223 protein-coding genes, 14 pseudogenes, 3 CRISPR repeat arrays and 2 riboswitches (2 of these 242 only partly in view) are annotated in these 230,686 nt (G+C 40.0%); of the genes and pseudogenes, 59 read left to right on the top strand and 178 right to left on the bottom strand.

From position 1 onward, the window contains the following. The 6 genes and pseudogenes from sucA to NSU02_RS09045 all read right to left on the bottom strand — a co-directional run. Window positions 1-2,486 carry the 5' portion of a 2-oxoglutarate dehydrogenase E1 component gene (sucA, locus tag NSU02_RS09070; protein WP_063389707.1) on the bottom strand. 358 nt of this gene lie to the left of the window's left edge, so only the first 2,486 of its 2,844 coding nucleotides appear in the window; it begins with the start codon at window positions 2,484-2,486; the stop codon falls past the left edge of the window. Between the two features lie 250 nt (window positions 2,487-2,736). Beyond that, the gene (locus NSU02_RS09065; RefSeq protein ID WP_339195453.1) at window positions 2,737-4,653 is read right to left on the bottom strand and encodes a hypothetical protein; all 1,917 of its coding nucleotides are present in this window, start codon (window positions 4,651-4,653) and stop codon (window positions 2,737-2,739) included. Between the two features lie 10 nt (window positions 4,654-4,663). Further along, window positions 4,664-5,545, bottom strand: a complete 882-nt coding sequence (locus tag NSU02_RS09060) for a MoxR family ATPase (protein WP_066250323.1) — start codon at window positions 5,543-5,545, stop codon at window positions 4,664-4,666. A gap of 822 nt (window positions 5,546-6,367) precedes the next feature. Next, window positions 6,368-7,834, bottom strand: coding sequence for an amino acid permease (locus tag NSU02_RS09055; RefSeq protein WP_339195451.1), 1,467 nt, complete (start codon window positions 7,832-7,834; stop codon window positions 6,368-6,370). Between the two features lie 119 nt (window positions 7,835-7,953). Then, a pseudogene (locus NSU02_RS09050) lies at window positions 7,954-8,269 on the bottom strand (group II intron maturase-specific domain-containing protein); the annotation flags it as partial. Window positions 8,270-8,395: 126 nt separating this feature from the next. Further along, window positions 8,396-8,588, bottom strand: a riboswitch (Lysine riboswitch). Between the two features lie 593 nt (window positions 8,589-9,181). Further along, window positions 9,182-9,505 carry a hypothetical protein gene (locus NSU02_RS09045; protein WP_339195734.1) on the bottom strand — a complete coding sequence of 108 codons (324 nt, stop codon included), beginning with the start codon at window positions 9,503-9,505 and terminating at the stop codon, window positions 9,182-9,184. Between the two features lie 314 nt (window positions 9,506-9,819). Between NSU02_RS09045 and NSU02_RS09040 the strand changes: the two genes are divergently transcribed. Further along, on the top strand, window positions 9,820-11,181 hold the full coding sequence (locus NSU02_RS09040; protein ID WP_094245175.1) for a transposase: 1,362 nt from the start codon (window positions 9,820-9,822) through the stop codon (window positions 11,179-11,181). 118 nt (window positions 11,182-11,299) lie between these two features. On the opposite strand, the gene NSU02_RS09035 is transcribed toward NSU02_RS09040, so the two are convergent. Further along, window positions 11,300-11,485: a hypothetical protein gene (locus tag NSU02_RS09035; RefSeq protein WP_094245675.1), complete on the bottom strand. Its 186-nt coding sequence runs from the start codon at window positions 11,483-11,485 to the stop codon at window positions 11,300-11,302. 584 nt (window positions 11,486-12,069) lie between these two features. On the opposite strand from NSU02_RS09035, the pseudogene NSU02_RS09030 reads away from it, so the two are divergent. Beyond that, window positions 12,070-12,949 (top strand): annotated as a pseudogene (locus NSU02_RS09030) (IS982-like element ISGth1 family transposase). Window positions 12,950-13,159: 210 nt separating this feature from the next. On the opposite strand, the gene NSU02_RS09025 reads toward NSU02_RS09030, so the two are convergent. The 5 genes from NSU02_RS09025 to rarD all read right to left on the bottom strand — a co-directional run bounded on the left by NSU02_RS09025 (window position 13,160) and on the right by rarD (window position 16,674). After that, a complete protein-coding gene (locus tag NSU02_RS09025) occupies window positions 13,160-14,242 on the bottom strand; it encodes a LysM peptidoglycan-binding domain-containing protein (RefSeq protein WP_311067245.1) in 1,083 nt (360 codons plus the stop codon). 183 nt (window positions 14,243-14,425) lie between these two features. Next, window positions 14,426-15,094 carry a bacillithiol biosynthesis deacetylase BshB2 gene (gene bshB2 / locus NSU02_RS09020; protein WP_339195443.1) on the bottom strand — a complete coding sequence of 223 codons (669 nt, stop codon included), beginning with the start codon at window positions 15,092-15,094 and terminating at the stop codon, window positions 14,426-14,428. Between the two features lie 17 nt (window positions 15,095-15,111). Continuing rightward, complete coding sequence (locus tag NSU02_RS09015) at window positions 15,112-15,459, bottom strand: YojF family protein (protein ID WP_339195441.1); 348 nt, start codon at window positions 15,457-15,459, stop codon at window positions 15,112-15,114. Between the two features lie 14 nt (window positions 15,460-15,473). Beyond that, on the bottom strand, window positions 15,474-15,740 hold the full coding sequence (locus tag NSU02_RS09010; protein WP_063389700.1) for a hypothetical protein: 267 nt from the start codon (window positions 15,738-15,740) through the stop codon (window positions 15,474-15,476). Window positions 15,741-15,774: 34 nt separating this feature from the next. Next, entirely contained in the window at window positions 15,775-16,674 is a 900-nt protein-coding gene (gene rarD, locus NSU02_RS09005; protein ID WP_339195438.1) for an EamA family transporter RarD, read from the bottom strand. Between the two features lie 138 nt (window positions 16,675-16,812). Here rarD and NSU02_RS09000 point away from each other — a divergent pair, with 138 nt between their 5' ends. Further along, window positions 16,813-17,226 (top strand): Hsp20/alpha crystallin family protein, encoded by a 414-nt coding sequence (locus NSU02_RS09000; RefSeq protein ID WP_339195435.1) that lies wholly within the window; start codon window positions 16,813-16,815, stop codon window positions 17,224-17,226. Window positions 17,227-17,762: 536 nt separating this feature from the next. On the opposite strand, the gene NSU02_RS08995 is transcribed toward NSU02_RS09000, so the two are convergent. The 17 genes from NSU02_RS08995 to ypmT all read right to left on the bottom strand — a co-directional run bounded on the left by NSU02_RS08995 (window position 17,763) and on the right by ypmT (window position 33,406). Next, window positions 17,763-19,106, bottom strand: coding sequence for a S41 family peptidase (locus NSU02_RS08995; protein WP_232515754.1), 1,344 nt, complete (start codon window positions 19,104-19,106; stop codon window positions 17,763-17,765). 225 nt (window positions 19,107-19,331) lie between these two features. Beyond that, on the bottom strand, window positions 19,332-20,171 hold the full coding sequence (locus NSU02_RS08990) for a M15 family metallopeptidase (RefSeq protein ID WP_063389695.1): 840 nt from the start codon (window positions 20,169-20,171) through the stop codon (window positions 19,332-19,334). A 236-nt stretch (window positions 20,172-20,407) separates the two neighbouring features. Continuing rightward, window positions 20,408-21,112, bottom strand: coding sequence for a purine-nucleoside phosphorylase (gene deoD, locus NSU02_RS08985; RefSeq protein ID WP_066250301.1), 705 nt, complete (start codon window positions 21,110-21,112; stop codon window positions 20,408-20,410). 98 nt (window positions 21,113-21,210) lie between these two features. After that, complete coding sequence (locus NSU02_RS08980) at window positions 21,211-21,525, bottom strand: YodL domain-containing protein (RefSeq protein ID WP_066250298.1); 315 nt, start codon at window positions 21,523-21,525, stop codon at window positions 21,211-21,213. 73 nt (window positions 21,526-21,598) lie between these two features. After that, window positions 21,599-21,922, bottom strand: coding sequence for a phosphatase PAP2 family protein (locus NSU02_RS08975; protein WP_158640156.1), 324 nt, complete (start codon window positions 21,920-21,922; stop codon window positions 21,599-21,601). A gap of 1,292 nt (window positions 21,923-23,214) precedes the next feature. Then, window positions 23,215-23,985, bottom strand: coding sequence for a sporulation protein (locus NSU02_RS08970; protein WP_063389692.1), 771 nt, complete (start codon window positions 23,983-23,985; stop codon window positions 23,215-23,217). After that, window positions 23,986-24,798, bottom strand: a complete 813-nt coding sequence (locus NSU02_RS08965; protein WP_082829558.1) for a protein kinase — start codon at window positions 24,796-24,798, stop codon at window positions 23,986-23,988. It lies immediately after the preceding gene. Between the two features lie 198 nt (window positions 24,799-24,996). Next, on the bottom strand, window positions 24,997-26,199 hold the full coding sequence (locus tag NSU02_RS08960; RefSeq protein WP_339192838.1) for a transposase: 1,203 nt from the start codon (window positions 26,197-26,199) through the stop codon (window positions 24,997-24,999). 105 nt (window positions 26,200-26,304) lie between these two features. After that, entirely contained in the window at window positions 26,305-26,463 is a 159-nt protein-coding gene (locus NSU02_RS08955; RefSeq protein WP_339195429.1) for a hypothetical protein, read from the bottom strand. 175 nt (window positions 26,464-26,638) lie between these two features. After that, window positions 26,639-27,253, bottom strand: a complete 615-nt coding sequence (locus NSU02_RS08950; protein WP_235600520.1) for a hypothetical protein — start codon at window positions 27,251-27,253, stop codon at window positions 26,639-26,641. Window positions 27,254-27,401: 148 nt separating this feature from the next. Then, a complete protein-coding gene (locus NSU02_RS08945; protein WP_066250287.1) occupies window positions 27,402-27,629 on the bottom strand; it encodes a YozE family protein in 228 nt (75 codons plus the stop codon). Window positions 27,630-27,847: 218 nt separating this feature from the next. Further along, entirely contained in the window at window positions 27,848-28,846 is a 999-nt protein-coding gene (gene bioB, locus NSU02_RS08940) for a biotin synthase BioB (protein WP_117016921.1), read from the bottom strand. A 124-nt stretch (window positions 28,847-28,970) separates the two neighbouring features. Then, on the bottom strand, window positions 28,971-29,120 hold the full coding sequence (locus NSU02_RS08935) for a YjcZ family sporulation protein (RefSeq protein ID WP_082829556.1): 150 nt from the start codon (window positions 29,118-29,120) through the stop codon (window positions 28,971-28,973). A gap of 365 nt (window positions 29,121-29,485) precedes the next feature. Beyond that, complete coding sequence (locus tag NSU02_RS08930) at window positions 29,486-30,424, bottom strand: magnesium transporter CorA family protein (RefSeq protein ID WP_063389686.1); 939 nt, start codon at window positions 30,422-30,424, stop codon at window positions 29,486-29,488. A 293-nt stretch (window positions 30,425-30,717) separates the two neighbouring features. Beyond that, the gene (msrB, locus tag NSU02_RS08925; protein WP_063389685.1) at window positions 30,718-31,689 is read right to left on the bottom strand and encodes a peptide-methionine (R)-S-oxide reductase MsrB; all 972 of its coding nucleotides are present in this window, start codon (window positions 31,687-31,689) and stop codon (window positions 30,718-30,720) included. Between the two features lie 165 nt (window positions 31,690-31,854). After that, window positions 31,855-33,060 (bottom strand): MFS transporter, encoded by a 1,206-nt coding sequence (locus NSU02_RS08920; RefSeq protein ID WP_339195425.1) that lies wholly within the window; start codon window positions 33,058-33,060, stop codon window positions 31,855-31,857. Between the two features lie 151 nt (window positions 33,061-33,211). Continuing rightward, window positions 33,212-33,406, bottom strand: coding sequence for a protein YpmT (ypmT, locus tag NSU02_RS08915; RefSeq protein ID WP_063389739.1), 195 nt, complete (start codon window positions 33,404-33,406; stop codon window positions 33,212-33,214). Window positions 33,407-33,578: 172 nt separating this feature from the next. Here ypmT and NSU02_RS08910 point away from each other — a divergent pair, with 172 nt between their 5' ends. Continuing rightward, entirely contained in the window at window positions 33,579-34,958 is a 1,380-nt protein-coding gene (locus tag NSU02_RS08910; protein WP_339195422.1) for an RsmF rRNA methyltransferase first C-terminal domain-containing protein, read from the top strand. 32 nt (window positions 34,959-34,990) lie between these two features. On the opposite strand, the gene NSU02_RS08905 is transcribed toward NSU02_RS08910, so the two are convergent. The 13 genes from NSU02_RS08905 to NSU02_RS08845 form a co-directional block, all read right to left on the bottom strand. Beyond that, the gene (locus NSU02_RS08905) at window positions 34,991-35,569 is read right to left on the bottom strand and encodes a YpmS family protein (protein ID WP_327855922.1); all 579 of its coding nucleotides are present in this window, start codon (window positions 35,567-35,569) and stop codon (window positions 34,991-34,993) included. A gap of 5 nt (window positions 35,570-35,574) precedes the next feature. Beyond that, window positions 35,575-36,402 carry an SGNH/GDSL hydrolase family protein gene (locus tag NSU02_RS08900; RefSeq protein ID WP_327847902.1) on the bottom strand — a complete coding sequence of 276 codons (828 nt, stop codon included), beginning with the start codon at window positions 36,400-36,402 and terminating at the stop codon, window positions 35,575-35,577. A gap of 131 nt (window positions 36,403-36,533) precedes the next feature. After that, complete coding sequence (locus NSU02_RS08895) at window positions 36,534-37,106, bottom strand: SCO family protein (RefSeq protein ID WP_327847901.1); 573 nt, start codon at window positions 37,104-37,106, stop codon at window positions 36,534-36,536. Window positions 37,107-37,213: 107 nt separating this feature from the next. Next, the gene (locus NSU02_RS08890; protein WP_063389679.1) at window positions 37,214-38,062 is read right to left on the bottom strand and encodes a DegV family protein; all 849 of its coding nucleotides are present in this window, start codon (window positions 38,060-38,062) and stop codon (window positions 37,214-37,216) included. A gap of 213 nt (window positions 38,063-38,275) precedes the next feature. Next, window positions 38,276-38,527, bottom strand: a complete 252-nt coding sequence (locus NSU02_RS08885) for a DUF2535 family protein (protein ID WP_063389678.1) — start codon at window positions 38,525-38,527, stop codon at window positions 38,276-38,278. Window positions 38,528-38,614: 87 nt separating this feature from the next. Next, window positions 38,615-39,883 (bottom strand): threonine ammonia-lyase IlvA, encoded by a 1,269-nt coding sequence (gene ilvA / locus NSU02_RS08880; protein WP_063389677.1) that lies wholly within the window; start codon window positions 39,881-39,883, stop codon window positions 38,615-38,617. A 269-nt stretch (window positions 39,884-40,152) separates the two neighbouring features. Continuing rightward, the gene (locus NSU02_RS08875; RefSeq protein WP_094245658.1) at window positions 40,153-40,644 is read right to left on the bottom strand and encodes a dihydrofolate reductase; all 492 of its coding nucleotides are present in this window, start codon (window positions 40,642-40,644) and stop codon (window positions 40,153-40,155) included. Continuing rightward, a complete protein-coding gene (locus tag NSU02_RS08870) occupies window positions 40,641-41,435 on the bottom strand; it encodes a thymidylate synthase (RefSeq protein WP_066250264.1) in 795 nt (264 codons plus the stop codon). The genes NSU02_RS08875 and NSU02_RS08870 overlap by 4 nt, the downstream gene beginning before the upstream one ends. 208 nt (window positions 41,436-41,643) lie before the next feature. Then, window positions 41,644-42,159: a phosphatidylglycerophosphatase A gene (locus NSU02_RS08865; protein ID WP_063389674.1), complete on the bottom strand. Its 516-nt coding sequence runs from the start codon at window positions 42,157-42,159 to the stop codon at window positions 41,644-41,646. A 15-nt stretch (window positions 42,160-42,174) separates the two neighbouring features. Next, a complete protein-coding gene (locus NSU02_RS08860; protein ID WP_339195416.1) occupies window positions 42,175-42,756 on the bottom strand; it encodes a YpjP family protein in 582 nt (193 codons plus the stop codon). A gap of 373 nt (window positions 42,757-43,129) precedes the next feature. Further along, window positions 43,130-43,564, bottom strand: coding sequence for a BrxA/BrxB family bacilliredoxin (locus NSU02_RS08855; RefSeq protein WP_063389672.1), 435 nt, complete (start codon window positions 43,562-43,564; stop codon window positions 43,130-43,132). Between the two features lie 59 nt (window positions 43,565-43,623). After that, entirely contained in the window at window positions 43,624-44,748 is a 1,125-nt protein-coding gene (locus tag NSU02_RS08850; RefSeq protein ID WP_066250259.1) for a conserved virulence factor C family protein, read from the bottom strand. 97 nt (window positions 44,749-44,845) lie between these two features. After that, window positions 44,846-45,319 (bottom strand): glutathione peroxidase, encoded by a 474-nt coding sequence (locus NSU02_RS08845; RefSeq protein ID WP_063389670.1) that lies wholly within the window; start codon window positions 45,317-45,319, stop codon window positions 44,846-44,848. Window positions 45,320-45,500: 181 nt separating this feature from the next. Here NSU02_RS08845 and metA point away from each other — a divergent pair, with 181 nt between their 5' ends. The 3 genes from metA to cspD all read left to right on the top strand — a co-directional run bounded on the left by metA (window position 45,501) and on the right by cspD (window position 48,191). Continuing rightward, window positions 45,501-46,409: a homoserine O-succinyltransferase gene (metA, locus tag NSU02_RS08840; RefSeq protein WP_339195413.1), complete on the top strand. Its 909-nt coding sequence runs from the start codon at window positions 45,501-45,503 to the stop codon at window positions 46,407-46,409. A gap of 60 nt (window positions 46,410-46,469) precedes the next feature. Further along, window positions 46,470-47,609, top strand: a complete 1,140-nt coding sequence (locus NSU02_RS08835) for a diglucosyl diacylglycerol synthase (RefSeq protein ID WP_063389668.1) — start codon at window positions 46,470-46,472, stop codon at window positions 47,607-47,609. A 378-nt stretch (window positions 47,610-47,987) separates the two neighbouring features. Then, on the top strand, window positions 47,988-48,191 hold the full coding sequence (gene cspD / locus NSU02_RS08830; protein WP_063389667.1) for a cold-shock protein CspD: 204 nt from the start codon (window positions 47,988-47,990) through the stop codon (window positions 48,189-48,191). A 70-nt stretch (window positions 48,192-48,261) separates the two neighbouring features. Here cspD and NSU02_RS08825 read toward each other — a convergent pair whose 3' ends face one another. Beyond that, on the bottom strand, window positions 48,262-48,480 hold the full coding sequence (locus NSU02_RS08825; RefSeq protein ID WP_157728045.1) for a zinc-finger domain-containing protein: 219 nt from the start codon (window positions 48,478-48,480) through the stop codon (window positions 48,262-48,264). A gap of 353 nt (window positions 48,481-48,833) precedes the next feature. On the opposite strand from NSU02_RS08825, the gene NSU02_RS08820 reads away from it, so the two are divergent. After that, the gene (locus tag NSU02_RS08820; protein WP_063389665.1) at window positions 48,834-49,253 is read left to right on the top strand and encodes a reverse transcriptase-like protein; all 420 of its coding nucleotides are present in this window, start codon (window positions 48,834-48,836) and stop codon (window positions 49,251-49,253) included. Next, complete coding sequence (locus tag NSU02_RS08815; protein ID WP_157727946.1) at window positions 49,231-49,398, top strand: hypothetical protein; 168 nt, start codon at window positions 49,231-49,233, stop codon at window positions 49,396-49,398. Before NSU02_RS08820 ends, NSU02_RS08815 begins: the two co-directional genes overlap by 23 nt. Window positions 49,399-49,769: 371 nt before the next feature. Here the strand turns inward: NSU02_RS08815 and NSU02_RS08810 are convergent, their stop codons facing one another. The 5 genes from NSU02_RS08810 to NSU02_RS08790 all read right to left on the bottom strand — a co-directional run bounded on the left by NSU02_RS08810 (window position 49,770) and on the right by NSU02_RS08790 (window position 59,348). Continuing rightward, window positions 49,770-50,036, bottom strand: coding sequence for a YpbS family protein (locus NSU02_RS08810; protein WP_063389664.1), 267 nt, complete (start codon window positions 50,034-50,036; stop codon window positions 49,770-49,772). A 64-nt stretch (window positions 50,037-50,100) separates the two neighbouring features. Continuing rightward, window positions 50,101-53,706 (bottom strand): dynamin family protein, encoded by a 3,606-nt coding sequence (locus tag NSU02_RS08805; RefSeq protein WP_339195409.1) that lies wholly within the window; start codon window positions 53,704-53,706, stop codon window positions 50,101-50,103. Window positions 53,707-54,150: 444 nt separating this feature from the next. Next, a complete protein-coding gene (gene pyc, locus NSU02_RS08800) occupies window positions 54,151-57,594 on the bottom strand; it encodes a pyruvate carboxylase (protein WP_339195406.1) in 3,444 nt (1,147 codons plus the stop codon). Between the two features lie 69 nt (window positions 57,595-57,663). Continuing rightward, on the bottom strand, window positions 57,664-58,836 hold the full coding sequence (locus tag NSU02_RS08795) for an FtsW/RodA/SpoVE family cell cycle protein (RefSeq protein ID WP_339195403.1): 1,173 nt from the start codon (window positions 58,834-58,836) through the stop codon (window positions 57,664-57,666). 227 nt (window positions 58,837-59,063) lie between these two features. Continuing rightward, a complete protein-coding gene (locus NSU02_RS08790) occupies window positions 59,064-59,348 on the bottom strand; it encodes a YlaN family protein (RefSeq protein WP_063389660.1) in 285 nt (94 codons plus the stop codon). A gap of 280 nt (window positions 59,349-59,628) precedes the next feature. Here NSU02_RS08790 and NSU02_RS08785 point away from each other — a divergent pair, with 280 nt between their 5' ends. Next, complete coding sequence (locus NSU02_RS08785; protein WP_066250247.1) at window positions 59,629-60,126, top strand: molybdopterin-dependent oxidoreductase; 498 nt, start codon at window positions 59,629-59,631, stop codon at window positions 60,124-60,126. Between the two features lie 275 nt (window positions 60,127-60,401). Here the strand turns inward: NSU02_RS08785 and NSU02_RS08780 are convergent, their stop codons facing one another. Continuing rightward, window positions 60,402-61,730 (bottom strand): PhoH family protein, encoded by a 1,329-nt coding sequence (locus NSU02_RS08780; protein WP_339195400.1) that lies wholly within the window; start codon window positions 61,728-61,730, stop codon window positions 60,402-60,404. Window positions 61,731-62,001: 271 nt separating this feature from the next. Between NSU02_RS08780 and NSU02_RS08775 the strand changes: the two genes are divergently transcribed. Further along, window positions 62,002-62,601: a YhcN/YlaJ family sporulation lipoprotein gene (locus tag NSU02_RS08775; RefSeq protein ID WP_063389657.1), complete on the top strand. Its 600-nt coding sequence runs from the start codon at window positions 62,002-62,004 to the stop codon at window positions 62,599-62,601. A 553-nt stretch (window positions 62,602-63,154) separates the two neighbouring features. Next, window positions 63,155-63,355: a YlaI family protein gene (locus NSU02_RS08770; RefSeq protein ID WP_063389656.1), complete on the top strand. Its 201-nt coding sequence runs from the start codon at window positions 63,155-63,157 to the stop codon at window positions 63,353-63,355. An 87-nt stretch (window positions 63,356-63,442) separates the two neighbouring features. On the opposite strand, the gene NSU02_RS08765 is transcribed toward NSU02_RS08770, so the two are convergent. Then, window positions 63,443-63,763, bottom strand: coding sequence for a YlaH-like family protein (locus tag NSU02_RS08765; protein WP_232515525.1), 321 nt, complete (start codon window positions 63,761-63,763; stop codon window positions 63,443-63,445). Window positions 63,764-63,786: 23 nt separating this feature from the next. Beyond that, the gene (gene typA, locus NSU02_RS08760) at window positions 63,787-65,625 is read right to left on the bottom strand and encodes a translational GTPase TypA (RefSeq protein WP_130158515.1); all 1,839 of its coding nucleotides are present in this window, start codon (window positions 65,623-65,625) and stop codon (window positions 63,787-63,789) included. Between the two features lie 149 nt (window positions 65,626-65,774). Between typA and NSU02_RS08755 the strand changes: the two genes are divergently transcribed. Continuing rightward, on the top strand, window positions 65,775-65,960 hold the full coding sequence (locus NSU02_RS08755; protein WP_063389653.1) for a DUF5325 family protein: 186 nt from the start codon (window positions 65,775-65,777) through the stop codon (window positions 65,958-65,960). 461 nt (window positions 65,961-66,421) lie between these two features. Here the strand turns inward: NSU02_RS08755 and NSU02_RS08750 are convergent, their stop codons facing one another. After that, window positions 66,422-67,216, bottom strand: a complete 795-nt coding sequence (locus tag NSU02_RS08750) for an inositol monophosphatase family protein (RefSeq protein WP_339195397.1) — start codon at window positions 67,214-67,216, stop codon at window positions 66,422-66,424. Window positions 67,217-67,379: 163 nt separating this feature from the next. On the opposite strand from NSU02_RS08750, the gene NSU02_RS08745 reads away from it, so the two are divergent. Further along, the gene (locus tag NSU02_RS08745) at window positions 67,380-68,015 is read left to right on the top strand and encodes a DUF1054 domain-containing protein (RefSeq protein ID WP_063389651.1); all 636 of its coding nucleotides are present in this window, start codon (window positions 67,380-67,382) and stop codon (window positions 68,013-68,015) included. A 50-nt stretch (window positions 68,016-68,065) separates the two neighbouring features. Here the strand turns inward: NSU02_RS08745 and NSU02_RS08740 are convergent, their stop codons facing one another. Further along, window positions 68,066-69,031, bottom strand: coding sequence for a nitronate monooxygenase family protein (locus NSU02_RS08740; RefSeq protein WP_063389650.1), 966 nt, complete (start codon window positions 69,029-69,031; stop codon window positions 68,066-68,068). A 198-nt stretch (window positions 69,032-69,229) separates the two neighbouring features. Here NSU02_RS08740 and NSU02_RS08735 point away from each other — a divergent pair, with 198 nt between their 5' ends. After that, a complete protein-coding gene (locus NSU02_RS08735) occupies window positions 69,230-70,702 on the top strand; it encodes an aminotransferase class I/II-fold pyridoxal phosphate-dependent enzyme (protein ID WP_066250238.1) in 1,473 nt (490 codons plus the stop codon). A gap of 173 nt (window positions 70,703-70,875) precedes the next feature. Further along, a complete protein-coding gene (locus NSU02_RS08730; RefSeq protein ID WP_339195392.1) occupies window positions 70,876-71,805 on the top strand; it encodes a DMT family transporter in 930 nt (309 codons plus the stop codon). Window positions 71,806-72,544: 739 nt separating this feature from the next. On the opposite strand, the gene NSU02_RS08725 is transcribed toward NSU02_RS08730, so the two are convergent. Further along, window positions 72,545-72,676 carry a GapA-binding peptide SR1P gene (locus tag NSU02_RS08725; protein ID WP_082830423.1) on the bottom strand — a complete coding sequence of 44 codons (132 nt, stop codon included), beginning with the start codon at window positions 72,674-72,676 and terminating at the stop codon, window positions 72,545-72,547. Window positions 72,677-73,175: 499 nt separating this feature from the next. Here NSU02_RS08725 and NSU02_RS08720 point away from each other — a divergent pair, with 499 nt between their 5' ends. After that, window positions 73,176-73,550 carry a hypothetical protein gene (locus NSU02_RS08720; RefSeq protein ID WP_339195389.1) on the top strand — a complete coding sequence of 125 codons (375 nt, stop codon included), beginning with the start codon at window positions 73,176-73,178 and terminating at the stop codon, window positions 73,548-73,550. A 285-nt stretch (window positions 73,551-73,835) separates the two neighbouring features. Here the strand turns inward: NSU02_RS08720 and lpdA are convergent, their stop codons facing one another. From lpdA to pdhA, 4 genes are all read right to left on the bottom strand, one after another. After that, window positions 73,836-75,251 (bottom strand): dihydrolipoyl dehydrogenase, encoded by a 1,416-nt coding sequence (gene lpdA / locus NSU02_RS08715; RefSeq protein WP_339195386.1) that lies wholly within the window; start codon window positions 75,249-75,251, stop codon window positions 73,836-73,838. A gap of 3 nt (window positions 75,252-75,254) precedes the next feature. After that, window positions 75,255-76,553 carry a dihydrolipoamide acetyltransferase family protein gene (locus tag NSU02_RS08710; RefSeq protein ID WP_339195383.1) on the bottom strand — a complete coding sequence of 433 codons (1,299 nt, stop codon included), beginning with the start codon at window positions 76,551-76,553 and terminating at the stop codon, window positions 75,255-75,257. A 74-nt stretch (window positions 76,554-76,627) separates the two neighbouring features. Then, complete coding sequence (locus NSU02_RS08705; RefSeq protein WP_063389643.1) at window positions 76,628-77,605, bottom strand: alpha-ketoacid dehydrogenase subunit beta; 978 nt, start codon at window positions 77,603-77,605, stop codon at window positions 76,628-76,630. A 2-nt stretch (window positions 77,606-77,607) separates the two neighbouring features. Beyond that, on the bottom strand, window positions 77,608-78,729 hold the full coding sequence (gene pdhA, locus NSU02_RS08700; protein ID WP_063389642.1) for a pyruvate dehydrogenase (acetyl-transferring) E1 component subunit alpha: 1,122 nt from the start codon (window positions 78,727-78,729) through the stop codon (window positions 77,608-77,610). Window positions 78,730-79,247: 518 nt separating this feature from the next. Here pdhA and NSU02_RS08695 point away from each other — a divergent pair. Together NSU02_RS08695 and def are read left to right on the top strand one after the other, a co-directional pair. Next, window positions 79,248-79,382, top strand: coding sequence for a YjcZ family sporulation protein (locus NSU02_RS08695; protein WP_339195380.1), 135 nt, complete (start codon window positions 79,248-79,250; stop codon window positions 79,380-79,382). A gap of 96 nt (window positions 79,383-79,478) precedes the next feature. Continuing rightward, window positions 79,479-80,033: a peptide deformylase gene (gene def / locus NSU02_RS08690; RefSeq protein WP_339195377.1), complete on the top strand. Its 555-nt coding sequence runs from the start codon at window positions 79,479-79,481 to the stop codon at window positions 80,031-80,033. Window positions 80,034-80,209: 176 nt separating this feature from the next. On the opposite strand, the gene NSU02_RS08685 is transcribed toward def, so the two are convergent. After that, entirely contained in the window at window positions 80,210-80,980 is a 771-nt protein-coding gene (locus NSU02_RS08685; protein WP_339195374.1) for a Cof-type HAD-IIB family hydrolase, read from the bottom strand. A 374-nt stretch (window positions 80,981-81,354) separates the two neighbouring features. Between NSU02_RS08685 and NSU02_RS08680 the strand changes: the two genes are divergently transcribed. After that, complete coding sequence (locus NSU02_RS08680) at window positions 81,355-81,564, top strand: RNA polymerase epsilon subunit (protein ID WP_063389639.1); 210 nt, start codon at window positions 81,355-81,357, stop codon at window positions 81,562-81,564. A 6-nt stretch (window positions 81,565-81,570) separates the two neighbouring features. Next, window positions 81,571-83,238: a ribonuclease J1 gene (gene rnjA, locus NSU02_RS08675; RefSeq protein ID WP_063389638.1), complete on the top strand. Its 1,668-nt coding sequence runs from the start codon at window positions 81,571-81,573 to the stop codon at window positions 83,236-83,238. Window positions 83,239-83,974: 736 nt separating this feature from the next. Here rnjA and NSU02_RS08670 read toward each other — a convergent pair. From NSU02_RS08670 to NSU02_RS08650, 5 genes are read right to left on the bottom strand one after another with little or no spacing between them, the layout of a single operon-like run. After that, entirely contained in the window at window positions 83,975-84,640 is a 666-nt protein-coding gene (locus tag NSU02_RS08670) for a TrkA family potassium uptake protein (RefSeq protein ID WP_269467019.1), read from the bottom strand. 27 nt (window positions 84,641-84,667) lie between these two features. Next, window positions 84,668-85,129 (bottom strand): DUF6884 domain-containing protein, encoded by a 462-nt coding sequence (locus NSU02_RS08665; protein WP_339195371.1) that lies wholly within the window; start codon window positions 85,127-85,129, stop codon window positions 84,668-84,670. A gap of 8 nt (window positions 85,130-85,137) precedes the next feature. Next, entirely contained in the window at window positions 85,138-85,863 is a 726-nt protein-coding gene (locus tag NSU02_RS08660; RefSeq protein WP_339195368.1) for an NAD-dependent protein deacylase, read from the bottom strand. Window positions 85,864-85,903: 40 nt separating this feature from the next. Next, window positions 85,904-86,803: a LysR family transcriptional regulator gene (locus NSU02_RS08655; protein ID WP_063389634.1), complete on the bottom strand. Its 900-nt coding sequence runs from the start codon at window positions 86,801-86,803 to the stop codon at window positions 85,904-85,906. A gap of 22 nt (window positions 86,804-86,825) precedes the next feature. Further along, the gene (locus NSU02_RS08650) at window positions 86,826-87,599 is read right to left on the bottom strand and encodes a sulfite exporter TauE/SafE family protein (RefSeq protein ID WP_094245630.1); all 774 of its coding nucleotides are present in this window, start codon (window positions 87,597-87,599) and stop codon (window positions 86,826-86,828) included. A 224-nt stretch (window positions 87,600-87,823) separates the two neighbouring features. On the opposite strand from NSU02_RS08650, the gene NSU02_RS08645 reads away from it, so the two are divergent. Continuing rightward, entirely contained in the window at window positions 87,824-88,861 is a 1,038-nt protein-coding gene (locus NSU02_RS08645; RefSeq protein WP_339195365.1) for a metal ABC transporter substrate-binding protein, read from the top strand. Between the two features lie 264 nt (window positions 88,862-89,125). Beyond that, window positions 89,126-90,343 carry an MFS transporter gene (locus NSU02_RS08640; RefSeq protein WP_066251268.1) on the top strand — a complete coding sequence of 406 codons (1,218 nt, stop codon included), beginning with the start codon at window positions 89,126-89,128 and terminating at the stop codon, window positions 90,341-90,343. 231 nt (window positions 90,344-90,574) lie between these two features. Here NSU02_RS08640 and NSU02_RS08635 read toward each other — a convergent pair whose 3' ends face one another. Next, window positions 90,575-91,741 (bottom strand): acyl-CoA dehydrogenase family protein, encoded by a 1,167-nt coding sequence (locus NSU02_RS08635; protein ID WP_094245627.1) that lies wholly within the window; start codon window positions 91,739-91,741, stop codon window positions 90,575-90,577. Window positions 91,742-91,888: 147 nt separating this feature from the next. Between NSU02_RS08635 and NSU02_RS08630 the strand changes: the two genes are divergently transcribed. Continuing rightward, window positions 91,889-93,121: an aminopeptidase gene (locus tag NSU02_RS08630; RefSeq protein WP_339195732.1), complete on the top strand. Its 1,233-nt coding sequence runs from the start codon at window positions 91,889-91,891 to the stop codon at window positions 93,119-93,121. A gap of 309 nt (window positions 93,122-93,430) precedes the next feature. Further along, window positions 93,431-94,057, top strand: coding sequence for a LysE family translocator (locus NSU02_RS08625; protein ID WP_339195362.1), 627 nt, complete (start codon window positions 93,431-93,433; stop codon window positions 94,055-94,057). A gap of 869 nt (window positions 94,058-94,926) precedes the next feature. Here the strand turns inward: NSU02_RS08625 and NSU02_RS08620 are convergent. Beyond that, entirely contained in the window at window positions 94,927-95,781 is an 855-nt protein-coding gene (locus NSU02_RS08620; protein ID WP_327855903.1) for a DUF4349 domain-containing protein, read from the bottom strand. A gap of 213 nt (window positions 95,782-95,994) precedes the next feature. On the opposite strand from NSU02_RS08620, the gene NSU02_RS08615 reads away from it, so the two are divergent. Then, window positions 95,995-97,164 (top strand): FtsW/RodA/SpoVE family cell cycle protein, encoded by a 1,170-nt coding sequence (locus NSU02_RS08615; RefSeq protein ID WP_339195358.1) that lies wholly within the window; start codon window positions 95,995-95,997, stop codon window positions 97,162-97,164. Window positions 97,165-97,267: 103 nt separating this feature from the next. Here NSU02_RS08615 and NSU02_RS08610 read toward each other — a convergent pair whose 3' ends face one another. From NSU02_RS08610 to NSU02_RS08590, 5 genes are all read right to left on the bottom strand, one after another. After that, window positions 97,268-98,461 carry an ABC transporter permease gene (locus NSU02_RS08610; RefSeq protein WP_339195356.1) on the bottom strand — a complete coding sequence of 398 codons (1,194 nt, stop codon included), beginning with the start codon at window positions 98,459-98,461 and terminating at the stop codon, window positions 97,268-97,270. Then, window positions 98,458-99,147, bottom strand: a complete 690-nt coding sequence (locus tag NSU02_RS08605) for an ABC transporter ATP-binding protein (protein WP_063389626.1) — start codon at window positions 99,145-99,147, stop codon at window positions 98,458-98,460. Before NSU02_RS08605 ends, NSU02_RS08610 begins: the two co-directional genes overlap by 4 nt. Continuing rightward, window positions 99,144-100,271: an efflux RND transporter periplasmic adaptor subunit gene (locus NSU02_RS08600; protein WP_063389625.1), complete on the bottom strand. Its 1,128-nt coding sequence runs from the start codon at window positions 100,269-100,271 to the stop codon at window positions 99,144-99,146. Before NSU02_RS08600 ends, NSU02_RS08605 begins: the two co-directional genes overlap by 4 nt. 7 nt (window positions 100,272-100,278) lie before the next feature. Continuing rightward, window positions 100,279-100,968, bottom strand: coding sequence for a Yip1 family protein (locus NSU02_RS08595; RefSeq protein WP_063389624.1), 690 nt, complete (start codon window positions 100,966-100,968; stop codon window positions 100,279-100,281). Window positions 100,969-101,199: 231 nt separating this feature from the next. Continuing rightward, window positions 101,200-101,490, bottom strand: a complete 291-nt coding sequence (locus tag NSU02_RS08590; protein WP_339195730.1) for a gamma-type small acid-soluble spore protein — start codon at window positions 101,488-101,490, stop codon at window positions 101,200-101,202. A gap of 906 nt (window positions 101,491-102,396) precedes the next feature. On the opposite strand from NSU02_RS08590, the gene NSU02_RS08585 reads away from it, so the two are divergent. Then, window positions 102,397-103,098: a Crp/Fnr family transcriptional regulator gene (locus NSU02_RS08585; protein WP_082829469.1), complete on the top strand. Its 702-nt coding sequence runs from the start codon at window positions 102,397-102,399 to the stop codon at window positions 103,096-103,098. Between the two features lie 539 nt (window positions 103,099-103,637). On the opposite strand, the gene NSU02_RS08580 is transcribed toward NSU02_RS08585, so the two are convergent. The 10 genes and pseudogenes from NSU02_RS08580 to NSU02_RS08535 all read right to left on the bottom strand — a co-directional run bounded on the left by NSU02_RS08580 (window position 103,638) and on the right by NSU02_RS08535 (window position 115,290). After that, window positions 103,638-105,530 (bottom strand): XylR N-terminal domain-containing protein, encoded by a 1,893-nt coding sequence (locus NSU02_RS08580; RefSeq protein ID WP_339195353.1) that lies wholly within the window; start codon window positions 105,528-105,530, stop codon window positions 103,638-103,640. 17 nt (window positions 105,531-105,547) lie between these two features. Next, window positions 105,548-105,817: a 2Fe-2S iron-sulfur cluster-binding protein gene (locus NSU02_RS08575; RefSeq protein WP_063389622.1), complete on the bottom strand. Its 270-nt coding sequence runs from the start codon at window positions 105,815-105,817 to the stop codon at window positions 105,548-105,550. A gap of 319 nt (window positions 105,818-106,136) precedes the next feature. Next, window positions 106,137-106,343: a 4-oxalocrotonate tautomerase gene (locus tag NSU02_RS08570; RefSeq protein WP_130158872.1), complete on the bottom strand. Its 207-nt coding sequence runs from the start codon at window positions 106,341-106,343 to the stop codon at window positions 106,137-106,139. Between the two features lie 500 nt (window positions 106,344-106,843). Next, window positions 106,844-107,701 (bottom strand): alpha/beta hydrolase, encoded by an 858-nt coding sequence (locus tag NSU02_RS08565; protein ID WP_339195349.1) that lies wholly within the window; start codon window positions 107,699-107,701, stop codon window positions 106,844-106,846. Window positions 107,702-108,241: 540 nt separating this feature from the next. Then, on the bottom strand, window positions 108,242-109,156 hold the full coding sequence (locus NSU02_RS08560) for a catechol 2,3-dioxygenase (protein ID WP_339195347.1): 915 nt from the start codon (window positions 109,154-109,156) through the stop codon (window positions 108,242-108,244). Between the two features lie 63 nt (window positions 109,157-109,219). Beyond that, complete coding sequence (locus NSU02_RS08555) at window positions 109,220-109,645, bottom strand: heme-binding protein (RefSeq protein ID WP_063389618.1); 426 nt, start codon at window positions 109,643-109,645, stop codon at window positions 109,220-109,222. Between the two features lie 29 nt (window positions 109,646-109,674). Further along, the gene (locus NSU02_RS08550) at window positions 109,675-110,535 is read right to left on the bottom strand and encodes an FAD synthetase family protein (protein ID WP_339195344.1); all 861 of its coding nucleotides are present in this window, start codon (window positions 110,533-110,535) and stop codon (window positions 109,675-109,677) included. 17 nt (window positions 110,536-110,552) lie between these two features. Further along, window positions 110,553-111,038, bottom strand: coding sequence for a flavin reductase family protein (locus tag NSU02_RS08545; protein ID WP_063389616.1), 486 nt, complete (start codon window positions 111,036-111,038; stop codon window positions 110,553-110,555). A gap of 20 nt (window positions 111,039-111,058) precedes the next feature. Beyond that, a pseudogene (locus NSU02_RS08540) lies at window positions 111,059-112,563 on the bottom strand (4-hydroxyphenylacetate 3-hydroxylase N-terminal domain-containing protein). A gap of 666 nt (window positions 112,564-113,229) precedes the next feature. Continuing rightward, window positions 113,230-115,290 (bottom strand): thioredoxin domain-containing protein, encoded by a 2,061-nt coding sequence (locus tag NSU02_RS08535; RefSeq protein WP_339195341.1) that lies wholly within the window; start codon window positions 115,288-115,290, stop codon window positions 113,230-113,232. 283 nt (window positions 115,291-115,573) lie between these two features. Here NSU02_RS08535 and NSU02_RS08530 point away from each other — a divergent pair. Further along, a pseudogene (locus tag NSU02_RS08530) lies at window positions 115,574-116,248 on the top strand (IS3 family transposase); the annotation flags it as partial. A gap of 150 nt (window positions 116,249-116,398) precedes the next feature. Here the strand turns inward: NSU02_RS08530 and NSU02_RS08525 are convergent. Together NSU02_RS08525 and NSU02_RS08520 are read right to left on the bottom strand one after the other, a co-directional pair. After that, a complete protein-coding gene (locus NSU02_RS08525; protein ID WP_339195338.1) occupies window positions 116,399-117,271 on the bottom strand; it encodes an AraC family transcriptional regulator in 873 nt (290 codons plus the stop codon). Window positions 117,272-117,672: 401 nt separating this feature from the next. After that, window positions 117,673-118,860 (bottom strand): glycosyl hydrolase family 18 protein, encoded by a 1,188-nt coding sequence (locus tag NSU02_RS08520; RefSeq protein ID WP_339195335.1) that lies wholly within the window; start codon window positions 118,858-118,860, stop codon window positions 117,673-117,675. A 431-nt stretch (window positions 118,861-119,291) separates the two neighbouring features. On the opposite strand from NSU02_RS08520, the gene NSU02_RS08515 reads away from it, so the two are divergent. From NSU02_RS08515 to NSU02_RS08495, 5 genes are read left to right on the top strand one after another with little or no spacing between them, the layout of a single operon-like run. Next, window positions 119,292-120,017, top strand: coding sequence for a hypothetical protein (locus NSU02_RS08515; RefSeq protein WP_339195332.1), 726 nt, complete (start codon window positions 119,292-119,294; stop codon window positions 120,015-120,017). A gap of 15 nt (window positions 120,018-120,032) precedes the next feature. Continuing rightward, a complete protein-coding gene (locus NSU02_RS08510; protein WP_066248497.1) occupies window positions 120,033-120,431 on the top strand; it encodes a GntR family transcriptional regulator in 399 nt (132 codons plus the stop codon). Further along, a complete protein-coding gene (locus NSU02_RS08505; RefSeq protein ID WP_066248495.1) occupies window positions 120,431-121,291 on the top strand; it encodes an ABC transporter ATP-binding protein in 861 nt (286 codons plus the stop codon). The genes NSU02_RS08510 and NSU02_RS08505 overlap by 1 nt, the downstream gene beginning before the upstream one ends. Window positions 121,292-121,308: 17 nt before the next feature. Continuing rightward, window positions 121,309-122,244 (top strand): ATP-binding cassette domain-containing protein, encoded by a 936-nt coding sequence (locus tag NSU02_RS08500; RefSeq protein WP_327873956.1) that lies wholly within the window; start codon window positions 121,309-121,311, stop codon window positions 122,242-122,244. Continuing rightward, window positions 122,237-123,463 (top strand): ABC transporter permease, encoded by a 1,227-nt coding sequence (locus NSU02_RS08495; RefSeq protein WP_339195327.1) that lies wholly within the window; start codon window positions 122,237-122,239, stop codon window positions 123,461-123,463. Before NSU02_RS08500 ends, NSU02_RS08495 begins: the two co-directional genes overlap by 8 nt. 729 nt (window positions 123,464-124,192) lie before the next feature. Here NSU02_RS08495 and NSU02_RS08490 read toward each other — a convergent pair. Then, window positions 124,193-124,996: a site-specific DNA-methyltransferase gene (locus tag NSU02_RS08490; RefSeq protein WP_144598367.1), complete on the bottom strand. Its 804-nt coding sequence runs from the start codon at window positions 124,994-124,996 to the stop codon at window positions 124,193-124,195. Window positions 124,997-125,881: 885 nt separating this feature from the next. On the opposite strand from NSU02_RS08490, the gene NSU02_RS08485 reads away from it, so the two are divergent. Then, entirely contained in the window at window positions 125,882-127,255 is a 1,374-nt protein-coding gene (locus tag NSU02_RS08485; protein WP_044899598.1) for an IS1380-like element ISGsp2 family transposase, read from the top strand. Window positions 127,256-127,996: 741 nt separating this feature from the next. On the opposite strand, the gene ggt is transcribed toward NSU02_RS08485, so the two are convergent. Both ggt and NSU02_RS08475 read right to left on the bottom strand, forming a co-directional pair. Next, window positions 127,997-129,577 carry a gamma-glutamyltransferase gene (gene ggt, locus NSU02_RS08480; protein WP_339195323.1) on the bottom strand — a complete coding sequence of 527 codons (1,581 nt, stop codon included), beginning with the start codon at window positions 129,575-129,577 and terminating at the stop codon, window positions 127,997-127,999. Further along, window positions 129,574-129,912, bottom strand: a pseudogene (locus NSU02_RS08475) (MFS transporter); the annotation flags it as partial. The gene ggt and the pseudogene NSU02_RS08475, both read right to left, overlap by 4 nt. 703 nt (window positions 129,913-130,615) lie before the next feature. On the opposite strand from NSU02_RS08475, the gene NSU02_RS08470 reads away from it, so the two are divergent. The 4 genes from NSU02_RS08470 to ade all read left to right on the top strand — a co-directional run bounded on the left by NSU02_RS08470 (window position 130,616) and on the right by ade (window position 134,235). Beyond that, window positions 130,616-131,092, top strand: a complete 477-nt coding sequence (locus NSU02_RS08470) for an Lrp/AsnC family transcriptional regulator (protein WP_063388247.1) — start codon at window positions 130,616-130,618, stop codon at window positions 131,090-131,092. An 18-nt stretch (window positions 131,093-131,110) separates the two neighbouring features. Continuing rightward, window positions 131,111-131,677 (top strand): chromate transporter, encoded by a 567-nt coding sequence (locus NSU02_RS08465; protein ID WP_063388248.1) that lies wholly within the window; start codon window positions 131,111-131,113, stop codon window positions 131,675-131,677. Further along, window positions 131,674-132,213: a chromate transporter gene (locus tag NSU02_RS08460; RefSeq protein WP_094245607.1), complete on the top strand. Its 540-nt coding sequence runs from the start codon at window positions 131,674-131,676 to the stop codon at window positions 132,211-132,213. Before NSU02_RS08465 ends, NSU02_RS08460 begins: the two co-directional genes overlap by 4 nt. Before the next feature lie 128 nt (window positions 132,214-132,341). Continuing rightward, window positions 132,342-132,443: riboswitch (purine riboswitch) on the top strand. A 49-nt stretch (window positions 132,444-132,492) separates the two neighbouring features. Continuing rightward, window positions 132,493-134,235, top strand: coding sequence for an adenine deaminase (gene ade / locus NSU02_RS08455; protein ID WP_003352561.1), 1,743 nt, complete (start codon window positions 132,493-132,495; stop codon window positions 134,233-134,235). Between the two features lie 266 nt (window positions 134,236-134,501). On the opposite strand, the gene NSU02_RS08450 is transcribed toward ade, so the two are convergent. The 17 genes from NSU02_RS08450 to NSU02_RS08370 form a co-directional block, all read right to left on the bottom strand. After that, on the bottom strand, window positions 134,502-134,687 hold the full coding sequence (locus NSU02_RS08450) for a helix-turn-helix domain-containing protein (RefSeq protein ID WP_063388251.1): 186 nt from the start codon (window positions 134,685-134,687) through the stop codon (window positions 134,502-134,504). 424 nt (window positions 134,688-135,111) lie between these two features. Beyond that, entirely contained in the window at window positions 135,112-135,408 is a 297-nt protein-coding gene (locus tag NSU02_RS08445) for a 4a-hydroxytetrahydrobiopterin dehydratase (protein ID WP_063388252.1), read from the bottom strand. 115 nt (window positions 135,409-135,523) lie between these two features. Continuing rightward, on the bottom strand, window positions 135,524-137,038 hold the full coding sequence (locus NSU02_RS08440) for a cobyric acid synthase (protein ID WP_339195313.1): 1,515 nt from the start codon (window positions 137,036-137,038) through the stop codon (window positions 135,524-135,526). A 605-nt stretch (window positions 137,039-137,643) separates the two neighbouring features. Further along, a complete protein-coding gene (locus NSU02_RS08435; protein WP_327856200.1) occupies window positions 137,644-138,948 on the bottom strand; it encodes an MATE family efflux transporter in 1,305 nt (434 codons plus the stop codon). An 11-nt stretch (window positions 138,949-138,959) separates the two neighbouring features. Continuing rightward, complete coding sequence (locus NSU02_RS08430; protein ID WP_063388255.1) at window positions 138,960-139,733, bottom strand: dipeptide/oligopeptide/nickel ABC transporter ATP-binding protein; 774 nt, start codon at window positions 139,731-139,733, stop codon at window positions 138,960-138,962. Between the two features lie 91 nt (window positions 139,734-139,824). After that, entirely contained in the window at window positions 139,825-140,619 is a 795-nt protein-coding gene (locus NSU02_RS08425) for an ABC transporter ATP-binding protein (RefSeq protein ID WP_339195308.1), read from the bottom strand. A gap of 12 nt (window positions 140,620-140,631) precedes the next feature. Continuing rightward, window positions 140,632-141,444 (bottom strand): nickel transporter permease, encoded by an 813-nt coding sequence (gene nikC, locus NSU02_RS08420; protein ID WP_133309130.1) that lies wholly within the window; start codon window positions 141,442-141,444, stop codon window positions 140,632-140,634. 2 nt (window positions 141,445-141,446) lie between these two features. Next, window positions 141,447-142,388 carry a nickel ABC transporter permease gene (gene nikB / locus NSU02_RS08415; protein ID WP_066248451.1) on the bottom strand — a complete coding sequence of 314 codons (942 nt, stop codon included), beginning with the start codon at window positions 142,386-142,388 and terminating at the stop codon, window positions 141,447-141,449. After that, the gene (gene nikA, locus NSU02_RS08410; RefSeq protein ID WP_339195303.1) at window positions 142,389-143,912 is read right to left on the bottom strand and encodes a nickel ABC transporter substrate-binding protein; all 1,524 of its coding nucleotides are present in this window, start codon (window positions 143,910-143,912) and stop codon (window positions 142,389-142,391) included. A 343-nt stretch (window positions 143,913-144,255) separates the two neighbouring features. After that, the gene (locus NSU02_RS08405; RefSeq protein ID WP_066248444.1) at window positions 144,256-145,122 is read right to left on the bottom strand and encodes an alpha/beta hydrolase-fold protein; all 867 of its coding nucleotides are present in this window, start codon (window positions 145,120-145,122) and stop codon (window positions 144,256-144,258) included. Window positions 145,123-145,485: 363 nt separating this feature from the next. Next, the gene (locus NSU02_RS08400; protein WP_339195300.1) at window positions 145,486-146,511 is read right to left on the bottom strand and encodes an iron ABC transporter permease; all 1,026 of its coding nucleotides are present in this window, start codon (window positions 146,509-146,511) and stop codon (window positions 145,486-145,488) included. After that, window positions 146,504-147,511: an iron ABC transporter permease gene (locus NSU02_RS08395; RefSeq protein ID WP_063388262.1), complete on the bottom strand. Its 1,008-nt coding sequence runs from the start codon at window positions 147,509-147,511 to the stop codon at window positions 146,504-146,506. The genes NSU02_RS08400 and NSU02_RS08395 overlap by 8 nt, the downstream gene beginning before the upstream one ends. A 20-nt stretch (window positions 147,512-147,531) precedes the next feature. Continuing rightward, window positions 147,532-148,521 (bottom strand): ABC transporter substrate-binding protein, encoded by a 990-nt coding sequence (locus NSU02_RS08390; protein ID WP_339195297.1) that lies wholly within the window; start codon window positions 148,519-148,521, stop codon window positions 147,532-147,534. A gap of 66 nt (window positions 148,522-148,587) precedes the next feature. Then, window positions 148,588-150,270: an AraC family transcriptional regulator gene (locus NSU02_RS08385; RefSeq protein ID WP_339195294.1), complete on the bottom strand. Its 1,683-nt coding sequence runs from the start codon at window positions 150,268-150,270 to the stop codon at window positions 148,588-148,590. A gap of 608 nt (window positions 150,271-150,878) precedes the next feature. Further along, window positions 150,879-151,079, bottom strand: a complete 201-nt coding sequence (locus tag NSU02_RS08380) for a hypothetical protein (RefSeq protein ID WP_130157852.1) — start codon at window positions 151,077-151,079, stop codon at window positions 150,879-150,881. 81 nt (window positions 151,080-151,160) lie between these two features. Continuing rightward, window positions 151,161-151,924: a CRISPR direct-repeat array (repeat unit 30 nt; unit sequence GTTTCAATTCCTCATAGTTAAGATAAAAAC). Between the two features lie 559 nt (window positions 151,925-152,483). Then, on the bottom strand, window positions 152,484-153,146 hold the full coding sequence (locus tag NSU02_RS08375; protein WP_339195727.1) for an IS3 family transposase: 663 nt from the start codon (window positions 153,144-153,146) through the stop codon (window positions 152,484-152,486). Window positions 153,147-153,307: 161 nt separating this feature from the next. Next, complete coding sequence (locus tag NSU02_RS08370) at window positions 153,308-153,598, bottom strand: transposase (RefSeq protein ID WP_339195291.1); 291 nt, start codon at window positions 153,596-153,598, stop codon at window positions 153,308-153,310. 203 nt (window positions 153,599-153,801) lie between these two features. Between NSU02_RS08370 and NSU02_RS08365 the strand changes: the two genes are divergently transcribed. The 3 genes from NSU02_RS08365 (at window position 153,802) to NSU02_RS08355 (ending at window position 154,941) form a co-directional block, all read left to right on the top strand. Then, entirely contained in the window at window positions 153,802-154,119 is a 318-nt protein-coding gene (locus NSU02_RS08365; protein ID WP_066248435.1) for a hypothetical protein, read from the top strand. Window positions 154,120-154,257: 138 nt separating this feature from the next. After that, the gene (locus NSU02_RS08360; protein WP_339195288.1) at window positions 154,258-154,653 is read left to right on the top strand and encodes a hypothetical protein; all 396 of its coding nucleotides are present in this window, start codon (window positions 154,258-154,260) and stop codon (window positions 154,651-154,653) included. A gap of 12 nt (window positions 154,654-154,665) precedes the next feature. Next, complete coding sequence (locus tag NSU02_RS08355) at window positions 154,666-154,941, top strand: hypothetical protein (protein ID WP_066248432.1); 276 nt, start codon at window positions 154,666-154,668, stop codon at window positions 154,939-154,941. 183 nt (window positions 154,942-155,124) lie between these two features. Here the strand turns inward: NSU02_RS08355 and NSU02_RS08350 are convergent, their stop codons facing one another. The 4 genes and pseudogenes from NSU02_RS08350 to NSU02_RS08335 form a co-directional block, all read right to left on the bottom strand. Next, a complete protein-coding gene (locus NSU02_RS08350) occupies window positions 155,125-155,307 on the bottom strand; it encodes an IS3 family transposase (protein ID WP_339195285.1) in 183 nt (60 codons plus the stop codon). Then, window positions 155,276-155,506 (bottom strand): annotated as a pseudogene (locus tag NSU02_RS08345) (DDE-type integrase/transposase/recombinase); the annotation flags it as partial. The gene NSU02_RS08350 and the pseudogene NSU02_RS08345, both read right to left, overlap by 32 nt. A gap of 10 nt (window positions 155,507-155,516) precedes the next feature. Next, on the bottom strand, window positions 155,517-156,104 hold the full coding sequence (locus NSU02_RS08340; RefSeq protein WP_339195283.1) for a helix-turn-helix domain-containing protein: 588 nt from the start codon (window positions 156,102-156,104) through the stop codon (window positions 155,517-155,519). Between the two features lie 86 nt (window positions 156,105-156,190). Continuing rightward, a CRISPR array of direct repeats spans window positions 156,191-156,487; the repeat unit is 31 nt; unit sequence AGTTTCAATTCCTCATAGTTAAGATAAAAAC. Between the two features lie 427 nt (window positions 156,488-156,914). Beyond that, window positions 156,915-158,280, bottom strand: a pseudogene (locus tag NSU02_RS08335) (ISLre2 family transposase). 323 nt (window positions 158,281-158,603) lie between these two features. On the opposite strand from NSU02_RS08335, the gene NSU02_RS08330 reads away from it, so the two are divergent. From NSU02_RS08330 to NSU02_RS08300, 7 genes are all read left to right on the top strand, one after another. Next, on the top strand, window positions 158,604-158,855 hold the full coding sequence (locus NSU02_RS08330) for a hypothetical protein (protein ID WP_339195280.1): 252 nt from the start codon (window positions 158,604-158,606) through the stop codon (window positions 158,853-158,855). Between the two features lie 101 nt (window positions 158,856-158,956). Then, complete coding sequence (locus tag NSU02_RS08325) at window positions 158,957-159,211, top strand: hypothetical protein (protein WP_339195277.1); 255 nt, start codon at window positions 158,957-158,959, stop codon at window positions 159,209-159,211. Next, window positions 159,183-159,512 carry a hypothetical protein gene (locus NSU02_RS08320; protein ID WP_339195275.1) on the top strand — a complete coding sequence of 110 codons (330 nt, stop codon included), beginning with the start codon at window positions 159,183-159,185 and terminating at the stop codon, window positions 159,510-159,512. The genes NSU02_RS08325 and NSU02_RS08320 overlap by 29 nt, the downstream gene beginning before the upstream one ends. A 2-nt stretch (window positions 159,513-159,514) precedes the next feature. Beyond that, window positions 159,515-159,766 carry a hypothetical protein gene (locus NSU02_RS08315; RefSeq protein WP_339195273.1) on the top strand — a complete coding sequence of 84 codons (252 nt, stop codon included), beginning with the start codon at window positions 159,515-159,517 and terminating at the stop codon, window positions 159,764-159,766. Window positions 159,767-159,882: 116 nt separating this feature from the next. Next, window positions 159,883-161,045 (top strand): IS3 family transposase gene (locus NSU02_RS08310; RefSeq protein ID WP_339195271.1). Its coding sequence is split into 2 segments (ribosomal slippage): window positions 159,883-160,156 and window positions 160,156-161,045, totalling 1,164 coding nucleotides; the frame shifts between segments, so codons are not numbered across the junction. A gap of 319 nt (window positions 161,046-161,364) precedes the next feature. Then, the gene (locus NSU02_RS08305; protein ID WP_199757337.1) at window positions 161,365-161,628 is read left to right on the top strand and encodes an HNH/ENDO VII family nuclease; all 264 of its coding nucleotides are present in this window, start codon (window positions 161,365-161,367) and stop codon (window positions 161,626-161,628) included. Window positions 161,629-161,668: 40 nt separating this feature from the next. Beyond that, window positions 161,669-162,136 (top strand): SMI1/KNR4 family protein, encoded by a 468-nt coding sequence (locus NSU02_RS08300; protein ID WP_339195268.1) that lies wholly within the window; start codon window positions 161,669-161,671, stop codon window positions 162,134-162,136. A gap of 272 nt (window positions 162,137-162,408) precedes the next feature. Here the strand turns inward: NSU02_RS08300 and NSU02_RS08295 are convergent. From NSU02_RS08295 to NSU02_RS08015, 57 genes and pseudogenes are all read right to left on the bottom strand, one after another. Further along, a pseudogene (locus tag NSU02_RS08295) lies at window positions 162,409-162,972 on the bottom strand (reverse transcriptase domain-containing protein); the annotation flags it as partial. 616 nt (window positions 162,973-163,588) lie between these two features. After that, window positions 163,589-165,454 carry a PTS fructose transporter subunit IIABC gene (locus NSU02_RS08290; RefSeq protein ID WP_311067195.1) on the bottom strand — a complete coding sequence of 622 codons (1,866 nt, stop codon included), beginning with the start codon at window positions 165,452-165,454 and terminating at the stop codon, window positions 163,589-163,591. Between the two features lie 13 nt (window positions 165,455-165,467). Further along, on the bottom strand, window positions 165,468-166,382 hold the full coding sequence (pfkB, locus tag NSU02_RS08285; protein ID WP_339195265.1) for a 1-phosphofructokinase: 915 nt from the start codon (window positions 166,380-166,382) through the stop codon (window positions 165,468-165,470). Between the two features lie 2 nt (window positions 166,383-166,384). Next, window positions 166,385-167,134 (bottom strand): DeoR/GlpR family DNA-binding transcription regulator, encoded by a 750-nt coding sequence (locus tag NSU02_RS08280; RefSeq protein ID WP_066249044.1) that lies wholly within the window; start codon window positions 167,132-167,134, stop codon window positions 166,385-166,387. Window positions 167,135-167,850: 716 nt separating this feature from the next. Continuing rightward, window positions 167,851-168,108, bottom strand: coding sequence for a LysM peptidoglycan-binding domain-containing protein (locus NSU02_RS08275; RefSeq protein ID WP_311067322.1), 258 nt, complete (start codon window positions 168,106-168,108; stop codon window positions 167,851-167,853). Between the two features lie 90 nt (window positions 168,109-168,198). Next, window positions 168,199-168,654, bottom strand: a pseudogene (locus NSU02_RS08270) (glycoside hydrolase family 73 protein); the annotation flags it as partial. An 82-nt stretch (window positions 168,655-168,736) separates the two neighbouring features. After that, on the bottom strand, window positions 168,737-169,312 hold the full coding sequence (locus NSU02_RS08265; RefSeq protein ID WP_339195262.1) for a hypothetical protein: 576 nt from the start codon (window positions 169,310-169,312) through the stop codon (window positions 168,737-168,739). 66 nt (window positions 169,313-169,378) lie between these two features. After that, a complete protein-coding gene (locus NSU02_RS08260) occupies window positions 169,379-169,687 on the bottom strand; it encodes a hypothetical protein (protein WP_311066959.1) in 309 nt (102 codons plus the stop codon). Between the two features lie 28 nt (window positions 169,688-169,715). Continuing rightward, window positions 169,716-169,958, bottom strand: coding sequence for a phage holin (locus NSU02_RS08255; RefSeq protein ID WP_311066958.1), 243 nt, complete (start codon window positions 169,956-169,958; stop codon window positions 169,716-169,718). A gap of 14 nt (window positions 169,959-169,972) precedes the next feature. After that, on the bottom strand, window positions 169,973-170,242 hold the full coding sequence (locus tag NSU02_RS08250) for a hypothetical protein (RefSeq protein ID WP_311066957.1): 270 nt from the start codon (window positions 170,240-170,242) through the stop codon (window positions 169,973-169,975). A 25-nt stretch (window positions 170,243-170,267) separates the two neighbouring features. Continuing rightward, window positions 170,268-173,138 (bottom strand): glycosyl hydrolase family 18 protein, encoded by a 2,871-nt coding sequence (locus tag NSU02_RS08245; RefSeq protein ID WP_339195259.1) that lies wholly within the window; start codon window positions 173,136-173,138, stop codon window positions 170,268-170,270. Next, a complete protein-coding gene (locus NSU02_RS08240; protein ID WP_311066955.1) occupies window positions 173,135-173,938 on the bottom strand; it encodes a hypothetical protein in 804 nt (267 codons plus the stop codon). Before NSU02_RS08240 ends, NSU02_RS08245 begins: the two co-directional genes overlap by 4 nt. Before the next feature lie 6 nt (window positions 173,939-173,944). After that, complete coding sequence (locus NSU02_RS08235) at window positions 173,945-174,145, bottom strand: hypothetical protein (protein WP_311066954.1); 201 nt, start codon at window positions 174,143-174,145, stop codon at window positions 173,945-173,947. A gap of 2 nt (window positions 174,146-174,147) precedes the next feature. Continuing rightward, window positions 174,148-175,635 (bottom strand): phage tail protein, encoded by a 1,488-nt coding sequence (locus NSU02_RS08230; RefSeq protein WP_339195256.1) that lies wholly within the window; start codon window positions 175,633-175,635, stop codon window positions 174,148-174,150. Window positions 175,636-175,640: 5 nt separating this feature from the next. Next, window positions 175,641-176,678 (bottom strand): hypothetical protein, encoded by a 1,038-nt coding sequence (locus NSU02_RS08225; RefSeq protein ID WP_339195254.1) that lies wholly within the window; start codon window positions 176,676-176,678, stop codon window positions 175,641-175,643. Between the two features lie 13 nt (window positions 176,679-176,691). After that, the gene (locus NSU02_RS08220; protein WP_311066951.1) at window positions 176,692-177,438 is read right to left on the bottom strand and encodes a distal tail protein Dit; all 747 of its coding nucleotides are present in this window, start codon (window positions 177,436-177,438) and stop codon (window positions 176,692-176,694) included. Next, on the bottom strand, window positions 177,438-180,260 hold the full coding sequence (locus NSU02_RS08215) for a tape measure protein (RefSeq protein ID WP_339195250.1): 2,823 nt from the start codon (window positions 180,258-180,260) through the stop codon (window positions 177,438-177,440). The genes NSU02_RS08220 and NSU02_RS08215 overlap by 1 nt, the downstream gene beginning before the upstream one ends. Further along, a complete protein-coding gene (locus tag NSU02_RS08210) occupies window positions 180,261-180,650 on the bottom strand; it encodes a phenylalanine racemase (RefSeq protein ID WP_339195247.1) in 390 nt (129 codons plus the stop codon). It abuts the gene before it with no gap. Between the two features lie 65 nt (window positions 180,651-180,715). Beyond that, window positions 180,716-181,018, bottom strand: coding sequence for a segregation and condensation protein B (locus NSU02_RS08205; protein WP_339195245.1), 303 nt, complete (start codon window positions 181,016-181,018; stop codon window positions 180,716-180,718). Window positions 181,019-181,047: 29 nt separating this feature from the next. Continuing rightward, on the bottom strand, window positions 181,048-181,578 hold the full coding sequence (locus tag NSU02_RS08200) for a phage major tail protein, TP901-1 family (RefSeq protein WP_311066948.1): 531 nt from the start codon (window positions 181,576-181,578) through the stop codon (window positions 181,048-181,050). A 14-nt stretch (window positions 181,579-181,592) separates the two neighbouring features. Further along, entirely contained in the window at window positions 181,593-182,003 is a 411-nt protein-coding gene (locus NSU02_RS08195; protein ID WP_339195242.1) for a DUF5072 domain-containing protein, read from the bottom strand. Window positions 182,004-182,009: 6 nt separating this feature from the next. Beyond that, the gene (locus NSU02_RS08190; protein ID WP_010899652.1) at window positions 182,010-182,387 is read right to left on the bottom strand and encodes a hypothetical protein; all 378 of its coding nucleotides are present in this window, start codon (window positions 182,385-182,387) and stop codon (window positions 182,010-182,012) included. Continuing rightward, window positions 182,384-182,686 (bottom strand): hypothetical protein, encoded by a 303-nt coding sequence (locus NSU02_RS08185; RefSeq protein ID WP_311066946.1) that lies wholly within the window; start codon window positions 182,684-182,686, stop codon window positions 182,384-182,386. The genes NSU02_RS08190 and NSU02_RS08185 overlap by 4 nt, the downstream gene beginning before the upstream one ends. Before the next feature lie 2 nt (window positions 182,687-182,688). Then, window positions 182,689-183,012 (bottom strand): hypothetical protein, encoded by a 324-nt coding sequence (locus NSU02_RS08180; protein WP_311066945.1) that lies wholly within the window; start codon window positions 183,010-183,012, stop codon window positions 182,689-182,691. Between the two features lie 12 nt (window positions 183,013-183,024). Then, window positions 183,025-183,267: a hypothetical protein gene (locus tag NSU02_RS08175; protein WP_311066944.1), complete on the bottom strand. Its 243-nt coding sequence runs from the start codon at window positions 183,265-183,267 to the stop codon at window positions 183,025-183,027. Then, the gene (locus tag NSU02_RS08170) at window positions 183,267-183,638 is read right to left on the bottom strand and encodes a hypothetical protein (protein ID WP_311066943.1); all 372 of its coding nucleotides are present in this window, start codon (window positions 183,636-183,638) and stop codon (window positions 183,267-183,269) included. The genes NSU02_RS08175 and NSU02_RS08170 overlap by 1 nt, the downstream gene beginning before the upstream one ends. Window positions 183,639-183,654: 16 nt before the next feature. Continuing rightward, a complete protein-coding gene (locus NSU02_RS08165) occupies window positions 183,655-184,644 on the bottom strand; it encodes a coat protein (RefSeq protein WP_311066942.1) in 990 nt (329 codons plus the stop codon). 16 nt (window positions 184,645-184,660) lie between these two features. Continuing rightward, window positions 184,661-185,368: a DUF4355 domain-containing protein gene (locus NSU02_RS08160; protein WP_311066941.1), complete on the bottom strand. Its 708-nt coding sequence runs from the start codon at window positions 185,366-185,368 to the stop codon at window positions 184,661-184,663. A gap of 160 nt (window positions 185,369-185,528) precedes the next feature. Further along, window positions 185,529-185,717, bottom strand: coding sequence for a hypothetical protein (locus tag NSU02_RS08155; RefSeq protein WP_041820884.1), 189 nt, complete (start codon window positions 185,715-185,717; stop codon window positions 185,529-185,531). Continuing rightward, window positions 185,704-187,173 carry a minor capsid protein gene (locus NSU02_RS08150; protein ID WP_311066940.1) on the bottom strand — a complete coding sequence of 490 codons (1,470 nt, stop codon included), beginning with the start codon at window positions 187,171-187,173 and terminating at the stop codon, window positions 185,704-185,706. The genes NSU02_RS08155 and NSU02_RS08150 overlap by 14 nt, the downstream gene beginning before the upstream one ends. After that, entirely contained in the window at window positions 187,157-188,509 is a 1,353-nt protein-coding gene (locus NSU02_RS08145) for a phage portal protein (RefSeq protein WP_311066939.1), read from the bottom strand. The genes NSU02_RS08150 and NSU02_RS08145 overlap by 17 nt, the downstream gene beginning before the upstream one ends. Continuing rightward, window positions 188,510-189,916, bottom strand: coding sequence for a phage terminase large subunit (terL, locus tag NSU02_RS08140; protein WP_339195232.1), 1,407 nt, complete (start codon window positions 189,914-189,916; stop codon window positions 188,510-188,512). After that, window positions 189,909-190,388, bottom strand: coding sequence for a helix-turn-helix domain-containing protein (locus NSU02_RS08135; RefSeq protein ID WP_339195229.1), 480 nt, complete (start codon window positions 190,386-190,388; stop codon window positions 189,909-189,911). Before NSU02_RS08135 ends, terL begins: the two co-directional genes overlap by 8 nt. 28 nt (window positions 190,389-190,416) lie before the next feature. Beyond that, entirely contained in the window at window positions 190,417-190,569 is a 153-nt protein-coding gene (locus NSU02_RS08130) for a hypothetical protein (protein WP_339195725.1), read from the bottom strand. 466 nt (window positions 190,570-191,035) lie between these two features. After that, on the bottom strand, window positions 191,036-191,215 hold the full coding sequence (gene tatA / locus NSU02_RS08125) for a twin-arginine translocase TatA/TatE family subunit (protein ID WP_339195227.1): 180 nt from the start codon (window positions 191,213-191,215) through the stop codon (window positions 191,036-191,038). Between the two features lie 156 nt (window positions 191,216-191,371). After that, the gene (locus NSU02_RS08120; protein WP_339195224.1) at window positions 191,372-191,827 is read right to left on the bottom strand and encodes an ArpU family phage packaging/lysis transcriptional regulator; all 456 of its coding nucleotides are present in this window, start codon (window positions 191,825-191,827) and stop codon (window positions 191,372-191,374) included. Between the two features lie 96 nt (window positions 191,828-191,923). Continuing rightward, entirely contained in the window at window positions 191,924-192,064 is a 141-nt protein-coding gene (locus NSU02_RS08115) for a hypothetical protein (RefSeq protein ID WP_339195220.1), read from the bottom strand. Next, entirely contained in the window at window positions 192,061-192,228 is a 168-nt protein-coding gene (locus tag NSU02_RS08110; protein WP_339195217.1) for a hypothetical protein, read from the bottom strand. Before NSU02_RS08110 ends, NSU02_RS08115 begins: the two co-directional genes overlap by 4 nt. Beyond that, the gene (locus NSU02_RS08105; RefSeq protein ID WP_339195214.1) at window positions 192,225-192,473 is read right to left on the bottom strand and encodes a hypothetical protein; all 249 of its coding nucleotides are present in this window, start codon (window positions 192,471-192,473) and stop codon (window positions 192,225-192,227) included. Before NSU02_RS08105 ends, NSU02_RS08110 begins: the two co-directional genes overlap by 4 nt. A gap of 297 nt (window positions 192,474-192,770) precedes the next feature. Beyond that, a complete protein-coding gene (locus NSU02_RS08100; RefSeq protein WP_339195211.1) occupies window positions 192,771-193,352 on the bottom strand; it encodes a hypothetical protein in 582 nt (193 codons plus the stop codon). A gap of 84 nt (window positions 193,353-193,436) precedes the next feature. After that, on the bottom strand, window positions 193,437-193,928 hold the full coding sequence (locus tag NSU02_RS08095) for a hypothetical protein (protein ID WP_339195722.1): 492 nt from the start codon (window positions 193,926-193,928) through the stop codon (window positions 193,437-193,439). Beyond that, window positions 193,928-194,584: a dUTP diphosphatase gene (locus tag NSU02_RS08090; protein ID WP_339195208.1), complete on the bottom strand. Its 657-nt coding sequence runs from the start codon at window positions 194,582-194,584 to the stop codon at window positions 193,928-193,930. The genes NSU02_RS08095 and NSU02_RS08090 overlap by 1 nt, the downstream gene beginning before the upstream one ends. Before the next feature lie 100 nt (window positions 194,585-194,684). Then, window positions 194,685-194,855, bottom strand: a complete 171-nt coding sequence (locus NSU02_RS08085; RefSeq protein WP_339195206.1) for a hypothetical protein — start codon at window positions 194,853-194,855, stop codon at window positions 194,685-194,687. 4 nt (window positions 194,856-194,859) lie between these two features. After that, the gene (locus NSU02_RS08080) at window positions 194,860-195,285 is read right to left on the bottom strand and encodes a hypothetical protein (protein WP_339195202.1); all 426 of its coding nucleotides are present in this window, start codon (window positions 195,283-195,285) and stop codon (window positions 194,860-194,862) included. Continuing rightward, window positions 195,260-196,513 (bottom strand): replicative DNA helicase, encoded by a 1,254-nt coding sequence (locus NSU02_RS08075; RefSeq protein ID WP_339195199.1) that lies wholly within the window; start codon window positions 196,511-196,513, stop codon window positions 195,260-195,262. Before NSU02_RS08075 ends, NSU02_RS08080 begins: the two co-directional genes overlap by 26 nt. Further along, entirely contained in the window at window positions 196,510-197,358 is an 849-nt protein-coding gene (locus NSU02_RS08070; RefSeq protein ID WP_339195196.1) for a replication protein, read from the bottom strand. Before NSU02_RS08070 ends, NSU02_RS08075 begins: the two co-directional genes overlap by 4 nt. Window positions 197,359-197,540: 182 nt before the next feature. Next, window positions 197,541-198,353 (bottom strand): hypothetical protein, encoded by an 813-nt coding sequence (locus tag NSU02_RS08065; RefSeq protein ID WP_339195194.1) that lies wholly within the window; start codon window positions 198,351-198,353, stop codon window positions 197,541-197,543. A gap of 1 nt (window position 198,354) precedes the next feature. Next, window positions 198,355-198,906 (bottom strand): host-nuclease inhibitor Gam family protein, encoded by a 552-nt coding sequence (locus NSU02_RS08060; RefSeq protein ID WP_339195191.1) that lies wholly within the window; start codon window positions 198,904-198,906, stop codon window positions 198,355-198,357. Then, window positions 198,903-199,094 carry a hypothetical protein gene (locus NSU02_RS08055; protein ID WP_052659417.1) on the bottom strand — a complete coding sequence of 64 codons (192 nt, stop codon included), beginning with the start codon at window positions 199,092-199,094 and terminating at the stop codon, window positions 198,903-198,905. Before NSU02_RS08055 ends, NSU02_RS08060 begins: the two co-directional genes overlap by 4 nt. A 112-nt stretch (window positions 199,095-199,206) precedes the next feature. Further along, a complete protein-coding gene (locus NSU02_RS08050; protein WP_339195187.1) occupies window positions 199,207-199,401 on the bottom strand; it encodes a hypothetical protein in 195 nt (64 codons plus the stop codon). Then, on the bottom strand, window positions 199,388-199,732 hold the full coding sequence (locus NSU02_RS08045; RefSeq protein ID WP_311066917.1) for a hypothetical protein: 345 nt from the start codon (window positions 199,730-199,732) through the stop codon (window positions 199,388-199,390). The genes NSU02_RS08050 and NSU02_RS08045 overlap by 14 nt, the downstream gene beginning before the upstream one ends. A 347-nt stretch (window positions 199,733-200,079) precedes the next feature. Then, window positions 200,080-200,343 carry a hypothetical protein gene (locus NSU02_RS08040; protein WP_339195184.1) on the bottom strand — a complete coding sequence of 88 codons (264 nt, stop codon included), beginning with the start codon at window positions 200,341-200,343 and terminating at the stop codon, window positions 200,080-200,082. After that, the gene (locus tag NSU02_RS08035) at window positions 200,340-201,059 is read right to left on the bottom strand and encodes a BRO family protein (RefSeq protein WP_339195181.1); all 720 of its coding nucleotides are present in this window, start codon (window positions 201,057-201,059) and stop codon (window positions 200,340-200,342) included. Before NSU02_RS08035 ends, NSU02_RS08040 begins: the two co-directional genes overlap by 4 nt. A 14-nt stretch (window positions 201,060-201,073) precedes the next feature. Next, window positions 201,074-201,316, bottom strand: a complete 243-nt coding sequence (locus tag NSU02_RS08030) for a hypothetical protein (RefSeq protein ID WP_339195179.1) — start codon at window positions 201,314-201,316, stop codon at window positions 201,074-201,076. A 12-nt stretch (window positions 201,317-201,328) separates the two neighbouring features. After that, entirely contained in the window at window positions 201,329-201,541 is a 213-nt protein-coding gene (locus NSU02_RS08025; RefSeq protein ID WP_144597903.1) for a hypothetical protein, read from the bottom strand. Between the two features lie 7 nt (window positions 201,542-201,548). After that, entirely contained in the window at window positions 201,549-201,854 is a 306-nt protein-coding gene (locus tag NSU02_RS08020; RefSeq protein WP_144597901.1) for a helix-turn-helix domain-containing protein, read from the bottom strand. 34 nt (window positions 201,855-201,888) lie between these two features. Beyond that, window positions 201,889-202,104, bottom strand: coding sequence for an XRE family transcriptional regulator (locus NSU02_RS08015; protein WP_339195176.1), 216 nt, complete (start codon window positions 202,102-202,104; stop codon window positions 201,889-201,891). 193 nt (window positions 202,105-202,297) lie between these two features. On the opposite strand from NSU02_RS08015, the gene NSU02_RS08010 reads away from it, so the two are divergent. From NSU02_RS08010 to NSU02_RS07990, 5 genes are all read left to right on the top strand, one after another. Then, a complete protein-coding gene (locus NSU02_RS08010) occupies window positions 202,298-202,654 on the top strand; it encodes a helix-turn-helix transcriptional regulator (RefSeq protein ID WP_339195173.1) in 357 nt (118 codons plus the stop codon). Window positions 202,655-202,658: 4 nt separating this feature from the next. Continuing rightward, window positions 202,659-203,120, top strand: coding sequence for an ImmA/IrrE family metallo-endopeptidase (locus NSU02_RS08005; protein WP_339195171.1), 462 nt, complete (start codon window positions 202,659-202,661; stop codon window positions 203,118-203,120). 86 nt (window positions 203,121-203,206) lie between these two features. Next, window positions 203,207-204,430 (top strand): tyrosine-type recombinase/integrase, encoded by a 1,224-nt coding sequence (locus NSU02_RS08000; protein WP_339195169.1) that lies wholly within the window; start codon window positions 203,207-203,209, stop codon window positions 204,428-204,430. Window positions 204,431-204,529: 99 nt separating this feature from the next. Next, a CRISPR array of direct repeats spans window positions 204,530-204,760; the repeat unit is 30 nt; unit sequence GTTTCAATTCCTCATAGTTAAGATAAAAAC. Between the two features lie 530 nt (window positions 204,761-205,290). Further along, window positions 205,291-206,874 (top strand): AHH domain-containing protein, encoded by a 1,584-nt coding sequence (locus NSU02_RS07995; protein ID WP_339195167.1) that lies wholly within the window; start codon window positions 205,291-205,293, stop codon window positions 206,872-206,874. Beyond that, the gene (locus tag NSU02_RS07990) at window positions 206,874-207,434 is read left to right on the top strand and encodes a DUF1629 domain-containing protein (protein ID WP_339195165.1); all 561 of its coding nucleotides are present in this window, start codon (window positions 206,874-206,876) and stop codon (window positions 207,432-207,434) included. Before NSU02_RS07995 ends, NSU02_RS07990 begins: the two co-directional genes overlap by 1 nt. Before the next feature lie 196 nt (window positions 207,435-207,630). Here the strand turns inward: NSU02_RS07990 and NSU02_RS07985 are convergent. The 6 genes and pseudogenes from NSU02_RS07985 to NSU02_RS07960 all read right to left on the bottom strand — a co-directional run bounded on the left by NSU02_RS07985 (window position 207,631) and on the right by NSU02_RS07960 (window position 213,804). Next, window positions 207,631-208,721 (bottom strand): annotated as a pseudogene (locus tag NSU02_RS07985) (IS3 family transposase). A gap of 644 nt (window positions 208,722-209,365) precedes the next feature. Beyond that, a protein-coding gene (locus tag NSU02_RS07980; RefSeq protein ID WP_249026639.1) for an IS3 family transposase occupies window positions 209,366-210,537 on the bottom strand; the annotation gives its coding sequence in 2 pieces (ribosomal slippage) (window positions 209,366-210,279 and window positions 210,279-210,537; 1,173 coding nt in all). Window positions 210,538-211,526: 989 nt separating this feature from the next. Then, on the bottom strand, window positions 211,527-211,919 hold the full coding sequence (gene csx20 / locus NSU02_RS07975; RefSeq protein ID WP_339195163.1) for a CRISPR-associated protein Csx20: 393 nt from the start codon (window positions 211,917-211,919) through the stop codon (window positions 211,527-211,529). After that, on the bottom strand, window positions 211,916-212,845 hold the full coding sequence (csx2, locus tag NSU02_RS07970) for a TIGR02221 family CRISPR-associated protein (RefSeq protein ID WP_339195161.1): 930 nt from the start codon (window positions 212,843-212,845) through the stop codon (window positions 211,916-211,918). Before csx2 ends, csx20 begins: the two co-directional genes overlap by 4 nt. Before the next feature lie 54 nt (window positions 212,846-212,899). Beyond that, a complete protein-coding gene (locus NSU02_RS07965) occupies window positions 212,900-213,286 on the bottom strand; it encodes a hypothetical protein (RefSeq protein WP_339195159.1) in 387 nt (128 codons plus the stop codon). Window positions 213,287-213,423: 137 nt separating this feature from the next. After that, window positions 213,424-213,804, bottom strand: coding sequence for a hypothetical protein (locus NSU02_RS07960; protein WP_339195156.1), 381 nt, complete (start codon window positions 213,802-213,804; stop codon window positions 213,424-213,426). Window positions 213,805-214,020: 216 nt separating this feature from the next. Between NSU02_RS07960 and NSU02_RS07955 the strand changes: the two genes are divergently transcribed. After that, on the top strand, window positions 214,021-215,799 hold the full coding sequence (locus NSU02_RS07955; RefSeq protein ID WP_339195154.1) for an IS1182 family transposase: 1,779 nt from the start codon (window positions 214,021-214,023) through the stop codon (window positions 215,797-215,799). Window positions 215,800-215,828: 29 nt separating this feature from the next. On the opposite strand, the pseudogene NSU02_RS07950 reads toward NSU02_RS07955, so the two are convergent. Both NSU02_RS07950 and NSU02_RS07945 read right to left on the bottom strand, forming a co-directional pair. Further along, window positions 215,829-216,035: pseudogene (locus tag NSU02_RS07950) on the bottom strand (PH domain-containing protein); the annotation flags it as partial. Window positions 216,036-216,147: 112 nt separating this feature from the next. Next, window positions 216,148-216,363, bottom strand: a pseudogene (locus NSU02_RS07945) (PH domain-containing protein); the annotation flags it as partial. A gap of 420 nt (window positions 216,364-216,783) precedes the next feature. Between NSU02_RS07945 and NSU02_RS07940 the strand changes: the two are divergent. Beyond that, window positions 216,784-218,013 carry an IS110 family transposase gene (locus NSU02_RS07940; RefSeq protein ID WP_027725928.1) on the top strand — a complete coding sequence of 410 codons (1,230 nt, stop codon included), beginning with the start codon at window positions 216,784-216,786 and terminating at the stop codon, window positions 218,011-218,013. A 140-nt stretch (window positions 218,014-218,153) separates the two neighbouring features. Here NSU02_RS07940 and NSU02_RS07935 read toward each other — a convergent pair whose 3' ends face one another. The 3 genes from NSU02_RS07935 to NSU02_RS07925 form a co-directional block, all read right to left on the bottom strand. Beyond that, the gene (locus NSU02_RS07935) at window positions 218,154-218,429 is read right to left on the bottom strand and encodes a hypothetical protein (protein WP_245566479.1); all 276 of its coding nucleotides are present in this window, start codon (window positions 218,427-218,429) and stop codon (window positions 218,154-218,156) included. Window positions 218,430-218,675: 246 nt separating this feature from the next. After that, complete coding sequence (locus NSU02_RS07930; protein WP_233504918.1) at window positions 218,676-218,813, bottom strand: LacI family DNA-binding transcriptional regulator; 138 nt, start codon at window positions 218,811-218,813, stop codon at window positions 218,676-218,678. A 263-nt stretch (window positions 218,814-219,076) separates the two neighbouring features. Then, window positions 219,077-221,248 carry a YhgE/Pip domain-containing protein gene (locus tag NSU02_RS07925; protein WP_339195149.1) on the bottom strand — a complete coding sequence of 724 codons (2,172 nt, stop codon included), beginning with the start codon at window positions 221,246-221,248 and terminating at the stop codon, window positions 219,077-219,079. 239 nt (window positions 221,249-221,487) lie between these two features. Here NSU02_RS07925 and NSU02_RS07920 point away from each other — a divergent pair. Beyond that, window positions 221,488-222,234, top strand: a pseudogene (locus NSU02_RS07920) (IS256 family transposase); the annotation flags it as partial. 1 nt (window position 222,235) lies between these two features. Here the strand turns inward: NSU02_RS07920 and NSU02_RS07915 are convergent. Then, window positions 222,236-223,342: pseudogene (locus NSU02_RS07915) on the bottom strand (ISLre2-like element ISGsp4 family transposase); the annotation flags it as partial. A gap of 636 nt (window positions 223,343-223,978) precedes the next feature. Between NSU02_RS07915 and NSU02_RS07910 the strand changes: the two are divergent. After that, on the top strand, window positions 223,979-224,920 hold the full coding sequence (locus NSU02_RS07910) for a Gfo/Idh/MocA family oxidoreductase (protein WP_063386903.1): 942 nt from the start codon (window positions 223,979-223,981) through the stop codon (window positions 224,918-224,920). Between the two features lie 720 nt (window positions 224,921-225,640). After that, window positions 225,641-226,882, top strand: a complete 1,242-nt coding sequence (locus NSU02_RS07905; RefSeq protein ID WP_339195146.1) for an MFS transporter — start codon at window positions 225,641-225,643, stop codon at window positions 226,880-226,882. Between the two features lie 382 nt (window positions 226,883-227,264). Here the strand turns inward: NSU02_RS07905 and NSU02_RS07900 are convergent, their stop codons facing one another. Next, the gene (locus tag NSU02_RS07900) at window positions 227,265-228,638 is read right to left on the bottom strand and encodes an allantoinase (RefSeq protein ID WP_339195144.1); all 1,374 of its coding nucleotides are present in this window, start codon (window positions 228,636-228,638) and stop codon (window positions 227,265-227,267) included. 53 nt (window positions 228,639-228,691) lie between these two features. Then, window positions 228,692-229,624, bottom strand: coding sequence for an ABC transporter substrate-binding protein (locus NSU02_RS07895; RefSeq protein WP_339195141.1), 933 nt, complete (start codon window positions 229,622-229,624; stop codon window positions 228,692-228,694). Window positions 229,625-230,062: 438 nt separating this feature from the next. Between NSU02_RS07895 and NSU02_RS07890 the strand changes: the two genes are divergently transcribed. Then, a protein-coding gene (locus NSU02_RS07890) for an IS110 family transposase (RefSeq protein WP_027725928.1) crosses the window boundary here: on the top strand, window positions 230,063-230,686 show its 5' portion. 606 nt of this gene lie beyond the right edge of the window; the window shows 624 of its 1,230 coding nt (coding positions 1-624); its start codon is at window positions 230,063-230,065; the stop codon falls past the right edge of the window.

Genomic DNA, 230,686 nt, shown 5'->3' with positions numbered 1-230,686 from the left:
AAACGTTTTACTTTTTCTTTATTTTGACCTAAACCAGGCTGTTCAATAACCGGTTGAAATTGACCTTCAGTCAGCTCTGTAACGTCGGAAACCGTATTTGGATTACGCAGCAAGCTTTTTGGCGTCATAATGATGAGCGGACGCACTTCTTCTTTTGTTAAAATCGCTGCTTGTCTTCTTAACAAATGAAAATATTGAGCAGCAGTCGTTACATTTGCCACCGTCCAATTGTTTTCTGCAGCAAGGGTCAAGTACCGTTCCAAACGCCCGCTGGAATGTTCCGGTCCCTGGCCTTCATATCCATGCGGCAGCAACATGACGAGTCCAGATTTTTGTCCCCATTTTGCCCTGCCGGCTGAAATAAATTGATCGAATATGACTTGTGCAACGTTTGCAAAATCACCGAATTGTGCTTCCCAAATGACAAGCGTTTCCGGAGAAAATACGTTATATCCGTATTCAAATCCCAATACAGAAACTTCAGACAACGGGCTGTTATGAATCGCAAACGATGCTTGAACATCCGACAAACGATGCAGCGGCGAGAAGGTTTTGCCTGTTTTCACATCGTGCAAGACTAAATGTCTATGAGCAAAAGTCCCGCGTTCCGAATCTTGTCCAGTAATTCTAAGCGGAGTTCCATCTCTCAAGATTGTCGCAAAAGCGAACGCTTCTGCAAGCGACCAATCTACTTTTCTTTCTTCTTCATATACTTTTGCCCTGCGTTCTAGAATTTTTTGCAATTTATTAAAAACGGTGAATCCTTCTGGGAAAGTAATTAATTCCTTGTTAATTTTGTCAAGGACATCCACCGGCACAGTCGTGTCGATTTTGGGCAGACCATGGCTGACCGTTTCTGGAATATGAATTTCCTCTTCTTGGTGTTCGTTTTTTGGAACTTTATCGTATGCTTTTTTCAGCCGATCCTGCACTTCTTGTTCAAACTTTCTTGCGTCTTCTAAAGAAATAATTCCATCGCTTTCAAGCTGTTTAGCATATAATTTGCAAATTGTTTCATGTTTCTTAATTTTTTCATAAAGCAACGGATTTGTCGCCATCGGCTCATCCATTTCGTTATGCCCGTAACGGCGGTATCCGATTAAATCAATTAAGAAATCTTTATGGAATTTATTGCGATACAAAATGGCAATATAAACAGCTGCCAAACATGCTTCTGGATCATCCGCATTCACATGAACGATCGGAATTTCGAAGCCCTTGGCTAGGTCGCTGGCATATTTTGTTGATCGAGAATCATGGCTTTCCGTCGTAAATCCAATCATATTATTGGCGATAATGTGGATTGTTCCTCCGGTTTTGTAACCGTTTAACTGACTAAGGTTAAGAGTCTCTGCCACGACTCCCTCGCCAGGGAATGCTGCATCGCCGTGAATCAGCACAGCCATGGATTTGTGAATATCTTGTTCAGGATATCCGCGCACATTACGATTATCTTGGGCTGCACGTGTATACCCTTCCACAATCGGATCCACAAACTCTAGATGGCTAGGGTTGTTCGCTAGCGTGAGCCGTGCACGAACAACATTATGATCTTTAATTTTTCTGTCCGCACCTAAATGATATTTCACATCTCCGGTCCAGCCGTAGTTGATTCCGATTGAACCTTCAGACGGAACCAATTCTTTGTTCGGTGCATGCTGGAACTCAGAGAAAATAAGCTCAAATGGCTTTCCTAACACATGAGCCAACACGCTTAGTCGGCCCCGATGCGCCATTCCGATGTTTATATTTGTCGTTCCGCTTTTCACAGCTTCAGAAATCAGCTCATCAAGCATCGGAACGAGCATATCAACACCTTCAATGGAGAATCTCTTTTGGCCGACAAATGTTTTATGGAGAAAAGATTCAAATCCTTCAACTTCTGTTAATCGCTTCAAAAGAGAAATGCGTTTCTCTTTTGAAAGTGTTTTGAAAATTTTCCCAGATTCCACCATTTCGTTTAGCCATTCATGCTCTTCAAAATTGTGGACATGCTGAAATTCAAATGCAATCGATTTTGAATAAACATCTTTTAAATATTGGATCGCTTCGTACCCGTTGTGTACATGATCAGGAGTATACGGACTCAACAATTTGGCCGGTATTTCAATTAAGTCCTCTTTCGTCAGACCGTATCTTGATTCATTCAAAACATCTTCTTCGTTATGTTTTATCCCCATAGGATAAATAGAAGCATCCAAATGTCCAAATGTCCGAATATCCTCTGCAAACCTTACAGCAGCTGCTACTTTTTGCAGCTTTTCAAACGTATAAGACAAATTTCTGCTTACAGTGGATGAGGAGTTTACATAAGATTGTTCAGTTAGAGCCTCAGGAGCCCCCCAAGCATCAAACATGTTTCTTAATTCTTCATCAACAGAATTCGGATCTTCTAAATATTGTTCATATAAGTCCATGACATACCCTAAATTAGGTCCGTGAAAATCACGCCATGCGATTTTTAAATTTGACGAAGTTTCTTCCATTTTCTTAAAAACCCCCAATGATCACTAATCATTAGAATTCTTCTGCTTTGTTTCCCCACAAAAAATTTTTTTAAATTCTCATCACCATCCCACAAGAAGCAAGCTATATTTTTTTAAATAACCGCTTCCACCGCTATTTTAACACTATTCATCAGATTGACCAATAGTATTTACTTAAAAATTAGCATCTTTATATAATAATTTTCTTGATTTTTTGAATACATGTTGTATTCTGCCATGTTTTGGCGGTTTATTCGATTGTTTTTTGCAGCAATTTTTTCAAAAGCGGGAACAAGACGTCCGGGAGTTCTGTGATATTTTGCACCATGATGCTGTGTTTTCCATAAATCGTTTTCATTACCTTTCTTTTGCTTTCTTCAACTGCTCCGGCGGATAAAAATATGTTCAGCACCTCTATACCGTGCTTTCGAGCATTCATTACGGCTTCATGTGTATCGACAATTCCGTTTTGATCATATCCGTAGGCAGCAGGCTCACCGTCTGAAAAAACAAGAAGAAATTTTTGCTTCTCTTTTCTTGCAAGCAGTTCGTTTGTCATATGCCGGATCGCAAAACCGTCGCGGTTATCTTCTTCAGGCAAAAGCTGCATGATTTCTGGTCCTGAGCTGGAGCTAAGTGAAGTTTCGAAGTTGATTACTTTTTTGAAATAGTTCGGCTGGTTGTTTTCTGTACTGTTTGCCGAGTCTTCCCAAAAACCGACAATTTGATGTGGAACCCGAACGGACTTTAACGTTTCATGAAACAAAATGATGCCTCGTTTTGTTTCTTCCATTTTGTCGTGCATGGATGCAGAGCAGTCGACGAGCAGTGTAAACACCCCGTCAAGATCATTCGCAGGATTCCTTTTTTTGAAAAAAAGCTTCGGGTTTTCATCCGTCCATAGACGCAACAGCTTTTTATTCAATCTGCCGAAATGTTCATCTTGTTTTGGATATGTCTTTTTATGTTCAAGCGTTTTTTGAATGATTCGCTGCAAACGTTTTTTGTACACGATCAATTGCTGCAATTCCTTTTCATACGCAGATTTTTCTGCTTCCTTTGGCATGTTTGCCGTCAGGAAATATGCTTTTGCATGCTTGTTTTCCTTCCCGAGTTGTTGTTGTATTTCTTGCTCTGCTTCTTTTTGCAGCTTTTCATCAGCATTTACTTCGTCATAATAATTGTTTTGAGTCTGTCTAGCTGAACCTTCCACAATCACAAGCGCCTGATCTCCCGTCTCAGTTTGCCTTGCATGTTCATCTATTAAATTCGTTTGCGTTCCTTGTTCTAAATCAAATTGCAAAAAGCTTTTCGTCGGTGTGGATGTTTCACGATGCCATATGGCCATTTTTTCATCATGAAGATCTTCATCGCCCTTTTTTACATTATCCAGTGCATCCTGATTTTGAAGCCGGTCTTTTCGTTTCATGTCGTCAAAAGTCAAGGTATGGAGATCTTTTTCCGATAAATCAGGCAAAATGAAATAAGTATGGATCAAATCTTTTTTCAACACTTCATCCAACAGCCCCATCGTCTTCAGGACAATATCGGAAACTTCTTTCGTGCTATTTGCATCGTATACGTTCATCACTTGTTCCTTCACGAAAGGCAGCAGTTCATCTATTTGGACGCTTATTTCTGGTACATTCAAAACAGGTGATGTGGCCGTAGCCATTTCATACAGGGCCGCAAAGAGCGCATCGGTTGCAAATCCCCGATCAAGGCTTGCTTTCAGCTGATCACGGTAATATTTTTTATAAATATTCAGCCGCTTGCGGAAATAGCGCTTTGTCCCGGGACGATCGCGTTTAACCAGTTCTTCAATCCGGACATCTTCAAGCAGCATCAACAGCTGTTTTGCAAATTTTTGATGATGTAATATCCGAACGAGATCATGAAATGCAGCAATTTGATGAAAATCCGTATAATAATAGCTGCCAATTGCGCGCAAATAAATGTCTGATTTAAATCCTGCAAGCTTGTCTTCTTCCGCACGATCGTTCCAAAAATGGCTGATATAAATTTTTTGTTCTGCTGGATGAAAGTAAGACTGAACGGCAAAAGCGATATCGATATCTCTTCGTTTTGTCAATGTTTGCGCTAAATCGGACAGCTCCATCATTAACATTGAATCTATGATTTCATCATTAAATTTTATATAATGCATCGGATTTCCCTCACTCAAAAACGGTTTCTGCAATGTTCATGATCGCTCTTTTTTCCAGCTCATCATCCAATTTTGCTGCAATGGCCCGTTCAATCGCTCTTAAAGGGGGCAAATAAACCGACAAATCGCAGGCATCGATCAAAGCCCGGATGGAAGCTGCTTCTTCCGAAACCTTCCCGATTTTTACTTGTGTAATAATGTCGCTGGATAATGTGAGAAACTTTTCTATCAGCTTTTCATCTTTTAAAGAAGACTGCTCAGTGAGCACTTGTTTTAACTTTTCATTTTGTACATATGGAACATCAATCACGACGAATCGGTTTTTCAACGCTTCGTTTAACGGAACCGTCCCTACATACCCTTCGTTAATAGCTGCGATGACACCAAATCCCTCTTTCGCCGCCACAACCTCTTGTGTAAATGGATTCGTGATCCGCCTCCGGTAATCTAGCACCCCATTTAAAATTGGCAATGTCTCAGGTTTCGCCATATTGATTTCATCTATATATAAAAAATGCCCTTTTTTCATCGCCTGAATAACAGGTCCTTCGACAAACTCAATGGCTGTTTGATTGCTGGAATTGACAATCGTTTTATATCCAAGCAATGCTTCGGCATCAAGATCAACTGAACAGTTAATGCTGTGCATCGGCTGAGAAAAAAATGATGACAGCGTTTCAGCAAGTTTCGTTTTCCCAGCACCGGTCGGTCCTTTTAACAAAACATTTTTTCCAAGGGCCAATGCCACCAGCGCATCATACAAAATGACTGGATCGTCAGACAAAAAACCGCCTTGTCCAATTAATCTTTGATCTTGATCAGAATGCACCCGCTTTTTGCGAGATTCAATTACATTTATTATTTCTTTTGGCAAATGAAGCTCTAAAGACATCATAAAAATTTCCTTTCTAATCATCACGTTCTTTTTTATATTGTTTCACTACATAACTATATCATATCCTTTTTTAACACATTAATTTTTAAGATTCTTTTGAATTTAAAATATTATAATTTTTACAGACAGCACAAACCATAGACGTGGTTTGTACTACTGGGATTGTCCAGAAAGTCAAAATCCATCAAATCATAAGCATGAATATATCAACGTTTTAAAAAAAGTTAAAGGGGCGTCTATAAGCCCAAAAATCGACTTATTAGACAGCCCCCTATAAATCAATAAATTATATAGAAATTTATTTATATTGAACTCAACTTTCGCATACCAGTAGCTTAGTTAAAATTTTATATATATATAGATCTTGTAATTCAAATGTATCATTTAACATTTTGGCAACATTAAGAAAGACACCTATTTTCAGACCGTCGAAAAACGGTCCAAGCTACATATCCATGCAGATGTTAACATGTCAAGTTATATATAGGGAGGAATGGATTAATCCAATCGTTTTCTATCTTACCAAATGAAAGACGCCTTTCCGCCATTCCCCCATCTCTGGATGTTGGGAGCTCTGAACAGACAATCTTAATTATCGGAATAAAAAGAACAAATCATTTGATGGAAAAGATGAAGCTTTCCCTTTAACTGATGAATGCCGCTCCGTATCAAGAAAGAGCGGCTTTTCTGATTGGACCATCATTCGTTTACACTTGTCCTGCACCATACGAGCATTTTCGTCGTTGTGATGGCATACAAAATCCGTTGAACACCGAGCGTGCAGATTTTGGATACTAATGCGTCTTTTCAAGCGGCTTTTTAGTCTAATTCACATTCATCGAGAGGAACGACCTTTGTCTTTTTCACGATTTTATAGCCAAACCAAACTGCTAAAAACAATGGCAATCCAATGTAAGAAACGAGAATACCGTACCAGTCGATTGATTCTCCCATAAAGGCCCTGTAGTTCTGTCCCAAAATGACGACCGCGCAAAGTACCAGAGCGAACAGCGGTCCGAATGGAAACCATTTTGCTTTGTAAGGAAGATCACGGAGATCTCTCCCTTGCGCAACATACGCTTTGCGGAAACGATAGTGACTGATTGCAATGCCAAGCCATGCAATGAACCCCGACAAACCAGAAGCATTTAATAACCATACATAGACGATCCCATCCCCAAAAAACGAAGCCAAGAAAGCAAGCGTTCCTAATGAAGCAGTAACCAGTAATGCATTAACAGGGACTCCCCGGCGATTCAACTTAGCCAAAAATTTTGGCGCTTTCCCCTCTTTTGCTAGCCCCCAAAGCATCCGAGTAGACGCATACATACCAGAGTTTCCGGCTGATAAAACCGCTGTTAAAATGACAGCATTCATAACGGATGCAGCGAACGCAATGCCAGCTTTGTCAAAAACGAGAGTAAACGGGCTGACCGTAACATCGCTATTCGCTAGATTTTCATTCGTATATGGAATAAGAAGTCCGATTGCTAAAATAGTCAATATATAAAATAGCAAAATGCGCCAAAATACTTGCCGAATGGCGCGAGGAATGTTACGTTTCGGATCCTCGCTTTCACCTGCTGCAACTCCAAGCAGCTCTGTTCCTTGGAAAGAAAAACCCGCCGCCATAAAAATGCCGAGAGTCGCCATGAAACCACCATGGAATGGAGCGTCGCCGATGGTGAAGTTTTTAAATCCAACCGCTTCACCACCCATAATACCTACAATTATTAAAAAGCTGACAATAAGAAAAATAATGACTGTTACTACTTTAATGAGCGAAAACCAATATTCTGCTTCGCCAAATCCTTTTACGGATAAATAATTAAGCAGAAACATAACCACTAAGCATAAAGCGCTCCATAAAAGTGAAGGACTATCAGGAAACCAAAATTTCATAATGATAGTCACAGCAGAGAGCTCTGCGGCAATCGTAATGGCCCAGTTGTACCAGTAATTCCATCCTAGAGCAAATCCGAGCGCAGGATCGACAAACTTAGTTGCATACGTACTAAACGTTCCAGTAACTGGCATATAAGCTGCCATTTCTGCAAGACTGGTCATCAAAAAATACACCATTATACCAATTGCAATATACGCTACCAGCGCTCCGCCCGGCCCAGCAGTATGAATTGCTCCACCGCTGGCTAAAAACAATCCAGTGCCAATCGTCCCACCAAGAGAAATCATCGTTAAATGCCTTGTTTTTAGCTTGCGTCGAAGCTGGTTAGGCGAAGAATGGTCGGTCGTAGCTGTTTCCTTCTTTTTAATAACGCTTTCCATTGTTTTCATCGCTCCTTTTTTCTTTGTCATGGAAAGGAGCCGGGTGATAATCGAGTAGGAGTGGGTGACTAACCCCCGACCTCTCACACCACCGTACGTACCGTTCAGTATACGGCGGTTCAATTAAGATGACGCAGAAATTGATATCTTTCGAATAGACTTCTTAACCCTTGTCGACTCCAGTAGGAGTTGTCGAGGGTTTTGTGTAGAATGGGACTGCAGGCAATCCGACAGTATTTCTTGCGTATTACCCCACTCGAATGGCTTATGCGTTGGAACACTTAATCCTCTGAGTTTCCGAATTTTTGTTTTCGGCGTTTTCCACTCTTTCCATAAACACATTCGAAGTCTTCGTCTGATCCATTCGCCAAATTCTTTGAACTTACTTGGTGTATCTGCCAAGGCAAAATAGCCGCACCATCCCCTTCTGTTAAGCTAACTGCTCTTCTGCCTTTGCAGCTCGGGACTTTCACCCTAGAGATTACACCCATGCTGGGCGCACCAAAAAAGCCGCCGAAGGTGATTCGGCGGCAATACAAACATTACCCGTATCAACCCTTCCGTGAAGATAGCGCTCCACGGCTGCTTTTCTTCAGGCAAACCGTGACAGTGCTGCCCCTGTTCGGTGGCAACCCCAGTCCGCACATCCAGAGAAATGTGCGAACTTCGGCGGCTTTCCCTTTCCAGCGAAGTCTTCAATGTTCTCTGCATCTCGTTCGCAGTACTCATAAAAGCCGCAACCTCTACCTCATCGGGTGAATGAGGATGCTATTTATTTAATTCCATAATGATTATAAAACAATTTTTGTGCAAAAACAATATCTATTTGCACCTCGATTGAGACAAGATTTTTTCGTATAGATTTTTTTTAAATCCAACCATTGCTTTCAAGGGATGATCAATCGGTCTACCAGATGATTGTTGTAGATAGAAGACATGGTTTCTCGTGATGACTTCGATCTTTTGTTTAAAAATGATTTTAAATATGGTTCTTACGAATTTTTTTTATAAAAACGAGTAAGGGTTGAAAACAAGTTTATATTTGTTATTTCGCAATAGTTATCACAATCGATAAAGCACCTGTTTCTCTAACAAAAATAATCCAGCTCGTCCGCAAGTCACTCGTTTTATTATTTGCAAGCGATTGATTTGACCCTCAAGCAGACCGATGTTTTAGGGGGAAGTAAAGCATTCTTTACAGCTTGGATATCACTTCTCAGCCTAAAAGCATAATAATATAATGGTGTTTTTTGCTGGTTAATTGTTCACAAATCCTATGTAAGGTGGTAGAAGTACTGTAACCAAAACAAAAAGCCATCATGTTATTTTATTAATGATGACTTTTTGTTAAATTTCAATATTTTGATTTTTTATTATATTTTCAGCTTCTTCTTTTATAATTCCAAGAGATAAACACTGCAATAAATTTTCATCAATTAATTCCATTCTTTCATCTGGAATTTTATCATATTTTGTCAGCAATAAACTTTTATGTATTGTCATAATCTGACTTAAATCCACATATCTTTCTATATTTCCTTTGGGAATATATGTGAAAATTGGATGTTCATCATAAATTAACTTTTCATACCAATCTTTAGATTTTTCTGATAATTTAATAGTATTTATTGGAGCAATTAAAATATATTCAAATTCTTCATTTTGATTTATTATATTATTAGTTACAATAATTACTTTTCTTGGCTTAATAGTAACAACAACTTGTTGTTCTCTGGCTCTAGGTCTTCCTTCAATTATTTCTGGAGAAAAATTACCTACTTGATCAACTATTTTTCCTTCTAATGGATTGTTTTTATTAGGAACTCAGCTTTCGCAGTCCAAAATCTTGTTTAAATGCTTGATGTAAATGGTTTTGGGAAGTACAAAATTATCATTTGACATTTTTTAAAACATAAAGAAAGACACCTATTCTTTTGGTAAAATATTGGTGACGAAACCAAATCCAAAAGAAAGGTGTCACCACTATGATAACGAATAAAGACTACTTTGCGCAATTACCAAAAGAAATTAAACAAGGATTTTCCGAATTAAATATTGGATATCATTTAAGAAAAGCGAATATTACGAAACTTTCCGGGTATTCTTGTCTTACTGTTTTCAAACTGATTTTTCTTTTAGTCTTCCAATATAAGAACTGGTTTCGTGCTTTTATGAGTAAACGATCTCAGGATCTGCCCGGAAAGGATACAGTCTATCGCTTTTTAAATACACCAACCTATCATTGGAGAAAGTTTCTGCTTTCATTAAGCAGTGAAATGATCCGTCTGCTTCAACCATTAACTTCAAAAGATCGTGTCACAGCTTTTGTGATTGATGATTCTGTCTTTTCAAGAAACCGTAGTAAGTCGGTTGAACTGTTGGCTAAGGTTTTTGATCACTCTACCCATCAGTACTTGAAAGGGTTTCAAATGCTTACCCTTGGCTGGACCGATAGTTTTACTTTTATTCCCGTTGATTTTGCTCTTCTAAGTTCACCGAAAAAGGAAAATCGCCTGCAAGAAATCAATACCAATATTGATAAACGAACATCTGGCTATAAGCGTCGCCAGGAAGCTCTGAAATCAAAACCGGACGTGGCTTCAGCTTTACTTGATCACGCGCTTGAAAAAGGGATTGTAGCTGACTATGTTCTCATGGATTCCTGGTTTACACAAGCGCCTTTAATTGAGAAGATTACGAACAAAGGGTTATTTGTCATTGGCATGGTGAAGCAATTAAAGCAGCGATACGTTTACAATGGTGAACGTTTCACACTGAATCAACTTTACAAATTGGCAAAACCTCACATGGGTAAAAAAGACATTCTCGGATCCGTTTATGCTACTTTAGACAATGGAATTCCAGTAAAAATTCTATTTGTACGAAACCGTAATAAACGGAGCGAATGGCTTGCCATTCTCAGCACAGATACAACATTAGAAAATGAAGAGATCATTCGTATTTACGGCATGCGTTGGGACATTGAAGTCTTCTTCAAATGCAATAAATCCCTTTTAAATTTAGAGAAAGAATTCCAGGGACGTTCCTACGACATGTTAATTAGCCATACAACCATTGTTTTTACACGATATATTCTCATTGCTTGGCAAATGCGAAAAGAGGAGGATCCTAAGACGATTGGCAACCTTTTTTACATCCTTTGCGAAGATGTAAAAGACATAGATTTTATTACTGCCCTTCAATCACTTATTGACCTTTTCCAAACTTTGGCGGAAGCCGAGGTTTCTTTGAACATGGACATCTTTAAAAATCAAATGAATAAATGGTTGGCCACTATACCTAATTATATCAAGCAATGCTTAAATATTTCTGTGTGCGAAAGTTGAGTTAGGAATAAAAAACGAAAGAGGTCTTTTTGTATCTGACGGATAAAGGATGGCAGCTTCAAATTCATAACCTCTTTCAATTTGTTTCCAGTTTTCTCTATTTAAAAAACCAGTCAATTTATTTACCTCCAAATAAATCCCTATAAGTTATTTTTGAAATTCCTCTTGTGTTTTTACTTACTTCATTTGCTTCTTTCCAATCTTTTTTAGATAAATTTAAAAATTTATTTTTTGTGATAATAGGCTTTTTAAGTTTATTCTTATTAGTAGCTGCTAACATTTTTTTATCATCCTCTCGACACATATACTACACCTCCTCAGATGCAGTATATGCAAGTTTTAGCTAAATTATATCATATCTACATATTGAAATGATATTATTTTTATTCATGTATATATTAAAACTAGGTAGACGTTGCGGAAAGAGTGGCAAAACACTTAACTAGAGCTGATCAGACCATAGCAGATCTAGCTAAAAATAAACTCTACTAATTTCTTCATTTTCACCAAAAAATCTAACCCAATCACACAATATTATGTACATCCAATCACTCTACCATTCATGTTTGTTAACAATAACTCATCCATCCAAACCATATCATCATTTACATTATATTATAGTATGCTTTCATAAACTCTAGTACTTCATTGATTGAATTTACATCTATTGAAACATCTGTTGAGTGTCGTTAAATAGACATTAAATAAATTTTTCAAAATATCACTAAAACCTTTTAATTTTACTAATTTCTTAAAAATAGTACCGAAAAGTACGTTATTATTAATAACCCGTGGTGCTAGATAAAATCAGACAAGCATAAAAATAGCCCTTGCATGAGGATCTCCTTAAAATGAAAGTGCGACCAAACATTTAAAAGGAGAATTCACATGCAAGAGCACTTTCATTTTACAACAGATCGAGCCAAACTTCAAAAACAATATGTATCGATTTTGTGTTTTGTATCAGCTCAACTATCGAGTATCCAGATTCATCTTCAACGTCGAAATCTTCATTTGTTGAAACAGAAGGACGAGGTCATCATCGCCGTCCATGTCCTTGGAAAGTTGTTAGGCTTCACTTCCGAACGGGCTTGGCACCGGTTTGTGATCGGGAATTTGTTTTCCAAGGACTTGTTCCCTGAACGTTCTCGATACAACCGTCGCTGCCGAGCGCTTGGCTTTGCGATCAAGTGGATGCGGCACCAGCTGGCCAAGCGTGGACAACACCATGCGTATGCGGTCGTGGACAGTTTGCCGATCGAGCTGTGTCATTCAGCTCGAATGTATCGCGCCAAACGGTTTCGTGGAATTGCGGATATTGGCTATTGTGCTTCCAAAAGGATCACTTTTCTATGGGTTGAAACTTCACCTGCAGGTCACCGACCAAGGGCTTCCGATGGGATATGTTGTCACCGAAGCGTCTTGTCACGACCGGGTGGCCGCTGAAACCGTCATGACGCAAATTCCACATCCATATAACCTAGGTGACAAAGGGTACATCAGCCAAAAACTGCAAAAGAAGCTGTACGAAGAGCATCGAGTCGCTTTTTGGACGCCCGTTCGAAAAAATCAGCGAATTCTCCAATCCGACGCATGGAAACAGTGGATGAAACGAAAACGCAAAGTGATTGAAACCGTGTTTTCGATTTTAGTCGATTCGTATCGGATCACCGAGATTCGAGCGAACTCGGTTTCTGGATTTGAAACGGCACTGGATGGTATTTTACTGGCTTACTCCCTTGTTGTTCTTGGGCTAGTTGAGCGTTAAGACTCAACTAGCACCACGGGTTTATTAATAATCTTTTACTAGAAAAAACTTATATTTTTTGTTCAAATTTCATACTCATGCAAAATCCCTATTATAAGGAAGATGGATGTATCGGCAAATTAGACGATTCTATCATTCTTCCGATTAAAAAAGCAATCAGCCAACAAACGGCTGATTGCTTCATGTTTCTCATTCTCGCAAAATATAATTTTAAAAATAAGATCTGGCTCCTAAATATCGATCGTTCCAATATTTTTGGTTTAAATTCGATATTTGCACGCCACTTGATCCGGCATGAATGAAATCCCCATTTCCTAGATAGATTCCCATGTGGGAAGGACCTTCTTTATATGTTGAAAAATATACAAAGTCTCCGACATCTGGTGAACTTACTGGTTTCATCATGTTCCAATAACCGGCTGTACTTAACCGAGAAACGGATGTCACTTTGTTTAATACATAGTAAACAAATCCGCTGCAGTCAAAACCAGATGGCGTATTTCCGCCCCATCTGTACGGAACTCCAACTAATTTTTTGGCTTCTCGAATCATTACTAAAACTTTGCCGTTTTGAGTAGATGAATCAGAATTCGTTTTTGTACCGGAATTCACTTGACGTGCACTATCGGCTGAAGAGCCTGACAGCTTCAATACTTGGCCGGGGTAAATAACGTCAGATGAAAGGTTATTCGCAGCTTTTAATTGATTGACGGTTAATTTAAATTTTACAGCAATTTTCCATAGAGAGTCGCCTTTTTGGACGGTATATGTATTTTGTGAACTTGCTTTATTTGAAGTTTGTGAGGTTTGTTTGGGCGCCTGCACCTGTTCTTTGGCGCTAACCTTTTCGCTAGATACAGCTTGGCTGGATCCAGATAGTTTTAACACTTGGCCAGGATAAATTAAATCGCTGGTTAATCCGTTCAGCCTTTTTAATTCGCTGACAGACGTTCCGTTGTTTTTGGCAATGCCCCATAACGTATCACCTTTTTTCACTGTGTATGTCGAACCAGTTTGTTTAGGAGCCGCCTCTGTTTGATTATTAGTAGTTACTTTCGCTTTCGGAGAAGACGATGCTTCTGAAGGAATATTTAAAACCTGACCTATGTATATTGTATCGCTTGTAAGTCTATTTGCTTCTTTTAACTTTACAACAGTAGTATTATATCTTTGCGAGATTCCCCAAAGAGTATCCCCGGCTTCTACTCGAATCGTTTCAGCGGAAGCGACTCCTGCGAAAACCGAAGATCCAAGAACCGCGGATGTCGTTAATCCCAACACTTTTTTCTTCATACAGCCTTTCCTCCTCATATGAGACATCCTATGTTCGTTTATCGTACAATAAAATTTCTTACTTATTATATCGACAACTTTCTTCATATTTTACTATATTATAAGATAAAATTCATCATTTTTTCAAAAAAGAGGATGATAGACCTGTATTGTAAATATTTTCAAAGCAGCCTATTCGATCGTTTATTTTTCATCATCAAATGGGTAAATCCAGAACGTTTCTTTATGAAAAAATTGTTGAAATTGAGGGAGGTCTTTTCCTCCTTCTTCTATTTTTTCTACGATGGAATACGTTTGCGATCGATGAGCCTTCAATGCCTGTATTTTTATATCTGCAACTTCAGATATATCGATTTCTACATCCGGCTCGCCTATATGTTCAAATCGATCGTTTGAAAAAGCTATGCAATAAACGGTTGGACGCTCCTCCCTTTTCAAGCATTTCACCGCACGAATAACCGCCTCGCCACAAGCGTTGTGATCTGGATGAACAGCATAACCAGGATAAAACGTGACAAGAAGGGTCGGTTTGACTTCCCGGATGATCTGTTCAAAGTGGTCTGCCAATTTTTCTTCATCTTCAAATTCCAATGTTTTATCCCGATAGCCGAGCATTCGTAAATCGTTTATATTTAAAATTTTTGCGACCTGCTCCAATTCTTTTTTTCGAATATCTTTTAATGTCTCCCTATTGGCGATTAAAGGCTTTCCCATGCTGCGGCCCATTTCGCCTAAAGTGCAGCAAGCATACGTGACAGGTACGTTTGCTTTCCGTTTTAAAGCGATCAGTCCTGCTGCTCCGAACGATTCATCGTCGGGATGAGGCAGGATCACTAATATCCTCTCTTCCATTTATTCCTCTCTCCTTTTTAAAAAAATGGAGTTTCACTAATTTGTAATGCAATGGCAAGCTTTCCATCTCGATCGTGGCCGGCCATGAGAAGGCGATTTTGTTCATCAACGGTATAATCGGTAAGACCTTCAGCATACACCCAGCCTTCCTCTGTTTTTAATCCGACACGGTATGGTCCTGTTCCTTTTATTTTACCTTGTGAAAATGTAATTTTTGCATTTCGGACAAACGCGACAATAGTCATGCTGTTTTGATTGTGGTGTGAAGTATAAGCACCGGTTGTCGTTTCAAGATGAATATACACCTCTTTATGTAAAAAAGAATCAATGATTTTTTGAACCCTTATCGGATCAATCGGTTTCAAAGCTTCCACCTTCTTTATTTTGTTAAGATTTTCTCATACATCTCCATATGCTTGCTGATTAATTCAAGCTTCTCTTCCGGTGAAATGTCGGCTGCTATAATGCGTTTCAGCGCATCTAGTAATTTTTTATCTGGACTTTTTCTTACTCTAGGGTGAGTCATTTCATCGAGGAGTTCTTTTTTAATCGCCTCTTCCAACGTTTTTTTCTCATCTGACCCTACTGAAAGAGTTCGGTTTGACCAAAGTTTTCTGTATGCATGAAGAAGTTCGTTATCATTCACATTTATTCACCTCGAGGAACCTGCTTGCATGAGGTTACTTTGAGATTCTAGTCTTCCATATCGTTTTGAAAGAAGGTTCACTCATTGTAAAAATGATGATGCCTGTCCAAATGCAAACAAAGGTGATCAATTCTACAACAGTAAACGGCTCGTGGTAAAGAAAAACGCCGAGAAAAAAAGTGATCGTTGGCGCAATATATTGCAAGACTCCGAGAAAATACATCGGAATTTTAGGCGTACCTTTCGCAAACAGCAATAAAGGGATCGCCGTAATGACGCCTGTTCCCATTAGAAGAAAGTTGGTCGATGCATCCCATTCAAAAAAAACACTGCTTCCTAACGATTCTAAGTATAGCACATAAATGATTCCAATTGGAAACACAACAAACGTTTCAAGCGCCAGACCAAAAGCAGAATCTAATTTTATCACTTTTTTAGCCAGTCCATAAAACCCGAATGTACTCGCAAGAATAAACGATGTCCACGGGACATGGCCATAATGGACAGTTGATATGAGCACTCCGAAAGCCGCAAACAAAAACGCGGTCTGCTGCCCTTTGTTTAGTTTTTCATGCAAAAAGATCATTCCTAATAGTACGCTCACCAATGGATTTATGTAATAACCAAGACTTGTCTCAAGTACACGGTCATGATTCACCGCCCAAATATAAACAAACCAATTGGCGCTGATCAAGAAGGATGAAAGAGCCAACGTTAACAAAATCTTGGGTGATTTAATGATTTTGGTGCACTCATATAAAAAATCAGCAAATCGTTTTTGGAACAAAAGCAACAGTAACACAAAAACAAAAGACCATATGATTCGATGAGCCAAAATTTCCTCAGATGACACATGATCTAATACTTTCCAATAAATAGGGAATATCCCCCATAAAATATAAGATAGACTAATATACATGATTCCTGATCTCATGCTAGATCATCTTCCTTCCCATATCACACATTATATTCTGTTTCGATCGCTTTTTCCAAGAAATTGTTTTGAACGATCTTTCCGCAGCAGTCATATATTACAATGTAACAATTAGGGTCGAAGAGGGATGTGTGAGCAATGAATCTTTGGAAAAACATGAATGCCAGACAGGTTGAACAATATATTCAGGAAGTAATGAAGCAAGCGTTTGGTTCACACTATACGGAGCAATTCCCATTCACCAGTCCTTTTCCTATTATGAATCATAAAGAAGCTCCTCCTTCACCTGAATTTTATGAGACAGATGAATTTATCTATATTAAACTTCCGATGAATGATGATTTAAAAAAAATGATAAAAATCCAACATAACCAACACCATTTGCATCTTATGAATTATCCGGAAAAAAATCAACAAAAAAAATTTGTATTTCCTGCACCTGTGAAAAGAAAAGGGACAAAAGCCGTTTTTTCTGACGGAATTCTTGAAATTAAATTCGTGAAATTAAAAGATCATCATTATACGGAAATTGATCTTTTCCCATCTGAGTAAAATGAGGCCGGTTTTGTTAACCAGCCTCCACTCATCCAATTTTCGTATGGATAAACTCCGCACTGCCAAAAGGGATCTTCAACATATTCCTGAAACTGAAGATGAAATGCAGACAAATCCGATTCCGCATTTTGCTTTAATCCCTTTTCTTAACACCATTCAAAAATATCGAAGCGAACGTTCGCCGCATTATATGAAAGCTCAACAAAAATGAAATGAAAATGGCAGAACGATAGGGAGGTCTATGATTATTAAATTTTTTAAAATGAAATGAAAAGTGGAGAAGGTAGGCAAGAATTTAAAAGCAAAATATTTGTCACTTGCCCTTTTTTATTTGCGATCTCTTTACATATATTTGGATGCCTTAGTTGTATTAGCAATCATTCCCTCTTGCTTCATCGTATAGAAAAAATCAGTTAAGTAAAGCTTTTGCAACAGGACTTTCCCTAAATAAAGTCCTTTCAATGTCAACAATATGCTTGAACAAATCTGAAAATAAAGAAGGCGGCCGAAAGACCAAGCCGCTGCTGTCAATTTTATTCCATCTTCGATTTCAATACTTCAATTGCTTTTTTCATTTGGGTATCATTTTTTTCAATTTTTTCTCTTACTAAATCCATCAGTTTGATTGTCGTATCTTGTGAGATTTTCCCCGTTTGTTTTAATTGATGGTCTCTTTGGAAAGCAACAACAGTATTTTTTAATGCTTTATCAAAATATCCGTCCACATCTGTTTTATAGCCTAAAGCTTGAAGCATTTTCTCAGCTGTTTTCACTTCTGTTGAAACGTCGCCTTCCTGCAACGTTTTTTCCGGATTTAAATATGGTAAATGAGCATATTCAGGCAAAGTCACTTTATATTGAGGTTCTATTCCTTTTTCGTGAATCCATTTGCCTGAAGGTGTCAGCCATTTGGCAATCGTATATTTCATCGACGAACCGTCTTCAAACGTTTTAGCGCTTTGAACGGTTCCTTTTCCGAACGTTTTTTCTCCTACAATCGGAATTCCCTCCGATTCGTTCAAAGCCGCGGCCATAATTTCGGCTGCGCTGGCTGTTCCATTATCTGTGATGACTACGACCGGAACATCAACGATGGGTTGATTTTCCGCTTTATAAATATCCTTTGATCCGTCTTTTGCTTCAACTTGCAAAATCTTTTTGCCTTTGTCTACAAACATATTTGACATCGTTATGGCTTGGTCCATCAGTCCCCCAGGATTTTGTCTTAAATCGAGGACAATTCCTTTTACTTTTTTCTCCTTCAGCTCTGTCAATGCATCTGCCAATTCTTTTCCAGTGTTCTCGGAAAATTTTGTGATTTGTATTTTTCCAATTTTATTTTCTACTACTTCACTATAAACTGTTTCAATCGGAATCGTATCTCTTGTAATCGTAAAGGTCAGCGTGCCGACGCCATCCCGTTCAATTTCAAGGCTTACTTTCGTTCCTTTTTCGCCACGAATAAGAGATACCGCTTCATTCACAGACATTCCTTCAACACTTTTATTGTCAACTTTTAAAATTTTATCTCTCGGCTTCAACCCTGCTTTCTCGGCAGGCGAGCCTTTTATCGGTGAGACGATCATGATATAACCGTTCGTCTCTGTTACTTCTGCACCGATTCCTTCAAAGCTTGAAGATATATTTTCTTCAAATCCTTCTGATTCTTTCAAATCCATATATGACGTATACGGGTCGTCGAGAGATTCTACCATCCCTTTGACAGCACCTTCTACCAATTTTTCATCATCTATTTTTTTATAATATTCTTGCTTTAACGTATCATATGCTGAATAAAGCTTCTCAAAACTATCATTTTCTTTTTCAGATGCTGACGTAAAGTTGAGTAATGTGAGCGTAAAACCGCAAGTTATTATGACCGTCAGTACAATAGCGATGAAAAAATTTCGTTTTTTAATATACAACACAACTCCCCCTTTAATCCATCCATTTCATTATGTCCGACAATTACAATATCGTCAAACGATCTATGTGTTTCTGTCGGCAAAGAAATGGCAAGTCAAAACGTTAAATCAACGCTCTTTCATCCTTCATCTCTTGTTTATGAAAAAATCAATCCCGCTTCAGCGGGAGAGCTTCGGTTAAATTTTCTTTACTTTTTGGAAATATTCTTCAAGTGTTAAATTATTTTCATATATGACTTTTGCAGCTTTCTTTCCGACGTAGCGAATATGCCAAGGCTCATACTTATATTTAGTGATCGCTTCTTTCCCTTTCGGATAGCGGATAATATAGCCAAATTTATGGGCGTTTTGTTGAAGCCATTTTCCTTCCTTCGTTTCCCCAAATTTTTCAGTAATTTGAAAATCTACACTTTCACTCGTCACATCAATAGATAACCCTGTCTGATGCTCACTTTGACCAGGTTTTGCTACTGCTTGAACTGCTTTTTGCTCCCCTTTTTGTTTTTTTTCTGCTTCAAACAGCTCAACCTGCCGATCGTACGAACGAAAGCCTGAGGCTCCGAAAAGAATCACGCCGTCTTTTTTCGCAGCTAGAAAAAGCTGTTCAAGTGCCGCAGCTGCTTCCTTGCGCAAATAACGCTTCGGAACATCCGCGTCCCCGAATGAAAACTGTATGTTTGGCACTGTCAAATCATTTGGTTTATAGTCGACAGGAAGGAAAAAATCTTTATTGACAAGAACTAAAATATTGTCAGGATTTTGAATAACGGGTTGACCGTTAACCGTTTGTACGACATTAAAATATTGCTCCTCAAGCAAAAATTCCGGATCAATTTGTTCTGTTTGGACGGTTTTTTCCGTTGTTTGGACTAGTTCTTTGTTTTCTACTGTTTTTGCTTGCGGTTCATTCTCTTCAACATAGTCGCTTCCATGAAAAAAGGGAAGCTTATCAAATGGCATTGAGCATCCGGCAAGCATCAAAGCTGCAAGAATCGTGACTGCGATGATTTTATGCATAAAAATTCCCACCTTGTATAATCTCTCACTCCTATTTTAACACTTGTCCAAACAGAAGAAAAACGGTTCTTACATTATAACTTATCATAACGTTCAATAAAAGAAAGGAGCAGATGACGATCTTTCAAAAACTAAAACAAGAGAGTGGATGTAATAAATGGAGCTAAGCCGTTTCCTTCAATTTTTGTGAACATGTTTTAAAAAATAAAAAGCGGCATGACGCCGCACATGCCGTTTTATTCCTGTATAGCAGCTTCAAGAGCGATTTCAACCATTTCGTTAAAGGTCGATTCCCTTTCGGCAGCAGATGTTTCTTCCCCAGTCAGGACATGGTCGCTGACCGTTAAAACAGATAATGCTCTTCTGCCGAATTTCGCAGCAAGTGTATAAAGAGCAGCCGTTTCCATTTCAAGTGCCAAAATTCCGTATTCAGCCCATTTTTCGTGCTCCGCTTGATCATTATAGAATAAATCCGTCGTGAACACGCTTCCGACTTTGACGTCGATTCCTTTTGATACTGCAGCATCATAAGCTTTTTTCAACAAATCAAAATTAGCGGTAGGCGCATAATCAACAGAGCCAAACGTTATGCGGTTCATTTGGGAATTCGTTGATGCGCTCATAGCTAAAATGCAGTCTCTGATGTGGACGTCTTTTTGAATGGAACCGCAGGAGCCAACGCGAATAAGCGTTTGCACATCGTACTCTTGCATGAGTTCATGAATGTAAATCGAAATCGATGGAACCCCCATTCCTGTTCCTTGGACAGAGATGCGCTTTCCTTTGTAAGTTCCGGTAAAACCGTACATTCCTCGAACTTTGTTGTAGCATACAGCATTTTCTAAAAAAGTTTCCGCAATATATTTGGCCCGAAGGGGATCACCGGGAAGCAATATTTTGTCAGCAATCTCGTCTTTTTTCGCACCAATATGAATGCTCATGTTATCAAGCCCCTTCATTTAAAAATAATTGAAGTAATATTATCATAACATAGCAGATTTTTCATGAGAATCCGTGCAGCATATTTTGCATCCTCCAATCACCGGACGTGAATGCGGTGAATTTTTTCCCACCCACCGGTCACTAATTTATAATACTTTGTTCCATTTTTTCCTTCATCAATAAAAACAATGTCTCCTGTCCAAATATAACGTCCGTTATAATCCGGAGGGATCGCTTCCGAAATATTAAATTTCCGAAAAATTTTTTTGAGCACTTCCTGATGATTTTTTGCACGGACAGTTAAGCGGTATACGGGTCGATACCCTTTTTTCTCCCCGATGTTTGGTGTTTGAAAGATCGTCACATCATAATCGGTCGATGGATTAGACAATTTAAGAAGATTCAGTGCCAACCTTGTCCCCTCCAAATACAATTTTCCAAACTTATTTGCTGTCAATGGAGGGAATTCCTGCTGCGAATGTCAACTACTTTTGTCGAACCTTTTCTGATATTGTCAAGATAAACATAAGCCAGCACAATCCAACCGCAAATCCCGCCAAAACATCTGTTAAATAGTGAACTCCCAAATAAATTCTGCTTAATCCAATCAACAGACATAAAATACTGGAAACAGCAAAAACGACCCGCTTTCCTTTTTTTATGCGGGTGCTGATTAAATAAGCGATCAAACCGTAGACAGCTGTTGAATTCATCGTATGACCGCTTGGAAAACTGTAGCCGGAAATATCGGTCAGTCGATCAAAATCAGGGCGCTCTCTTTTCACCATTTCTTTTATCATTTCATTCATCCAACGAACTCCGTATAAATTTATGTAAAGAATAATGAACGTGATCCATTTTTTTCGAAATATATAATAAATACTTATGAAAATAGTGACAGGGAGAAGAATATGATATGAACCAATTTCTGTAAAAAAGAACATAACGGAAGTGAATGGATCATTTCGAACCCCTTCGATTGATTGAACAATTGTATCGTCAACATGGCGAACTGTCTCATTTTTAATCGCAAAGGAACTCGTTATCAAATAAAAAAGCAGGATGAAAAATATATATGTTTTATTCATCTAAGACAGCGAAGATATGCCACTTTTTAGCGAAAGTGGGAAAGGTAATCGCTTTTTCCTCCCTTCGTTTCGTTGTATTTCTTAGTATAGTAAAAAATAGGAAAAACGCAAATCGTTTAAAACGTCTTATTCTTTTTATCGCTGATATTCGAAACAATTTTTGCTGAAACCTATGATAGAATGATAGTTGGGGAGGTGGTGGAAAACAGTGGATAAAAAATACATCCATTCATACTATTAAATTTGTTGATCAATTCGATCGTGTTGAGGATGTTTGCTTATGACAATTACAGCGAACATAATATAGGTTATAGCATCACTTTTACAGTCTTATGTATATTTTTTGTTTTCTTAACTATTTATGGGTTCATGAACAATAGTAAAATTAACCGAGCAAAGCAATAAAAGAATGATGCTTCTTTTTGATGTTAAATAGTAGTGATGGCCGCCTTTTAATAAGGTGGAGGAGAATTTCCTTTGCGTGCTGCTGGTATTTTCTTATTCAAGTTAAGAAGTTTACTGTTGCCGCGCATTGATAAATCCGTTCATTCATCTTTTCAAGAGAGTGTGTGAACTGGATACATTTCCTTCCGTCTTTATATACATAGAGAGCTTTGATTTTTAAGTCCTTCATCGCCATAAATTTTTGATAGCTGGCTTCTATTTCTGAGCAGCAAAAGCAGAGGGGTGACGATATGTGCTGCCCAACACCCCTTCCATTTTCGCAGCCTTAATGCGCCCTCTTCCTCCCATTTTGGGTTGGTCCGATTTTATCGCGGCCACAATAAATTTAGCTAGTTAAAAATGCCGCGTAATTTGACTGCACAGCTACTTTGACAGCTTTTCTAAACGGAATAGTCTTCTCCGTTGTCGCTAATATGAGAGCTTTGTTATACACCTACTTACGCCATAACCGACTGATTCTATTCCCCGTCGGATTTTATGACAACAGCCTTTTAAATTGGACATGATTGAAAAATTTTCATACAAAAAAACTAGGCTCTCCTTGTTTATCAGCTATATTGGCGAATGATATTGATAAGCTTGCTATCAAGATTCGGCACGTCCTGCCTGCTTACACGAACTCGAACGTAGCTTTCATCCAAATCTAGCGCTTCGGCGAGAAACCCGGAAAGTCCTCTTGCTCTTCGATCAATTTCCATAATCATTTCAATATCGTGTTCGCCTATCGAATAGAAAACAATTTCAAGCTCCTTTAAACGGCCTCTAAAAGGACCGGAAGTCGGATAAAATTCAAACTCTTGAATGAACGGTAGCCTTTTTCTTAAACGATATGGCGCTGCTTCATTTTCAACTTGAAGGAGCTTAAATCCGATTCGGTTTATACTGTTTAATACTTCCTTCATTAAGCCGCCGGGAACAACGTCGATATAGTCCGTATCTTTCGGATCGATCGCTCCTTTAATATCCAATCCGGTATGAATCCATACTTTGGATGCTCCGATAGTAATTGGAGTATCAAGCGGAAGCTGAAATGAAAACGGAATTTCTTTCGTTTCATTCGGCAGTATGACGAAAGGTTTATTGATTTGTATTTTAGCGATTTCTGCTTGCCTCTTCTCTCTACGATCATCTACTTCTTTTATATAATGCGTAAGAACGGACAAGTAAATTTCGTCAATTTTTTGTTCAACGTTTCCTCCATTAATGACAACAATGCCTTTCACCTCTTCGCCAGGATAGAACGTTGAGGAGGTAAGCTTCGTATCTACTTTTGCCGCTCCAATCCCAATGCCCGCGAAAATTTTATTAAATAGAGACATTTATTCTCCCCCTATTTCGGAATTTTTCTGAATATCCTCTAGAATCTCCTCTGCTGATCTATATGAACCATCCATTCCAAACAGCTTTTTTATAATATTCTTTGATTCTACGGAAATATCTAGCTCCTCTTCCCAACTTTTTTCTTTTTTTCCCTTTTGATCAAATGATGAATAAAGCAAAAACAATACGAAATGCCCCAGCGCATAAAAATCCGTCTGAAAGCTAATTTTACGCATCCTTTGCTTTTCCGGCTCCCATTTATGAAAACTCTCCTCTTCTTCATCTGTAATCAAACGGGACAAGCCAAAATCAATGATGGAAATACTGTCGTTGTAAAGAAGAATGTTCGGTATTCTTAAATCACGGTGGACAACGTTTTGATCATGTATATACTGGACAACTTCGAGAATTTTTGTTAAATAATGAAAAGCATCTTTTTCGGAATATTTTTTTCCAAATTGAAAGATTAATTGCTCAAATGTTAGCCCTTCTTTGTATTCCATGACAAGATATTGATGGCTACCATCATTGATTTCAGCGTATAAAGCTGGAACGGCAGGATGACTTAATTTTTGCAATATTTCCCTTTCTTTTTGAAAAGGCCGTTCACCCGTTGTTTTTCTTCGCTTTCGGAGCTGCTTCAAAACGACTTTTTGATGTGTGGACAAATCTTCTGCAAGATACGTGATTCCGTAGCTCCCTACTCCTAAAAATTTTTGGACTACGTATCGTTCGATAACAGATCCTGGTTTATGTAGCCGCTCACCCCAAAGCGGAAACGGCTTCCAAAACTTTTTCCATACTTCCATCATCAGCTGCTATACGAACCGGAAAAGAATCCAAACCCAGAGCGATGTTTTCTTTTGTGAGCATTTTGCAAAATTAGATTTTTTGGATAAAAGTATAAAAAATAAAGCACTCGACAAATAGCTACCAGCATGTTATTTTACAAAATATTACAATAATCTTGTTTTCGGGCATACCTACAGAATTTTTCACATTGAATTTTTTTAAGCGGCTTTCTTCCCTTTATTTTCCTTTGCCATCGCTAGCGCTGAAACAAGTAATACAATAGCGTTCAGGTAAATATGGGTCTTTACTTTTTCAATTCCCCATACATGTAGGGAGTTCGCCGTAAGGTAGCTTTTCATTCTTGAATTACAGCGTTCTACACTTGTCCTCTCGTTGTAAAGCTCTTTCCAACGTTTTGTATCACGGTGCGGATTGGAATATCGGCGCACATCCTTTTTGATGTCGACTTTTACCACCATTCCATAGTTGGAAGATGAACAGGCTGCCATTCCTAATGGGCAATCCACTTTGCCGGTTGCGTGAGGACATCTGAACTTGAGCTGGTCCTTATCAGCTCCCCAATAAGTCATTTCATAACCCATGGAACAACGCGGAGTTCCATTGGAAGAAATCCCTTCAGGAGGCTCTTTTTCGTTGCGCAAATTGAGCGGGATAATGGCTTGCGCTCCAATGTTTTTGGCTGATTCATAGTTTTTTAGTTGGTCATATCCGCCATCCATGATCAGAAATTCAATTTTGGATTTGGTACGCTCTGCCACTTGCTCTATTAATTCTGGTGCGACTTCTCCATCGTTCACATGGGCAGGGGTTACTTTTATGGCTATTGGCAGTTCGCTTGCGGTATCGACTGAAAGATGCATCTTATAGCCAAACCAGGTAATTTTATTGCCGAAGGAATCATATTTTGCGCCCCAATTGGCATTACCCGTTTGTTCACTACGCTTTTTGGGCTGTTTCTTTTCATAGGCATCAATGGCGGCACTGTCGATGGCCTGGTGGCTGCCGTCAATTATTCCTTCCTCCTGAGCTAACTGTACCAAGTCAAGGAAGATCTTTTCAGCCAGCTTTTTTTTGGTAAGTGCCGCAAAAACCCGGCTGAGAGTGGAGATAGACGGTGCGGGGCGATCAATCGATAAACCGCATTGATAACGGAAACGAAGGTCTTTATCCAATCGATGATGAAGGGCGGTAAAGGTGTCGATGCCTTCGAGTGGGGCAGCGATGAGAGCCCTTAGAATCCCTTCTCTGGAATGACCGTCAGCCCCTCGGGGTGAAGAACTTCTCAACTGTTTAGCATAAGGGCGTAAATCAAGCGAGCTAAAAAAGATAGGTAATTTCTCTTTTGACTCTAATTTTTGCAGTTCTTCAAAGGAAAATAGGCTTTCTTGTAGAATATACAAAGTGACTTCCTCCTTTTGAATTTTTGTGGTTTCGTCACTTCAAAAATTCTACATTTTAGGGGTGAAGTCCTTTTTTATGTCTTTGAAATCCTTATGGCTCTTGGGTCAAAAAATATGCAAAATGCTCTTATAATAATGATGGCCGTAAGAAGTTGGATCATGTTTGTATTTTGACTTAGGATAATGCTTTTTGTGGTAGTGGCTGCTGCTGGAATAATGGTAAGGGCGATGGCCTAAAAACGATTTGATGAATTTTTTCAACATACACCTTTTCCCTCCTTCTTGTATTACTTGTTTTTACGAAAAAAATCTGTATTGGTTTCAGTTTAAAAAATTTTTTGAATAAAAAGATGGGAAGACCTGGTAATCTTCCATTCCTCTATTTCTATTACTTGTCATCCATTGCAGTTTTTTCATTAGAAAATTTTTCAAAAAAAGATCATGGTAAGCGGCTCATTTTTTTCAAATATTGAATGACAACGTCCATCATTTCCTTATATTTTTTATCCCCAAATAAATCGTAAAGACCTTTGTAATCATTATACAGATCAAGGAGGGAATCAATGATTTCCTGCTGCATAGGCTTTGTTTTCTTTTCGTTTTTTTGGCTGTTCATCGGAGCAGAAGCATTTTTCTGTGCGCCCATCCCAGCAATATGTTGGATAATATGAATATTTTGCAAATGTTGATCTGCTTCTTTTTTCGAAACGGCCAGCTTTAATTCATCCGCAGATGATTCCATCCATTCCCCGTCGCGCACCCGCACTAATTCATAAATCACTTCCTCCCACGCATCGTCTTTATATCTCCACAATTCCGTCCGGTACCCGACAATTTTGAAAATTTCATCACCATAGCCTTTCACATAAACAAGGTCGCCAATTCCAAACATCAGTTCCACTTCAACCGTTTCTGACTCAAACACAGTCCCATCATATTCTGATAAAAACTGTAATGAATGTTCAAAATATAAAATTTCACTGTAATTGATTTCATATAAAAACTCTTCGTCCATCGTATGGATGTTTGTAATCGTCCCCAAAGTACCGTACAAAGTAATAACGACTTGATCGCCAATATTGAACTTCGGTTTTTTTCTTTTCAGTATGAAGGCACCCCCTTTAATGCCATCACTCTTTCGATTATCACATTATATGCATCATCAACTTGTTTGAGTTGGGCGGACTATCTTGAAGGCTCAGTCAATGTTTTTGTTCAATCAATTGAACATATTTTTCCCAAGCTTCATCAAAAACAGACATGTTTTCCAAATATGATCCATTTAATTCCAAGTAAGTGCTGAGTTCATCATAATCAGTTGAATTTTTCGGAAAGCTGTGGTCAAGATAAGCATCGTTTGCAAACTTGCTGATTTTGTCCTTCGGTTTAGGATGTCTGAACGTCATCAAATAATGATAAAAAGAACTCATATTTCCACCTTCCTAAAAAATTTGCTTGTTTCATTATAACGTTTTGATAAATTTTCGAAAATAAAAAAACCGCCTTTTTATGGAGCGGTTTTAAAGAGAAAAAATGCTCTTTCTTCAGCTGCAGCTGGAAAAAGATTTTTTATTGTTTTATAGAATGGACCATATTTATTCTCCACTGAATAAAAAACAACGATCCATTATGCCAAGACACCGTTTCCTTATTGAACGGTTTCTGGAAGCGGATTTAAGTCAATCTCAAAGCCTAAATCTTTTAACATTTCGTGATCTTTTGACATTTCCTGTCCTTCAGTTGTTAAATAGTCTCCGATAAAAATAGAATTAGCCGCATATAACCCAAAAGGCTGTAGCGAGCGCAAGTTTACTTCCCTTCCTCCGGAAATGCGTATTTCTTTTGTCGGCAGCATGTAGCGGAATAAGGCAAGCACCTTTAAACAATATCGAGGATTAAGATTATTTTCTCCTTGCAACGGAGTTCCTTCAATAGGATGAAGAAAATTAACCGGAATAGAATCTGCGTCGATCTTCTTTAAAGCAGCAGCCATTTCAATAACATCTTGTTTCGATTCACCCATCCCGATAATCACACCGGAGCAAGGAGAAATCCCTGCACGTTTGACTTTGTCAACTGTGTTTACGCGATCTTCATATGTATGACTAGTGACTATATGTTCATGATATCTTTCTGATGTGTTCAAGTTATGATTGTATCGATTGACACCAGCTTCCTTCAATCGTTCCGCCTGTTCGTCTTTTAAAATTCCTAAACATGCGCAAACCGTCAAGTTGTATGTATCTTTTATTTCGCGTACAGATTCGCATATTTTTTCTACCTCATGGTTTGTAGGCCCTCTTCCGCTTGCAACGATGCAGAAAGTTCCAGCTTTCAACTCTTGTGCCCGTTTGGCCCCCTCTAAAATGGCTTCTTTTGAAAGCAGCGGGTATTTGTTGATTGGAGCCGTTGATACGGAAGATTGGGAACAGTAGGAACAGTTTTCAGGACAATATCCTGATTTTACATTCATGATCATATTTAACTTCACTTTATTCCCGTAAAATGCTTTTCGAATCTTGTAAGCACCATGCAGAAGAAGCAGCAATTCTTCATCAGGACAGTCCAAAATTGCAGCAGCTTCCTCATAAGTTATTTTATGTCCAAATAGTACGTTTTCGGCTAATTCAACCCAATCGATTCTCATTTCGTAATCCCCCTTTTCTGTAATACTTAAATGGTAAAAAAAGAAAGGATATATGTCAACTATTTTTTGAATTAAGTTTACATAAAATGCAGATAAAAATCCTGCCCGAACAGGCAGGATTTTTTTATTTTACATAAGCGCAGCCGACAATGATCAAAAGTATAAATAATACTACGATCAAAACGAATGAAGATCCGCAGCCATATCCGGCACCATGTACCGGATAACCGTATCCATGTCCACAATGGTGAAAATCGTGATGGTGAAAATGCATTTGCCCCACTCCTCATTTTTTAATCTAGGTTTCAGTTTACATTATGTTTTTTTGGACTTTCAGGTATGTGCACATGCCTATTTTTCCAAATTCTTTGGAACAAACGCCCTGCAGTTGGAAATTGGAAACACCAGTTGTGCAAGCGGGCAGATGATATCGTCCTATAAGAAACATGAGGAGGAACTTCATCTGCGACCGCATTGTGATTGTCTTAAAAAATCAATTTTACAAATTTTAGATTATTTGAGATTACTATAGACATGGCAGCGGTCAACGAAAGAAAAGGAGTGGGCAAATTCGTCTTTTTCCGACATAAGCTGCTACTATTAGTTCAGAGTCATCTGACCAGTTATGGTTGTACAAGTTTAAAAATATCTTTTTTTCCAAAAAATATAAGCTGTTAAGCTTGACATGAGCAATGAAATGGAAATGGGAATAAAAAACGCAAAATGATGATTTTGAAACGGTATCGGCACATTCATTCCATACAAGCTCGCTACTAATGTCGGAATAGAGATGACGATCGTAATTGCCGTCAAAAATTTCATGACAATATTGACATTGTTGGAAATGACTGATGCAAATGCGTCCATCATTCCGCTTAAAATACTTAAATATACCTCTGTCATTTCAATTGCTTGTTTGTTTTCGATAATGACATCTTGCAAAAGATCTTGATCTTCCTCATACATTTTCAAGTAATTTAATCGCAGCAGCCTTTCCATGACAATATTATTAGATTTCAGCGATGTCGTAAAATAAACTAAGCTTTTTTCCAGACTGAGCAATGAAAAAAATTCTTTATTTTTCATCGATTGATGAAGCTCTTTTTCTACTTCGCTCGTTTTGCGATTAATTTGTTTCAGATATCGCAAATAATATGTTGAAGTTAAATATAAAATTTGAAAAGCAAAACGCGTTTTCATAAACGTATAAAAACCTTTAACTTTGTTTCTGGCAAACTGTTCAAAGATTGGGTTTCCTTGCAAACATACTGTAATAAAACAACTGTCAGTAATGATCATTCCGATCGGGATCGTTTCATAAAACGTTTGCCCGATGTCATCTACCGTGATAACCGGAATGTCAACAATAATCAACACATTGTGGTCCTCTTTTTCAATCCGGGATCTTTCCTCATCATCCAGTGCATCTTTAAAAAAGTCTATTGGAATTTGCAGCCGTTCTGACACGAAATGAACTTCTTCCTCAGTCGGTGCCACCATGTTGATCCAACAACCGTTTTGAATATCTTCAATTTCCTTCAATTGGCCGTTCGCGCTTGACATATAAATGTTCAGCATGCTTTAACCTCCTTTGCTAGAGGCAGTCTGCACGCGCAAGAGTGTCATCGCTTACGAACAGCGCCTCTTTCCGCATACATACTGCCTTACCTATCTCGGGTCCGTCCGGATCTAAAAAAGAACCGCTATTCATAAACGATTTTCACCCTCCTTCATCCATAAAAATTCAACCTAATATATGATACTAATTTTGTTTTACGATGTATATAGGTTTTAACGGAATTTTACATAAATTTGAACATTTAATAAAAAAAGGGCACATGTTTTTGTGCCCATTCGTTTACATATAATCTTTACTCTGTTTGATCGTCTTCAAACAGTTTTTTATATTCACCATAGCCTTCTTGTTCGAGCTGATCTTTCGGGATAAAGCGAAGCGCAGCCGAGTTAATGCAGTAGCGAAGGCCTGTCGGTTCTGGACCGTCAGGGAAAACATGTCCAAGGTGCGAATCCGCCGTTTTGCTTCTAACCTCTGTTCGGATCATGCCGTAAGATGTATCTAATTTTTCGACGATCTCATGCTGATGAAGCGGTTTTGTAAAACTTGGCCATCCGCAGCCTGAATCAAATTTATCGAGCGAGCTGAAAAGCGGTTTTCCCGAGACGATGTCGACATAAATCCCTTCTTCTTTATGATCCCAATATTCATTTTGAAATGGAGGCTCCGTCCCGTTGTTTTGCGTCACCTCATATTGCATCGGAGTCAATCGTTTCTTCAGCTCTTCTTTATCCCAGTCGCTCCAATGCTTGCGTATAAATTCATCCCGTCCAGACGCTTGACGATACCGTTTGTAGTGAAAAGGATTTTTTTTGTAGTAATCTTGATGATAGTCTTCGGCTGGGTAAAAAGGTTTTGCCGGCAATATTTCGGTCGCAATCGGTTTTTCAAAACGTCCGCTTTTTTCTAAAAGCTCTTTCGATTGTTCCGCGAGCTCGCGCTGTTCCTCCGAATGATAAAAAATAGCCGTTTTGTAAGATTCTCCCCTGTCATAAAATTGTCCGCCCGGATCAGTCGGATCAATTTGCTGCCAAAATATATCCAGAAGCTTTTTATATGGAAACACGTTCGGATCAAAGGTAATTTGCACGGCTTCCACATGACCCGTCGTGTGCGAGCACACTTCTTCATATGTCGGATTTTCCTTATGTCCTCCCGTATATCCGGAAACAACCTTAATAATTCCCGGAAGCTCGTCAAAAGGCTGGACCATGCACCAGAAGCAGCCACCCGCAAAAGTAGCCAATTCATATTTTTCATTGCTCATCATTTTTCCCTCCCTTTAGCTAATTTTCCTGCCTGCTCATTCTCATCGCAAAAGTAAAGATCAACTTGTTCTTCCTACAATACATTATAAAACGATTAAAAAGAACAAAACAATTGATTTGCAACTCAAGCATAGCGAAGTGCAAAAACTAGTATATTCGTTCCATTAAGAATTTTTCCTTTTTTGCTCCATGTTATCACGAAATGGCCATAACGCTGCCATCATGAAGGCTAAAAGCAAAACGATGGAAGCTAAAACGTATGGAAAATCGACGTCGATATCAAACAAAATTCCTGCAATCGCAGGACCGACAATGTTTCCTAAACTTGTATAAGTAGAGTTCATGCCGGCAATAAACCCTTGTTCATCTCCTGCCATATTGGATAATAGAGTGGTGACAGCTGGTCGAAGAAGATCGCATGCTAAAAATACAGCAAACGTTACAGCCATAATGAAAAAGTAGCCGTCAACTAAGGTTGACAGAAAAATAAAGACGGAAGCGCCTAATAAACAAATTTCAATCAACCTTTTCTCGCCAAGATACTTCACTAGCTTGTCAAAGAAAACGATTTGGGCGATGAGTCCAAAAATCGTTCCTGTTGTTATGACGATGGAAATATCTTTCGGCGAAAAACCGAATTTTTTATCGACAAACAAACCGAACATCGTTTCATATGCGGAAAGACCAAATACTAAAACAAACACGATCAATAGCGGTACAACATACGGAGGTTTGATCGATTTGCTTAATTCGCTGAAAAATTGAAGACGAGTTTGTTTTTCATCTAATTGTTGAATGTTATCATTTGGAAGCGGTTCTTTTAAAAGGAGAATGGAAAAAACGGCTGCGACAAGCGCAATAAATGCCGCAAGAAAAAACGGCACCCGAATGCCGAATTCTGCTGCAAATCCTCCGATGCCGGGCCCGATAATAAAACCTGCGTTAATGCTGGCAGACAAATATCCAAGCGCTTTCGGCCTGTCCTCTAAAGTGGTGATATCTGTAATAAACGCAGTAACAGCGGGCATAATACATGCCTCGCTGATTCCGCCAATTATTCTTGAAATCAAAAGCAAGAAGAACGCAGAACCTATTGCAAATAAAAATTCGGATACAGCAAACAAAACTAAACCGATGACAATCATAATCTTTCTGCCAAAACGGTCAGTAAAAATCCCCGTGACCGGCGAGGAAAACAACTGGGCAGTTGAAAATGCTGCTATGAGATATCCCATATAAACGCCCGATAAATTTAGTTCATTCATATAAGCAGGCAAAACCGGAACAACGAGTCCGATTCCTAAAAAAGCGATAAAAACATTGCAAAGCAGCAATATGAGGGAGATATTTTGTTTATTTGAACGTAACATGATAACTTCACCTGCATATCTTTGACTTTAAATTTTTATGTATCAAGAATCAACTACGATGTAAAATTTTTACTTTTACAGGAAAGAAAGAAGGCGATCCATCAAAGGACGTTTTTCATCCTTCTGGATCCCCCTTCTATCTCGCTTTTCTTTAACTTTTATGCTCGCGCAAATGAAGTACATATACAGCAATGCTTAAAAACAAGGCGCAGTAACCGACATTTATGTAAACTTTGTCTAAATTGTAATCTAAGTTTCCAGCAAGGTATTGTTTATATGCCATACCGCCAAAATAAACAGCAAGGAGGAACATGACGATGCTAGCAATTAAATATATTTTTTTCAAATACATCACCCCTACACCAAATTCCCTTGCTTTTCTTTTTCTATAAAAATGTTTCATCTCTAACAATTTATTTTCTCTTATCTTCACCTCTCCGTCAAGAATTCGCCAGAAAGAATTTTCGCCATTATGTTTCATATTCCGCTATAATATTTTAGGAAAGGAGATCTGAAATATGGCATTACCTGATGATTTTTGCCGGAAAATGAAACAATTGTTAAAAAATGAAGCAGATGATTTTTTTTCTGCTTTGCGAGATGAACCGATCAAGGGACTGCGCTTCAATCGTCTAAAAATAGAAAAAGAAACGTTCATTCGGAAAATATCTTTTTCTCTTTCTTCAGTTCCCTTTTGTGAAGACGGATTTTATTACGATGAAAAACAAGACGAGCCCGGAAAACACCCTTTTCATGCAGCTGGGCTCTATTATATACAAGAACCGAGTGCTATGGTTCCTGCTGAAGTGCTTCAGGCAAAACCCGGAGAAAAAATATTAGATTTGTGCGCTGCGCCAGGAGGAAAATCGACGCAAATTGCCGCGGCGATGGAAAATGGAGGAATTCTTATCTCAAATGAAATTCATTTCAAACGAGCGAAAGCACTATCGGAAAATATTGAACGTTTCGGAATTCAAAACGCTATTGTGATAAATGAACGGCCCGAAAAACTGGTTCAACACTTTCCGAATTATTTCGACAAAATTTTAGTTGATGCCCCGTGCTCTGGAGAGGGAATGTTTCGAAAAGATGATAACGCCATCGAATTTTGGAGCGAGGATCTTGTTGAAAAATGCTCGTACACGCAAAAAAAGCTGTTATCTTTAGCGTTTCAAATGTTAAAACCCGGCGGAACTCTCGTCTATTCCACCTGCACGTTTTCTCCTGAAGAAAATGAACAGGTTATTGAGGCATTTGTAAGCATGCATCCAGAAATGTCTCTTGTTGAAATTCCTAAACGTGAAGGTTTTGATCGAGGAAGAGTGGAATGGACAAAAACGAATTTTGAAGAAATTTCAAAATGCATCCGCCTTTGGCCGCATAAAATCAAAGGTGAAGGGCATTTCGTTGCGAAATTAATCAAAAATGGCGAAAACAATACGAGAAGCAGCGTTTCATATTTAAAATCAAATGTCAAAAAACAGCAATTAGCTGAGTTTCAGCAATTCGAACATTCTTTTTTAAAGAAAAGAATAACCGGGGCATTTTTCTTAAAAAAACAACAGCTGTATGTATTACCTGAAAAATGCCCAGATATTACTTCGTTGAACGTTTTGCGGGCGGGTCTCCATCTTGGAGAAATCAAAAAGAAACGATTTGAACCGAATCATCATCTTGCCCTGTCACTCACACCAAATGATGTGAAATACAGTTATTCCTTCTCAACGAACGAAAAAGATTGGCAAGCTTATTTAACGGGAGAAACGATTTCATCTCCATTGGGTGTAGACAGGGGATGGATATTAATGACAATAGACGGCGAATCGATCGGTTGGGGAAAAGAAACGAAAGGAACCATTAAAAACTTTTATCCAAAAGGTCTTCGTGTTCAATTTTGACAAAACAAAAGCGGGTTTTGATACCCGCTTATTTATTTGAGAGGGAGCGGAACATACAAATTTGCTGAAATTACACCTTCCTCCAAATCAATTTTTTCAGCTTGAATTTTAGACCCGTTTTCCAATGACAGCTGATCAAGAAAGACTACAATCTGGCGATTTTTTGCATCAATCTGCACTTCTTTTGGAAAGTGGTATTGGGAATCAATATATTTCAACACATAAGAAACCGGAACGGAAAGTCTCCCAACCGATAAGCTTTTCACCTTTAAAATGACGTTTCCCTGCTGTACACTCGGTTCAAAAGACATGACCATGTCCAAATCCCGGCCGAAAGCGAGAAGGCTGCCGTACAGTTTAATATCATCCGTAATTTCAACCCAGTATGTGAGAGGCTGATGAACGGCTTCCTTTTTTAAATAATCATTGATGACCTTAGTTACTGTCTGTTTATCTGTTTCCACTTTAAAGACAGCAAAATCTTTACTACCTTCCGCTTCCTTTTTCAGAGGCGGCTTTTCCCCAGGCATAAGCAGAAGACCAGAGGAGATGAGAATAATCAAAAAATTGGAAAACAACAAGATAAAAAATGCAAGCTTCCATTTATTCATTTACTTCAATCCTTTTTTGTTCCATTTTCCAATGTTTCCATAACCCTTGCCGCAATCAATACATATCCGTTCTCGTTCGGATGGAATTCATCTGTATATAAGAGGTTTTTGTCCTCTCCTTCTTGAAAAATATCCTGAATTGAAACGAATACCGCACGTCCATCTCCGAGCAAAATTTGTTTCGTCCGCTCGTTCCATTCCGAAATAATCATATCAATTTCCGGAAATTCTGCCAATTTCCACGCAAACGGATTATAAAGCCCAATAAACGCAATCACTGCCTGTTCATTTGTCGACCGGATCTTGTTCATAATGTCTCTTAAACGTTGTTCATAAAGAAGGCGTTCTTCTTGAAAAAGTTCAACTGTTAATTCAAAAATATTTTCCCGCACGACTTTCATTAAATCATTTGCACCAATCGTCATGAAAATGAGATCGGCATCTTTCAATTCCTTTTTTACTTGATCTTCATCAAGCTTTTTTAACAAATTTTCCGTTGAATGCCCCATCGCTGCAAAATTGACTGTTGAAATAGATGAAATGTCTTCCTTTTTTTCTAATTCATTTGAAACGAGACCAACATAGCCTTCTTTTGTTCGGTCGCCCACTCCTTTTGTCAGGGAGTCGCCAAGTGCAACAATTTTGATATCTCCTTGCAATTGAAAAGTGCTGGACCTACTTTCATTCCCCGCGACAGCGATTTCAGTTTCAATCGGTTTGCTCTCTTCCTCTTCCGCCTTCGCTTGATTTGAAGGAGAAGCAGTGGATTTTTGGACACATCCGGTTAATAAGAAAAAAGTCATAATAAGAAGAGAAAATTTTTTCGACAGCATTCCTATCACCTTGTGACGATCTCTTTCTTTTTATTATATCATACGAAAAAAAGTTTAAAATTGACCCAAAGGCATCATGTACAGAGGGTCCTTTCCCCTTGCTGTCAGACGCTTTAGGCCAACTTTAAACTTTATTGAACAGCTTTTATATCGTTGATGATTTCGTCATACGGCGTATTTTCAACACCGTTGTAGCTTTTTAAAACAACTCCGTTTTGATCCACTAAATAAAAGCTCGTTCCATGAATGACCTGATCATCGCTTTCCGGTTTTTGAACGATCGTTTTAAAACTGTTTTTTGCAAAGTTTTCAATTGTCTCTTGGCTGTATCCGGTTAAAAAATGCCAGTTGTCAAGAGAATCGGAAAATTGATTTGCAAATTGTTTCAGTTTCTCTGGTGTATCTACTTCCGGATCAACGCTGAATGATACAAACTCGACTTCAACACCTTCTTTTTCCGCTTTTTCCTGCAATTGAGCCATATGGGCTGTCATCGGCGGACAAACGGTTTCACAGCTTGTAAAAACAAAATCAGCTACCCAAACCTTCCCTTTTAAATCTGCTAAAGCAAAGGGCTGTCCGTTTTGATCCGTAAATTCAAAATTTTCCACTTTATAATTCAACGGATCTTTTATTTTATTTCCGCTGCAAGCCATTAAAAAGATCAATAACAGAAAACAGGAAATGAACATTTTCTTCTTCATCGATCATTCACCTTTCACCTATTCTCATCGAAAGTGTATCAAATTTTCATTCAAGTGAAAACAAATTCCAAAATGATTCATAAAAGATTCAAAAAACTAGCTTTTACTTATGGCTTCACATAGTAAGAAACTCCTAAAGCTCCTTTGCCGGTATGAATGGAAATGATTGGTGTCGTTGTGCAAATATCAATTTTATCGGCGGTTGTGATCTTCAACAATTCCTCTTTTAAGCGCAGCGCCAAATCTAATGCATTGGCATGCGCCACCCCAATCCTCAGCAAATCGCGATCTTTTATATCTTGAATCAATTGCTTCATAAAAAATTTAACAACTTGCGAATGACTTCTAACTTTTGTGATTGGCGTAAAGATCCCGTCTTGTAAAGAAGCGATCGGTTTAATATTCAATAACGATCCTAATAGAGCCTTTCCCTTTCCAATCCGTCCCCCTTTTTCCAAATGCTCGAGAGTGTCTACTGATACATAAAGAAAAGTGTTTTTTCGTACTTGTTCTATATGAGAGATTATTTTGTCTAACATTGCTCCCTTTTTTGCCATTTTTGCCGCTTCAATCACTTGAAAACCTAAAGCGCTAGATATATAGTTGGAATCTATGACCGTAACTTCTCCCTCGGTCAGGCTTGCCCCCTGCTGTGCGGCGCGCACTGTTCCGCTCAGTTTACCGGACATATGAATGGATAGCACTTGAAAACCTTCTGCATGAAGGCGATCATACACTTCCTTAAAATGGATCGGAGAAGGCTGAGAACTTTTCGGTATTTCTGCTGATTCCATCATTTTTTCAATAAATTCCGCTGGTTCAAAATCAATGCCGTCCGTATAAGATACACCATTCAATGTATAGGTTAACGGAACAACTTCAATATTGTATTCCTCCAAAATATTTTTATCTAAATCTGCTGTTGAATCGGTAACGATCCTTACCTTTTGTGTCAATATATTCACTTCCTATCAAACAATAATATTTCAACCTTATCACGTTTCTGATCAAAAGAAAAGAAACAGTCTCTAATCTTTACCCGTCCTAACATATTTTGAAACTTAAAAATTCAAAAACGGTCAATTTCGCAGATCTCTCCTTCTTCTCCAAAACGCTTAAAAAAATAAAAAGCCCTTGCCGATAATCAAATATCTGCAAGGGATATTTCTTTAAGCGTTATGTTTTAATCGGTTGTCTTGAAAAATTGATTCATAATCTTTCCACTTTAAAGCATGCTTCAAATAGCTTCGAAAATTATAAAGGCTTTTTGGCTTTGATTCTTTGCAAATGTTCGCTATAAAAAGCTGCAAATGAATATTTAACATGAAACGGTAAGAGTTATCCTCCTCCAATACTGGGATTTCAACAATCTTCACCTTCTGTCCATTTTCAAGTTTGAACTCTAGGCTTTTAAATAGCAAAGTATCAATCCTCTTTTTACCCGTTTCTTCTATTATACAACAAAATAGGAGCGAATTTTGCAAAAATTTGTCATATACAAAAATATTTTAAATTAACAAATTGAATAAGTTGCTGTCCTTGTTAACCTCTGTAAAAGGAAAACCTTTCTTTTTCATTCTTTCGACTAATCCGCGGTAATCTTCCCGATGCTTGACTTCGATGCCGACAAGCGCAGGACCGCTGTCTTTATTATTTTTCTTCGTATATTCAAAGCGAGTGATATCATCCGTCGGACCTAATACCTCATCTAAAAATTCACGTAAAGCACCCGCACGCTGCGGAAAATTAACGATAAAATAATGCTGCAAGCCTTCATAAATTAAGGATCTCTCCTTAATTTCCTGCATGCGCTCAATATCGTTATTGCCTCCGCTAAGAATGCAAACGACATTTTTTCCTTTTATTTGATCTTTGTAAAAATCAAGCGCTGCGATTGGAAGCGCACCTGCTGGTTCTGCTACAATTGCATTTTCATTATATAAGTTCAAGATCGTTGTACAAATTTTTCCTTCCGGCACAAGTAAAAGATCGTCCAAAATTGTCCGGCAAATGGAAAATGTCTGATTTCCTACCCGCTGGACCGCCGCTCCATCCACAAATTTTTCAATTTCATCCAGTTCGACTACTTCGCCTTTTTCGAGTGATTTCGCCATAGCTGGTGCTCCGGAAGGTTCCGTGCCGATTAATTTTGTTTCCGGCGATACGCTTTGAAAGTATGTGCCGATGCCAGACATTAACCCTCCGCCGCCGATAGCAGCAAACAAAAAATCAATTGGCTCATCGCTGTCATTTAAAATTTCAACAGCAATGGTGCCTTGGCCCGCAATGACATCTTTATCGTCAAACGGATGGATGAACGTACGGTTTTCTTTTTCGGCGCATTCAAGCGCTTTTTTATACGCATCATCAAATGTATCGCCTGTCAACACAATTTCAATGTACTCTCTTCCGTGCAATTCCACCTGAGATATTTTTTGTTTAGGAGTTGTGGAAGGCATAAAAATTTTTCCATGCACTTTTAACGCTCTGCACGAAAATGCGACTCCTTGCGCATGATTTCCAGCACTTGCACAGACAACTCCATTTTTCGTTTCCTCAGGAGTCAAATGTTTCATTTTGTTGTAAGCTCCTCTTATTTTAAAAGAGCGTACAACTTGCAAATCTTCCCTTTTCAAGTATACCCGGCAACCATATTTTTCAGATAATCTTTGGTTAAATTCCAATGGAGTATGTGTCACAACATCCTTTAATGATTGATGCGCTTTTAATATATCTTCTACTTGGACGAATGCTTCAACTTTTGTCAAATTCGTCATCGTACATCCCTGCCCTTAAACAATTTCTTAATTTTTAAATTATAACACGATTCAAATAAAAATAAAATTACATCTATTGTTTTTATTTAGAATTCTGCTTTTTTGACCGATTGAATCCAATTTTACATGTGAAATTATATGATTCTTATATGTATTACTTGCAAGATATGGCACAACTAAAAAAGACGCTGCAGCGCCTTTTTTAATGTCCTATAGAAGCCTGCGAAAGAAGCAATGCTTCCTTGACTTCAAATTGACTCAGACCGTTCTTATTTATTTCGCTCGTACACAAGGAAGCGGTGCGGATAAACATTTTTTTCATCAACTACTCCATCTTTTTGGGAAATAAGCTTCCATTCAGAAAAATCAATTTTTGGAAAATATGTGTCGCCTTCAAACTCCTCCTCAATTTCTGTTACATAGAGCCGATCGGCAAACGGAAGCAGCGCTTCAAAAATCTTCGCTCCGCCAATTACAAACATTTCTTCTTCCTTATTGTTTTGGGCAAATTGCAAAAATTCATTTATCGAATGAAAAACGAGACAGCCTTCGCAAGAAAACTTTTCATTCTTTGTTAACACAATCGTTTCTCTTCCGGGAAGGGGCCGTCCAATCGATTCAAAGGTTTTACGGCCCATGACGATCTTTTTGTTCATCGTTGTTTCTTTAAAATATTTTAAATCATTCGGAAGATGCCAAGGAAGCTTATTGTCCTTTCCGATCAGCCGGTTTTCATCCATCGCAAACAAAAAGGAAATCATACACTCACCTCACCTTTAATGTGAGGATGAGGATCATACCCTTCCAGCGTGAAATCTTCATAAGTAAAATCAAAAATGGATTTTACCTCTTTATTCAATTTCATTGTCGGAAGAGGCCGCGGCTCCCTCGTCAGCTGCAATTTTACTTGCTCAATATGGTTGTTATAAATATGAACATCGCCGAATGTATGGATAAACTCCCCGAGCTCCAAGTCGCAAACTTGAGCAATCATCATCGTTAAAAGCGCATAGGAAGCAATATTGAACGGCACACCTAAAAAAAGGTCTGCGGATCGTTGATAAAGCTGACACGAAAGCTTTCCTTCCGCAACATAAAATTGGAAAAACGCATGGCACGGCGGTAGAGCCATTTTATCTAAATCAGCGACGTTCCAAGCACTTACAATCAATCGCCGTGAATGTGGATTCGTTTTAATTTGTTCAATTACATTTGAGATTTGATCGATGGTATTTCCGTCTGCACCTGTCCACGAACGCCATTGGTAGCCGTAAATGGGGCCCAAGTCGCCGTTCTCATCTGCCCATTCGTTCCAAATTCGGACGCCGTGTTCTTGTAAATATTTTACGTTTGTATCACCTTTTAAAAACCATAACAGCTCATAAATGACCGATTTTAGATGAATTTTTTTCGTCGTAACAAGAGGAAACCCTTTAGCCAAATCAAAACGCATTTGATATCCAAATGTGCTGATGGTTCCTGTCCCCGTCCGATCCTGTTTTTTAACCCCGTGCTCAAGCACATGTCTGCATAAATTTAAGTATTGTTCCATTGATGACACATCCTTTAGTTGAAATGTTACTTTAGTTTAACAATCGGCTCGTTCTCCCATTGCTATTAAACCGTTTGTCAAACGAAAAAATTTTTTCAAAATCCGGATCGAAAAAGCCGTCTCATGCAGCTTATTTTTGCAATCTCCATCTTTAAAAATGGAAAAATTGGCGAATCGCCAATTATTTCCCGCTGCACACTTTCTGAAATTATTTTATCTCTTCCAGCTTATCATTTACATCTTCGTTATTATGAGCAATGCGGCTAGCTGCACTTGCAGCAATGGCTGCCACGATATCGTCTAAAAATGTATTGACTTTCCCGTCATGGCTATTGTTCAGCTCTTTGATGATTCCAAATTTTTCTTTGTCTAAATAGCCATAATTCGTAAATCCAATTGACCCATAAACATTTACAATCGATAACGATAAAATTTCATCAATTCCATATAGCGGTTCATCTGATTCGATAATTTGCTGAAGCGGTTCAGGAAGCAATTTTTGTTCCGCAAGCTTGTCTAAAGCAATTCCTGTCAAGACAGCATGAATGATTTCTCGTTTTCTTAAAATCTTTTCAACATGGTATGTGCATTCTTCAAGAGACAGATCGGGAATGTATTTTTTTTGCAGCTCCAACACGATTTGTCCAATGTCTTTTAATGTTACTCCCCGATCTTCCAACAATTCAATCGCTTTTTTTTGGAGCTTTTCAAGTGAATACGCCATATTCAATCACTTCCTTTACTGCATCCAATTTGGAGGTGTGTTTGTGTCCCAATAAATTTTCCCCAATGCATAATGGGTTTGAAAGTGGTCATGGTATGTATGGTAATGAAAATCAAACCAATAGCCCTGTTTTGGCGGATGATCGACGCGAACATGAAATCGTATCAAGTCTTTTCCGCTCATACGATCATAAATGTGAAAAATTTTTTCTCCTTTTCCATTCGCAGGTTTTTGGGATATAGCCAAATCTGCAAATTTTTCCTTCTCCGTTGCCAAGAAGGTTTTGATCACTTCTTCCATTTGCGGCAAAACTAAGTTGCGAAACTCATCTTCTATCACACCGCTGATTTTTTTGCCGAATTTTTCAAATGATTGTTTTTCCGCTTCAAACAAAAATTGATCGACAATGTTTGGCTGTTCTATTGCTGACTGATCTTGTGAATCACGATGCAGTAATAGTTTTTTCTCTTCGGCCTCCGGTGCATAGTTTGCATCAGGAGCCTGTTTATTGACGGTTAAGGCGGACGGAGGCGCTACAAGCCCGAATGTTGCGAGTGTAAATAAAACGACAAGCGATTTTCGAATCCAATTTTTCAAGTTCCCAACATCCTTTCCGCCAAATGAACAAACGATACTATCATTCTATCATATTTTAATCAAAATAGATATTTGATAGAGTTTTTTGACTGAAAAGAAATGGGTTCAAAAAAACGAGAAAAAAGGGTAAAATAAAAATCAGAAGTTGGAGGCAGCAGATCGGAAGCCGACAATTTGGGAAACCGGCAGAAAATGACCGTTCAACTCATCCTGCAAAATTTTTTCTAGTTGATTGGAGGAAAGTACATATGTATGATGCAATGTTCATAATAGGTAGCTTTATTACACTTGCATATTTAATTGTAATGGAACTTACAGACTAAAAGCTCATGGAAGACCATGAGCTCTTTTACTTTTAAGAAGCTGAATATTATTAGCAATGCTTTTCAAATGCTTGAAGAAGATTTTCCATAACTCCTTCCAGCGTATTGCCTTCAATGTCATGTCTTGGGATAAAATGGACAACTTCTTTTCCTTTTAAAAGAGCCATTGACGGCGACGACGGTTCATAACCGATAAAATACTCCCTCATTTTTGCCGTCGCTTCCCGATCTTGACCCGCAAAAACTGTTACGAGATGGTCAGGAGTTTTTTCGCTTCTTACTAAAGCTTGTGTTGCCGCTGGTCTTGCAAGTCCCGCTGCGCAGCCGCAAACGGAATTCACAAAGACGAGCGTTGTCCCTTCCGCTGATTCCATAAATTGATCCACCTCTTCAGGTGTAACTAATTCGCGGAATCCGGCATTTGTCAACTCATCTCTCATCGGTTGAACGAGCTGACGCATATACTCTTCATAAGCCATTGACATTTTCAATCCCCCTAATTTTTACTATATTTAACATTATTCGTTTATGAAACAGAAATATGCTACTTTTGCCGGCTTTCGGTCATTTGCTTCCAAACGGATCCTTTTGCTTCTTCTCCTTTTTCGATCCTTTCTATTGCCATTTTTATTTGCATTTTCACTTCAAATTCTGGATCGTCTTCCGCTTCCTTCAGTTCCTTTAAAACAGATTCATCTCCTACTTCGTACAAAAACATGGCTGCTCGCCAACGAACAAGTTTACTTTTGTCCTTCAATGCTTTCGCCATTTCAGGAATAGCCGCTTTGTCCCCGATGTCGGATAGCGCATCACCTGCTGTTCTTCTAACAGTAACGCTTTTATCTTTTAACGCTTTATAGAGCAAAGGAAGGACAGCCGGATCTTCGAGCATTCCTAAATAGACCGTTGCAAGTCTTCGTATCGATGCTTTCTCATCATTCAACGCTTTTTCCAGCACATCTAAATCTTCAAGCGTTGGATCCATTTGCTCCAAATGGGCAAACCGCTTTTGCCAATCAGGATCATCAAGCATGTCAACCGTTACTTTGTAGCTGAATCGCTTAAACGTTTCCTTTTCATCCTTTTGATGAATGATTCTATTTTTTATGCGTTCCAGCCTGTCATCCGGATAGGCTGCTGATATTTCATCGACAACCTCCTGGCCGATTGCATCCAAATCTCCGTAGCGGACGCCATGCTCCTTCCATTCCCTTTCTAAAACAACGTTGTTCGCATGCTTTTGAACTTCCATGATCATGTTTCGGAAGCGTTCAGGCAGCCCGTAGCGGCGCTCCTCATGTCCGTCTGTCAGCTTTACTTGCATCGGCAGACCGTGAAACATTTGAATAAACACTTTTACTTCGCCATATCCTTCTTCAGGAGAATAGGCGTCCTGGCTGTTATCTTCAACCTGCTCGCCGAAAATGCTTCTTACTTCTGATAAAATATCCTGCCAATGATATTTGCTGTTTCGTTCAATGGCCATAAAATCTGCAACATGATAAACCCCTTTCACCCCTTCAATTGCTAAAATGGATTGGATTTCCTTTGGTGCTTCATGAGCATTTTCTTTTTTATAATTGTTCCTTTTACCTGCCGGAAGCTCTTGGTCGAGAATTACTTTCATCGTATTAGGGCTTGGGGTAGGTTCAATCGACTTAATGTTCACAAGATGTCACTCCCTACTTCCTCTTAGCTAGTTCCATTTTAACATGCCAGTCTGCAAAATTCTTTCCAAAAGCACTTGCAGTGAAATAATGGAGAATTTACAAAAGCTTTTCGATATAAGGAGCGATGTCTTTCGGATTTGTTTGCGGAACAAATCGCTCTACCGGATTGCCGTCGCGGTCGATCAAAAATTTTGTAAAATTCCATTTAATCATCTTTGTTCCAAACACGCCTGGAATTTGTTCGGTCAAGTACACAAATAAAGGATGGGCATTCGGGCCTCTCACATCAATTTTTGAAAAGACGGGAAATGTCACACCATAATTTTCACAAAATGTTTGGATTTCTTCGTCCGTTCCCGGCTCCTGATTGCCAAACTGATTACACGGAAACGCCAGTACGACAAATCCTTTTTCTTTGTATGTTTCATATAAATTTTGCAAATCTTTGTATTGCTCCGTAAAGCCGCAATAACTTGCAGTATTGACAATGAGCATGACATTTCCTTTATACTGTAATAGTGATATTGTTTGCCCATCTGCGGTTTTTACATCAAAGTCATAAACAGTCATCACGCCTCCCCCTCCATTTACGTTGATTTTACATTACAGTCATAATAATAACAAATCTAAAATTGAAATATCATTTTAAACTATCTATAATATTAGCAAAACTTAGTCTGATCATGTTCTGTTTCGCTCTGCACATGATTCATTTTTTTGTTTTTCGATTACATTCCGGAGGTGCACATACATGCCAATTAATATACCAGCAAATTTGCCGGCAAAAGAAATATTGGAGAAGGAAAACATTTTCGTGATGGATGAAAAAAGGGCTTACACTCAGGATATCCGCCCATTAAATATTGCCATTTTAAATTTAATGCCAGAAAAAGAAAAAACGGAGACCCAGCTTCTCAGACTTTTAGGAAATTCTCCGCTTCAAGTTAATATCACGTTTTTGCGTCCGAAAACCCATACGCCAAAAACAACGGCAAAGCAGCATTTAGAACAATTTTATACAACGTTTGATCAAGTCAAGCATCGAAAATTCGACGGGTTGATTGTAACAGGGGCTCCTGTTGAAAAAATGCCTTTTAATGCTGTTAATTATTGGGAAGAGTTGATAAACATTTTTGAATGGACGAAAGAAAATGTGACATCTACTTTGCATATTTGTTGGGGTGCTCAAGCAGGCCTATTCTATCATTACGGCATCGATAAATATATGCTGCCGAAAAAATGCTTCGGCGTTTTTGAACATAAAATATCAGATCCTTCCGTCAAGCTGTTAAGAGGTTTCGATGAAATCTATTACGTTCCTCATTCTCGCCATACGGACATCGATGTGGAAGAAGTGAAAAAACAAAAAGATTTAGAGATTTTGTCTTATTCGGATGAAGCGGGTGTATGTCTTATTTCTTCGAAAGACGGGAGATTTATTTTTTTAACCGGACATCCTGAATATGATGCAACAACATTAAGAGATGAATATGAACGAGATTTGGCGAGAGGACTTGACATCGAAATCCCAAAAAATTATTTCCCTAATGACGACCCGACGAAATCGCCTTACAATCGCTGGCGGTCACATGCGAATTTGCTGTTTGTCAACTGGCTTAACTATTATGTATATCAAGAAACTCCTTATATTTGGGAATAATAATAGCAACCTGGTCGGATTAAAATACGACGTTCTGAAATTGAGGTGATGAAATCGTTTATGAATAAGCAGAAAATTTTGATCTTGACAGCAAAGTACGGAAACGGGCATATTCAAGTGGCAAAGACGCTGGAAAAGCGATGTATGGAACGGGGTATGGACGTCATCGTTTGCGATCTATATCAAGAGTCTCATCCACTCATTACTGAATTCACAAAATACCTGTATTTAAAGAGCTTTTCGTTTGGAAAACAGTTTTACCGTTTGTTTTATTATGGTGTAGATAAAATGTACAATAAACGAGTCATGAATGTTTATTACACAATGGGCAGAAAAAAACTTGAACAAGTGATTGCTGCTGAAAAACCCGATATCATCATCAATACGTTTCCAATGATCGTCGTACCCGAATACCGGAGACGCACCGGTCACGTGATTCCGACCTTTAATGTCATGACAGATTTTTGTTTACATAAAATTTGGGTGCATCAAAACATAGATAAATATTATGTTGCATGTGAAGATGTAAAAGAAAAACTTCTCAGCTTAGGGATCGACGAAAAAGACGTAAAAGTTACCGGAATTCCTATACGCAGCCGATTTGAAGAAAATATTGAGATAGAACCGTTGTACCGCAAATATGGATTAAGTGAGAACAAACATATTTTGCTTATTATGGCAGGTGCTCACGGCGTCTTAAAAAATGTGAAAGAAATTTGCGAAGCGATGCGCTATTCAGAAAACGTCCAAACCGTTGTTGTATGCGGAAACAATCATGCGCTCAAAGACCGCTTAGCCCCTCTTGCTAAAGCAAGCAGAGATCAATTGAAAGTTTTGGGTTACGTCGAAAGAGTGGACGAGCTGTTTCGAATTGCTTCCTTGTTGATTACAAAACCCGGAGGAATTACGTTAACAGAAGCTTCTTCCCTTTCGGTTCCTCTCGTTTTATACAACCCGGTTCCTGGGCAGGAAAAAGAAAACGCGGAATTCTTTGCAAAACACGGCGCTGCGGTCATCGTCAACAATGTATCTGATATGATTGATGAGGTGAACAAATTATTGCATTCACCTGATAAATTAAAACGGATGCGTAAAAATATTTTTCAACTGTACCATCCAAACGCTGTGGACACCATTTTAGACGACATAAAGTTAGAAAGTGAACGAATGTCTAAATATATTCATGAACATATTTCATAAACGAGTGTCAATAAGACATTCGTTTTTTTATAAAATGATGTCGCTTTATCATATTAACTTCCTCGTATTACCTGGAAAATGCTTTTTTTTGCGAGAAAACAGCACCGATTTTCACGGTGAAAGCATCCTTGTCATGTAGCCGGCAATTAAGCTGATTTATTCCCAATCAATTTCCACCTTAGCGTTTTGACAAAAATTCGAATCATTGGAATAAACTTGACTTTCAATAATTGGTTAGTGTATAGTAGATATATCATTTAGCTGAATATAGGCAGCCTAAGGTTTTGAGACCTTGCTTGTTGCATTATATTCCTGTTAAATGATAAAAAATTTTTTAAGCACGGCTTTGTGCGGAAAGTATTAGGAGGAAATCGAAATATGCAACAAAATGGTAAAGTAAAATGGTTTAACAATGAAAAAGGTTATGGTTTTATTGAAGTTGAAGGCGGAGACGATGTTTTTGTCCACTTCACTGCAATTCAAGGCGAAGGTTTCAAAACCTTAGAAGAAGGTCAAGCGGTATCTTTTGAAATTGTCCAAGGAAATCGTGGACCACAAGCAGCGAACGTTGTAAAATTATAATCGATGATCATTTGATCTTCAAATATAAAAAGAGGCTTTTGCCTCTTTTTATTTTTTATTTTCGGAATTTTTATTTATTACTGAATTTTCGATCGCCGCGCTTGCGTGTCCCCCTCAAATTTTTCCCCAGCTCTTTAATTTGCTGTCCCACCGTACATTTATTAATACAAAATGAATGGGCATATGTTTTTCCGTATTCTTTTCGAAAATGAGCTTTTAAAAAACAATTTACGCAATATTCATCCATTAATTCAGTCACTTTTTCAAATATAGCCGCACGATCTTTCATCATTCCATCTCCACTGTTTTTTATTTATCATTATGCTGTTTCACAAAAAGAGATTGTACTTTCTCGAAAATGTATTTTTCGCATTCTCAATTGAAGAGACTAATTTTTTATACCATATTCTGTTCAACCTTGCAACCGATTCACTCAAAAGGGTTTTTACAGACATTGATCGAATTGTATGGTATAATCACATCGATTTTTTTGAAAAGAAAAAGGCAGTCAAATAGATGTTTTACTTAATAAGATCAAAAGCTCCTCACATCTATTTTAAGCTTTTTTCATCCTTATCATGATCTTGATGACATGTTATATTCTTCATTTTTAAAAAAATTCCTCTAAGGGAGTGAAATTGATTGGTAGAAGTCTACATAGATGGTGCGGCAAAAGGAAATCCCGGACTTTCCGGCGCCGGTATTTATATAAAAGGAACGAACATTCAAGAAAAATATTTTTTCCCCCTTGGCGTCATGGATAATCATGAAGCTGAATTTGCTGCATTAGTCAAAGGACTTATGATCTGCCTTGAAAAAGGATATAAGATCGTCTCTTTCAGAACCGATTCACAGGCAGTGGAGCAAGCAGTGCTTAAACGTTATGCAAAAAATCAACGCTATAACAGCCATCTTCAAGAAGCATTAAAGCTCATCGATCAATTGGATTTGTTTTTTATTAAATGGATTCCCGAAAAGCAAAACAAAACGGCTGATGAATTAGCCAAAAAAGCATTGCAGCTTCAAAAAGGGATTGATCATGAAGGAACAACAAGCGGCTGATTTTAAGTTTTTTCGCGTTGCTTATATTTGGAAACAGCATTTTTTATCGTTCGGAGGGCTTTATGTGTTAACTCATATTATTGAAGAAGAACTAACAACGTTCTGGTCTTTCATTGGAACCCTTTATTGTATTAGCACGCAATAAACTAACAACGTTCGGAGCGTTCAGCGGGACCTTAATGTATTAGCGCGATAAACTAACAACGTTTGTGAACATTCACCGGGACCTTTAATGTATTAGAACACAATAAACTAACAACGTTTATGAACATTCACCGGGACCTTTAATGTATTAGAACACGATAAACTAACAACGTTTATGAGCGTTCCATCAAGGGCGTGGCCCCATGAGATCCGCTTTTTGATCAGAGGGATGAGCTTTGTTTTTGCGGCTTCTCCTCCCTCCCGGCATCCCGCAAAAAACATTTCCACAAACCATTTTGCACGTTCTGTTAGCATCCAGAAAATAAAGACTCTTCCATAAATTTTATGAGGAACTGGGTCATCCAGTTCCTTTCAGCTTTGCTTCCGACTTACATATTCTTTTACCATTTCTTCCGTTACGTATTTTCGCTGCGGAACGATTCCGGTGGTTCTGGCCAGCTCATTCATTTCTTTTGTAATTTCGTTAATCGTTTGCACGGAAAAATGAAGCCCCTTTTCGCAAAGCATTACAGCTTCATCGATTGCCTGCTCCCGTTTTTCTTCTAGATGCAAAAACCTTTTCACGATCTCGTGCTGGCGGTTTGAATGCTTTGTTATCTCTTTATGTACTTCTGCCATCTTTTTTCCCCCTAATTTTTAAGTTCGAGCACTTTCAAAGGAAGAGAGGAGCTTCTGCCCCTCTTTATGAAAGCGATGTTAATTCATTGAATTTTTCTTTCATCCATTGTACATCATTTGGTGCTGTCAACGTTTTTAATCTAGCTTGAATAAATTGTTCCCCTTCATGAATCATTTTTTCCTTCAGCTGTTTGATTTCCTTTTTCAATAATGCTTCGTAATGGCGAGCCAGATGCTCTTCAAAAGCTCTCACCGACATGTCAATCGTATCTTTCAAATTCTGTTCTAGAATTTCAAACAGCTTTTGCTTTTCGTTCTGCTCGAAAAATGATTTCGTATTTCGGAACACTTTATGTGCTTTTGAAACATCAAATTGAATGTAAGGGAAAACGGAAACTTGGATCCGGATTTCTTCCCATTGAATCTCTTCTATATTTGAAAACGGAACTGCTACACATTGTTTAGCAACCATGTCGGAAAGGTTCTGATTGATTTTTTGCAATATTCCGTTTAAATAATTTTCAATACGAAGTGTTGTAGCGTTCATTTCCTGCTGGAGCTGAATATTCAGTCCTTCTATCATTTCGTTAAAACAATCCATTAAAATGGCTGCTTCTCCCTTTGTGCTGTTTGTAAATTTGCCAGGATGATACGCCTCTTTAAACAGCTCCGGAAGTTTATGAAGAAGCCGCTGTTTTACGTAATAGTTCAATTCTTCCGTTTCCTGCTGGAATGTTATAACGTATTCGTCAACTGATTGCGTACGAATTAATTCCTGCATGCGATTGAGCTGATCCTTCAATTCGCGAATTTTCTGATCGCGTTCGCTTTCATCAAGCTCCAAAAGCTTGATCATATCTGAAAGTTCTGAGACCGCCTGTTGAAATTCATGTTCAGCCGCTTGAATTAAAACGGTCATCAATTCATGATGGATAAAATGTTCAAACGACTTGAGAAAATGCGGAAACTCGTCTCGAACCTTTGAAATCTTTTTCTTTTCCAATGCCTGTAAGCTTGAAACTTGAAAAAGCTTCGGCTCTCGGATTGAATGGGACAATAACATTTGCTCGACATAATTTCGAACATCTTCTGCATCTTGATCATGTTCCGCCAAATCAATTGCATTGATGATAAAAAACATTTTATCTAACGTAAAGGCGTCCTTTACAAGACCAAGCTGATCCAAAAACTGCTGATCTCCTTTTGAAAATGGATGGTTGTAGTAAGTTAAAAAGATAATGGCATCCGCATGTTTTATATATTGGAAAGCAAGTTCTGTATGCCGGCCGTGAAATGAACTCGCACCTGGAGTATCAACAAGAGTAATCCCTTTTCTAGTCAGATCACAATCATAATAAATCGTTACATCCTGAATCATACATGACCGTTCTTCTTTTGCAACAAATGACTCAAGCTCATCTGCCTTGATCCATTTCACTTTTTGATCTTCTTTTTCATAAAATGAGATTCCTTCTAAAAAGGTGTTCAGCCTTCGTTGAACCATTTCATCTTCCGTTCGTTTCATTGCTTGAAGCATCGCTTCGCGCAAACCGGAAAATCTCTCTGCCTTAAGAGAAAGCGGTGCTAGCAATTCATTAATTTCTTCTAAAATTTGCTGCTCATTTTTAAAGACTACTTCCACATCCCCGTGTTTTTTGCCATCTTTAACACCGGTTAATTTATTGATAACAGCGGTTGTTGGAGTTGGCGAGGAAGGGAAAATTTTTTCACCAATCAAGGCATTTAAAAAGCTCGATTTTCCTGCACTAAACGCGCCAAAAATTGCAATTTGAAAGGAGCGGTTCTCAATTTGAGAAAGTTTTTCTTTTAAGCGGTTGGCTGAATGCTCCAGCCCAGTCTCATTTAAAATTTCAATCCCTTTTTGCAGCTTATTTATCATTTGATCTTTCTTCGCCGCTTCATGTTTTCGTTCGGTTTCTTTTTTCTCTATTTTTTTATCTTTTCTTTGCTTTTCATTCGAAATAAGGAATTGAAGAGAATTCCATTCCATGATTTGTTTTTGCAGATGTTCGGCTTTCCATCGCTCGATATCGATATTGTCAACAGTTCCTTGACCATTTAATATGTCGGAAAGCTGTTTAAACTCATTCATAAATTGTTCTTTCTCATCAATCGCTTTAGACATTTGCATCAGTTTGACTGTAAGCTGTTCCCGCTCCTGTTTCATCCGTTCTCTTTCTGTTTGATTCATCTTGTGTAACGCTTTGATCATGTGATCGCGCAAGCTTTGAGCTTCTCGTTTGCACAATTGCTGTACAGCATTTGAAACATCTTTCCCATACTGGAGCACATATTGACCATTTAATTCAGCCCCTGGTTTGATCACGTCAAGCAGCATATTTTCATCAAATTCGATCGAAAAGCTTAGTATTTGCTGTAAAAGAGAAGGTTGGTCGATATGATGCTTTTCATAATATTTTTTCGCCATATTGATGATGTGCCATACAATTTGCGATTCCACATTTTTGGCCAGCTCTTCATAAAATTGAATAAGTGCATTTCGTTTTGCCTCTTCTGTTTTCTTTTTTGAGAAAAACAAACCAACTTTAAAATCTTTTTTCTGGGTTTCAATTAATTTTGCCGCTTTTTCCCTTGTATCATAAGGCATAAGATTGGCGTTTCTCAACAAACCATCAAGTTCTTGATCAAATGCTGCTTCAAACTGTTTAATGTCTTCATCTATCAGTTTGAGCTTCTGTTCTATTTCCGACAATTTTTGCTGGCTGTTTTGAAGCAGCTGATCAAGCTGATTCCATTCATCCAATGAGAGATGAAGACTCTCCGCTTTCTCTTTAGACAAATCCTCCTTCATTTGTTGAAGCAAAATTTTTGCCTGCTCCAATACATTTTTTCGCACTAAATGCTTTTTATTATCGACTAGCCCATTTAACCGCTCCTCTAACTGCTTAAATTCGTTTAAAGGATGCTCAGGCGATTTCGTTGTCGTATAATAAATATTTTCCTTTTCAATTCCGATAGCTGTCAGCGAGGCTTCAATGTTTGTTTTAAACGTTGAAAAAGGGATTTCATCTTCTTGATGCTTATCAATTTGGTTGATGATGACGATGATCGGTTTATTCATCCCCCTCAGCTTTGACAAGAAAGAAAAATTCAGCTCCGACTGAACGTGATGATAATCCGTCACATATACGATGTAATCCGCTAAATGGAGCGCCGATTCTGTTCTTTTGCGATGATCGTCATCCGTCGAATCAATTCCCGGCGAATCTGTTAAAATCAGATGTTCACGAATCGTAAAATAAGGCCGTTGAATAAATACTTTTTCAATTTCATTTTCTTGTTTGCACAGCTTGCTGATCAGCTCATTATCCAAATCGTCTTTCGATTCATACATTTTGCCATTAAACAGATGCACACGGGTCAAACGTTCGCCTTTCGCCAGCATGACGATATTGGAGCTGGTCGGAAGCGGACTCGAAGGCAAAATGGTTCCGTTTGCAAGCTTGTTTAACAGCGATGATTTTCCTGCCGAAAAATGGCCCATAAATGCAATTTGGATTTGATCCTGCATTTCTTTTTCAATTAATTCTTTCCATTTTTGTTTATAGGAAGCTTTGACTTCTTTAGGAAGCTTTTCAAATATTTGAATCAAGCTGCTGATTTGTTCTTGCTCAACTACATTTCCCATACCTCAGGCTCCTTTTCGTCAATTCCTCATGTTGATTTTACCATATTGCCCGTAAATGAAGGCAAAAAAATTATTTTCAGGAGCCTGGATCAAGAAAAAACCCGCTTCGCTTCCTCCCAAGCGACTGTTAAAAAGCTCAGTTTTCCCATAAAAAAGAGATTGACGGTTTTTTGCCAATCCCCGCTATGTAATATATGAAAAATTTATTTATGAATTTGAATCGACTCGCTTCAAAACATATCCGATTAAAATGCTATAAATCAAAACCGTACTACCGACAAAAAGCATTGTCATGTCGTCACAGCCTTTCTTGAGAATGATTTTCATCATTAATTAAAGAATAACATGAGTGAAAATCATTTTCAATAGTTTTTTCGAAACGAAGTTTTAAATTTTAAAATTTTACATAAAAAAACCAGCCAAAAATGGCTGGCACAAAATTTATTATTTAGTGATTTCAATTAACAAATCACCTGTTTGAATAGCTTCTCCGCTCTTCACATAAATATCTTTAATAACACCTGCAAATGGAGCTTGAACAGTCGTTTCCATTTTCATTGATTCAGTGATCATTAAATGATCGCCCTTATTTACTTTTTCGCCTTTTTCTACCAAGACTTTAATTACTGTTCCAGGCATAGACGCTCCAATATGTTCAGGGTTTTGCGGATCTGCTTTGACTCTTTGCTGAACAGTTGATTTGATGCTCTCGTCTTTAATGACAACCTCACGCGGCTGGCCGTTTAATTCAAAGTACACGATCCGCGTTCCATCAGGCTGCGGTTGGCCAATGGAAACTAGCTTCACAATCAGCGTTTTTCCTTTTTCTATTTCCACTTCAATTTCTTCGCCTAAACGCATTCCGTAGAAGAATGTCGGTGTATCTAAAACAGAAATGTTTCCATATTGTTCATATGTTTTCAAATATTCCGTGAACACTTTTGGATACAGTGCATAAGCAATCGTCTCGTAAGGCGTCGGCTCACGATGGAGCAGCTGCTCCAGCTCTTCTTTTAATGCTTGGAAATTAACCGGCTCCAATAGCTCCCCAGGTCTAACTGTAATCGGCTCACGGCCTTTTAAAATCACGCGCTGGAGCTCTTTCGGAAAGCCTCCGTACGGCTGGCCGAGATATCCGGCAAAAAATTCAATGACTGAATCTGGGAAGTCAAGCGATTCTCCACGCTCATATACGTCTTCTTCCGTTAAATTGTTCTGAACCATAAAGAGCGCCATGTCACCAACAACTTTTGATGACGGAGTTACTTTGACAATATCGCCAAACATTTGGTTGACGCGGCTGTACATTTCTTTCACTTCCTCCCAGCGGTCACCCAAACCTACAGCCTTCGCCTGCTGCTGTAAATTGCTGTATTGTCCGCCAGGCATTTCATGTACATAAACTTCTGAATGAGGAGCTTTCATGCCGCTTTCAAAGTCTTGATAATATTTGCGAACTTCTTCCCAATATTGAGACAGCTTTTCCAATGATTGAATGTTAACATTCGGTTTTCTTTCCGAACCTTCAAGCGCATAATATAAAGAATTGGCACTTGGCTGAGAAGTTAAACCGGCCATTGAGCTCAACGCCGTATCTATAATATCGACTCCTGCTTCGATCGCTTTGGCATATGTGTATATGCCGTTTCCGCTCGTATCATGTGTATGCAAATGAATTGGCAGATCGACCGTTTCTTTTAACACTGAAATAAGCTCATATGCCGCCTGTGGCTTCAACAGTCCTGCCATATCTTTAATGCCTAAAATTTGTGCACCTGATGCTTCCAATTCTTTTGCCATCTGTTTGTAATAATTCAAATCATATTTTCTTCTTGTTGGATCGAGAATATCCCCTGTATAACAGATGGCTGCTTCGGCAATTTTTCCGGTTTTTCGGACGGCATCGATGGCAAGGGTCATCCCTTTTACCCAGTTTAAGCTGTCAAAGATTCTGAACACATCAATGCCTGCTTCCGCTGATCTTTCGACAAATTCTTTAATTACATTATCTGGATAGTTTTTATATCCGACAGCATTCGATGCGCGCAAAAGCATTTGCAGAAGCAAGTTTGGCACATGCTTTCTGACAATTTGAAGTCTTTCCCACGGATCTTCTTTTAAAAAGCGATAGGCAACATCAAACGTTGCTCCTCCCCACATCTCAAGCGAAAACAGGTTTGGAAGCAATCTCGCAGTAGGTTCAGCAATCTTTTTAATGTCATTTGTACGCACGCGAGTTGCCAGCAATGATTGATGAGCATCTCGGAAAGTCGTATCCGTCAACAGCACTTGTTTTTGTTCTTTTACCCATTTAACAAGGCCGTCGACTCCTTCTTTCTCTAAAATTTGTTTCGTTCCTTCTGGAATAGGCTCCGATAATTTTACGTGCGGAATTGGTGGCTCATCAAATACTGGTTTTTTCTTTTTCCCGATGCCTGGAAAACCGTTCACCGTCACATTCCCAATATATGTGAGCATTTTTGTTCCCCGATCTCGTTGTTTCGGGAAAACGAACAGCTCAGGTGATGAATCAATAAAGGACGTATCATATTCTCCAGATAAAAATTTCTCATGTTTAATGACATTTTCCAAAAAAGGAATATTTGTTTTTATTCCGCGAACTCGAAATTCTCTTAAATTTCGAATCATTTTTCTGGCAGCTTGCTCAAACGATAGCGCCCATGTCGATACTTTTACAAGCAATGAATCATAATAAGGTGTAATAACAGCGCCTTGGAAGCTGTTTCCGGTATCCAATCGAACGCCAAAGCCGCCTCCGGAACGATACGCCATAATTTTTCCAGTGTCCGGCATGAAATTGTTCAGCGGATCTTCCGTCGTCACCCTTGCTTGAATAGCATATCCCCATGTTTTAATGTCTTCCTGTCTTGGAATTCCAACTTCCGGGCTGTGAATTGAGTGGCCTTCTGCCACAAGAATTTGTGTTTGAACGATATCTATCCCTGTAATCATTTCAGTAATCGTATGTTCTACTTGAACGCGCGGATTTACTTCGATGAAATAAAAGTCATCTCCGGAAACTAAAAATTCCACCGTACCTGCATTGACATAGTTGACATTTTTCATTAACCGTACAGCCGCTTCGCAAATTTTATCCCTTAATTCCTGCTTTAAAGAAACGCTTGGAGCAACTTCCACGACTTTTTGATGACGACGTTGGACAGAACAGTCCCTCTCATAAAGATGAACAATGTTTCCATCGTGGTCACCAATGATTTGCACTTCAATATGCTTCGGATTTTCGATCAGCTTTTCTACATACACTTCGTCGCTGCCGAATGCAGCTTTTGCTTCCGATTTAGCTCGTTCATAAGAATCCTTTACTCCAGCCTTTGAACGGACTATGCGCATACCCCGGCCTCCGCCGCCAAGAGCAGCTTTAATGATAAACGGATACCCGTATTCTTCACCAAACTGAATCACTTCATCCAAGCTTTTGACTGGACCGTTGCTGCCTGGAATGACTGGAATTCCGGCCTTTTCCGCCTGATGTCTAGCTTTCACTTTATCGCCAAACATATCTAAGTGCTCTGTTCTAGGGCCGATAAAAATGATTCCGGCTTCTTCGCATTTTCTAGCAAATTCGATATTTTCAGATAAAAAACCGTATCCGGGATGAATAGCATCCACGTCATGAGCTTTTGCAATTTCAATGATACCGTCAATATCGAGATATGCTTCGATCGGTTTTTTTCCTTCGCCAACTAAATAAGCTTCATCTGCTTTATATCGATGATAAGAACCTGAATCTTCCCTGGAATAAATTGCAACAGTTCGGATATTCAATTCATTGCAAGCTCGAAATACCCGAATCGCGATTTCTCCACGGTTTGCTACTAAGATTTTTTCAATTTTTCTGTTCGTCATATAAATCCCCCTTGCAGTGTATATTAGATTTTCAAGAAAATAAAATTAGAGCAGCATATGGCGGAACGATTACATGCTTGCAATTTCTTTTTCTTTTTTATATTGCTCCCGGTAATTGACAAACATTGAAACATTCACTAACAATCCCATCGATATTAATAGTACTAATAACGATGAGCCTCCATAGCTGACAAACGGCAATGTAACACCAGTGATCGGGATCAGCCCTGTCACTCCTCCCAAGTTGACGGCCGTTTGAATGGCGATCATACTTGAAACTCCTACGGCAATCAATGTACCAAAGGGGTCGGTGCATTTTCTTGCAATATAGAGGCCTTTTAAAACGATAAACGCCAAAAGCGCAAGAACAAATAATACACCGAAAATACCTAGCTCTTCCGCTACAACGGCCATAATAAAATCAGTGTGCGCTTCCGGCAAATATCCGTATTTTTGCACGCTTTCCCCCAGCCCCAGTCCAGTAAGACCTCCGGATCCGATCGCAATATATGAATTGACGAGCTGATAACCTGCTCCGTCTTCATGTTCAAATGGATCCGTATACCCTGTAAAGCGGGAAAGACGTTCTTTACTAAAAATATCATCGGCCTTAAATAAAATGAGCGGACTTAGCAGCAATAAGAAAAATAAAGCAAGCAATACTAACTTTAACATGTTTTTGATGCCCATACCTGAACATAAAATAATAGACAAGGCAATCATTCCAATAATGAATGATGTCCCAATGTCAGGCTGAAGCATAACAAAAACGCAAATCAATACGGTAAAGATTACCGGAGGCAATGCTCCCTTTCCGAAGTGCCATATGTACGATTGCTTTTTTTCGTATACAGCTGATAAATAAATAATGGCGGAAAGCTTGACAAATTCTCCCGGCTGAATGGCTCTTCCGGCAACTTTAAACCAGCTTTGCGCACCGCCGGCAACATGTCCAAAAATAAATAACAGCCCGAGAACAGCAATCGATCCAAAAAACAAAATTCTTATAAATTTTCCGTTCAGCAGAGCGCGGTACGGAAAAAACATCATAACTAGAAAAGCTATCGTTGCAAGCAGGAGCGAGGACAATTGCTTGCGAAAAAAATAATCGCTTTCCGTATAATACCTCGTGACTGCCATGATCATACTTGAACTGTACACCATGACCAAGCCGAAACCGCATAATAAGAAAACTGCTAAAATAAGCGAATAATCATATGATTTTAAAATTCGTTTCAACATGTTCATCTTCCTTACGACTTGCTGCTCTTCTTGTTGCAAAATAAATACACAGTCATTGTTTTCATAAGTGTAAAGAAAATTTATTTTCTATTATACTTTGAACAATTCATTTTCTCAATGGCAAAATAAAAATTGCGAAGGAACACCTATTGTGGAAGGTCGATATGAGAAATGGAAAAGATAAAATAAAAGCCCAAACCTTTTTTTTACCGGTTTGAGCAAGCTTTTTATTTTCGTACAAATGCCTCGTGCAGAGCTGACAGCTCACGCTCAAGCTCATCAAGCAGAGCTTTTCCCTCGCGTTCTTCAATCAGGCCTAGTCTGACAGCAAAGTCAATTTCCCGAGATAATCCGAACATTTGCGTATCTAAAACCTCTTCATAAAGAGGACATTGAGGCATTGTCAAATTGTCCATTTGTACTTTAATCAATTTCATGATTTTATCTGCATCCGCCTTTAAAAGCGAAAGAGCCTTTTCCCGGTGACTAAGAACCATTTCAAATGATGCCATCTGAATCCCTCCGTTCCCCATTAAGGAATCCCTATTCTATCTATTAATATTAAATGTTATAAAGGAAAATTGCAAGGAAACACGCACCCTCCTTCCCTAATAATTTTAAAGTTGTTCATATATATGTATGAACCTTCCAAAAAAATGCTAGAAGAATTCGTCTGATTGATTTGCCGCGTCTGGACTCAGCCGCCTGACTGTCGCCTTTTTGAACTGAAATGGGCAACGGAATGTGACAAAATCCATAAAAGCGCTTATACTTTAACGTGGAGGGATGCTCATGAGCGATATTATTCAAATAAAAGGGAATGTAAAATTTCCAATTACTTTGGACCCAGGTGTTTGGATCTTTGATGACCGCCGCATTGATTTAAATACATATTTTGATCAAGGCCGCAAAGAGGAAAACATAGAAGAGGACTATGTGCAAAAAACAGCAAATCAATGGCAACGGGAGATTCAGGAGGGAGCTGTATTTCCGCCTACTTTAAAAACGGAACAAAAATTTGAAAAAGAAAAGGTGCTTACCGGGACTTTCGGCATGCCGCTTAAACCGTTTTTATCAAATGCTGAACCGTTAACGAACGCCAAAACAGTCGTTTTTGAAACCGAAAACGGCGAAGTCGAAATGCCGATTGAAAAAGCAGAAGAATGCATTTTGGCATTTAGCATGGAAGGAAAACCGTTAAAAGAAGACGGCCCTGTCCACATCATTTACGGAGATGGCTCGAACCGCAATGATCCAATTAAAAAGGTGAGAGCAATAATCGTAAAATAATTTTTGGGGGTGTCTAATAAGTCGTTTTTATGGCTTATTGACGCCCCCATTAATGTTTTAGAAACGTTGATATATCGGTGTTTATTACCAATGGCGATTTGACTTTCTGGAAAGTACCCTTTTTTTCCATTGCTCACAATTTGAGTAGAATCGCAAATGTTAGCGCAAAAAATCTTTTTGGATGCTGCAAAGAGCTTAAGATAAATCAGCTTCTGCAAAGCTCACACTTTTATCTCTGACCCCTGAGGCTTTTGAAACTACAGCATCTCACTTTTTCATAACAAATCTGCTGCTATTTGCGCCAATTGGGATCGTTCGCCTTTCAGTAATTTTACATGCCCGGCAATTGCTTGATCTTTAAATTTTTCCACTACATAGGTCAACCCATTGTTATATTCATCTAAATAAGGATGATCAATTTGTCCTGGATCCCCCATCAACACAATTTTGCTTTTTTCGCCAACTCTTGTTAAAATCGTCTTCACTTCATGTTTCGTCAAATTTTGCGCTTCATCGATGATGATAAATTGTTCCGGGATGCTCCTGCCGCGAATATAAGTCAGCGCCTCCACCTCGATCGAATTCATACCTGCTAAAATCGCATCAAGCTCGCCAGCTTTTTTCGTATTAAATAAATATTCTAAATTATCCCATATTGGCTGCATCCAAGGCCTCAGTTTTTCTTCTTTTTCTCCCGGCAAAAAACCGATATCTTTTCCCATTGGAACAATTGGTCTGGCGACAAGAAGCTTTTTATATGATTCCATGTCTTCTGTTTGCATCAGCCCGGCCGCTAAAGCCAAAAGCGTTTTTCCTGTACCTGCTTTGCCGATCAAAGTCACGAGCTGAATATCGTGTCTCATTAATAGTTCGAATGCCATCGTTTGTTGAACATTTCTCGGCTGAATTCCCCAAACATGGTCATGCTGAAAAACAATCTTTTTCAATCTTTTCCCTGTTTTATCGACAATCCCAATGGCAGATGATTTGCCTCCTAAAGCATCCTTCAGCAAAATAAATTGATTCGGATAAAAAGGATGATTGGTTATTTCCGACAGCAGCAGCTCATTTTTCTCATAAAATCGGTTTAAGTTTTCCATACTTATGTAAAGGTCAAGAAACCCTGTATAGATATGGTCAATTTCTACTACACGATCGCTCAGAAAATCTTCAGTATGAAGTCCAATCGCATCTGCCTTCACTCTCACTAAAGCATCTTTGCTGACTAAAATTACCGATTTTCCATCTTTCTTTGATTGCTCTTCCAATGATAAATTTTTGGCTACTGCCAAAATTCGGTTATCATTTGTTTTTTCCACGAAAATCTCCTGCAGATCATGAAACGAACGATGATTTAATTCAATTCTTAAAGATCCGCCGTTTGGCAGAGGAATTTTTTCGTGCAATTTCCCTTGTTCCCTCAACTGATCAATGATTTTTGAAACTTGGCGCGCATTTCGTCCAACTTCATCCATATATCTTTTTTTGGAATCCACCTCTTCAAGAACAACGGCAGGTATTACAACTTCGTGCTCATCAAAGGAAAAAATGGAATTCGGATCCTGCAACAAAACATTCGTATCCAGCACATATATCTTGCCCAATCTTTCTTCCTCCCTCATCCGAAATTATTGGAGGCTTCCTTAGCTAAAATATATGTCTTTATGAATAAAGATAGAAGGTTTATTAAACAATAAATAAAGAAAGATGCTGCCTAAGCCGATGTCTTCTACAATCCAGTCGGGAGTAAACTCCGAAAGATTCAGGCTTCTTTATAAGTTTTGTAACTAGAACCAATGTTATTCGTCAAAGACGGAAGCACGAAATAAGTAATGGATTACTTTACACCTTACTTGTAAGAAAAGGAGTGATAGCATGCGCAGCTTTTTGATGTTTATTTTGCTTGTCGGCTTTATTTTAAACGGTTGTTCCACAAACGAAAATGCACGAGAGGAAAATCGTGGTGAAAACTATTCAAGAACAATTACTGTCAAAGATTCCGTGCGGGAAAATGTTGATCGCAAATCCGGCCAGGAAATCGCCCGCCGCTTGGCAAAAATAGCCGAAAATGTTCCAGATGTAAATGATGCAACTGCAGTTGTTCTTGGAAATTATGCAGTCGTCGGAATTGATGTCGACAAAAAGCTGGATCGTTCAAAAGTTGAATCGATTAAGTATTCCGTTGCAGAATCATTAAAAAACGATCCTTACGGGGCTTATGCTGTAGTTATTGCCGATCCAGACACAAATGAACGAATCCGCCAAATTGGAGAGGAAATTCAAAACGGCCGGCCCATTGGCGGCATTCTAGATGAGCTCGCTCAAATTGTCGGAAGATTGATGCCGGATCTTCCTGGTGACGCGACAGACAATCAACAAAAGCAGCCGATGAATGAAAAAGATCAGCTTCCGAAGTCAAAAAATCAAGAGCTGAATAAAGAACAGCGTGATCAATCAAACCAAAAACAACAATAAAGACATTAAAACGCTTAAGTCCGAAGCTTAAGCGTTTTTCATTGCTTTCAACACCTTTTAGTCAAAATCCGATGATATTTTGTCATATTTAATAAAATAACAACTCATAAAACATTGTTTCACTATCGACCTGCGCGGCTGAAGATCAGTATGTCTATTCATTTTAATAATAGCTTGACTATCGCCGGATGATTCACGATCCCAAGTCGGAACGGAAATGCAAATGGCTCTGGTTTGGATAAAGAGTATTGACCTGTCTCACAATGTTTTTTGCAATGCTCGAAAGTGGCTCAATAGCTTATTTTTCTGTCTTTTCTTATAGAAATTGTATTGTGTGTAAGTCGTATAAAGCCGCTGCTGGCTTGATTCTTTTGCAAAGTTGCAAAAGAAATTGTGTGAGCGGAAGCAAAACGTGATATACTATGCGAGAGGCGAGTGAGTATAGAGGCGTGTTGTCTGAAAGCAATCCAAACTATCATCGAAGCCTTTTGATGCTGAGACGAACAACGTTGTACAAAGCTTAAAAATTTGATTAGAAAGTGTGAGAAGCAAGATGAAAGTCAAATGTGTTTTATGCGATAAAATCGAAACAATTGATGACGAATCATTGAAGGCAAAACAGCTGAGGAATAGACCGATTCATACATATATGTGCAATACTTGCTATAATCGAATTACGGAAAAAACAAACAAAAGACTATCAACCGGAAAGTTCCGTTTGTACCGCGAAAGAAAAAGGAATGAGCTTTTTTGAGAACAGAAAAATACTCAGAAAAAAGTTAAACAGATGAAGGTGGTGCGCACTGGCACATACCGACATCTGTTTTTATTTTCTTTAAAGCTATGTGTTGTTTTCATTTTTTTTCGAATAGTAAAGCCGAATTTTATATATGCTTAAAATAAGGACAGCGACTACCAATCCTTCTGCAATCGGCAGAAAAATTGCCAAAAACGTCAGCACCGTACAGCCCAAAGCGAGAAATAAATAGATTATAGCAGACTTTAAAATCGGGAGCTTCTTAGCAAATCCCAGTTTATATACAATAATTGATAAAATCAGAATGGTAATATACAAATACCACATTCCGACATCATGCTGCTCATGAACACGGAAAAGACGCGCAAAAAAAGACAGCCTTTCAATTACTTGTTCTTCTGTCACTACGTCCCTCCCCCTTTCACTCATTAGCTTTGATTTGACAGTTTTTTCTTTTTCGCTGCTTTTTCCCTCTCGTTTTTATCCAAGATTTTCTTTCTTAAACGAATCGATTGAGGCGTGACTTCACAATATTCATCATCATTTAAATATTCAAGTGCTTCTTCCAACGACATAATCCGAGCTTTTTTCATTCCGACCGTTTGTTCTTTCGTCGAAGAACGGATATTTGTTTGTTGTTTTACTTTACATATATTTACAACAAGGTCATTTTCACGATTATGTTCACCTACGATCATCCCAGCGTACACGTCTGTTCCGGGTTCAACGAAAATCGTTCCGCGATCTTCGACCTGTTGGATGCCATAAGAGGTAGCTTTTCCAGTTTCCATTGAAACAAGAACCCCTTGACGCCTTCCTCCAACTTGTCCTTTTTGCATAGGCTGATACGAGTCAAACGAATGGTTTATGATGCCGTATCCTCTTGTTAAAGACATAAATTCGGTCGTGTAGCCGATTAATCCGCGCGATGGCACCATAAAAATCAAGCGGACTTGTCCATTTCCGTTATTGATCATGTCGACCATTTCCCCTTTGCGCGCGCCCAATGATTCCATGACAGGACCTGTGTATTCCTCTGGAACGTCCACCTGCACCCGTTCAACCGGTTCGCAAAGTACTCCATCGATTTCTTTTACAATTACTTCAGGCTTCGAAACTTGCAGCTCATACCCTTCCCTGCGCATGTTTTCAATTAAAATGGATAAATGAAGCTCGCCTCGCCCTGATACTATCCATTTATCCGGGGAATCCGTCGGCTCCACTCTTAGCGAAACATCTGTTTGCAGTTGTTCATGCAGCCTTTCTTCGATTTTTCTCGCCGTCACATATTTTCCTTCTCTGCCTGCGAAAGGGCTGTTGTTAACTAAAAACGTCATTTGCAGCGTCGGTTCATCAATCCGAAGAACAGGTAGCGCCTCTTGATGATCAACCGGACAAACCGTTTCCCCGACATTAATGTCTTCCATTCCAGAAACAGCGACAAGATCACCAGCTTTTGCCTGTTCAATTTCCAATCGTTTTAATCCTTTAAATCCAAACATTTTCGTAACACGGAAATGCTTCACACTTCCGTCAAGCTTCATTAATGCGACTTGTTGTCCGACTTTCATCTCTCCGCGAAAAATGCGGCCGATGCCGATCCGCCCAACATAGTCATTGTAATCCAGCAGCGCCACCTGGAATTGAAGGGGTTCTGAGCTGTTATCAACAGGTGCAGGAATATGTTCGATAATCGCATCAAATAGAGCTTCCATATTTTCATCCTGTTTAGTTGGATCAGTGCTTGCCGTTCCGTTGATGGCCGAAGCATAAATAACCGGAAATTCTAATTGATCATCGTTTGCATCAAGCTCAATAAACAGCTCAAGCACTTCATCGACAACTTCTTCAGGCCGGGCAAACTCTCTGTCAATTTTGTTCACGACGACAATCGGTGTTAAGTTTTGTTCCAACGCTTTTTTCAAAACAAATCTTGTCTGCGGCATGCAGCCTTCATAGGCGTCGACAACTAGCAGCACGCCATCGACCATTTTCATAATTCGTTCTACTTCTCCGCCAAAGTCGGCATGACCAGGCGTATCTAAAATATTAATGGTCGTTCCTTTATATTCAATCGCCGTATTTTTGGCTAAGATGGTGATTCCGCGCTCGCGCTCCAAGTCATTGGAATCTAATGCGCGCTCCGCCACTTGTTCATTTTCCCTGAACGTTCCTGATTGGCGAAGCAATTGGTCAACCAATGTTGTTTTCCCATGGTCTACGTGCGCGATAATAGCAATATTGCGTAAGTCGTTTCTAACTTTCACACTGTCATCTCCTATTTGCTAAACTGAACCTAGGCTATTATACCATAAATACTGTGGAAACGTTGAACGTTTTTCGATAAACTAAAGATGGAAAGAGGCTTAAAGGTTATTAATGGTTTTCGTCTTGGATTGATGAAAGGAGGATGGGAATGGGCAACGGAAAATGGATATTTTGGGTTCTCGCCACCATTGCGGCGCTGCTTATTGTGTCGGTCGGCTTTGCAATAGGGGCTGGCAGCCTGTTGGGAGTAGTTGTTAGCATCATTGGAATTATTATAGTATTTGGACTCGGCTTTACCCAAAAAAAGAAAATGCGAGAGAGAGGATTATTATAAAGAATTTACATCTTGGCATCGGCCATTTTATACTTTCAAACGGTTTATGATACATAGATCGTCCCCTCTACTGATAGAGGGGCTTTATTACATGGCATTAGTTTCTTTCAAACCTACAAAGACCCATCTTTTGTTTCACAATATGTTCGGTTTTAGCTAAAACTCATTTACAATAGCCTTTTTCAAAAGACCAGCCAGAAATGGAATGGATACAAAGAAGTTCCATTTTATGTAAATTTTTAAACAGCCCGATTTTTAGCCCTATTTACAAAACGTTGATTGCTACAACATTTCATTGCTTCACACTTGTTCCATTTTTCTCGCCTGCCATCACGATGTGAAGTTTGCCGAACGATACCAATTCTTTCATATTTTTATAAGAGACTTTTTATACTGCTTTCTTCATGCTTGTTTTTTAGCAAGCTATGATGATCTATAAGCTGTCAACAGCATTTGCAGCTTTATATTTTCCCTTTAATATACTCCTCGATAATTTGTTGATGAATGGTTTGGTTAGCGGTGAAAATGCTTTGCTTTTTAAGCAAATCGACTGGTTTTCCGTCAAGCGTTGTCGTAACCCCGCCTACTTCGTCGACAAGGATTAAACCTGCCGCAAAATCCCAAGGAGCAAGTCTCATTGTAATATAGCCGTCCAGCTTGCCTGCAGCTACATAGGCAAATTCAAGAGCGGCTGAACCAAATGATCTCGTTCCTCTTAAACGTTTGACAAGCGGACTTAATATTGCTGGATCAATTCGTCTGTTTTCCACCAGCCATGATGCATTCAAGCCGATGATGGATTCTTCTATTGTTTTCTTTTGTAACGGCGGAAGCTCCGTTTTGTTTAAATAGGCGCCGTTCCCCCTTATCGCATGGTACATTTCATCTCTGACGACATCATAAATCAGTCCTATTTGACCGACACCATCCGCAAAAACAGCAACCGAAATGCAGAAATTCCGCTTTTGATGTACAAAATTCATTGTGCCGTCAATCGGATCAATTATCCAAACGATACCGTCCAATGATTTCAATTCATGACCGGAACCTTCTTCTCCTAAAATGCTGTGTTCCGGAAACGTTTTGCGAATATGTTCCCAAAAGAAATGCTCTACTTCCCGGTCAATATTCGTCACTAAATCGTTTGGACCTGATTTCGCTTCAACGACCAGCTTTTGTTGAAATGATTGGCGAATTCTTTCACCAGCCTCATAAATCCATTGCTTTGCTTTTTGATCTATTTCATGCCAGTTCATCTATCTTACCCACTTTCTATTCAATCACCTTTTTTAGCATACTGTAAAGAAATGGAGAAAATCAAGTTTTTCACCTTTATCATTGCAATATTTCACCCACATTATTTTTCTTTCTCTGTCGGTTTGTGCTACAATGTGGACAAACAACACAAGGAGGATTTTTATGGATTTTGTGCCATTTGTGAAGGAAGATTTTGAAGTTTTTCAAATAGACGGTTTAGAAGCGAGAATGGATGAGCTAAAAAAACGGGTGCGCCCAAAACTTGAAGCGCTGGGACAGCATTTTGCACCTACTTTGTCTGCTTTGACGGGAGATGAAATATTTTATCATGTAGCAAAACATGCCCGCCGTACCGTTCATCCTCCCAATGACACATGGGTTGCATTTGCAAACAGTAAACGGGGTTATAAGAAGCTCCCTCATTTTCAAATCGGATTATGGAGCACACACGTCTTTGTTTGGTTTGCCATTATTTATGAATCCCCTGTGAAAGAAGAAATCGGAAAACAATTTTTACAGAATTGGCAGCAAATTCGAAAGCAAATTCCTGAAGATTATTTCTGGTCAGCCGATCATACAAAACCAGATGCGGAAAAACAAAAAAATTTATCTGACGAAGATTTTCAACGAATTTTTCAACGTCTGCAATCGGTGAAAAAAGCAGAAATGTTATGCGGCATCAACCTTCCAAAAAATGAAGTTCTCTCCATGAGCAGGGAGCAATTTTTGGAAAAGGTTGACGAGACGTTTAAAACGTTAATGCCGCTTTATCAAATCACACAAAAAAGCACTGTTTAAAAATGGTCAGGATGCGCTGCATCGCTGACCATTATTTCTTTTGAAAACAATTAAGCAATGCTGGACCATTTCCGCCTTATCTCTTTCGCCTGTTCAATGATTTCGTCAAACAGTTCCGCAACAGACGGAATATTTTTTACCAGCCCTATAGATTGACCGGCCCATGCGTATCCTTCCTCGATTTTGCCTTCATAAATATATTTTTTGTTCGCTTCTCCACTAATGAAATCTTTTAGCGACTCATAATCTCCTCTTTCTCTTTCAATTTCCAAAATTTTTTCGGTCCAATTATTTCGAAGCGCCCGACCTGGTGCCCCTAACGACCTTTTAATAATGACGGTATCAAGTTCAGTACCGTTGACAATTGCTTCTTTATATAACGGGTGTGCATGTACGCATTCCTTCGTTGCAATAAAACGAGTTCCCATTTCAATCCCTTCAGCTCCAAGAGCCAATGCTGCCATTAGTCCCCTCCCGTCCGCAATGCCTCCAGAAGCAATCACCGGAATGGAGACAGCTTCCACTACTTGTGGAATTAATACGAAATTGCCGATATCGTCTTTTCCTAAATGACCGCCGCCTTCTTGTCCGACGACCATCACTGCATCTGCTCCAAGCTCTTCCGCTTTCTCCGCTTGTCTTCTTGCCGCAACGAGAACTAGTTTTTTTACATCGACACCTTTTAATTGGTCAAAAAGCGGAGCCGGGTTCCCGCCAGTGATGGAAATGACCGGCACTTTTTCTTCAATCGCCACATCAAGCATATCGGAAAATGGACGGCCATGCTGACCGATGGCGAAGTTCACTCCAAACGGCTTATCCGTTTTTTGTTTCACCTTCCGTATTTCCTCTCGAAGCGCAGCTGGATTCGGAAGAGACATAGCCGTGATCTGACCGAGCCCTCCTGCATTGCTTACTGCACTTGCTAATTCTGAATACGCTAAATAAGCAAGTCCCCCTTGAATGATCGGATATTTAATCCCTAGCAATTCGGTAATTTTTGTTGAAAATACCATGTTTCCCCCTCCCCATTTCGTATTATTCTTTTTCCACGCATTAAATTCCTTCTTTATAAAAACGTAGCTCAAAACAAAGAGAAGCACAAAGATATTAAAAACCCTATTTAATGCCTTTTGCAGGTTTTAAAGGAAAGTGCTATAATTTCATTTGTTTTTAATTTTGGGGAACCTTTAAAAAGTAGGTGAAAAGGAAAATTGTCACAGCATGATACACCATTGTTTACAGGTCTTTTAGAACATATTCAAAAAAATCCAATTCAATTTCACATTCCCGGCCATAAAAAAGGAGCCGGAATGGAGCCAAAATTCCGAGAATTTATCGGACATAATGCTCTGGCGATGGACTTAATTAATATCGGTCCTTTGGATGATCTTCATTCGCCAAAAGGAATTATTAAAGAAGCACAAAAATTGGCTGCTGAAGCTTTCGGTGCCGATCACACCTTTTTCTCGGTACAAGGTACGAGCGGAGCCATTATGACAATGGTCCTGTCGGTTTGCGGACCTGGAGATAAAATTATTGTTCCAAGAAATGTTCATAAATCGGTCATGTCAGCAATCATTTTTTCAGGGGCTTCCCCCGTTTTTATACATCCTGAAGTGGATAAAAACCTCGGCATTTCTCACGGAATAACGACAGAATCAGTTGAAAAAGCTCTTCAGCAATATCCTGATGCAAAAGGGCTTTTAGTCATTAATCCAACGTATTTCGGAATCTCAGCTGATTTAAAACAAATCGTAAATATTGCTCATTCATATAATGTCCCTGTTCTTGTAGATGAAGCGCACGGCGTCCACATTCATTTTCATGACAAGCTGCCATTATCCGCCATGCAGGCAGGGGCAGATATGGCGGCAACTAGCGTTCATAAGCTGGGAGGATCGATGACGCAAAGCTCTATTTTAAATGTTCGGGAAGGTCTTGTGTCTCCTGACCGTGTTCAATCGATTTTAAGCATGCTGACTACGACATCGACATCCTATTTGCTTCTTGCATCACTGGATGCAGCTCGAAAGCAGCTGGCAACGAAGGGCTATGAATTATTAGAGCAAACGATTCAATTGGCGAATCAGACAAGATACGAAATTAACAAAATTGATCATCTATATTGTGTAGGAGAAGAAATTTTGGGAACGAATGCAACGTATGATTATGATCCGACAAAATTAATTATTTCTGTGAAGGAACTAGGCATAACGGGATATGATGCAGAGCTGTGGTTAAGAGAACATTACAACATTGAAGTGGAGCTTTCCGATCTGTACAATCTGCTCTGTCTGATCACGCCCGGTGATACAGAATATGAAACATCACTTTTAATAAAAGCGCTTCGTGCTTTGTCAAAAGAATTTTCCCATCAGGCAAACAAGCAAGCGGAAGTCTCTGTCCTTCTGCCCGATATTCCTGTTTTGGCGCTGACACCTAGAGATGCTTTTTATGCAGAGACGGAAATGGTACCTTTTGAACAATCTGTCGGACGCATTATTGCAGAATTTGTCATGGTGTACCCACCGGGCATACCGATTTTCATACCAGGAGAAATCATCACTAAAGAAAATTTACATTACATCCGAAAAAATTTAGATGCCGGCCTGCCTGTTCAAGGTACAGAAGATCCAACTCTTTCCTACATTCGCGTTATTAAAGAGCATAAACCGATTAAATGAGAAATCGCTGAAGAAGCTTTATAAATCCATACATTCGAGGACAAGTCGAAAAACTGATGAAACCAAATTTTGCTGAAGATCGATCATAAAATAATTTTGCTGCGGTAATGGCTAAAACCATTACCGTATTTAATTTATAATAATATTCAATTCTTTTAAAAGGAGCGACAACAATGAAAGAATATCAATTTCCCGTTCCGCCTATTTTTATTTTACTAATTGGTGTTATTTCTATTTCATTTTCTTCTATTTTTGTTAAATGGTCTGATGCGCCTGCATCTATATTAGGAATGTATAGACTGCTTTTTACGGTAATCGTTATGCTGCCGTTTCTCCCTTGGAAGAAAATCAAAACAGGAGCTATTAACATTCAATGGAAGGATTGGATTCAACTATTTTTATCTGGAATCTTCCTAGGTTTTCATTTCTTATTTTGGATGGATTCCCTTAGATATACAACAGTAGCAAGTTCAATGATTATAACTACATTAGAGCCTGTATTTGTTATGATCGGAGCTTATTTTATTTTTAAAGAGAGAACAAACCTTATTGGGATTGTGAGTATTATTATAGCTGTTAGCGGTTCAATCATTATTGCATGGGGAGATATTAATCTTTCTACAAAAGCATTATATGGAGATTTTCTTTCATTAGCAGGAACGTTAGCAGTAGCCATTCATATGCTTTTTGGACAAGAATTATGCAAAAAAATTCCAACATCAATATATAGTTTTTGTGTGTTCTTTATAGGTGGATTTGTATTATTGATTTACAATATTAGTTACGAGGTCCCACTGATTCATTATTCAGTTCATGATTGGGGTATATTTGTACTTCTAGCACTAGTCCCCAATATTTTTGGTCACGCATTATTTAATTGGCTTTTAAAATATTTGGATGCTACGACGATTTCAATGAGTATTTTAGGTGAACCAATAGGGGCAATTATATTAGCATACTTATTTTTAGGAGAAGCTACATCTATTTCCCAAATGATTGGCGGAGCGTTATCTTTAATTGGAGTCAGTATGTTTTTGAAAAATAAAGGACTTTCAAATAAGGAATTGACTACGAATGCTTCTGTAAAAAGTGCTAATACATAACTAAAATATGGACGACGGCCTTCCTACTTCGTAGGGAAGGTCTTTCATTAAAAAACAGTTAATAGATGTAATGAAATATTTTTTGATAAACAAACGGTAAAACGGAAGCAATGATTAAACCTGTAACAATTGAAGATATGGTGAAGATAATGAACTTCCGAAGCGATATTTCTTTCCTCTTAAAAGCGATGATGAATACCCTTATCATAGAAAAGACAGTAATAAATATAATAATTGCCGAAAAGACGCTTGCTGCCATTACCTCCATTGTAAAGCTCCTTTCACAAAAATCCTTTAGCTACATTTTGCCGCCTAATGAATGGAATAGACACCACTTTTTATACTTTTATTGAAATGAAAAGACATCGATAACAAACTTCGCTATATCGAATTGCTGCCAGTTCCAATATTGGCTGCGAAATTTGTCGTAACTCCAATAAATTTTTCCATCCAACCTTTTATGCACAAGTGACATTTGGTATATGTTTCGTCAATCTTTACAACCGCATCGCTGTCATTTTAACACTTAAAAACCGCAATGACCATACTTACTGAAAAAGACAAAGGTGAATTGATAAAAAATGAATTCAAACGATGTTTTTCTGTCTTAGCTCTCAATCACAATCCTGCAAGCATCCATTTCATTAAGATCACCAGCAATTGCTTTACATAAAAAAAAGCTGCCTTAAAGACAGCCCATTTATCTTAAACCCCTTTGTTACACGTGTTATTCAATATGTTATTGATGATTGCTTTTTTTACGATTCTTTTCTGTACAGCAATTGTTGCATTTACCATACAATACCGTAACTTTTTCATCATCAAAGAAATGAATTGTTGAATTGCAGTCTTGACAGACAATTGTTCCCATCCTGTATTCCCCTTTTCCATATAGCGTCATAAAGAATAAAGTGGAGACAAAATGACCTGATAGTTATATATTAATATGTCACATTATATTCGTCAAGCAGAAAATTGTATAACACATTTATTTTTTTATGCATTAAAAAATATGTAAATTGATTTTATCCGTTACAATTAAAGTTTTGTACATTTTATATGGGGATGGGGACATTTTTTTGGTTCAAAGTAGCTTTCAAATGACCTTTATCTTTCTGATCATTAGCATTACATGATGCTGAGTATGATCCATTACGTGCATCTAAAGTCTACAACCCAACAACTCAAACATTCGCTCTAGATATCATACTTCTCGTACACGATTTGAATTTTTTAATTTGTTTAAATAATATTTTATTTTTGTAACATTTGCATAACATTCAAAAGTGACGGAATTAAATATGTTAAAATGGCGTTAAGAAAAAATGAACACATTTTACCAGTTTTCTTTAAACGAAAGAGGTAGGACAATGGTGAAATTTATTGCATATACCTATACCGTTGCCGTACTGCTTCTATTGTCTTCTTGTATTGCTGATCCGAAAGACGATCACTCGATTTCAAGCTTCGACAAAAAACAAATTCTTTTTTTTACCGACCAAAAAATGATGGAAAAAGAATCAATTTACTACGATGCTTTATTAGATTTAAAAAAACAATTTCCAGAGGAAATGGACAATATGATGATCTACCAAGCTGATAACCCTGAATCTAAGCGGTTTAATATTAAAACATATCCTTCCATTATCGTGATGGATCATGACGGCATCATTTTGCATATTAAAGGATCAGTTTCAACAAAAGATGAAATTGTAGAGCCGGTCTCAGAAGTGCTTTCCGAATAATGAGAATGTCGGTTTGAGGTAATTAAGCGCTGAGAAGATTCTTTAGTTAAATAGGATTTGTGCTCAAAATCTCTGCACAACATATTTTTGTGAAAAAAACTTTCACAACAGTGAGAGAATTGTTCCATCATTTATTTTTCATCATAAAAAGGGGTTGTCCAAAAAGTCAAATCCCCATTGAAAACAAATAATCATAAACACCGATATATCAACGTTATTAAACATTAAAAGGGGCAGTCAATAAGCCGAAAAAACGACTTATTAGACTGCCCCCTTTGGGCTGCATTACTTATTTATAATATGAATCGGTGTTCCAAGTGCAAGTTCGGCAGCTTCCATTGCAATTTCTCCTAATGTCGGGTGGCCATGAATTGTCAAGGCAATATCTTCTGCCGTCATGCCTGCTTCGATCGCAAGTCCAAGTTCAGCAATCATATCTGATGCGCTGACACCTGCGATTTGAGCCCCAATAACAAGGCCGTCTTCTTTTCGTGTAATCAATTTTACAAATCCATCGGTTGCATTTAATGACAATGCGCGGCCGTTTGCTGCAAATGGAAACTTAGCTGCCACAATGTCAATTCCTTCGTCTTTAGCCTGTTGTTCCGTATATCCGACAGAAGCCAACTCAGGTTCTGAGAAGACAATGACAGGAATTCCGTTATAATCGATTTCAGAAGGTTTTCCAGAAATCGCTTCTGCAGCAATTTTCCCTTCATATGAAGCTTTATGAGCAAGTGAAGGTCCTGGAACGATGTCGCCGATAGCATAAATATTTGAAATATTTGTCCGGCACTGTTTGTCAATTTTAATGTAGCCTTTTTCATCGATTTCTACTCCGACTTGTTCGAGACCAAGTTCATCAGTGTTTGGTTTGCGTCCTACTGTAACTAAACAATAGTCCGCTTCCACTACTTGCTCTTTTCCTTTCGCTTCAAATGTCACTTTTACTCCGTCTTTTGTTTCTTCAACACCTTTTGCAAGTGCGCTAGTATGAATTTCGACATTTCCTTTTTTCTTCAACACTCTTTTTACAAGAGCTGTCATTTGTTTTTCAAATCCTGGAAGAATTTCTTTGTCTCCTTCAATAATCACAATTTCAGTGCCGAAATTCGCATAAGCAGTTCCAAGCTCTATGCCAATGACTCCCCCGCCAATAATAACCATTTTTTTCGGAACTTCTTGCAGGGACAACGCTCCAGTTGAGTCAATGACTCGCTCAGAAAATTTAATGCTTGGAATTTCAATTGGACGGGAGCCAGTTGCAATGATTGCATTTTTAAATTTATACGTTTGAGCTGAATTCTCGTTTATGATTCTGACGGTGTTGCGATCAACAAAATATGCTTCGCCTTTTACAATTTCAACTTTATTTCCTTTTAAAAGGCCTTCAACACCGCCTGTAAGTTTTTTGACGACACTTTCTTTCCAAGCTTGCACTTTAGAAAAGTCTAGTGTTACATTTTCAGCTTTTATTCCTATATCTTCTGATTCTTTAGCCTCTACATAACGGTGTCCTGCACTAATTAATGCTTTAGAAGGAATACATCCAACATTGAGGCAGACGCCGCCAAGAGATCCTTTTTCAACGATCGTAACTTTTTGCCCTAATTGCGCAGCTCTTATTGCAGCCACATAGCCGCCGGGACCAGCTCCTATGACGAGAGTGTCAGTTTCAATCGGGAAATCTCCTACTACCATTTATTACGCCTCCATTAGTAATAATTGGGGATCATGCAATAAACGCTTAATATGGTTAAGCGCATTTTGTGCAGTTGCACCGTCGATCATTCGATGGTCAAAGCTTAAAGACAGCGCTAAAACAGGGGCTGCAACGATTTCTCCGTTTTTCACAACCGGTTTTTCAGAAATGCGTCCGAGACCTAGAATGGCTACTTCTGGATGATTAATGACAGGAGTAAACCATTGGCCGCCAGCGGAACCGATATTTGTTATCGTGCATGATGCGCCTTTCATTTCATTTGGAGTAAGTTTGCCTTCACGCGCTTTTGTTGCCAATTCATTAATTTCTGCAGAGATTTCAAAAATCGATTTTCGATCTGCATGATTGACAACAGGAACTAAAAGTCCTTTTTCGGTATCAGCTGCAATTCCGATATTGTAATAGTGCTTATGAATAACTTCTTCTGTTTCATCATCAAACGACGTGTTTAATACTGGATATTTTTTCAGTGCCGATGTTAAAGCTTTGACAACATAAGGCAAATATGTAAGCTTAATGCCTTGTTCTGCCGCAATAGCTTTAAATTTCTTCCGATGTGCAACAAGCTCTGTTACATCGACTTCATCCATTAATGTTACATGTGGCGCAGTTTGCTTCGATTTAACCATTGCTTTTGCAATTGCTTTTCGAATACCGCTGATTTTCTCGCGGGTTTCTGGGAATTCTCCTTCAAGGACAACCGGAGCCGGCGCTGCTTTTTCTCCTGCTGATACGCCTTTTGCAGCTTCTTTTTCCACGTTTTCAACAGGTTTTGCTTCTTCTTGTCCACCTTTCAGATAAGCATCAATATCTTCCTTCAATATGCGCCCGCCGTTTCCTGAGCCTTGTACCAATCGAATATCAACGCCTTTTTCACGCGCATATTTTCGGACGGATGGCATTGCAATAACGCGTCGGTTAACATCTACGTCTTCTGAAGCAGACTGTGAAGCGTTGCTTTCCACTTTTTGCTCTTCTGTGGAAGGCTTTTCTTCTTTTGCTGCTTCACCGCTTTCATCGCCTTTTGATTGATTTTCATAACCTGGAGCATCAATTGTGACTAATACTTGACCGACAGTTGCAACTTCCCCTTCATTCACTTTTAATTCTAATACTTTTCCTTTTACAGGGGAAGGGATTTCAACTACTGCTTTGTCATTTTGCACTTCACAAAGAACATCATCTTCATTGATTTCATCACCAGGTTTGATAAACCATTTTACTATTTCACCTTCATGAATGCCTTCACCGATATCCGGCATTATAAATTCAAAAGCCACAGATTTCAACCTCCTAAATAATTTTCAGTTGATGGCCGAAAAGAAGAAAAGATGATGCTCCTCTTTTTAGCCAATTAGAAATTCAATGCTTTTTTAGCCGTTTCAACGATATCTTTGTAGTTTGGAAGCCATACATCTTCCGCTTGTGAGAATGGATAGACAGTGTCCGGAGCTGCCACGCGGAAAACAGGAGCTTCCAAGCTAAGAATCGCTCTTTCATTAATTTCTGCAACAACATTAGCAGCAATTCCTGCTTGTTTTTGGGCTTCCTGCACGACAATCGCACGGTTTGTTTTCTCTACTGAAGCAATAATCGTTTCTATATCCAGCGGACTTACTGTACGTAAATCGATCACTTCTGCTGAAAAGCCCTCTTTTTCAAGTTCGTCAGCAGCTTTTAAAGATTCATGCACCATTGCCCCGTAAGTGATGATCGAAATATCTTTCCCTTCACGTTTTATATCCGCTTTGCCGATCGGAATTGTATATTCTTCTTCCGGAACTTCATCACGGAAGGAACGATAAAGCTTCATATGCTCCAAGAAAATGACCGGATCATTATCCCGAATTGCTGAAATAAGCAACCCTTTTGCATCATAAGGGGTGGAAGGAATAACGACTTTTAAACCAGGCTGCTGCGCCATCAAGCCTTCCAAGCTGTCCCCATGAAGCTCAGGGGTATGAACGCCGCCGCCGAAAGGAGAACGAATGGTGATCGGAGCATGCCAGCGGCCCCCGGAGCGATAACGCAAACGCGCCATTTGTCCAGAAATGGAATCCATAACCTCATAAACAAAACCGAAGAATTGAATTTCAGCTACCGGACGAAAGCCTTGTGTGCTTAAACCGATTGCCAAGCCGCCAATTCCTGATTCTGCCAGAGGTGTATCAAAAACTCGGTCTGGGCCGAATTCTTTTTGAAGTCCTTCTGTTGCACGGAACACACCGCCGTTTACACCAACATCTTCCCCAAATACTAACACATTTTCGTCGTTTTTCAGTTCCGTACGCAACGCATCAGTGATTGCTTGAATCATTGTCATTTGCGCCATGCTCACTTCGACTCCTTCTCTTTATAAATTTCATATTGTTCTTTTAGGTTATAAGGCCAGCTTCCTTCTTCAAACATAATGTTGATTAAGTCTGTCACTTTTTGTTTTGGAGTTTCATCCGCTTTTTTGATTGCTTCTTTTATATCTTCTTTCGCCTTTTCGATAACTTCGTTTTCTTCTTCCTCGCTCCACAATCCTTTTGCTTGAAGGAAGTTTCTGAAACGAACAAGCGGATCTTTTGCCTCCCACTCGTCATCAAGCTCTTTTGCCCGATATCTCGTTGGATCGTCTCCTGCCATTGTATGCGGACCGTAGCGGTAGCATAATGTTTCAATTAATGTCGGACCTTCACCGTTTATTGCCCGTTCACGCGCTTCCTTCACAGCTGCATAAACAGCAAGCGGATCCATTCCATCTACTTGTATACCAGGGATTCCAGCTGCAACAGCTTTTTGTGCAAGTGTTTCAGCTGAAGTTTGCACCTCTACAGGTGTTGAAATTGCAAACCGGTTGTTTTGAACGATGAAAATAGCAGGTGCTTTAAATGCCCCAGCAAAGTTTATTCCTTCGTAAAAGTCGCCTTGAGACGTTCCTCCATCTCCTGTATACGTAACAGCAACTGCTTTTTTGCCGCGTTTTTTCAAACCTAATGCTACCCCTGCAGCTTGCACATATTGGGCGCCGATAATAATTTGCGGTGAAAAAGCATTTACGTCTTCAGGCATTTGGTTTCCATGAAAATGCCCGCGGGAATATAAAAATGCTTGATACAAAGGCAATCCATGCCAAACTAACTGCGGTATATCACGATAGCCCGGGAGAATGAAGTCCTCTTTTTCCAAGGCAAAATGAGAAGCAATTTGTGATGCTTCTTGTCCGGCAGTCGGTGCGTAAAAACCTAAACGACCTTGACGATTTAAAGAAATTGAACGCTGATCCAACACTCTGGTAAATACCATTCGTCTCATTAATTCCTTTAATTCTTCATCAGAAAGGGAAGGCATCGCATCTTCATTCACGACTTCGCCTTTTTCGTTTAAAATTTGGAACGTTTGGAATTCCTTGCGAATCGCATCAAATTGCTTTTCGCTGTCAACGACAACATTTTTCGCCTTTTTTGCCATTCAACACACCTCTTCGTTTCATTTTCTCAGCCTTTAAATTCATCCATAAAACTAGATTACCCCAAATTGTTCATGGTGACACACATTGCGGATCTTTAATTGCCAAAATCGTCAAGTACATTGCAAGATCGCTTTACAAACTGTATTAATTTTTTTATTTAAAATAGTAATACACATCGATTTCACTTCATAGTATACACCCTTTTTTCACATGCGTCAATTAATTTGTTTATTTTTAAAACAATACATAAAACGCTTTCAAGATAATTGGAAATATTTTTACTTTTAAATCTGTACTAATACAACAGATAATTCTGTATCACTATTACAGATACAGACGGAAGCGAATCATTTATCTGGAGAGCGTGTTGCTTCTCTATATAAATTACAGAAGAATTTATATAAATAAGGAAGGCTTCTAGGCAAACGTCTATACCTTTATTTTGCTTCATCATACGATGATATAGACATTTGCCCTAAATAAGGCGATATGGAGTCCTTATGTGGAGGTGAAAGAGATGCATTATTATTCCAATCCGTCTTATCATTACCCATCATACGGATATTTTCCAGTTTCAAACTGGACATTTGTATTGATCGCTGTGCTTTTTATTTTGCTCATTATTGTTGGCGCTGTCTGCTTAAACTATTAATTGATGATTGTCCGATTTTCGGGCAATTCTTTATTGTTTCTTTTAAAGATTTATGTATAATGAAATTTGTTGATATAGGTTCAGGAGTGATTAGCCATGATTACAATGGAAGATATTATTAAGGAAGGACATCCAACTCTTCGTCAAGTTGCCAAGGAAGTGGAATTGCCCGCTTCTGAAGAGGAGAAAAAAATTTTAGCGGAGATGCTTCAATACTTAAAAAACAGTCAAGATCCAGAGATTGCAGAAAAATATGGATTGCGGCCTGGGATCGGTCTTGCCGCCCCGCAAATTAATGTATCAAAACGAATGATTGCCGTTCATGTGACGGATGAAAAAGGAAAATTATATTCGTACGGCCTGTTCAATCCAAAAATTGTAAGCCATTCGGTGGAACAAAGTTATTTAACAAGCGGTGAAGGATGCCTTTCCGTTGACAGAGAGGTTCCAGGATATGTTCCGCGTTATGCACGCATCCGCGTCAAAGGGGTTGACCTTGAAGGCAATGAAGTCGACCTTCGTTTAAAAGGTCTTGTCGCTATTGTGTTTCAGCATGAAATAGATCATTTAAACGGCATTATGTTTTATGATCGGTTCAATAAAGAGAATCCTTTTAAAGAACCGGAAAATGCAACTCCAATTGACAGATGAAGCCAGAAGTTAGCGCCCGGCATCCAAGCCGCGGAATATTTTGAAGCAAAACGAAAATCCATGCAAAAAATCCCGAATAGTTCTTTCGGGATTTTTTGTTCATAAAGAGAAATTTTTTGTGCACACTACCATTTGAAATCGCCTTTGCAAGGCTTTTTTTGATTTTGACTTCTGATTTATATCAACTGCAATTGCTTTGCAGCATAAAATATTCCATCTTCATCAACAGGCTTTGTAACAAAATCAGCTACTTTTTTCACATGCGAAACAGCATTACCCATAGCAACGCCTGTTCCAGCAAACGAGATCATTTCTATATCATTCAAACCGTCTCCAAAAGCAACCACATCTTGACGGCTAACGCCAAGCATATCCATTATCTTTTTGATCCCTTCTGCTTTCGATCCTTTTTTTGGAACAACATCAGTTGAAAGCTGGTGCCAGCGGACAAATTTTATCTCTTCAGAAATATTGAACTGTTCTTCTTCTCCTTCTTTGCAAAACAAAAGCGCTTGGTAAATAGGTTTTTCTTGAAAATAATCAGGTCTGCACTCAGGATGCGAGAGGTGCAAAGATTTCAAACTTTCATGAATAAACGGATGATCTTCCACATTTGCTTTCATATCTTCTTCACTCAAAAATACAAGCGGGTAATCAGTATTTTCAGTCGCTTCGATTAATTGCTCCAACGCATCGACCTTCAAAGGATTTTCATAAATGACTTCTCCTTCATGCACAACATACTGTCCGTTATAGCTGACATAAGAATGGATTCCTAGCTCTTCTCTTAGCTTTTTAAACATAAAAGGGCCGCGGCCGGTTGAGATGGCGACGTGATGTCCGGCTTTTTTCAAACGGGAGACCGTGTCAAGAGTAGATTCCGGCAAATGTTTATCATGATCCAATAAAGTACCGTCTATATCAAAAAAAATAAATTTTTTCCCCATGTTCAATCTCCTTTTCTCTTTCGTGAAACCTTATTTACACTAAACAAAACGGTATAGTATGCAAACGCTTTATGTCAATAGAGCTTTTCCACGTTTAGCCATAAAAAAAATAAAAAAATAGCATATAATATAAGTAAATACAATCGGACTCGACTTTGACATCTTAATGAAGGAGGAGTTGATATGTTAAAACGTTTAAAGAAAAAAATTAAAAAACAGTGGAAGCAATTGCTTCGCAGAAAATCGATTGCTTAAAGAAACCGGGCGGCTTTAGCCCGGTTTTCGTTATTTTCAATGAAGGTTGGATTTGCCATCAGAATCGACTATAATAATAAAAGCTAGTTTAACATGGAAAGTAAGGAGAGATTACGCAAATGATGTTTAAAGTTTTTTATCAGGAAAACCCGAATGAACCGCCTGTTCGGGAAAGAACGAAAACATTTTTCGTTGAAGCGGAATCAGAAAGAGAAGTTCGTGAAAAATTAAAAGGCCGCTCCATAAACATAGAATATATTCAACCGATTAGCGGTCCGTTTTATGAATTTGAAAAACAAAGCGAAAATTTTTCTGTATTGGAGAAATGATAGTATATGAAATTTGTAAAAAGAGACCAAGTAGCAGCATTCGCCCTCGGCGGATTGGGCGAAATCGGAAAAAATACGTACGGTGTGCAATTTCAAGATGAAATCATTTTAATTGATGCTGGAATTAAGTTTCCAGAAGACGAACTTCTAGGGATTGACTATGTGATTCCGGACTATACGTACTTAGTAAAAAACCAAGAAAAAATTAAAGGCTTGTTCATCACACATGGCCATGAAGATCATATAGGCGGTATACCTTATTTGCTGCGGGAAATTAATGTACCAATCTACGGCGGTAAACTGGCGATCGGACTGATTCGCAATAAGCTTGAAGAGCATGGACTTTTAAGACAAGCTAAACTAAACATCATCCAGGAGGATGATGTGATTCGGTTCAGAAAAACTGCCGTAACTTTTTTCCGTACAACTCACAGCATTCCAGATTCATATGGAATTGTTGTCAAAACTCCCGCAGGAAATATCGTTCATACAGGAGATTTTAAGTTTGATTTTACTCCAGTCGGGGAACCTGCAAATTTAACTAAAATGGCGGAAATCGGCAAAGAAGGTGTGCTCTGTCTTTTATCGGACAGCACAAACAGTGAAATTCCTGAATTTACAATGTCTGAAAGAAGGGTCGGCGAAAGCATTCACGACATTTTCCGAAAAGTAAGCGGCCGCATCATTTTTGCAACATTTGCATCCAATATTCATCGACTTCAGCAAGTAACTGAAGCAGCTGTTAAAAACAATCGAAAAATAGCTGTTTTTGGAAGAAGTATGGAAGCAGCTATCCAAATTGGTCAAGAACTCGGGTATATTCGCTGCCCGAAAGATACGTTTGTTGATGCAAATGAAATAAACCGTCTGCCCGCTCATCGGGTCGTGATTTTATGTACAGGAAGCCAAGGCGAACCAATGGCCGCTCTGTCCCGGATTGCAAATGGAACTCATCGGCAAATCCAAATTATTCCCGGCGATACGGTCGTTTTCTCATCATCGCCCATCCCAGGGAACACTTTATCGGTTTCAAGAACGATCAATCTGCTTTTCCGCGCCGGTGCGGAAGTAATTCACGGGTCGTTAAATGACATCCACACGTCTGGCCACGGCGGACAGGAAGAGCAAAAATTAATGCTGCGGCTAATGAAGCCAAAATATTTTATGCCGATTCATGGAGAATATAGAATGCAGATCATGCATATGAAACTAGCTGTCGATTGCGGAGTTCCAAAGGAAAACTGTTTTATTATGGATAACGGAGATGTGCTGGCGATGAACGACCGCGAAGCATCCATTGCCGGTAAAATTCCATCCGGATCCGTTTATATTGACGGAAGCGGAATTGGCGACATTGGAAACATTGTGTTAAGAGACCGAAAAATTTTATCTGAAGAAGGACTCGTAATCGTTGTCGTCAGCATCAATATGAAAGAGTTCAAAATTGCTGCAGGACCTGACATTATATCGCGCGGCTTCGTTTATATGAGAGAATCCGGAGATTTAATTAAAGATGCCCAAGAACTGATTACTAAGCACTTAAATAAAGTATTGGAAAGAAGAACTACGCAGTGGTCGGAAATCAAAAATGAAATCGCCGATACACTCGCTCCGTTTTTATATGAAAAAACGAAACGCCGACCGATGATCTTGCCAATTATAATGGAAATTTAAGTAATAACTTGTGATCGATCCCTCTTGTGTTGACAGTGGAACGTACTGTTTAACATAAGAGGGATTTATTTTGCAAAAATGTCCAGTTGTTATTTTGTCGGCTCATAACACGCAGCATCCGGCCGCTCTTGCTTTTTTAGGTAGATGGTTTTAAAACGGGCAGCCGTCAGCTAAAAGTTCTTATAAAAAAACGAAAAAGTGAGTGCTTGCAGAGAAGAAAGACGGAGATCAAAACATGTAAATGAAAAATACCGAAAAGTTTTATGGTTAATTTTTTCGATATACAAGTGTTTAATAGAAGAGCAGAAAGACATTTTATGTACGTTTGTGCCATCATATAAATTTATACGCAATTATTTGAAAAACATTTGATGAAAAAATTCGACTTGGATAATGTCATAATCAGAATTTTTCAGGAGCAGGTGCTGCAAGTGGCAGCAGTAAAGGGAGATAATAAAGAAATCAATTTGTAGTTAAAGAAGACATGTATTCGATTGCCAGAAAAAACAACGACATTCTTGCAATAAGGAAGGATTTTGAGCCAGCAAACAAAAAAAGAATGAGAAGAACTGTCTTTAGGCATTCTAGACAGCTGCTTCTCATTCAATTACCATGTAAGCTTCAAATGATTGTTTTTACTTGACTGGATAAGTTCAGTTCATTCTTCAATAGATTTTGATTTTGCCCAATGCGGATGAAACATTTAAAGCTCCGAAAGAATGTATATAAATTTTCATTATTCTCCTAGCACTTTCTTTTCAAACCGATCAATATCGACGTCAGCTCCGATGACAATTAAAATATCTCCTGCCTTGATTACTTCTGTAGCTTGCGGCGATACGATAATTTCGTTATTTCGTTTAATCGCAACAATATTGATTCCGTATTTCGCACGAATATCGAGCTCGATGAGAGAATGGCCGGCAATGTTGCGGTTAGCAGCAATTTCAACAATGCTGTGCTCTTCCGACAGCTCAAGATAGTCCAACACATTGTTCGAAAGAAGATTATGGGCAAGCCGCCGCCCCATATCCCGTTCAGGGTGAACAACTGTATCTGCTCCTATTTTTGACAAAACCTTTTCATGATAGTCGTTTTGAGCCTTCACCGTTATATGCTTAACTCCTAGTTCTTTCAACATAATGGTTGTCAAAATGCTCGCTTGAATATTGTCGCCGATGGCTACGATCACATGATCAAAATTTCTGATTCCCAAGCTTTTTAATACGGCTTCATCCGTTGTATCCGCTACAACAGCATGTGAAACAATATTGGCAAATTCGTTTACTCGATCCTCATCCACATCAATGGCAAGCACCTCTGCTCCTTCTTCCGATAACGTTCGGCAAATGCTTCCGCCGAACCGCCCCAACCCGATTACGGCAAACTCCTTTTTCATCAATACTCCCCCATTACAACTTGAATGACATTATTCTTGTATTTCTTGGCCAAAATCAATCGCTTGTTTCAACTTTTGCTGCATAAACCCTATTCCTTTGCAATCGGAAAGAGGATAATGAAAAGCTGTCTTATTTGTAAACACTTGTTCTATATATGGACGGAATTTCTTTCCTCCCAAAAGAACAATATCATCTACATCTAACAAATTTTTTTCAACCGCTTGTTCCTTCAATTGGTTGATTGTAATTAATTCAGGATGCTTTTTCATGCTAAAGGAAACATTGTAAGGACCAGGCACAAAATCATTTGGCCGCAAAAAGCCATGCTTGGCAGACAAAATCACCCATTCATCGAAAAATTTTTTAGCATACACCTGGCAAAGGCGGTGAAAAACTCCTATATACGCTTTTTCTGCGGAAACAGCACCTGCACTGGGCTCTTTATCCCATACTTTTTTTGTTCCGCAAGGTATGACACAAATCCTTCTCATTTAACATTTCACCTGTTCAATCGATTATTCAATTCATTCAAAAATTGTAAAATATCGTTATGAAAAACAAAATCAGCCCATTCATCGAAGTCTGTTTGTTCTTGGTTGACAATCACTAATACTGCTCCCATCCTTTTTGCCAAAAACGGTATTTCGTTCGCTGGCCGAACTGTTAAAGATGAACCAAGCACGATCATAACGTCTGCTTTTTCACATTCAAGCTCCGCATCTCTAAAAGCATCTTCCGAAAGCAGCTCTCCGAACAGTGTAATGGAAGGACGTATAAAGCCTCCGCAGCCGCAATAATATTGATTTTTCAAGTATACATCATTTAGAAAGCGTTGGCCGCAATTGTGGCAGTGAAACGTTTGAAGTGTTCCATGAAGTTCAATTACGTTTTTGCTTCCTGCTAAGAGATGGAACCCATCAATGTTTTGAGTAATAATCGATTGAATCTTCCCTTCCTTTTCCCATTTTGCCAGCAAGTAGTGTCCTTCATTCGGAGATTTGCTTTTATATAATTGAAGGCGTTCTTTATAAAATTGAATAAATTCATCACGGTTTGTCTCCATCGCTTCAATGCTTGCCAATTTACTCGGATCCTTTTTGCGCCACAAACCAGTTTTTGAACGATAATCCGGAATTCCGCTGGCAGTGGACATCCCTGCGCCAGTAAATACAACAGCATGTTCAGATTGTTGCAAAATATCAGCGATTTCGGATATCAAAGCCATCTTTTTTCATCCTTTTTTATTAATTGTGAAAACAATTATTTTAACCTGAACTTACCATTTTCTTATAAATGAAATCAATAAATTCGTCAACAATTTCTTTGCGGAACCGTTCAGTCCGAGACAATATCGATAAATGCCGTTTAATTTCCACATCTTTTATTTTCAATTCATGTAAGTAGCCGTATTTCAACTCTCTTGACACCGTAATCCTCGGCAAAAAGCCGATTCCCAGCCCGGATTCTATAGCAGCTTTTACAGCCTGCGTGCTTCCTAGCTCCATATAATAATTTATTTTATCTAACACCCCATATTTTTTTAAAGTATTTTCGATAATGAGACGGGTTCCTGAATTTTTTTCTCTCCAGATCATTTTTTCTTTTGCCAGCTCTTCAATGTCAATTTGTTTTTTCTCCTTCAAAGGATGCTCTCTTCCGCATACTAAAATAAGCTCGTCATCGACAAGCTTTTTTACATGAAAAATGCTGTTTTCTACAACTCCTTCTACAAATCCGATATCAATTTTGCGGTCAACAAGCCGATCAATAATGCCCGGAGTATTAGAAATCGCTAATGAAAGCTTTACATCTGGCACTTCTTTTTTAAATTTTCCGAGCAGACTAGGCAAAAGATATTCCCCAATTGTCAACGTCGCTCCGACACTTAGTGTAAAATCTTTGTGTCCGGTTATTTCCTTTACTGCTTCTTTTGATTGTTGAATTTCTTCCACAATATTTTTGGCAATCGGATATAACATTTTGCCGGCTTTTGTCAAAGTCATTTTTCCGTTCGAACGGTCAAACAATGGGGTTCCATAATAATCCTCTAGTTGATGGATTTTTCTCGTAACAGCCGGCTGGGACACATAGACAAGCTTTGCAGCACGGCTGATGCTCCCTTCCTCAACAACAAGACAAAACATTTTTAAACTTTCCAAATCCAATTCGGAATCACTTCCTTACAATTTAAACACTTAAAAACAACTTCATGCTAACACCTATCAGCAAAAAAGACAACATTTGCAAAATCCATTTTCCAGGCACTTTTGTTGATAAGATAGCTCCCAGTTGAGAGCCGATCATCACTCCTATACCGCCCCACAAGCAGGCCGTCCAATTAACATTCCCTAATGCAATTTGATTCAGCGCACCAACAAGTGAATAGATCGATAATGCAAAAAGAGAAATCGCAGTTGCGTCGTGAGGACGAATCTTCAATAAATAAATTAAAATGGGGACGAGCAACCATCCGCCGCCAATTCCAAAAAAATTCGATAAAGTTCCCAACAAAAGTCCGATGATGAATAAAAAAACAGCTTTTAAACGGTTTCTGCCCTCATTGAAAAAACCTGCTTTCATACTATGTTCCGGCTCTTCCGGAGCTTTTTTTAAAAGCAAAAACATCCCGAGCATGAATAAAGCAGCGGCAAATATCCAATAAAAAAAGTCGGGTGAAATAATTCCCAACAGCCAAGTGCCGATAAACGTTCCCGGGATGGAGCCGAAGATGATCGGCCAACTGATAGAAAAATGAACACGCTTTTGCCGTATATAATTCATCGACCCTGATATGGAATTGAGAAAAACCACAACAAGACCCGTACCAGCTGCAATTTCAGGAGGCAATTTCAACAGCAATAAGAGAGCAGGAACAAACACAAATCCTCCCCCTGCTCCCACCATTACCCCATAAGCGCCTGACAAAAGTCCAAGAGCGAGCAGCAAAACCATTTCCACCATTCAAGTTCACCTCTGTTAATATCCTAATTAAAGGGTACCAGTGAGAAGGATTGGTGTGAAATGCTTATTCAACATGGGGTATAACAAAATGTTATAGTTTGTGATATTTTTGTTTTTAGTGCTTCTAGCCTTGCCCATTTAGAAAATGTTATATATAATTAAATCGAAATCATTACGATTTAATACAGCGGGGTATACATATATTTTGAAAGGAGTTCAAATCGATGAAAAAAGTCTTTTTTGCATTTTTAATGGCAATGCTTGCAATCTTTCCTATCGGCTGCGACCAAAATAACAACAATGCTTCCGAAACGAACAATCATAATGAGGACAAAAACAATCAAAAAGAAATTGAAATTTATACAACAATCTATCCACTGACAGATTTCACTAAAAAAATCGGCGGTAAATACGTTCACGTCGAAATTGTTTACCCGCCGAATGTAGAAGCCCATACGTATGAACCTACATTAAAAACTTTGGAAGCAATCGCGAAAGCGGATTTATTTATCTATACTGGAGCTGGTATAGAAGGATTTGCCGATAAGGCAGAAAAAACGCTGAAAGACGGCAATGTCAAAATTGTAAAAGCAGCTGAAGGAATCCCATTATTAAGTGCGTCCGAAGATGAACATGACCATGAAAGTGGAGAAGAAGAGCATTCACATCATGAAGAAGATTCAGATCATGAAGAAGAACATGGGAACCAAAACGAAGAGGAACACGATCATGCACATGGAGATGTTGACCCTCATGTATGGCTTGATCCAAATAGGGCCATTACTCTTGCGGAAAACATCAAGAACGCTTTAACGGAAGCGGCTCCTGATCAAAAAGAATATTTTGAACAAAATTTCGCTCAACTTAAACAAGATCTTGAAGAACTGGATCAATCATTTCAAGAAACAATTAAAAAATCGAAAACAAAATATATTCTTGTGGCTCATGCTGCTTATGGTTATTGGGAAGACCGCTACGATATTGAACAAATTCCAATATCGGGATTATCTCCAACAGATGAGCCTAGTCAAAAGCAGCTTGTCAAAATCATTGAACTATCGAAAAAACATCATTTAAAACATGTGATCTTTGAACAAAATGTATCTGAAAAAGTAGCAAAAATCATCCAACAAGAAATTGGTGCCAAATCATTAACGCTACATAATTTAGAAAGTGTTTCGGAAACAGATTTAAACAATAACGAAGACTACTTCAGCATTATGAAACGCAATCTTGAAACGTTATCTGAAGCTTTAAATTAAATACTATTTGCACGCTTTTAGGGGGCTGTCCAATGAGTCTTTTTTGGCTTATTGATGCCCCTTTAATGCTTTAGAAAACGTTGTTATATCGATGTTTATGAGTTTTTTGTTTTCAATGGAAATTTGACTTTCTAGACAGACCTTTATATATACTAAGTCGACATAATAAAACTACTGTAAACTGTTAAACTTTTTTATTTCATATTTTTGTAAAATCAAGTAAAATATTTAGACATACGAATAAATATGAGAGGAGAAACCAAAATGGAAGCAGCTGTTCAAAAACAGAATATGGGTCAAATTACATTATACAGAATATTATTTATTATCGGATTTGTTCATCTTCTAAACGATTCGATTCAAGCTGTTATTCCAGCAGTTTTCCCTATATTGGAAAAATCAATGAATCTTACATATATGCAGCTTGGATTCATTACATTCAGCCTTCAGCTAACGGCATCTTTGCTTCAGCCTGCTGTCGGGTTTTATACAGATAAAAAGCCGATGCCTTATTTGCTGCCCATCGGGCTTACGTGTACGTTTTTCGGCATGCTGGGACTTGCTTTTGCACCTAATTATTGGATTGTTTTAGTTTCGGTATTTTTCGTCGGAATCGGTTCAGCCGTTTTTCATCCGGAAGGTTCAAGAGTGGTGCATTTAGCAGCGGGAGAACGAAAAGGGCTCGCCCAATCCATTTTTCAAGTTGGAGGTAATGCCGGACAATCTCTTGCTCCCATTATGACAGCTCTTATTTTCGTCCCTATGGGACAATTTGGCGCGATTTGGTTTACTTTAATTGCCGGCATGGCCGTCATCGTCCTTCTATACATTGCAAATTGGTATAAGGAAAAGCTCGACAGCCGAAAAAAAACAAGCGCAAAAAAAGCCGTTGTGCAAGTTCCTGCCGCTCGAAAAAAGCAAGTGAAAATTGGACTTATGCTGCTCATCTTCTTAGTTTTTGCTCGTTCATGGTATCATGCAGCAATCACTAATTTTTACCCTTTTTATTTAATTCATGAACATGGACTTTCCATCAGCAAAACACAGCTATATATTTTTATATTTTTAGCAGCAGGTGCAATCGGAACATTTTTAGGAGGGCCGCTTTCAGATCGTTTCGGAAGACGGAATATCATTGCTTTCTCAATGCTTGGATCAGCTCCGCTGGCGGTCATTTTGCCTTATGTGAATGAATTTTGGGCAATTCCAATAATGCTCATTAACGGCTTTATTATTTTGTCAAGCTTTTCTGTAGTTGTCGTATACGCACAAGAGCTAATGCCTGGAAAAATCGGAACTGCATCAGGCTTAATGGTCGGTCTTGCCTTCGGTTTAGGCGCTTTAGGATCAGTCGTGCTCGGTGCTCTCGCGGACTTATTCGGCTTAAAGCCAGTTATGATCGCGTGCGGCTTTCTTCCATTTATCGGCATGCTCTCCATGCTTTTACCTTCCGATCAAAAGCTGAAAGAATGGACATCTTAACATTTTTACAAGACAGCAGCTACTTTTCAATTGATGTGAAACAAAAGACAAAGTTGTTTTGACAATAAAAAAAGATTGAATGAAGTTAAAACCAATGAACAATTTTTTGTTCAAATGTAATAAATGAAAGCTTTTATTTGTACTAAGGAACGAATGAACACAGAAATAATAAAAGGCGTTTTTCGGCTGTCCATCAACTTTTCAGCCTGAGAAAACGCCTTTTGTGTTCTTTTATTCTTGAAAAGCACGGTCACCGAAAATTTTTAACGTTATATCATCTGCTGGAGGATTATGAAGACCGCATCTGACATCCCGATAGTAGCGCTCCAATGGGTATTCTTTTCTTAAGCTTTGTCCGCCTGCAATTCGCATGGCTAGGTCAACGACTTTGATCGCACTGTTTGTGGCAACATATTTTACGGCAGCCAGCTCATGCCCCATTTGTTCGTGTAAATGCGGCTGTTCATCCCATTTTTTCGCCACACTGTACATAAAATGCCGTGCGCTTGTAAGCTCCAGATCCATTTCAGCTGTTTTTCGCCGCACTTCCGAAAGTTCTGAAATTGGATGAGAAAGACTGGCAGGTTGATACTCTTTTGCATATTTGACAGCAAAGTTTCTTGCGGCGATAGCGATCCCGAGGTAGCAGGCAGGAATATGTAAAAGCCATCCTTTCGGAGTGGAAGGACTGAATGTAGCTTGTCTGATCGAAACGAGAGCGTCTTTTTCGACCTTTACGTTGTGCAGTAATAAATCGTCGCTTCTTGTCGCGCGCATGCCGATTGTATCCCATGTTTCTTTTATGGAAAGCCCCTCTGCTCCTTTTGGGACTAAATATTCGCCAACCTCACCTGTTTCTTCAATTGTTGCGGTTACAATAAAATAATCTAGAATCGGGGCCAGTGATGTGAACGATTTATGGCCATTAATAATCCAGCTGCTTCCTTCTTTTCTTGCCGTTGTTTTTGGTTTTCCGCCTCTTGCAGGACTTCCGGCAGCCGGTTCTGATGCACAGCTATTGATTAATTTTCCTTCAGCGACAATTTCTTCGCAAATGCGCTCAAACGTGCGTTCATCCCATTTTTTTGATTCGGATAAATCCATTACGATTCCATTATGCCACCCTAACGATAAACCTGTCGCTCCATCTCCTTCTGCAATTTTTTCTTGAACAAGCAGAAATTCATATAAAGAAATTTCATTTCCTCCATATTTTTTTGGCACAGTTAATTTCAGAAATCCTTCCGTTTTTAAATCTGAAAAGTTTTCAAATGGAAACGAAGATTCCTGATCATTTTTCGCGGCTCGCTCCGCGAACTTCTCCGCAAGTTTTTCGGCTTTTTCTCTTAATTCTCGATGCGATTTGTTGACAATAACCATTTCATCTAAAAAATTCATATTCTTCACACACCTGTTTCTTTTTCTTTCTTTTCTATCTCTATTGTAGCTCTATTATTCATTTTCGTTAAGCAATCCAATTGGTTTTATTTTAATTTTTTTGGTAAAATACAGAAAAAAATATGTAGGAAATAAAGGAGAATGATGATGACAACTTTCAAACAGCAGCTTGAAAAATATGCAGAACTTGCCGTCAAGGTCGGAGTCAATGTTCAAAAAGGACAAGAATTGTTCATTTCTGCAAGCATAGATGCAAAAGAACTCGTCCGATTTATTGCGGAAAAAGCTTATGAGTTTGGTGCAAGGAATATTCATATCGACTGGCAAGATGATGTTTTAACAAGATTAAAATATGAAAAGGCTCCTGATGACGTGTTTTTAGAATATCCTGAATGGAAGTCTCTCGAAAGAACTGCCCTAGCAGAAAGAAATGCAGCTTTTATTTCTATTGTGTCCCAAAGCCCTGATTTATTAAAAGGCATTCAGCCTGAGAGAATCGCTAATTTCCAGAAAGCGTCTGGAACAGCTTTAAATACGTTTCGCAGATACATACAATCGGATAAAGTCAGCTGGACGGTTATCGCTGCCGCAAGCGAAGAATGGGCGGAGAAAGTTTTTCCAAATGAAGAAAAATCGCTTCGAGTTGAAAAATTATGGAATGCTATTTTTCAAGCAACACGTATTAATGAGGAAGATCCGGTTTCTGCATGGAAAAAACATAATGAAAACCTTCATCAAAAAGTCGATTATTTAAATGCGAAAAAATATAGAAAGCTCCATTATCAAGCTCCTGGAACGGATTTAATTATTGAACTGCCTGAAAAGCACCTATGGGTGGGAGCAGGAAGCGTTAATGAAAAAGGCGTTTCTTTCATGGCAAACATGCCTACAGAAGAAGTGTTCACAGCTCCGAAAAAAGATGGGGTAAATGGTTATGTGACTAGCACAAAACCGTTAAGCTACGGCGGAAATTTAATCGAAAATTTTGTCATCACATTTGAACGAGGACGCATTACAAATGTAACAGCCGAAAAAGGCGAAGAAATTTTGAAGCAATTAGTCGAAACAGATGAAGGCTCTCATTATTTAGGTGAAATTGCTTTAGTACCTCATAACTCACCGATCTCAAAGTCAAATCTTTTATTTTATAACACGTTGTTTGACGAAAATGCTTCAAACCATTTAGCGATCGGCAGCGCCTATGCGTTTTGCTTAGAAGGCGGAAAAACGATGACAGAGGATGAATTGAAACAGCATGGTCTCAACACGAGCATTACACATGTTGATTTTATGATCGGAAGTGCAGAAATGGACATCGACGGCATTCTTCCGGACGGCGCACGTGAACCAATCTTCCGAAAAGGAAATTGGGCGTTTTAAAAAAGGGCCGGCTGATCGTTTCTCATGAAAGCCTTGCTTAAATATTGCACAACACTTATCTGAAACTGTACCGTACATCCTTGACGTTTGTTTCAGGCAAGTCAGTAAAAGCTCTATATTTCTCGTTTTGCTTATTTGCTGCATCAACATCATCATAGTATTTGTCTTCTTTGAATCGAATCGTACTTTATCATGCTAATGGGCGGTCATTTGACTTTGCCCTTTTCATTCTTATTCAAAGAAAAAAACAGCCTCTGTAAATATAAAAACTTTATAATGATCCACTATGCGAAAAGGAGAACATAAAAAATGGAATTGTCCATCATTTTAAGTTTTCTTGCAGCTTCTATTTTATTAACCGTTGCACCAGGACCCGATAATTTATTTGTCATTGCACAAAGCATGTCTTACGGCTTTCGAGCGGGGTTCATCACTTCTCTCGGACTTTGTACCGGACTTATCGGACATACTTTAATCGCATCACTCGGACTGTCAGCCATACTCTATCAATCTACTGTTATTTTTACAGCTATTAAATCTGTCGGTGCGATCTATCTGTTATATTTAGCATGGGAATCTTATAAGGAAGGGAAATCAGCAGTTTCCGGTAAAATAGCAAATGTAAAAAGTCTTTCACTCTTTTCTTTATATAAAAGAGGCATCTTGATGAACCTGTTAAATCCGAAGGTGTCATTGTTCTTTTTAGCTTTCTTGCCGCAGTTTGTATCAACAAACAGCGGCCATGTTCAGCTCGACATGTTTGTGCTAGGTCTTATTTTCATTGTACAAGCATTGGTATTGTTTTCCTTATTTTCAGCATTAGCCGGCAAAATAAAAATTCTGTTTCAATCTAAAAAAACAGTTTCTACTATTCATTACGGCAAATCTATTTTATTTGCAGTTCTTGGCGGAAAGCTGCTTTTTACAAAAATTTAGTAGATACAATGAGGGGGAACGTCAGGAGCGAAATTTTTTTCGCTCTAGTATATTTACTCTCTGCCCCCTACTTCATTTGTTTAGAAGATGAATGTCCGAATCAACATCATTACTTTCCCGCACATATCTTTTCTTAAGGCAGTAAGATCAATTTTTTCAACATGTTTTATAGCCGTCCCAACTCATTCTTTTTACAGCTTCTTTTGTCTGCTGTAATTCTACGTTTATTAATCCATTTGTCCTCCTAAATAACTGAATTCTTCCTATCATCCTTCTCCCAAAAAACAAAATCGTCAAGCTGAATAATTATCATTCCAATCATTTGAAGGTGTTTATTCATTTTAACCTTCTAATTCGCATATATTTGTACAAATGAGAGGTGAACATGGTGAACGCAGAAAAAACTAAGCCGGCTCTACAAATAAAAACATTTTTTGAACATCGTTTGCAGCGGTTTCTTCAGCATCTTTTTTTATCGATCATTTGCGGATATATTTTATACTACTTAGTTAATTAAATGCAGAATAAACGCAGCGAATTCATAACAAAGAGACTTCACATTTTTAGTACGTGAAGTCCGAAACTGCCCATAATAAACAAACGATGACGAAAGCAAAAGCGCTGCAATCGGTATTTCCAGGGCTTTCCGGAAAGCGAAATCCTCAATATATCAACGTTTCTAAAACAATAATGAGGGCTTCTATTATGCGAAAAAACGAATTAAAGATACCCCTAAAAAAACATGCCTTGGCTCGCAAGCTTCTTTGAAGACGGAGTTAAAAAATTCAAATTGAAAAAGACCGCACAATTTCATTAATAAATTGTGCGGTCTTCATCATTTTAACAGCTCGATCCATAAGTAAAAAAGATTACTCAGTCTTCTCCTGTTTCTTTTTAAATGTTCGATAGACGAAGAAAAATATAATAAGCGCCAATAAAACAATTGGTAAATTCCCTACAACGAGCACAACAATCCAAGATGCCGCCTGAACAATCCAATGAATGCTTGTCAAAAATTGTTCTTTCGTTTTTTCCCACGTATTAAAATCCTTTGAAAAATTTTCATGAGATTTTATTTCTGTTAATTGCAGTTCAACTGTTGCATAGTCTGTTCTATTTTCAATATATTTTATTCTGCCCTTTAATTGTTCGATTTCTTCTTGGACAGCTGCCAAATCTTCCGAAATTTTCAACAAGTCTTCTGTTTTCTCAGCCGACTCCATAAATTTAAGGAGCCGAGCTTCAACCGCTTGCTTCGATTTCAATCGAGAGTTTAAATCGACATATTCTTCTGTTTGATCTTCACCAGTCATTTGCTCCGATTTGACTGATTTGCTTGCCTTTTTCACTTCCTCTATAAATCGTTGAAGTTCATTTTGAGGAATGCGGAACGTTACATATGCCTCGATCTTTCCATCCTGTTCCACTGCATTTGATTGAATGATATAGCCCCCTCTGCTTTCGGCCTTCTTTGTTAAGTTTGCAATCGTTTCATCATAGCTTACCACTTCTGCCGTTATATTCGCAGTGTACATAACTTTTCGTTCGTTTGAGTATGTGCTGGCAGCTGATTTCGCTTCAACTGTTTCCATTTCTCCTTTTTTTTCAATTTTTTTCTCTATCATGGTCTGATCCATTTTAGCACTTTCTACGGACGATTTTTGTTCTGAATTGCTGCAGGCGGCCAAGAAGAGCAGCAACAAACCAATCAAGACTTTCTTCATTTTCATCATCTCCAGTTAATGACAGTTTATGGATTAGACGAAATAATGAAGCAAAGGTATCTTAAATAGATGAATAAAATGTGTGCAAACAAATGAAAGTGTGCTACTATAATAAACGTACTTGCGCTTGAAACCTTTCGCTTTTACCATTCGTCTAACATAAGGAAATTCTACTCTTCTAAAAAAATCATTTTCATAAAGTTGGTGGGCTTCATGGATTCTAACAAAAAGGCGCAATCGCGGTTTGATTATCAATTAGCATTTATTATATTTCTACTATTTTGCGCGAGCTGCGTGGCCATTTACGGAGCGCAAATGACTTCAGGGCAATATGCGGTAAACTTTATTTTTAAGCAAATTGCCTTCTATGCAGCCAGCTGTCTTATTGCCGGAGTTGTCATGCTGTTCGATTCAGAACAAATTCAAAAAATGACATGGTATTTATACGGTTTTGGGATATTTCTTCTATTTTTGTTAATGATTTCACCGGCAAAAATTGCTAAAGAAATAAATGGCGCTAAAGCATGGTTTACTCTTCCCGGTTTTTCGTTTCAGCCTTCAGAAATCATGAAAGTTTTCTTAATCATTGCTTTGAGCCATATTATTTGCAAGCATCATCAAAAGTATTTGCATCGAACCATTCAAACCGATCTCATTTTGTTATGTAAAATGGGTGTGACGACAGCAGTACCGGTATTGTTCGTTATACTGCAGCCTGACTTTGGGACTGCGCTTGTCATGTTTGCCATTTTAGCCGGCCTTATTCTTGTTTCAGGCATATCTTGGCGGATTCTTACATTAGGGTTTCTCATCGTAACCCTCTTTGCTGCAACAATTTTTTATCTTGTATTGCGAATGCCTGAATTTCTTGCCAAATATTTAGGTGTCAAGCAATATCAGTTCGGCCGGATTTATGCATGGTTAAATCCCGAAGGATATAAAAGCGCTGAAGGCTATCATTTGCTCAATTCTCTAAAAGCTATCGGATCTGGACAAATTTTCGGAAAAGGGGTTGGGCATGGACAAGTATATATCCCTGAAAACCACACCGACTTTATATTCAGTGTGATTGGGGAGCAATTTGGATTTATCGGCACTAGTATTGTCATTAGTTTATTTTTCTTATTAATCTATCACATCATTAAAGTGTCAATTGAAACAACTGAACCGTTTAACAGCTATCTTTGTACTGGCGTCATCAGCTTGTTTGTCTTCCATGTATTTCAAAATGTCGGCATGACGATTGGCCTTCTGCCGATCACAGGTATACCGCTTCCTTTTATCAGCTATGGAGGAAGCTCCCTTATTGGCAGCATGATGGCGATCGGATTGATTTTCAGTATCCGATGGCACCATCGTGTATCTATGTTTTCAAAAGAATAGGTGTCCAATAAAGTTGGACACCTTTTTTGTTTTGTTTAAAAAATAGATTGTATTAGCATGAATTTTTCTCGCCTATGGAAGGCAGAGCCAGCAGCTTTCTGTATCACTCATATCTTAACGATTCGATTGGATCCAATCTTGCCGCCTTGTTTGCCGGCAATAGTCCAAAGAGAATCCCAATAAACATTGAGAATAAAAGTCCGCCGACGACAACCTGCCATGATACTAATGATGGCCAACCGGCAAAAATGGAAATGATGGATGCAATTCCTGCACCTAATAAAATCCCGAAAGTTCCCCCAATTAATGTTAATGTCATCGATTCAATTAAAAATTGCAGCAAAATTTGTCTCCTTGTTGCACCAAGAGCTTTGCGGATGCCGATTTCTCTCGTTCTCTCGGTGACGGAGACGAGCATGATGTTCATGACACCGATGCCGCCAACTACGAGGGAAATTCCGGCTATGCTTCCGATAATCATGGTCATAATACGGGTAATTTGGCCGATGGATTCTGCAATTTCTTCAAAATTCACCACTTGATACGAATCTTCTGTTTGATGCATGTCGTTTAGCAATTGCTCAGCTTTTTCCCCTGCAGCTTTGATTTCGTCTGCACTAACTGCTTCAAGCGTTACTTGCGTATAATTCGTTTGACCGAAAGCATTTCGATAAGCCGTCCATGGAGTGTAAATTTCCGACATGCCAAAGGCAAAAATTCCTGTCGGTTTTTCAAGTATGCCGATAATTTCGAACGGCTGATTCGATACCCAAACGACCTCGCCAATCGGATTATGTTTTTTAAATAAATCTTCTGCTAGTTGGTCGCTAATAATCGCAACACGTCTGCCGCCTAAAAAATCCGCTTCCGTAAACAGTCGGCCTTTATGAATGTTTAATTGATTGACATCCATATATGCAGCATTGATCCCATAGACCGTGGCATCGATTGTTTCTTCTTTAAACCTTATTTGATAAGAACTTGTCGTGGAAGCAACAACCTGTTTAACTTCAGGGATCTCTTTCAACGCTTCAACATCTTCTTGGGTAAACGGATCCACTAACATTGCGTTCGGATTTGCTTTCAACTCTTCTTCACTTGGTTGATAATACACTTCTATCGTATTGCTGCTGCCTGCAATTTGGGCTTTTAAGGCTTGTTCGCCCCCTTGGCCGATTGCTACAACTAAAATAACAGATCCGACACCGATAATTATTCCTAGCATTGTCAGAATTGAACGGAGCTTATGGGCAAGAATGGAGGAAAACGCCATCCGAAAATTTTCCATCAAATTCATAATGTGCTCCCCCGTCCCAAATCTTCTTGTAAAATTTCTCCATCTCTTACTACAATCGTACGCTTAGCAAATTGAGCTACTTCATGTTCATGCGTTACGACAATGATGGTTGTCCCTTCTTTATTTAGCATTGTAAATTGTTCCATAATTGCTTCGCTTGTTTTCGTATCCAATGCACCAGTCGGTTCATCTGCCAAAATGAGCTTTGGATTATTCACAATGGCTCGAGCTATTGCCACCCGTTGTTTTTGGCCTCCCGATAATTCGTTTGGCATATGCTGAATTCTATCGCCGAGACCAACCTTTATTAAAGCCTGCTTAGCGAGTTCATCCCGCTGTTTTTTCCCAATGCCGGCGTAAATCATTGGCAGCTCTACATTTTTTAAGGCGCTCAACCGCGGCAGAAGATGAAACTGCTGAAAAACAAAACCGATTTTCTTGTTGCGTATTTTGGCCAATTCTTGATCATCAAGGGACGATATATCCTTCCCTTCAAAATAGTAAGCACCTGATGTCGGGCGGTCCAAACAGCCAATAATATTCATGAGAGTTGATTTGCCGGAACCGGACGGCCCCATAATGGCCACAAAATCCCCCTGCCGGATTTCTAAATTGATTTTTTTGAGCACATCCATTGTTTCTTTACCGTTTCTATAAGATTTCGTCACATCTTCCAGCTTGATCATTTGATTGTCACTTCCACGCCTGCTTTGATTTCATCAGATGGTTCACGAACAATTTCATCATCTTTTGTTAAACCGCTCGTCACCTCAATATATTCATCGGTTGAAGTACCGGTTTTAATTTCTTTTCTTGTTATTTTTCCGTTTTTCACTACATAAACATATTGTTGATCATCATCTTGTTGAACAGCAGTAAGAGGAATAACATTCGCTTTTTTTCTTTCCGTTTCAATTTCCATAATCAATTTAAAGCCTGGCTTCACCGGAATGTTCTGATCTTGGACAAGAACTTCCACTGGATACTGGACAGCCTCGTTTCCTGTTTCCGCCGCCATCTCACTGCCTTGTTGAGGCAAAATGCCAATTTTCAATACTTTTCCTTTCCATTTTGCATCAGGCACCACATCAGATTTTAAAACTACAGGCTGACCTTCTTTAATTTTTAAAGAATCGTATTCAGAAATGACCCCTTCCACTTTCATTTTGTTCAAACTGCCAATATGTATGAGCGGCTTCACATTTTCGCCCATTGCTACAGCTGCGTCTTCATCTACGGTAATCACAATTCCATCAACTTCGCTTTTCACTTCAAGTTCTAAAATCTTCTTTTCCACTGTTTCCAGTTGAATCTTCTGTTGTTTAAGCTCAAGATTCGTCATTTTCTTATCCATTTGCAGTTGATTTTTTTCATTTTCTATTTGCTTTTCTGCTTCTTCTTTACCGACTTGTTTCTTCAATTCTTCTTCTTTTTTCTTCAGATCATCCAACTGCTCATTGATTTGATCTAGTTTGATATAGCTTTGTTCAATCGAAAGCTTGGCCTGTTCCTTTTCAAGCTCTAATTGTTCGTTTTCATAAATGACGAGAGGTGCTCCTTTTTTTATTTTGTCCCCTTCTTTGACAAGGATTTTTTTGATCTTTCCTCTTTCAGCATCATAATAAATTTTTTGTTCATTCATTAATTGAAGAGTACCGGGAATCATAACATTCCCGGTAATTTCTTTTTGCTCCAATTTGACTGTTTCTACAGTCGGATTTTCCTTCGATGCAGCACGAAAAATACTGATCCCAACAAATAAAGCGATGATAACTGCTACTCCTACACCGATCAAAACTTTCTTTCTCATACTATAACTATGCCCCCACTAATGATTGTGTTGCTCCAGATAATGTCAATAGCAGACTGCCAAGAATGAATAAAACGATTGAAATAGTCCAAGATGCACCTTTTGACAGTTGACCTACATGATGAAGCCCAAAAGCGGTCAATATTGTTCCCCAAATTCCAAAAATTTCGATAGATGACAAAAATGATCCAAGCGCCCCTTCAGCTCCTACAATACTGTTTAAACTAGTAAATACTTGATTAGTGATGTCTCCTCCACCGACAAAATATAAAATAATCGCATTTAACAGTGTTCCTATTGAAGTAACAAGAGAAATAAAAACGGTCATTGAAAACATTTGTTTAAAACGAATTTGTTTTCCGGCAATTTTTACAATGGCAAAAAGAATGAGTGCCGAAATCAATAGTGTAATAAGTCCGCCAATGATACCAGACACAAGTGCACCGACTGTTGTAAATGCGCCGACGTAAGCTGCTCCTTCTGCACCTAATTCCTCTTCCACGATGCTATAGTCGACTGATAACACTGAAAGGTAAGCTGCCAAAGATGAAATAATAATGACAACAATTAATGGAAGCAATACTTTTGGCTGTTGTTTGATCCGCTCAAGCGTCTCAATCGGACTTGTCACAATCCCTAACAACGACGGTTTATCCACTTTTTCATTTGAATGCTGAATGTTCAGTTGCTCACTCATTAAAGTCATCTCCTCCATTATAATGATTATTTTCAATTTATTTTACGAGATTGATAAGAATGAAGTTTCACATTTTTTGAATTTCTTACAAATATTTTGAAAAACTTCCCTTAACATGATGAAAAGACCGCAGAAATACATTCTACGGTCTTTTACAGGTTATTAACTCTTTGGTTATCATTTTGTCCGCATGTTGTTTAGCTCTAATTTGCTCCTGCTTGCCGCGTTTTTTTAAAACGGAGCTTGGGTTTGCTGTGCTGATTGCTGATTTTGCTGACGCACTTCATTGACGTTTGTTTGGCTCGCTTGTCCGCTTAACGGATTGAAGCTGAAGCCGGATGATTGCTGCGTTTGATATTGGTTCGGTATTTGCTGTGCTGATTGCTGATTTTGCTGACGCACTTCATTGACGTTTGTTTGGCTCGCTTGTCCGCTTAACGGATTGAAGCTGAAGCCGGATGATTGCTGCGTTTGATATTGGTTCGGTATTTGCTGTGCTGATTGCTGGTTTTGCTGGCGCACTTCATTGACGTTCGTTTGGCTTGCTTGTCCGCTTAACGGATTGAAGCTGAAGCCGGATGCTTGCTGCGATTGATACTGATTCGGTATTTGCTGTGCTGATTGCTGATTTTGCTGGCGCACTTCATTGATGTTCGTTTGGCTCGCTTGTCCGCTTAACGGATTAAAGCTGAAGCCGGATGCTTGCTGCGATTGATACTGGTTCGGTATTTGCTGTGCTGATTGCTGATTTTGCTGGCGCACTTCATTAACGTTTGTTTGGCTCGCTTGTCCGCTTAACGGATTGAAGCTGAAGCCGGATGATTGCTGCGATTGATACTGGTTCGGTATTTGCTGCGCTGATTGCTGATTTTGCTGACGCACTTCATTAACGTTTGTTTGGTTCGCTTGTCCGCTTAACGGATTGATGCTGAAGCCTGATGATTGACTTTGATATTGATTTTGCGGTTGTTGAGCTTGGTATACTGCTTGATACTGGTTTTTCGGTTGATAATTTTGCAGCTGCTGTGCTTGACTATGAAGCGACTGAGCCAAATTTTCAATTTGCTGCAAATTTTGCACCGCATTTTGTTCCTTTTGTCCAAATGCTTGTGTCTGTTGTGCTGTAAATTGATTTGAGCTAAATGCTTGATTAGCGTTTTGCTGTTCTTGCTGTTTCAGTACTTTGGCAATTTGTTGAATCTGCTGCAATGCTTGCTGCGCTTGATTTACATACGATTGAATGCGTTGCGGCACTCTTTTTCCCTCCTTATCATTTAAATTCATTTTATTTTTTTGTAATCACCTAATTTTTATTCATAAAAAAATGTGCTTTACATCACAATTCACCATTTTTTCACAATCAAGATTCCTAGGTTCTGGTAAAATATTGGTATATAGATGGTTTCCTTCTTGAAAGGAGGTTTTATAATGGTCAAACAAGTGGCGGATCCATTCTTAACCGATCCATTGAGTGCTTTGCATGAATATTTCGACGGAATCATAAACGTGAGGGAAGGGACATATCTTTTTCAAGAAGGCATGGAGGTTCATGAATTATATTGCATCCAATCCGGCTTGGTGCAAATAAGCAAAACAACTTCAGATGGAAGAGAATTGGCGCTAAAGATCTGCAAAAAAGGCGACCTTATTGGTGAATTTTCTATTTTTTCAAATGACCCGAAGCACATATTTAACGCAAAAGTTTTGGAAAACAGTTCTATTTATTTCATAAAAAAAGAACGATTAGAATGCAAACTGTTTGAAAATCCGCATCTTAGCCTTTCGTTCCTAAAATGGATGAGCGAGCAATATCAAATTACTCAAACAAAATTCCGCGATTTGATTTTAAACGGGAAGAAAGGTGCCTTATACTCCACACTCATACGAATGGCGAACACCTATGGAGTAGAAACTGAAAATGGCATTCTCATCAATATCGACATGACCAATCAGGAGCTTGCGAATTTTTGCGGAGCGACTAGAGAAAGCATCAATCGAATGTTGAGCAATTTGCGGAAAAAAGGCGTAATTTCTTTTCAAAATAAAAAAATCACCATTCATGATCTTCAATATTTAAAAGATGAAATCAATTGTGAAAATTGCCCCGTTTCCTACTGCCGAATTGATTAAATTGTAAAAACATCTTATATGCGCCTTGTCTTTCAGAGATGAAGCCGGAACTTTAAACTGGCAAATCGCCAGTTTTCTTTATTTATTTTTCATTTAACAAAGATCTAGTCGTGCATATATTCTGTCAAGTAAAACAATGAAAATAGGGAATACTATGCCGGGACAATGATTCGATCGCAGGACAGGCATTTTTTAAAGCGGCTAAGGCTAAAAAAATGAGAACCTGTTCGATCGTTTCGGGGTGTGCTTCATATAAGTGTCTTTAATCTTTTCCTTCAAATGAAAGGTTCCTGATTTGAGGTTTTGTTTTTTCTTTGCCATTAAAAACCCCCATCCCAGGCAGACTCTTTACACATCATATGAAATGCATCTGTTTTTTTTGTCTACCTGAGTAGGGGATACCAAATGGAATTTAACTCAAAATTTGCACTTGATTCCTGCAAATTTTAGAATTTCCATATGAAACTTTTATTATGAATACAAAAGCACAACCGGTGCCATTCCCATGCAGGAAAATGTCCGTACCTTTAGTGCCTTCATTATTTAATGCCGATATCGATCTCTCCAATCATCATTAATGACTGGATCGATAAAAGAAGTTGATGATGAATCATAGGATTTCGCAGTTCCTGCTGAATAATGCTTTCGATTTTGCTCACCCTGTAACGCAATCCGCTGATGGATAACGCCAAATCTGCCGCTGTCTGTTCCAAATTGCCTCCATTGACTAGAAAGATGTACAATGTTCGCAGGAACTCGATATTTTTTGGATCATCCAGTTTTAAGTTTCCAAGGCAAGCTTTGGCCATTTTTTTTACCTCTTGTTCATTCTTTTCATTAATCAGCACACCAACAACCCCTAACGATTCAAACGAAATGATTTGTTGGTGCTTCGATGATACCCTGACCGCTGTAAGTGCTTCTTTATATGCTTCCCCGGCATTTGACACATTGTTTACTTTGGAGCTGATTCCCCCGTAAAATTTAATAGTAGAGAATTGTGAAGATAGTAAATCAACGATTTTTGACAGCCATGTTTGTATACCTGTTTTGGCAACTTGATCTTCTGTTACCAGCAAAATAAGATGTTTTGCACGCTGGCCAATCAACATGTTTTGTTTTTGATCTTTGTCGTAAGCGGAAAGAAAACTTAAAACTTCTTTTTGCATTTCCAGCTCTTTCGATAAATCATCTTCTTGAAACCGGCAATCCAGCACACAAATATAAAAAGGCTTGGATAAATCCACTCCTATTAAACTAGCTTTCATGATTAAGTCGTGATCATTGCTTTGTTGTCCCGCATTAATGATTTCCTCTAAAAAAAATCCTTTAATCCGTTCATACGATTCTAGCTTTGCTTTTTCATTGAGCAAGCATACCGAGCTGACAGAGGCCAGCCGCTCTAAAATCATAGGAGAAATTGAGGCGTTATATTGATGCAAATCGCGATAAACAAACGAACAATATCCTACAATTTTGTTTTGCAAAAATATTGGTGTCATCAGGCGATCATGATGGCGCAAATGAAGAAGTTGTGTTGATGTGACGATGGCTTGAGGCTGGCAAAAAGGATTTTTTCCTACATAGTCAATAAGTTCGTTTTTATATTGTTCTAATTCATTGGAAGTAATCCCAGCATAGGCCATCGGATGAAGGTGCAGGTTCTCAATTAAAACTGGGATATTCGTCGATTGAAACACTTGACGAACTACGGAGTCTAAATTGTTTCCTTTAATGATTTCCTCAGTGAGCTTCTTATGAACATCCGTCACAAATTTTAAATTATTCCGTTCTTCTAAAAGTTTTTCGTATGTTGCCGCCAGCTCTTCTACGATTGGGGACTCTTCAAGATAGCACAGCTCTTGTTCCGCTTCTTCTCCCCATCGATCCACCGTTTGGCCGATCCAATGGCATTCTTCTTTTCCCATACCTTGACAAGCAATTTCTTTGAAAATCGTCTTTTCTCCGACAATTTCTGAAACGAAGCCGCTGGCATAACCAGAAAGGGTAAAGCAAACTGGGATGGATGATGTCTCAAAATGGCGCACATGTTCTTCTGCTTCATAGGAATGACACCAATATCCTTCCATTCTGACTTGATATTTTCCATTTTCCCTTCTGACTTCTAAAAAAGTACATCTCGCTTTCACATGACCTTTCATCGTATGCAGCTTTGGGCCATCTTGAATGTACTCCTCTACTGTACAGTTTGCATGATTCATCAATTCTTTCGCGTCTTGTCTACCTAGATTCCATCCATACCGAAACAAAAAACCTTTCATCCGTTCAAATCCCATGTCGCGAATTAAATCTCTGCGCAATAATCCGAGCGCATTTGTCGCCACAATCATCGAGCGGGACTTCCCCATATAAATGTAACCGTTATCAAAATTTAATTCCAGCTGATCTAATGCCGATCTTTTTTTGTTCATATGTTACCACCTTAGCTTTATTCAACAAGATCACCAATCAAGTGGCTGAGCGGATACGTTTTGCAAGCCAATACATAACCTTGTTGCCGCTCCTCATCCGAAAGAGCTCCTTTCGAACACAATCCAATTTTGTATTCTCCCTTTTGGATTTTGACTTTGCACATTCCGCAACCTCCATTTGCACATCCATAAGGAATTTTTACTTGATGAGATCTCGCAGCTTTTAATAAATCAACGCTCTCTCCGCAAGAAAAAATTTCTCCGCCTATATGAATTTGATATACCATTATTATCTCCCTCCCAACATGATAATTTTTTCTATTATTCAAGCATGCTCTACAGCATAACGTTATGCGCCATTTTGCACCTGCTTTTACTAGCGCTGGCGAAAAGAAACAAAAATGCCATAGCATTGATCGCATCGTTGATGAACATAACATCATGGCTATCCGACACCTATAAGCATAATAAATATTTTTGCTTAAGGTATGTTTTCTTCTTCACGACCAATGCCGCAGTTCTTGAAAGCGTCGAACGGAGTTCTTAATCACGCAACATGTTCCCCATTCATAAACAATTAACTTTCTACTTTTGTATCTACCGATTTCATCCCTCTTTTTCATGCTCTCTTCGTTTTTTCACAGATTCTCCAGCAATTCCCCAATGTTCTAGAGGCATTTCTTGAATCATGATGCGGACATTTTCTTTCGGCGCATCCAATACTTTGCACACCGTCTCCGTTAATTCATAGATAAGTGTCTCCTTTTTTTCCGGAGAACGACCTTCTAACAAGTGAACTTGAATGAAAGGCATACGTTTTGACTCTCCTTTCCAAAGATAAAAAGGCTTCAACCGAACGAAAGAAGTTCAGGCTTATGGAGAAAACGTTTTGCTATTGCATCGGCTAACTCCCGCTTAGAACGATTTCTACCATTGCACTGATTCCTGGTCACGAGAAAGTTTGTTATTGTTCAAATAATGGCCCCTGACACACTAGCACCGCAACCGTCGAAATAATGGCACCATTCCTTTAAAAAACTATAAAGATGAAGCATACATATGATCCAACATTTTTCGTAAATCGTTCTTTTAACATGATGCGGGAAGACAGCCGCTAAAGTGAGAAAATGCGATGCCGGCTGCAAAAAATTTCAAATCGCTTTTAGTGCAGGCTGTCTTTCTAGATAAAGCGTCAATGATTGAAATGTACAACAACCGTAACTGTTGTGTTGTACTAGGCATATTCGCAATGCTGTCTGGCTTTGAAAAAAGCGAATCATAACCTTGTTTTTGATAAAAACATAAAAATATTCTTATATTTCATTGTGAAAAAAATGCAAAAGCAAAGAATGAAAGCTGTCTCGATATTCCACTTGCGTCCAATGGCTGCATTGTCCGTAAATCATCATTTTTACCCACGGAAGATGTTTGGCAAAATAATAACTTGTCTCAACAGGAACGATCGGATCATTCAGCCCGTGAACGAGTAAAACTTGTTGTTGTATGCGGCACAAAGTGGCGCTTGGCAAAACAAGATCATCTACTATCCGCTGGCGAAGCGGAGGAAACATTGCTTCATAGGAACGGCGCACGGCAGGATTCATTGCCGCCTCAAAGCGCATTTTACTAATGCTGTCAAGATTGTCTTTAATAAAGCTTTCATCATATGCAAACCAGCGAATGATCTGCGTCATTGCCTCTGCGGATGGATCCTCATAAAACCCCCAAACGCGGTCAAGTTCTGGAGTCAATCGAAACGGAGCACCCGCCGAGCCCATCAACACAACGCGATCAATTCGATCAGGCGCCTCGGCCAATAAATGAAGAGCAACAGCCCCGCCTAAAGAATTTCCCACTAAATGAACGTTTTTCACTTCCAATTCATCCAAAAGGTCTTTAAGCTGATCCACCCATAACCTCATCCATGACCGGATGCCTTTCGGAGGTGAAGACGGATGTTCCGACATTCCAAAACCGATTAAGTCTGGCGCGATACAATCAAATCCCTTTTCCTTGAAAAAAGGGAGCGCATATTGCCAATTAGACCAAGCAGTTGCTCCAGGACCGGACCCATGGATAAAAAGAATCGCTTCATTATTTCCGATGCCGGTGCGGTAAAAATAAGTTTCATAGTCTCCGGTTTTGACACGGACACTTGTCGCTTCTTGCAAACCAATTCCTCCCCTCTCGACTCTATTATCGAATCATTTTCCAACACGTACTCCTGACACGAAATCAATTGACGCAATTTTTAGAAAATACTAATTATCCCAATCGTAAACGGTATTTATTGTTTATACAACTCCATTGTTTCATAATAAGAAACAAAAGGAAAAAATAACAAATTTTTTCATACATTAAAACAGATCCTTGGATAGACCTAACAAAGTGGAACGTGCTGTTAAAGAAATTTCCAGAAAAAAATGGGCATGAAATCGCAACAAAGCGAAACGTACTGTTAAAGAAATTAAAATTGGGCATGGAAACCGCATCAAAAAACAATCCGTAAATTATGGATTCGCATGTCCGTATAAAAAGAAGCTGCCCCCAAACATCGACTTCAAGCGATTTTCGGTCAGCCATCTGAAGCATTTCTTTTTTAAGAATGCAAAATAAATAGCGAAGGGGCTGCAAACATCTCCTTACGTGTTTCCCGAATCAGAAGAGATGATCGAACCCCTTTAACAAGAATATTCTTGATCTTTGTATTTTTATGTTAGTGCTTTAGAGAATGATTCAATGAGTTCTCTTCGATGATAGAAAATACCTGTTCCAATTTTATCTTCCGTCCAAGTAATGGTCGGAAAGTCTGCATAGCTCATATAACCGCTTGTGTATGCTTCATTTCTATTGCCGGATGGATCAAAAAAGTAAACGGTAAGGCCTCGTGTAATGCCGTGTCTTGTTGGCGTCACTTCTGCTTGAACATTATTTTTGGTTAAAATATCTGCTGCCTTTAATACTTCATACCAGTTATCGACATAAAATCCTGCATGATGAAATTTCGCATCCGGTCCTTTCACGAATGCAAGATCGTGACCTTTGTTCGTCACTGACATAAAGCTTCCGACTAAATCTTCTCCATCTACCGTAACGATTTTCTCGGTTTGTCTAAAACCGAGCACTTCCGTAAAGAAGCGGGTTGCTGTTTTTAAATCATCGCCTGTTAAAAGAGCGTGATCCAATCGATGCGAAGCAATTCCTTTTAGTCCATCCGGCCATGGATCTGGGTTTAGATTCCCAGTTTTTGTCCCTACTTGTTCTATTTCCGTATACAGCTCCATATGATGGCCTGTTGGAAGCTGAAAACGAACCGCTTCTCCTTCTGCTAATCTAGTACCTTTGGAAATTCGGGAAAGTTTGCAGCCAAATTGCTCAATTTTATATTCTAATTTTTCCAGCTCGTAAATATCTTTTACCTTAAATGCCATATGATCCATTCCAGCTGTATCGGATTTTTGCAAAATGATGCTGTGATGGTCATATTCGTCCCAAGCTTTTAAATATACTCGATTTTCCTCGCGTCCCGTCACTTCAAGCCCAATGACATTTGTGTAATATTTTACAGATTCTTCTAAATCCAACACCCGAAGCTCCAATCGCCCTAATCTTAAAATTTCGCTCATTTGAATCCTCCCTTTCATTGAAAAATCTCTTATTTTAATGAATTTGATCATCAGCTCTTTCCATTAAACCGTTTCCAATAAAGATAACGCAGCCTCGCAGCACAATCTGTCTTCTTCTTCTGAGCCGCCGCTGACCCCGATTCCTCCAGCTAAATCGTTTCCGTCATAAATCGGGTACCCTCCTCCGAAAACGACAAGCTTTTCTGTATGGACAATCCCAAGGCGCAAGCTCGGCTCATCTTTGATCATGTCATACCATTGATGGGTCGGAATCCCGAATGCCGCTGCTGTATAGGCTTTATTTTGAGCAATTTGTATGCTTAAAAGAGGCGCCTCGTCCATCCGGAAAAACGATTTCAAATTTCCGCCTTGATCCACAATAGCAATGTTCACTTTCACTCCAAGTTCTTCAGCCTTTTGTACCGCTTTGTCAATCATTTGTTTCGCCAAGTCACTGCTGATGCTTTTTTGCTGTAAAAACGCCAACATTTCTTCCCCCTTTCCTAAAGTCAACACCGCTATCCTTTTGTAAATACTAGATTTTTCTCTTCCTTTTCTTCGATCTCTAATGTGAAATCGAAACTTCTGGCAATCCATTTTACTTTGACTCGAGAAATACTCCACACAGAAGATATGGATGGACCAAGCCAATAGATTTTTTTCTGCTTAGTAACAAGCACGCGTCCCTCAAACCACCCTTTTCCTCTATCAATTGCCACGTCGTAGCATCCTTTTGGAGGAAGCATATAGTACCGATCCAAAATCAATTCATCTTTTGCATCAGTATGGATCATTTTTCCTTTTGTTTCGTAAAATTCCCCCAAGTAATCAGGAAGTTCTTCCATCAATCCTGATTGAATCTTATTTCGAATCAACGTAGAACTAATTTTTTCATCGTTTCGTTTGACATTTTCTACTTTCGTGACAGTGATTGAGTATCCGCTGTCTTCCTCCATCGTATCTAAACTTCCTTTTCCTTTTCGGTCGTACGTGAAGTCATATCCAGCTGCTACATGCTTGATTTGCAGCGGAACTAAATATTTCTGGACAAATTCCTTCGGCTCAAGTCTTGCAAATTCCGATGTAAATCGTATTAAATAAAAGTAATCAATGTCTAAATGGGAAAACTTTTTTGCTTTTTCGGCAGGCGGGAGCAAATATTGGACACGTTTTCCCGTTTTGCCGATTATGTCTTTAGGGTGCGGAAAAAAGCTGATAACCGCTGTTTTTACCCCCATTTTTTCCGCCAAGTTTTTAGCGGTCTGAATGACTTTTTGATGTCCGAGATGAACGCCGTCAAAAAACCCTAGTGCAGCAACGACAGGGCAAGAGGCAATAAGATCTAGATCATTTTGATGATCAATGATGATTGTTTTCAATGAAATGCCCCCTTTTTTTAGCTCGACGCCGTCGCTTGTTCGCTTTGAGCAAGCTGATGGTATTTTCCGCTGAAAAACAGAAGCGGATCTTGCTCTGTCATGTTTATATCCGTCACTTCCCCGATGAAAAGGACATGATCACCTGCTTGAACCTCATTAACAACTTGGCAGGAAATTTGCGCAAGAGCATCTTTAATGACCGGCAGTCCCCCCAGCTGTTCAAATTGTACATCGACTGGTTTTTCCAACTGCCCGGCAAAATTCATCGAAAGCACTTGTTGATCGTGCGACAAGATGTTAACGGCATATTTTTTTGATTGTTGAATTTTTTCCAGCATTTTCGCTTTTTCTCCAATGGAAATTAACACAAGCTTCGGATTTAAGGAAATGGACATAAAGGCATTTGCTGTCATTCCATGAATATCTCCGTTATGCTCCGTTGAAATGACCGTCACCCCTGTAGCAAATTTCCCCATCGCATTGCGAAACAAGCGATCGTCCATATCCAACACCTCCTTTCCTTTTATTTCTGCACAAGTTCTTTTTGTGGAGATACCCAAGTATCATTGAGCCAACCGTTTAGATCGTAATCATCCAAAGCGGAATCGACAAACGCTTTAAACCGGTCGGAATCTCCAGTTGCATCAGCAATTTTTAACGTCTCTAGACGGATGTTCTCATGGTTGCCCGCATAGTTGATTTCATAAAGCTCATGACGTCCGCCAAATTCCGTTCCGATCGCATCCCAAATCATTTTCATCAATTTCACCCGTTCTTTTGCATCAATGCCTGAACCGCGATAATAACGATCGAGATACGGACGCAGCTCCGGATTTAAAAAGTCGCTGGCACTGGAAGGCAATTGAATGAGGCCCCCCGCAACGATTTGTTCAAAAATTTGTTTGACACGCGGCCATACCATTGGAGCGAGCACACGGTAAGCAGCGCCGTACTGAAGGTTCGGAAGTGCAACGCCATTTTTCGTTTCACAATTGGCTGCCATTGCGGTAGAAAGAGCCCAAAACATATTGCGAAGGGCAATAACCTCACCGATATTTGCCTGAACCCCACGAAACTGCTTCGTACCTGCCGCCTCTGTCGCTTTCATTAATAAGCCGACCATAAAGTCAAGCTTGACGGCAAAACGCGTACAACCTTGGAATGTAAAGCGGTTTACAAATCCCGTTTCAACAAAAAACCCGTTTACTACGTTTACATTTTTGTAGGCAAGTACGTTCTCCCAAGGAATAAATACATTATCTAATACAATGACTGCATCGTTTTCTCAAAACGGCTGGAAAGCGGATAATCAAACGGAGAACCTAACGTTTTTGCGATTTGTTCATACGATTGACGGCTGATCATTTTTACGCCAGGCGCATTCATCGGTACAAAGAAGACGAGTGCATGGCTTTGATCACCATCTCCTAAATCTTGAGCTCCATAGTTAGAGACGAAGTTATAATGAGTTAGTGCAGCTGCCGTTCCCACCATTTTGGCACCGTTTACAATAATACCGTCATCCCGCTCTTTTACAGCGCGAACATAAACATCTTTATTTTCATGAAGAGGTTTTGAACGGTCGACCTGCGGATTAATAATCGTATGGTTAATAAACGGAACTTCTTTTGTTGTTTTTTTGTACCAATTTCGCGCATTGTCCTCAAAACCTTCGTAATAATCCGCAAACGCTTTCAAATGTGCTGTGAAAGAAGCTTTATAATCAGGGGTGCGCCCCATAAAGCCATAGCTCAGCTTGGCCCATTGTGCAATCGCATCTCTTGCTTCTAAAAGATCTTGAGCATTTTTTGGTTCTTTAAAAAATTTGTGAGTTGGATAGCCTTCTTCAGTAGTCGTCGTTAAAATTTTTCCCATCTGTTCATCATGAAGAGCATCATACATTCTTGCTATGGAGCGAGCAGAGTTTTCGTAGGCAGAATGTGTTGTAACATCATCAATCTTTTCTCCATTTAAATAAACAACCCTGTTATCTCTTAAACTTTCTAAATATTCCTTACCATTCATCATCTTTTATCACCATCCTAAATGAAAATAATGAACTGGTATTTCCTCTACGGTTCTATCATATAATTGATTTGAATTTTCAGACAATGACAGCGTTTGTTTAAAAATCATTGAAAACTAAACAATTGTTGTTGAAAATACACAAAAAAAGACTGCCTCATTGCCAAACACCAGCATTGCGTCAAAATGGCAACAAGCTGGCGATTTGAGCGTGAGACAGTCTTTTCAAATAATATTCATACATATCTTGGCTTCGACCGCTTCCGGTGTATAGTCTCCAGGCGTCTTTTATCATATAATGCTCATACATATCCCTGTCTAATGGACTGAAATGTTGTAATCACATTTCCCGCTGATCTTTCAATGACCTAGCAATGTGAACTTTCTTAATCCCTTGTGCTATCTGGGCATTGCTCTTTATTCCAACATGTTTGCGGCACCGCCGATAAGATCAGCGTTTCTTCTGCGCTGCCAGGAGCCGAATCGTCAGCAATCGGATCAAGTCACCGATCAGAAAGTGCTCTTTAAACTGCAAACGAACGACTCCCCGTTTTCAGGATTGTCCTTTCACATAAAAACCCCAGTCCGAGGCAGACTTTCAGAACATCGTATTAAATGCATCGTTTTTTACTGTCTGCCTGTTGGGGATAATAGTATCGTACATTTTCATTATAAGTTCAATGTATTTATAACTTCCTCTACATCTGTTGTCGGCTGTTGGCAGGCAAAGTTTTCACATATATAAATAGTTGTTTCATTATTGATCATGCGATAATTTTTCGCAAATTCCGCAATTTGTGCAAATTGATTTGGATCTTCAGCAACTAACACTGAAAGTTCCATTGTATACGCCTGTTGAATACGATTCAATAATCTTTTCCTTTTGCTGCAATCTTTCGGACCAATAATGACAACCTCTTTTTGCGGCAGCTGTTCCATCAAAAGGCTTTGCAAGAAAAACGTATGACCGCTTGGGTATTGCTCCACTTCTTCTTTAAAAATAGAATACATTTGCTGAACGCTTTCGTGTAAATCCAAATTGCCGGTCAGCCTGCTCAATTTCAAAAGCGCGAAGGCCGCAACGCTGTTTCCTGAAGGGAGCGCACCATCATAATTTTCCTTCTCCTTGACAAGCATTGCTTCACTGTCATGACCTGTGAAGAAAAATCCGCCATTTTCTTGATCCCAAAAAAGATCAATCATTTTATCAGCAAGTTGTTTACCTTTATGCAAATAAGTTAAATTAAATGTCGCTTCATACATTTCGATATAGGCCCAAAGAAGGTATGCATAATCATCAATGAACGCCTGTTGTTTTACTTCGCCATCGCGATAGCGCACCATAACTCTTCCGTCTACAATTAAATGATTTTCAATAAAATTCAGCGCCTTTTTTGCCATTTCGATATATGCTTCCTGATCAAAAACAGCTCCTGCTTTTGCTAGTGCAGCAATCATGAGAGCATTCCACGCGGTCAGCACTTTATCATCAACATGTGGAAACGGTCTTTCAATTCGTTTTTCAAAAAGCTTTTGTCTCGCCTGCTCCAATTGCTCTTTCAGCTCTTCCAGCCCCATTTGATAGGTAATTGCCGCTTTTTCTTCATTCGTATGAATAAGATTCGGGATATTTTTTCCTTCAAAGTTCCCTTCTTCAGTTATATCGTAAATATGACAAAACTGTTCGCCTAATTCCTGCCCGAGAATCTCTACCACTTCCTGTTTTGTCCATACGTAAAATTTCCCTTCCTCCCCCTCAGAATCTGCATCAATGGCAGAATAAAAAGCCCCTGATTCATTCCGCATATCCCGTCGGACAAATTCAATGATTTGTTCTGCAATTGTTTTAAATTGAGGGTTTTGGGTCACTTGATAGGCCTCGGAGAATGTATAAAGCAAAAGGGCATTATCGTACAGCATTTTTTCAAAATGCGGAACAAGCCACATGGCATCTGTCGAATATCTGGCAAATCCGAAGCCGATATGATCCCAAATCCCTCCCTTTGCCATTTGCACAAGCGTTTTATTCACAAAATAAAGAGCATTTTCATGTTTAGTCCATTCGTGATATTTCATTAAAAACATGAGCATGTGAGGAATGGGGAACTTTGGTGCCTGACCAAACCCTCCATAAATTGTGTCAAAATTGCTTGAAAGCTGATGAAACGTTTCATGAAGAACGCTTTGCTTCAACTCACCTTTCTTATTTCGACTGGCATTTTTATTTAAAACTTCCGTTATGCGTGCTGCTGTCTTTTCAATTTTTTCATGCTCTTTTTGATAAATTTCCGAAAGCTGCTGCAACACATCGATAAATCCCGGACGGCCAAAACGGCTTTGCTTAGGAAAATAAGTGCCTGCATAAAAAGGTTTTTGATCCGGTGTGATAAATACATTGAGCGGCCATCCGCCTTGCCCCGTGAGAATCTGGCATACCCTCATATATATGGAATCAATATCTGGTCGCTCCTCACGATCTACTTTTATAGCGACAAACCGTTCATTTAATATCTTTGCAACTTCTTCATCTTCAAAGCTTTCATGAGCCATGACATGGCACCAGTGACAAGTTGAATAGCCGATGCTGACAAGCAAAGGTTTGTTTTCTTTTTTTGCTTTTTCAAAAGCTTCTGATCCCCATGGATACCAGTCAACAGGATTATAAGCATGCTGAAGCAAGTACGGAGACTTTTCAGTGATTAATCGGTTAGGTTTACTGTTCGTTGACATACGACACCTTCTTTTCTCATGAATTTTTATTTTCATAATAGCCTTGCCCTAAATTCAAGTAAAAAAATTCGCTTAAAGGATCATGTCATTTTTGAAATGGAAGTCTGCGATCTGCTTAATAAAATAGGATACAGTTATTAACTATTCGATCTTTTGTTGCATATAACCTGCTTTAATATATAGTTCCTTTTATTGGATTCGGTATTTCACGAACTTTCATCTCTTTTACGATTTCTTCATTCTGAAGTTCTCGGGAGGAAGGCGAACGTTTTAACCACTTATAGGTTACCGTCGAATGACGTTGAATATAAATCGAAAGCTTGGTCAGAACTTCAATCATAAACGAACGAATTTATAGATTGATGAAAGTTGCCGGTATACAATCTGTTATTCGAAAAAAGAAGAAATCTTATAAGAGTTCTACCCCTCAGCATGTTGCAGAAAATATATTGAATCGTGAATTCACAGCGGAAGAGCCAAATGAAAAATGGGTAGCTGATGTCACTGAATTAAAATATGGTTCATCAAAGAAAGCCTATTTAAGTGCTATTCTTGATCTATATGATGGATCAATTGTGAGCTATGTTTTAGGACATTTCAATCATCATCATCTTGTATTTAAAACGTTGGATCAAGCCACCGCACTTTTAAAAGGAGAGCATCCACTTATTCATAGTGACCGTGGGTTCCAATATACCTCTCATGGTTTTAAACATAGGATAGACCAAGCAGGGATGACACAAAGTATGTCAAGAGTAGGCAGATGTATTGATAATGGGCCAATGGAATCTTTTTGGGGAACGCTTTAAATGCGAGAAGTATTATTTACATAAGTATCAGACATTTGAAGAATTAGCTTCTTGCGATTGATGTGTACATCCGCTTTTATCATGATGAAAGGTATCAAAAAAAATTAAACGGCCTTAGCCCCATGGAATATAGAGCTAAAGCCGCTTAGGTATATTTTTATTATTTCTACTGTCTACTTGACAGGGGGGCGGTTCATTATTAGACAGCCCCTTCATATTTTTTTAAACTATAAACACTTGAAAATTAATATACCATTATTAGGAATTAATTACAAAAAGATATAACTAATGCTTTTTTTTTACTTTTTCAGTACCGGAATCCAAATTTCACATTTTACAGTCGGGGAAGTTAAATCTTTGCTTCCGATCGATAAGATTTCTGGACCTTCTATTTGTTCATAGTTTGAGGTTGGAAACCATTCAGAATAAATGCGTCCCCATACATCCTGCAGTGTATCAGGAAATGGTCCGATTGCTTCGAATACTGCCCATGTTGAGACAGGAACTACAAGTTGTGTAAATTCAGCTGGACATTCCTTAGTTGTTGCTACGCCAATATAGTGATCAAGCTCCCCTTTTTCCTCCATTCTGCCTTCAGAAAAGTTCGTGGATGCTTGAATCAGGCCTAAAGGCTCGACATTCGAAAGTTTTTTAAGTTTATTGATCTTTTCATCATCTAAGCTTTTCCACATCGAGGCAATTTCCGGATTAATTCCTTTGAAAATGATCGGAACTCTTTTTTTAATACCAACAATGCGAAATGCCTCTTTTTCTACAATTCGATAGTTCATTTCATTTCCTCCCTTAATTGTTAACTGGAAGGTCATTCGTGGATAAGCTTTCAATAAATGACCACGATTTCTGGCTTCTGACGGTGTTATACCATGCAAGTTTTGAAAAGCTCTTGCAAAAGAATCTGGTGAGTTGTACCCGTATTTTATCGCAATGTCTATGACCTTTACGCTGTTATCTTTAAGTTCAAATGCTGCAAGAGTCAGGCGTCTGCGGCGGATGTATTCTGATAGTGTAATACCTGCAAGAAAAGAAAACATCCTTTTAAAATGATATTCGGAACAGCAAGCGATTTTTGCCACCTCTTTAAAGTCAATATCATGTGTAAGGTTTTCTTCAATATACTGTATGGCTCTGTTCATGTTCTTAAGCAAATCCATTATATGACCTCCCTTGATTACAAGAATAGCAGGAGCTGAATGGATTTACCCGATATTTTGTGCACAATTATGCAGGGTGGGGATATGATCATGTGCATTTTTGCGCAACCTGCTCAGTTTATGAATAAAAACGGTTTTATGATGGAACAAGTGAAATAGATCAGGTAAATAATGAAAGCAATATGTTTGTTTAGTATTTGGTGAAATGATCATTATCATAAATAAGCAAAGAAACGGCTCAATTTTCATAAACGGTTTTCGAACAAGTCCCTAAAATAAATCAAGTAGAGAAAAACGAGCTGTTTTTCTCTACTGATTTTGTATGACTTCGATTTTGATCTGCAAGCAGTTGACGCCTTCTTCTTTCAGAATGCTGCGGGCTAATGCCACTTTTTCTCCGCTTAGTGTCTTTGAATAATAAACTCCTTTTCAAGCAAAGTCCAATTTTGAGGGAAAGGCTCGCCAAGCACCCAATACGCCACTCCATTCAGTCCGTATTCTTTTACGAGATTAAACTTTGCCTGCATGCTTTGTTCATTTTCAAACCAGACCTCATGTGTTTTGTTTTGATCATCGGTGTAGCGAAACCAAGGTGCCTGCGCCTCGTTGTCATACTGAATTTCAACTCCTTCTTTCGCCGCTAGGTCTGCTGCTTCCGCCGGAGCGATTCGTTTGGCAAATTTACCGCCTTTTTTGTATGGTAAAGTCCAATCGTACCCATACAAAGGGGCGCCCATCACAATTTTGTTTCGCGGAATGACGGAAACGGCATAATCCAGTACTTTGCGAACTTGCGGAATCGGTGACACCGCCATTGGCGGACCGCCGGACCATCCCCATTCATACGTCATCAAAATAACAAAATCTGCTAACTCTCCATGTCTCTTATAATCATGGGCTCCGTGCCATGGTCCTCTTTGTTCATCACTCGTTTTTGGGGCCAATGCAGTTGAAACCGTAAAGCCGGCTTTGCGAACCTGCGGCAAAATCGTTTCGAGAAAGCCGTTATACAGCTCACGATCCTTTTCCCGGATATGTTCAAAGTCGATATTTAAAGCTTTATATCCTTTTGCTTTCATCGTCTGAATAACGCCATTGATCAAACTTTTAGAGGCTGTTTTATCTGTAAAGATACGATGAGCAATATCCGGTGAAAAATTTCCTTCTGTAAAATTGGTGATGACCATCATCGGAATCGCACCGGATTTTTTAACAGCTGCGAGTGCTTCACTGTCTTCAATTGGAACAAGACTTCCATCGGCGTTCACTCGGTAGCTGAAAAAAGCTACATATGATAAATGCTGGCTGACACCTTTTAAGTCAGAAACGGATTGCTGCGGAGTGATCGGCTCAAGAAATCCAATTGAGTTAATAGGTCTTTTGTCGCGGGTCGTCTGATCAGGGTTTACCTTTTGTATTCGTTTTGCTGGAGATTGGCTATGCTGTATCCTAATGAGCGAGCTATCTCCTTCATTCTGAGTTGTCGTTCCTTGCTGTTGATCATAAGAAGTGCCCTGCTTTTTATCATTTCCATTTCCGCATCCAGAAAGAGCGAGCGAAAGGCAGAGCAAAATGACAAATTTTCTCATCACAACATCTCCTCTTGTTTTTTCTTATACTTCCTAAACAAGAGGATGAATATTCCCGAGTTTTTCACTTCTGTCCATAGATTCAGCAAATATGCGCTGGAAAAAGTATTTAAAAAAAGACTGTCGCAAAATTACAAAGGAATTTTTCATCTGCTGTTGACCTTTTTTACAGTTCCATTTTGCTGCGTGTTTTTCCGTACATTTTTTTCATCAGCTGCTTCAAATTTTTTTTTACATCCTGAGCTCCAGAAGTTGCAATTTTTTTGCAGTCCTTTTACATACCGTTTGGAGTTACTTCAAAATTTTTAGAACGAATGTTGTTGATGCCTATCCATACATTTTTTCAAAAAAGACTGGTCAAATTTAACAAAATGTTATATAGTGTATATATAGATATACACAGTAAAACAGTTCGCTTGGAGGAGATCAATATGAACGATTGGAAGGAAGCGTTTTGGCTTGCAAAGTTTGAATTAAAAAAATTGAAATTGGGATTTGTATTGCTTGCCTTGATGGCCATCATGTTTTCGATGTTTTTCGCCACTGTCATTCCGAAAAATATGGAAAGAAGCACCGTTATGCTAGATTTTTTGTTCTTTATTGTATTTGGTTTTGGAACTGCATGGATCAAATCGAAAGAATTTAATCATCAAAAAATAGGCGGCGACTTTTGGGCATCTCCTTTTTTTATTACACTTAGGCAGTTGCCGATCCAAAAGGATGTGCTCATTAAGAGCAGATTTATTATTTTTTTCGCTTTTGCCGTTCCTTACTATTTAGGGGTATCGATTCTTACCTATGCGTTTTCTCCTGATCTTAGAGCAGCGTTGGACTTAAAGGAATATTTCGCATTTATCATGATTTGGATTGGTATCGGCATTCATTTAGGAGCTTCGTTTCCAGCTAGTGATGTCGGCTATCGGCTTTCGACGGTGAGGTTTGTCCTTTATATATTCGCTTTATTTTTTGGATTCATGTTTATCTTTACGATATTTAACGTTTTATATGGAAACGGCTTTGTGCCTTTGACGATGCTCATGGCGGAAAAATGGCCTCTAGTAAGTATTATTGCGTCAGTTCTTTTCGCTGCTATAGGCGTGCTCTACTCGCAAAAATATATGTCCAAAAAAATCGAAAAAATGGATTATTTATTTTAAGAAGGAGGAAGTTGAATGGAGCTTCCTATTCAGATTGCAAAAGATTCTCCGGAGCCTATTTATTATCAATTGGAAGAACAAATTAAAGCGCTGATTGCAAGCGGTCAGCTTCCTGCTGGTTCACCGCTGCCTTCGATCCGCACCCTTTCAAAAGACCTTGAAATTAGTGTGATTACGACTAGACGCGCCTACCAAAATCTTGAATATGAAGGGTTTATCCAGACAACACAAGGGAAAGGAACGTTTGTAGCTGACATAGACGATGCTAAGAAAGAAAAAGTAAAGACAGAAACGGTGTACAAAGCTATTCAAACCGCTGTACAAACGGCGCTCCGCCATGACTATACGTTTGCAGAGATTGAGCAAATCTTTCAACAAGTAATGGTTGAATTGCGGGAAAAGGAGGGTTCTTAATGCAGCCTTGGTTAGAAATCATGCAGTTAAGAAAAACGATCGATGATTTTCAATTAGGGCCAATTGATCTTTCGTTTGAGCCTGGAACGATTCATGCACTCATTGGGAAAAACGGAGCTGGTAAAAGTACATTAATGAAAATGCTGATGAATCTTGCGAAAAAAGATGAGGGGCAGATCCGCTTATTTGGTCAATCAATACAAAATCGTGATGAAAGCTGGAAGCAGCACATCTCGTACCTGCCGCAGACATTGATTGGATGCAATTCCTTTAACGGATTGGAATTGATGAAGCTCACTTCCCATTGGTATTCAACATGGGATCAGAAATATTTCGACCAGCTTGTACAAATGTTCGATATCCCTTTAAGAAAGCTATATCGAAATTTATCACAAGGTGTTCAAAAGAAATTAAGCATCGCCTTAACTTTAGCCTGCGATACCGACATTTTGATTCTTGATGAACCAACCGCTCATATGGATATCCCTTCAAAACAAATGCTGATGGATATTCTCGTAGAATGGATGGAAAGAAGCGAAAAGCTGATGATCATTGCCAGCCATCAAACAGATGATATTCGAAAGCTTGCTGATTATCTAATTGTACTGAAAAACGGACAATTGCTTGGAAAATTTGAAAAAGAAGAATTAGCCAGCAGATATAAACGTTACTTTTTGCAGCGGCCTCTGCCAAATAAACCGATACCGGGTGAAGTTGGAAGAAAAGGAAAGCAAATTGTCATCACTCAACAACAAGAAAATACAGAACAGTATTTAATAGAGCATCAATACGATTGGATCAAAGCAGAATCGTTAGAGTTGGAAGAAATTATCACGATTATGCTCAATCAACCAATTTAACAGAAAGGAACATAAATATGAACGAAACGGTTTTAACAGTTGAAAAATTAGGAAAATCATTCAAACATCAGCCGATTATCCAAAATATATCGTTTGAAGTGAAAAAAGGGGAAATTATGGCGGTATTAGGACCGAACGGGGCTGGAAAATCAACGATCATTCGCAACATTATGGGGATTATGTATCCAGATGAAGGAAGCATTACATTCCACAATAGCCAAAAAAATATGATCCCGCGCCATAAAATTGGCTATTTGCCGGAAGAACGCGGTTTATATAAAAATGTCAAAGTAATGGATATTCTCCTTTATTTAGCAGATTTAAAAAGCTACCCATTAAAAAAAGCAAAAGAGCGGGCTAAAGTCTATTTAAAAAAATTTGGCTTAGAAGGAAAAGAACAGTCATCAATTGATGAACTATCAAAAGGAATGGGACAAAAAGTACAGTTTATCGCTTCGATCCTGCATGAGCCTGAACTGCTCATCTTAGACGAACCGTTTTCCGGATTAGACCCTGTGAGCCAGGAGTTATTTAAAAAAGAAATAAGAAGCTTAGCTAATAACGGCACAGCGATTCTTCTATCTTCCCATCAAATGAATATAGTAGAAGAGATGTGTGACAGATTATTTATGATCCATCGCGGCCGCAAGGTGGTTTATGGATCGATAGAGGAAGTAAAGAAAACATATGCGAATTTCAAATGTGTCATCCGCGGAAAAAATGACCGCGCCGTACTAGAACAAATTTCTGGTGTTCAACGAATAGAACAAAATGAAGATGTATCAACTCTTTATTTAACAAAAGACATTCAACCTGCCAAATGGTTAAAAAACCTTCCGGAATATATGATAATTCAAGAATTATCGCTTGACCGCATTTCCCTGCATGAAATCTTTATTGATGTTGCCACAGATCAAAATTTATTACAGGAAGCTGGTGAAAATTATGAGTAATACTATAAAAATAGCAAAATGGGAAATAAAGCGGAATTTAAAAAACAAATCATTTATCATCAGCTTGTTTATAACGCCTATTCTCTTTTTAGCTTTTTTCCTGCTCGGAAATCTTGCCAATTCAGATGAGGATCAAAGTGTAACAACTGTTTATGTCAATGATAAGCTGAATATTTTGCCAGCCTTGCAGGAAGCAGTACAGCTTCACAACCTTCCATTCAAGCTTCAGAAAACTGGCATCGCGGAAGATAAGATAGAAGATTTGCTAAAAAATAGAGAGAATACAGCCTATTTGTTTATCGGTGAACAGTCATTAACGGATGGCGTTGTCCCTGTTTACACAAGCGATGTGATTAGCCCGATGTTTGCCAATCAAATTCAGCTGCTGGCAGAGCCGTTAAAAGCTTTGCAGTTGGAGCAGCTTGGTTTATCGAAAAATCAATTAGCAGCCATTTCGAAAGGAATCGTCTTTGAACAATCGACCGTTAGTGAAATCTCAAAAACTGAAGGCGGAGGAAGAGAAACGGAAAAAATTTTAGAACGCATTGTACCAGGGGCCTTTGCCAGCATCATTTTACTATCCATTGTTTTTAGCGGCATGATGATTTTTCAAAGCGCCTCGCAGGAAAAGAAAGATAAAATTGCGGAAATCATTCTTTCATCGGTCACGCCAAAAGACCTCATGCAAGGTAAAATTATTGGTTATTTCCTATTAGGAATGTTACAAGTTGTTGTATTTTTCATTTTTATCATTCCAATCGTTTTATGGAAAATTGATGTTCCGATATTTCACTATTTGTTCGTTCCTCATCTTTTTCTTTTCATCGGGATTGCCCTTTTAGGCTACTTGCTGTTTTCGTCAATTTTTGTCGGCATCGGCGCCACAATGGCAGATATATATACCGCCGGCAACTTTCAAGGATTAGTTATCCTGCTGCCATTTTTGTCATTTGTTTTTGTCGGACCTGTGCTGACAGATCCAAGCGGGCTATGGGCGCAAATCGGCACCTATCTTCCATTCACATCACCCGCTGTTTTGATTCTTCGTTTGTCGATATTAGAGGAATGGCCATGGGCGGAAATCGTCATATCACTTGCAATCTTAATAATAAGTGTTTGGATATTTATGAAACTAGCTGGAAAAATATTTAAAGTCGGCATCTTAATGTACGGAAAAAATGCCACGCCAAAAGAAATATGGACTTGGATCAGACAATGATCAAAATCGAGTAGGAGGGGGAGATTAACCCCCGTCCTCTCACACCACCGTACGTACGGTTCCGTATACGGCGGTTCAATTAAGATAATTGACGCAAGTCTTTATAACTTCCGTGAATAGCTGTTCTCTTTATGCCAGTGGTCACTCCACCCTCCAAGAGATCTCCCACGGGATTCACCGCTTCCTCCCTCAAGTGAGGTACTACGTTTTCTGTGTTCATCATGACTCACTGAATGCCAAGGGCTATTCTCTCTTAATTGTTCGGTCCTTCTTAGTTGTTCTAGACCAACTAATACTATGACCTCTGCTGACTTCTGACGGTTCAGCTACTTATCACTAAGTAGGTTATGAAGAGTACTTCACATATCCGCCAGACCTCCCCGGGTAAGTACATGCACTTTCACACCATCTATCCGCCTCATTTACTCGATATGACCTTCGACAGAAAGAGCTTTGTTTTGTTATGCAAACTCACTCAATCATACCTAGCCTTATATGAGGTTCGTGTTCCTCGGACCGGTGTTTTGCCTCCAGCTTCCTTCAGATTCCGCGTCACCACGGACACCCTTGCTCTTGGCTAACCTCTACTTCTGTCTTCGGGGTTCGGGACTTACACCCTATAGTTCATGTACATGCCGGGCGCACATAAAAAAATCGGCTAAACGCCGATTTTTTTATGGTTTGGTGAAGATGAATAACATTTGCAAGCTGCGTAGTTATGATCAGTCTTTATTCCCAAAATACCGGTTCGCCTTCGATATGGCAAGGCTTGGGCTGATAGATGTCTTCTTTTGTTTTAAGATAGTGATGAATTCTTTCTACATTGGCTGTAAAAGCATTGCTTGCGATATCGCATCCTAAAAAGCGGCAGTTGTTTTTTATGGCTGCAATAGCTGACGATCCGCTCCCTAAAAACGGGTCGCAAACCGTAAATCCCTCTTCGGCACTTGCATAAATCATCGCTTGGAACAGCTCAACCGGTTTTTGAGTCGGATATTTCGAATGGTGAATTCGTTTAAACCGCCATACATCCGGAAAAGACCGGTTTCTAATTTTGCGGTTGTTTCCGTTCGTAGCAAAAATAATATATTCGTGCCTTCTTCTAAAATAATGCCCCATTCCCATATTGATTTTATCCCAAGTGATGATGTTTTTTACGTCAAAGTACTCTCTCATTAAATGCCCTAAGCTTAATAAAGAAAAAGAATCAAACATGATGTAAATGTGCCCTGTATCTTTTTTCAGCACCCTCTTGCACTCTTGTAAAAAGAGATGATAGTTTTCTTCACTGTCTTCAAATTCCGCAAACCATTTCCCATTTTCCGTTCCCTTTTGCTTATATTCACCGACGATTCTGCCCTTCCCGAGCTTCAGCTTGTTATTCATTCCAGAATAAGCAGGGTCTGTTACAATCAAGTCGATGCTTTCATCTTTTAAAGACTTTAAAAAGGATATGCAATCATTTAGTTCAATTTTTACTTCGAGATTGTTTCCATATTTAAACGTTCTCACAGATGCAGTTTCTGTGTCCATATCCAAACACCCTTTTAAAAATAAACGAGATAACTATTTTATCATACTATAGAAGAACGTACATTCTCAACCGATTTAGCTCGTATCTAGCATTTGGCGCAGCGACTTTCAGTGGATTGTTGTCTTGCCTATTTATTTTAATTTTCGTATTTGGGCGTTATCTCGTGCGGATTATCTGATTATCTTATGACCTTCTCCGCATAATCCTCTGGGGACGTTATTTCCTTCTTGATCTCTGTCCAGTTTGCTCGTCCAATCAAAGTTTTCCATACTACAGCCAAGGTATTTATCATGCACTCCAAAGCTCTCCGGTTTTTTTGTTATTTTGAAACATTTTCAGCACTCACTTTCAGATGTATGTTGCTCAATTGGCTACAGTCCTAAACCTAAGAATAACTTTCCCGGTGTTTCATTCTGTTTCATGAGGATTCAACCATTAAGCCCCTATTTATTCCATATTTAATGACTTCGTCAACGAAGAAAAAAAATAACGGAAATAGCTAAAGAAAAAACTGCAAAAACCATAATACAATAGCAGGCAATATTCCGAAGATTATATGTAAAGCAAATGCGAAAAACCTTTTGGTAATGAAAGCAATTGCTATCGATATGGGTAGTCCATAAAAGAACACCCCAAAGCTTACAGATGAGATATCATGAGAAGATTGTGAAAAGAAGATCCTGTTTGTTGGTCAGAAAGAGATGCTACTGGCGAAATAAAATCGCTATGATAAAAGTAGAAATAACAAACGTAATGATCGCTGTTAAAAATTTTCTTTTTATATATTACCTGAATCCGTGACAAAACATCTTTACAATGGTCGCAAACCGTTGATACGATAAGGGAAAACGACGTTGACGATTCTTCATCAAGTAGGTGATGTGATGAAAGATTTCCCGATTCGGTTTGTATTGACAGATGAAGCGATTACCCCAAGTGCTGGGCTTGCTCTCGTTGGCTACTTACTCCATCGAACGAAACTGGATAAACGGGTAAACGCACTTCGGCTTCCAACGGTTCGTCGAGAAGTGCACATTTCCCATAGCGATGTCATTCGCTCGATGATTGGCTTGCTTGCCACAGGAAAAACGGATTTCGATCATATCGAAGCGTATCGTCAGGACGATATCTTTTCGGCATCGATGGGGATTCAGCACGTGCCTTCCTCTCCAACCTTGCGACAACGACTCGATCAGCTCGCTTGTCTTCCGATGACCGAAACGATTCTTTGGGAGGAGTCCATACGTCTGTTGATTCAACGACATGCCACTTTGTCCCCTTGTTGGACCAAAGGAAAGACGACATGGCTTCCCCTTGATATAGATGGTTCCCCATTTGACAACTCCGATACGAAAAAAGAAGGAGTCAGTCGAACGTATAAAGGATTTGACGGTTTTACACCGTTGTTTGCGTATGCAGGGAAGGAAGGGTATCTCGTTCATGCCGAGTTGCGTCCAGGGAAACAACATGTGCAAGACAACATGCCCTCGTTTTTAGTCACCGCTATCCGTCGAGCTCGTCAACTGACTTCATCTCGTCTGCTTGTTCGCATGGATGCAGGAAACGATGCAGAAGCGAATGTGCACGTATGCCTAAAGGAAGACGTGGACTTTGTCATCAAGCGAAACTTACGCCGAGAATCGAAAGCGCTTTGGTTCCAGATCGCTTCGCAAAAGGGCAAACGTGTCGATGATGGACAAAGCGAAGGAGTACAAACCTATGAGCTATGCCTTCCACAGAAGGCAGCGATCGATGGAAACACGTATACGTACGTTCAAGTCACCCAAGTGACGGAACGGACGATGGAACGCAATGGACAGCTGATGCTCGTTCCTGATTATGAAGTGGAAAGCTATTGGGTGCGGCTCAAAGGATACGAGCATGTTCGAATGAGCGATGTGCTCGCGTTGTATCATGACCATGCGACATGCGAACAGTTTCATAGCGAACTGAAGAGCGACTTAGATTTAGAGCGGCTTCCATCTGGGAAGATGAAAACGAATGCGCTCGTGTTGGTCATGGGAGCCTTCGTTTACAATCTTCTTCGTCTGATTGGACAAGATCTATTAAGCGATCCGAGACATCCGTTGCACCACAAAGTGAAACGCCGCCGCATCAAGACGATTATTCAGACGGTGATCACGATGGCAGGGCGACTCGTCCGTCGATCACGACAGATCTGGATGAAACTGACGCGAAGGAGTGGCTATAGCGAGCCCCTACTGAACGTCTATCAGAAATGGAGAGAGGCAAGATAACGAACGAATGTTCGGGCACTGATGTCCAACGTCACTCCCTGTGCTTTTTTGTCTATTTTTTTGGTTCGTATACCTAAAAAAGAGATTTGTTCCATTTTCGGAAATAGAGATGACATAGGTCATAAGCATAAAAGGGGTTTTATGGATTATCAATCCATCAAAATTACAACAAAATCAAAGTCGATTTCAATTCATCACGGATTCAGGTATTAGTTATACCCCTTATTATTACTTGTAAATAATCAAATACAAATTTGATAAGTAAAAATACATAAAAAATGTTCTAATATGATTGCCTGTGTAGATGGTGAAGGAGATTAAAATGGTCATCATGGCATTTTTGGCTATTTGGTAGCAATTATATGGACCAGTATTGCGGAATATAAAATTTCATTTTGCTGTTTGTTTTTGACGAAAAGCAGCAGCTGGAAATCAACGTAAGTTGTTAAGGAGGTTTGATGAAAGATTTAGTCCGCGAAACCGCTTGTTGCAATCGTTGGTGTTTTCGCTTACCTATATATTTCTACTAAAACCTTTCTTTTGGCTGTAACTTCTCCTAATTTATTTCCAGGGTTGAATATACCGATGTGAGAACCTCTTCAAATGATAAAAGCCTGTAGAATTCCAATAATGAATTCTGCAGGCTTTGCCCTAGCTGGATACTTTCCGTAAACCCTTCTCCAATATATTTAAATATGAAACAACGGATAGCATAAATCCCCGCTTTTTATGAATTCGTCGTTACCAACCGATTGCCGCACCGTCTCCTCTTGGATCAACCCCGCCGTGTAAAAAGCTTTGTTCATCAATTAATATGGCGTTGGCATGACCCATTATTTTATCAATAGGTTCAACAACTTTCACAAGATGGCCAGCTTTGATCATCGATTCGATCACTTCTTTTGAGATGCGGCCTTCCATCTTCAATTCTTCCGTCTCTTCTCCCCACGTTCTTCCCCACACAAACCTTGGCTCATATATTGCTTCTGCAGGGCTCATTCGATAATCAATCATTCTTGTAATGATAGCTGTTTGTGTTTGCGGCTGTCCTTCTCCTCCTTGTGTTCCGTATAAAATATACGGCTTTCCATCTTTAAAAGCCATTGCAGGCATCAGCGTGTGGAACGTTCTTTTTCTCGGCGCCAAGCAATTGACATGCGAACGATCAAGAGAAAAGAACGATCCTCTGTTTTGCATTAAAATCCCTGTGTCACCAGCAACAACACATGAACCGAATTCAAAATAAAGACTTTGTATAAAGGAAACCGCATTCCCCTCTTCATCCACGACAGCCGCATGGGCAGTGTCGTTTCCGACAGGCTGAGTCTTCACTTCGCTTGCATTTGTCAGACTGATCGATTCGGCCAGCTTTTTCGCATATGTTTTGCTTAACAATTTATCAAGCGGAATCTGGTAGAATTCGGGATCTGTCAATACTTTGTTTCGGTCTTGAAAGCTTTTTTTCAATGATTCTGTCAAAAGGTGATAATACTGAAAAGAACCGTGCGGAATCGTTTTAAAATCAAAGTTTTCTAAAATATTTAGCGCCATTAGCCCGGCAAAGCCTTGTGAATTGGGCGGAACCTGATACATGGTATAACCGCGGTAAGTTCCGCTCAGCGGTTCGACCCAATCTCCGTGATGATCCGCAAAATCATCCTCTATTAAAATCCCGCCTTTTTCTCGAAGGCTTGATACAATGCGTTTTGTTAAACTGCCTTTGTAAAAATGATCTCTTCCTTTGTTCGCTAACTCTTTCAATGTATCCGCCAATTGCTTCTGAATAAATTTTTCATTTATGCTCGGAATTCGATGATGAGGCAGGAAAATCGATGATGTTTCCGGAAATTCTCGCAGAATTTGAACATTTTTTTGCGTGTTGACATATTGATCCTTTGAAAAAGGGAATCCATTTTCCGCATATTCGATAGCAGGCTCTAAAACCTCCGCCAATGAAAGTCTTCCGTATTCTTTTATGATGGCATCCCAACTGTCAACCATTCCCGGCACGGTGATAACACTTTGAATGCCTCGATACGGAATGGCGGGTAAACCTTCGTATTTTTCAGGCGTGGCGTTATAGCCTGACCGGCCGCTGCCGTTATACGCACGAACTGCTTGATCCTTTCTGCTGTAAAACAGCCAAAAAGAGTCTCCTCCGATCCCTGTCATGTGCGGATAAACGACCGCTAAGCAGGCGCTGACCGCTACCGCTGCATCGAAGGCGTTGCCCCCTTTTTGCAGTATGCGGCAACCGGCTGCCGATGCTAAATAATGCGGACTGACAACCATATTTTTCGTTCCGATCATTGATTGGCTCATTTTACTTGTTCCTCCCCCGGTTTGTAGTATTGAACGAAATGGGTCATGCGATTTGAACCTTCCGTAAATAGAAATAAAACAGCGCCGATGATTAGCAAAACACCTGACAAATAAAAGCCGATTTCAAGCTTGCCGGTGATATCGGCAAAATAGCCCGTAATATAAGGTGCAAAAATTGAAGAAAGCATTCCGCTGAAATTGAAAAAACCATACACTTTGGAGTACATGGATGACGGCGTAATTTCAGCCATATAAGATATTAATACGGGATCGAGCGCCAATTTTCCTAGCAGTCCGTAAAAAACTAATCCTGCTAGCAGCAAAGAATAATTTTGACAAATTGGCTAACGCTAAAAAATAATAAGCAGCTTTTTCATTTATTTGAAACATAACCGAAGAAAACAGCCTCTGCCGCAAAAAGATATTTTCCTGTGTCGATCCTTCTACCTTACAGAATATGAAGACAAAAAGATTGTTTCTTGTAATCAGACCTTTAACGATTTATCCATTTTAATTTTACGGAACATCTTTTTTTGTATATCTGGATCGAGCACAAGCGAAACAGCACAGTTTGAGCCCAAACAGCTTGCTTCTATAAAACAAAATGAAATGGAAAAAGTATTTCCACTATTGATGCCAACCGAAAAAAATTTCTTATTGCAAACCATATTATGTTCCCCTGAGTGGACATCGGCAAAACAAAGCAAAAAACGGATAACAATTCTTCCAAACTGATCAGTCATTATGTGATAAAAAACGGTAGATTTAAACCTCCTGTTAATCAATAGAAATGCCACCGACTTCAATTTCCTCCATCACATAAAATCATGATAGCCAGGATGTACGTTTTGACTCGATTTCATTATAAAAATCCATATAAAAAGGTGCTTTAATATTGTCACATTTTCTAACATTTTTTTCGTTTCGTAAACAAATAAATATTTTCATTTTTTTATAGAAATCATAAAACATATTTTGTATACTAAAGGAAATTATAATTAGAAAATTAACTACATAACGAAATAAAGGGTGGTATGAATGGCATTCGAATACAACATTCCGAATTTAGACATAGACCATATTGATAAACAAATTTTAGAGAAGCTGCATGAAAACAGCCGGATATCGTATACCGATCTCGGAAAAGAAATCGGTTTGTCTCGAGTTGCCGTTCAGGCGAGAATAAACAACTTAATTGAAAAAGGAATTATCGAGAAATTTACGACGGTTATCAATCCGACGAAAATCGGCATTCATGTTTCCGCCTTTTTCAACGTTGAAGTGGAACCGCAATATTTAGAGGAAGTGGCAGAACAATTGGCGGAGGAGCATGCCGTTACAAGCTTGTACCATATGACTGGACCAAGCAAGCTCCATATGCATGGAATCTTTAAAAATAATCAAGAAATGGAAAATTTTTTAACAAAAAAATTGTATCCGATGCGCGGTGTCGTCAGCGTTGACTGTCAAATTCTCATTAAACGATACAAGAGCCGCATGGGCATGAAATTATAAAGGATGAGGGGGAGAAATATGCAAACTTCTTATAAAAGTCTTATCATGGCTATGCTGAGAACCGGAATTTTTGGATTCGGAGGCGGTCCTTCCGTCATACCGCTGTTCCGTTATGAAGCAGTTTCCAGATACCGTTGGGTAAAAGATGAAGAATTTGCAGAAATATTGGCGATTGCCAATACCCTGCCCGGTCCGATCGCGACAAAAATGGCCGCTTACTTAGGATATAAACAAAAAGGGGCATTAGGCGCTTTTATTTGCGTAGCAGCTCATATTTTGCCTACATGTTTGGCCATGATTCTATTATTCAAAATGGTCACAGCTTTAAGCGATTCACCTGTTATCCACGGTATGATTTCTGCTGTTATGCCGGTGATCGCCGCCATGCTTGGGCAGTTGGCTTACGAATTTTCCGCAAAGGCCGTGAAAGGATTGGGAAAATGGCTTGGCGTCCTGCTGATGATTGTTTCGTTTTGCCTGCTGCAAGTGATTTCGATTCATCCAGCTATTGTAATTCTAATGTTTTTAACATATGGAGCTTTCCATTTAAAACGGAAGAGCAGAAGTAAGGAGATGTCTGCATGAAAATCTGGATCAGCTTATTCATCGGTTTCTTTTTAGCCAACATACTCGGTTATGGAGGAGGACCCGCTTCCATTCCGCTTATGTATGAGGAGATTGTCAATCATTACAAATGGCTGACAAATGCAGAATTTTCCAATATGCTCGCACTGGGAAATTCTTTGCCGGGCCCTATTGCGACAAAGATCGCCGCCTATGTCGGTTATGATGTGTACGGATGGTGGGGGGCTTTCATCGCCTTGTTTGCGACTGTATTTCCGTCAGCTTTCGCTTTGATTCTGTTGTTAAAACTGATTCAACGCCACCGGGAATCTTTAGTTGTGAAAGGAATGACCTTGCTTGTACAGCCTGTTATTGCTGTCATGATGCTGCTTTTAACTTGGGAAATGATAGAAGACTCTGTCCATTCGCTCGGAATTATCCAATCGCTCATCATTGCTGCTGTATCGTTCTTTGCCTTAGAAAAATGGAAGGTTCACCCTGCCATTCTCATTATGATTTCCTTTGTTTATGGAGGAGTTGTTCTGCCCAATTTTTAAAACCGGTCTGTTTGGAGCACCAGAGAAACTGTGATTCTCAGCTTTTCGCAATACCTGAGAAAATTTTTCTGTCAAGAAATGCGCCAACTATCTTGCTTTGTTTCAATTAGAGTCGTATAATCTCTTTTTAAAAATACGAATGATTTTCTCGTATAAGTTTGGAAATACGGTCCAAACGTTTCTACCAAACTACCGTAAATAGTTTGACTACGAGAGACGATACACAACTCTCCCTGTCAAACTCAACGCGCGAGTTTACTACAGAAGGGAAAAGTGAGAATGGACAAAAACATTTTAAAGAAAAGAATCCAAGTGGCTAGCAAACAAATTCCGGCAGACATTGTGATTAAAAACGGAAAAATTGCCGATGTTTTCAATTTAGAAATTTTGCATGGAGACATCGCCATTGCGGACGGAGTGATTGCTGGAATCGGAGAATATGATGGGGTAAACATCATTGATGCCGAGAATAAATTCATCGTTCCAGGTTTCATCGACTCTCATGTCCATATTGAATCTTCGATGGTGACACCGAAGGAGTTCTCCAAAGCAGTTCTGCCCCACGGTGTGACAACCGTTATTATAGATCCGCATGAAATTGCGAATGTCGCCGGGACGAAAGGTATATCTTTTATGCTGGAGGATTCAGAAGGCTTAGATTTAGATGTGTATTGCATGCTGCCTTCCTGCGTTCCGGCGACTTCGTTTGAAAATGCCGGCGCTGTGTTAAATGATGATGAACTTGCACCTTTTTACAAGCATCCTCGGGTGCTCGGGCTTGCGGAAGTGATGGATTTCCCAGGTGTTCAAAATTTAGATGACCGCATCATTGACAAGCTTTTAACGGCATCAGCATATAAGATCGACGGACACGGCGCAGGTCTTGGCATTGAAGGAGTCAATGTTTACAGAGCGGCCGGCATTCAAACAGATCATGAATGTGTGACAAAAGAGCAAGCAAAAGACCGCCTTGCTCGCGGAATGTACGTCATGATCCGTCAAGGATCTGCTGCAAAAAATTTGCCAGAACTAATCGGCGTGGTCAATGAAAAAAATAGCCACCGCTGTCTATTTTGTACGGATGACAAGCATTTAGACGACTTAATTGCCGAGGGAAGCATTGACTACAATATTCGTCTTGCCGTCGAGCATGGACTTGATCCTCTCATAGCGATTCAAATGGCGACGATTAATGCCGCCCAATGTTTCGGACTATCGCAAAAAGGAGCGATCGCACCTGGATATAGAGCAGATCTTGTCATAGTAGATAACTTCAAAGCTTTTACGATTGAAAAAGTTTTGAAAGCCGGAAAAGTGATAGCGGAAAACGGTCAATATATAGGATCTATAGATCAACCAAAACCTTCCGTTTTATCAAGAAATTCTGTCAATCTAAACATAAACGAGGTTACAAAAGAACGGTTGGCCATTCACGTAAAAAATAACCAAAAAGCGCATGTAATAGAAATTATTCCGAATCAAATTGAAACGGTTAAAAGAATGATGGAAGTTCCGAGCGACGGTGTTTGCTTCATCCCTTCCATTGAAAAAGATTTGGCAAAACTGGCTGTACTCGAACGCCATAAAAATACTGGAAACATTGGCCTTGCCATTGTAAAAGGATTAGGCTTAATCGGCGGTGCAGTCGCCACAACCGTCGCCCACGATTCCCATAATGTGATCGTTGCCGGCACAAACGATGAGGATATGATCTGCTCCATTCAAGAGATAAAGAGAATCGGCGGTGGGCTAGTAGTTGTGAATGATGGAAAAACGCTCGCCTCTTTGCCGCTTGTGATCGGCGGATTGATGTCAGATCAAGCATATCCAATCGTCGCCCATCAACTCGATGAATTGAACAGCAGCTTGCACAAAGTGAGCAAACATCGGCATTTCAATCTCTTCCTCACGCTCTCTTTTTTAAGTTTGCCTGTCATTCCAGAGCTCAAAATTACAGATTTAGGATTATTTGACGTCACAACGTTTCAGCACATAGAAGTTGCAGCCGAGCACGGCGTTTAAATATCGTGTAGAAAATGATTGTATGGGCAGCAAAACACATAAAAAAAGAAAACTCCGGCAAGGGAGATTGGCTCATCTGCCGGAGTTTCATTTGCCTTTTTTCGCTTAGAGTTTAAATTCTTTAAGCCTGCTAAAGCTTTCACGTGTCAGAAATGATTTATTCATAAATTCGCAGGAGATGTTTTTTACACGCTTGCCCGATAGCTTAACCGTTTTTTCCGCCGGACTTTATCCCGTTCTAAAATCCTTTGCTCGATCAATAGAATTCACCTTTTTGCCAGCTCGCTCCGGTCAAAATCAAACAAATTATACAGCTTGTATGCCATCATGAGCTCAAAGCGCATATCTGCATGATTTAAATCAACATTGAGTATTTCTTCAACACGTTCAATGCGATATTCAAGTGTGCTGCGGTGTATAAATAATTCTTTCGAAGCTTCGCGGTAAATCAAAAGGATTTGTGCAGCGCTTCGGTCATGGTCATACGATTAAATTCGGCAGGTTGTTTTCCTTCAACATTGTTAATGATATCTTGAATGGTGCTATGACATGATCCGATCACTTAAAAATTTTCCTTCAACAACATCAACTAACATCCTTGTTGCCTGCTTTGTGTGTGCAAAATTTCGTCTTGTTTTTATTTATAAATGCAGATTTTCCCCAAAAGACCATATACACGCTTCTTGCAGCTCCGCATCATTTCAGCTGCCCATCTATTCGAGAAAAACAGGATGCCTTTTAAATCGCATCATTTTTTTGAAAACCGCTCTCCTTCTCAAGAGGAAAGAAGTCCCTTATATCGTAACTTATGGTGCGGCGGAAAATGCGGCTTTCTTCACGTCATCCGCTTCACATATAATCCACTTTTTTCCGTTCTTACCCTGCTTTTATTTTTTCATAAGCTTCATCATATTTTTTCGCCAGTTCGAAATCAAGCTTTGTGAGTCCTTTCGCTCTCTGTGATGAAATTTTTACCGTGATGAACTTATAGTCAATAGAAATGAAGGGATGATGGTTTACTTCTTCAGAAATGTCCGAAATTTGCCGCACGAATTCGATTTCTTGCAAATCGTCTTGAAAGAGGTACTTTCTTGCAATCCATCGCTCTTCAAGAAGCTTCCAATCTTCCATCTCTTGTAAAAGAGATTGCACTTCTTCATCTGTTAACCGCATGACCGTTTCCTCCCGGATTTTTATAAAAAAACAGACAGCTAAAATCACAGTGCAAAAAAGATTGCCATATGAATATAAAGAGGCGAACAAACATATCAGATTTCCGTTTATTTTCTTAGAAAAAAGATTTGCTTTGAAACCGTTCCATTTCCCGATAAATACACTCGATGTCCACATGCTTCCGGAGACAATCGGCAAGCCGGTCAAATGCTTCTTCACGAATGTTTTTCATTGATGGCCGCTCATAAATCGCCGGAAGACCTTTTCTTTTTCTTATCAAATTCAAAAATGCCGTCCGAAACTCATCGTTATGAAATATGCCATGAAAATACGTTCCAATTAGGAGGCTGTCTTGGCTTATGCAGCCGTCAACTCCTTCTTCCGTCGTAATAAATGGCGATACGTCCCCTTCATAAGAAGTTGTTCCCATATGAATTTCATAGCCTTCCACCGGCACACTACAATCAGCAAAGTGGGCCATCCCTGTTGTAAGAGTCGTCCTTTTCTCTTTCATCATGGCGGTGCGAATCGGGAAAAAACCGAATCCGTTTGCGCTCCCTATCGATGTTTCTACGTGATAAGGGTCTGAAATCTCCCTTCCGAGCATTTGATAACCGCCGCATATGCCGACAATGACTGATTTTTTCGCTCGATAAAGCTTTTCTATCGCATCCGCAAAGCCGGATTTTCGCAAAAGCAATAAGTCCTCAATTGTATTTTTTGTTCCCGGCAAAATGACAACATCCGGTTCTCTGAGTTCATTTGCCTCCTTTACATAGCGAACATGGCAATCCTTTTCATATAGAAACGGGTCAACATCGGTAAAGTTCGAAATGTGAGGAACATGAATAACAGCAATATCAATCTCGCTAGTTTTCTCATTTGTACGTAGAAACGTATCTAATATGACGGCGTCTTCCGCCTCAATGTTTAAATTAGAAATATATGGTACGACCCCTAAAACCGGTTTGCCTGTATACTCTTCAAACCAGCGAAGTCCCGGCTCCAGCAAGGAAATATCCCCGCGAAACTTGTTAATCACTACCCCAATTACGCGATCGCGATCTTCAGGCTCAAGCAGCTGCAATGTTCCTACTAAACTCGCAAATACACCGCCTCTATCAATGTCGCCGACAAGAATGACAGGAGCGTTTGTTAACCGGGCAATGCGCATATTGACAAGCTCGCGATCATTTAAGTTAATTTCCGCAGGGCTCCCCGCTCCTTCTATAACGATTCGCTCATATGTACTTGCCAAATGATGATACGCTTCTTTAATCACCTGCAAACCAAGTTCAAAAAATTCCTGCCGATACGCTGCTGCCTTATAATTTTGATACGGCTTACCGTTCACAACAATTTGTGAAGTGTGATCGCTCACAGGCTTGATCAAAATCGGGTTCATATCCGCCATTGCGACCGTTCTTGCCGCCTCCGCCTGCACTCCTTGGGCACGGCCGATTTCCTTGCCGTCAACGGTAATATACGAATTGAGTGACATATTTTGTGATTTAAACGGCGCCGTCCGATACCCGTCCTGCGCAAAAATTCGGCAAAAACCTGTCGCAATCACGCTTTTTCCCGCATCGGAATGCGTACCTTGAATCATGATGGGCAATGCTTTATTCATCTGTTTTTCTCCTCTCACAATCATTCACAAATGTTTCGCAAATTCCGAGTATGAGCACCGCCGTATGAAAAGGCGGGCCAATAAATCAGGACTGCATGTAAATCCTTTATCTTCGAAAAAAAACACGGTGGCTATTTTTTTCATTGATCACGCCGATCAATTCAGGCAAATTTTTGGCAGCAGATCTTTGACGAATCATCACCTACATTCCACGGGAAAGTCGGTCTCTTGCTTGCTTTTTTGTCACACATTTTTAACTCGCCCACATGATGCCAATTTCCCGACATTGCTTGCCGTTCCAACAATGATGATTCTTTTCCAACATTTTCACACGGTAACTTTTTGGTTGGATTCTACTGTTTCAACAACGATGATTTATTTCCAACTCATTCATGCTCCCTTTTCAAAAATTGATAATGACTGAAGTATTATAACATCCTTCATTTTCCGCTAGTATCATGATGCACGAGATGATCAAAAATAATTGCTATGTTTCTTTGCTAAATGAAAAATTCCGCATATACAGTGATCGTGATCTGTAAGTTAAGGCATATCTTTATGTGTCCAATCGTTTGATAGACTCAGCACTTAAGATCACCGGCACCTCATTTTTTGAATAAAGTTCTGTTTAATGCTGGAACATACATAGCTAAAAACACAGACCGACCGAGGCTGAAAACAATAAAAGCAAGCCACAAACCGTGGTTATAATACATCGGAATCAAAATGAAAAGACAAACAATATATACTGCAAGAGAAATCAGCATGGAATTGCGAATCGGATTGGTCATGGTCGCTCCTGTAAAAACACCGTAGAGAATTAAACCGAAGCTTGCCGCAAGTGGAAATATCGTGACCCAAATACTGTAGGAGCTGGCCAGTTCGATCACATTCTGATTTTTCGTAAAAACAGGAATGATCGAATCTTTAAACAGTATATAAATAAGCATCATAAACAAGGGGGAAATTATCGCCCATTGCCCTGTCAACGATAAAGTGCGTTTATACAAAGCTTCATCCTTTGCACCGACAGCTTTTCCGACGAGAATACTGCTGGCATTGGCAAATCCGTCTAAAAAGTACGCCATGATGTAATGAATTTGAATGAGAACGGCATTGGCTGCCAGTATTTCGGTACCAAAAGAGGCACCTCTCGCTGTAAAAAGATTAAACACGGTTAACAAACAAATCGTGCGAATAAGCAAATCCCGATTGACCGCCATCATCTTCTTAAATTCTCCTGCATTCCACAGCTCGCTGCTAGGAATGGAGAAAAGGCGAAGATCGGAAGACTTTAACACGATATACATTCCAATGAGAAATGCAGCCACTTCTGAAATCAATGTAGCGGCGGCTACACCATTCACATCTTGATGAAAAACGTTCACAAACAACAAATCAAGTACAACATTTAATAGATTCATAAATACTTGTAAAAATAGCGAAATTTTAACACGAGACATTCCCATGAGCCATCCTAGAATGACGTAATTCGCCAGCGTAAACGGGGCTCCCCAAATGCGGATCGAAAAATATTCGTCCGTGAAAGTCATGACTTTCTCATCCGGATGAATAAGCGTTAATGCGATATGCTTCATCGGCCATTGAACGAGGATAAATAGAATGCCGACGGCTAACGCAATGAGGAACGGTCTTACGAAATATAAAAAACATTGCTTGGCATCTTGCGCACCATAAGCTTGTGCGGCAAAGCCGGACGTACTGACCCGCAAAAAGCCAAACAACCAATACATCGTATTAAAAATCATCGTCCCTACAGCTACGCCGCCAATATACGCTGGATCAGGAAGCTGTCCCACTACTGCCGTATCGACAGCTCCTAATAACGGGGTGGTGATCGTTGAAATGATAAGCGGAATCGCCAAAGATAGATAAGTTCGGTGAGTCATTATTATCCCCCTTAACCTTCAAACAAGTGAATGAGCATTTTTGTATATGGGTGGCGGGCTTGAGAGAATATATCATTCTTTTGAAAGCAGTCAATAAAAGCCCCATCTTTCATTACCAAAATGCGCTCGCTTAAAAAATGAACCGACGGGAGATCATGGGAAATAAATAGATAGGATAATTCCAATTGTTTTTGCAGCTCCTTTAAAAGAGTTAATATTTGCCCTTGTGTATAGACATCTAAGCTTGCTGTCGGTTCATCTAAAATGATCAAAGACGGCTGGATGCTAATCGCACGAGCAATGGCAACACGTTGTTTTTGCCCTCCGCTTAACTCGTGGGGATAGCGATAAAGATAGCGGTCCGCCATCCCAACCATCTCTAACAGCCGCTTTGCGCATAATTCACGGTGCTCTCTTACATCCTGCAAATAAATGGGGCAGATATTACGATGTGTATCTAATGCCTCCATGACAGAATCGATGATCTTTCGTTTTGGATTTAAAGCCGCTGCCGGATTTTGAAACACCGCTTGCATACAATGGCGAATTTTTCGAATTTCTCTTTTAGTCATTTTATGCAATGGTTGGTCATGTAAAAAAATTTCGCCTTCGCTTATTTTTTCTAACATAAGCAAGCAGCGCGCCAATGTACTTTTCCCGCTGCCGCTTTCACCGACAAGCCCGACGCATTCGCCTTTTTGTATCGATATCGACACCCCGTTGACTGCTTGATGACCTGAAGCATAAATTTTTTTGATATTTTTGGCCAATAATAGATCTGCCATTATGACATATTCCTTTCCATTGCAAAATCCAGTTTAACAGGCGAGGCAATACGCCTAATCGCTGGTACAACGCTGAATGACCGCTCGGCCTTCACGTGATCACTTCATGCATTTTATTCGGCAAGGTTGGAGCGGCACTCAATAATTGCTTGGTATAAGGATGACGAGGATGGTGAATAACATTTGTTTTCGTCCCTGTTTCGACAATCTCCCCTTTCTTCATTACTGCAACAGTATCGGAATATTTCCTAGCAAGCCTCAAATCATGTGTAATAAATAATATTGCACAATTGATTTTCTCTTTGATATTCGCGATGACCTCTAACACATGTGCTGCTGTCATACTGTCAAGCGCAGTGGTAGGCTCATCAGCAATAAGCAATTTCGGATTCAGCATAATGGCCATAGCAATGGATGCACGCTGCAGCTGTCCGCCACTTAATTGAAAAGGGTAACTATTGTAGACGCGTTTTGCAGGGAGTTGTACGTCTTCCAATGCTTGAAAAGCGATTTCTTTTCTTTCGTTTTTAGTTAAAGAACCATGAGTTTGGATCATTTCATCCATTTGCTTACCGATTTTTATAAAAGGAGTAAACGAGCCTTGATAGTCTTGGAAGACATAAGATATTTCTTTTCCTCGTAAATTCTGAAATTCTTTTTTCGATAAATGAGTCATATCCTTGTTGTCAAACTGAATATGCCCGGCGGCTATCCACATTTCTTTCGGCAGAAGCCCTCCAATCGCAGAAGCTGTGATGCTTTTGCCGCTGCCGCTTTCGCCAATTAATGTAAACCATTCTCCTTTTCTGGCAGTTATATTCACATTTTCAACAATCGGCTTATTTCGAAAATTAATTTGCATTTGATCAATAGTTAATAATGACATACCATCTCCCCTTTATCCTTTTACATCAAAACGGTCTCGCAATACATCACCAGCTAAATTAGAAACTAGAACAGTAAACATAATGGCAATTCCAGGAATAAACATTAAATATGGCGAGGTGTGAAAATATGGTGTACTTTCGTTCAACATCGCCCCCCATTCAGGAGTTGGCGGCTGCGCTCCTAAGCCGATGTAAGATAAGGAAGCGATCAACAAAATAATTTTTCCAAGATCCAACGTCGCTAAAACGAACACATTTCCCACGACATGGGGCAGCAAATGCTTACGGATAATTTGAAATGTGCTTAAACCATTGACAACCGCCATTAAAATGTAATCTTTTTCTTTCTCAGATAACACCGTGCTGCGGACAAGCCGCACATAGCTTCCCCATTTCGCTACAACGATTGCAAAAATTAAATTTAACATACCGGGGCCTAAAATACCGCTCAGTACAATTGCGACAATAAAATCAGGGAAAGCTAGAAAAGCGTCTATGATTCTCATCAAATAACGATCGAAACGGCCTCCGACAAATCCTGAAAACATGCCTAACGGAACGCCGATCAACAAAACAATGCCCAATACGAGAATACTCGTTCCGACCGTTACTTGCCCTCCCGCTAGTATGCGAGAAAATAAGTCTCGCCCCAAATAATCCGTTCCGAAAAAATGCTCCGCACTTGGTTTCAGCAGACGTTCATTCATATTGATTTGCAACGGATCATATGGAGCAAGCAGCGGAGCTGTCAAGATGACAAGAAAAAAGGCAAATAGTATAAAAAGAAGCGTTCGTGAGTGCGTCCAATACATTTGTCTAAACATTTTCAACGTCTCTCTACTCCTTTTAAACGTATCTCAGGGTTTAAATAACGGCAGCAAATATCAACGAAGATATTAATCAAGACAATCAAAATCGTAATAAACAATACATACCCTTGAATGACCGGGTAATCCCGGCGAATAATCGCATCTACCACCATTTTTCCAATTCCCGGGTATGCAAACAGTACTTCAATGACAACTGTGCCGCTTATTAAACTCCCAAGACTCATACCAAAAATCGTTATGACTGGAATTAAAGAACGGCGGAAAACGTGGAATAAAAATATCCGTTTTTCACTAATCCCTCTTGCCCTTGCCGCTTTCACATAGTCCTCATTCAAGCTTTCTAGTAAACTGGAACGCAGCAATCTGACATAAACAGCTGACATCGCGATTCCTAACGTAAGGGATGGCAGGATGACGTGTTGAATCGTTCCCTTTCCCATGCTTGGCAATATCCCTAATTGAACGGCAAATAATTCAATGAAAAGGAGCCCCAGCCAAAAGCTGGGGATGGATGAACCGACTAGTGCAAACAAACGGCATATATGGTCCACCCATTTATTTTTATAGAGTGCAGATAAAGTGCCTAAAGGAATAGAAATCAGAATCATTACGATTAAAGAAGTGCATGTGAGCGTAATGGTCGCAGGAAACCTTGATAACAACTCAGAAACTACCGGCTGCTTTGTTATATAGGAATGGCCTAAATCAAACTCGAAAAATCGTTTCAACCAATACCAATATTGAACGTATATAGGTTCATGTAACTTCAGTTCTTCTCTTAGCGCTTCAATTTGTTCTTTCGTAACGGACACTTCATCTACTTGAAGCATCTGTTTGACAGGATCGCCAGGTGCTAGTTTTATAAATATAAAACTAATGAAAGACAGCAGAAGTAAAAATATGATGAACTCTATGAATCGTTTCGCTACTTGAATCATTTACCCTTCCACATCCAAATCTTTTGTTAACATATAATACTCGCTTTTACTAGTCACCCAATTTTTTACTCCGTCACGATAGGCAACAATAATATTTGGATGTAAGATAAAGGAATGGAGAGTCTTCTGATCAATGATTTTTAATGCTTTCTTCGCCAAATTGTTCCGTTCGTTCACGTCTACCGTTTGGTTCAATTGTTGAATGCTAGCTGTTAATTCTGGATGGTTAATACTCGCGTAGTTCAGCGCTCCGTTCGGCATGTATGTCGCATTCAAAAAGTATGCCGCATCTCCGCGCGGAGCCGTCACACTGCTGTATGTAGCAAAATCCCAATCATCATTGGCCGCTAAATACTCATCAATATTTTCCACTTGCTGAATCGACATCTCTATGCCAAGTTCCTTCGCCTTTGATTGGAGAATTTGTACAATTAAAGGAAGTTCAGGACGCGATGCGTATGTCAGTACTTTAAGCCGAACGGCCTTTCTGTCTTTCGTAACTTTTCCGTCTTCTACTTGAAAGCCTGCATTACTAAAATACTGTTTCGCCGCCTCTATTCCGCTTTCCTTTTCTTCATAGGATGGCGCAAACGGAGAGCCAGCCAAAAAAGGACCTTTCGCTTCAACGGCATGTCCATTTAAAATATGTTCAACAATTTCCTTCCGATCTATTAAAGCATCCATCGCCTTCCGCACATTTTCATCTTTCATATAGGAGCTCTTCATATTATAAAACAGCTGATGTGTACGCAAACTTGGAACTGATTCTATTTTTACATTTTCTTCTTTTAATTTTTCAAGATTTTCTACCGGCGGTCTAAAAATAATGTCCGCATCTCCTGATTGAAGCGCCATTTTCCGTGCATTGGCATCCTCGTTGAAAGCAAATGTTGCTTTTTCAAGCTTTGCTTTGCCATCCCAATACTTTTCAAATCGTTCGACCTTCAGCTCTACCCCAGGCTCAAAAGAAGAAATTTTAAATGGCCCCGTACCGATTGGCCTTTTATCAATATCTTTTTCATCAACATCGACGATCGCTGTATTTGGATGTACGAGCTCTGAAGGAAATTGCGGGAATACTTCTTCCGTTTGAATCGTTAACAATTGACCATCGGCTTTCATTTTGCTGATTTTTAATGCCGCTTGAACAGATGGACTATCGTTGATTGCTCTTTCTAACGAGGCCTTCACCGCTTGAGCATCAACTTTTTTCCCATTATGGAATGTAACACCTTCTCTAATTTTAAACGTCCAGTTTTTCCCATCTTTACTTTTCCATTCTTCTGCAAGCCAAGGTTCAATTTTTTGCTGTTCACTAATTTTGACAAGCGTCTCTCCTACTCCCGCACGAACTATCGTATAGTTCGTGTCTAAATGCGGATCGAGCGTGTTGGTTGGAAAGTTAAAAAGCAATGTTAATTCTTTGCTGCTCTTCTCCTTTTCTTTTGAGGAAGACTGTGAGCATCCGACAAGCAAAAAAATTGTTGTTAAAAGTATTAATATGCTTTTAAAATATCGAAACATTTTCTCACCTTCCTAAATCGTAATGATTACTACTTTTATTTTCCTATCATACATATATTCGCTATTTTTGTAAATATTATTTCGAACAAAAATAATTCAAGATCACATATTTTTGAAATATCCATTTATTTCTCGACATTCCTACCCCAAAAATTGATGAGTTTCTTCCAAAAAATCCATTTTGAATCACATATAAGGCAAAATTAAAAGGCATGAGTCCGGTTTAATACCGAATTCATGCCCAAACAGTTGCCTAAATTTCCGTGTCTAACTTTTTGGGTTCAGTTCAATTTTTTGAAAAAAGTTCGCTCTCCTTATTAAGCATGATAGGAGCCTTGACAGATTATGTGCCCTGCTTTTCGCTTAGTGCAAACCTCACAGCACGGTTAATCAACGCCGGCAGCACGGACACATGGCCTTCATCCTCAAATTCTTTAAATTCCACGTGAAAATTGTTTTGATCGAGTCGTAATAGTCGTTCTGCAAGCTCTTTAGCATTCGCATTCATGCCGCTTTTATGGAATTTTTCCAATTCTCCTACAGTGATTAATAATCGTATATGATGCTTATCATTTTCTAAACTAGAGATAAATTTTTGCTCTGCATCAAGTAGAAGCGATTTATTCCAATGAATGGACGGGCTGCCTGCGATATACGTATTGAAGGCGTACGGCTTTGTAAACAATGTTTGTAATACGAAGAGGCCGCCGAGTGAATGACCAAAAATCGCTTGTCTGTCTTTATCAATTTTGAACCTGCTTTCGATCAGCGGTTTAAGCTCCCCATCAATAAATTGCAAAAACTGTTCCGCTCCGCCATATTCTGGTCTGTCTGTCCCCTCTCGTCTCGAATACAATTCCGAAGCTGGCGGAGTCAGTGTAAAATCATAGTAGCGTTCAGGAGAAAACGGTTTTTCGATATGGTAACCGATGCCGACTACTAGTGCTGGAACGATTCCTGTCCTTTCGGGCCGCCTTGATTGGATACGGACTGCCTCAAACATCGTTCCGAATATAGCATTAGCATCCAAGAAATAAATAACTGGAAAGCCTGAAGGAGGAGGAGGCACATCAGGTATACCAAGCAAAATTTTGTATTGCCGATTTTCTTTTGAACGTATTAAAAATTGTTCAGTACTCGGAATGCTAACTTCTCGGCCAGCAGTATCTTTGTCCATCACATCAGCTTGTTTATCTTTTTTCCTATGCATGGTTAAACGCCTCCATATCATTGATTGATATAATCGGGGCAAAAATTACAACCCTCCAACTGAACATTTCAATCTCTTTTCCAAAGCCGACAAACATATGTATTCGCAACTGGTACTCTATTCTCTGACGGGCAAACGGGCCCTTCCTTCATTAAAACAACCTGATGGGTAGCCGATTTTTTTGAATGGATCGCCTTCTATGGTTCATAAGACTTTACCTAGTATTTAAGACATCGCTTAGTAATGCCAAAATGGTGCCGAACGATGATTCTCATCTATATGAAAATAATTAGGTAAGATGATGCGGGATGACCTTTGAACTTATGAATCATTTACACAATTCCACGTTTCATTAGAAAACTCTCATTTTTTACTATCTTTAAATAATAAATAAATGAAATAAGGAACACCGATGATGGAAATGACAATCCCGACAGGCAATTCAGCTGGAGAAAAAACAGTTCTGGCAATATAATCGGAGACAATGACCATAAGCATGCCGACCGTTCCGCTGACGGGAATTAGCCAAAAATGATGGATTCCGACCAAACGCTTGGCGATGTGCGGTGCTATCAAACCGACAAATACAATGTTTCCTGCCACAGAGACACAAGCGCTCACAATTCCGATACTGCATAAAAGGAACACATTTTTTTCTTTTTCCGTACGAATTCCCAGTCCTATTGCTCTATCTTCTCCTAATTGAAGCAAGTCGAGTATATACGATTTTTTTATAATAATAGGAACTAATATGACGAACCAAGGCAAAATAGAGACAATGTATTTCCAATTAGCATTCCATATACTTCCATTCAACCAAACTGTCGCCATTTCAAAATCCTGAGGGTTCATTTTCAAGGATAAAAACATAGACAAGGCCCCAAACCCAAATCCTATTGCAATTCCAACCAAAATCGCACGTTCGGAATCTAGTTTTCCATTTCGCCATGAGAATAAATAAATCAATAGTGCTGAAGCCAGTCCGCCTATCCAACCAAACAGCGGCATCGCCAAAGTTGACAGCCATCCGCTTCCCGTTATTTGCCCTTCAAAAAAGAGCATAAAAATAACGATAGCGGCTCCTGCCCCTGAATTGATTCCTAAAACGCCAGGGTCTGCAAGTCCATTTCTGCTGATCCCCTGTAAGGTTGCACCCGCCACTGCGAAACCAAATCCAATCAATGAAGCTATTAAAATACGGGGCAAGCGAAATTCAAATATGACCAAATCATGCTCAGAATTGGGATCAACCCGCAGCAAAGTCTTTACTATATCGATAACTTTAATATCAAATTCACCGTTTGTTAAGCTGACATATATTGCAGCAAAAATAAAGACTATACTGATCAGCATCACTGTCCAAAATCGTCTCGCCATTTGTTTATGCATATGTTCCTCCTCCTCTCTTGTAAATTAAATAGAGGAAGAAAGGAACTCCGATTAGGGAAGTGACAACTCCAATAGGAGTCTCAAACGGGTAATTCAAAAATCTGCTTAAAATATCGGACAGTGCTAAAAAAATACCTCCAAGTACTCCGGCGCAAGGAATAACCCACCTATAATCGATTCCAATTAAAAATCGGGTTATGTGCGGAATGATTAAACCAACAAATCCAATATTTCCTGCCAAGGCAACAGAAATACCAGTCAAAATGACGGTGCTGGCCATTGCTAACGCTTTGACCAACACCGTTTTCTGTCCTAAACTCACAGAAACTTCTTCACCTAAAGAAAGAATTGTGAGCGATTTGGAAATATAAAGAGCCATTATGATCCCGACAATTGCAAAAGGAATCGCAAGTTTTATTAGAAAGGGATCCATCTGATGCAGCCGGGCATTATACCAAAAACTGATGTTTTGCGATACTTGAAAATACGTTGACAAGGCAGCGGAAATACTGCTGAGAAACGTTCCAATAATAGTTCCGATGATCGCCATTCGAACGGGTGACATTCCGTTTGGCATAAGCGACGCCACGCCGAAGACGAAGCCAACAGCAATGGCTGAACCGAGTAGTGAAAATATTATCATGCTCAAAGATGATGCATCCGGCATGAAAATCATGCAAAGTGTAATAGCGAAAACCGATCCGTCAGAAACTCCCAAAATCGAAGGGGAGGCAAGATAGTTCCTCGTCATTCCCTGCATGATCGATCCAGATATGGCCAAGAAAATTCCGATTAAAAGTGCTCCAATCGCTCTTGGCAAACGGGAATGTATTACAATTTGGTGATTTACATTTTCCGGATCAAAATGAAAGAACGCCTCCCAAACCGTTTCGAAATTTATATCTTTCGCTCCATAAAGTATAGATAATAGAACTATGAGCACAAACGCAATAGGCGAAGAACATAAAATGAGAATGGATATAGGAATCTTTAAGCGCATATTATGATTCCCGCCCTACATCATTCATTTGCCAATTTTTCAGTCGCTGCTTTTAAGAATTGAATTTTACTCCATGCTGTACCGCCTTGTGCCAACGGATCCACAACGTTTACGAATACTTTGTCGTTTTTAACTGCATTAATGCTTTTCCAGATCGGATTCTTTTGCAATTCCTCTAGTGCTTTTGGATTCTCTTGGTTCTCATCCTCTGAAAATTGGACAAAGAGATAATCTGGATTCATTTCGCTAAATTTTTCTAACGAAATCACTTCCTGCGCTTTGGCATTTTTGATTTCTTCCGGTACGGTAAATCCTAAATCTTCGTATAACGAAGGGTTGAAAAATATATCTTTCGAATAGATCATAATATTACCGCTTCTAATACGAACGATAGCTACTTTTTTATCTTTGAACTTCTCGCCTATTTGTGCTTTCGCCTTTTCGAGGTCATCTTGATATTCCTTTAAAACTTTTTCTGCTAGATCCTGTTTCCCCGTAAGTTCAGCCAATAATCGCAGGTTATCTTCCCAATTTGTTGATATATGGGAAACCGGGATCGTGACAGCAATTTTCTCTAATTTTTCAATAACGTCTGGTTTAAACTTTGTCGTTGCGAAAATGACATCCGGTTTCAGCTTCAGGATCGATTCAATGTTTGGCTGTGCCTTCTCTCCAATCGAAACGGTTGAAGCTGTAATATCCTTGAACATTTCCGGGAACTTTCCCCCAACCGTGATGCCACCAGCAGGCTCAACGCCCAATACGAGCGCATCCTCCATCGTTTCCATACTGCCGGTGATTACAATTTTTTCTACGTTTTTAGGAACTGTATATTCTTTGCCGAGGTAATTGATCGTTCTCGTTTCACTTGACTCAGCTTCCTTCTTCTGCTCCGTTTTACTGCTTGAATCTCCCCCTGTGCTGCTGGTTTGTTCCTTATTACCGCCGCAAGCCGCCAATAAAAGAATAATTAGCGTGATAAGTCCATAGTAAAGCAGTTTTCTTTTCATAATATAGAATGTCCTCCTATCATCCAATTGATAATAATTATCATTTTTAATTATAAAAAGTCTTTCTTATATATGACCATGGACAGTATCCAGAATTCTTTTTGGACGATTTCCAGAAAAAAGACTTACCATTTCGTCAATTATTCGTTCGTGCGCGCTGGCAGAATACTCCAGCCATGGATCTGAGGAAATGAAATAAACGCGATTATTACGAACTGCGCTCAATTCTTGCCATGGCAACGAATATTGCAAAGTTTTCCAATAAGCTAACGTTTCTTCTTCTTGGCGAATTAGCAAGAGAAGCCGATCAGGATCTAATTCAATTAACTGATCTATTGTCATTCGTTCATCGCGGGCTAATTGATTGCAATCATACGCAGATGCCAGCTGCAAATCGTGAAATAAAATATCAGTAATACTCCGATTGCAATGAACATACAAATTCTGTTTGGAAATTCGTAAAATGAGGAAAGTATCGTCCTTCACTTTATTTTTCACCCATTCTCGTGCATGCTTTACTTTTCTGTCATAGTTTTTAAGCCAGTCCTCAGCTTCTTGCGTTTCACCTAAAAATTCAGCTGTCAGCAGCAGCTGTTCCCGCCAATTTTTCTCCTGCCACGGAATATAATAAATTGGAGCAACCCGAGATAATTTTTCTTTCTCCATTTCATCTAGATCATCCGTACTTATGACTACTTCAGGTTTTGCTTGAAGCAGCTTTTCGATGTTGAACTCCCATTTTTGCCCATTCCGATAAGCATTGAGATGGACAGAAATATCTGTACGATACTCCTTATAATAATAAGCGGTCCATTTCGGATGAAGCGGCGCAGCATACGGGATGATTTTAAGAGCCAGCAATTGACCGGTAATGGGAGAGCGATAAGCAGCTATTTTACGGCGTCGTCTTTTCATATAATGTGTTGGTGTAACTCCAACCTGCTTCTTGAATTTGCGGCTAAAATAAAATTCATCGTTGTAGCCGATTTGATGGGCAATATCTTTTAGCTTGGCATGAGACTGTGCCATAAGCTGTTTTGCTTTATTGATCCGCAGCTCTGTCAAATAGTCGATAGCACTAATTCCGTACGTTTTTTTAAATAAATCGACAAAATATTTCGGACTGATTTTTGCGATTGCTGCCAATTGCTCGATGGACAAATTTTCATAATAATAATGGTCCATATAGTCCTTTGCCAGTTCAAGCGCTGCACACGATCCGTTATGTAAAAAAGATCGGCTTTTCAAAATAATATAGAGCAATTTTTGGAAAGTAAACTGACTGCGGAAGCGTTCCAGCTCGTCATCACTATCCCAATATTGAAAGATCGATTTGCACAATGAGGTGAGTTGATCAAAAGGGAACACTTGAATTTCACCTTGCAGAGAAAATAAACGTCCATCTTTCTCATTTACCATGCATTCATACCTTTGATCGGTTGATCGGAACACCTCAAACTTCAACAGGTAGATTTCTGTTTCATCGAGAGCCTGTATTTCACCTCCATAAGTCTCTCCAGGTATACACGCATACACATGATTTTGTTGAATCCGATACTCGGTTGTGCCCAGCGTCAATTGTCCATGTCCGTTCACCACAATGATAAGAACATGTGAGAAGGTTAGCTGTTGCTCAATTTGCAAATTTCCATTCCGTTTTAATAACTCAATATGTCGAAGTCTAAAAGACAAGTCATCTAAAGATAAATTATTCGAAGCCTCTTTCACAACAAAACTATGGCCACTCATCAGCTTCCACCTTCCTAATTAGTTGTATCTTTATGTCAACTAGCATGTTCATTTCTTTTCAAATATTGAAGGAACAGCAAGGAAAATATTTTAACACAAAGATTATAAATGATAATGATTATCATTATTGTTTATAATCATACCAAATTCTTCTCTTTTTTAAAAGTTAAATGACGAGATAGTTCTTTAGTCTTAATGTTTATCACTTTGGACTCAAGAATTCGATTTAGGAAACGCTAAAAACAAATTTGTTTCATATCGAAAAGCGCGAAAAAAAGAATCAACGCGTTGTGGCGTTGATTCACAGATTAGGTTCTTTTGCCAATTTGTTACTGATTGGTCCTTGCAATCATTACGGTTTTCATCACTCATATTTTCGCAATCATTCGCTCCACTTTAACATTTCTTACCCGAAGGATTTGTTAATGTATTATGAAAGAATACACACCAATTTAAATGATGTGTTTCCCTGACAATGCCAAAGCTTCGTTAAGATTAAACCAGCTGCTTTACAGCGCTGAATGTGAAATTCTGTGCGTTTCCATCACAACTGCCCCAAGACCCTATTGATACTTGTACGGGAAGCAGCCAGTAGAAAAAAGAGTCGTTCAAAGTTTTTTTAGCTCTGAAAGGATTTTTTCTAACTCTGCTTCGTCTAACTTCGGAGCTTCTACACACATTTTTTGGGCTTCCATATATTCATTAAACTCTTTTACTATGTCTTCCGGCGCTCCAGGCTTTAGGTGCCAGTTACCCGGTTCATCAACGAAGAAAGGACTTTTTGTAAATTTAGGTTCTTTACACGTCATTTCATGCGCTCCTTTGGTATTCGTCTAGCGCTCTTTCATAGCTTCACTTATTAGTAGACTAGCATATTTTTTAGATACAGGGGCTTAATTCCTCATAGTTATGATAAAAACATTTACCTAGTCACCCTGCGGGTCTGCAACGATCTAGTTTCAATTCCTCATAGTTAAGATAAAAACTTGATCAAAAATACGACATGGCAATTTCCAGATGTTAGTTTCAATTCCTCATAGTTAAGATAAAAACGTACCCTTCTTTTGCCTGTTCCTCTGTCGAGACACGAATGGTTTCAATTCCTCATAGTTAAGATAAAAACTGACCCATTCAGGAGAAACACTAGATCCAAAATTTTATGTTTCAATTCCTCATAGTTAAGATAAAAACTATGCACATGTAGAAGAAGGAATCTGTTTTAAATGGTTTCAATTCCTCATAGTTAAGATAAAAACTGACCCATTCAGGAGAAACACTAGATCCAAAATTTTATGTTTCAATTCCTCATAGTTAAGATAAAAACTATGCACATGTAGAAGAAGGAATCTGTTTTAAATGGTTTCAATTCCTCATAGTTAAGATAAAAACTGCAATTGATGAATCGAAACGTGTAGCAGACACGTTGTTTCAATTCCTCATAGTTAAGATAAAAACGGAAAGTTTCTGAATTACTGGTTCGTTGAAAATATAGTTTCAATTCCTCATAGTTAAGATAAAAACTATGTTATATCCGGTGAAGAATGACCTAGCCGTTCACGTTTCAATTCCTCATAGTTAAGATAAAAACATGCGACAACTCCGTTTCCGCAGCTGATCGTACCGAGTTTCAATTCCTCATAGTTAAGATAAAAACCCAAAAATGTTGTTAGATCAGCATTCCGATTTAAATGGTTGATTGGTTAATTTCATTTTAGCCAATGAGTAAAAATTTATCAATCCTTTGATTTGCGCGGGCTCAATGGAGATTTAAAAGTGTCGTCGATCCCCGGGGATTTTTGCACGATTGGGGGTCGACGACTCTTTTTTATTTCCGTTTAAAACAGATTTCAAAGTTTGCCTGCCGACAATGAAATCCATGTTTTATCAACTATTTTACCTGACCCATCTGTTTTAATAAAGTAAACATCCGGCTCATTTTATATTCTAGGTTTATCCTTCTCATTCATTTTAAGCAAGAGTGAGACCATATTTAACGTTTCATTCTGGAAAAATTGGTTTAGGTCTATTCGATCGGTTCCTACGATCTAAAATAAGAACATGATCTGAAAAATGATTGGTAGTTTTTACTTAAAATTCCCTTTTTTTCTTTCTGTTTACCAAAAGTTTCATATTTTCTCTTATAATGAAACAGAAAGCTGTTCCATATGTTGGAATCCATTTCGTTTCAATCGGAGGCATGAAGGCAGTGGATGTCAAGTATATCCCTTCTGAATGGGAAAAGACGAAGAAAGGTATTGGCGAACTGGTCGGTCTCGGTGTATGGGGCAAAGGTATGATTGATACTCAAAAATGGCTTGTTTCGCTTCTTTTCGCGTGCGGAATCGATTCAGATAAATACACTCTTTCTTGATGAGGCTATGAAACGACTCCATACAAGCATTGTCGTAACAGTTCCCACGTCTCGACATGCTCACTTGAAAATGATGTTCCTGTAAAAGTTGCTGATAGTCATTCGAAGCATATTGGCTCCCACGATCCGAATGATGAATCACTCGTCCCGTTGGTTTTTCGCTGTTTAGAGCCCGTTGTAACGCTTTGATGACTAACTCTTTCGTCATTCGTGTATCAATATACCATCCTACAATCTTACGAGTATATAAATCCATGATACTCGCTAAATACAACCAGCCTTCGTCGGTAGGAATGTACGTAATATCTGCCATCCATATTTCATTCGGAGCCGTTGCTTGGAAGTTCTGTTTCAATAGATTGGCATATACGTTGTAAGGATGGTTACTGTTCGTAGTGGCTTTGAATTTACGGACGGTAATGGATCTCAAGCCTTCTTCGCTCATGATGCGAGCGACCGTCTTTTGAGACACACGAATCCCTTGTTTGCGTAGTTCTTGCGTAATTTTCGGACTGCCGTAAATCTTACGGGACTTTAGATACTCATTTTACTTTTCGCACGCTTGAGCCAGTCGTAATACCCACTTCTTGAAACTCCGAAAACTTGGCACATCTTCACAACAAGAAATTCATTACGGTGTTGAAAGTTGAAAAATGAAGGCGTAAATTACTTCTGGTTTCTGGTAAAGATGCCTAACGCCTTTTTTAGGATCGCTAATTCCTCCTTCAACTCTTGATTGCGACGGCGTAATTCGATGATTTCTTGATTTTGTGGCTTGATGTTGCCTGAACCTACAAAGCTTGTTCCATTGCTTTCTTTGTATTCTTTGACCCAACGATGAAGAGTGTTGTAAGCCAAACCTAGTTCTTTTGCCACTTGGGCGATGGACTTGTCCCCCTCCAAGCATAACTCAACAGCTTGAATCTTGTATTCTTGATCAAATGTTCTCTTTTTCATGATTGGACACCTCGAACCTATTGTAATTAAGTTTATTATAATCTCCCTGTTCTCCGTGTCCAATTTTTAGACTAACATCAAAGAGATTAATAATTAAGGATAACTTGTATGAGGGTACATTACCTAATGGTATAAGAATACAAATGAGATTAGATTCCGAGGGTAAAGTTAAGACGGCATATCCATGTATTAGGGGGGGTATTATGAAATATGAAATTAGTTTTAAGAAGAATGATAAAGGATTGGAAGTAAACGTTCCGAGTTGTATTTCATCTGTAGCAATTCTTCTTATGGGGGATATTCAAAGCAATGGTGACCCATGGATAAATTTAATACACAAGGTTTTAAAAGGTGAATCTAGCTATGAGGAGTGTACGGGTAATAACTGTACGTTAGAAATTAAAAAGGACATCACCAAAATAATAGATAATTACAGTGAGGACGAAGAAGAATGCATAATTGAAACGATTGAACTAAAAAAAATTATAGAATTGTGGGTAAGAAAAATAAACAATATTTGAATAAAATAGTTATGCACCTTGATTGGCTATATGCCTTTCAAGGTTCTTTTTATTATTAATGGTTTCGCTCTTAAAATAACTGAACATTAATTTCAGAGTTTATGATGGTTATACCTACATGGAGTTTGGCTGATATGCATGCTAAAGAGACGGATACCATTAATACCCTTAGATTGGATAAGAGAATCATTTACTGATGGTATTTATAGAACTGTAATTACAGAAGAAAATATTACGTTATATAGAACTTTTGGTGGTGGTGCAAAGGTTAATGGTTCATTTGTAACTACTAGCCCAGCTGGAAATAGAATAAATGCTAAAATTAATACCGCTTTAGTACCGGATTGGAAAAATTCTAGACAATATGAAGCTGTTATAGAAGTACCGAAAGATCAAGTTTTAAATATTGGTAGGGGTGAAAAGCAATATATAAAAACAGGAGCATCATTAAAAGGTGATGGGGATCAAATACTACTACCACAAGGATGGCCATCAGAATGGATAAAGGAAATAAGAGAGGTTCCAAGTAGATAGGAGGAGGGTATAATGGATAATAAAAAGCAGTTAATCCAACAAATAAAAATTGTGTTAAATAATCTTGAACAAGATTATTGTAATGAAATAAAAAGTGGTGTTCTTCAACTTATATATAAAAGATATAAGAGTGCATTGGAAATATTAGAGAAAGATAAAGATATTAAAGCAATAAATATTATTGGCAGCATACGGGCTTATTTGGATAGTTATAGTGACTATGAAAATCCGTTATTAGAAGAATTGCATAAATCTGAAAAATTATATAAAGAATTATTAAAAAAGTAGATGTTAACAAGAGTAAGTTTCAAAACTTTAAACCTTGATTGGCAACCGGTATTTCAAGGTTTTTCTTTATTATTTGGGTTAAAAATAATTTGATCAAAGAGCTCATAAAGAAAAGCTTAAAAGAGGCCGTCCAAAAATGAACTGCCCCCTGTCAAGTAGACAGTAGAAATAATAAAAATATACCTAAGCGGCTTTAGCTCTATATTCCATGGGGCTAAGGCCGTTTAATCTTTTTTGATACCTTTCATCATGATAAAAGCGGATGTACTCATCCATCGCAAGAGATAATTCTTCAAATGTCTGATACTTATGTAAATAATACTTCTCGCATTTAAAGCGTTCCCCAAAAAGATTCCATTGGCCCATTATCAATACATCTGCCTACTCTTGACATACTTTGTGTCATCCCTGCTTGGTCTATTCTACGTTTAAAACCATGAGAGGTATATTGGAACCCACGGTCACTATGAATAAGTGGATGCTCTCCTTTTAAAAGTGCGGTGGCTTGATCCAACGTTTTGAATACAAGATGATTATTATTGGAATGTCCTAAAACATAGCTCACAATTGATCCATCATATAGCACTTAAATAGGCTTTCTTTAATGAACCATATTTTACTGCGACATCTTTTTTTCTTACTCTTTTGTCTTTAAGTGCTTCTTCTCCACCATTTTCATACTTCTTCACCCATTGATATACTTGTTGATAAGAAACTTCATAAGTCTCTGCTGTTTTTTTATAATCTTTTCCGTTCCCTAAACAATTAAGCACAATTTGTATCCGTTCATTGCAAGTCGTTTTTCTTCCTTTAGTCATAGAGCTTGTCTTTCCTTTCGACGTATCCTTTAAATCTCTATGGCTATTATACTTCTTCATCCATCGTTGAAGTACCGATCTACTTGAAATACCATATGTCCTGACAATCTCGTACTGTGAGAACTCACCAGATAAATAATCTTTTACAGCTGCTTCCTTAAAACCTTTCCAAGAATTTGAACGTTCTAAACCCTCTATTCCAAATTCCTCAAATTCATTTATCCATTGCCTTAAAGAATATTTAGTAACTTGATACCTTTCACAAAGCTCTTGAATAGTACATTCTCGGTTTTCATATGCAAGTAAAACTTCAAGTTTGAACTCTGTAGTATATTGCTTATACATAGAAAAACTCCCCTAAGGTAAAACAGATTTTTTATATTTTAATCTGTCTACCTTAAGGGGCATATCACTATCTGACTGCCCATCTTAGTTTCAATTCCTCATAGTTAAGATAAAAACATCCGATGATCCTTTTCTTTTTTTGTCCTCTAGCCTGTTTCAATTCCTCATAGTTAAGATAAAAACAATTTGATCGCAGAGTATATGATTGAAGTTTGGTAGTTTCAATTCCTCATAGTTAAGATAAAAACGCAATACGAATTATTGAAAGTGCACCTTTGAAAGTTTTAGTTTCAATTCCTCATAGTTAAGATAAAAACGTCATCAACGACTACAAACTAGGCACAAACAAAAAAGTTTCAATTCCTCATAGTTAAGATAAAAACCCCAAAAAATGTTGTTAAATAAGCATTTCATTTTTAATGCTTGACTGGTTATTTTTATTTTAACGAAAAGGGGAATTTTTATCAAACCTTTGATTTGCTTGCGCTCAATAAAGAGTTGAAAGAGTCGTCGATTCCCGGGGATTTTTGCACGATTGGGGGTCGACGACTCTTTTTTATTTCTTTAAAACAGATTTCAAAGTTTTCCTGCCGACAATGAAATCTATGTTGTATCAACCATTTTACCTGATCCATCTGTTTAATAAAGTAAACATCCGGGCTCGAGTCAGTCAAGACTTTGTGGGAATTTTTTTGGTTCGCTGAAAATAGATGTAAGTCATAGGTTAGCGAACCATTTTTTTGAATTTCATCCGTAAGCGCTTTCGGACTCTCATCCCTTGCCATGACAGACCGATATGTATACCTTTTTTTACCATCCCTTGAGTTCAGACAGGGCATGATAGATCGGAGTCCCGGACGATTGCTGTAAATATGGCTTGTTTCCGCGTTACCTCCGGAAGAAGACGGCGGACGCGTTGTTTCGCCTTGTTCACGATCGTCTGTTTGGTAGATGCCGTTTCCTCCGCCGGATGCGACGATTCTTCTCCTAAACGATGTCCGAAAAGACGAATCCCATCCATCCGGGCAATCATTGCCTTGAAAAACGCCCTGAGTCCCTTGTCTGTCCAACTGCGGCGGTATTTCACCCGATACGCCAGCTGGCTCATCACGCTTTCAGCCCTCCCCATCGGATACATGCCCGTTGTGTCCACTCCTTGCTCCTTCAGCCATTCCCGGTAATCACGGATGCATCCCGGCATCGATTCGATCCGGTGGATCAAGGCAGCCAGCTGTTGTTCTTTCGCTTCGTCCCCCAGCGTGCCGAGGGCGCTGTTCAGTTCCACAAGCAGCTTCTCTTCATCCTGCTTCGCCAGCTTTTGCCGAATCGCCTGCCACCGTGGATGGCCCGAGAGGCATTGGCGCAACTCACGCGCCACGTGGAATCGATCCAATTGGAAGCAGACCCGTCCCTTGAAATACTCCCGGCACGCGGTAATCCATGGAGCGCCGTCCCCGTTGATGACAAGAAGATCCCGACACGGATCATAGGCATATTCGTTCATCAAAAATTCCTCGAAGCCTTCCCACACCTCCCCCTTGCCCTCATGGACGTAATGGCGCTGATTCACGAATTCGATCCGTGAGCCGTTGCGCTTCCACCCTTCGTGAACGGTCAGGATTTTGTCTTCCTTGGCCCGTTTTCCCTTCCCTTGGCGAGAGACAAACAGTCCATCGGCCTCCACAAACAGCACCCGTCCATATCGCTGGTCAACCGGGCAGTGCAGCGGAACTTCAGCCTCGAGCACCAACTGGCGGATCGCCTCATGGCTCATCACCGGATACCCGACCATCTGGGCAAGCGTATGAGCCGCTTTGCGATAGGAAGAGCACTCCACAGCCAATCCCACCGCCGTTTCTTCTAGACAAGGGCTGATTGACTGCGATCCATCAAACGCTAAAAAGGAATCAAGCAAAAACGTGTAACGGTTTTGTTCTCGGTCTAAATAGTAGTTTCGCTCAAAGGTAACTTCGCCAAACAAGGTTTGAATCGTGGTGCGTCGTTTGTCTTTCAAGTGGTACCGGCGCTTGTCCCGGGTTTCCGCCAATTGTCGGTCGATGTCCTCCAACAGAGCCGTAAACAGCTCGGTGAAGGCGTTTTGCAAGGCTCGAAACAAATCAAGTTCGATCTCTTTGAATGTCAACGAATTTGTGGTAAGATGTTGTTGAATATTCATGGGACTCTCTCCTCCTGTTTGATGGTGTGAACAATGATCATCTTACCAGGGAGAGAGTCCTTTTTTCATGTTTCCTGCTTGGGATCCTACCGCGCTTTGCTTGGTGGCCCCGATGAGGGGGATTGCGAACCTACGTTCCCAACCCCCTCATCGGGGAATTCTAAGAATTTCTCCCACAAACATTTTACTCACACTCCGGGCTCATTCCCTTCTCATTCAATTGAAGGAAGAGTGAGATCATATTTAACGTTTCATTCTGGAAAAATTGGTTTAGGTCTATTCGATCGGTTCCTACGATCTAAAATAAGAACATGATCTGATAAATGATTGGTATTTTTTACTTAAAATTCCCCTTTTTTCTTCCTGTTTACCAAAAGTTTCATATTTTCTCTTATAATGAAATAAAAGCTGTTCCACATGTTGGAATCCATTTCGTTTCAATCGGAAGCATGAAGGCAGTGGATGTCAAGTATATCCCTTCTGAATGGGAAAAGACGAAGAAAGGTATTGGCGACCTGATCTGTCTCGGGGTATGGGGCAAAGGCATGATTGATAAGAAATCCCGCACCATTTGAAAAACAAAAGCGCAAATAGTGCACTGAAAGCCGGCCGGTTCGTAGACAACGCCCTGACCAATCTGAAAAATTCAATCCCTGACCGGCAAATGGGATTTGCCATGGAAGGGATTGAGAACGTTAAAGTTCCACCCGAAAACACCAATGGATTGGAGAATAAAGTTCGAGCTTATCTGAGTGAGAAGACGGGGTTAAATCTAGGCGAAGGTAAAGCAGGCAACGATGGCGTTGAACTTGGCACTAAGGGTACGGGTAATGTACAAACTAGTGGCAGGGAACTTTCAATTGATGAATATCTAAAGCAACTTGATAAAGCAGAAGAGATGTATGAATCTTTTAGAAAATCCCAAAACTGATGTCCAGTCTATCGCTAAAAACACAGGAATGACCGAACAGAGAATACAAAGAATTAAGGAGCATTTATTTATCAAAGAGCACATAAAAGAACATGGAATTGGACGCTTTGATCCAGATTATCAAATTGCGCAAGCTTGGGATAGACTTCAAAAAGGTACTTATATCAAGAATGATATTGATTTGTTAAATCATGAACTTTTTGAATCAAAATTTGAAGGAATATTCAAAACGGATTACAGGATCACACATGATAAAACAATTGAATCTGGGCGTCCGTGGTATCCACCAGAGGAGGAGTAAAATTGGCTTCGTATGTTTTATTATTAAAAGAATATGAAGATGATGAAACTGTGGGTTACAAATTCGGACCTAATGAAGAGATTATGGGTAAAATTGAGTTAAATAAAATAACTAGGAAATTTTCAGAGTTAGAAAGTTTACCAGATCAAAATATTCCCTCTAAGTTTTATTTTGATCGAGCTGCTCAAAGATTGGCAGTTTGCCTTGTAAGAGAAGGTGGCATATTTCCAGAAAGAACAGCTTTTGAGTCATAGTAGCTACAAAAAACCTTGATGGGTAGGATTGAAGTGACCCAGTAAAATGGGACAAGGAAAAAATACCTCCTGAATCGAATGTATAACTTACTTCGATTTGTGGAGGTGTTTTACTTATGGGGACAAGAGTTCATTATCCAAAGGAGATCAAGTGGAAAGCTATCGAGATGAAACAAGCAGGGTATACCAACCGAGAAATTATGGAGACGTTAGGGATTAAAAATAAGACGCAGATGACATGGATGAGATGGTATAAACATGGCGAAACTCATCGGTTTTCTCAGCCTGTAGGGAAGCAATATGTATGGGGGAAAGAGGCACAAGAATTAAATGAAATGGAACAGCTCAAAATGCAAAACCGTCAGCTAGAAGCACAATTGGAAATCTTAAAAAAGTACAAGGAACTCGAGAGGAGATGGTGCCAGAAGTAGTGGTCCAAGTTGTAAGAGAGTTAAAAGACAGATATCCTGTTGCCCTTATCTGTTCTTGTTTAGGAATTCCAAGATCGACATATTATCGATGGGAAAAGAAATGGGAAGAGTTCATGATGGAATCAGAGTTAGAACGGTTGATTCAAGAAATTTGTGTAAAGAATCATTATCGTTATGGTCATCGCAAGGTAAGAGAAGTCCTACGGCTTAAATATGGAATCAAGTTGAATCGCAAAACCGTACAAAAAATCATGCAAAAACGGAATCTTCAATGCCGTGTGAAGAAAAAACGTCAAAATTGGATCAATGGAGAAAGTAAAATCATCGTACCGAATCGTTTAAACCATGATTTTACGGCTTCTCAACCAAATGAAAAGTGGGTAACGGATATCACTTATTTGCCGTTTGGTACCTCGATGCTTTACTTGTCAACCATTATGGATTTATGCAATCATGAGATTATTGCCTATCAAATCAGCGACCGACAGGATGTTCAGCTAGTGTTAAAGACACTAGAAATGGCCGTAAAAGAGCGACAACCAAAACAAGTGTTATTCCATAGCGATCAAGGGGCGGTCTATACGTCTTATGCTTTTCAACATTTAGCCAAAGAAAAAGGCATTACCACGAGCATGTCCCGCAAAGGAAACTGCCATGATCATGCCGTAATAGAATCGTTTCATTCTTCATTAAAGGCTGAAACATTCTATTCACAAGAAAAACAACATCTCACTAACTCTATTGTAAAACAAATGGTTCAGAATGACATCTATTATTATAATCAAATTCGAATTCAGGCCAAATTAAACTACCTGTCACCTATTGAGTTCAGGAAACAGGCAGCATAGGTGTTTTTTCTGTGCCTCAAATAGGTGGGTCAGTCCAGATCCTTTCAAGGTTTTTCTTTATTATTTGAGTTAAATAATTTGCTCATAAAGAAAAGCTTAAAAGCCATTCTCACTGCTGAAAATGGCTTTTTGCTTATGTTACTTTATTATGAACAAACCTGTCTATTTCAGCCCCAATTTTTGCCCAACGTAAATTTTGTTTACGTCTTTTAGTTTGTTCCAAGATTTATTGTGCAACCGTGCTACCGTATTTAACAGCCAATTCGGAAACGGTATCCCCTTTTTTGACGGTGTGGTATTTTTTGGATGATCCACTACTATGAAAGATGCGCGTGGTAGAACTAACCTTGAAAGAATGGAAAAGGGGTTAGCACCGTTAGGTTCAGATCGAAAGCCTATAAATCTCCATCACATGACACAAAGAAATGAAAGTTCTATTGCTGAGGTTACACAAACATTTCACAATGAAAATAGTAAGATAATCCACATTAATCCTAATACTATCCCTAGTGGGATTAACAGGAATGAATTTGATAAATGGCGCAAAGATTATTGGAAACATAGAGTTAGTGATTTTAAATAGTTCGAGGAGAAAATTAAAGTATATAGAGGGAGGGAAAAATATGAGTATGGAAGCATATAATCAAGCTAAAAAAATTATTTTGTCTAATGCAGAACTAAGTGATTTTGTGGGTCCCCGCTCAAGAGAATTAATTATTCAAGCAGAAGAAAAACTTGGGTTAAAGTTCACAGGTTCATATTTGGATTTTCTGTTGTCTTTTGGTGCGGGTAACTTTGGTTCTCAAGAGATTTTCGGGATAATTAGTAGCGATTTTGAAAATTCTTCAGTTCCAGATGCAATATGGTATACTTTAACAGAGAGAAGAGAGAGTAATTTGCCAAATAATTTATTAATAATTCACGATACAGAAAGTGATGAAGTTTTTTGCTTAGACTTTAACAAGATTGATAATAATGAACCTAAGGTTGTCTCATTTTTTCCAGGAGTTGACTTAGACAAACAAAAGTATGAAATAATTGCAAATGATTTCGGGGATTTCTTATTAGATTTAGTTAAACATGAGCTATAACCTATATTACCTCGATTGGCTATAAGCCTTTCAAGGTTTTTTATTAGTTATAGTTAACCCAATATTAACTTCAGAGCCCATGATGGTTCTACCTACATGGAGTTTGGCAGATATGCATGGTAAAGCGACTAAACCATTAATACCCTTCGAGTACACTTTAAAACACGTGAGAACGCATTCTCGTGGCGAGAAAGTGGGGGTAAGCTTTTAACTGGTTGTGACAATAATAAACTGTCAAATTATTATTGTATTGTATTTTCACTAGAGACGGTCGTTCCCATGTCCGTTTCCATTACCACTCCATTGATCATCACGCCTGATTGAAGATACCGGCGGATTACCTTCAGTAGAATTCGATCTTTGATCGTTTTCGCCAAGATCCCCATCAGTTTGTCGTGATTCACCTTGTCAAAGAATTTCTCTAGGTCTATATCGACTACCCAACGATATCCTTCTTTGATATAACCCTTTGCTTCCCTAACCGCATCATGTCCCCTTCTACCTGGTCGGAAACCATAGCTATGGTTCGAGAAGGTCGGATCAAAGATTTTCGTCAACACTTGGGCAATCGCTTGTTGGATGAAACGATCCGTCACGGTAGGGATCCCTAGAAGTCTTACTCCACCGTTCGGTTTCGGGATTTCGACTCGACGGACGGGTAAGGGCTTGTAGGTTCCTTCTCTCAACGACTGTCGAATGGAGTCCCAATTTTCGTAGAGGTGTCTTCGTAGGTCTTTTACGGACATGCCATCTACTCCGTGACCTCCTTTATTCTGTTCGACTCGTTTCAGTGCCGCCAGGAGATTTTCCCGTGACAAAATCATTTCCATCAACATTGATATCCTCTCCACGTGAACGAATTCTTCTATTTGTGCCATCTTCTGCTCCACCCTCTTGAAGTCCCCCGTGGGATTCACCACTTCCTCCTTCAAGTAAGTCCTATCGGATTGTCTGCTTCCACACAGAAGATGAACGCCTAGCGATTCGTTCTCCTTAATTGTTCAGTCCTTCCTCTTCCATCTCGAGCTTGAAAGAGTACTATGACTTCTGCTGACTTCTGACTGTTCAGCTATCTATCACTAGATAGGTTACCAAGGTTACTTGGCGTGCCAGCCAGACCTCCCCGGGTAAGAGTGTAATCTTTCCTTCCATCCATCTGCTTCATTTACTCTGTATCACCTTCGGCAGAAAGGGCTTTGTTTTGTCTTGCAAACTCACCCAGTGATACCTAGCCTCATATGAAGTTCGTGTTCCTCAGACCGGAAGTTTGCCGCTCGCTTCCTTCAGATTCCGCGTCACCACGGACACCCTTGCTCTTGGCTAACCTCTACTTCTGTCTTCGGGGTTCGGGACTTACACCCTATAGATTACACCCATGCCGGGCGCACACATAAAAGGGTTCAGACCCTAGATCCGAACCCTTAAAAGAAATTTGCTGCTCGTATTAGTCTTTTATTCTTTTACTTCTTTCTTTAAGAAACCGACCATAAGAGCTGTTACAAATGAACCAATTAAAATAGCAAGTACATATAACCATGGACTGCCGCTTATAAACGGGATGACAAATATGCCTCCATGCGGTGCTGACAAACCAATTCCAAATACCATCGTTAACGCACCGGCAATTGCGGAGCCTACGATAATCGATGGAATTACACGTCCTGGATCAGCTGAGGCAAAAGGAATGGCTCCTTCTGTTATAAAGGTTGCCCCCATAATATAGCACGTTTTTCCTGCTTCTCGTTCTGCTTTTGTAAACTTCTTTTTAAACAAAGTTGTTGCAATGGCTAGTCCTAATGGAGGAACCATACCGCCAGCCATAATCGCAGCATGCGGGGCGTAGTTTCCTGCATCAATCATCGCTAAACCGAATGTAAAGGCTGCTTTGTTGATCGGACCTCCCATATCTACAGCCATCATTCCCCCTAAAATCAAACCTAAAAGAACTAAGTTCCCAGTTCCTAAGCCTTCCAGCCAAGCTTTCAATCCATCGTTAATCGCTTTAACAGGATCATTCACCACATACATCATAATAAAACCTGTAATTAAAATACCGAATAAAGGATATAGTAAAACTGGCTTAATCCCTTCTAATGATTGCGGCAGAACCTGAAAGATTCGTTTTAAAAGAACGACTAAATATCCGGCTAAGAAACCGGCAATTAATCCGCCAAGAAAACCGGCCTCCCCATTTGCTGCCAAAAATCCTCCGACCATTCCCGGAGCAAATCCCGGACGATCCGCAATACTCATGGCAATAAATCCGGCTAAAACAGGAATCATTAATTTAAAGGCATTTTCCTTGCCAATAGTCATCAATGCTTCAGCAATCGGATGGTAAGATGGATCGTTCGGATCGAACGCTTTAATCCCAAAAATAAATGAAATGGCAATCAAGATACCGCCGCCAACGACAAATGGCAGCATGTTTGAAACCCCATTCATGAGGTGCTTATAAAATCCTTTTCGTTCTCCCCGTTGAAACGCTGAATTTGTTTCTTTTCCCGAAGCTTTGTAAATAGGTGCGTCTTTCTTTAATGCTCGTTCAATCAACTCTTTTGGTTGGCGAATGGCTTGTGCAACAGGGACTTCAATGACATGTTTGCCATCGAAACGGTCCATTTCCACTTGCTTATCTGCAGCCACAATGATTGCGTCTGCCTCTTCGATCTCTTCTGGCGTCAGCTTATTTTTGACACCGCTTGAACCATTCGTTTCAACCTTAATGTCAACGCCTAACTCTTTCGCTTTTGTCTTCAAAGCATCCGCTGCCATATACGTATGAGCAATACCAGTCGGACAAGCGGTAACGGCTAAAATTTTTCCTTTTTTAGAATCGATCTGCTCGCTCTCTTCTTCATTTTCCTTTTCTTTTTCATTGATAATTTCAATGATTTCCTCAGCAGAATTGGCTGATTCAATTTTTTTACGAAACTCTTGATCCATTAACAATGTCGATAAACGGGAAAGTGTTTCTAGATGAGCATTGTGGACGCCTTCACTAGCTGCAATCATGAAAAATAAATGGCTGGGCTTACCATCTAAAGACTCAAAGTCAATGCCTGCTTTTGAACGACCGAATGCGATCGCAGACTGTTTAACTGCATTCGTTTTAGCATGCGGAATCGCTATCCCTTCGCCAATTCCAGTCGTACTTTGAGATTCACGAGCAAGGATGGCCTCCTTAAACGCTTCTTTATCGTGAAGCTTCCCTGCCCTCGCAAGCGTTTCTATTAATTCATTAAGTACTTCCATTTTGGTAGCAGACTGTAAATCTAATATAATCGTCTCTTTCGTTAATAAATCCGTGATTTTCACTATACAATCCTCCTTACCGATAAATTTCCAAGCGAATATTTGGAAGAAGCTGTTCCACGCTTTCCTTTGTACATAAATCTTCTGAAAATGCTGTTGCACTTCCGGCACTGACGCCGTGTTGGAATGCTTTGATCGCGTCATGGTTTTGAATATAGGAGGCTAAGAAACCGGCAACAGTTGAATCCCCAGCTCCTACTGTATTTTTCACGTTACCTTTTGGGACTTTGGCCAATACGGTATGATCAGCATTAATCAATACTGCTCCGTTTCCTCCCATGGTAACGATTACATTCCTTGCTCCTTCATTTTGCAGCTTCTTTCCGTACTTTATTGCATCTTCTACCGTCTCAATGTTTACATGAAACAACTCTCCTAATTCGTGATGGTTCGGTTTTATTAAAAAAGGTCTCATAGGTATCAACCGTTTTAGACTCGGTCCTGATGTATCAACGACAAACGGTATTTCCCTTTCCTGACAAATCGATGCTATCGTCTCGTAAAAATTTTCAGGAACTGTTGGAGGCAAACTGCCAGCAAGCACTAAAACATCATCTTTATTTAAAGAAGAAATTTTTGATAATAGCTTTTCCTGCTTTTCTTTTGAGATGGCAGGTCCATTCCCGTTAATTTCCGTTTCTTGATCTCCTTTCAGCTTTATATTGATCCGGGTAGGCTCTTCCACCTCAGTGAAATCGATGGCAATATTTTCACTAATTAATGCATTCTTAAGAAAGTCTCCTGTAAAACCGCCTGCATACCCTAATACAACACTATCGATACCAAGGCGTTTCAATACGCGGGACACATTGATCCCTTTTCCTCCCGGGAAGTAAAGTGTTTCTTCCACTCGGTTCAATTCTCCTATTTTTAAGTGATTAATACGGACGTGATAATCAATCGATGGATTTAAGGTAACCGTATAAATCATGATTATTTCACAACCTTTACTGCGGTTTTGGCTGAAAATTCTTCTAAGATTTCTTGATCAATTTCATCTGTAATAATGATGGCATCATTTAAATCTGTAATTTTTGAAAAGGTAAATTCATTAAATTTTGTATGATCAGCCAGAACAAATGACTTTTGTGAGAGATTCATTGCGAGGCTTTTCACAGCCGCTTCTTCTGGATCAGGAGTTGTATAACCAAACTCAAGGTGGATTCCGTTAACACCCATAAAGGCCTTATCAAAACGATACGATTGCAGCCCCTCTTGAGCCCCCTTACCGATGAGAGCTCTTGTGGTCTTTTTCACATAACCACCCGTTAAATAGGTTTCGATATTTTGTTCAAGCAGTGCTTCCAAATGGGTTAATCCATTTGTTACTACTTTTATTTTTTGAGCAGAAATGTACGGGATCATTTGAAAGGTGGTTGTACCCGCATCCAAATATATACAATCACCATCTTGAATGAGACTCGCTGCATATTGAGCGATCATCCGCTTTTCTTCTAAATTCTTTGTCGATTTTTCGGAGATGCTCAGCTCTTCACTTCTTTGTTGAAATAAGGAAGCTCCGCCATGAACTCTCTTTAACTTTTTTTCTTTTTCTAATTGGCTTAAATCTCTTCGAATCGTAGATTCTGACGAAGAGGTTGCCTCCACCAATTCTTGAATTTTGACGACTCCCTTTTGTTCCAACAGCTCTAAAATGATCCGGTGTCTCTCTGGTGTTAGCAGCCTTATCAACTCCCATCTGGATGTTTTCTCTTTCTCTAATTTCATTATAGTGTAAGCACTTTCGAAAATCTATCATTTTTTATCAAAAACATTCAAAAATGATCGTTTTATGACAAAAATCAGTCACAAACGATCATATGACAAGTCCATTTAATCCAAAACGAGAAAAAAAAGGAATCTTCTACATCATGTTCGCCAATAAAATAACCCTTTCTCCTACAGACATCTGTCAAGGAGAAAGGGTAGTAAATAAGTTATGAAAAACGTTGCCCTGCGTGTTCTAAACCAGTCCGAATGAATGAGATTTAAGTTCTTATAGTTAAGATAAAAACATGGCATTAGCCGACAACTTTCTTGGTCGCCAACTGGTTTCAATTCCTCATAGTTAAGATAAAAACATAGTCTGATAGCCCCGTCACCCGTAGGGCCGCAACGTTTCAATTCCTCATAGTTAAGATAAAAACTGGTCGAAAAAGCGCATCGTGAAAAACGACCGAAATGTTTCAATTCCTCATAAATTATAACATTTATCTTGTGAATTGTTGCTAATTTTTAAAACCCTTGAAAATCAAGGGTTTTTCTTTTTCATCTTAGCGTAAATCCGAGTGAATTTTATGCCCTCCAAATAGCTTTTGCCCCCAATTTGTCCCCTTTAATTCTTCCGATTACATCAAGAAAAGCAGGTAAAAAAGCACGGCCTTTTCGGTCGTACTTTTTTACCTCACACGCAACTTTTGCCCGACAAGAATCAAGTCTGGATTTTTGATATTATTGAGCTTCACTAAATTTTGCACGGTTGTTTCGTACTTCTTTGCAATTTTAGTTAGGGTATCACCCTTCTTTACAGCGTAATACTCATCTTTTTCTGTTTTAGCAGGCACTTTTAATACTTGCCCGGTGATGATCAAATTTGGGTTTTTAATGTTGTTCAGTTTAACCAATTCATTAACAGTCGTTCCATATTTTTGAGCAATTTCTGAAAGGGTATCGCCTTTTTTGACTGTATAAACTTGATGTTCTTCTTTTTTCGCTGCAGCTTCAGGTTTTGTCGGCTTTTTATTTCCAACTTTATCGTATTTGTGCAGCTCATATTTTTCAATGATTCGGATTAACTTTGCTGCATAGTTTGGATCGGTTGCGTATCCGCACTCTTGGACCTTTTTGCATGCAGTCACATAGTTCGTTTCACCGATAATTGACTTGTATTTGTTTTTATCCCAAGAAACACCGTTTGTGTAGAGCTGTGCTAAATCTTCCAGGCTCTCTACCCATGAAGGATACTTCCGAAATGCGGCATCCGTTTTGTATGGCTTGCCGTTGCGATATTCAGTCGTTTTCATCGTTACCGACTGACCGTTGTAACTTCCTTTGATTCCGAAAAGGTTTTTCCCATTTTGAGCTAATCCACTTTGGCCAAAGTTGCTTTCCAAACACGCTTGCGCAATCACAAGCGATGCAAGAATTTTGTACTTCTCTTGAATTTTTTGAGCGTGCGGAGCGATTTGTTTGATGAATTCCATTTAATCATCTCCTTATGAAAAAAATAAAAAAGAGCAACCAAACACGATTGCTCTTTTCTGGATCAAAAAACATTCTTGACTATCATTTCTTTGAGGCTAAATAAAGACTAACCCTTTTAAATTGAGATTCTGGGCTAAATGTACGAGTTACATTATATTTAACTTTTTCTCCGTTTATAGCGGAATTTAAATCTGTAAAAATTTGATAGAGATAGCTTAAAGAAGGTTTATCATAGTAATTTTCTGCCTGTAGTATTAAGGCCCCCGCAATATTTAAATCATTCAAAATTTCTGATTCATCAAATCCATAATATTTTAGATAAGCAACATCCTCCACAAGCTTCTGCCATTTATCATTAATCTCTAAGTTCTCAACTGCATGGAAACTTGTGCCATGATCTGTCAGATCATCTAAATACTTTTGAACATTCTTCAAACGTTGCTTTGCTATTTGTTCGTTTTTAAATACGACTTTATCTTCATAATCAACGTATTGGAGGGATAGAGCGAATGCGTAAGAATCATTTTTAAATATGTCTGACAAATCCTGTTCTTCCGCCGTACTATCTTCAGTTTTATAACTTTTAACTTCATCTGAACTTATATTAAACATCATGAAGTTAAATGCGATTCCCATAATAAACAATAAATTTTTCATGGAAAAATCCCCCTATAACCATTTGGAAATATCATACCAAATGATCTTTAGGGGATCAATAATTTTTTATTTTACCAAGTAAATAGTCTTCTGTGCAGAATAAAGTAACTTACCTGATGCACTGTACCATTCAACCTTTACGTAGTATGTTCCTCTTTCATCGGTAGGATATATTCTTATGTTATTTCTAAAATCCATATGCCCATTTATTCCTACAACTTTATTGTGTACAACTATTCGCCCTGTCGTACCTCGAACTAGGTATACACCTGCATAAAGATGTGCGTTCCCATTGTATGGCGTACAATTTGCATAAACCTCAATGTATTTTGCTTTAGGTCCATAATATGTCGCGTCAGTTTTTATAAAAGGCATGATTTTATTCCCCCTTTCCGATTTCCCTTTACTTAAAAGATTCCAAATAATGATCTGCTTGTTGCGCTTTTTTTGTGAGGCTATTATTCTTCCATGCAGTCCACATGGAAACAATGACTGTCAACACAACTGAAACGCCTTCATAAATTTCTTCATCAGTAAAAGGCAGCAATTGAAAATGAAAAAAAGAGATTGATACTTGGTTGATTAATACCAAAAATAAAGTGATAATTCTAATCCAAGTACTTTTTGTAACACCCTTCCAATTCATACTCTCACCTCCTTTCAATTTTGAATGATGTTCACGATAAGCATTAAAATAGCGACAATCCAACCGCCCCATTCTCGAATGGCATCTAAAACGGTTGTCTTGCCGCTTTCAGCTGCTTTAAGTTTCTCAATTTCGCTTTCAATGTTGTACAGTTCTTCTCGCAACCCGTTGTATTTTCTGATGATGTCTCTGGTTTCTTTCATTTCAGAGCGTAGACTAATAATCTCATCTCTCATCTTCATAATTTGTTCGAATAGTTCTTTGTTCGAATACCATTGTTCCACCAATACTCTTCCTTTCTGCCATCTATCATTCAGGAGTTGGCAAATATGTGAACACGCGCGGATCTTCCTGCCCGACGGTCCACATGGCTACGCCTTTGCATCCATACTCCGAAATGTATCGGAGTGTTCGAATGAATCCTTCTAGATCACTGTTCCAAGCGATGGAATAGCCTTCCGAATCGCCGATATAGAAGTTTCTCAACCATACACCAGCATCCACCATCCGGATACGGACTGTTTTTTCACCAACCCAGGACGGAATATTGACAATCGGAAAGTTATCGTAATCATTGTCAATGTCAATATCCAGGCCTTCATCCGGATTAAACCCGCTGTATACTAAATAGCCCAATTCATCATACGAATAAGGACGGTCCTCTTCTAAAGCAACATATTCCCGCCCATCAACAATCGCTGACACTTTCTCCATCGGTTCATACCGGTCGTTTGTAGCAATGTGCAGGCGATAGCAACGGATTCTTGTACCATTCGCATAAACGCCATGAGCACCCCTAGACAAAGAACCAGGTAAAGAACCGGAATAATTGATATATTCGACAGCACCGACCAGAATTTTTATGCGACCATTGTGAACACGAACGGTGAGAGTATGGCGACTTCCTAGGCCGTTAGCCAACGTTTCCGACATGGCCGCAGTCGCCAAGACCTGACTGGATCCGCCGCTTTCGTAAACCAGTCGAACTGTTCGATTGCGATAGTTAAGCTGTGCAATATAACCATTTCCGACCGTTCCAGGATTTCTCGCGTAAAAACGAATTCCATAAATCGCATTTGAATCCAAGGCTCGAATGTCAGCCTCAATATGAGCGTTGAAGGAGAACTCACGATTTAACACAAGCTGTGCCGAACTATTCCGAGCATCACAATAAACATGAGCTTCATCACCGCCAGACGCGGCAACTGGCCGCCATGTTCCATTTGAATAACCGATATTTTGAAGTGGACCACGACAAGCCCCATCAACCGGATATGGTCCATTTGGTGCCCGGAAACCGGTAATCGCCCTCTGGTAATAATTCGTTTCCGTCAAATTCTCCACTTCTTGATCAGCAAAAGGACCAAACAAGTCTTCCCAAAAAATCGCCGGTCTTGGATGGCGACGGATTAATTCAGCAGTCAGCGTTACTTCATCCGGCATATCTGCGTCCACTTTCGTAACAACACCATCAACAACGGATCCTCTCTTTTTGGGAACTTGAAGATTAACGTTATATTCAACTTCTCCTCCGGACATTCCATGTTCAAAATCCCGACAGATTACAAACCCCATGATTTGAGCTAAATCTTGAGTAACACCAACTGTAATCGTATTTGATGTGCTAAACGAAAAAGTGCCGCAATCGAAAAAGTGATGGGATGGATTGACGAAAAACGGATACCAATCCGGAATATCCTCGCCAATGACATAATCAACCCCATTCACGTTAATAGGAATGCGGCAATTCAGATAAGGAAAATATACCGTCGCTACCAGGCGATACGTTCCAGGCGTTGATAAAGAAAACGAATAAGTGACACGCCCATCCTGACCAATAGCACCGCTGGCCCGGACGCACGAATTCGTCGCTTCGTCGTAAAGATACTGGCCAGGTAACGTATTGTAACCATAAAAGGTATAACCAGGCAGATCATCCTTAGGTTCCCAAACAGAATGAGCATCGCTGATATGTCCAGAGGTCGAGGTCGCCTCGGTCAATACCCTTTGAATCCCGGTAAATTTGGCACGTTGGTGTTTGGAATAGCTGGTGATGTATTCCGCGTTTCGATAAGTCCCCCGATAAACCACTTGACTGTTATTGTAAGGCAACAGACGAGCAAAGCGAGCCTGAAAACGATCGTAACAATGCAAAAAAGTATATTCATAGCCCGACTCTTCATCATGGAATCCACAATACGGAATAAACGATTGATCGAACCAAATGAACTCGCCCTGGTCGTTTCGTTGCCCGGCGTTATGCTTAAACAGGCCATTTTGCCACTGTAGCAACTGCCAATAAGCAATCGCAGTACCCAAACGGTCACGATTTAAGGACCAACGCCGCCCATAGGCCGCATTCCCGATAAAAGTCTTTTCCGGTGGTAAAACATTCCGAACATGATCCAAGACCTCTAAAAGCCACCAGACAGGAGTCGATGGCCCCGGTGCGGTATTTCCAGCCGAGAAATCATATGACATGATTTGATATTCATCCAGATCCGCTTCAGCAATGGTCGAATAATTCGTCCAAGCATACCAGGACGGATTATACTCACCGGTCATGGCATGAAGGTTTACACGAATCTCCAAACCAAGTGGCCGGCAAACTTCGTCTTTTACACGTCTCAAAAGGTCCCGGTATTTTTCCGGTTCTTGAGCCGACCGCGGCCTTGATGTAGTTTTCTCGAAGTCCATCTCAATCCCCTTGATCCGTCCAGGAAACCGGTTCAAATAAAGCTCGGCTATTTTTTTAAATTGCCGAACAAAAGTGTCCTGTGCTCCATTCACATTATCGAGGATCGGCTCCACACGAGATGCACCGAAACAAACCATTTGCAACGACCATTTGATATCTGGATAATGGTCGACCAAAAAACGAAGTGAATCACGCATCCACCATCGAATGGCCGTCTCATCTTCATTTAGAACCGGGTATCCCTCGCCGGCTTTATAGCTATAAATCGTACCGTCGGCATTTACACCGAAATCATGCAGGCCAACTCCGTAAATTTTATCATGATGATTCATGAAAGCGAGCCAGAAATTCTTTTGATTGCCGCCCCAGTTTTTCCAGGCGTCCGGATTAAGGATCCGCCATTCACCTGGTGAAACTTCGGTCGCGTATTCCGCAAACTGTGCATTGGACGGTTCATTCAAGGTCCATGAGATGAACTTCAAAACTTAGCCCCCCCTTCTTCCCAATGGAACAATTCAGCAATTCCCCAAAAACCAATCCCGGTATCACGCATAACGCCATCCACCAGCTTATAAAATTCAATACGGATCCGATTTGAACCGTAGGCCAAGCCCATAAACATCTGGCGTCTTATCGGCAATTTCCCTTCGCCAACAGAGATAACACGACTGGCCAAATTGGCCGGTTTCCCATCAACGGTGGCCACACGTTGAGTACCCAGTAATTTAATTTCACTCCCAGGACCACCAGGAATATCAAAAATAAATTCACGCGTGTACCGTTTGTTCAAAGGATGATCCGGTTCATCCTCGTAGACCATTTCACCATAACCTGTTTTAAACGCTCCATAATTCGACGAAATCCGCAATAAATCAAACTCATTTTTTGCATAAAGAGTTAAATCAACTGGAGTCGTTACCGTCGGCTCATTAAAATTGGATTCAAAAATATTCGGAACCACAATCACTTCATGCCCGCGACCGACGATGTTATAAAATCGGTTTTGGACATTTTCAAAGACTCTCGGCTGATCACCTAAGTAAACATCATCGCCAACAGCAGTGACAGTTTCATCCAACGTGCCATATTTTGCTTTGAACCACTCGGCCGTATTCGGAATGGTCGCGGTCACTTGCTCGCCATCCTGCAATTGAAAATCGGTGACATGAACTGAACCCTGTTCCGCATTTTCCACCACAAAATCAATTTCAATACTAGAAACTTTTTTATCTTTTGCTCCTTCAACTTTAGTGAAATATCGCGTCCAGGATTCTTTGTTCATCTTTCATCACCCATCCAAAGACCAACGCATCTCCGATGGATGCCCGGTCCACATAGTCGCGATCGTTCCGCCTTGCAACATAATATCCGTTACGTTAACGGAACCAGACTGGCAATTTTCAACCACAAACTCAATTTCAATCGAAGAAACACCGCGACTAGGATCCGGAACATCTATCTTCCGGTTGAAAAAATTAAAAAATAACATGACTACTCATCCCCACTTAACGGAATCCAGATAGGCTCTTCTTCCGTTCCATCTTGATATTTGAATTTTACATAAACACCTATGCGGCCATTTCCGACCCGTAGGTTTTCTGTTGCCACTCGCAGACTTAATGAATACGAATCGCGGTGTGCAGGATAAATTGTTTGCCGCAATGATTTCTTCACGCCAGGCTGGGCCGTCGCACGAAATGAAGCATTTCCGCTGTAGCCATTTTCCGCATCCAACTCCCAGCCATCGTTTGTCCAGTAATTAAAGCCATCATCACCACGAGAATTCATCAAATAGTTAAAAACATGAAGGTTCAGCATTTCGTCTCGCTCAACCGCGTCCTCGGAATACAAAAACTCGGCCCCTTCCTGGATCCCAGTTAACAAATCAGACAAGCTCGGCTGTTTAGATTCCAGCTGAAGTTCTGTATTCCAAGGCTGGATAACATTATACTTCCAGGACACGATCCGAGTCCGAACATTAATGCCGAGTTCTTTATCATAGACTAAAACCTCGTCGCCCAGGAAAAACTCTTCATGCGACATACCGGACAAAGCCGATAAATCAGCCGCTCTTAACACATAAGAGGACCGAGGACGAGCAAGGACCTTCAGAGCTTCCTCGCCGCGTTCCTTTAAGTGGTACGGATTCGTGAACCGCTCGTCTTTAGTGACCCGAACCCGAACCTTATCGGTAAAGGAAAAGTCGGTCAAATAAGGAACGCCATCATTCGCATCCGCGATTGACATGTTGTTTTTACCATACAGATAAAGTTTTGTGACCAATTCCTCGGTGTCGTAAATCGCCTCGACTTCTTCCAGGTTTTTTGAATAGGCGATAGCCGCCCCGGATTTGCGACCAACTGGTTCTGTAAAATCAACCGTCATGGTATCGGTATTAAAATGTAATTCACCACCAAAAAGACTAGGCAATTCATGCAAAGCCTTTAAACGATTGGTAAACCCTGCTTCCAGTTCAAGTGTGCGTTCCCGAGTAATAGTCACTTTTCCGACACGCCAACCAGTGCCATCCAGGATGTCCTTCATAATAACTTCAGGCGTAGCACTTTCCCAACGAGCATGCTCCACTGGCTCAGCAAATTGTAGATCATACCAGAGAGCCTCCGCGTAAACTTCAATTTCAGCCGGCGACAACCCGGACCGTTTCACGCTCACACGACGGATGATATAAATGCTATTAACCAGCTGGACCAAGTTCTCATTAACTAAATATTTTCTCTTTTCGTCTTTCCAAGGCAACGTAAACGTAACCTGGTCAATCCCGTTTATTTCTTGCTCCAGGATTATATTGTCGGCATTTTCCAGGACTGCCAAACGTCGGCGGTTTTGATCAAGAATAACCGGCCTAGCTTGAGCTAGACGATTAAACAACGGTTTGACTTCCCGGGCACCCCGACTGTTATATTTAATTCTTCCAAGCTGGTTATATCGCACAGAACCAAGCTGGTTATATTTATTCATTCACATCACTCCACAACAAGCCAAGGCGAACAATAGTGAGCACGCTGGAACAACTCACCACTCGCAGGATACGGATCCGGCATATTTCCAAACGGAATATCCGTCGCTCGATAGCCGCCATAATAAGTGTGTGGATTCGGCCTTTCAGTGAGGTCACGCAAAAAAGTAACCGCGTTAAATGACACCAAAGGAATAACGCTTTGTTGTCCTAACCCATTCCAGTAGGCTGTGGTTCCATCATGCCGAGCAATCCAATAAAAACCAGGCTCTAGTTCCCAGTTAACGTCGGCATAACCCCAGCCGCCCTCGGCAGGAATCGTTATTGTTGGACTTTCATACAAGAGCCGGCCAGGACGCATAGAACCGTTATCTTGATAAATTCCGACCTTCACATTGACGGTAGAACTGGCATAGTTCAAACTCATAGCCGCTTGTTTGAAACGTGTTTTTGTTGTAACCGGAAACGGAAAGGCATCAATGGTGTTCCCGTAGACAAGAACTGCAAAAGACGGCCTATGAGTGTCCACATTTACAGAGCCATCAGGATGAAGTGGATTATAATCACGACGAAAATGCGTTAAATAAGAACCGGAAACAGGATAAAAATGAAAAGTCCCTCCCGGATTATTGGCAAGCAAGGCCGAATATTGATCAATCCCAGACTGCAGGCTTTCAATTACCGAGGACCCGGCAGTTATGTGCGTAAAATCTGCTGTGATTTCGTCCGTTGATGCTTGCTGTTGATGGAATACCACTACACCATGAGCCGGAGAAATTACATAATCATTCGGATCCACTACCGAGCCATTCCGATAAATAATCGGTTCCGGCTCTTCCAACCAGCCACGAATTGACCCTTCATAAATGCGAAAACGTAAAGAAGGATCATCCTGGTCATCAACCGGCCGCAATTGGTGACCTGTTGTTTGTGAAGTTTTCATATCCAGGACTAATTCAATTTTATTGACGGAATGCTGCAAACCACTCACATGAGCCGCCAAAATATCGTCGCTTGACAAATCGCGATAAGGTGTAATGGCCATATTATCCCCCCTTTTACTTCCAGCAACTACGAGCTGTTACTTTGAACGTTGAAACCGTCGCGTTTCCTTCGACCGATATCGATAAACGATTTGCACCAGGAACTAAAACCGGCATGTCGATATTGTCAATGTCATTTAAAGCCGATTCTTGAGTGCCATCCGTTTTTATGATGTAAGCAGTAACGAATTTGGAATCCAATACAAGCGTTTCACCGGCCGCAAGCTCCCCGGTAAAAGTAATATCCGCGTTATCAGTTACCAGCTGAATTGAACCGCCTACATTAGACCCTTGAATTTCGATCTTTGGATAAGACACCGCCGTCCCTTTCCGGTCAAGCGTATAGGTTCCCGGACCATTCCATGACATCACGTCGTCCTCAATGGCGTACCAATATGGATCAGGACAGAAAAACTGGATTTCCCCCTGACCGACCGTCGCGATTTCATCCAGGACGGACTCATCGGCCAAAATTCCTTCAATGAATTTGTCCGGCTCATCCGAAAATATCATCGGCACAGGTTCTTCGGTGTCCAAATAAACCGCTAATTCACGAACCAAAGACCGGTAACTTTGATGATCCTTTTCATGCAAAGTGACTTCCACTGGCAACAAAATAGGACCGTCTCTTTTTTCAAAAAAGAAAGCACCAGGACGCCCATAAATCTCCTTAGTGCTTAGGTGCCGCGGTGCGAGAATTGGCCGGCCAACATTATTCACAATGATAAGGTCGCTCAAATCGTGACCATTAAACGTCAGCATTAAAAACCACCCCTTGAACGAATTCTGGATCGTTGAATATGGCCCAATTCGCGGTCCATATACGGTGCGGTAACACGAGCAATCTCGCGACCATCCAGATTGACCGGCACAACAACCTCTTTAGGACCATTGTAGACCGTAAAATCTCTTAAATCGCTTCCGCCCTGAGAGAGCTGGGCATGGTTTTTCCCAATTTCTCTCGCATACCGCATGCTGACGTCATGAGGTATGACTTGAGTTCCAGAAGGCAAAAGGACGAGCTCTCCGCGACCCCCCTCGTTGATTCTTGCAAAACCGCCTTCCCAGTCATCCGTACCTCGAGCCAGGTATGGAATTTTTGATATGTTTACCCCAGGAATTTTGTTAATCAGACCAATTGCCGCGTTTATTCCACCGATAACGCCATTGATAAAACTTTTTACTTGATTGACAAGTCTTTGTACCGCATTACCGATACCGCTAAAAACACCGGAAACAAAGCTGGTCAAGCCAGACCAGGAACTTTGAATAGCATTAAACACTCCAGTTATGACCGAGCTCACCCGGTTCATAATGCTGGATGCAATCGAGAAAATCCGGTTAAACACTCCGGAAACGACACCACTCAAAGAGCTGATTATGCTAGAAACGGTACGGATCGCCGAAGTTACCGTCCCTAAAATGTTACGAAATACGCCGGAAATAATACTAAACACCGTACTAAACACGCCGGAAACAAATGAAGTGATTGGCGAAATTACGCTGAAAATCGAGCTAATAATTCCAGCGATAAACGTGACGATCGGCGAAATTATGCTAATGATTGACGAAATGATGCCAGCAACAAAAGCGACAATTGGTGAAATGGCCGAAATGATATTTGCTACGACATTAACGACCGTCGATAACACCGCCATCACCACAGGAATGATGGCATCAAACGCTGACGCAACCGCCCCAAGGATTGCAATAAGAGCCGGTGCAACAGCCCGAACGATATTCAATACCGTTTCAATCAAAATCATTAAAACAGGAACCAGAGAGCTGACCAGGATAGTCACTAATGGTGCGACTTGAGCAATAATGCCGGCGAAAGTAGTCACCAGCTGAGTGATGATCGGTAACAATTGACTAAAGACATCAATCAGAATCGGAATTATTGCCATCGCTAAATCCATGATGGTCATCCCTAAGCTCATAACGACAGGCATCAGAGCACTGATCACATTCATGACCATCGGAATAATGGCCGCCGCCAATTCCCCTAACGTTTGACCGAGCATGGTGAGTAACGGTAATGCCATAGATGCAATTTGACTAAATCCCTGTGCAATTTGAGGACCGAATTCTTGCAGTATTAACAAAGCCATGCTTAAAACCGGATTAAACGCTAGGAACAAGGAAGAAAGTGATGTGACCTCGCCGCCGGCACTTTGGAAACCTTGGATAAAGCTAGAAACGAATTCCGTAACAGCACCAATAACCGTCTCCAGAACGGTAACAATCAATTCGAATGCATTTATTAATCGACCGCCTACTGTTTCAGCAAACGATGTCAGACCTTCACGAGCACCATCCCACATTGTCTGCAGGATCGGCGACACCGTCGCAATTACGGTAGAAATAATGCTTGCTAAATTTTGAAAAACGCCAAAAACAAGATTCCTAAACTCTTCACTTTTTGCCATTGCCACCCCAAAGGCAACAGCCAGGCCAGTAATGCCGACAACAACTAGACCGATCGGACTTAATAACAACGACGCGATATTCAACAGCGATCCAAAACTTGTCGTCAAAAATCCTACAATTTTCAAGGCCGGACCAATTCCAACCAAGAACCCGGCACCAATGGCTACAGCCCTTGTAATAAGTGTTTGGACGGAAGGTGATAGGCCATCAAACCAGGATTTTAATTCACGAGCACGATCAATAACATTATTAAACGCCTGACCGAACGCAACGCCCCAATCGGCCGCCTGTTCTTCAACTTGAGCCAAAAATCCGCGGAATTCGGTTAATAGTGGCTTGACCGTTGAGAAAAAACCTCCGGCTTTGCCGCCAGCATCAAGGAAATTAGCACCGATCCGAGCAATATCGGCCCCGATATTCGCAATCGCTGCAGAAAACGATTCTTCCCCCATGATTTTGGCCGCACCGCCGATGTTTTTCTCAATGGCATTCAAGAGCATATCGGTGGAGATTTCTCCCTTACTTGCCATGTCAAAGATGGCGTCCGCGGTCGTATTTGCTTCTTCAGCCAGCCATTGATAAACCGGCAACCCTCTGTCGGAAAGCATTTGTAGTTCACTGTTGTAAGCCCGGCCAGATGTGGTAACTTTGTTCAGAATTGCACCGATTTCACCTAATGACGCACCAGCGATCGCCGCAGTATCCGCTGTTAAGCTCAAATAACGAGTTAGCTCTTTTCCTGGTGGGATTCCAGCCGCTACCGCATTCGCCGCAGTCGTAGCCGCTTCATCTAAGCCGAAAGCTGTCCCCTTAACAGACGCCAACGCGGAATCCATGATGCTTTCAATAGCCTCGGCATCATGTCCTAAACCTTTCAATTTAGCACGAGCAGAATCAATCCCCACCAGACGGTCAAAACCTTTTACAAGCGTAATGCTAGTGAGTGCCGCCGCCGCTCCTACCGCTGGTACAGTTATATTCCGCGTCAATTTGCTACCAAGATCCGAAATGGATTTCCCGATCGATTGAACCCTTTTTCCGGTTTGATTCACTCGGCTTTGAAGGTTTGCCAAAGATTCCTGTGCTTTTTGGAACCCAGCCCGGAATCCACTCGGATCCGCTGTTAATTTAGCTGTAAGAGTGTAATCTGCCATTTAATCACCAACCTTCCGTCCCGGTTTCACCGGCCGTTTCAGGCCCGCTTCTTTGTAAATCCTGTCAATCCAGGACTTACCGTCGCGTTTTTCCATTTCCGTAATGATTTTAATCGCGTTTTCGTTGTATTCTTTGTCCGCTTTGGCCTGTTTCCGTTTGAACAGCTCTATGAATTTTTTGTTTTTCTTTCTAAAGGCGTTATTGATCGCGTTCAGAACCGCATTTCTAAGATGCGTCATTTCCGTAACCAGTTTTGTTTCATAGGCCTTGTAAATAAACGCCTTTTCCACCTCGGTCAATTCGTTATAATCCCGTTTTGTAAAGCCAAAATTGACAACAAAAAAAGCAAGTTCTCGTTCACGAGAATAAGAACTTGCTAATTCCGCCAATTCCTTCTGTTTCCCGGTTCGCGATTCGACCTGGGAAGTATCGAAATACTCATATTCGACAAGATCTAACGGAATAAAAAACCCAGGTCTTCTTGCAGTTTAGAAACAATAACCGCATTTAAATCGCCATAGCCATATTCCTCCAGCAACTTCTCGAAAATCTCCTGTGCTTTTTTACCGCGAACTGGCTGTTCTTGAGTGACGTTGTACAAGCCGACACTAAACAGCCCTTCCATCAAGTGAAATGAAAGGATCCCCTTGCTTTGGCTCAATTCAGACATCAAAGAGATTTTATACAAGTTTTCCAGGTTTTTTATTTTTTGCAGATTAAAACGAAGTTCTAATACATCGCCATCGACTTCAAACATGCACCATCATTCTCCTTTTTTAAAAATTTTTAAGCCCCAGCTGGCTCACCATTTCCACCGTCTCCATTTTCGCTGTCACCAGGCATCATGCCGCCTTCTTGATCAGACAAATCAACCAAAGGCCCGTTTCCTTCCAGGCTAATCGAATAGGTAACCGCATCATCAAACGGTGCCTCGATTGGATAATCCGTCACAATCGCAATACCGCCAAATAGTGCTTGTTTTGTCTTTTGATTAACGACCTTTAGGCAAACAAACTCATCATCATGAAATGCTTTTGACAGAGCTTTGTGAGATTCATCATCAGCAACATAAAGACCATCATTATCGATGGACCATTCCTTCATGCCGCCGATTTTGGCCTTCCACCCGCCCTTTGTATCTTTGGAAGTGACCTCAATGGAGTCTTTGGAACGGTTGATCGTTAAACCTTGCTGACCAGCAACAGCCAGCAATTTATCACCAGTGCTATTAAATACCGCCAATAAAATATCCTTTCCAGCTACAGCTTTTGTCGCTGTCCCGGAAAAATCGCAATAAAGATTGTTTTCAAAAGCCATCGCTATCACACTCCTTAAATCTTAACTTTAAAACCATAAGAAACCCGGAACAGGAACCCCAGCACTGCATGATGTTCCTTTGTTTGTGGTTCGATGTAATTTGAAACAAGGCCGCTTTCCACTTGACCCCAGAGCTCGTAGCCTTCTGGCAGACGAATATACTCCGTCAAGGCTTCATCCACCGCCTGGATGTTCCGGTAATGAGGAACACTGCTACCAGGTGGAGAAATAATATGAACATGAACCTGGTATTCATGGACAAACATCGTTTTTGTATTCCGCGGCCGAGAATTAATAAATTCCAAAAAGGTAAATGGTGGCTTTTCAGACCGCGGAATATCATCCAGGCATTTCAGATCAGTTCCTTCATGGATCCGATCCTGGATCGGTTTGTGAAGGTCCAAAAGCGAAAGTTTTTTCAGCATTTTAACTCACTTCTTCCTCAGTTCTTCAAGTAAATCTTGACGGAAAATCGGCTGTTGGATGTTGACGTTTGTCCGCAAATAATATTGACCCGGAACATAACCAATCGTCCGGCCACCACGAACAAGCCTGTGGCCGAATTCCACATGCGGTGCGTAATCCTTGGTATAACCAAATGTATCGCCAGCCGGATTCACTGTCGCACTCAACCGCAATTCACCGGTGTCTTTTGGAGTTCCACCCTTAGACGGATCCGTCGACCGAACAGCTCGATTCCGCAATTCAAGAATGTTTTTTTGTTCTACCTTTTTGAAATCAGTTTCGCTTTTACGCTTTAAAGCCCTAGCAAGAGATTCAACGCCCATCCATTCATAGTGAATTCTCATGGATCATCAGCCTTTACATGGCAAAGACGCCACCGACGGAAATCCTTTTTTAAATCGGTGATGGCATAGGAAACGCCTTCTATTTCGACGCGTTCAGCACGCTCCAGGACAGAACGCGGTGCGTCTGTTAATAGTTTCTGATGCGTTTCTAAAACTTCACGATCCATAACCGCAATTTCTTCCAGCGACCATTGAGTTAAAACCCCTTTATACGAACCAATAGGAACCGGTTCATAGATTGGATTGTTTAATTCATCGCGGCCGACTACTTCCAAAGCAAAAAAATGGACCGGCTTCATCCTCATAGAAACCGGACCTTTCTATCTTCGTCGTCTTTCAGCATTTCCCGATATTCCATCAATTCCGCTTCATATGGCCGCAACAGATCATCAATGAACCGGATGGAAAAGACGTCAACTTTTTCTTCAGTTACGCCTTCATGGTTCATTTGATGGCGATTATACATAGCGGTGACAATTTCCACGCCGATCGATTCCAATTCATCCGGTAAAGATTCCTGCCGCAAACCGATACGCAAAAGGATCCGGTCGGTGGCTGTTTTGATTAATTCTTCCGCCAGCGTTTCGTCAATGTCCGGAATTCGGACCTTTAAACGCTCCAACATATTATCACCGCTTTATTTTTTTGCTTTTGTTTTGGACGTCGGCTTTTCCGTCGTTTTCTTTTCTTCTTGTTTTTCCTCTTTAACCAGAACTTCAACAATTAAAGGCTCTTTTCTTCGGTTTTTGTCGCTGGCCAATTCTTCAGCACGCTCCTCATCCAATTCGATGCCTTCACGCGGATAAAAATCGCCAGCCCGATAGATATAGCCATTATCCTTTAGGTCTTTAAAATCTTTAATTACAACGAATTTCCGCATTAACTATCACCTCCACCAAACACTTCACCTTCGAGAGCTTCCAGCCGCGAAATGATTTCATTGTATTGTTCCTCTGTGCCAAACCCTGGTGGACCTTCAGGACCCTCTGGCCCTTGAGGTCCTTCAGGTCCTTGTGGGCCTCTTAAATTTCCTTGTTTTTGCCAGGTTCCGTTGACATTGCTGAAAATATCCCCGGTGCTAGTATTCAAAAAGACATCACCAGGCTGGCCATCGTTTGAAGTGGGATCGCTCGTGCCAAAAATAAATCGCATACTCGATCCACCACCTGCATCACCACCGATTATTTTTACCGGCAGTGGATTTTTATCCGAAACGGACTTCCCATCCGGTGTTTGTAAAACTTCAGCCAAAGCGAACCCCCCTTTCTTATGCACCATCCACGTCTAACTCAGTTTTAAATTTGAACTTCACGATACGGATCGCTTTTGGCTCATAAACACGCTCCCAGTTTGAACCATCGGCCAATTCTTCATTTGTTGGGAATACATCGGCAACATTATTCTCCGTCCATTTCACACCGCGAGGATGCAAAATCTGGATACGACGGTTAATTAAGAAATCTTCACCGCTAGAAGATTGACTGTTTCTATCAACCTCTGTCGGTAAAATGTTTGGATGAGAGCCAACGCCAGATGCAATCGCACCGGTACCAAAGAGGTAAATAACCCCTTCTTTTGTTTGAGTGTCATAAGGCATGGCATCATCGACGATAACACGTTTGTTCATGAAATAAGGAATTCGGTCGGTTTGATCGGCTTCTTGAACGTATTCAATTAACTGACGTTTTGCAAGATACGCTTCTACAGCAGAATGCATCATCACGCCTGTTAAAAGGTCTTTCGCATCACCCATGAGCTGGCCAGCATCAATAAAGCTATCGCCATCAAGCAACGCGTCAGAACCAGGCTCACCAGTGATGTCCAAAACCTTATCGGCCATGCTATCAGAATTGAAAATGCCTTCCAATGTCGCTAAAAGCATTTTCTGGTCCTGACGGATCCAGTAATCGGCCACCAAATCTGCGATTGCTCGCATTGGATCGTCACCAGAAAGCAATGCAGATAAACCACTTGCACCCCACATACGAGCTCGTCCTTGCTTGCGAGCTACGTCTTTACCAGACGTGATTTTTCCAGCAGTTAGGTTCCCTTCATCACGAATAACCTCGGAATCGCCCGTTAAATCGTTCCAGAAAGGCATATTAACCAGCGTATTCGGACCACTGGCCAAAGCATCAAATTCAGCGTTTCGTTCAATGATGCCACTTTGAACCAGTGCCGATTTTTCCGTCGTTCTTTGGACAACATATTCAGTGAAAATTTCCGGTTGAATAATATCCTGTAGACGAGTAGTCACTTCACATCACCCTTCATCATTGATTTTTCGCTTGAGCTTTTAGACGTTTGTAAAGCTCTGGATCGGTTCTGAGTAAACGTCCTTGTTCGGTTAAGTTGAAATGCTCTTTGCTAAACGGATTTTTAAAACCACCCTGCTGACCGTCCTTTTTAGGTGGTCGCCCTTTCAGTTTTTCCTTCATTCTCATATCCGCAAGTTTGTCGACAAGCGAAATGAAAGTTTTCACCGCTTCTTGTGTTTGTTCAGCATCATCGCGGACTACGAAGGAAAGAACATCATCGTCGGCCATGATTCCGGCCTCGCCTAGCATTTTTGTGGCTTCCCTTCCCAATTCGTACCGCAGCTGTGCCTTTTTCAGCTGTTCATTTTCTCGGCGTAACTTTTCCAGTTCGTACTCCCGTTTTTGTTCAGCGTTCATTTTCGCGAGTTTTTCCGCTTCTTTGATTGCCTCCTCTTTATCCTTTAAGGCACGTGCCAAACGTTCTTTTACAATCCGATTGACCTCTTCCTGGGTAAAAAGTTTTTCCTTTTTGTTTGGCTTTTTATTTGTATTATCGTCGTCTTCACCGGAATGCGGTCCCGGTTCAGTTCCAGGATTTTCGTCATCATGCCCCTCGTAACCAGGATCGTCATCTCCAGGATTATCATCCTGTGCGAAAAATTGAAGATCCAATTTAAGCAAAGAGTCTTTCTTCTCGTCGATTTCATTCATAAAAATTGTCATTCCAAACTCCCCTTTTTTACGTCTTGTTTGACGGTTATTCCTTGCACCTTTTAACGCCTTAAGCAAGTTTTGGGCACAAAAAAACACAGCTATAAAGGCTGTGTTAACAAAAAAGTATATAAAAAAAGCACCCAACTACTTTTTTAATTAGTCGGTGCTTTTATTGAAAAATAACCTTCCCAGTTTCAGGATCGATAATTTTAAAATCTCCTTTTTTCGTCGTGAATTTATCTTCGCGAGAGTATTCTCTTCTGACTTTTTCAAGGTCAACGCCTTTCGCTTTCAGCCTAGCATCCGTTTCAGCATTAAGGCGACGCAAAAATTCTTGATCCTCTTTACTCAACATCATCAATCATCTCCATTCGTATAACGGTCATTCGTCCTTCTTCGACAACCTCAGTTATTCGGAACGAAGCACCGCGTTTTATTAAAAATTCGTATTCTTCATCTTTGAAAAGGCTTATTTCATTGATATAAGCCCCTCGACCCTTTCCACCCGGAACAGTTATTTCAAACATGACATCATAAGACGAAAAAGCTCCTTCACGCAGAACGCTGGTGCTCATATAACCGTCATCTTTATAAATTGTTCCTTCCAGGTCTTTCAAGCGTTCCGAGCTTGAAGGAAGTGCGTCTCTGCCCACATTTCTATACACCATTATACCATCTTTTAACTCAAATTTCCTTATAGCTTCGTCTATGTGCTTTATTTGTTCTTTGACCCGTTCACTGCCCGGACGTTTACCACGAAGATAACCGTTTATTTTTCGATAAGCAGTACCAGTATATTCCCGAATAGCTTCATTTTCATCCGCTGATAATCCCTTAATCCAATTCAGATCATCTTTACCAAGCCACTCTCTGACTTCATCTGGAGATTCAAAACGCTTCGGATCAATGGTCCGCGGTTCCAAAACACCAATGAAGGTCGTCCGGCAATGCGGATGAAATGGTGGAAAATTGACGCCCACTTCCAATTCATCAAACCGAAAGACTTTTCCATGCATCCGACGACAAATATCCGACGTTTTACGGTCAATAATTGCCACCAGCTCGTATTCTTCCACACCAGCGTTTTTATAGGCATGGAGATGAGCCTGATTCAAAATAAAAGCCGCTTCAGTCCAAACAAGCCGCCTAGCATCATAATAGCTAACACCAAAACGCTCCCGAACCTCTTTAATCAACTTTTCATAGTTATCCCCCCTCGCTAAAGCATCACGATAGCGAGTTTGCAGATGGTTCAACAGTTTTTCTTTGTTGTTCCAAATACGATCCGAGAAATTCTCATCATTTATCCAGCCAGAATAAATGGTGTCTCGTATAATCGCTTCATTCATGGCCAGGAAACGATGACCAAGACCAAGTTCACGCATCATTTGTTCATAATGATAGCCATAGGTTTCTCTCAAGTGACGCTCCAATTCCCGGTTTTCAATCGCCCCCAATTCCAGCAATTTCAGCATGGTAGAATAATGCAATCCTTGAAGGCGATTCAACTGGTAAATGCTTTCCCGGACCGGCAACAAGTGAGCAAACTCCGGATATTTTTCAGCAAAGGCGTCCATATTTTGAAATAACAATTCCCGGTCCTCTTCAGACAGCTCCTGCATCATGACCCGGAATTCAATAACATTGTCTCTACCGTAACGCTGAAAATAATCGGCTATTTCTTTTTCTAATTCCCTGGCGATTCGGTCGTATTCCTTTTTTAGTTTTCGAGTGGCTTTTTCGTCTTTATTGTCCTGACGGTTAAGCCATTGCTGGTGACGACCGATCCAATATTCTCTATTCTTCCTGGCCATCGTCTAACTCACCGCTTCCGAAAAAAGGCGAATTCATGGCGCGATTAAAGGAATTGATTTCTTCCCCTTCCTTCTCTTTTTGGATTCGGTCCAATTCATTCTGGACGTTATCGACAACAGACAGAACGGATAGCTGTGTCTGTCTTGAAGTAATTCCGGCCAATTTTTCCGCCGTTTCCGCTTCTTCCAAAATGTTGTTTGGAATGTTCCGCGTAAAAACATATTCGATGTTCAGATATTCGTCCGGATCCACGCCAAAGTTCGTCGGAATATTGAACATCATTTTAAAACGCCGGATCATGCCATTGTTGAATTTCCGCTCTTTCATTAGAGCGATGTTTTCCATCGGCTGGAGTTTGTATTTCAATGCAATCCCGGACGAAGTGCCGAACTTTTCGTCGGATATATTGGCCACCATCGAAATCTGAAAAATAAGCCTCTCCAGCCTTTCAATCAAATTCTCCTGAGTAGTGTCCGCGTTCGGTTTGTCCAGGAACTCCAGTACGATTTTTTGACCGTCTCCGGATTTCAGATTGATCACGCGATTATCCCGGATTTGCTTTATCGTTTCCTCGTCTAATTCAGCACCCAGGATGGCCAAGTAGGCGTCGGCAAAATAATCAACATCGTTCGCTTTTTCTGATATCGCCTTATTGTAGGCGTTGATAAGTGTCTCCACATTTTCAAAGGCCGACTGACGCTCGTTATTTTCGACATATTCAATTAAAGGAACATCGCCGAAAAAATGCTCCTGGCCTTTTTCTTCAATCACGAGTTCGCCATCATCAGACGTAAAAAAATCGCGTTCATCATAACGCGAATAAATCGTCCCATAAGACCGCTCTTTATCGTCTTTTAGCACACGAACGCCGTATAACGGTTCCTGGGCAACCGTATTGTCATAAATCACAAACGCCTCACGCGGATCCACATAGGTCACCCTAGTATGAGCATTTTCATCCTGATAAAGAAATTCATAGGCATGACCATAAATTGAACACATCTTCGAGAGCTCAGCGTTATTATCGTTTTGACTGTTTCGTTTAGCAATTTCTTTCATTTTGGCCGCCACTTCTTTATTTTTATGAATGGTTTTGACCGGAATGCCAATAAAATAACCGTTCAGCATGTCAACAATGTATTTTGCAAAATTGACCACTAAACGGTTATCCGGTTTTCCTAGTTCTTTTTCTTTTTCATACAAAATCGGATGTTTACCCATGTACATATTCATCAACCGATCGTAGCGAGGAAGTCTCGCCGCATGACGGTCCAGGAAATCCTTTAATTTTTCGCTCGTTAGTTCTTCATTCGGATCCATGATGAAAATATCCACTTAAAACAGCCCTCCTTTGAACAGCTTAACGGTCGTATAATCTTGAACCGATTCAGCCACGCCAGTCAGAGCATCCGGTGCGTCGTCATATGCGTTTTTTCCTTCTCTTTGGTAGGTCGTTAAGGCCTGGTAAAGTTCCGGCCATCTATGCCGCCAATTGGCAGGAAAATAGATATGTTCCATCACCCAGGTAGCATTTGAGAGGATCCTCGCCTCTTTGTTTTTGCTTTGGTAGAAAAAATCAAAGCTCGTCCGATTGGTGCCATATTTTTCTTTTAGGATACGCTGGACACTTCGACCAAAGCCCCGGCCGCCATTATTCGATTCAATCCTGGCCAGGTTCACTTTATGTTCATATAGTTTTTGAGCCAGCAAAGGCTCGGTCACTTCCATCGGCTCTTTTGTATAAATGGCATCCAGAATATAGGCTTCTTTGTCCTTTGTTTCCGCATAAATGAAGGACGCCAAATAATCGCCACCGGTATCGGCAGTGTCGGTATAGGACGCAATCCTGACCACATTTGATGGCAATTCATCATACGTTTTAAACCGCGAATACAATCGGCCTTTGATATCGATCGGTTCTTGCTGATAGTTTGCACTGGCCACTTCAGTACTCATGGCACTTGTTTTTTGTTCATATTCCTTCCGCGTTAAGATTTCATCACACAGCATAGAACCGTCGTCCTGGACCGCCTTCATTTTTATGTGCCTTACCGAATAGCCCAATTCCGGCAATTCACGTAAAGCTCTACCGGCCAGATCGTCCGAATGCCAACGCGTCATAATGATGATGATTTTCCCGCCGGTTTCCAGCCGAGAGAGCATGGTGTTCACGAACCAGGACCAATGTTTCTCCAAAACATCCGCATTAAAGGCTTCCTCGGCATTTTTTATCAAATCATCAATGATAATAAGGCTTGCACCGAACCCAGTCGCTGTCCCGGTCGGACTTGTGGCCAGGTAGTTATTAAAACCGCCTTCAAGGCTCCAAAGGTTCATGGCCGCATCGCCATGTTTTATCCGAACTCCAGGAAAAATGTCCGAATAAACGATTTTCCCTTCATGAGCCTTTACTTCCTGAATCGAATTTCTGACCTGTTTTGAAAAAACGGTGGAAAGCGTCTCGTTATAGGAACCGGTCATAATCTTTTCATGTCGATTCTTACCAAAAACCCACTGAGCGAATAGCCCGGCAGTCCGCGACTTACCATGCCGCGGTGGAATGTTGATCACTAGGACGTCATCCTCACTAAAATAAAACTGTTGCATGCTGTTACACAGCTTGATAAGGAATTTTCTCTCCGGCCGGTAAAAGTCCGGTGCCAAGGCATGGCAAAAATAAAAAAACTCGCGTCTTGCGAGTTCAATTTTTGCCCCTAGCCTTATTCGTTCTCGTTTATCCATCTTCGACCAACTTCTTCAATTCTTCCGTCGTTAGATCAGCAAACGGATTGTGAAGATTGACGCCCCCGGAAAGTTCGGTTTCTTTCTTATCTCGCCAAATTTCCGGCTTCCGGTTTTTGAGCCAGAATATTTGAGCCGTCACATCGCCAGGAACGTGCTTAACCGTTTTTTCAACACGTTTCTTTTTCTTACCGTCCGATTCCTCAATGTACGTTTTCACTTCTTCGTATTCGTAGCCGAGTGCCCTTTTCAGCAAAGCATTTTCAACTTCGCGATCAACAACCTCTTTCCCATTTTTTAAGGCCTCGGAAATCTCGGGAAAACGTTTAATCCAAGTGTACAGCGTATCCGGATTGATCCCTATATTTTTGGCGATTTGCTCATTGGTAAGACCATCTCTGGCCCAGCCTTCGATTTTTAGAAGGCCCTCTTTAGTTATCCATTGATGGTACTTCCCCCTTTTTCCTCTCAATTTACATCGCACCTACCTCCTGCCAAAATCACTCTAACTTAACAGCATTTTGACCGGTGAATTCTTCCCAACGCCGGATGATAACTTCAGCATAAACCGGATCATACTCCATCATGTGGCAAATACGACCAGTCTGTTCACAGGCAATCAACGTTGACCCAGAACCGCCAAACGGATCCAGGACACGTTCTCCAGGCTTACTAGAATTCCGAATGGCTCCCCTAACTCGCTTGTACGTCGGACGATTCACTCCCATCAAGTCAATCAATTCCCGATGACTCAATTTCTCTTTTCGTTTTTTCTTCCGTTTTTTCATGTTCATCACTCCAGAGTAAAATAAAAACGCCTGTCATTTAGACAGACGTTCCCGTGTATTTTGTATGTCTTGTTCAACTATCGCACCCGTTAGTTGAATAAGAAAAAAGCGATGAAATCAACATTCACGTTTAACAAATCCTTGGAATAAAAACACCACCCCGATCGGAGTGACGCCCTGCTTCAACATATCCCACGATACCATCATAACACGTCTAAACAGAAATATTCTGTCATCTTTCTGTCATTTTTCCTTCATTTTTCTTTCAGTTTTCTGTCATTCTGTTTAAAAGAAGATCACGTATGAGCAATTTTAGACTAATTAACTTAGATTAATCATTATCTTTTTCAATTGAATCTGAGCTTGCTGATTTTTCCGATTGCAGTCCCTTTTTAAATTCTTTTAAGGCCTCACCAGCTGCTTTTCCCATTTCGGGAAGCTTTTGCGGACCAAAAATTAATAAAGCAACGATTAGTATCAACATAATCTTACCAACACTCAATAATTCCATGACTTGTTCATCCCCTTTTGACCATTAAAACTTCTACAAAAAATTATACCGGAAAGTAGTTTTGAAATATAAATCAAAATGACAATTTGGTGAACTTTTGTGATTATACAGGAAGTTGGCATCTTGTAACTGAAATTTGAAATGTAAAAGAGACACCTAAACAGGTGCCTCTTCTTCTTTGTAAACCTCTATCCCTAAAGCAAAAGCTAGCTTGTAGAATGCTCTCTCGCGTTCGCGGTAATATTTTGATTCACTGATACACATATCATTGTATACATCGCAGTCGCGTGGTTCTTCTAAATTCATATATCGCTTGATAATCAATTCGCGTTGTAGCTTCGTCAACCGATTCACCGCACGTACTATCCTTCTCATATATTCATCACGTTCCCGTTCGAAATCCACTTTTCGTATTGCAACATCTTCTGTAGACGAATGAAACGCATTTGTCTGCGACGGAGGCACGAGAGAGTACGTTTGCGTCACGCGTGGCAGGAATTCGTCCGGAACCGTCAACATATACATGCGATATTTTTCAAGTGCTGCCTCTACTGCTTCTTTTGTTTTTTCTCCGTCCACATCGCGAAGAAATGACAATTGCTTATATTTCAACCGGACCCCTCCCGTGGTATAATATGGTTTGAGGACGATATTTTACCTTCATCCTTTTTGACCGGGAGAAGTCCGGTCTTTTTTTATGTCCAGACCTTATGCCTTACAATTCTGCGTCTCCGTCGGATCATACTTATTCACGAGTGTATATCCACGCAACTGGTACTGTTTCACTTTCCATTTTCGTTTCGTTCTGACTTCCCGGTGTGTTTTCGGGTGGCGCAAGATGTAGATCATTCGGTTCCCTCCTTTTTTATCTGCATCAAAGCATGGAAGGTATTTCTTTTAATTTCATCCAACAATTCAAACGCCTCATGTGGAGTTAGACCATCATCGGTCACTAATCCAGTTAGACCGGCTATAATTAATTGCTGGTTGATATTATTTAAGTCTAGCTTCATCCCTCTCCCCTCTTTTCCCTCATAAACTCCAAATAATGTTCTCGAATTCTCCATGCCATCTTCGGCCCGATACCCGGTATTTCTTCCAACTTCCCAAGCCACTCCATCATCAATTGCGTGTCTAATTCATTTTGCTGTTTGGCTCCTGCTTCAAATCCGCGATTCCATGCCGTCATTACATCTGGATGAAAGGGAGAAGAAATTTTCTCCCTCTCACGCTTGATTTTGCGTAGCGTTCTACCCACGGTATCACCTTTTCAGTCAACTAATTTACAATGACGTTTATCAACCCATCCATATGGCCAACCTGCTTGCTCCCTCTTGGTTCTGACTACAAAACACTTTTTATCACGACTTTCACTTTGAATAACAAATGTCTGACCGATGTAATTTCCATACCACTCGTGACCATCTGCCCCCGTTATGACTAACTTTTTCCCTTGATATTCCGGCTTCACTGTACCACCTTCCAACCTTTGCGAATTCGGCTGTTCAGCTCATATTTCCGCAACGGTTCGTACCGATAGACAGCTTGTCCATCTTCACGACGATAAAGCAGATACCATTTCGCCTGGCGCTTTCTCTTCTTCATAGACAGCCCCCGTTTCTAAGCCCCGTAAACGTCGATATGGAGCTTTTGCAGTGCGTATAGTCTTTAAACCCTTCACCTCTTGTTCCAAACGCATCAGATCGGCAAAATAGCGCTCATTTTTGGCTGTCAGTTCGTCGTTTGCCTCTTTCAATCTTTGAACCTCGTTTTCGAGAATCAAGTTTTCCTTGTGCAGCCGTTCTTTGTCTGCCATTGCTGTTTCGAAAAGCTCCCGAAGCTGTTCCACTTCCTTTTCCTTCTCCGTCAGCAACTTGTGTGCTTGATCGGCTTCGTGCTTTAGCCATTCAATTTGTACATCATCTTTGTCCTGCGTAGCATTCGCTTTCAATTCTTCAAGTTGCTTTTGCAGCTCATCGCGTTCAGCTAAAACCTCCAAATATTTGTTAAATGAAATCACTTTAGGTTTGCCCATCATTTCTTCCTCCTTCAAGATATCTTCAAGTTTTTCACCATTGCGGTATCGCTCCAGTTGTTCTGCGTCAGCTGATACGTTTGACGCTGTTATCAAACACATATGGCTTCGTTCCGAACCGCGGCGGGCCCATGCGAGAGGGAGAAATTTTCGTCAAGGTTGCCATCCTACTCACCTTCTTTGGTCTTACGAAATTTTGTTTAAAACTTCTTGTTGAAACTTCGGTAATTCAATTCGTTCATGTAAAACTCTTGCAATTTGTGCCAGCACGAAAGCGTCCACGACATTGTTGGAATCATGCTCAAATCCCCAACGCTTGTACACTTCGACAGCGATCCGTTCTTTCGATGCGTTTCCTTTCGCTCCAGTGAATTTTTTGAGAAGGGAAGGGGCGACATCAACATACGGAATGCCCCTTCTATACAACTCAATCCGAATGCCCCAACCAATCCCTCCGAGCAAGAAACCTTTTTGACTGGCATATCCGAAACCTTCGATTGCGACAAAATCCGTATCGTGTACCGCATCGACAACAGCTTGGATAAGACCGCTCATTCTTGCCGGATCATCACCATCTCTTTCGATTTCTTTCATCTCAATCACTTCCCCATACGGCGACAGTGCTACAAATCCTGTTCGTAAAGATGGATCAATGCCTATAAACCTTTCAAATCTCATCAATATCCCATCTCCTGGCGCTGGTGATTGACGGCGTTTTTCCGCATGTACGCTTCTTCGATCTCCTGCCAAGAAAAGCCGAGCATTTCGCCTAAATGAATGAATTGCAATAACAAATACTCATAATCAAATTTGAAATTACCGTCATGGTATAGGCCGTTATATAGGTCAGTTACATCGGCCATAACCCACAAAAATTGTTCGGTTATGTTGTCCGCTTTGGTTAAATTCCAACGTTTAAGGTCGAGCATGTCCGGCTCTGTGATCTCCAACCCAATCGACAAGATGAAGTGAAGCGCGTCTGCGAATTCTTCAAGGAGTGGGTTTTTGTATCCTAAAGTACCTGTTCCATTACAATCCTCACACTTTGAATATTCCAAACCTGTTTTCCCTTCTAGCAGATACTCTCGACTTGATGGCCAGTTTTCGTCCCCGCTTCCATCACAAGTTGAGCAAATCACCTCAACTTTAGTTCTAGGTTCTTGATCGTTCGACCAAAACTTGAAGCCACGCCATTCATTTGCTAGTTCGCCGAGTTCCACTTTCAACGCAAGGATCTTCTTCGCCAGACGATCTTCACCTTCTTGTCTCGGATGTTCTTTTTCAATGTGTTCATCCAACTGACGCTGCAACTCAAACAACTTTGCTAGATTCATCGTTCATCCTCCTAAAACAATATTCCGATCAAAAAACCTATTACCAAACCAGTAAAAACGCTAAGCATTGCAAAAAACGCATAAGTCAGAGTGTATGATTTCACGATTGCACCGCCTTTTGAGTTGCGAGTAAATGTCGCAAAGTGTAGTAATCCAAGTCATAGATGGATTGACCTTGATGTTCCGTGATTCCCCTGTCTAACAGCTGCCGAATCATCATTTGACGTTTGAGTTCCTTTGTGAGTTGAACTTTTTTGTAGAGGATGCCCATTGCCTTACCTCCTTTCATAAAAACCAGCCAGTGCAGGAAAACGACTGTGCTCTTTCCTCATATCTCGAAACGTTAGAAACTCCTGTCCTCGTGCCATTGGGAAATTTAACGGGTACTCGTGACATTTTTTCGGATTTCGTTTGAACTGCTGCCGGAAAAACTCAATCGCTTCTTCCTGACTTGCGGCAAATACGAAAGCGAAAATCTTTTCATCATACTTGAGAGAAAAAACCTTTATATCGCTTAATCCCAGTTGGTTTTGCTGGATCATCTGTGCAACTTTTTCATGATCGGCTTGCAAAAAGTCGATCTTGTCGGCATCATCCTCGAGTGACACTTTTCCTTCCTGAAGCAAGTGCAGTATGTAGTGGGCTAGTGTCTTTTCTTCATATCGGATGCTCTCCTCATACAGCTCTCTGACCGTAGTCATCGATAATCTCTCCTGTGTGTTCGTTGTATTTAACACGAACGGTTCCAACCGGGCCGTTTCGGTTTTTAGCGATGATAAGCTCTAGCGTGTCGTCGTCTGTTTCCTTGTTGTAGTACTTCTCGCGATATAGGAAGATGATGAGATCCGCATCTTGCTCCACGCTTCCCGATTCGCGAATATCGGACATCACTGGACGCTTGTCCGCTCGTTGTTCAACCGACCGATTCAGCTGCGCCAGTGTGATAACCGGGCAGTTAAATTCTTTCGCCATCGCTTTGAGACTTTTTGATATTTCAGTTACCTGCAAATGTGCGCTGCCTCCGTAAAAGTTCGTTGGCCGTATCAAAGTCAAATAGTCTATGAATATCACAGGCTTCTTTTCTGGAAAGCTATGAATCATTTTCCTCGTTTTCGCTCTCATTTCCATGATGGTTTGGCCAGCACCGTCAAAAATCTGAATGTTGGTGTCCGCCACTCTGCCAATGATGGTCGGCCATAGTTTTTTCTGTTCATCCGTTAGCCCTTTGTAAAGGTTCCGCATTTTCATTCGATTGAATCTGCCGGTTGAAGCGATCAATCTGTCTGTAATGCTACGGCTTGGCATTTCAAGTGAAAACACAATCGGCAAATACCCTTGCCAGCCAGCTTGTTTTGCTAGGTGAATCATGACATCCGTTTTTCCCATTGAAGGCCGAGCCGCGATCACGGTCACTTCTCCGTCCTGAAATCCGAACGTCATTCTATCGAGTTGAGCAAGTCCTGTCGGCACCCCTCGTTTCTTTTCTTCCGGTCGCCAAGGGGCTTCATACATATCTGCAAGGATATCGGTGATAGATGCATGATCGTCCATCTTTGATTCATTGATAGCATCCAACGATGTGATGACTTTGCCGATTTCCCATCCTTCCTGAATGGCCCGCGTTAGGATATTGTTTTTCTCCCGTTCTTTCCAAGCTTCTAAAACAAGTTCCTCGTATTCCTCGATTTTTTCGGCATCGGCAAAGGAAGCAAGTTCATTGATATATGAAATGCCGCCAAGTTGATCTAGTTCGGGAGCCGTCGATAAGGTGACAACATCGACGGGCTTACCTTTCCTTGTGAGCTGCAGCATGGTTTTGAAAAGCTTTTGATGACGAGTCTCTTCAAATTGTTCCGGTTTTAGTGTTGTGTCCTTTAGCAAGTAGTTGTGCCTTAGAAACGTCCCTAGCAGCGCTTTTTCTGCAATCATGGCCAATCCTCTCCTGCGTTAATATCGAATACAAAATCATCTGGTATATCACGACCATGTTTTTCTGTTACCACCACTTTTGTTTTTCCTGTTCTCTGTTTTGTTTTCTGATCGAACTTCTGATTGTACTCCTTCACGGCATCTAAGGTGAATAAGCCTAAATTGTGAAGATCTTTTAGAATCTTAGAAACATAACTTGATGGATTTCTAGGTAACTGTAATCGTGCTCTTTTGATTACCTCACAAATGATCGCTTCTGGTTCAATAAATTGACTTTTATCAATCCAATAATTAAACTCATCCAATAACGTTGGTGGTGGCAGATAACCAAATGCATTTTCAAACTCAACAAACGGATTAGGTTTGCTTATATCATCATCTTTATTTAAATTTTTATTTATATTATTTATTTCTTGGTTGGTAGGATTACCAAAGGTGCCTTTGGTAGAATTACCAAGGGTACCTTTGGTAGAATTACCGATGGTAGTTTTACCATTGGTAACTTTACCTATGGTAGAATTACCAAGGGTTTCTTCATCCAACCATTCATCATAATTTTTGTTGAAACTGATTATACGAGGTTTCCCAGGCTGCACCTTTTGAAGAATAATCTTTCGTTGTTCCAGTTTTACTAACTCTCTTTGAAGCTGTCTCTTATCGTATTGAGTTGCCTCACTCAAAAAGTTAAGAGAAAAACTGTGTTCCTTTCGATTAAATCCATAAGTGTAACGCCAGATAACAAAGATAAGACGATATTGGATAGGGCTGAGCTTGGTCAGCGCCATTCGTTCTAAAATCTCATTTGCAATTTTGGTATATCCCTTCTCAAGCTGTACGTCTGCCAAGCTCAACACCTCCTATTTCTTGATACAAATCACGACACTACCTTCAACCCTCACCGGCTTTAGACCGGGATGACTGCTCTTGATGTAGCCCTTGATGTACCGGACATAAAGATCCTTGTTGCCGGAAGCCATCCACGTATAGCAATGTGGAATCGCAATGCGGTATTCCATAATGCTTCACCTTACATATTGAAAGGCAAGTCATCGTCACTAATTTCAATTACTTCCCCATCGAACGGGTCGGCAGCTGGTTGTTGTTCTTGTTGCTCTACCTTTTGTTGCTCCTGTTTCTGCTGCGCTTGTTGTTTTACAGCTTCGAACATCAATTCAATACCCTTCTTGATGACTGGATCCGTGCGGTCTTGTTTAAGTAGCCATTCGAGATAGTCAGGCTGCACTTTGTAAATCTCCCTCAACGTTTTCCCTTTGTATTTGCCAAACGTCAGCTTAATTTCCGCTGCATCTTGCGCTGTCATTGTTTCGACTTGCTCTGTTTGCGCAAATTCCTGCATATCTTCGATGTCTTGCGTGAAGATTTCGGAAAGGCTTGCTAGTGTCAATGTTGCGTCAATTTGAGCACGTTTTTTGGCCATCTTCAGGCAAGTGTTGGCCAGTGTGTATGGATCTTGATTGATGTACTTTTTCTCCTTGGTGTTGCAATGCCCAACGCCTTCGGTGATTTTCATACCGTTTTTGTAGATGAGGCATTTCACCGTGAAGGCAAAGAAGCCTTTTTCATAGTCTTGTACTCGTTCAGTGACTTCATATTCACTGGTTACACCAAACATCATGAGGATTTTTTCTGCTCCGGGCTTAAATAATGTTGGTTTAGGAGTACCCGGAATAACTCCGTAATCATGATTTTCCTTTAAGGTATTCTGTACAACGACTTGGAACTGGTTGATTTTCGCTAGCGTTGACTGAACAGCGCCAATATCGACACTTTCAATGATCGAAAGGGAATTAGTTTGTTGTTTTTGAGCCAATTCAGCCATGTCACTCCACCTCCACACTGTAGGAAATGGTCTCTGGTTTCACAACGACACCAGGAACAACTTGTCCATTTTCATCGATGACAACTTGCTGGCCATTTACCTCAACCACTTTAAGTGTCTTTTTGAGGTCGCCCCATTTGACCGATTCCTTGATGAACTCCGTCATGCCGTTTTCTTTGACGTGCTGAAGAAGCAAGTTTTCATTTGCTTTTTCCGGCTGCGCTTTTGATTTTCGTGCTTTTGATTTTCCGTAAGGTGTAGACAGCGTTTTGGTTTTCGGGTCATCTTGCAACACTTTGGCATGGTATTCATGAATTAACTGCTCGAAAAACTCGATATTCTGCTGAATAGATTTCTTTTGCTCTTCTTCCCAGCGATCGATGCGCTCACGCTCTGCTTGTGCCAACTGTTCAACTTCTGCAGCTTTTGCTTTGAAGGCAGCAAGTTTACGAAAAGCCCAATTCAAGCTGTCGATGCCAGTGATCTGGAAACGCTGTTTCAATTCCTCTTGGTTCTCTAACTCTTGCAACTCAAACTCTTGTAAAACGTTCATCTTACTTCCCCTTTCATAAAATTTTGGCGATACGCATTAAGCTCTAAATATTGGTGATACTGTTTTGCGTTATTAAACTGAAATATCGGTATACCAGCTTTGTTAAAACTGATTTGCCCACCGACTTTTGACAAACGCCATTGGTCAAACCGATCAGCACTGAATGGAATAGTAATTTTCCTTGCCATTCTCTCCCCTCCATGATTGATTTCATGAGGTGATTCCTGTATCATGAAAGTAACTGTTCTCTAAAAGGAATCACCTTCCTGAAACGTCTCACTCCGCCAAGTGAGGCGTTTTTTATTCTGCGATTTTTCTAATTGCTCCAAGATTTTCAGTGAGGTACTGACGAATGTTTTCCTCCAGAACGATCTCACCGTCTGGGAACTCATAGATGACATCGCCGTGAAGAATTTCATCGCCGCAAGCATCGATGCCACAGTGAGGACTTTCCTCGTGGTAAGGGCGAACCATAGGGTTTTCAACTTGCGTCATGGATTAGCCCCCTTTTTCTCAAATCATTTATTTTTTTCTTAATTGATTTATAGCTGCGCCCCAATTTTTCGGCCAAATCCCGACGTTTCATATGGAGATTTCGTAAAAGGAACTGTTCTTCTTGTGTTGTCCAACGGCGATATGATTCCATCTGTTCAATTCGACGACATCCGCCTAACTTTTTCCCGAGCGATTGTATCTCTTGTCCAATGGGGCAGCTCGGGCAAACGTTGATGCTAGAATGTACCTTTTGCCGGTATTGGCAACCTTCACACTGATCGAGAAGTTTGATGATCCGAAATCGAATCATTTTCTTCTCCTCACGTGTCATACTCGTCCCTCCTTTCGAATAGACTGATAGTGTAGAAGATGTGCTAGTGCACATCGCTAAAGGCAAGAACGTTGATAGTCAGGGGGAGAAAACTAGCGCAACGCTCTCACCTTTAACGACAGGCACTAGACCTGTCTTTGGACATGTAGTACAATAAAATCGTGGCTTTTGGTTAAATGGCTAGTGTTAGGCACTGGCCGTTTTTTCTTTCTACAAAAAACGTTTGTAAATTTCCTCTTTCGCTTTAAGTTCTGTAGCTAGCAACAATGCCGGATTCTCTCTCATTTCTTGACAAAGTCTATGAATCTCGGACGCTTTCATTAGCCTGCTAGCTGTGAAACAGACAATCATTTGTAACTCCTCCTCTCAACAATAGTTAGATCAACACCCTTCTTTTGCATATCACGGACTACTTGTACCAATCGATCATGTTCCTTTTTTCTTCCGACGAGCTTGTCCAGATCGCTTTTGCAGCGCTTGAACTCATCAACCCAGCGTTCAGCCTCATCAAACTGACCATTCACCCACGCAACTCTTGCACGGTCCAAATTGATGCAGCCGCAGCCCCAGAGCTTCTCCGCCAACTCCCGATCTTGTTCAAGGACGTTCATGCTGTCACCTCCCCTTCATCGATTCCATACAGTTTGAGCAAGAACTCGCGTCCAAGCTGCGTGAAGCGTCTATGATAGATGACCTTTCCGTTATCGAGCACCTCTTGTTTGATCTCAACGTATCCTTTGTCCGCGTATTTACTGAACAACACCCACGTACCATTTTGCTGGTATTGAATTCGGCGCCGTTCTAAATCCTTGTTCAACTGCTGAGCCGACTTAAACCCAAGCTCTTTAGCGATCTCTGTTGCTGTATAGGTTTTATTGACATGCATCAGAATATTGACGGTCTTTTCTGCTTCCATGCGTTTTTGTCGTTCCTCTTTTAGTGCAGTCAAAAGACCAATCATGTAGTCAGGGTCTTGGATAGAACGCTCTAACACGTCTTCCGTCATATATGCGCCGTGTTTTCGAATGGAAGGTAGAACCTCATGTGTAACCCAACGTTTGAATTGTTTTGCTTCCGGTTTTCGACTTCCTAAAATCAGAGAATAAAGACCTGCTTCGTTAACGCATAACATTTGTTGCTTTCCACCAGGGGTGTCGATTAAAACTACCCCCTTTTCATCTTCATCTAATCGACCTAAAGCATCGCGACTGTTTTTAATTTCGAGAATATCGCAAACATCTTTACCGACAAACAAAACTTCCCCGTTTTGAACAACTGTCCTAACCTGTGTTTCACCATAAGTAAAAACTCGTGGTAACTGATTCATTTCGCTTCCCCCTCTCAAACCAACGCAACATAAAGCTTGACTTTGCCATTCTCACCAAAATGGATAAGGTCGACAACAAACAAATCCACAAAACTATATGAGCCATTTTTTGCTAATACTTGGAATCTTGTGAGAGGATAATTGGTCTCTTGGTCGACGATTTCTAGCGTTGATTCTGGGTATTGGTTTGAGATGACGTTGAGCGCCACACTCAAAGCTTCGTTTTCAGCTGCAGTATCCACGTATACGGTTTTCATTTTTTCACCTCCTTAAATACTCCGTGCTTCTGACACCGCTCGATAAAGCTGCATCACGAACGGGTTTGCTGTTTCAAACGATTCGTTTCGCAAAGACGGTATTCCGTATGCTTGCTCCAAATCCGTCATGAGATTTGCTAGGCGTACGTCTCGCCAGTGGCTCGGCTCTTGTCTCAAAATCTCTTTGAACCGATTGGTCCAAGCTAGCATTTCACCGAATGTCATTTGGATTTCACCTCCCTTCCACATAATTCTTTTCTTCCTGTTCACGGATCCACTGATCGAGCCTGCTGCTGCTGAACAAATACCGGGGGTTCTTGCTGCCGTCCGCACCGTGTACCCGATGTGGGATGCGTTTTTCTCGGCACAACCGGCGCAAGGTGTATTCAGACATGTGCAGGTACTCGCATGCTTCTGAAAATGTGAGTGTGCGATCGGGTGAAAGATTCATCTCCGCTCGCAACTCTTGGAGCAGCTCAGTTTTGAGCTGTTCTTTCAAGTCAGCAATGATGGCAGCGAACGCTTTTTCAGGAGCCATGATTGTTTCGTGTCACCTCCTTTTTCTTTTTTCTTTAGGCTGGGTTTTGTTTCTGATCTCTTGCAAATAAATAATCAAGCGTACATTCTGGGAAAAATGTAGACTGAATCCTATAAGCTTCATCAAGCAACAATGGTGTTTTGCCGTTTAGTTTGTCTGAAACGGTAGCACTCCGCCCCTTAAATAAAGGTGCTAAATCTTTTCGTTTTAGTCCTTTCCTCGCCATTTCAGCTTCAAGATTTGGGAACACATCATCACCTCCAAGTTACGATATATCGTAGATGTATTTTTAATATATACGACACAAAGTATATTGTCAACACTAAAAAATAAAAAAATTACTTGTCGTCGTAAATTTTTCTTTACAAATTTAAGTGCTAATGGTAAATTAAAATTTGAAATTACGTTATAACGTAAGTTTTCTTATGAAGGAGTGTTCGATTATGAAACGTGGTGAGTTTTTAGTGAAGATGATTGAAGAAAAAGGATTTAATACCATGAGCTTGTCTAAAGCATCTGGGGTTCCATATACAACAATTAGATCAATGATTGAACGAAATCTTTCAAATGCTTCAATCGATAATGTACTTAAAATTTGTAGGGTTCTTGGAATAGAAGCAGAAGCATTTGCAGATCCAGACGCTTGGTTAGCTAAACAAAAAGAAAAAGGAAAACAAGACGACATTGAAACCCTCGCCGCCCATCATGAGGGAGAAGATTGGACAAAGGAGGAGTTAGAAGAAATCGAGAAATTCAAAGAATTTATAAGGATGAGAAGAAAAATGAAGCAAGAGGAGTGATGTCATGGTATACGAAAATTTGCTGCGGGAGGCACAACAGCATGGTATAGACACTTACGAAAAGCCGATGACACCGACTATCAAGGGGTTGTATTCCGATAAAGTGATTTGGATAAACAAGAATATCCCTACTAATGACGAAAAAGCCTGCATCCTGGCTGAAGAATTAGGACACTACCACACATCCTCTGGCAACATTTTGGATCAGTCTAAAATATCGAATCGCAAACAAGAGCTTCGGGCTCGCACTTGGGCATATGAACGTCTTGTTCCATTACAAAAAATTGTACAAGCCCACAAAAGTGGAGTCCGTAACCGATATGAATTAGCTGAATATTTAGGCATTACAGAGGACTTTCTTGTCGCTGCCATAAAACGTTATAAAGAAAAGTACGGTTTATACTTTTCAATTGAAAATTACACTATTTGTTTTGAACCTTTAGGTGTAATGGAATTGTTCGATTGATTTTCGGCAAATTCCAGCCGCAAGGCTGTTCATATATATTTTTTAGACCGAACATATATTCTTATGAAAGGAGAATTGTTATTGCTATGAAAGGAAGTATCGAAAAGCGTGGGGAAAATTCGTGGCGGCTACGTGTCGATCTAGGGTATCATCCTGATGGTCGGCGGAATCGACCATCCAAGACCATTACAATTGAAGACAAAGCGTTGCTAAGAACGAAAAAGAAACTCCAGGATTACCTTGAGGATCAACTGGCCATTTTCAAGCGGGAGGTGTTGTCCGGCACCTATATCAAGCCGGAAAAAACAACTTTCAAAGAATTTGTAGACAAGCATTGGCGGCCGAAATTCGCTAGTATCCCAGACAACTTGGCACCGTCAACACTCGTTGTATATGATCAGCACCTTGAAACGCACATCATACCACGTTTCGGGCATATGCGACTGAACGACATACAGACCATGCATGTTGTTGATTTCCTTGCATACCTCCGTTTGCCGGAAGCCCGAAAAGACGGAAAGCCAGGTACACTAGGAAATGGTACACAGCGAGACATTTTGAAGGTTTTGCGCAATGTTTTGAACATTGCGGTAGAGTGGAAATTCATTGCCCAGAATCCATGTGACGGGGTACGCTGGCCGAAGAAGCAGGAAACGAAGATCGAGGTGTACGATGAATCCGAAATCATGGAGATCATTAACGCACTTTACCAGCAACCTACCGTCTGGCGGCTCCTGATCTTGGGGACGTTTTTGGGCGGATTCCGACGCGGAGAGATTGTCGCAGTTGAGATTTCCGACTGCGATTTTGGGGACAACAGTATATTGATTGATGAAAACATCCCAATGAAAATTGATCGGGAATACCTCATCAAGGCTCCCAAAACCCGTTCATCCGTCCGAAAAGTCAAAATGCCTGCCTGGTATATGGAAGAATTGAAAGAGTACTCTACAAAAGAGTGGAAACGCCAACGTTGGGCAGCAGGATCAAAGTGGAAAGCTCCGGAAGGAAGACAATTTCTTTTCCATAAAGGAGACGGTCTACCCTATCACCCCAACTATGTTACACGCTGGTGGAGAGAATTTTTAAAGAAGAATGGATTTCGGCACATCAAATTACATGCTCTACGCCACACATCTGCAACGTATCTGCTTGAACAGGGTCTGACAGCCCGCGCTGTAGCAGAACGGCTTGGACATGCAAACGAAAAAACGCTCTTGTCCACGTACAGCCACGTAACCAAGAGCATGGAAGAACGGGCAGCACAGGAGTTTGACCGGTTCCAACGCCGCCCCAAAATAAATATATAGAGTCCGTCCCCAATTCGTCCCCAAAACGAAACAGGGACGGTAGCTCACTTCATTAAAACCCTTGTGGTATAAGGGTTTATAGAAACATTATAACATAATGTTTCTACTCCTCATAGTTAAGATAAAAACGCATTGGTTTGGCTAAAAGAACGATTCGATACTTAGTTTCAATTCCTCATAGTTAAGATAAAAACTGAAACATCGAATTCATATTCATTTTCATCCCACCAGTTTCAATTCCTCATAGTTAAGATAAAAACTACTTACGAATTTCAGAGACACAGCAAAAGAATTGCACATGTTTCAATTCCTCATAGTTAAGATAAAAACCCCAAAAAATGTTGTTAAATAAGCATTTCATTTTTATGCTTGACTGGTTATTTTTATTTTAACGAAAAGGGGAATTTTTATCAAACCTTTGATTTGCTTGGACTCAATGAAGATTTGAAAGAGTCGTCGATCCCCCGGGATTTTTGCACGATTGGGGGTCGACGACTCTTTTTTATTTCCGTTTAAAACAGATTTCAAAGTTTGCCTGCCGACAATGAAATCCATGTTGTATCAACCATTTTACCTGATCCATCTGTTTTAATAAAGTAAACATCCGGCTCATTCCCTTCTCATTCAATTGAAGGAAGAGTGAGACCATATTTTTAACGTTTCATTCTGGAAAAATTGGTTTAGGTCTATTCGATCGGTTCCTATGACCTAAAATAAGAACATGATCTGAAAAATGATTGGTAGTTTTTACTTAAAATTCCCTTTTTTTCTTTCTGTTTACCAAAAGTTACATATTTTCTCTTATAATGAAACAGAAAGCTGTTCCACATGTTGGAATCCATTTCGTTTCAATCGGAGGCATGAAGGCAGTGGATGTCAAGTATATCCCTTCTGAATGGGAAAAGACGAAGAAAGGTATTGGCGATCTGGTCGGTCTCGGTGTATGGGGCAAAGGCATGATTGATAAATTAAAAGATCTAAACGATCTTCTCGAAGACGTTCAAGCAGACATCGCCAAATATGACACAGATGGTGTCATCTCTTTCACCCACACAGACCGAAAAAAACAATATCAACAATTATATGAAGATTATCTCGTCTTGCACCGCTTTAGCAGCCGTGTCGGAGAAATTGTTGACCGCACCATCGATGATCTGTTTTATCAAGAGATCGATGCTTTTGTGGAAGCGATGCACAACTTATCCATATCAAAGATCAAAACGAAAAATCACATTGGTGCCAAAAAAACAGTTGTCGCTTCCGGAGCATACGGCACACAACAAACAATCGACGTGCCGAAAGCGGAAGTTGGACTGGAAGATCTGTTCAGTGGCAGCAACTACTATGCTAAGTTGATAGAACGGGAATACGTTTCATGGAAAGAACTGAACCCTAAAGCAAATTTTTCGAAACAAGAATATATACAAACAGCATTGAATTCCCAAGCTTTCCAGTATGAATCGATCAAAGATGGGCAGATGAACAAAGAATTTTGGGGACAAATAACGGCACTGGCTGTCATAGTAGGCACTTCCTTCATTTGTCCGCCAGCAGGAATGGCATTGGGGACAGCTTATGGTACACTGGAATTAAGTTCAGCCGTTTCCGGAAAAGACTGGATTTCAGGGAGAGAGTTGAAAACAGACGAACGAGTATTCCGTGGTGTCCTTTCTCCATTGGATATCGTCCCTGGCGTAAAGGGGCTTTTCACATTCAGCAGCGCCGCCCGTTTTTTCCATCTAAGAGAAGCCAGTGATCTAAAATTATTAGCGACGAAAACGGGTTTGCAGTCCAAATCATCTGTCCGGGATATGGTGGTTCGTGCGGAAAAAGGCATATTCCCCCGCATTAGAAATGCTAAAAGCTTGGCAAAAGAAATCCCGCACCATTTGAAAAACAAAAGCGCAAACAGTGCACTGAAAACCGCCCGGTTCGTAGACAACGCCCTGACCAATCCGAAAAATTCAATCCCTGACCGGCAAATGGGATTTGCCATGGAAGGGATTGGGAACGTTAAAGTTCCGGTCGAAAACACCAATGGATTGGAGAATAAAGTTCGAGCTTATCTAAGTGAGAAGACGGGGTTAAATCTAGGCGGAGGTAAAGCAGGCAACGATGGCGTTGAACTTAGCACTAAGGGTACGGGTAAACCTTTACAAAAACATCATTATGCTACTAATAAAAGTAAAAAATATACTCCACAAATAGAGGCTATAACGAAAAAATATGGACTAGATTTGGATGACGTTTGGAATATAGAATTACTACCTCATCAGGGAAGACATCCAAATGCTTATCACGAGTATGTGTTAAGCAATATTAGAACTTTTGATAAAATAGCTAAGGGGGATAAAAGGAAATTTTTAAGATTATTCGAACAATTAAAACAGGAAATTAGAAAGAACCCGGAGATGCTTTATAAAGATTATTGGAGGAAGAAATAATGAGATTTTATAAGTTGCTAATGGATGATAGTGATGATAGAGATGTAGTAGCATACTGTATAGATACAAAGGGATTTGAACAATATGAATTATCGGAAGGTAAGTATATTCATAATTGGAATAGCGAAATCACCTTTTACTTTGACCCTAAAGAAGGAGAAAGATTAACAGATTATTTAGCAAACAATTTAGGGTGGTTTATAGTTTCTGAAAGATTTAAAGCGATTTTAGAGGAAGTAGATGATGGTATACAATATCTGCCTATAAATGTAGTGAATAAAGGTGAAAACAAAATTTTAAAAGGTTTTTCGGTAGCTAACATTTTGAATGTTGTTGATGCATTAAACTTAGAAAATTCAGATTATAGTGTGTTTGAACTTGATGGTGAAAGTATATATAGTATAAAAAAATATGCTTTATGTAAGGAGGCGATACAATCAAAGCATATTATTAAGCTCAAGGGTGATGAAATTCCAATATTCATATCAGAAGAACTTAGAGAATTAATAGTGAAAAATAATATAACAGGATGTGACTTTTTAGAAGTTAAAGTAATCTAAATATAGGTATTTTATACGGGAATAAGGCTCTGACTCATAAGGGTCTAATGGTATTATGTCAAGAAAATAGGACACGTAAAATCGAGAAAAATTTAAATTCCTACTACCGTACTTCGTTTGGTGACCTCTTGAGAAGGAGAACGGTTTGGTAAACCATTCCCCTTCTCAAGAGGAAAGATGTCCCTTATATCGTAACTTATGGTGAGAAACGTTTCTGCTTTTTGTCTTGCCGATGCATCTTCTCATACTCCATTGGGGACATGTACTCATTAGCGGAATGAATTCGCTCGGCATTATAAAAACACTCAATGTATTCAAAAATCCGTCGCTTCTTCCCTTGTCGTAAAGGTTTCGTGGAAAATGAGTTCTTTTTTCATGATGCTGTGAAACGATTCGGCACATGCGTTGTCATAACAGTTTCCCTTTCGACTCATGCTCGTCTGTATGCCGTATTGCCTCAACATGGCTTGGTATTCATTCGATGCATGCTGGCCCCCTTGGTCCGAATGGTGAATCAGACCAGGTTGAGGACTTCGCTGATGGATGGCCCGGTAACTCCTTTGTCATACGCTCGGAAAGATACCAGCCTACGATTTTACGAGAAAACAAATCCATGATGGAGGCTAAGTACAACCAGCCTTCTTTCGTCCAAATATACGTAATATCCGCCACCCATACTTGATTCGGCTCATCTGCTTCAAACTGCTGATTTAATAAGTTCGGATACACCGGCCAATGATGCTTCGAGTTCGTGGTTGCCTTATATTTTTTCTTTGTTTTTGAACGAATATCACCATCTTTCATGATTCTGGCGACCGTCCTCAACCCCTTGCTTCTGAAGGATTTTTGTGATTTTTGGGCTGCCATACGTTTCTCTTGACTCGATGTGAATCTTTTTGATTTGCTTTTTCAACGCTTCCTGTCTTTTCTTTTGTTGACTTTCTGGGCGTTTGACCCATGTATAATATCCACTTCTTGAAACACCTAGGACTTCGCACATCTTCGCCACACGAAACTCCTTTCTATGCGTATGAATGAATTCATAAATTACTTCTGGTTTTTGGCGAAGATGCTCATGGCCTTTTTTAAGATGGTGTTTTCCTCCTCCAGATCCCGAATGCGCTTTTGAAGTTCACGCTTTTCTTGATCTTCTGGTTTAAGGTTTCCGCTTCCGACAAAACTATGTTCGGCATCTTTTTTATAATCTGCGACCCATTTATGAAGAGTTTTTGGTGAAATATCGAGTTGTCTTGCGATTTGAGCGACCGCCTTTCCTTCCTCGACCACTTATCAAAACGTCTAGCCATTATAGACACTCCCTATGATTGATAGATTTACTGTACATTTCTCTATGTTGCTCTCTTAACTCAAACACTCGTTGTACGGCTTTGGCTTTATCCTCGTCGACTCTTAACTGGACAATAAAATTAAGGTCAAGTAGACTAAACACCAAATTTGGGTATACTGAATTAAGGTACAATTTGAATATAAAGGAGAGACTAGAACAGGATACGTGAAATTTATGGGTAACAACAGAGATGGTAAAACTAAATTTGAGTTTGTAGGTACGAACAATAATAGTGAATTACCACTTATCATACTCAAAGTGGCAAGAAGTTTTGGAAAACTATAAACGGCAAAAACATTCCGATAATCAATTCTGTTGAGTAAGAAGAGGGGGTTAGAGATGGAGTATTTTGCATTAGTTAAAAGATTAGACCCGCATATAGAAGAAGGAAGTCACCTTAGAGGTGGAAGGAATTGAATTTACAGGCTTCTCTTCTGTATGTCCCTATGAAATTGAAGTAGGAAAAAGTTATCCTGGTATTATGTCAATAATATGGACACAAAAAATTAAGATTTTCACTTTGAACTCTACCGCGCTTTCGCTTGGTGGCCTCTAGATAAGATTGAGAGTTTCACTCGCAATCTTATCTAGAGGTTGTAATATCTTGATTCCTACTGTAATAGAGTTTTTCATACGCAATAGGAGACATATAATTATTAGAAGAATGAATCCGTTGATCATTATAAAAACTCACAATATATTCAAATATGCTTTGTTCCGCTTGCTTACGAGTTTGATAGTCTTGAAGAAAAACAAGTTCTTTCTTGATTACGCTATGAAACGATTCCATGCAAGCGTTATCGTAACAATTTCCTTTTCTGCTCATACTTGTCTTGATATGATGTTCACGTAATAACTTTTGATAATCTTTAGATGCATACTGGCTACCGCGATCTGAATGATGGACCAACCCTTCCTTAGGTGGTTGAGTTCTTATTGCTCGTTCTAATGCTGTTATTACTAACTCTTTGTTCATTCTTTTACTCATATACCAACCAATAATCCGCCTTGAAAACAAGTCCATTATCGTAGCTAAATACAGCCATCCTTCACGAGTCCAAATATACGTAATATCCCCAACCCACACTTTACCTGGTTTGTCTACTTCAAACTGTTGATTTAATAAGTTCGGATAAACTGGCAAGTTATGCTTCGAATTGGTTGTTGCTTTATACTTTTTCATAGTTTTTGAGCGAATATTGTTCTCACACATAATACGGCTGACCGTCTTTTGTGAGACCTTCGTTCCTTGTTCGTTAAGTACCTTTGTAATTTTAGGACTACCATATAGGCCTCTTGATTCTAAATGTGCACGTTTAATCTTAGCTGTTAGCTTTTCTTTTCGTTTCTTTTGTTGACTCTTTTCACGCTTTTTCCAAGCATAATATCCACTTTTTGCAACACCTAATACTTGGCACATCTTCGCTACACGAAACTCGTGTTGGTGTTTTTCAATGAAGTCATATATTACTTCTGGTTTTTGGCGAAGATGCCCATAGCCTTTTTTAAGATTGCGTTCTCTTCCTCCAAATCCTTTATACGCTTATTTAATTCACGCATAGCTGCATCCTCAGGTTTTAAGTTGCCACTCCCAACAAAACTATTTACTGGATCCTTTTTATAATCACTCACCCATCTATGTAAGGTTTTTGGTGAAATATCTAGTTGTCTAGCCGTTGCTGTAATTTGTTTTCCACCTTCTAAAACTAATTTTACTGCTCCTTCTTTAAATTCTTTATCAAATCGCTTTGCCATTATGGCCACACTCCCTTGAATTATTATATTAACTATAAACTTCTCAATTCTGTGTGTCCATAATTTAGACTAACACCATCCTGTCTCAATCGGTTTTACAATTTTAGATGAGTTAGAGATTAGAGTAATATACGATGAGAAGAAGAATTGGAGCGTATTGGCTCGGGTTACTATATTCGAGGTATTTTAAATAAGGACTCAATAGACGCAGGAATAACGATCCTAGATGAAGATGAGTATTTTGCTGATTATCTAGGTTTAATTGGAAAGTATTTGGAGTTGCAAGTTTTTAAAAAGATCGGATTAACCCCCGAGTTTTGGATATAGTTACTCTTAGTCTATCTTTTTCTTAAAATAGTTTTTTTTGGTGGCCATGCAGATCCAGGTGGAACATTTGCTATAACCTCTCAGGCAGTCAATAGGATACAGACTAAAATTGACTTAGCTTTACTTCCAGAGTGGAAAATACAAAAAACTATAAAGGTGTAATTGAAGTTCCAACAAGAGCTGTATTCGTATAACAGTCAAGTAATAGTGATGTTGTTGATGATCTGTGATTATCCCTGCGACTGCAGAGCATTCGCATACAAGGCAGCTTAGTTAAAAATGGGGTGTTTCGTACACGACTATTTCTTCAGACGGATCTTAGTTAGGATTAAACTCTGTAACTCCTTCACCATAAGCGATGTCGGACGGGTTTCAATTCCTCATAGTTAAGATAAAAACTGATGACGGTACAAAAACGAATGGCGGCAAATAGCAGTTTCAATTCCTTATAGTTAAGATCTAAACCCTAAAATTGCTTGATAAATCAACATTCGACATGATTTGAAAATTCCTTCTTCTAATTCTCTTGACTTTCTCTTGACTTTTGTAAAACCGTATTTTCTTTTAAACTTAACAAATTTCAGCTGTTTTCTCTTTTTTTCATTTTGTCGTCGACCCCCTACGACTGGAGGTCGACGACACCGGTATGACATTTTTTGCATCTAATCGATGTCGGGATATTCGCGAAAACAGACGTGTTGAAAGCGGCGTATCGTTTCTACTGTGCCGTCGGGCTTTACTTCTTCAACGACTTTTCTTTCCGTTGTGGCATAATACACCGCATAACCGTTCTTTTTGAGCCAATAAACAAGGGAAAAAGTGGCGCCAAATTCCCCTTGAACGATCACTTTATCCCCCTTTGCCAGCTGGTTGGTTAACCATTCTTTGATTTCTTTTAGGAATTCGTTTTGCCACGGACCAACAGGCGGAATATTCATCCATTGCTTTTTTAAGGGTTCAGGAAAATCGATGAAGGATTCAGCGTTGAACCGCTGGCAAAGTTCCTGCTTTTGTCCTTCTGTTAACTTGTGTGACATGATAACCAATACTTTCATTTGCTACGACTCCTCTGGGTTTGTAGTGTGGAATAAGGATACTCACGGGGGAGCTGCTCAATTAATCTCTTTCCATTACTTGAGAAAAAAAGTTTCTCTGTTTCTTTAATGAACTGATGGGCTTTAGTGATGACATCTTCGCTATTATTTTCAGATAAAAACCCGGCATGGGCGATGTCATTGCGAAATTTAGAAACACATTTGTAAAGTTTATGCATTTTCTGATAATGCTCGTTTGAATTTGTTTGTAAATAATGATTAATCAACTTTTTAATGTTATCCCGAACTATACGTTTCCCAACATCTAAGTTTCTTTCCACTTTGCTATAAACATAGGCCACATGGGTAATCATCGATTCTGCTAGACAAATATAACCGTTGGCATACCGTTTATGATCAAAAAACCACTTTGCCAATTGGAATTGGAATTTGGCATCAGTGTCAGCTCCTTTAAAATAATCAAAAAAACGATTCAAATGTGGTTTAAGGTACGGGAAAATTGGTAGACCGTTTTTATGCTCGTATCCTTTTTCAAAATTGGAGCGAAATTGATCCACTTTACTTTTTAAACTTTTAATGTGGTTTAAATCCGCCAAATTGGATATATGTTTTAAGCTTTCTTTATAACCCTCATGATCGATTAACTCAGCGAAAAGATCCGCATGACCATAATGAATAAATTCATAAACCCCCCGAGTCCATTGGGTCACTTCAAACAACGCCTTCAAATCAACAACAGGAGTCACATTATCGTTTTTTGCTTCCAACATGCCATAGTATACACCCGACAGCTGAATGTTTTCGTCCTTTCGCAAGGTTTGCACAAAGTCAATCAACACAAACAAAAACAGGGGAATCGAACGAAAGGAATGAGTGATGTCTAAATACACTTCATCACCGGGCTTGATAAGCTGGCTAAATTCCATAAAGATCAGAAAATTTTTTATAATCTCTTCTGTATTTTTTCCATTTTGAATCAGCTAGCAACAAGATCCCCCAGTTGCTGAAGGGTTCATTTTTTTCAAATAACGGTCAATCGCTTCATTGACACAGGTCAGATCTGCTTCCGTTAGCGTTCCCTTTGATTTTTTTTCATCAAGTTCTAAGTACACGTCTTCTCCATACGAATTTTCTTTTACTTCACCAAAATAATAATAAACTTCCTCCCACATCGACTGATCCGTTCCAATCATAAAAATTTTATCCAATTGCAGATGTTCACTTAATGCCGATGTGATAAACGAAGTGTCATACCCCTTATCACTGTTTGCAAATTTATAAGTAGTTTTTATGTATTTTCCTCCAGCGGTTGTTTTTTCTTTTTCCCGTATCCCTTTACCGAGGGGCGAGATGAGTACTTTTGCCATTATTTGATCTCCTCTCTATTCTTTCATGACATGCCCCCACCATCTCCCTACACTTGATGGGGGCACGGGTAAATTCTCTCAAACAAAAGCTTCTTTTGAAAAAATGAAGGAAACGCTTTAACGCTTAACAGAGATTATTATTTTTCTTGTCGATATATTTTTTTCAACTGATCCGCAAGGGCAGTGTTTATACTTTGAGTCCGATCGTTTACTTTGTGTTTATTGGAACAGTTTGATGGATTTTTCTTTTTTGTTTTGTACGACTGGTGATTATTTTTTTGCTTGCTTTGACGTTGCTCTTTTTCGTTATTGAGCAGCGATTGAACAGTCGGTAATACGAGGGTTTTTTTATAATTATTTAAAGGCATGTAATTCATTTTACTATGCGGAAGCGGCGACCAGTCTTTCATTTTCAAGAAAATCCTAACACTTTCCTGCTGTTCAATATCAATGCCGAATGTTTTTTGTACATATTGCTTATACTTTTCAATGTAATCAGTCGGCGAAACGAGCTTCATCTTTAAATCGAAAAAGGTGGATAAATGATATAAGCTCGCCTCATTTTTGTAAACGAAAACGGAGAAATGATCAAAGGCAACGATGGGGCTGTCCGAAAAGTCGATTGAATCGACCTTGGGCTCAGCCCTTTTTTCTGTTTTTAGGGTACAAAAAAATCGTCCTTTTTTATAGAATGAAATTGACCAAAAAACATTCTACAGAAAGGACGATTTCTTATGAATAATCAAATGACTATTCAAGAAAATTATAACACGCAATTAGAAATGACTCTAGAGGGTATTCAAAAAATAGAGGTTCAAAAGAATAAGAAACGCAAAAAACTAGTTTTCCAACCTTATTGCAATCGTCAAGTCATGAGCATTTTAGATATCGAAATGTATATTCCTGAAAATCATGTCGCCCGTTTAGTGGATGAAATGGTGGAATCGATTCCGGATGAAGTGTTGTATACTCATTATGTTGGTGGGGGTCGTGCACCCTATCACCCTAAAATGTTATTGAAAGTGATTTTATATGCGTACACTCAAAATGTTTATTCAAGTCGGAAAATAGCGCAAATGGTGAAAGAAAATCTTCCGATGATGTGGTTGGCGGGATTGCAAACCCCTGACCATCGCACAATAAATGATTTTCGTAGTGTTCGTATGTCAAACATGATGGATTCTGTATTTGAACAATTTGTCCTTCAACTAGTAGAACAAGGACTTATCGACCTCGACCATATTTTTGTGGATGGTACGAAAATAGAAGCGAATGCCAACAAATATACGTTTGTATGGCGAAAATCCGTAGAAAAATATGATCAGAAACTACGAGCCAAAATTCAATCGTTTCTACAAGAAGCGCACCAAATCGCCTTGGAGGAATTAAAAGAAGAACAATTAGAAGAAGAATTAGAAAAATCATCGGCACAACTTTCTGAGAGAATAGAAGCTTTGGAAAAAGATTATAAACAGGAAGAAGACAAAGAAAGAAAAAAAGAACTTCGCTCTAAAAAATCCCAACTCACCAAACAACTGAAAACGATTCAAACGGATTATCTTCCACGATTACGAAAATACAAAGTACAAAAACAGATTCTAGGTGAACGAAATAGCTACTCGAAAACCGACCATGAGGCCACTTTTATGCGAATGAAAGAGGACCATATGAAAAACGGCCAACTCAAGGCGGGTTATAATGTTCAACTCGCCACACAACATCAATTTATCGTGGGATTTGAAATTTATCAAAATCCAGGAGATACTCGCTGTTTCCAACCATTTATGGAAAAGTTATTGGAATCGATGCCGAAGGAAAAGAAACTCAAGTATGTCATTGCCGATGCAGGATATGCGAGTGAAGAAAACTATTTATATGCGATTGGCGAAGAAAAAGAACCTCGTTTTGAATTATTAGCCCCATACCAAACCTATTTGAAGGAACAAAGTAAAAAGTTTAAAAAGGATTTATCAAAAGTACAAAACTGGAAATACATCGAAGAAGACGATTGCTTTATCTGTCCGAACAATCGGAAAGTCGTATTCAAGTATTATCAAAAAAGAAAAAATGCATCTGGATACATACAAGATTTGAAAGTGTACGAGTGTGAAGATTGTACGGATTGCCCGTTGAAGAATGGGTGTACGAAAGCCAAAGGAAATCGTCGAGTATATTGGAACACGATTTATGAAGAAATGAAAGCGAAAGCCAAAGCAGCTCTTGGTGACGAACAAAAGGCAGCTCTTTATGCGAAGCGTAAAGTGGATGTCGAAAGTGTGTTCGGTAACATCAAGGGCAATTTGCGTTTCACTCGATTTCTGTTACGGGGGCTTCATAAAGTCCGAACAGAATTCGGGATTGTGGCAATGGCCCACAACATACTGAAATGGGCCGCAAATTCCCAAACCAATTTCAAAAATAAGGAAACAGAGCGAATGGAAAAACTCATTGTTTTCTCCATTCGCTCTGTTTTTATGGACTTTTTAGACAAGCCCTCCGCTTCTCCCAGCTGATTGCCAGCTGTTTCTACATTTACTTTTACAACTCCAAACATTCTTTGCAGAAAGCCTTGTGATATGGAAATGCCTTGAATGCGTTCAAAAGGAATGTACCGTTTTTTTCTTACAAAAACGCCATATTCGATTCGCAATTCCCCTTCTTCCAAACGATAGGTAAAGCGAATCCAAGAAACAATTCCAATGACAATCGTATAAATGATAATGGCAAACGGCACGGCGATATCCCACATAGAGGAAATCGTTTTATTCCCGACAATAATGACGAGAATGATCGGTAAAATCGCGTCTTTCAGTTGTTTTACGATATTGGCTACAACGGAAATGGGGTGCAGTCGTTTTTTCTTAGACATCTTCATCCGCCACCCTCGCCAATCTGGAAATAGAATAACGCAGCTCCTCCGCTTCCTCCTCATCAAGTGCCGGAATTTCATGCACCGTTGCGGCAGTGGAAATGGTGACGGATGCCAGTCTGTATTTTTTTAATAATGGCCCTTGACTTGAATCAACATGCTGGACCCGAATCATTGGAATCAATGTACGTTTCACGACAAACAGTCCTCGTATACTAAGTTTCAGAAAGTTTTTTTATCGAATTTCCAGTCCGATACGCTCCTTGACAATCGCATATCTTGGGTGGTTGCCTTTGTGGGAGGGGCGCGCCCCTCCCACAAAGGGTTCAGCGTACCGGGGTTGGACTTTTCGCAATGTTCCTGGATAATGGTCTTAGGATCATCGGGGATACTCTTCTCACTCCTGTAGCTTTGACTACTTGTAAAGTCTGTCTCCTCGGCCCCTGTTTGGACGTCTAACCCGCAGGCTGTTCCCGTTGGTTTTCCCCATGCTGGAAGGAGCAGCTTCCAGGGCAGCCCATGGTCCAACGTGAGTTCTCATATGCGAGGGTGACTGGTCAACAGGCGCGATCCGGGGGCATCCCGAAGAGTCCTACCCCTCGATCCTACAACAATAGGAGGTGATCTCATGAAACTCTACGTCGGGATCGACGTGAGCTCACGCGACTTAGCCACCTGCATTATGGATCATGAAGGAAATACGTGCGCACGCTTCAAAGTGGATAATCATCTTCTGGGCGCCACCTTCCTTCGGGATCAAATCCTCCTGTGGGCTAACAAGCGAAAGCCAACCGAAATTCTGATCGGGATGGAAGCCACCTCGGTCTACAGTTGGCATCCAGCTATGTTTTTCCACCAGCAGGAGGCCTTGCAGGCTTGGAACGTCAAGGTGTTTACGATCAATCCAAAGCTCATTCGCAAGTTTAAAGAAGCCTATGTCGACTTGGAGAAAACGGATGACATCGATGCTTGGATCATTGCGGATCGGCTTCGCTTCGGCCGTCTGAAGATGACGGCTGTCCTCAAGGAGCAGTTTCTCGCGCTTCAGCGACTGACACGCATGCGATATCATCTCGTCCACCAGTTAACCCGTGAGAAACAGTATTTTCTCCAGCACTTGTTTTACAAATGCAGTTCCTTTACCCAAGAGGTGGACAGTTCGATCTTCGGACATGCCATTCTCGAACTGCTGCTTGAGTCGTGGAGCCTCGATGACATCTGCCAAATGGATGTCAAGCAGTTGGCCGACTTCCTGCGCCAAAAAGGGCGCAATCGCTTTGCCGATCCGGAATGCATCGCCAAGTCGATTCAAAAGGCGGCCCGTTCGTCGTATCGGTTGTCCAAGTGTGTCGAGGATTCCATCGACTTGCTGTTAGGGCTGTCGATTCAATCAATCCGCAGCCTGCAATCGCAGCTCAAAGAGCTCGATAAAGCCATTACCCGCCATCTTGAAGGCATTCCGAACACACTGCAAACCATCCCAGGCATCGGACCGGTTTATACCGCAGGCATCCTGGCCGAAATCGGGCAAATCGAGCGGTTTCACAACCAGGCCGCCTTGGCAAAATATGCCGGCTTGACATGGTCCAAGCACCAATCGGGCCGTTTTCAAGCCGAGGACACCTCCCTCATTCGTTCCGGCAATCGCTATCTCCGTTACTACCTAGTGGAGGCTGCCAACTCGGTGCAACGGCATGATGCGACGTTTCGTGCGTACTACCGGAAGAAGTATGAGGAAGTGCCCAAACACCAACATAAACGAGCCCTCGTCCTCACCGCTAGAAAACTCGTGCGTGTGATCGATGCGCTGCTACGCAACGGTCAAATCTACACGCCAAGAAAGGGGGAAGATCGATAAGAGGATCGATCTGGTATACCAATATCAACCTTTAGACCCAGTTTATTACATGTACCAATACTGGGTTTCTTCAGTATTGCCTTTTTTCGGATCATCGGACAAGGGAATTTCCAATTTCTATGATTTTTCACCTTGACATATTACCGCAGGACTTTTTGAATCTCGATTTCCTGTTCACGCACTTCATAACGCCATCTCCGCCAACGCAATGCGGGAATAAAGAAGATAAAAAAATAGCCTTCTCCAATCAATATAATAATCAGCATCGGAATAATCCATTTCGGTCCGTCAAAAACGATAATAAGGACAATGATAGCCGCAAAGACGATAAAAGAAACGGCCAATCCGATCATGCCGTATATCCGCCATACCGATAGCGCTCGTTCGGAGATTCTTTTTCCGGGCTCTCCATTCATGATTTCTCTATCCCCCTTAAACAAAGACAATCCATCGACGTAATGGTTATACGTATTTAGTATACAAGAAGTTTCCATCTTTAACTATCTGTTACTGTAGAATAACAAACTTTTGGAAAAGCAGGAAAATGAGCATGTTTCAAGAAAAATTATAGGATCGAAGCCATTGGAGAACGTGAATGATAAACCACTACGCTTATATTGTTCGTTCGCTGCGAAACCATCGCCCTTGCCAAGGCATTTGGTTTATACTGCAGCTCCTTCATCTTTAATACTTTTTTCACGCGTCTCTGGACTTGCAACCCCTTTTCCCGAAATGATGCGCGAAACCGTCGACTTCGAAACACCAGCCCTCAACGCGATGTCTTTAATGGTGTAGCCCACTAAAGTTAGCCTCTATACCGTTTGGTCCGGTTCGTTTTCAAAGCCTCATTCCAAGATGGATATTATACATGCATTCATTTGTCAAATCATTTGCAACTTCGTCATGAAAAAAGGCACGAATCAAATCCGTGCCTTCCGCCGTAACGAATCTATTTTTTTTAAAACAGCGTCCATATCCGCGCTGGCTGTTTCTGTTTCCCATCGATGGCGTCATCGGATATAAACAAAAAAGCCAGGCGGTCATTTTGCCTATGCCGCATGGTTTAATGAAACAATCCGCTTTTTTTCGCTTTCGCATGCAGCGAATGCATGTATTTGTTCAACGGTTCTTTCAGAAGCGTACCTAATAAGAGAGCCAGGACGGCAAACATCATGAGACGAACCGCATCGTTTTTCACTTTTCCCCACACAATGCCGCCGACTGCTTCGCGCATCAAATCAATCGCATACGTAAACGGCAAAAACGGGTTGATGTTTTGGAAAAATTCCGGAATAAGCTGAACCGGATACGTCCCCCCTGCTCCGGCGATTTGGAAAACGAGCAGGACGATGGCCAGCGCCTTGCCGACGTCGCTGAATACTGATACGAGCGTAAAGACAATGACAATAAACACAAAGCTGCATAACAGCCCAAAGAGGATGAACCAGCCGGAGTCATGAATATAAATATTCTTTAAAAGAAATACATCTCCTAACGTGACAATAAGCGCCTGAATACTGCTGCATGTCCAAAACGTCAGCAGCCGGCCAAAATAAATTTCTCTGCTGGTATACCCTTCTGCCTCATAAGGTTCGGTAGAAAGTAACGACACTAACAGCAGACAGCCCACCCATATGGACAAGACGGTATAAAACGGGTTCATCCCCGATCCATAGTTCGGAAGCGGAAACAATCTATGCGTCTTTAAGTCGACGGGATGGGCCAAAAATTCACCTTTTGCTCTTGGATCATTTTTTAATAAACGAATGATGTCGTAGATGTTTGTCTCTTTTTTCAATTTTACAAGAAAGGAAGCGATATCGTTGACTTTCCGCGCAAGAAACGGATACTGATCGCTTGCCGTCTGCAACATTTCTTCCCCCTGCTTGAGACCGCTGCCGGCGTGCTGAAGAAACCGCTCTAATTCCAGAATGGTGTTGGCGATGTCCGCGAGTATGCGGCGGGCGTCTTGAAGCGTCTGCTTCGTTTCGTTCTTTTTTTCTTTCATGAGTGGTGCGATATGTTGCTCGTATTCATTCATCACCCGATCGACTTGCTTTACCGCAGCTGCCGCCCGCTCATTTAGGTCGGTGAGAAGATGGTTGCCTAGCTGCGCCCCGTTTTCACTTTGCTCGTACGCTAACTTGGCAAGGCGTTGTGCTTCTCTTAAATTGGATTTTATGCCTGTCAGACGGCCGGACAATTGTTCCATATTGGCGGAAGCCGTGCGAGAGAAAGCTCGCTTTTCGATCATGTTATTGAATATGCGAAGCTGTGTTTGCGCTTCATCTGCCATTTGTTCCCCAGCTGCGGCCATGCTCTGGACGTCGGAAAGCCATTGCCGCTGCTGGGCAAGGGAAAGGTTTTCTTGCAGCTTGTTAGTTACGGCATAGATGGACATGGCGATTTGCTGCAGCGTACGCAAATTTTCCGTGATTTGCGGCGTCAATGTCTTTGCTTTTGCTTCCGCTTTCGTGAAAAACTGATTCATTTCATCAAGAAACGCAATGCCGCTGTTGACGATCCGTTTCGCTTCGGGAAGCGTTTTTTCCGCTTTATTGACGAGCCGTTCCGCCTCTTTCGCGTCGGACATCGATTGGTTTAACAGCCGCTTGATTTCCGGCAGCTTCGTCTGCAGCTGAAAAATCAGGGTCTCAAAATGGCGAATATCTGGCAGCTGTTGTTCTAATGCCACCCCCGCTTCATGAAAGATAGAAAACAAAACGCTGTTGACAACAGCGACAAATTGATCGCTTACTTGCTCGGTGATGGTGCTTGCTCCTTTGGATGTGATTCTCGGCGCAATCGCGTTCTTTTTGTCATTTTCATAGTAATGAATGACGGCCTGCTCCGGCCTATCTTGCACAATGGTAGCCAATTTTTCTGAAAAATCGCTTGGAATGACGATCGTCGCAAAATAATCGCCATAGCGGACGTTTTTCATTCCTTCTTGTTTGCCAACAAATTTCCAGCCTAAGTCATGATTGTTTCGTAGCGCCCTAACAATTTCTTTTCCGGCGTTAAACGCATGTCCTTGAATTTTTGCCCCTTTGTCTTCATTGACAATTCCTACTTTAATGTTTCTCGTGTTGGCATACGGATCAATAGAAGCTTCGATATTCACCCACGCATAAAGCGATGGCAGAAGAAGCAATCCGCCTACCAATACCGCCGCTACCCAGTTTGTTGCTATTTGCTTCATATCGTGAACATAAAGATTCCATATCTTTTTCACGAACCTCAACTTCCCTTTAGTGTGATTAAACTGCTTTTGTTAGTATAAACCAATGAAAAAAAAACTAAACATAAGCGGCGGATTGGAAACGAGCACAGTATGTTTACAAAAAACTGCTGGCTAACCAGCAGATGATGTATAAAATTTTGTGTAAAGCATTTTGCTAGACCAAAAGAAAAAAGGTAGGGTATTCTCTGATTTGGACCACAACACATTCCAGAGAAAGGAGAACCCTACCTATGTCTAAAAGAAGTATACCGAATGTCGACTGGGCAAATCAACTGGAAAGTGTCATTCGTCAGTTTGTAAAGGAAAAATTAGAACTGATCATGCGGGAAGAAATCAAGAATTTCCTCGAAATAGAACAGGCCGGAACATCAAATATGAGAAACGGCTACTATCAACGAAATCTAGATACGCAATATGGCCGGATTGAAGGTCTTTTGGTCCCTAGAGACCGAAACGGAGAATTTCAAACCCAATTGTTCGCTCCTTACCAACGCCACACCGGCTGGCTGGAGGAAGCCATCATCAGGATGTATCAAAGTGGCATGAGTACGCGTGAAATTGGCAAGTTTATTGAACGAATTTTAGGCAATGCCTATTCTCCCGCAACAATCAGTCGTATTACCGATGTCGTGAAGGAAGACATCGAGAAATGGCACACTCGCCCTCTACACAAGCGTTATTCGGTCTTATATTTGGATGGCTTATACGCAAAACTTCGTTGCGAAACCGTGGAGAAAGAAGTCATTTATGTGGTGTTAGGGGTGAATGAAGAAGGGTATCGCGAAATTCTTGATTTCTTTGTGGGAGGACAAGAAAGTGCCTATGTATGGCAGGAAATTCTTCAAAACCTCTACAAAAGAGGCGTCAAGGAAGTGCTTCTGGGCGTATTCGATGGACTACCGGGTCTAGAGGAAGCCTTTAAGGCGGTGTATCCGAAAGCCGATGTACAGCGTTGTGTCGTTCACAAAGTCCGTAACAACTGCGGCGGTATTTCACCCGATACGCCAGCTGGCTCATCACGCTTTCAGCCCTCCCCATCGGATACATGCCCGTTGTGTCCACTCCTTGCTCCTTCAGCCATTCCCGGTAATCACGGATGCATCCCGGCATCGATTCAATCCGGTGGATCAAGGCAGCCAGCTGTTGTTCTTTCGCTTCGTCCCCCAGCGTGCCGAGGGCGCTGTTCAGTTCCACAAGCAACCCCTCTTCATCCTGCTTCGCCAGCTTTTGCCGAATCGCCTGCCACCGTGGATGGCCCGAGAGGCATTGGCGCAACTCACGCGCCACGTGGAATCGATCCAATTGGAAGCAGACCCGTCCTTTGAAATACTCCCGGCATGCGGTAATCCATGGAGCGCCGTCCCCGTTGATGACAAGAAGATCCCGACACGGATCATAGGCATATTCGTTCATCAAAAATTCCTCGAAGCCTTCCCACACCTCCCTCTTGCCCTCATGGACGTAATGGCGCTGATTCACGAATTCGATCCGTGAGCCGTTGCGCTTCCACCCTTCGTGAACGGTCAGGATTTTGTCTTCCTTGGCCCGTTTTCCCTTCCCTTGGCGAGAGACAAACAGTCCATCGGCCTCCACAAACAGCACCCGTCCATATCGCTGGTCAACCGGGCAGTGCAGCGGAACTTCAGCCTCGAGCACCAACTGGCGGATCGCCTCATGGCTCATCACCGGATACCCGACCATCTGGGCAAGCGTATGAGCCGCTTTGCGATAGGAAGAGCACTCCATAGCCAATCCCACCGCTGTTTCTTCTAGACAAGGGCTGATTGACTGTGATCCATCAAACGCTAAAAAGGAGTCAAGCAAAAACGTGTAACGGTTTTGTTCTCGGTCTAAATAGTAGTTTCGCTCAAAGGTAACTTCGCCAAACAGGGTTTGAATCGTGGTGCGTCGTTTGTCTTTCAAGTGGTACCGGCGCTTGTCCCGGGTTTCCGCCAATTGTCGGTCGATGTCCTCCAACAGAGCCGTAAACAGCTCAGCGAAGGCGTTTTGCAGGGCTCGAAACAAATCAAGTTCGATCTCTTTCCATGTCAACGAATTTGTGGTAAGATGTTGTTGAATATTCATGGGACTCTCTCCTCCTGTTTGTGGTGTGGTCAATGAACATCTTACCAGGGAGAGAGTCCTTTTTTCATGTTTCCTGCTTGGGATCCTACCGCGCTTTGCTTGGTGGCCCCGATGAGGGGGATTCTAAGAATTTCTCCCACAAACATTTTACTCACACGATGCGAGACAAAGGATTACCAAGCTGCTTAAGCAAGTCGTGAAGCAACTTCTCTAAATATTCGTAACTTTTTCTTCCGTTTCCAAAATTCCATACCGTTCTTTTTCAATTTCCCGCCCTGCGTGTTCGGTGCCAAGGCAATCCCGAACCGAATAATCTTAAGGGTACCAATAATACGGCCAGTATAAATGTAATGGTCGGTCCGATTGACCAAGCGAGTTGGGTTGCTCCCACTCTGAATGCCTGTTTATCTTTTTCAGAAATTCGATCAAAACAGAAAAGCAGATGGCAAAGAAACTGTCGTTTACTCTTTTTTTCGGGACTTTTCAGACAGCTCTTACTATGTTAGTATGTTTTGGTCTTTATTGACATGGAGTTTTAAGTTAGTTCAAAAAACAGATAGTCGAAAAAAGCTGCTGCAGAACATGTTATAATATGATATTCATGTACAAATATGAACAATAAAGGTGGGATTCGTCATGAGATTTGGTATTATAGGAACAAACTGGATTACCGACCATTTTATAAAAGCTGCAAGCGCACACCCAGAATTCTCCCTCGGCGCTGTTTATTCGAGAACAATGGAAAAAGCAAAAATGTTTGCCGAAAAATATCAGATAAAACACGTGTACACCAACCTTGAAGAAATGTTTCAAAGCGGCAATATTGACGCCGTTTATATTGCATCCCCCAACAAATTCCATGCCGAACAAAGTATTTTGGCCATGAAAAATAGAATTCACGTTCTTTGCGAAAAGCCGGCAGTAACGTCCGTGCAAGAAATGGATGAGGTCATTCAAACGGCCAAAACTTACAATGCCATGTTTATGGAAGCGATGAAATCAACCGTTACACCGACCTTTTTAAATTTAAAAAAACATCTTGACGAAATCGCTCCGATCAGACGATTTGTTTTCCATTACAATCAATATTCTTCACGATATGATAAATATAAAGAAGGAATTATTGAAAATGCCTTTAAACCGGAATTAGGAAACGGTTCGAAAATGGATTTGGGTGTATACTGCTTAGCACCGATTGTTCATCTAGTCGGCGAACCAAAATCCATAGTAAAAAATCACTATTACTTATCCACCGGTGCAGACGGTCAAGGAAGTATGATTTTAAATTATGATAATTTTGAAGCAGTCGTAATGTATTCCAAAATAACAGACTCCTTTTTCCCTAGTGAAATCCAAGGAGAAAAAGGTGTTATTGAAATTGACAAAATCAGTGATCCGAAGAAAGTTGTCATCAAATATCGAAACGGTGAAATAAAAGATTTGACCGTGGAACATAAATTTGAAACGATGTATTATGAAGTAGAAGAATTTATAAACTGCGTGAAAAACGGCAAAATTGAATCCGATATAAATAGTCATGAACGGACAAAACAAGTTGTGAAGCTGTTGACGATGTAGTGAAATTCCTAACGCCAGTGGAAAAATGCTAATGAAATGAATCGCAATCGACTTAGACGGCACACTTTTAACAAATGATCATATGATTAGCGAAAAAAACCGTGAAGCAATTGTAAATACACAAACAAAGACAAAGCCTCTTACCCATTTAAAGGTTGACTTCAACCTCGTCTGCTTCGTACGAACGTACACAAACAAAGACAAAGCCTCTTACCCATTTAAAGGCAGAAGAGGCTTTCTGTTTTTCTTTCCGCTATTTTCTTTTCCGCACGTTCAATCATTGTTGGCACGGCTCTTTTGAAACATAAATAATTGGCAATTTGGCTGTATGATAAATAATGGCCTCCAGACGTCAAACAAACTTCTCTCTTTCGTATTGCTTGCAATTCCTCATAGTGAAGATAAAAACCCCAAAAAAGTGTTATATACGCATTTCATTTTTAATGCTTGATTGATTATTTCCAGGGAAACTTTGCCAATCCTTTGATTTGCATCGGTTCAACAGAGATTTTTGCACGATTGGGGGAGACGACAGTTGGCATATTCAAATCACTGAGACCGTCTTCTGTAAAATAGCCACCATCTCGGAATATGAACTGATTTTTGCCGCGATTGACGGAGAAAAATATTGGAAAAAATGGCTTGACTTAAACATCCAATTCGGTAGAATAGAAAAAATATTGAATCTTTAAAATTTTGAAGTTAGGAGACTAAACTAAAATGATATTACGATTTCACTATGCTTGGGTTATTTTATTTGTCACGTTTTTATCTCTTTTAGCCGTTCAAGGTGTTCGTCTTTCTTTCGGGGCTTTTGTTGAACCTTGGGAAAGGGAATTTTCAATGGACAGAGGGACAGTATCGCTAATTTCGACATTAAGCTTTATCGTTTATGGACTTTCCCAACCATTTATAGGAAGGTTAGTTGATAAATTTGGGCCTCGTATAATCCTTTCTGTCAGTACTTTTTTGGTGGCAGTTAGTATTCTATTAACAGCTTTTGTCCATCATCCATGGCAATTGTTTATTCTATATGCCATATTTGTATCACTTGGGGTTGGCGGAGCGTCAAACGTGGCTGCAACAGTAGTCGTTACAAACTGGTTTAATGAAAGACAAGGATTTGCTTTAGGGATTGTCGAAGCAGGGTTTGGAGCCGGACAAATGCTGTTGGTACCAGGATCTCTATTATTAATTCAATGGTTGAATTGGAAAGCAACGGTCATCATCTTGGGATGTTTTTTAATGATTGTTGTGTTTCCAATTGTCCTGTTAATTTTACGAAACCATCCTAATGAAAAAGGTATGTTGCCAATTGGCGGAATGGATCAAGAAGAAAGCACAACTGAACAGCCAAGTAAATTCAATGATTTTTCAATTTGGGATGCTTTTCGTAAAAAACAATTTTGGTTCTTGATTTTACCATTTAGCGTTTGCGGTTTTACCACTACAGGTTTAATGGATACACATCTTATCCCTTATGCCCAGTTGTGTGGAGTTCCAACAAGTGCGACTAGTGCAGCAGTAACTATATTGGCTGCTTTTAATATTGTAGGAATACTATTTTCTGGTGTGTTAGCAGATCGCTGGAGCAGTCGAAAAATGCTCATCTGTCTATATGTTATACGGGCATTATCGTTGTTTATTCTATTCTATAGCTATAACCCTCTGCTATTAATTATTTTCGCTATCGTTTTTGGATTGGTTGATTTTTCCACTGTTGCTCCTACGCAATTGTTGGTAACGCAATACTTTAAACAACACTCTGTTGGTTTTATCATTGGTTGGCTATCTTTCAGCCACCAAATTGGATCAGCACTAGGAGCCTATGTGCCGGGTTTACTATACAGTTACCACGGGAATTATAATGTTGCTTTTTATTTTTCAATAATCATATTAGTCATTTCAGCAATCCTCACCTTCTTTCTTCCTGAATTTTCTAAAGAAAAGGTAACGATTTAGGAGAAGGCACCTATGCGATTTTTTGGAGACCTCGAACCTGTTGTCACTCGGCAAAAAAGCTGAACAAATTCGTAAGACTGACCTATTCATTTATTTATTGGGCCAACCTCAATATTCGCAGATCCCCTGTTCACATTTTTATTTGCCTAACCAAACTTCCTGTTTCGGTTTTCCGACAAGTCCTTTAAGGCTGCAGATAACGTGCTAAAAAATTTTTTGAAAACTTTTCACGGAACATGATTGCAAAATGGAGGATACGGAAAACGTTCAAAAAAAGCTGTCCAGAAAGTCAAAATCCATTGAAAACGAAACATTATAAACATTGATATATCAACGTTTCTAAAACTTTAAAGGGGCGGCTATAAGCCGGAAAATCGACTTATTAGACAGCCCCCTTACCCTTTCCATCATAATTCAGCCATTGGCCAAGAGGCTTGGAAGCCCGTATGCGCCCGTTGTCAAATACCAATTTCCCCCGTTGAAATGTCGCAAGGATTTTGCAAGGAAATGTATGATTGACATATAAACTATGCTTGTGTTTTTGAAGCAAACTGTTTTTCTCGACTGTGAAGGAGTCTTTTAAACTTATAATCACAAAATCTGCGTCTTTTCCTTTTGCAATTTCCCCTTTTTTCCCGTCCAATCCAAATCGTTTGGCGGGTCTAGCAGATGTCCAATGAATCAGCTTCGGAAAAGGAATGCGATAGCGAACCGCTAGTTCGATCATCGCCATCAATGTAAATTGTCCCCCGCTGATTCCTCCCCAAATTTTGAAAAAATTCGTTTCATCTTCTTTCAAGTTCCATGGCGACGGAGAATGGTCGGATGCGACAAAGTCAATCTGATCTTTTAAAAACAAATCAACCAATTTTTTCTGGTCGCCGGATTCACGCAATGGGGGAGCGCATTTTGCAACTGCTCCAAGCTTTTTCGTATGTTCATGGTCAAACAAAAGATAATGCGGGCACGTTTCCAATGTGACATCAAGTCCTCTTTTCTTCGCTTGCTGGATTTCTTCAACGGCTTCTGCACTGCTGATATGAACGAAATGCAAAGAACAGCCGGTCTGTTCCGCAAATGTAATGGCTTTTCTGACAGCTAGCCATTCCGCCGCAATCGGTCTTGATTGTAAATAATCGTCCGGACCGAATTTTTCTTGCCGCTCTTTTTCTCTCTGCAAAAATTGCACCATTGCGCCGTCTTCTGCATGAAGAGCCAAAATTTTACGCAAGCCGGCGATCGTTTTCATTCCATTCAAGAGCGTATTATCATCAACCGCTGCGAACTCTTTATTGCCGCTCGGGGACATGAAAGCTTTAAATCCGACAACTCCTTTTTCCACAAGAGGCGCTAAATTATTTTCATTGCCCGGAACAAGCCCGCCCCACAATCCAAAGTCAACGAATGACTTTTCCTCGCCTATTTTTCCTTTTTGTCGAAGAGCTTCAAGATCAGTTGTAGAAGGGACACCGTTCAGCGGCATATCAAAAAACGTTGTACAGCCGCCCGCTGCAAGCATAGATGAACCTGTTGAAAAACCTTCCCAATCCTCTCTGCCCGGTTCATTGAAATGAACATGGACATCAATCAATCCGGGAAAAACGTAATGGCCTTCCGCATCCCAAACGACATCGGCTTCCCCGTCAATGTCATCGCCAATTTCAACAACAATGCCGTCTTTAACAGCTAAATTTGTTTTTTTCACTTCGTCATGAAACACAACGCTGCCGTTTTTGACTATAAGATCGTAGATCATTTTTATCAAACTCCATTTAAAATAAAAATTTTTCCATCAGTGCTTTTTTCATGTTATTTGTTATTCATAAGTTCCGGTTCAACTTCTTCTAATAATGAAAAATCAATATAATCTTTCTTATTTGGGATATTTTTGATATTTCCTACACTCAATAAATATTCTCCTACTTCAGAACCATTGCTTTTGTTCATAAAGGAATCGTCGACTTGCATTGTATAAACATTTCTATTCATAATTTCCTTTAACTCGCTTTCTTCTAAATGAAGTTCAGGCGCTAAAATTTTAATTGCTTCTTCTCTATTCTTATTAATGTAATCTGTAGCTTTTATTAAAGCCCTAATGATTGCTTTTACCGTATTCGGATTTTCTTTTAGGAAATCATCCGTTACTTGCAGTGTTGTATGAACACTCATCCAATCAACAGATTTTTCTTTTCCATCAAAATTGTCAACCGTACCGCTAAATAGTAGTTTTCCTCCGCTATTGATAGCCTTCGTTATAAACGGTTCCCAAGCAGCCATTGCATCAATATCACCTTTTTCAAGAGCAGTTAAAGCATCGCTAGGAGCTAGGTTCACAAAATTTATCTTTTTTATGTCAACATTATAATCGTTGGCCATATTTTGAATGGCAATCATTACATCAGCACCACTAGGAATACCTATTGATTTTCCTTCCAAATCTTTTGGAGAATTAATTTCAGCATGCTTGCCCGCTACGACCGCTTGTGTTCCTGCAATTTGTGCAAGCGGAGCTACGATTTTCACCTTAACACCTGAGGAAGCTAAAATAATATCCATAAAATTTGTTTGTAAACTAACCGGAGCACTTCCACCAGCAATCATAGGTCCAATATCTGGTCCGCTTTCAATTAATTGGTTTGTTACGTTTAGCCCTTCTTCCTTAAAAAATCCTAACTTATCTGCAATGATTTGTTGTGAAGAAATTTGCGCATCCCTTACCCCTACTAATGTTATATCCTTCACTTCTAGTTCATCACTCGCTCGTATACTAAGTTTCAGAAAGTTTTTTTATCGAATTTCCAGTCCGATACGCTCCTTGACAATCGCATATCTTGGGTGGTTGCCTTTGTGGGAGGGGCGCGCCCCTCCCACAAAGGGTTCAGCGTACCGGGGTTGGACTTTTCGCAATGTTCCTGGATAATGGTCTTAGGATCATCGGGGATACTCTTCTCACTCCTGTAGCTTTGACTACTTGTAAAGTCTGTCTCCTCGGCCCCTGTTTGGACGTCTAACCCGCAGGCTGTTCCCGTTGGTTTTCCCCATGCTGGAAGGAGCAGCTTCCAGGGCAGCCCATGGTCCAACGTGAGTTCTCATATGCGAGGGTGACTGGTCAACAGGCGCGATCCGGGGGCATCCCGAAGAGTCCTACCCCTCGATCCTACAACAATAGGAGGTGATCTCATGAAACTCTACGTCGGGATCGACGTGAGCTCACGCGACTTAGCCACCTGCATTATGGATCATGAAGGAAATACGTGCGCACGCTTCAAAGTGGATAATCATCTTCTGGGCGCCACCTTCCTTCGGGATCAAATCCTCCTGTGGGCTAACAAGCGAAAGCCAACCGAAATTCTGATCGGGATGGAAGCCACCTCGGTCTACAGTTGGCATCCAGCTATGTTTTTCCACCAGCAGGAGGCCTTGCAGGCTTGGAACGTCAAGGTGTTTACGATCAATCCAAAGCTCATTCGCAAGTTTAAAGAAGCCTATGTCGACTTGGAGAAAACGGATGACATCGATGCTTGGATCATTGCGGATCGGCTTCGCTTCGGCCGTCTGAAGATGACGGCTGTCCTCAAGGAGCAGTTTCTCGCGCTTCAGCGACTGACACGCATGCGATATCATCTCGTCCACCAGTTAACCCGTGAGAAACAGTATTTTCTCCAGCACTTGTTTTACAAATGCAGTTCCTTTACCCAAGAGGTGGACAGTTCGATCTTCGGACATGCCATTCTCGAACTGCTGCTTGAGTCGTGGAGCCTCGATGACATCTGCCAAATGGATGTCAAGCAGTTGGCCGACTTC

Origin of the sequence: Aeribacillus sp. FSL W8-0870 (assembly GCF_037963755.1) — a bacterium.
GTDB lineage: Bacteria > Bacillota > Bacilli > Bacillales > Aeribacillaceae > Aeribacillus > Aeribacillus composti.
Note: the sequence above shows the minus strand (reverse complement) of the source record. Positions and strands in the feature narration are given on the sequence as shown.

Coding starts and splice junctions, on each gene's coding strand:
- NSU02_RS09065 (WP_339195453.1), bottom strand. CDS start 4,653: ATGCATTATATAAAATTTAATGATGAAATCATAGATTCAATGTTAATG.
- NSU02_RS09060 (WP_066250323.1), bottom strand. CDS start 5,545: ATGTCTTTAGAGCTTCATTTGCCAAAAGAAATAATAAATGTAATTGAA.
- NSU02_RS09055 (WP_339195451.1), bottom strand. CDS start 7,834: ATGGAAAGCGTTATTAAAAAGAAGGAAACAGCTACGACCGACCATTCT.
- NSU02_RS09040 (WP_094245175.1), top strand. CDS start 9,820: ATGATAACGAATAAAGACTACTTTGCGCAATTACCAAAAGAAATTAAA.
- NSU02_RS09035 (WP_094245675.1), bottom strand. CDS start 11,485: ATGTGTCGAGAGGATGATAAAAAAATGTTAGCAGCTACTAATAAGAAT.
- NSU02_RS09025 (WP_311067245.1), bottom strand. CDS start 14,242: ATGAAGAAAAAAGTGTTGGGATTAACGACATCCGCGGTTCTTGGATCT.
- bshB2 (WP_339195443.1), bottom strand. CDS start 15,094: ATGGAAGAGAGGATATTAGTGATCCTGCCTCATCCCGACGATGAATCG.
- rarD (WP_339195438.1), bottom strand. CDS start 16,674: ATGAGATCAGGAATCATGTATATTAGTCTATCTTATATTTTATGGGGG.
- NSU02_RS09000 (WP_339195435.1), top strand. CDS start 16,813: ATGAATCTTTGGAAAAACATGAATGCCAGACAGGTTGAACAATATATT.
- NSU02_RS08990 (WP_063389695.1), bottom strand. CDS start 20,171: ATGCATAAAATCATCGCAGTCACGATTCTTGCAGCTTTGATGCTTGCC.
- deoD (WP_066250301.1), bottom strand. CDS start 21,112: ATGAGCATTCATATTGGTGCGAAAAAAGACGAGATTGCTGACAAAATA.
- NSU02_RS08975 (WP_158640156.1), bottom strand. CDS start 21,922: ATGAATGAAATGATAAAAGAAATGGTGAAAAGAGAGCGCCCTGATTTT.
- NSU02_RS08970 (WP_063389692.1), bottom strand. CDS start 23,985: ATGTCTCTATTTAATAAAATTTTCGCGGGCATTGGGATTGGAGCGGCA.
- NSU02_RS08965 (WP_082829558.1), bottom strand. CDS start 24,798: ATGATGGAAGTATGGAAAAAGTTTTGGAAGCCGTTTCCGCTTTGGGGT.
- NSU02_RS08955 (WP_339195429.1), bottom strand. CDS start 26,463: ATGTTGAAAAAATTCATCAAATCGTTTTTAGGCCATCGCCCTTACCAT.
- NSU02_RS08945 (WP_066250287.1), bottom strand. CDS start 27,629: ATGAGTTCTTTTTATCATTATTTGATGACGTTCAGACATCCTAAACCG.
- bioB (WP_117016921.1), bottom strand. CDS start 28,846: ATGAGAATCGATTGGGTTGAATTAGCCGAAAACGTACTATTTGGACAT.
- NSU02_RS08935 (WP_082829556.1), bottom strand. CDS start 29,120: ATGCATTTTCACCATCACGATTTTCACCATTGTGGACATGGATACGGT.
- NSU02_RS08930 (WP_063389686.1), bottom strand. CDS start 30,424: ATGCTGAACATTTATATGTCAAGCGCGAACGGCCAATTGAAGGAAATT.
- msrB (WP_063389685.1), bottom strand. CDS start 31,689: ATGAGCAATGAAAAATATGAATTGGCTACTTTTGCGGGTGGCTGCTTC.
- NSU02_RS08920 (WP_339195425.1), bottom strand. CDS start 33,060: ATGTTACGTTCAAATAAACAAAATATCTCCCTCATATTGCTGCTTTGC.
- NSU02_RS08910 (WP_339195422.1), top strand. CDS start 33,579: ATGGCATTACCTGATGATTTTTGCCGGAAAATGAAACAATTGTTAAAA.
- NSU02_RS08905 (WP_327855922.1), bottom strand. CDS start 35,569: ATGAATAAATGGAAGCTTGCATTTTTTATCTTGTTGTTTTCCAATTTT.
- NSU02_RS08900 (WP_327847902.1), bottom strand. CDS start 36,402: ATGCTGTCGAAAAAATTTTCTCTTCTTATTATGACTTTTTTCTTATTA.
- NSU02_RS08895 (WP_327847901.1), bottom strand. CDS start 37,106: ATGAAGAAGAAAATGTTCATTTCCTGTTTTCTGTTATTGATCTTTTTA.
- ilvA (WP_063389677.1), bottom strand. CDS start 39,883: ATGACGAATTTGACAAAAGTTGAAGCATTCGTCCAAGTAGAAGATATA.
- NSU02_RS08875 (WP_094245658.1), bottom strand. CDS start 40,644: ATGATTTCCTTTTTGTTTGCGATGGATGAAAACCGGCTGATCGGAAAG.
- NSU02_RS08870 (WP_066250264.1), bottom strand. CDS start 41,435: ATGGAACAATACTTAAATTTATGCAGACATGTGCTTGAGCACGGGGTT.
- NSU02_RS08865 (WP_063389674.1), bottom strand. CDS start 42,159: ATGGCGTATTCACTTGAAAAGCTCCAAAAAAAAGCGATTGAATTGTTG.
- NSU02_RS08855 (WP_063389672.1), bottom strand. CDS start 43,564: ATGTCAATGGCTTATGAAGAGTATATGCGTCAGCTCGTTCAACCGATG.
- NSU02_RS08845 (WP_063389670.1), bottom strand. CDS start 45,319: ATGACTGTTTATGACTTTGATGTAAAAACCGCAGATGGGCAAACAATA.
- metA (WP_339195413.1), top strand. CDS start 45,501: ATGCCAATTAATATACCAGCAAATTTGCCGGCAAAAGAAATATTGGAG.
- NSU02_RS08835 (WP_063389668.1), top strand. CDS start 46,470: ATGAATAAGCAGAAAATTTTGATCTTGACAGCAAAGTACGGAAACGGG.
- cspD (WP_063389667.1), top strand. CDS start 47,988: ATGCAACAAAATGGTAAAGTAAAATGGTTTAACAATGAAAAAGGTTAT.
- NSU02_RS08825 (WP_157728045.1), bottom strand. CDS start 48,480: ATGAAAGATCGTGCGGCTATATTTGAAAAAGTGACTGAATTAATGGAT.
- NSU02_RS08815 (WP_157727946.1), top strand. CDS start 49,231: ATGAAGGAACAACAAGCGGCTGATTTTAAGTTTTTTCGCGTTGCTTAT.
- NSU02_RS08810 (WP_063389664.1), bottom strand. CDS start 50,036: ATGGCAGAAGTACATAAAGAGATAACAAAGCATTCAAACCGCCAGCAC.
- NSU02_RS08805 (WP_339195409.1), bottom strand. CDS start 53,706: ATGGGAAATGTAGTTGAGCAAGAACAAATCAGCAGCTTGATTCAAATA.
- pyc (WP_339195406.1), bottom strand. CDS start 57,594: ATGACGAACAGAAAAATTGAAAAAATCTTAGTAGCAAACCGTGGAGAA.
- NSU02_RS08795 (WP_339195403.1), bottom strand. CDS start 58,836: ATGTTGAAACGAATTTTAAAATCATATGATTATTCGCTTATTTTAGCA.
- NSU02_RS08790 (WP_063389660.1), bottom strand. CDS start 59,348: ATGGCATCATTTGAAATGGTTCTTAGTCACCGGGAAAAGGCTCTTTCG.
- NSU02_RS08785 (WP_066250247.1), top strand. CDS start 59,629: ATGAGCGATATTATTCAAATAAAAGGGAATGTAAAATTTCCAATTACT.
- NSU02_RS08775 (WP_063389657.1), top strand. CDS start 62,002: ATGCGCAGCTTTTTGATGTTTATTTTGCTTGTCGGCTTTATTTTAAAC.
- NSU02_RS08770 (WP_063389656.1), top strand. CDS start 63,155: ATGAAAGTCAAATGTGTTTTATGCGATAAAATCGAAACAATTGATGAC.
- NSU02_RS08755 (WP_063389653.1), top strand. CDS start 65,775: ATGGGCAACGGAAAATGGATATTTTGGGTTCTCGCCACCATTGCGGCG.
- NSU02_RS08750 (WP_339195397.1), bottom strand. CDS start 67,216: ATGAACTGGCATGAAATAGATCAAAAAGCAAAGCAATGGATTTATGAG.
- NSU02_RS08745 (WP_063389651.1), top strand. CDS start 67,380: ATGGATTTTGTGCCATTTGTGAAGGAAGATTTTGAAGTTTTTCAAATA.
- NSU02_RS08740 (WP_063389650.1), bottom strand. CDS start 69,031: ATGGTATTTTCAACAAAAATTACCGAATTGCTAGGGATTAAATATCCG.
- NSU02_RS08730 (WP_339195392.1), top strand. CDS start 70,876: ATGAAAGAATATCAATTTCCCGTTCCGCCTATTTTTATTTTACTAATT.
- NSU02_RS08725 (WP_082830423.1), bottom strand. CDS start 72,676: ATGGGAACAATTGTCTGTCAAGACTGCAATTCAACAATTCATTTCTTT.
- NSU02_RS08720 (WP_339195389.1), top strand. CDS start 73,176: ATGGTGAAATTTATTGCATATACCTATACCGTTGCCGTACTGCTTCTA.
- lpdA (WP_339195386.1), bottom strand. CDS start 75,251: ATGGTAGTAGGAGATTTCCCGATTGAAACTGACACTCTCGTCATAGGA.
- NSU02_RS08705 (WP_063389643.1), bottom strand. CDS start 77,605: ATGGCGCAAATGACAATGATTCAAGCAATCACTGATGCGTTGCGTACG.
- pdhA (WP_063389642.1), bottom strand. CDS start 78,729: ATGGCAAAAAAGGCGAAAAATGTTGTCGTTGACAGCGAAAAGCAATTT.
- NSU02_RS08695 (WP_339195380.1), top strand. CDS start 79,248: ATGCATTATTATTCCAATCCGTCTTATCATTACCCATCATACGGATAT.
- def (WP_339195377.1), top strand. CDS start 79,479: ATGATTACAATGGAAGATATTATTAAGGAAGGACATCCAACTCTTCGT.
- NSU02_RS08685 (WP_339195374.1), bottom strand. CDS start 80,980: ATGGGGAAAAAATTTATTTTTTTTGATATAGACGGTACTTTATTGGAT.
- NSU02_RS08680 (WP_063389639.1), top strand. CDS start 81,355: ATGATGTTTAAAGTTTTTTATCAGGAAAACCCGAATGAACCGCCTGTT.
- rnjA (WP_063389638.1), top strand. CDS start 81,571: ATGAAATTTGTAAAAAGAGACCAAGTAGCAGCATTCGCCCTCGGCGGA.
- NSU02_RS08665 (WP_339195371.1), bottom strand. CDS start 85,129: ATGAGAAGGATTTGTGTCATACCTTGCGGAACAAAAAAAGTATGGGAT.
- NSU02_RS08660 (WP_339195368.1), bottom strand. CDS start 85,863: ATGGCTTTGATATCCGAAATCGCTGATATTTTGCAACAATCTGAACAT.
- NSU02_RS08650 (WP_094245630.1), bottom strand. CDS start 87,599: ATGGTGGAAATGGTTTTGCTGCTCGCTCTTGGACTTTTGTCAGGCGCT.
- NSU02_RS08645 (WP_339195365.1), top strand. CDS start 87,824: ATGAAAAAAGTCTTTTTTGCATTTTTAATGGCAATGCTTGCAATCTTT.
- NSU02_RS08640 (WP_066251268.1), top strand. CDS start 89,126: ATGGAAGCAGCTGTTCAAAAACAGAATATGGGTCAAATTACATTATAC.
- NSU02_RS08635 (WP_094245627.1), bottom strand. CDS start 91,741: ATGAATTTTTTAGATGAAATGGTTATTGTCAACAAATCGCATCGAGAA.
- NSU02_RS08630 (WP_339195732.1), top strand. CDS start 91,889: ATGACAACTTTCAAACAGCAGCTTGAAAAATATGCAGAACTTGCCGTC.
- NSU02_RS08625 (WP_339195362.1), top strand. CDS start 93,431: ATGGAATTGTCCATCATTTTAAGTTTTCTTGCAGCTTCTATTTTATTA.
- NSU02_RS08620 (WP_327855903.1), bottom strand. CDS start 95,781: ATGAAGAAAGTCTTGATTGGTTTGTTGCTGCTCTTCTTGGCCGCCTGC.
- NSU02_RS08615 (WP_339195358.1), top strand. CDS start 95,995: ATGGATTCTAACAAAAAGGCGCAATCGCGGTTTGATTATCAATTAGCA.
- NSU02_RS08610 (WP_339195356.1), bottom strand. CDS start 98,461: ATGAATTTGATGGAAAATTTTCGGATGGCGTTTTCCTCCATTCTTGCC.
- NSU02_RS08605 (WP_063389626.1), bottom strand. CDS start 99,147: ATGATCAAGCTGGAAGATGTGACGAAATCTTATAGAAACGGTAAAGAA.
- NSU02_RS08600 (WP_063389625.1), bottom strand. CDS start 100,271: ATGAGAAAGAAAGTTTTGATCGGTGTAGGAGTAGCAGTTATCATCGCT.
- NSU02_RS08595 (WP_063389624.1), bottom strand. CDS start 100,968: ATGAGTGAGCAACTGAACATTCAGCATTCAAATGAAAAAGTGGATAAA.
- NSU02_RS08585 (WP_082829469.1), top strand. CDS start 102,397: ATGGTCAAACAAGTGGCGGATCCATTCTTAACCGATCCATTGAGTGCT.
- NSU02_RS08580 (WP_339195353.1), bottom strand. CDS start 105,530: ATGAACAAAAAAAGATCGGCATTAGATCAGCTGGAATTAAATTTTGAT.
- NSU02_RS08575 (WP_063389622.1), bottom strand. CDS start 105,817: ATGGTATATCAAATTCATATAGGCGGAGAAATTTTTTCTTGCGGAGAG.
- NSU02_RS08570 (WP_130158872.1), bottom strand. CDS start 106,343: ATGCCTTTCATTCAAGTTCACTTGTTAGAAGGTCGTTCTCCGGAAAAA.
- NSU02_RS08560 (WP_339195347.1), bottom strand. CDS start 109,156: ATGAGCGAAATTTTAAGATTAGGGCGATTGGAGCTTCGGGTGTTGGAT.
- NSU02_RS08555 (WP_063389618.1), bottom strand. CDS start 109,645: ATGTTGGCGTTTTTACAGCAAAAAAGCATCAGCAGTGACTTGGCGAAA.
- NSU02_RS08545 (WP_063389616.1), bottom strand. CDS start 111,038: ATGGACGATCGCTTGTTTCGCAATGCGATGGGGAAATTTGCTACAGGG.
- NSU02_RS08535 (WP_339195341.1), bottom strand. CDS start 115,290: ATGTCAACGAACAGTAAACCTAACCGATTAATCACTGAAAAGTCTCCG.
- NSU02_RS08525 (WP_339195338.1), bottom strand. CDS start 117,271: ATGGATTTGCTTAAGAACATGAACAGAGCCATACAGTATATTGAAGAA.
- NSU02_RS08520 (WP_339195335.1), bottom strand. CDS start 118,860: ATGAGAAAATTTGTCATTTTGCTCTGCCTTTCGCTCGCTCTTTCTGGA.
- NSU02_RS08515 (WP_339195332.1), top strand. CDS start 119,292: ATGAACGATTGGAAGGAAGCGTTTTGGCTTGCAAAGTTTGAATTAAAA.
- NSU02_RS08510 (WP_066248497.1), top strand. CDS start 120,033: ATGGAGCTTCCTATTCAGATTGCAAAAGATTCTCCGGAGCCTATTTAT.
- NSU02_RS08505 (WP_066248495.1), top strand. CDS start 120,431: ATGCAGCCTTGGTTAGAAATCATGCAGTTAAGAAAAACGATCGATGAT.
- NSU02_RS08500 (WP_327873956.1), top strand. CDS start 121,309: ATGAACGAAACGGTTTTAACAGTTGAAAAATTAGGAAAATCATTCAAA.
- NSU02_RS08495 (WP_339195327.1), top strand. CDS start 122,237: ATGAGTAATACTATAAAAATAGCAAAATGGGAAATAAAGCGGAATTTA.
- NSU02_RS08490 (WP_144598367.1), bottom strand. CDS start 124,996: ATGGACACAGAAACTGCATCTGTGAGAACGTTTAAATATGGAAACAAT.
- NSU02_RS08485 (WP_044899598.1), top strand. CDS start 125,882: ATGAAAGATTTCCCGATTCGGTTTGTATTGACAGATGAAGCGATTACC.
- ggt (WP_339195323.1), bottom strand. CDS start 129,577: ATGAGCCAATCAATGATCGGAACGAAAAATATGGTTGTCAGTCCGCAT.
- NSU02_RS08470 (WP_063388247.1), top strand. CDS start 130,616: ATGGCATTCGAATACAACATTCCGAATTTAGACATAGACCATATTGAT.
- NSU02_RS08465 (WP_063388248.1), top strand. CDS start 131,111: ATGCAAACTTCTTATAAAAGTCTTATCATGGCTATGCTGAGAACCGGA.
- NSU02_RS08460 (WP_094245607.1), top strand. CDS start 131,674: ATGAAAATCTGGATCAGCTTATTCATCGGTTTCTTTTTAGCCAACATA.
- ade (WP_003352561.1), top strand. CDS start 132,493: ATGGACAAAAACATTTTAAAGAAAAGAATCCAAGTGGCTAGCAAACAA.
- NSU02_RS08445 (WP_063388252.1), bottom strand. CDS start 135,408: ATGCGGTTAACAGATGAAGAAGTGCAATCTCTTTTACAAGAGATGGAA.
- NSU02_RS08440 (WP_339195313.1), bottom strand. CDS start 137,038: ATGAATAAAGCATTGCCCATCATGATTCAAGGTACGCATTCCGATGCG.
- NSU02_RS08435 (WP_327856200.1), bottom strand. CDS start 138,948: ATGACTCACCGAACTTATCTATCTTTGGCGATTCCGCTTATCATTTCA.
- NSU02_RS08430 (WP_063388255.1), bottom strand. CDS start 139,733: ATGGCAGATCTATTATTGGCCAAAAATATCAAAAAAATTTATGCTTCA.
- NSU02_RS08425 (WP_339195308.1), bottom strand. CDS start 140,619: ATGTCATTATTAACTATTGATCAAATGCAAATTAATTTTCGAAATAAG.
- nikC (WP_133309130.1), bottom strand. CDS start 141,444: ATGTTTAGACAAATGTATTGGACGCACTCACGAACGCTTCTTTTTATA.
- nikB (WP_066248451.1), bottom strand. CDS start 142,388: ATGATTCAAGTAGCGAAACGATTCATAGAGTTCATCATATTTTTACTT.
- nikA (WP_339195303.1), bottom strand. CDS start 143,912: ATGTTTCGATATTTTAAAAGCATATTAATACTTTTAACAACAATTTTT.
- NSU02_RS08405 (WP_066248444.1), bottom strand. CDS start 145,122: ATGCATAGGAAAAAAGATAAACAAGCTGATGTGATGGACAAAGATACT.
- NSU02_RS08400 (WP_339195300.1), bottom strand. CDS start 146,511: ATGCATAAACAAATGGCGAGACGATTTTGGACAGTGATGCTGATCAGT.
- NSU02_RS08395 (WP_063388262.1), bottom strand. CDS start 147,511: ATGCGCTTAAAGATTCCTATATCCATTCTCATTTTATGTTCTTCGCCT.
- NSU02_RS08390 (WP_339195297.1), bottom strand. CDS start 148,521: ATGAAAAGAAAACTGCTTTACTATGGACTTATCACGCTAATTATTCTT.
- NSU02_RS08385 (WP_339195294.1), bottom strand. CDS start 150,270: ATGAGTGGCCATAGTTTTGTTGTGAAAGAGGCTTCGAATAATTTATCT.
- NSU02_RS08380 (WP_130157852.1), bottom strand. CDS start 151,079: ATGACGTGTAAAGAACCTAAATTTACAAAAAGTCCTTTCTTCGTTGAT.
- NSU02_RS08370 (WP_339195291.1), bottom strand. CDS start 153,598: ATGAAAAAGAGAACATTTGATCAAGAATACAAGATTCAAGCTGTTGAG.
- NSU02_RS08365 (WP_066248435.1), top strand. CDS start 153,802: ATGAAATATGAAATTAGTTTTAAGAAGAATGATAAAGGATTGGAAGTA.
- NSU02_RS08360 (WP_339195288.1), top strand. CDS start 154,258: ATGCTAAAGAGACGGATACCATTAATACCCTTAGATTGGATAAGAGAA.
- NSU02_RS08355 (WP_066248432.1), top strand. CDS start 154,666: ATGGATAATAAAAAGCAGTTAATCCAACAAATAAAAATTGTGTTAAAT.
- NSU02_RS08350 (WP_339195285.1), bottom strand. CDS start 155,307: ATGGGCCAATGGAATCTTTTTGGGGAACGCTTTAAATGCGAGAAGTAT.
- NSU02_RS08340 (WP_339195283.1), bottom strand. CDS start 156,104: ATGTATAAGCAATATACTACAGAGTTCAAACTTGAAGTTTTACTTGCA.
- NSU02_RS08330 (WP_339195280.1), top strand. CDS start 158,604: ATGATTGGTATTTTTTACTTAAAATTCCCCTTTTTTCTTCCTGTTTAC.
- NSU02_RS08325 (WP_339195277.1), top strand. CDS start 158,957: ATGGAAGGGATTGAGAACGTTAAAGTTCCACCCGAAAACACCAATGGA.
- NSU02_RS08320 (WP_339195275.1), top strand. CDS start 159,183: ATGAATCTTTTAGAAAATCCCAAAACTGATGTCCAGTCTATCGCTAAA.
- NSU02_RS08305 (WP_199757337.1), top strand. CDS start 161,365: ATGAAAGATGCGCGTGGTAGAACTAACCTTGAAAGAATGGAAAAGGGG.
- NSU02_RS08300 (WP_339195268.1), top strand. CDS start 161,669: ATGAGTATGGAAGCATATAATCAAGCTAAAAAAATTATTTTGTCTAAT.
- pfkB (WP_339195265.1), bottom strand. CDS start 166,382: ATGATTTATACGGTTACCTTAAATCCATCGATTGATTATCACGTCCGT.
- NSU02_RS08265 (WP_339195262.1), bottom strand. CDS start 169,312: ATGAAAAATTTATTGTTTATTATGGGAATCGCATTTAACTTCATGATG.
- NSU02_RS08260 (WP_311066959.1), bottom strand. CDS start 169,687: ATGCCTTTTATAAAAACTGACGCGACATATTATGGACCTAAAGCAAAA.
- NSU02_RS08255 (WP_311066958.1), bottom strand. CDS start 169,958: ATGAATTGGAAGGGTGTTACAAAAAGTACTTGGATTAGAATTATCACT.
- NSU02_RS08240 (WP_311066955.1), bottom strand. CDS start 173,938: ATGAACAAAGAATCCTGGACGCGATATTTCACTAAAGTTGAAGGAGCA.
- NSU02_RS08235 (WP_311066954.1), bottom strand. CDS start 174,145: ATGTTATTTTTTAATTTTTTCAACCGGAAGATAGATGTTCCGGATCCT.
- NSU02_RS08230 (WP_339195256.1), bottom strand. CDS start 175,635: ATGAATAAATATAACCAGCTTGGTTCTGTGCGATATAACCAGCTTGGA.
- NSU02_RS08225 (WP_339195254.1), bottom strand. CDS start 176,678: ATGGCCATTACACCTTATCGCGATTTGTCAAGCGACGATATTTTGGCG.
- NSU02_RS08220 (WP_311066951.1), bottom strand. CDS start 177,438: ATGCTGACGTTTAATGGTCACGATTTGAGCGACCTTATCATTGTGAAT.
- NSU02_RS08215 (WP_339195250.1), bottom strand. CDS start 180,260: ATGGCAGATTACACTCTTACAGCTAAATTAACAGCGGATCCGAGTGGA.
- NSU02_RS08205 (WP_339195245.1), bottom strand. CDS start 181,018: ATGTTTGAAGTCGATGGCGATGTATTAGAACTTCGTTTTAATCTGCAA.
- NSU02_RS08200 (WP_311066948.1), bottom strand. CDS start 181,578: ATGGCTTTTGAAAACAATCTTTATTGCGATTTTTCCGGGACAGCGACA.
- NSU02_RS08195 (WP_339195242.1), bottom strand. CDS start 182,003: ATGCTGAAAAAACTTTCGCTTTTGGACCTTCACAAACCGATCCAGGAT.
- NSU02_RS08190 (WP_010899652.1), bottom strand. CDS start 182,387: ATGAGAATTCACTATGAATGGATGGGCGTTGAATCTCTTGCTAGGGCT.
- NSU02_RS08185 (WP_311066946.1), bottom strand. CDS start 182,686: ATGAAGCCGGTCCATTTTTTTGCTTTGGAAGTAGTCGGCCGCGATGAA.
- NSU02_RS08180 (WP_311066945.1), bottom strand. CDS start 183,012: ATGTTGGAGCGTTTAAAGGTCCGAATTCCGGACATTGACGAAACGCTG.
- NSU02_RS08175 (WP_311066944.1), bottom strand. CDS start 183,267: ATGCGGAAATTCGTTGTAATTAAAGATTTTAAAGACCTAAAGGATAAT.
- NSU02_RS08160 (WP_311066941.1), bottom strand. CDS start 185,368: ATGACAATTTTTATGAATGAAATCGACGAGAAGAAAGACTCTTTGCTT.
- NSU02_RS08155 (WP_041820884.1), bottom strand. CDS start 185,717: ATGATGTTGAGTAAAGAGGATCAAGAATTTTTGCGTCGCCTTAATGCT.
- NSU02_RS08150 (WP_311066940.1), bottom strand. CDS start 187,173: ATGGCCAGGAAGAATAGAGAATATTGGATCGGTCGTCACCAGCAATGG.
- terL (WP_339195232.1), bottom strand. CDS start 189,916: ATGGATAAACGAGAACGAATAAGGCTAGGGGCAAAAATTGAACTCGCA.
- tatA (WP_339195227.1), bottom strand. CDS start 191,215: ATGGAATTATTGAGTGTTGGTAAGATTATGTTGATACTAATCGTTGCT.
- NSU02_RS08115 (WP_339195220.1), bottom strand. CDS start 192,064: ATGATCTACATCTTGCGCCACCCGAAAACACACCGGGAAGTCAGAACG.
- NSU02_RS08110 (WP_339195217.1), bottom strand. CDS start 192,228: ATGAAGCTAGACTTAAATAATATCAACCAGCAATTAATTATAGCCGGT.
- NSU02_RS08100 (WP_339195211.1), bottom strand. CDS start 193,352: ATGTGTTTGATAACAGCGTCAAACGTATCAGCTGACGCAGAACAACTG.
- NSU02_RS08095 (WP_339195722.1), bottom strand. CDS start 193,928: ATGAGATTTGAAAGGTTTATAGGCATTGATCCATCTTTACGAACAGGA.
- NSU02_RS08090 (WP_339195208.1), bottom strand. CDS start 194,584: ATGAATCTAGCAAAGTTGTTTGAGTTGCAGCGTCAGTTGGATGAACAC.
- NSU02_RS08085 (WP_339195206.1), bottom strand. CDS start 194,855: ATGGGCATCCTCTACAAAAAAGTTCAACTCACAAAGGAACTCAAACGT.
- NSU02_RS08080 (WP_339195202.1), bottom strand. CDS start 195,285: ATGACTACGGTCAGAGAGCTGTATGAGGAGAGCATCCGATATGAAGAA.
- NSU02_RS08075 (WP_339195199.1), bottom strand. CDS start 196,513: ATGATTGCAGAAAAAGCGCTGCTAGGGACGTTTCTAAGGCACAACTAC.
- NSU02_RS08065 (WP_339195194.1), bottom strand. CDS start 198,353: ATGGCTGAATTGGCTCAAAAACAACAAACTAATTCCCTTTCGATCATT.
- NSU02_RS08060 (WP_339195191.1), bottom strand. CDS start 198,906: ATGAACGTTTTACAAGAGTTTGAGTTGCAAGAGTTAGAGAACCAAGAG.
- NSU02_RS08055 (WP_052659417.1), bottom strand. CDS start 199,094: ATGGCAAGGAAAATTACTATTCCATTCAGTGCTGATCGGTTTGACCAA.
- NSU02_RS08050 (WP_339195187.1), bottom strand. CDS start 199,401: ATGACGCAAGTTGAAAACCCTATGGTTCGCCCTTACCACGAGGAAAGT.
- NSU02_RS08045 (WP_311066917.1), bottom strand. CDS start 199,732: ATGACACGTGAGGAGAAGAAAATGATTCGATTTCGGATCATCAAACTT.
- NSU02_RS08040 (WP_339195184.1), bottom strand. CDS start 200,343: ATGAACGTCCTTGAACAAGATCGGGAGTTGGCGGAGAAGCTCTGGGGC.
- NSU02_RS08035 (WP_339195181.1), bottom strand. CDS start 201,059: ATGAATCAGTTACCACGAGTTTTTACTTATGGTGAAACACAGGTTAGG.
- NSU02_RS08030 (WP_339195179.1), bottom strand. CDS start 201,316: ATGAAAACCGTATACGTGGATACTGCAGCTGAAAACGAAGCTTTGAGT.
- NSU02_RS08025 (WP_144597903.1), bottom strand. CDS start 201,541: ATGACATTCGGTGAAATGCTAGCTTGGACCAATCGGTTCAAAGAGATT.
- NSU02_RS08020 (WP_144597901.1), bottom strand. CDS start 201,854: ATGGCTCCTGAAAAAGCGTTCGCTGCCATCATTGCTGACTTGAAAGAA.
- NSU02_RS08010 (WP_339195173.1), top strand. CDS start 202,298: ATGAAACGTGGTGAGTTTTTAGTGAAGATGATTGAAGAAAAAGGATTT.
- NSU02_RS08005 (WP_339195171.1), top strand. CDS start 202,659: ATGGTATACGAAAATTTGCTGCGGGAGGCACAACAGCATGGTATAGAC.
- NSU02_RS08000 (WP_339195169.1), top strand. CDS start 203,207: ATGAAAGGAAGTATCGAAAAGCGTGGGGAAAATTCGTGGCGGCTACGT.
- NSU02_RS07995 (WP_339195167.1), top strand. CDS start 205,291: ATGAAGGCAGTGGATGTCAAGTATATCCCTTCTGAATGGGAAAAGACG.
- NSU02_RS07990 (WP_339195165.1), top strand. CDS start 206,874: ATGAGATTTTATAAGTTGCTAATGGATGATAGTGATGATAGAGATGTA.
- csx20 (WP_339195163.1), bottom strand. CDS start 211,919: ATGAAAGTATTGGTTATCATGTCACACAAGTTAACAGAAGGACAAAAG.
- csx2 (WP_339195161.1), bottom strand. CDS start 212,845: ATGGAATTTAGCCAGCTTATCAAGCCCGGTGATGAAGTGTATTTAGAC.
- NSU02_RS07965 (WP_339195159.1), bottom strand. CDS start 213,286: ATGGCAAAAGTACTCATCTCGCCCCTCGGTAAAGGGATACGGGAAAAA.
- NSU02_RS07960 (WP_339195156.1), bottom strand. CDS start 213,804: ATGAAGCTCGTTTCGCCGACTGATTACATTGAAAAGTATAAGCAATAT.
- NSU02_RS07955 (WP_339195154.1), top strand. CDS start 214,021: ATGAATAATCAAATGACTATTCAAGAAAATTATAACACGCAATTAGAA.
- NSU02_RS07940 (WP_027725928.1), top strand. CDS start 216,784: ATGAAACTCTACGTCGGGATCGACGTGAGCTCACGCGACTTAGCCACC.
- NSU02_RS07935 (WP_245566479.1), bottom strand. CDS start 218,429: ATGAATGGAGAGCCCGGAAAAAGAATCTCCGAACGAGCGCTATCGGTA.
- NSU02_RS07910 (WP_063386903.1), top strand. CDS start 223,979: ATGAGATTTGGTATTATAGGAACAAACTGGATTACCGACCATTTTATA.
- NSU02_RS07905 (WP_339195146.1), top strand. CDS start 225,641: ATGATATTACGATTTCACTATGCTTGGGTTATTTTATTTGTCACGTTT.
- NSU02_RS07900 (WP_339195144.1), bottom strand. CDS start 228,638: ATGATCTACGATCTTATAGTCAAAAACGGCAGCGTTGTGTTTCATGAC.